This is a genomic window from Methylobacterium sp. FW102-HT35C08 (genome assembly GCF_058790235.1).
Genome location: NZ_JBYTCL010000002.1, coordinates 529,320 through 747,653, shown reverse-complemented (window position 1 = coordinate 747,653; position 218,334 = coordinate 529,320). Strand labels below are relative to the sequence as shown.

The window sequence follows — 218,334 nt, the reverse complement described above, 5'->3', positions numbered from 1 at the left end:
CCGCGAAAGCTCGGCCATCGGCCGCGTTGGCTTCGCAGGTGATGGCGGTGCGGCCGGGTTCCGGTGTGGAGAAGCGGCAGGCGCCGATCGCCAGGGTGGGACCGGCATCCTTGCCGATCGTCACGACATTGATCGGCTGGAGCGGGTCGGTCTCTTCGGTGGCCTCCTGCTGGGCGCCGTTGCCGCTGAAGCTGACCGTCTGACCGTCGGCGGTGGTGAAATCGAAGCTCGTCCGGTTCCGGCTCACCGCGTTCGTCAGGACGTTGCTGCAGGATTGGCTCAGGTCCTGCGGGCCGATCATCAGCTTCTCGCAGGTGCCTTCCAACCGCAACGCCGCCTGGGCCCGCGCCGCGGACGGCAGGCTGAGAAGGGCGCAGAGCAGCGCGAGGCGCAGGCTGTTGGTCATGGCGTGTCAGGCATCCTCCGGTCGAGAGCCGAATTAGGCGCGCCCTGACGGCCGTCGAGGGGCACGGCACATTGTCCGGCCTCGGACGGGCGGCAACCGGCTGGACGCGCCCGCCCCGTCCCACGGGCGAGGCAAGCCAGCGACGGCACGCTCGCGCATGTCCCGCGACCCTGGCTTGCTTCGCTTCGCTCGCAATAACGCTGGGAAAAGCCAAGCCGATGGGAGAAGCCCGCTACGCGCCGAACCGCAGGGCACGGTCGTTCGGGGCCGAGAAGTCCAGATCCGGTCCGAGCGGCACGATCCCAGTTGGATTGATGGACGGATGGCTCTCATAATAGTGCCGCTTGATGTGAGTCAGGTTCACCGTCGGCGCGATGCCGGGAAGGGTATAAAGATCGCGCAGGTAATTCGACAGGTTCGGATAATCGGCGATTTGGCGCTTGTTGCACTTGAAGTGGCCGACATAGACCGCGTCGAACCGCACCAATGTGGTGAACAGACGGATATCCGCCTCGGTCAGCCGGTCGCCGCAGAGATAGCGGTTCCGGTCGAGTCGCTCCTCCAGCGCGTCGAGTTCCGCGAACAAGGCCTCAAAGGCACTCGCGTAGGCGTCCTGCGCGGTGGCGAATCCCGCCTTGTAGACGCCGTTGTTCACACGGTCGTAGACGCGGGCGTTCAGGCGGTCGATCTCGGTGCGCAGGTCTTCGGGGTAGAGATCCGGCCCGGTGCCGCCGAAGGCATCGTTCAGCATCCGCAGGATCTCGGCGGATTCGTTCGACACGATGGTCGCGCGCTGCCGGTCCCACAGCACCGGCACCGTCACGCGGCCGCTATAGGACGGGTCGGCCGCCAGATAGACCTCGTAGAGGCGCCGGGCACCGTGGATCGAGTCCGGCGTCGCGCCGGGTGCATCGCCGAACACCCAGCCCTCCGCGCCCATATGCGGATCGACCACCGAGACGGTGACCGCCTCCTCCAGTCCTTTGAGGGCACGCCCAATCAGCGTGCGGTGGGCCCAGGGGCAGGCCAGCGAGACGTAGAGGTGGTAGCGGCCGGGCTCGGCGCGGAAGCCGCCCTCGCCCGACGGGCCCGGTGCTCCGTCCGCGGTCACCCAGTTTCGGAAGGCCGAGGCCTTGCGCTCGAAGCGCCCGCCCGTCGCGGCGGTGTCATACCATTGGTCGCGCCAGACGCCGTCTACGAGGAGACCCATCGCCCTATCCCGTTCCCGGTGAGATCCCGGACGAGATGGGCACGGTGCGGCGCGCGGAAAGTCGGCCGGATGAATTCTTGAGGCCGCGTTAACTCCGGCATGCGCGCGGCGTTCGTTCCCGGCCGCCCGCGAATTCCGCGCAAGGCAGGTTTGCACGCACCCTTCTGTTGCAGTGCAGCAAGATCGGCCATGTCTCAAGCGCTCGCCCGCCGCATGTCCGAAGGACTGCCCGATCTCGGCGGGACATCGAACGGAGGTGGAGTGATGTCGTTCGCGCTGGTGCCCGTTGCCGAGGCGGCCCTGTTCACGTTCGGGTGCCTGGTGATCCACGCCCTGCGACGCCACGCGGACGTGGTCACGGCGACGCTCGCGTGCCTTGCAACCCTCCTGGTGCTGATGATCGGGATCGCCTACGCGCCGGAATCCTTCGCGCAGTATCAGGCGGCGAGCATCAGCGATTTCACCCGCATGGATCCGGCGATCTACTGAAGCTCGGGCGCAGGTCGCTTCGCGTCCAGGCCCTCTTTCTGGATCCGCGCGAGGCGGCCTCCGGTCCCGCGCTGGCCCGCGACAGCGACGTCGTAATCGTCGTTCGGCGTCCGGGCCAGGAAGCGTTCGGCCAGCTCGAAGAGCAGGATGTCGGGCCGGACGCGCTCGATATAGGCCCAGTCGAGGCTCGACGACCAGACGAAATGGACCTCGTGGAAGCTCTCGGCGAGCAGACCCGTCAGCAGGAACGGGTCGAAATGCGCGCAGGAATCGCCGAACAGCACGAGACGGCGCGGATCGGCGGTCGGCGCCTCGTTCCGGTAGATGACATGCGCGCCGACATGCACCTCCCGGTCGCGCCCCTGCGCTTCGTAGGCAGCGAGATAGGCGCCCGTCTCGACCCGTTTGGCATCGCGCTGCAGCATGAATCGCTCGACCCGCTCGCGCGGTCGTTCGGGAAGCTTCTCGCCGAGGTCCATGAGCTGGTCCGAGACGGTGCCGGGGCGCGTGCCGATATCGGCTGGCGGGATTGCCCCGAGCGCCCGCATGATCTCTCGATAGGCCAGCAGGCATCCCTGCGCCGTCCAGTGCGTATCGGTGCGCAGATAGAGCGGCACCGGCCCGTTCCGGGCCGCGCGCAGCGGGGCCAGAAGATCGAGGTAGGCCGGGTGACGCGCGAGATATCGCGCCAGACGCCGGGTCGAGGCCTTGGCGGGCGCGTAGCGCAGGCCGTAGGTCTTGTCGTCGTAGACCGACAGCTTCTCCGGGACGATCACGTGGAGGCAGCGGATGCCGAGGCTGTCCGCCCGCCGCGCCCGCGCCCGGATCAGCCGCACCCAACCCCGGAGCAGCAGCCAGTGCCGCAGGCCGCCCCGGTACCGGTCCAGAACGCGGTTGGTGCCGCCGGTGAGAAACAACCAGCCGTCGCGGCCGACATGTACGCTTTCTCTGCCTGCAGACATGGCGGTGCTTTAGCCGCACCGGGACCGGGCGACTAGGCCGGACCCGGTGCGGCAGCCCATGCGTTCGCTAGGGATGCCGCCCTCGTCCGCTCTCGCGCTCGATGCTCCCGACCCGACGGCCCGCCCCCGGTCCGCACGCCTGTGGCGCCCGCGCCGGGTGCTGGTGACGCCGGCCGCGCTGGAACATGCGCATGGTCGGGCCATGCTGGCCCGAGCCGAGGCGCTGGGATTGCCGGTGGAGCGCCTGAGCGCGAACCGCCTGCCGAGCCCGCGTGAGCCGGATCCACGCCGCGCCTACGCGGCTGCCAAGGCCACGCTCGCCCTGACGGTGGCGCCGCCGACAAAGCTGCGGCTGCAGCCGATCCCGCCTTCGGCCGACTGGCGCTTCGACCTCGCGGAGGGCTGCCCGGCTCATTGCCAGTACTGCTACCTCGCAGGCTCGCTCCAGGGGCCGCCGGTCACGCGAGCCTACGCCAATCTCGATACGATCCTGGGCAACCTCGCCGCCTATGTCGGGCGCGGCGCGGTCACCTCGGCCTCCGCCGAGCGGGCCCACGAGGGGACCACGTTCGAGGCCTCCTGCTACACCGACCCGCTCGGCATCGAGCATCTGACCGGCTCGCTCTCGGAAGCGATCCGGCATTTCGGCGCCTGGGACGCCCCGGTGCAGCTGCGCTTCACCACCAAGTTCGCCGCGGTCGCCCCGCTCCTCGACCTACCGCACAACCGGCGCACCCGCATCCGCTTCTCGGTGAATGCCCGCGCCGCCGCGCATTACGAGGGCGGCACCGATCCGCTCGACGCCCGGCTCGCCGCCTTGGGGCAGGTGGCCCGCGCTGGCTATCCGGTCGGTCTGACCATCGCGCCGATCCTGCCGGTGCCGGGCTGGGAGGAGGCTTACACCGACCTGATCCGCGATGCCGCCGACGCGCTGTCCGGCGTGCCGGACCTCGACCTGACGGCCGAGCTCATCACCCACCGGTTCACCCCCGGCTCGAAGGCGGTCCTGCGCGGATGGTATCCGGGCTCGGACCTGCCTCTCGACGAGGCGGAGCGCGTGGAGAAGCGCACGAAATTCGGCTCCGTGAAGCACGTCTTTCCGAAGCCGCTGATGCAGGCCATGCGCGCGCATCTCACCGACAGCATGGCGCGCATCCTGCCGGCGGGCCGCGTGCTGTACTGGACCTGAGCGCCCCGGGCGCCATCTCGCCCGCATGAACGATGCCCCCCTGATCCTGACGCTCGCCTTCGACGAGCCGACCTTTGCGCGCTTCGACGGCGAGCGGCGGCGCTACTTCCCGGAGACGCTGAACGTCATCCCGGCCCACGCCACGCTGTTCCACCACCTGCCGGGCGATCGGGAGCGCGGCGTGATCGAGGCCATCTCCGCCCTCGCCCGCACCCTGCCGCCCCCGGAGGTCGCCGTGACGGGCCTGCGCTTCACTGGGCGGGGCGTCGCCTACGTGCTGGAATCCGAGCCGCTGGCGGCTTTCCGGGCTCGACTCGCGCGGGAGTTCGAGCCACATCTCACCGCGCAGGACCGGCAGGGTTGGCGCCCGCACGTCACCGTGCAGAACAAGGTCGCGCCCGAGAAGGCCCGGGCGCTCCATGCCGACCTCTCGGCGGGGTTCGCTCCGTTCCGCTTCACGGCGCCCGCGACCCTGCTCTGGCGTTACCTCGGAGGTCCTTGGGACGCGGTCGCGCGTCTGCCCTTCGGAGAAAACGCCTGATGGCCACCACCTCGCGTCTGGAGGTCGCATCGTGAGAGCGCCGGCGAGCCTCCGGGACAACCGGCTGATCCGGCCCGCCACGGCGGTCTGGCTGCGGCTGCGGCTCAACGAGGTCGGGCCCCTCGTTGCCCTGCTCGGCCTTAGCATCCTGGGCTACGGCTTCTTCTACCTCGCCCACGAGGTCGGCGAGGGATCCACCGCCGCCCTCGATCGTCGGATCCTGTTGAGCCTGCGCAACCCGGCCGACCTGTCCGACCCGATCGGGCCGCCTTGGCTCGAGGAGACGATGCGCGACATTACCGGCCTCGGCAGCGTGTTCACGGTCCTGTTCCTGACCTGCGCGGTCGCCGCCTACCTGGCGGTGTCCGGGCGCCGCCGGATCGGTCTGTACGTTCTCGCCGCGGTCGGCAGCGGCGAGCTGGTCTCGACCGTGCTGAAGGTCTTCTACCAACGGCCCCGGCCGGACCTCGTGCCGCACGGTATGGAGGTGTTCACCGCGAGCTTCCCAAGCGGCCACGCCACCATGTCGGCGATCGCCTACCTGACCCTGGCGACCCTGATCGCCCGGGTGGAGCGCAATCGGCGCGCGAAGGCTCTGGTACTGGCGCTCGGCGTGAGCCTGACGCTGCTGGTCGGCCTCAGCCGCATCTATCTCGGCGTGCACTGGCCGAGCGATGTGCTGGCCGGCTGGTGCATCGGTGCGGCCTGGGCGAGCCTGTGCTGGTTCGTCGCCCTGCAACTTCAGCGCCGTGGCGAGGTCGAGGCGCCAGACCCGCCGCCGGCCTGACCACGTCGTTAAGGTAAACCACAGGTTAAGATGGACGTCGCGGTACAGTCCGGGCTGGATGGCGGTTGTCGGGGCATCGACGTCTTCGAGGATCAGCGATCGTGATCGACCGCCGCCGCACCGCCCGCCGCCGCGTCTGCCTCGGCGGCCGCGTGCGCGTCGCCGCCTTCCTGCCGGAACTCGACTGTACCGTACGCGACGTGTCCCTGGACGGCGCGAGAATCCGCGTCGCCGCCGAGACGATCCTGCCGGACTGCTTCGACCTGTCGATTCCCTGCCGGAACGAGACGCGGCGGGTCTTCGTGGCCTGGCGGTCGGGCGCGGCGGTCGGCCTCGGCTTCGACGTGACGCAGGCTGCCTCCGCGCCGGAGGCGGTCGCCCGGCGCCTCGCCGCCAGCGAGATGGAGGTGGCGCGTCTGCGCGCCGCGCTCCTGGGTGGAAACAGCCCGGAACCCGGTCGCGTTCACTGAGTGGGCGGTCCGGCCAGCGCTGGCACCCGGCCCATGCTGCGGCGCTCCGGCGCCGTCACTGCAATCCGGCGATACGGCGAGGCTCATGGCGGACGACAACCGGCTCTCACGACGTAATCTTCTGGCCGCCGGGGGCGCCCTGGCCGGCGCCGCGATGGGAGGCTCCGCGCAGGCGGCCCCGCCGGCACCGTCCGTTCCGGCCGACACCGGCGCGGTCCAGGGCGGCCGGGTGATGTTCCCGAACTGGCGCGGCTCCGGGGATCGTCCCCCGGCGCCGACCCCGTCCCCACAAACACCGGGCCAGCGCGTTGGCTACTGCGTCATCGGCCTCGGGCGCCTCAGCCTCGACGAGATCCTGCCGGCCTTCGGGGAGACTAAGCGCTCGCGGCTGGCCGCGGTGATGTCGGGCTCGCCCGAGAAGGCGAAGCTCGTGGCGCGCCAGTACGGCCTGCCCGAGGATGCCGTCTACGGCTACGACGAGTGGGATCGGCTGAAGGCCAATCCGAACGTCCAGGCGGTCTACGTCGTCACGCCGAACGGCGTGCACCGGGACAACGTCGTGGCGGCCGCCGCCGCCGGCAAGCAGGTGCTCTGCGAGAAGCCGATGGCCGTGTCCTCGGACGAGTGCCGCGAGATGATCGCGGCCTGCGCCAAGGCGAGCGTCAAGCTGATGATCGCCTATCGCTGCCAGTACGAGCCGCACAACCGCGCGGTGATCAGGATCGCCCGCTCGGGCGAGTTCGGCCGACCCCGGACGATTCAGGCCTTCAACGGCCAGACCACCGGCCTGCCCGAGCAGTGGCGCCTCAAGAAGGCGCTGGCGGGCGGCGGCTCGCTGCCGGATATCGGGCTCTACTGCCTGAACACCACCCGCGCGGTGCTGGGCGAGGAGCCGGAGCTGATCCAGGCGCAGATCCACTCGCCGCCCGACGATCCGAAGTACCGCGAGGTCGAGGAGACGGTGAGCTTCACCATGCGCTTCCCGTCCGGGGTGATCGCGCAGTGCATGTCGAGCTACGGCGTCTACGAGGCGCGCTCGCTGACCCTGCACACCAGCAACGCGTCGGTCGATCTCCAGAACGCCTTCGCGTACGAGGGCCAGCGGCTCTACATCGGCCACCGCGACGGCAAGAACGCCGCCCGGGACGAGAAGGTCCTGAGCGCCAAGAACCAGTTCGCCCTGGAGATGGATCACTTCTCCCGGTGCATCCAAGAGAACCTGCGCCCGCGCACCCCCGGCGAGGAGGGCTTGCAGGACCAGGTGCTGATGGAGGCGATCTACGAGGCCGCGCGCACCGGCGCGCCCGTCAAGGTCGGCCCGCCCCAGGGTGCCGGCGCGGGCCTCGACGTGACTCGCGGGCCGGAGCCGGAGGAGCCGAGCTGAGGCGCCTCAGAACGGCAGCAGGATATCGACGATCTGCTGGCCGTAGCGCGGCTGTTGCACGTCGGTGATCTGGCCGCGGCCGCCATAGGCGATCCGGGCCTGGGCAATCTTGGTCGAATCGATGGTGTTGTCGGACTCGATGTCCTCCGGCCGGACGACGCCGGCGACCACCATCTCGCGGATCTCGAAATTCACCCGGATCTCCTGCTTGCCCTCCACCACGAGGTTGCCGTTGGGCAGGACCTGGGTGACGACCGCGGCCACGTTCGTCGTCACGGTCTCGGCGCGCTGGACCGAGCCGGCGCCGTCGTTGGCGGTCGCCGAGGTCGCGGCGAGCAGCGCCGTGCCGCCGACCCCGAAGGCCTTGCCGACGGCGTTGTTCTCGAGACCGAGGGCGTTCGGCAGGCCGAAGCTCTCGGTGTTGGCTCGCGACCGCTTGGTCTCGTTGCTGATGTTTGCTTGGTCGGTGACGTTGACCTTCACGGTCAGGAGGTCGCCGAGCCGGGCCGCGCGCTGATCCTTGAAGAAGGCGCGCGATCCGGTGCGCCAGAGCGAGTTCGGCGCGTAGGAGACCGGCTGGACGTCGGGCATCGGCATCCGCACGGGCTTGTAGCCGGGCTGGGTCGTCGGATCCTCGATCGCCGACAGGGCCGGGGTCGCGCCGACCTGCGAGAGGCGGTCGGCCGTGTTGCAGGCACCGAGCGCGCCGGCGATCAGCGCGGCGGCGAGCGGGTTCAGGACGATGCGGCTGGCCATCGGACGGTTACTCTTTGACGCGAACAAGATGGGTGCTCAGCGCAGGGAGGCGGTGGCCTGGACCTGCGCGGGGGCGCCCTGCTGGGCCGTGGGGCCCGGGCTCACCGAGACCCGGCCGGGCCCGATCACGGTGGTTTGGAGAACCTTCTTGGAGGTCACGTTCACGACGTTGACGACGGCACCCATGCGGCCGCTCTCGTTGGCGATGCCGCGCATCTGCAGGCTGATGCTCGGCGTCTCGTAGACGATCGTCACGTTCTCGCCCCGGGCGACCAGCTCGGGCGGCGCCGTATCGGACACCCGCAGCACCGTGCCGGCCGACAGCGCGTGCTGGGCGACCTCCCCGAGGATCGCGGAGGCGCTCGCCTGCGCGTCGGTGGCGACGGCGTCGCGCGGGCGCCGCTCCAGGGCGATGTCGCCGTCCCTGACCGCCTCGCCGCGGTTGAGCGCGCGGGCGAGCACGGCCACTTCGCGCATCTCGATGACCACGCCCGAGACCCGCAGCGAGGCCTGGCGCTCGCCCAGGCTGACGAGGCCTGCGACACGGCGGGAGCGCGGGTCGTAGCTCAGGTCGAGGGCGGCGGCCTGCCCTTCGAGGTCCACCGGCGCCAGCAGGGTCGGCCCGTCGCCGTCGAAGCGCACCGCGACGGTGCGCGGATCGAGCCCATAGCCGGTCTCCAGGCCGTGCTTGAGCGCCGCCTCGATCTCCGGCGGGCCGAGGCGGCGGGCGGCGCGCTGCACGGCGATCTGCAGCCGGCCTCCGGTCTCCAGACCGGTGACGCCGAGCGCCGTCGCCGCTTCGACGATGCGGCGGGTCTGGATTGTTCCGGTCGCGCCGAGCGCGGGGGAGCGGAACAGCGGGCGGGCGGCGAGGGTCGAGGGCGCGCCCTCGATCAGGTCGGCAAGGGTCAGGACGTCGCCGCGGGCGGTCACGTCCCCGCGCAGGCGCAGGCCGTCGGCCCGGGCCATGGCGGGGATCGCGAGCACGCCGAGCACCGCGACGGTCAGGACGGCGAGCACCGCGCGCAGGATGACGGCCGTGCCGAGGGGGACGACCCGCGGCCGGGGACGGCGGACGAGCGGGCTGAGGTCGCTCTCGTCGGACGCCGTGCTGACGAGGGGTAGGACGACGGTCTCGAGGGCGGGATCGGGGAGCATGCCGGCATACATGATCGGGGACCTGGAGCGGGTGCGGACTGCGCGCTTAGCTGCGGAACATCTGGGTGGTGGTGGAGAGCATCTGGTCGGCGGCGGTGACGACCTTGGAGTTCATCTCGTAGGCGCGCTGCGCGGCGATCAGCGACGAGATCTCCGTGACGGCGTTGACGTTCGCCTCCTCCAGGTAGCTCTGCTGGAGGTTGCCGAAGCCCTCGGCACCCGGCAGGCCGCTGATCGCCGGGCCGGAGGCCGCCGTCTCGATGAACAGGTTGTCGCCGATCGACTCGAGGCCGACCTTGTTCACGAAGCGCGAGAGCTGGAACTGGCCCAGCGCCTGCGGCGCCGTCTGTCCCGGCAGCGTCGCCTGCACGGCGCCGGTGGCGCTGATCGTCACCGAGGTCGCGGTCTGCGGCACGGTGATCGCCGGATCGAGCAGGTAGCCGTCGCGGGTGACGAGCTGGCCCTGGGCCGAGAGGTCGAAGGAGCCGTCCCGCGTGTAGGCGGTCCGGCCGTCCGGCATGGTGACCCGGAAGAAGCCCTCGCCGCGGATCGCGACGTCGTAGTCCTTCTCGGTGGAGGAGAGCGTGCCCTGCGACATCACCCGGGCGGTGGAGGTGGTCTTCACGCCCGAGCCGAGGGCGAGGCCCGCGGGGAGCTGCGTGTTCTGCTCGGAGGTCGAGGAGCCCGCCCGGCGCAGGTTCTGATAGAGCAGATCCTGGAAGTGCACCTGCTGGCGCTTGTAGCCGGTGGTGCGCAGGTTCGCGATGTTGTTCGAGATGACCTGGACGTTGAGTTCCTGGGCCGCCATGCCGGTGGCGGCGGAGTAGAGGGCGCGCATCGGTCAGGCCCCCTTACGCGACGTCGGCGAGGCGGCGGATCGCCGTGCCCCGCAGATCGTCGAGGCGGGAGATCATGCTCGACACCATGGCGTAGGAGCGGTTCACGTCCATCAGCCGGGTCATCTCGATGACCGGGCGGACGTTCGAGCGCTCCAGCGCGGCCGGCTCCAGGCGGCCGTCGATCCCGGCCGGGCGTGCCGGATCCGGCGAGGCGTAGAGATTGGCGCCCTCGTTGGTGAGCCGCTGCGGGTTGGCGAAGGTGACGAGCTTGATCTTCCCGCGGATGCCGAGATTGGTCGAGACCGTGCCGTCGGGACCAATCGCCAGCCCGGTCTCCTGCGGGTTGATGGTGATCGGGCCGCCGTCCCCCACGACCTTGTTGCCGTCGCTGGTCACGAGCGTGCCCTGGGCGTCCAGCTCGAACGCGCCGTTGCGGGTGTAGCGCTCGCCCTGGGGCGACTGCACGGCGATGAAGGCGGAGCCCTTGACGGCGACGTTAAGCGGGTTGCCGGTCTGCTCGACCGGCCCCTGCCCAAGGTCGAGTGCGGTGCCCTGGTCGATGACGTAGGAGAGGCGCCGGTCCGGCCGGGCGAACGAATCCGCGCTCGCCACCGGCATCAGGTATTCCTGGAAGCGGCTGTTGCGGGCCTTGAAGCCGGTGGTCGACACGTTCGCCATGTTGTTGGCGATCACGTCCAGCTCGCGCTGGAGCGCCATCTGGCTCGATACGCCGACGAAGAGGGCATTCTGCATCGTGGACTCTGGGACTCGTGCGCCGCGGTGGCGGCAACGATCCCTTCAGCATGCGCTGTGCCAAGAGGTCGTGTGGCAATTTGCTGAGTTTTCGGAAAGACTTATCCGGAAATCCGCCGGTCGGTCCGGCCGGTCCGGACTGTGCCACGGCAAACCTGACTCGGCAGGAATTGCCCGCTTAACGGCGCGTTAACCGTGATGCTCCGATATCCGGATGTACCCGGCGCGGGGACATCCGCGAGAGAGCATTATTCCATGGCCAAGAAGCCCAAGAAGGCCTCCGCCGGGGAAGGCGAGGCCGGAGCCGAAGCCGCCCCGAAGAGCAAGAAGAAGCTCATGATCATGGTGGCCGTCGCCGTCCTGGTGGTGGCGGGCGGCGGTGCGGGCGCCTTCATGATGATGGGCAAGGGCGGGGACCACGGTGAGGGCAAGGAGGCCGCGGAAGGCGGTCACGGCAGCGGTCACGGCGCCGGGCCGGAGGGCAAGAGGCAGGTCGTCTTCGTCGACGTGCGCGAGATGCTCCTGAACCTCAGCCCCGACATGCCTCAGGACAAGACGAAATACGCCAAAGTGCGGCTCTCCCTCGAGCTCAAGGACGCAAAGGTCGAGGAGGAGGTGAAGCCGCTGATGCCGCGCGTCGAGGACGCGCTGCAGATCTACATGCGCGAGCTGCGCGCCAGCGATCTCACCGGCTCGGTGGGCCTGTTCCGGCTGCGCGAGGAGCTGCTGCGCCGCGTCAACATCGCGCTCTATCCCGCCAAGGTCGAGGCCGTGCTGCTCAAGGACGTGATCGTCCAGTGATCCGGCCCGAGACCCTTTCACGCCACGCGAAGGCCGCGCGCCAAGGCTTGATCGAGCACGCCTGATGGAACCCGAGGACGAACTTCCCGAGGACGATTGGTCGGCGGCCCTCCTGGAGCAGGGCGTTGAGGGCGGCGACACGTCGCTCGCCGAGGAATGGGGCGCGGCCCTCGCCGAGCAGGGCACCACGCGCAACGCGGGCGACGTCGCCGCCGAATGGGCGACGATGATCGAGGACGGGGAGAGCGACAACCTCCCCGAACTCGCCGGCAACGACCGGGTGCTCAACCAGGACGAGATCGACGGCGTCCTCGGCTTCTCCATGCGCGAGCTCTCGGCCTCCGGGGCCGGGGGCGTGCAGGCCATCGTCGATTCGGGCGTCGTCCAGTACGAACGCCTCCCGATGCTGGAGATCGTCTTCGACCGGATGATCCGGTTGCTGTCGACCTCCCTGCGTAACCTGTTCCAGGACAACGTCGAGGTGACCCTCGACAACATCACCTCGGTCCGCTTCGGCGACTATCTCAACGCGATCCCGCTGCCGACGCTGCTGGGCGTATTCCGCGCCGAGCAGTGGGAGAATTCGGGCCTCGTCACGGTCGATTCCAACCTCGCCTACGCGACCTTCGACCTGCTGCTCGGCGGCAAGCGCGGCGGCCTGTCGAGCCGCCTCGACGGCCGTCCGTTCACCGCCATCGAGATGACCCTGGTGCGCCGCCTCGTGGAGATCGTGCTGGGCGACCTGGAGCTGTCGTTCCAGCCGCTCTCGCCCGTGAGCTTCGGCATCGACCGGATCGAGACCAATCCGCGCTTCGCCACCATCACGCGGCCGGGCAACGCCGCGATCCTGATCAGCCTGCGCCTCGACGTCGACGGGCGCGGCGGCATGCTGCAGATCCTGTTTCCCTACGCGACCATCGAGCCGATCCGCGAGCTGCTCACCCAGAGCTTCATGGGCGAGAAGCTCGGCCGCGACCACATCTGGGAAGGCCATCTCGCCACCGAGATCTGGCAGGCCGACGTGGCCATGGAGGCGGTGCTGCACGAGATGATGCTGCCGTTGAAGCAGGTCATGAGCCTCAAGGTCGGCGAGACGCTGATGTTCGACGCCAAGCCGTCGGACCTCATCACCGTGCGCTGCGGCGACTGGGCGCTGACGCAGGGGCGGATCGGCCGGGTCGACGGCCACATCGCCGTCCAGGTCACCCGGCCGCTGCGCCGGTCGCGCACGACCATCCAGGCCTACGAGGCCTCGATGAACAACCGGTCGGACAATTAGGGGTGAGAGTCCCGGCATGAGTCTCTTCGTCACCCTCGCCGCCGACATCCTGGTCGCGGTCCTTCTCGCGGCGACGATCGTCACCTCCCTGCGGCTGTCGCGCCGGATCGGCCAGATGAAGGGCGACGAGGCCGCGCTCCGCCAGACCATCGGCGACCTGATGGTTGCGACCGGGACGGCCGAGCGCGCCATCGCGGGTCTGCGCGCGGCCATCGACGATGCCGACCGCACCCTCAATGCCAGCCTGGATGCCGCGACCGCCCGATCCGCCGAGCTGAAGCTGCAGGTTGAGGCGGGCGAGACGGTGGTGACGCGCATCGGCGCCATCGTCGCGCAGATGCGCGCGGTGCCGGCCCGGCCGGAGCCGGCGCTTGGTCCGCAGGTCGTGGCCGAGCCCGAGCTTCAGCCCCTGCGCCGACCGGAGCCGTCGAGCCCGAACGGGGAGCGCCTCGGGGCCGCCGCCGCGGCGGCACTCGCCATGAGCGAGCGCGCCCTCGCCCGCGTCCGGGCGCGCGCCGCGTGACCGGGGTCAAGGCCCCGAAGGTCCCGCCGCCGAAGCCGGATCCCGAGGCGAAGCTGCGCCGCGCCGGCGAGGCGCTGCGCCGCTTGCCCCCCAAGCCGGCGCAGCCGGCGCGGCCGGCGCGGCTGCGCCTCATCAACGCCGTCGCCCTCGCGGCGAGCGGGCTCCTCGTGCTCAAACTCCTCAGCCTGCTGCAGGCCGGCCTGCCGGAGAGCGCCGCGCTGCCGGACTACAGCCGCGCGGTCGCCCGGGCCCGGACCGGCTACGAGCCGCCCGACCCGGTCACCACCGGATCGGTGGGCGCCAAGGAGGAGCCGGCCGCCGCGGCCGAGAAGGCTCCGGTCACGGCCCCGCCGCAGCCTGCGGCCCCAGCCTCGGTCTCGCCGACCGAGCGCGCGCTGCTGGAGAAGCTCGGCGCTCGGCGCGATGCCCTGCGCCAGAAGAACGACGAGCTTGAGCTGCGCGAGAAGATGCTGGGCGAGGCCGAGCGGAAGCTCGAGACCGGGCTCGGCGATCTCAAGAAGGCCGAGGACAAGGTCGATTCCGTCGCCAAGGCGAAGGAGGAGGCCGAAAAGCAGGGGCTCAAGAACATCGTGACGATGTACGAGGCGATGAAGCCCAAGGATGCCGCCCGGGTGTTCGACCGGCTGGGCCACGACGTCCTGGTGCCGATCGTGCTGGCCATGAATCCGCGCAAGATGGCCGAGGTTCTGGCGGTGATGCAGCCCGAGACCGCCGAGCGCCTGACCGTGGCGCTCGCCAACCGCGCCCGCGGCGCCGGCGGCCCGCAGGCGCTGGCCGGCTCAGGCTTGCCGGCGAACGAGCTGCCGGCGATCGATCCGGGACCGCCGGCGCACTAGACCCTCGGAGCGCATCGATTGGCTATGGTGCGCTCCGGCCCATCCGTCGTAGGGTCCAGGGCCACCGAGATGGCGGCCGCGCCACACGCGCGGCACGATGGGAGCACCTGGATGTCCGATCTCGCGACCCTGCGCGGCCTGTCAGGCCTCAGCCCCGAGCCGGCCGGGCTCAAGGGCTCGGCGCTCGTCATGATCGACCTGCAGCAGACGTATCGCGAAGGCGTCATGCGCCTCGAGGGCGTCGAATCCGCGATCCGTGAGGCGGCGGACCTGCTCCGGCGGGCGCGCGAGGCCGGCATCCCGATCCTCCATGTCCGCCACGATGCCGGGCCGGGCTCGCCCTACGACGTCACGGCCCCGATCGGCCAGATCAGCCCGGAAGTGGCGCCGCAGGGCGACGAGCCGGTGATCACCAAGGCCTATCCGAGTTCGTTCGTGGGGACCGACCTTCAGGCGCGGCTGGAGAAGGCCGGCGTGAAGGACGTCGTGCTCGCGGGCTTCATGACGCATATGTGCGTCAACTCGACGGCGCGCAGCGCCTTCAATCTCGGGTTCCGCCCGACCGTCGTGGCCGCCGCCACGGCGACGCGCGATCTGCCGGCGCCGGACGGCAGCGTGGTGCCCGCCGCGCAGCTTCAGGCCGCGAGCCTCGCCGCGCTCGGCGACCTGTTCGCCGTAGTGGCGCGCAAGCAGGCCGACCTCCCGGATTGAGGCGGCGCCTGAAAAGGAAGTCCGAGCGCGAGAATCAGGGATCTCCCGGCGGGAAGGGCTGAGTTCCCCGTCATCTCGGGGCCGCGCAGCGGAGCTCGGCATTAAGACACGCGGACCTGCCAGAACCTTGCATGGATGGCGGTTCTGGATTGCGGGCACGCCTTCGGCGCCCCGGAATGACGGTGACGCACGGGCTGTGAGGCGCCGGGAGCGGCCAGGAGACGTCGGTCCCGACGTCCCGCCGCGTCCCTTACTCAAGACTCAGTTCGCTCGCCCGATCGTGGCGATGACCTCCGGCAGGCTCGGCCGCCGCGCTGGATCGGCCTGCGTGCAGGCCCGTGCCAGACTCCGCAGGCTCTCCGGGGGGGCGGTGCAGTGGTCGAGCAACTCACCCAGCAGGATGCCGACGGCCCGCACCTCGACCCGCATCAGCGCCGAACCGGTCTCACCCGGCGGCAGGGCCGAGGCCGCCCCGAAATCGGTGAGCACGGCCGCACCGGTCGCGGCATCCCAGAGGATGTTGTGGGCGTAGACGTCGCCGTGGAGCAGGCCGCGGCCATGAAGGTGCGCCACCGCCTCCGCCACCGAGCGGGCGATGCGCAGGACCTGCGCCGGGTCGAGGCGCAAGCTCGGCGGGTAGACGTCGCGGCTGCAACTCGCGAGGTTCGGCGGACCCGCGAGCACGCGCCAGTGCTGGGGCAGGAGCCGCAGGAGCAGCCCTTGCGCGCCGTTCGGATGTCCCGCGATCCGGCCGAGGGCGCCGGTCAGCGCCGGATGCGTGCCGGCAGCGAGGCAGGCCTCCATCTCGCGCTCGGGCAGCCCGTCGCTGGTCATCGCGCCCTTGAACAGCTTGAGCGCCACGTCCCGCGCGCCGGCGGGGCTCGTCCACACGGCCCGATAAACCTGGCCCGAGGCGCCCTCCCCGAGCAGGTCGCCGACCGTCAGGTCGACCCATGGGACGCGCGTCGCCCCGGCGGGCTCCGTCTCCGGCTCCGCGGGATTGCCCGCATAGGCGATCCAGGCGAGGCGCGGCAGCCGCGCCAGCCAAGCGGGAAGCGCGTCGAACCGGTTGCACGACAGGCGGATCAGCTCGAGGTGGTCCGCCGCCGACAGGCTGTCGGGCAGCGCGGCGATCCGGTTTCCGGCGAGCATCAGCTTCTGCAGCAGCGGCCGTTCACCGAGGGTGTCGGGCAGGTGCTCGATCTGGTTGTCGGTCAGGGTCAGCCAGCGCAGGTCGCGCGGCAGCGAGTCCGGCGGAACCTCGCGGATGCCGCAGCCCCGGAACCCGAGCTGGCTCAGCGTCGGGCACCCGCCCAAAACCGGTGGCAGGCGGGGGAAGGGGTTGCCGGAGCCGAACAGCACCCGCAGGCGCCGCAGGCGCCCGAGATCGTCCGGCAGGTCGGAGAGGCTGCCCCGGCCGAGATCCAGCACCTCGAGCGTGTCGCCGAGATCCAGCACCTCCCGGGGGAGTTCGGCGAGCCCGTCGGGCAGCCGCAGCTCACGGGCGCCGCCGAGATCGCCGCGCCGAAGCGCGGCGAGCGTTTCGGTCCGGTCCAAGCGTCAGCCCCGCTTGAAGAAGGCGTCGGCCGCGCCCTGCGCCGCCTGCTTGGCCGCCCGCGCCGCCTCGATCCGGGCGATCTCGGCCCGCAGGAGCGCGACCCGCTCGTCGAGGTCCGAGAGCGAGAGCGTGTCCAGCGGCTGTCCGACCTCGTGGGTGACGGCCTTGCGCGGCCGGTCGTCATCGTCCCGCATCGTGCGCACTCCCTAGAGGAACGGTCGTCCGGCGCCGTCCCAGGTCAGGCCGAGATGGGCCGCCACCGTGGCACCGATATCCGCGAAAGTGTCCCGCCGCCCGACCGCGCGTCCGGCGATTCCGGGACCGAAGGCCAGGACCGGCACCTGCTCGCGGGTGTGGTCGGTGCCCGCCCAGGTCGGGTCGTTGCCGTGGTCGGCAGTGATCAACGCGAGATCGCCGGGCCCGAGCGCCGCCAGAATGTCGGGGACCCGGGCATCGAAGGCTTCCAGCTCCGCCGCGTAGCCCGGCACGTCGCGGCGGTGGCCGTGTTCCGTGTCGAAATCCACGAGGTTCACGAAGACGAGGCCGCCGTCCGGCAGGTCCTTGAGCGCGTCGAGCCCGGCCGTGAGGCAGGCGGCGTTCGGACCCGGCTTGATCTCGCGGCCCGTGGCGCGGTGGGCGAAGATGTCGCCGATCTTGCCGACGCTGACGACGGCGCGGCCCGCCGCCTCCGCCCGGTCGAGCAGGGTGCGGCCGGGCGGCGCCACGGCGAAATCCTTGCGGTTGCTCGTCCGGCGGAACCCCGCCTCCGCCGAGCCCACGAACGGCCGGGCGATGACCCGGCAGACCCGATAGGGATCGCAGAGCTGGCGGGCGGTGCGGCACAGCGCGTAGAGCCGCTCCAGCCCGAACGCCTCCTCGTGGGCGGCGATCTGGAACACGCTGTCGGCCGAGGTGTAGCAGATCGGCTTGCCGGTCCGCAGGTGCTCGGCCCCGAGCGCGTCGATGATCGCCACGCCCGGCGCGTGGCGATCGCCCAGGATGCCCGGCAGCTGCGCCTCCGCGACGAGCGCCTCGGTCAGCGCGTGGGGGAAGGCCGGCCGAGTATCGGGAAAATGGCCCCACGGCTCGGGCAACGGCAGGCCGGCGATCTCCCAATGGCCCGAGGGTGTGTCCTTGCCGGCGGCCGTCTCCACGGCGTGGCCGTAGGCGCCGCGCGGCGCGCCGTCCGGTGCCAGGCCGGGCGGGATCCGGCCCGACGCCCCGGCGGCCGCGAGCCCGAGACCGAGCGCGGCCAAATGCGGAAGCCGCAACGGGCCGGCGCGCAGCCCGGGCCGGTCGCCGCGTCCCGCCGCGCAGGCGTCCGCGATGTGCCCGAGCGTATCGGACCCGGCGTCGCCGTAGGTGTCGGCATCCGGGGCGCCGCCGATGCCGACGGAATCGAGGACGATGAGGAGCGCGCGCGCCACGGTCAGGCGGGCTCCAGCTCGGTGGGCGCGTCGCTGTCGAGGGCGAAGGCAGCCTTGAACAGGGCCTGCGTGTAGGCGGTCTGCGGGCTCGCGAAGATCGTCTCGGCGGGGCCCTCCTCGACCACCCGGCCGTTCTGCATCACCACCACGTAGTTCGCCAGCGCGCGGACCACCTTCAGGTCGTGGCTGATGAACAGGTAGGCGAGGCCGCGCTCGCGCTGGAGATCGCGCAGCAGGGTCACGATCTGGGCCTGGACCGAGCGGTCGAGGGCCGAGGTCGGCTCGTCGAGCACGACGAAGCGCGGATTGAGCACGATGGCCCGGGCGATGGCGATGCGCTGGCGCTGGCCGCCGGAGAATTCGTGCGGGTAGCGGTCCATGGCGGCCGGGTCGAGGCCGACATCGCTGAGGGCCTTCGACACCACGGCGCGGCGCTCGGCCCTGGAGCGCACGGCGCCCTGAACCACCAGCCCCTCGGCAACGATGTCGGCCACCGACATGCGCGGCGAGAGCGAGCCGTAGGGATCCTGGAAGACCACCTGCATGTCCCTCCGCAGCGGCCGCATCTGCGCCACGCCGTAACCGTCGATCGCCTTGCCGAGGAACACGATCGGGCCCTCCGAGCCCGTCAGGCGCAGCAGGGCAAGCCCGAGCGTCGTCTTGCCGGAGCCGGATTCGCCGACGACGCCCACCGTCTCGCCGGCCCGCACCCGCAGGGACACACCGTCCACCGCCTTGACGTGGCCGGTGACGCGCCGGAGCAGGCCGGTCTTCAGCGGGAACCAGACCTTGAGCGGCCCGGCCTCGACCAGCGAGGGGGCGTCGGACGGGACCGGGTTGGCCCGACCCTTCGGCTCGGAGGCGATCAGGCGCCTCGTGTATTCGTGCTGCGGGTTCGCGAAGACCGCCCTGGTGGCACCGGCCTCCACGATCTTGCCCTTCAGCATGACGCAGACCCGGTCGGCGATCCGCTCGACGATGCCGAGATCGTGGGTGATGAACAGCATCGCCATGCCGAGGCGCTTCTGCAGATCGGCCAGCAGCGCCAGGATCTGCGCCTGCACGGTGACGTCCAGCGCCGTGGTCGGCTCGTCGGCGACCAGAAGGTCCGGCTCGCAGGCCAGCGCCATGGCGATCATCACCCGCTGGCGCTGACCGCCCGAGAGCTCGTGCGGGTAGGCGCCCATGCGGCGCTCGGCGTCGCGCAGGCCCACGAGCTCCAGGAGTTCGAGGATCCGGCGCCTTGCCGCCTTGCCGCTGAGGCCGCGATGGAGGCTCAGCACCTCGCCGATCTGCCGCTCGATCGAGTGGAGCGGGTTGAGCGACGTCATCGGCTCTTGGAACACCATGGTGATGTCGGCACCGCGCACGTCGCGCATCGCGCGCTCCGGCAGGCCGGCGAGGTCGCGCCCCTTGAACAGGATCCGGCCGTCCTGGTGAGCCGCGCCGTCGAGGAGCCGCAGGATCGCCAGCGCGGTCACCGACTTGCCGGATCCCGACTCGCCGACCAGCGCGACGGTCTCGCCGCGGCGGATCGTGAAGGCGATGTTGTCAACCGCCCGTGTCTCGCCCGCGCGGGACCGAAAGGCGACGGACAAGCCCTCGACGGCGAGGAGCGGCTGGTTTTCGGCCTCTGACATGCATCCCTTATAGCGCGCGTGCGCCGCGGCCCTAGTCTCTGCGGCCGTAAGGATGATCCGCCCGCCCACGCGGATTCATGGGAGTTCGGCATGAGGGAAGGGGCCGAGGCATTCGCCGCACGGATCTGGGAGACGCTCGGGGGACCGCCCCGCGCCCTCGACAGCCTCGATATCACCGGCACCGGCACCCTGCCCTCGGCCTTCGCGGTCACCGAGCTGGCCGCCGGTTCGATCGGCGCAGCGGCGTTGGCGCTCGCGGAGATCGCGGGTGCGCGCGGACCGGTTCGCGTGGACCGAAGGCTCGCGGGGCTCTGGTTCGCGACTTCGTTGCGGCCGGAGGGCTGGACCGTGCCGGCGCCCTGGGATCCCGTCGCCGGCGACTACGCCACCCGGGACGGCTGGATCCGCCTCCACACCAACGCCCCGCACCACAGAACCGCGGCCGAGCGGGTGCTCGGGGTGCAGGCGGATCGCGCCGGCATGGCCCGGGCGGTGGCGGGTTGGGCCAAGACCGAGCTGGAGGCCGCGATCCTGGCCGAGGGCGGCTGCGCCGCCGAGATGCGCGGGCTTTCCGAGTGGGCGGCGCATCCGCAGGGGCGCGCGGTGACGGCCGAGGCGCTCGTGGCCTGCGCGCCGGCCAGCGACCGGACGGAATCGCGCTGGGTGCCGCGTCCTGAGCGGCCGCTCGCAGGCCTGCGGGTGCTCGATCTGACGCGGGTGCTCGCCGGGCCGGTGGCGACGCGCTTCCTCGCGGGCTTCGGGGCGGACGTGCTGCGGATCGACCCGCCCGACTGGAACGAGGCCGCCCTCGAGCCGGAGGTGACGCTGGGCAAGGCCTGCGCCCGTCTAGACCTGCGCCGGGATCCGGACCGCGCGATCTTCGAGGCGCTGATGGCCGAGGCGGACGTGCTCGTCCACGGCTACCGGCCCGGCGCCCTGGACGGGCTCGGCTACGGCGCAAAGGTGCGGCGGGCACTGGCGCCCGGCCTCGTCGAGGTTTGCCTCGACGCCTATGGCTGGACCGGCCCCTGGGCCGGACGGCGCGGCTTCGACAGCCTCGTTCAGATGAGCTGCGGCATCGCGCAGGCCGGGCAGGACTGGCGGAAAGCCGGAATACCGGTGCCCCTGCCCGTCCAGGCTTTGGACCACGCGACCGGCTACATGATGGCGGCCGCGGTCTTGCGGCTGCTGGCGCGTCGGCTCTCGGACGGGACCGGCGGCCAAGCCCGGCTCTCGCTCGCCCGGACGGCAGCACTTCTGGTCGCGTCGGGGCCGGGAGCGCCCGATCAGCCTGCCGTCACCGAGGCGGTGGATGACCTTGCCCCGGAGGCCGAGGCGACGGCGTGGGGGCCGGCGCGGCGCCTGTTGCCGCCCGCGACCGTGCCGGGCGCCCCAATGCGCTGGGACCGGGCGGCGCGCCGGCTCGGCGACGACGCCCCGGCCTGGGCGGCGGACCGGATGGATTGATCCGAAACCGGAGGTCGCTACAAGCGCCGGTGTGACCATCTCACGCCTGCGCCTCGGCGCGCTGCTCGCCATCCTCGGCTTCGCCTTCGCGCACCCGGCGGCGTCCGCCCCGTCGGAAGGGGCTACCGAGACCGTCGAGCAGGCGCTCTGCCGGCTGATCGACGAGTCCGCCAAGGCCCGCGGCCTGCCGGTGCCGTTCCTGACGCGGCTGATCTGGCGTGAGAGCAGCTTTCGCGTCGGCGTCGTGAGCCCCGCAGGCGCGCAGGGCGTGGCGCAGTTCATGCCCGGGACCGCGCGCGAGCGGGGCCTCCTCGACCCGTTCGACCCGGAGCAGGCGATCCCGCACGCCGCCCACCTGCTGGCCGACCTGAAAAGGCAGTTCGGCAATCTCGGGCTTGCCGCGGCCGCCTATAACGGCGGTGCGACGCGGGTCAGCAAGTGGCTCGCCGGGGACGGCGGGCTGCCTGCCGAGACCCGCGCCTACGTGACTGCCATCACGGGCGTTCCGGCCGACGGGTGGCGGACCGGCCCCGCCAAGGCGATCGAGTTCCCGGAAGGCGGGGCGTCCGAGAAGACCGAGAAGCCGGAGAAGCCCGAGCAGAAGGAGGCGAAGACGGAGGCGCCCCAGACCTGCCTGCAGGTCACCGCCAGCCTGCGGATCCCGGCCCGCGGCGACCGCTTCGCGCTCGGGCTCAACGAGGGCCCGGCGGCCCCCTGGGGGATCCAGCTTGCCGGCAACTTCTCCAAGGCGCTGGCCCTCCAGAGCTTCAACCGTGCCCGGAGCAGCTATGCGGGCGTGATCGGCGAGGTGCGGCCGATGATCATCGGGACGCGCCTGCGCAATCGCGGGACCCGCGCCTTCTACCGGATCCGTATCCCGGCGCAGAGCCGGCAGGCGGCCGACGACCTGTGCGGCCGGATCCGGAAGGTCGGTGGCGCCTGCATCGTGCTGCGGACCTGATTTTTTTCCGGTGTTCGCCGCCGGACCGTCATCAATCCGCCCTGAGCGCGATGCGGTATGGTCCGGTCGGGACAACCGGATGGGATATGACACGTCTGCTTACCGCGTTCGCCAGCCTCCTCTGCCTCGGCCTTGCCGCGTTCGGCTTCACCGCCGCCTCGCCGCTTGCCCTGTTCGACGCGATCGGTCCGCGCGATCCGGGTGGCCGCCTCGCGGCCAAGGACCAGCCCTTCGGTGAGGGACCGCGGCGGCAGCTCGACGTCTACGTCCCGACGGCGGCCGCCGAGAACGCGCCCGTGCTGGTGTTCTTCTACGGCGGCTCCTGGCAGAGCGGCTCCAAGGACGACTACGCCTTCGTCGGGCACGCGCTCGCCGCGCAGGGCTTCGTCACCGTGCTGCCCGATTACCGGCTCTATCCGGACGCCCCGTTCCCGGGCTTCCTGGAGGACGGTGCGGCGGCCCTGGCCTGGGTGCGCGACAACATCACGACCTTCGGCGGCGACCCGCGCCGCATCGTTCTGGCCGGACACTCCGCGGGCGCCTACAACGCCCTGATGCTGGGCCTCGACCCGCGCTACGTGACCGCGGCCGGCGTCGATCCCAAGGTGATCAAGGCCGTCGCGGGCCTCTCGGGACCCTACGACTTCCTGCCCCTCGACCAGGACACCACCCTCAAGGTTTTCGGGGACGCGCCCGACAAGGCCGCGACGCAGCCCGGGACCTTCGTCGGCCCGCTCTCGCCGCCCGCCTTCCTGGCGACCGGCGACGCCGATACGGTGGTGAAGCCCCGCCACACGGTCAGCCTGGCCGCAAAGCTGCGCGCCGAGCACGTTCCGGTCCAGGAGCGGCTCTATCCCGGGCTCGACCACAAGGACACGCTCCTGGCGCTCTCCGTGACCTTTCGCTCCAAGGCGCCCGAACTCGCCGAGATGGCGTCCTTTCTGATGCGGCAATCGGCCGGGCGCTCGCAGTACACGATGCGGCGCTGAGCAACGCGGCCCGGCGTCAAGGTTATCACGCGATCGTCGGGACGAAGCTTTGATTGCCCATCGCACTGGATCCGTCCGCCGCTAGAATGACCAAGGCCGCAGAGCGCGGCTTTCGCGGTGGGACGGGATGGCTTCTGCGGGCGCGGCAACCGGGATCCGGGTACAGGAGCGGCAGCGCGGCACCGCGGCGCGCGATTTGCCGGACGTGCTGCGCGTTCTCCTGAACGGTGCGGTCTTCGTTCTCCTCTGGAACCACATCTGGCTCGTCGACCTGTCCGACCGGTCGATCCTGGCGGCCTCCGAGGAAGGCAGCCTTCTCACACAGGCGCTCTTTCTCTCGACCGGTGTCGCCATGGTTGCGGCCATCCATCGGATCGGTTTCCGGCATCTCCGGCCGCTGGTGACAGGCCCGCTCGTGCTGTGCGCCGTCTGGCTGAGCGGGACGGCTCTTCTCTCCATCGAGCCGAGCCTGTCGCTACGACGGCTGGCCCTGTTCGCCATCGCCGCCCTGCTCTCGGCGGGCGTGCTGATCGTGGCCCGCTCTCCGCGGCAACTCGCCCTGACCATGGCCGGGGGCGCGCTGGTGATCGTGCTGTCGTCCTACCTCGCGGTCGCCCTCGTTCCGAACCTCGCCATCCACTCGGCCTTCGACGTCAATTCCGACCCGAGCCATCCGGGGCTCTGGCGCGGGATCTTCCCGCAGAAGAACGAGGCCGGTGCCGCCATGGTCATCTTGGTGATCGTCGGGCTCTACGTTGCGCGGGTGGCGAGCCGCGTCCTCGGCTGGAGCATCGTGCTGCTGGCCGCAGGATTCCTGATCGCCAGCGGCTCCAAGACCGCGATCCTGCTCCTGCCGGTGATCCTCGTGATCACCGGCCTCTGCCAGATCCTCACGGGCGGGATCATGCGGACGCTGCTGCTGCTCGGCCCGATCGTCGGATTCTCGCTGATCTCGATCGGCTCGGTCCTGGTGCCGTCGATCCAGGACGCGGTGGGGGCGCTCCTCACCAACGCCACCTTCACGGGGCGCAGCGAGATCTGGCAGTTCGCCATCGACAACATCCTGGTCCGCCCTTGGCGCGGCTGGGGACTCGGGGCGTTCTGGATGACCGAGCGCACCATGTATGGCGGCTCCGAGGAGCTGACCTGGGTCAACACCGTCGACCACGCCCACAACGCCTATCTCGACACGGCTTTGATCGGGGGCCTGCCGTTCCTCGCGCTGACCGTGGTGGCATTCGTGCTCGCGCCCGTGCGCGACCTTCAGCGCGTAGCGGGCGGAACCCGCCTCGACGCGGAGACGATGCTGTTCCTGCGGCTGTGGTTCCTGGGGCTGGTCTCGGCGTCGTTCGAGACGGTGCTGTACAACGGCAACAACGCCACTTGCTGCATGTTCATGATGGCGGTGTTCGGCCTGCGCCTGCGGACGCGCTACCCGATCGCACGCGACTGACCTGTTCGCGCCACGGGCTCGGCCGCGGTTAATCGGGCAGCGCGAAGACCAGGAGCGCGTCGCCGGTGCCGAAGCCTGACGCCTTGGTGAACGACGCGCCGCCCGCCGCGACCGCCAGAAACTGTTTGCCGTCCAGCGCGTAGGTCATCGCCGGCCCGCTGATGCCGGCCCCGCACTGGAAACGCCAGAGCACGCGGCCATCGCGCGCATCGTGCGCGTCCAGATGCCCATCCTCCTCGCCGGAGAAGACGAGACCGCCGGCGGTCGCCAGCGTGCCGCCCGACAGCCGGCTCGCCGACCGCACCGACCAGGCGATCTTGCCGCCATCGCCGAGATCGACGGCCGTCAGGGTGCTGTAGGACGGCTCGCCCCTGGCCTCGCCGGTCTCGGTGTAGCGGATTTCCGGCCGCCCGGCGGCCGCCGGCACCGTCTTTACCGTGTAAGTCGTCGCCCCGTGGCGGACCTGCACGTAGGCGCGCCGCCCGTCATAGGCGGTCGGCGGCCACGACACGGCGCCGAGGGGACCGGGCGCCACCACCGTGCCCTGCGGAGTCGGCGGGGAGAACAGGTTCTTCTGGTCGATGAGCGGGGCTGAGCGCGCGATCAGCCGGCCCGTCGCGCGGTCGTGGACGTAGATCCAGCCGGTCTTGCTCGCCGAGGCCACGGCCTTGGCGCCGCCCGGCATGTCGAGCAGGAACGGCGGCGCGGCGACGTCGTAGCCCCACTCGTCGTGCGGCACCTGCTGGTAGTACCAGCGCAGCGTGCCGGTCTTCACGTCGAGGGCAACGAGGCACATCGTGTAGAGATTGTCGCCCGGTCGCGAGAGGCCGAAATTCTGCGGCGCCGGGTTGCCGATGCCGAGGAAGATCAGGCCGAGATCCGCGTCGTAGGCCGGCGTCATCCAGAGGGAGCCGCCGCCGACCCGCCAGGCGTCGCGATTGGCCGGTGCGGCTGCCTTCTCGGCGGCGATGTCGCGGTGGAGCGGCGTCCCGTCGGCGGTCTTCTCGACGAAGCCGCCCTCCCAACCCTCCGACGGCGTGACGTACCAGCGCCAGCGCTCCTCGCCGGTCTTGGCGTCGTAGGCCGCGAGCCAGCCGCGCCGCCCATATCCGCCCTCGATCCCGACCACCGCGCCGCCGTCGAGACCGCCCGCCTCGTCCTCGATGTGGAGGCCGTAGCCCGCGCCGGTCACGCCGACGATCACCAGCCCCTCGACGACGAGCGGCGGCATCTTGAAGCCGAGGCGGCTCGATCCCTGCACGGGCTTGCCGCCGAGCGTTGCCGCGAGGCCCGAGGCGGTCTCGCTCTCGCCCTCCTCGGGCCGGACCGCCTCCTTGTCCCAGGCAATCTTCCCGGTCTTCGCGTCGAGGGCGATCAGCCGCCCGTCCATGGTCGCCTCGAAGACGAGGCCCCCGGAAACGGCCAGTCCGCGGTTCGAGGGCGGCCCGAAGATCTTCTCGGTGCGTGGCTTGTGCGTGTAGGTCCAGATCGGCTGGCCGGTGCGCGCGTCCAGCGCCGCGACGTTGTTCTGCGTCGTGGAGACGTAGAGCGTCCCATCGACCATCACGGGCTGTGCCTGGAAGTAGCCGGTGACGCCCGTCTGGAAGATCCAGGCGGGGCGCAGGCGGCCGACAGTGTCGCGGTCGATCTGGGTGAGGTCGGAGAAGTTGCGATTGCTGGAATCGTGCCCGAAGGCGGGCCAGGGCGCCTCGGCGGCGGATGCTGCGCCGAAGGACGCGATCTGCACGAGGCAGGCCAGCGCGGCAGTTCCGAGGGATCGCGGCAAAACTCTGCTCCCGGGTGGGGCGCCTGTCGCGCCCGTGCGTGTCGGCTCGACGGTGCAACGCGCGGCGACGTGCACTACCGCCGCGCTGCCCCGTCGAGCTGCCCCGGCGTCGCCTGGGCGCCCATGGCCCGGGCCATGTCGGCCGCGCTCTGGCCTGCGGCGTCGCGGCGATCCGGATCGGCGCCGTGCTGGAGCAGCAGGTCGACCATCTCGGTCCGGTCGAACATGGCTGCCGTCATCAGGGCCGTGCGGCTGCCGCTGCCGGTCCCGTCCACCGCGGCCCCGTGCTGGAGCAGCAGCTGCGCCACCACCAGATCGTTCTTGAAGGCGGCACCAGCCAGCGGCGTCTGGCCGCGGTCGTTGGCGAGCTCCGGGTCGCCACCGGCCTCCAGGACCACCCGCGTGGCCTCCTCCTGGCCGTTATAGGCGGCCAGCATCAGGAGGCTGTCGCCCTTGTCGTTGCGCAGGTTCGCCGGCAGGCCCTGCCCGAACAACTCGGCAAGCTCCTCCGCGTGGCCCATCCGCGCGTACTGGAACACCCGGGCCGCGAAGGCCAGGGTCTCGTCGTCGAGGGCCGGGGGCGTGTTCGTCTCGGATGCCATCGTGTGCTCGTCTCTCGCCGGCGGCTGATCTGGGCCGGTGCGGCATTCGCGTCCAGGGCCGGCGGGAACAGTTTCGTTGGGATGCTCGTTCCAGCCGCCAACCCGGGTTGATAAGGCCCGGCGCCTCCGGAGCGCGACGATGCCCCGACCCTTCGAGCCTTACGCCGACGCGCTGCGCACCGCGCGCGACATCGTCCGCGAGCGCGGCGTTGCGGTCGCCGAAGCGGCCGTGCAGGCGGATCCGCGCGCCTACGACGAAGCGTGCAACGCCCTCGTGCTCCGGATCGCCCAGGCGATCGTTGATGCGGGCGAGGCCGCGACGATGCATGGCCGAGGCCGGGATCACGAGGCCGCTTGAGGCCGAGACGGGCGGTCAGCCCCGTCGCCGTCCGCCACCGCCCTTGTATTTGGGCTTCTGCCCGCCGAGCCCCTGCGTCGAGCGCGGCTTCGGCCGCTCCTGCCAGACCGGCGCCGTGCCGCCCACGGGCAGCTCCCGGTCCGTCCCCGGACCCATATTGTCGAGGTCCGGCTTGGCGATGCGGCTGCCCCCGCCCCCACGCGGCGCCTTCCGGCCGAACTTGCCGGCCTCCCGCTCCACGTCGCTCTGCCGCGCCATCGGGTCGTCGGAGACCAGCAGCTCGGTCGCCTGAAGCCGCTTGAGCTCGTCGCGCAGCCGCGCCGCCTCCTCGAAGTCGAGGTCGGCGGCCGCCGCGCGCATGCGCTTCTCGAGGTCGGCCATCACGGCCTTGAGGTTGTGGCCGACCGTGATCGCGTCCTTGGCCAGGCCAGTATCGACCTGGACGTGGTCGCGCTCGAACACGCTGCTCAGGATGTCGGCGATGCCGCGCTTCACGCTCTGCGGCGTGATCCCGTGCTCTTCGTTGTAGGCGAGCTGCTTGGCGCGACGGCGCTCGGTCTCGGCCATCGCCCGCTCCATCGAGCCGGTGATGTTGTCCGCGTACAGGATGCAGCGCGCGTCGGCGTTGCGGGCTGCGCGGCCGATGGTCTGGATCAGCGAGGTCTCCGACCGGAGGAAGCCCTCCTTGTCGGCGTCGAGGATCGCCACCAGGGCGCATTCCGGGATGTCGAGGCCTTCGCGCAGCAGGTTGATGCCGATCAGCACGTCGAAGGCGCCGAGCCGCAGGTCGCGGATGATCTCGATCCGCTCCAGCGTATCGATGTCGGAGTGCATGTAGCGCACCCGGACGCTGTTCTCGTGGAGGTACTCGGTGAGGTCCTCGGCCATGCGCTTGGTGAGCGTGGTCACGAGCGTCCGGTAGCCGGCCTGCGCGACTTCCCGGACCTCGCCCAGCAGGTCGTCGACCTGACTGCGCGCCGGGCGGATCTCGATCACCGGGTCGACGAGGCCGGTCGGGCGGATTACCTGCTCGGCGAACACGCCGCCGGTCTGCTCCATCTCCCACTTGCCGGGCGTCGCCGAGACGTGGACCGTCATCGGCCGCATCGCGTCCCACTCCTCAAAGCGGAGCGGGCGGTTGTCCAGGCAGGAGGGCAGCCGGAAGCCGTATTCGGCCAGCGTCGCCTTGCGGCGAAAGTCGCCCCGGTACATGCCGCCGATCTGCGGCACGGTGACGTGGCTCTCGTCGGTGAAGACCAGGGCGTTGTCGGGCAGATACTCGAACAGGGTCGGCGGCGGCTCGCCGGGCTTCCGGCCGGTGAGGTAGCGGGAGTAGTTCTCGATGCCGTTGCAGGCGCCGGTGGCCTCGATCATCTCGATATCGAAGGTACAGCGCTGGTCGATGCGCTGCGCCTCGATGAGGCGGCCCATCTTGGTGAGTTCCTCGATCCGGCCATTCAGCTCGTGCTTGATGCCCTTGATCGCCTGCTGCAGCGTCGGGCGCGGCGTCACATAGTGGGAGTTGGCGTAGACCTTCACGAACTTCAGCTCTGAGATGGTCTTGCCGGTGAGGGGGTCGAACTCGACGATGCTCTCGACCTCGTCGCCGAACAGACCGATGCGCCAGCCGCGGTCTTCCAAGTGGGCGGGCCACAGCTCGATCGAATCGCCGCGGACCCGGAAGGTGCCGCGGGCGAAGTCGGACTGGATGCGCTTGTACTGGAGCGCCACGAGGTCGGCGATCAGCTGGCGCTGCTCGATCCGCTCGCCGAGCGAGATCGTGAACGACATCGCCGTGTAGGTCTCGACCGAGCCAATACCGTAGATGCACGAGACCGAAGCGACGATGATCACGTCGTCACGCTCCAGCAGGGCGCGGGTCGCGGCGTGGCGCATCCGGTCGATCTGCTCGTTGATCGAGGATTCCTTCTCGATGAAGGTATCCGAGCGAGGAACGTAGGCCTCGGGCTGATAGTAGTCGTAGTAGGAGACGAAATACTCGACCGCGTTATCGGGGAAGAACGCCTTGAACTCCCCGTAGAGCTGCGCGGCCAGCGTCTTGTTGGGCGCCAGGATCAGCGCCGGGCGCTGCGTCTCCTCGATGATCTTGGCCATCGTGAAGGTCTTGCCCGAGCCGGTGACGCCGAGCAGGACCTGGTCGCGCTCACGGGCCTGCACGCCGCTGACCAGTTCGGCGATGGCCTTCGGCTGGTCGCCGGCCGGTGTGAATTCAGATTTCAGCGTGAACCGGACGCCGCCCTCGGATTTCTGCGGTCGCTCCGGGCGGTGCGGCACCCAGGTCTGGCCGTCCTTGAACAGCGGATTGCCCTCGGTGAGCAGCCGCTCCAGGGCCGTGACGGTGGCCGAGGCGCCGCCATCGGCGCCGGGATCCGGCAAGTCCGCGCCTTCCGGCGCCGGACCATCCTCCGGCGGGGTCAGGCCGAGGGCCTGGGCCAGCCGCGGATCGACATCTGCCGCGTCGCCGAGTGCGTAACCGGCCTGCGGCGCCTCCGCGAAGCCGTCGCGGGCGATCTCGGCCCGGCGCGTGGCCGCCTTGCCGTCACCCTTGCCGGTGCGCCCTTTCACCTTGCCCGGCCGCGCGGGCGGCTCAGGGGAAGGCTCGATCGGAGCCAACCGATTGCGGTTGAGCGCCGGGTTCAGCAGCTCGGCCAGATAGGTATCGAGGGGCTTCAATTCGGGCTTCGACGCCTTGGCGGACGAGGCCGTGACGGAAGCGGCGCGCGATTTCTTCGAAGCGGGCATGGTATCAATATGGGCCCGGCGCCCGCCGCGAGAAACCCTTTTCGGCGCGGAGTTTTGCCGCTTTCGTCGATGCCGCGGTCGATTCAGCCGGCGCGCGACACCCAGGACCCCAGCGGCAATCCATCAGCGAACGGTTGAACGGCCGCTGCCGACGAGGCGCGTCCGCAACAACGGGCAGGCGCCGTGTCGGCTCATGCTGAGAAATATCGCCCCTTGGCTTGCACGAACCAGCTTGCGGTGCCCTTGCCGGGCCGTTACTTTGCGTTACAAAGCATGATGCAGCCCGGGGCGTGAGGCACATGCAGGACCTGGACAAGGCGCTGGCCGATATCATGGCGATCCGCTCGCAGATCGCCCGGGACACGACGTTCCGCGGACTCGGGGCTGCGACGGTTGCGGCCACCGGCGGCCTGGCCCTGGCCTGCGCCACGGGTCAGGCCCTCTGGCTCGGCGACCCGGCCGCGCGGACCGGGATGTTCTTCGGCGTGTGGATCGCGGTTGCCCTCGTGGCCTTCGCGCTGATCGGCATCGAGGCGATCCGGCGCAGCCGCCGCCTGCATTCCGGACTGGCCGACGCGATGGTGTGGAACGCCATCGAGGTCTTCCTGCCGGCTGCCGGCGCCGGCGCCTGTCTCGCCCTGGTGATCGCCCGATTCGCGCCCGGCGAGGTCTGGATGCTGCCGGGCCTCTGGCAGATCTTGGTCGGGCTCGGCCTGTTCGCGTCGGCGCGCATCCTGCCGCGGGCCGTGCAGGGCGTCGGCGCCTGGTACCTGCTTGCCGGGCTCGCCGTGCTGGCGGTCTCGGCCGAGACGCGAGCCCTTTCCCCCTGGACCATGGGCCTGCCCTTCCTGGTCGGTCAGGTCTGGCTGGCCTGTATTCTCCATCACGGCGCCCGAGCCTTCGATGACGATCTCTGACCGAACCGACGGGCGCTTCTCATACGAAGGGCTCGACAGGACGATCCACGAGCGGGCGCGCCTGAGCGTGCTCACATCCCTGGTTGCGCATCCGAAGGGCCTGCCCTTTCCGGATCTCAAGCGTTTGTGCGGGCTCACGGACGGCAACCTGAGCCGGCATCTCGCCGTGCTGAGCGAGGCCGATCTCGTCAGTCTGGAGAAGGGCTCGGCCCATAACCGGCCGCAGACGGTATGCCGTCTGACGGCGACCGGACGTCAGCGCTTCATCGGTTATCTCGGCGTCCTCGAACAGGTCGTCAGGGATGCCGCAGAGGCCGCCGACCGAGGGCCCGAATCCGGGCTGCGCAGCCTCGATCCGGCCACGAAAGCAGTGTGAGACCGCACGATCCCGTCCGGATTGTTAACGATAATCCGAGAAACCTCAGCGAAACGCCCATGCCGGGAGACTTTACGATGCAAAGCGAAGCGGTGGCGAGGGCCCTGCACGCCGCGATCATCATGGACGGCAACGGGCGCTGGGCAACGCAGCGCGGGCTCCCGCGGTTGGCTGGCCATCACCGCGGCGTCGAGGCGATCCGGCGCACTGCCGAGGCCTGTCCGGATCTTGGGATCGGCACGCTGACGCTCTACGCCTTCTCGGCGGACAATTGGCAGCGCCCGGTCGAGGAGGTCGGAGGCCTGATGCGGCTCCTGCGCTCCTACCTGCGCAACGAGACGCAGCGCCTGGCGCGCACCGGGACGCGCCTCAGCGTCGTCGGCAGGCGCGACCGGCTCCCGGACGGCATACCCGAGGCGATCGCGGCGGCGGAGGCCGCCACGGCGTCGGGCAGCCGCCTGCACCTGCGGATCTGCGTCGACTACTCCGCCCGTGACGCGATCATCGCGGCCGCGCAGGGCCTGCAGAGCCAGGAGGGCCTGACGCGGGAGAGCTTCGGCGCGCTGGTGGCGGGCGCGATGCACGGGTCGCCGGTCGACGTCGACCTGCTGATCCGGACTGGCGGCGAGCAGCGGCTCTCGGATTTCATGCTGTGGGAGGCAGCCTACGCCGAGCTGCACTTCACCGAGCGGATGTGGCCCGATTTCGGTCCCGACGACCTCGCCGCTTCCGTGGCCGAGTTCGCCCGCCGCGAGCGCCGGTTCGGAGGCCTCAAGGCGCCCGCCGTCCCAGCCGCGGCCTGAGTCCGGCTTGACGCGCGCGCGCAGCCGCGCAGAGGGTCCGGCATGACCGAGACCCTCGCCAACCGCCGCGTCCTCCTCGTCATCGGCGGAGGTATCGCGGCCTACAAGGCCCTCGATCTGATCCGGCGCCTGCGCGAGCGGGGCGCCAGCGTCTGCCCGGTTCTCACCGCGGGAGCCCAGGAATTCGTCACGCCCCTGGCGGCGGCGGCACTCGCCGGCGAGCGAGCCCATACCGACCTGTTCGACCGGGCCTCCGAGGCCGAGATCGGCCATATCAAGCTCGCCCGGCAGGCCGATGCGGTCGTCGTTGCGCCCGCCACCGCCAACCTGATGGCCCGCCTCGCCGGCGGCCACGCCGCCGATCTGGCGACCACCGTGCTCCTGGCCACCACCCTGCCGATCCTGATCGCGCCGGCCATGAACGTGCAGATGTGGGCGCACCCGGCCACGCGACGCAACCTTGCGATTCTGGAGGGCGATGGCGTGCGCGTGGTCGGCCCGAATGCCGGCCGCATGGCGGAGGCCGAGTCCGGCCCCGGACGCATGGCCGAGCCCAACGAGATCGCCGATGCGCTGGAGACGATGCTGGGCGCGGATGGCGCGGTGCGACCCCTCGCCGGACGACGGGTGCTGGTGACCTCCGGCCCCACCCACGAGCCGATCGACCCAGTGCGCTACCTCGCCAACCGCTCGTCGGGCCGGCAGGGGCATGCCATCGCGGAAGCGGCCGCGCGGGCCGGCGCCATCGTGACCCTGGTCTCCGGGCCGGTGACGATCCCCGATCCGCCGCGCGTGACCGTGGTGCGGGTCGAGACCGCACGGGAGATGCTGGGCGCCGTCGAGGCGGCGCTCCCGGCCGACATCGCCGTCTTCGCCGCGGCGGTGGCCGATTGGCGGCCGGAGCACGAGGCCGGGACCAAGAAGATCAAGAAGGACGGCAGCGGACCTGCCCCGCTTCCCCTCGCCGAGAACCCCGACATCCTCGCGACGATCGCGCGGATGCCGTCGGGGCGCCCGCCCCTCGTGGTCGGGTTCGCCGCGGAGACCGACGCGGTGCTGGATCACGCCCGCGCTAAGATCGCCCGCAAGGGCTGCGATCTGATCGTGGCCAACGACGTCTCGGCTGAAGGCGGCGTCATGGGCGGCGTCGACAACGCCATCCACCTGATTCGCCCGGACGGCGCGGTGGAATCCTGGCCGCGCCTCGGCAAGGACGAGGTCGCCCGCCGGCTGGTGCAGCATCTGGCCGGAATGCTGGGCGGCTGACCGTCACCGCGCGCGCGGCCCGTCATGACCCGCCCTGGCCTCGTCGGACGTGAGCCGATAGAAGCGCTCCGACGGCCGGCGCGTACGGCGCCGGCTCCAGGGAGAAACCATGCCTCGCCTGTCCCTCATCGCCGGAGCCGCGTTGATCGCCATGAGCACAGCCGCCAATGCCGAGACCGTCACCCTGCCCTCCGGCCTGAAGTACCAAGACGAAGTCGTCGGGACCGGGCCTGAGCCCAAGGCCGGTCAGCAGGTCACCGTCCAGTACACCGGCTGGCTCGACGAGGGCGGCAAGAAGGGCAAGAAGTTCGACTCCTCCCGCGACCGCAACCAGCCCTTCTCGTTCCCCCTCGGCGCCGGCCAGGTGATCAAGGGCTGGGACGAGGGCGTCGCCACCATGAAGACCGGCGGCAAGCGCACCCTGATCATCCCGCCGCAGCTCGGCTACGGCGCCCGGGGCGCCGGCGGCGTGATCCCGCCGAACGCCACCTTGATCTTCGACGTCGAGCTCCTCGGCGCGAAATAACGTCACGGCTGCGCGGACGGCGAGAGTTCCGACGAAATGCTGTTCGCGCAGCTGCCCGACGAGCTGTTTAAGCCGCTCGCGGCTCCGAGCCGCGGCTTCAATGCGGCCCTGCTCCTGCACCTGCATCGGCGCGTCCTCGGGGCCGAGCCGGTGCGCAAGGCCGAGTTGCTCGCCGAGATCGGCGACTTCGCCGCGGGCTGGAGCGATCCGGAGGTCAGCGGCGACGAGCCGATCTCGGCCGATCCCGCGGAGCGCCGGACCGCGCTTTACCGGCGCCTCCTCGACACCGGCTGGCTGATCGAGCGCCGCGAGCGCTACGTGCCGGTGGTTGAGTTCGACCCCGAGGCGCGTCTCCTCCTCGAAGAACTGTCCCGCCTCGAACGGGGCGAGACCCGCTCCTACGGTGGCGCCGTTCTGGAGGTGCTGGGCGGGCTGGAGAGCGCCCTGTCGGACCCGGCGAACCGCTCGGAGGCCCTGTCCAACGCCGCCCGGGCCGCCGCCGCCTTCCTGTCGCATGTGCGCGGGCTCGCTGCCGGCATGCGCAAGGTCGAGGAGCGGATCCTGCGCGAGCCGGACCGGGCCAAGACCTTCCGGCTGTTCTTCGAGGATTTCGTCGAGCGCCACCTGATCAGCGATTACCGGACGCTGCACACGCGCTTCAACCCGTTCCGGTTCCGCGCCAGCGTGGTGCGCGAGGCGGGCCGGGCGTTGCGCGACGCGCTCACCCTGCGGGCGCTGGCCGAGGGCCTGATCCGCGAAGGCCGCAGCCCCGATCTCGACACCGCCCAGCGGGCGGTCCGGGCCGACCTGGCCCAGATCCTCTCGGTGTTCGAAGGGCTCGACAACCATCTCGATGCCGTCGACGCCGTCGTGGCCCGTCTGGAGCGTCGGATCGGCGCCGCCCTGCACGTCATGGACCGCCCGGATCCGAGCGGGGTGGAGCGCGCCGCCGCGATGCTACGGGCCATCGGCGGTTCGGAGATCGCGCCCGACGTGCCGGCCGACGTCTCCCAGCTGCGGCCACCCATCGGCCACGCGCATCTTCAGGCGCCGCGGGCGCGCAAGAGCGCGATCGACATGGAGCCCCTGCCCGACCTGGAGGACGATCCCGTGGTGGACGCCTTCGCGGCCGCCAAGGCGGAGTTCCGGCGCCGCACCACCGTGACGCCCGAGAGCATGACCGCCTTCGTGGAGGCGCGGATCGGCAAGGCCGTGCGGCTGCGCGGGTCGCAGATCGTCATCGCGGGCGTCGACGACTTCGTCGTGTTCCAGCGCCTGCGCGAGATCGACGTGCTGTTCGACGCGCGGCTCGGCGAGCGCTACGCCGTCACGCGTCTGCCGGAACGGGTTATCAACGGCTGGCTCGACTGCCCGGATTTCCTGTTGGAGCGACGTCCCCGTGCTTGAGGGCTTCCGCGCCATCATCGACGGCGACGAGCCGCCGCCGCCCGGGGCCCGGGCGCCCGATGCCGAGGAGCTCAGCCGCGCCCTTCAGGTGCTGCTGAAGGGCCAGGTGATCTACGCGGACACGCAGGGGATCGGCCGCTCCTACGAGCTTGCCCGGCACTACGCGCCGTTCTTCACCGACTATTTCGCCTGTCTTGGATACGCACTCACGGTCTCGCACCGCGACCAGATGGTCTCGCTGAGCCCGTCGGCAGACGCGCCGCGCCACGACATCGTCTCGGAGCGCCTGCGCAAGGACGAGACGCTGGTGCTGCTGGCGCTCCGACTCCTGTACGAGGAGGGCCTGCGCGACCACCGTGCCGGCACCGACGGGGTGGTCGAGTGCACCACCGACGAGATCGTCGAGAAGATCCGGACCGTGGCGCGCAACGAGCCGCCGGAGGAAGGCCGGCTCGCCGACATCCTGCGCATGTATGCCAAGCGCGGCGGGCTGCGGCTCGGCGAGCGCGACCGGGTCGAGCGGGTCACCCCGCTCTCGCTCCTGCCGGGTCTCGCCGTGCTGGCCTCGGATGCGTGGCTGGAGCGCCTGCGGGCCTGGTCGGAGGCCGGCGAGGCCTGAGGCCGGCGCCCGTTGATGACGGGGGCGGCCGGGCTCCTCACCCGTAAGCCCCCGCCCCCGGTTTCCGCTCAGGCCGCCCGGACGGTCGCCAGGAAGCGCTCGACCTCGCTGCCGAGATGGGCGGCCTGGCGGGCCATCTCGGAGGCCGAGGCCAGGACCTGGGCGGCTGCCGCCCCCGTCTCCTCGGCGGCCCCGGCGACGCCGCTCACGTTGGCGGTGACGGCGTCCGTCCCGGTCGCGGCCTCGGCGACATTGCGGACGATCTCCTGGGTGGCCGCGCCCTGCTCCTCCACGGCGGCCGCGATCGAGTTCGCCATGCCGCTGATCTCGCGGATGCGCCCGGCGATCCCCCCGATCGCCTGGACGGCCTGTCCGGTCGAGCCCTGGATCTGCCCGATCTGCGCGGAGATCTCGGCGGTGGCCTTGGCGGTCTGGTCGGCGAGCGCCTTCACCTCGGAGGCGACGACCGCAAAGCCCTTGCCCGCCGCGCCGGCGCGCGCCGCCTCGATGGTGGCGTTGAGCGCCAGCAGGTTGGTCTGGCTCGCGATGGCGGAGATAAGGTCGACGACTTCCCCGACCCGCCGCGCCGCCGCACTCAGCTCCTGGACCAACTGGGCGGTCGCGCCGGCCTCCTGGACAGCGGCCTGCGCGAGGTCTGCCGAGGAGCCGACCTGGCGCCCGATCTCGTTGACCGAGGAGCCGAGTTCCTCGGCTGCGGCGGCCACCGTCGTCACGTTGGTCGAGGCCTCCTCGGCGGCCGCGGCCGCGCTGGTCGACTGGCCGGCGGTCTGCGTCGCGGTCGCGGTCAGGCTTTGGGCGGTGGCCTGAAGCTGCGTCGCCGCGGCGGTGACGGAGCCGACGATGCCGCCGACACTCGCCTCGAACCGATCGGCCAACTCCTGCGCTGCCTGCCGGCGCTGCGCCTCGGCACCGGCGCGGGCGAGCGCGGTCTCAGCCTCCAGGGCACGGGCATGCAGCAGGTTCTGCTTGAACACGTCCACGGTCGCCGACATGTCGCCGATCTCGTCCCGCCGCTGGGCGAAGGGCACCGCGGCCTCCGTGTCGCCGTCCGCGAGGCGCCGCATGGCCTGCGTCATGGCCGCCAGCGGGCGCGACACGCCGACGAAGGCGTAGAGCATCGCGCCGAGGGCGATCAGCACGGTGACGACCAAGATGGTCACGGTGGCCTGGACGGCTTCCGTCTGGCTCTGGCGGGCGACCTGCCCGGCGGCCGCGCCGGTCTTGATATTGAGGTCGGCGAGAGCCCGGGTGGCGGTCGAGGCCGCCAGATAGTTGGCATTCATCGGACCGCGGAAATAGGCGAGCGCCTGCTCGTGCGCATCGGCCGGGAAAGCCCGCAACCGGTCCCAGTCCTTTTCCTGGGCCGCGAGCTTGGTCAGCAGATCCTCGTAGATGGCCTGCTCCTCTTTCGAGGCCACCAAGGCGCGGTACGCCTCAACCTTCGCTTGGCGGCTGCGGGTCATCTCGTCCGCATTCTTCAGGCTCGTGTCCCGCTCGGCCTGCGTATCTGCCGTGACGTATCGGAACTGCCACAGTCGGGTCCGAAGCACGAAGGCGTTGATGGCCTGGGCCTCGTTGATCGACGGGACGGCGTTGTCGAGAAGCTCCGTCAGTCGCTGATCGACGGCCTGCATCTTGTACAGGGTGACGCCGCCCTGGATCATCGCTGCCAGGAGCAGCATGATGAACAGGCTGCTCAACTTCGTTTTCAGGCTCAGGCGCATCGATCGGGACCGGGTCATCGGGCGAGATCCCAGCGGCATGAGCAAGTTGTGCTAAAATTGTCATAACTCGTGGTCGTGTCCCGCATTCGGACGGCGACCCGGTCGGCTTGCATACGCGGCCGAACCCGGCCAACTGGGCCGGCCGAATTCCTGACAACGGTCCGACGCCCCGTCTCGTGTACGTCCTCACCGACATCGCCATCTCGAACTGGTACCTGATCCGCCGCGAGCAGATTCGGCTGCGCGGCGCCGCCGCGCTCGTCGGGCCGACGGGGGCCGGCAAGTCGACGATCTTCGATGCCGTCGGCACGGTTCTGGCCGGCAACAATGCGAGCCGCCTCGCCCTCAACGCCTCGGCCTCCGGCCGCAGCGCCCGCACGGTGCGGGACTATTGCCTGGGCTGGATCAGCGACCCGGCGGAGGGCGGTCGCCCGACGCGGGAATCCTGCGAGACCGTGCTCGCCCTCGTGTTCGAGAACCCCGAGTCGGGGCGCGTGGTCACGGTCGGGCTGGCGCTGGCGGCGCGCGCCGTCGAGCCGAAGGAGACCGTGCTCTCGCGCTTCATCGCGGTCGGGCACCGGTTCGAGATCGCCGATTACGCCCGCACCGCGCCGGGCGGTAGCTACACGGCGCCGTGGAGCGAGATCGCCGCGGACCTGCGCGCCCGGGCTTCGAGCTTCACGGAATACCGCACCTCCGGCGAGCGCTTCACGGCGGACATCCTCGCGACCCTGCGGGAGGGCGCGATGGCGCCCGAGCCCCGCCATTTCCTGCGCAGCTTCGCCAACGCGGTGGCGTTCAAGCCGATCTTCGACACCAGCGCCTTCGTGCGCGCCTTCGTGCTCGACCCGGAACCGCTGGACGTCGAGCGCGTCCGCCTCTCCATCGCCAACTGGCGGCGCCTCCTGGAGACGATCGCCGAGCTGGAGACACGCCTCGGCCGCCTGCGGCGCCTGCGGGACCGTTACGAGGCCTGGAGCGAGTCGGTGCTCGCCGCGGCCACGCACGACTTGCGCGCGGCGAGCGCCGAGTTGCGCCGCCGCAGCCTCGACCTGATCGCCGTCCGTACGCGTCTGCGCGAGGGCGCCGATACCCTGCGGATTGCCCGGGAGCGTGTCGCCGCGAGCCGCGCCTTCGTGCGGGAGATCGACGGCGAGATCGCCGAGAAGAAGGCGCTCGCCGCCGCGAGTGCCGCGGAGGGGCGGCTTGCCGCCTCGACCCTCGGCCTCTCCATGCTGGAGCGGGACCGCAAGGAACTCGCGGGCCGGGTTGCCGACTTGGTCGGCCTCGTCGGCCAGATGGGCAAGCTCCAGGCGGTCGCCCCGATCCTGCGGCCGTCCAGCCCGCAGGCGGCGCGGCTCGCCGAGGCCTGTGCCCGGGCCGGCCTGCGCAAGGAATCATCCCCGGAGGAGATCCTGCGCCCCGACGGTCCGCTGGCCGAGCTGGTCGACGGGCTGGCGCGGTTGCCCGATTTCGACGAGGCGCTGGAGCGGGCCGCCGAGGACGCGGCCCTCAAGGCGCGCGCCCGGGAGAGCGAGGCGGAACGCACCGCGCCGCGCACCGGTGCCGGGCCGACGGCGCGGCTGTCCTCCGACACGGTGGCGTTCCGCGGCGAGCTCGAGCGGCGCGGCATCACGGCGGTGCCGATCTGCGAGCTGGCCGAGATCGTCGATCCGACCTGGGGGCCGGCCCTCGAAGCCTTGCTCGGGCGTGCCCGCGAGGCGCTGGTCGTGGCGCCGGACCGGCTGAACGAGGCGCTCGGCGTCCTGCAATCCGGCCGTGATCGGTTCCATCGCTGCATCCTGGTCAAGACCACCGACACCGCCAAACAGCGGGCGCGCCGCTACGATGACGGGCCGCTCACCGTCATCGAGGCCAGCGACCCGCACGCTGAGGCGTTCCTGGGGGTGCGGCTGGGCGGCTACGACCTCGCTCGGGACGATGCCGAGCTCGCCCATCTCGCCCGCGCGGTGGCGCCGAGCGGTCGCACCACCGCCGGCATGGCCTATTCGGTGACGCGCAGCGTCGACCTCCTGATGACGCGCGGCCAGCGCGGGCCGACCGCCGATAGCCGCCGTGCCCACGAGGTGGCGGTCGCGGAGGCGCGTCGGCTGCGCGGCGAGGCGGCGGTGCTGCGCGAGGCGGCCCGCACCGCCGCCGCGATCCGCGCCCGCATCGCCCGGGGTCTCGACGACATCGAAACCCTGCGGACCGAGATGGACGGCCTGGATGGGCGGCGGCGAACCCTCCAGACCGAGCGCGAGGGGATCGAGAAGCGCGACACGGCCGGGCTCACCGCCGAGATCACCGCGCTGAGTGCGGAGCGCGCCGGCTACCTGCGCGAGTTGTCGGAGGAGCTGGAGCCGAAGCTCGACCGCCTGCTCGCCGACGAGGCGGCACTCCGCGCCCGGCTCGGCCCGGTGCGTGAGGCCGCCCGCGCAGCCCTGGCGGCGCGGCGCGCTGCCCTGCGCCAGCTCACGGGCGGCGATGCCGCCCGGGTGCGGCTCGCGCGCTCCGAGGTGTTCGATGTCGGCATCATCGCCGAGGCACGCCGTGCCCTCGCGGGGCTCGACGCCAAGGCCGCCGGTTCGCGGGCGACCACCGAGCGCACGCTGGCCCGGGAGGCGGCCGACGCCGCCCGGTCGCATGGCCGGATCGCCGAGCGGGAGCTGGCGGAGGCCTGCGCCGCCTGGCGAGTCGAGAACCCGCTCAATGCCGGAGATGCGCCCGCGATCGATGGGTTCGCCTGGGTCAGGCGGGAATACGAGGCCGTGGAAGGTCACGAGCTGCGCCGCTATCGCGCCCAGGCCGAGCGGGCCGAGACCGAGATGCGCCGCCTCATGACCGAGGACCTGCTGACGCGTCTGGCCGACCGGTTCGAGCGCGTCCACGCCAAGCTTGCGGCCCTGAACGAGCGTCTCTCGGCCCGCAGCTTCACCGGGCAGACCTACGCGTTCGAGGCGGCGGTGGACCGCCGCTACGCCGCCGTCCACGCGCTCGCCATCGAGACGGCCCGCTCGCCCGAGGCCGCCCAGGCGCTGTTCGCCGGCGAGGCCGAGGGTCCGATGGCGGCGGCGCTTGAGGAGATCACCGCCCTGATCGCCGGCGCGGAGGATGCGGCGCGGCTCGCCGATTACCGCAACTACTTCGTCTACGAGATCGGCATGCGGGACCGGGCGGGCAACCGCACCACCATGTCGGCCCGGGCGCTCCGCGGCTCGGGCGGCGAGGCGCAGGCGCCGTTCTACGTGGCGATCGCGGCCTCCCTGGCGAGCGCCTACTATCCCGGCGACCGCCCGGGCGACGAGAATCCGGGCCTAGGCCTGTGCCTGCTCGACGAGGCGTTCTCGAAGCTCGACGTGCGCAACAGCCAGGCGCTGGTGGATCTCTACCGGGCCTGGGGGCTGCAACTGCTGATCGCGGCGCCCGAGGACAAGCGCACGACGCTCACCGAGGTGATGGACACCATCGTGACGGTCTACAAGAGCCCGGATCTCACCTCGGTCCGGATCGAGGCCGAGCATCCGCTCGAGGCCGCCCGGCGGGCGTTGCACGCGATCAATCCCGACCAGGTCGGGATCGAGGGGTTCCGCCACTCGGACGCGGCGGAGTGAGCCCCGGGGACCCGGGGCGGAGCTTGCGCTGCCATCCCCGGTATCCCCGTTGTTCGACCGCTAAGGTCGTCAGTTCAGGTAGGTGCGGATCCAGTTCGGCGAGAGGATCTCGCCCTCTTCGGTGATGATCCAGGGCTGCTTGGCCGGGTCGGTCAGGGCGCCGGCGGCGGCGGCGATCGCCTCGCGCAGCGTGTCAAAGCGCTCGGGCTGCGCGAGCGGGGCGCTCGCCGGGGCCGTGCGCCAGATCGTCAGATCCGCGGGCCGTTCCAGAGCTTCGGTTTCCATGTGTACGCGTCCTTCCGAACCGTTTTGGACCGTTCAGATCACCGCCGTCGGCCCGAGCCGAGACGCGGCGGGGATCGATGGTCTGAGCGTCAAAGCAAGCATCTCTGCGGCAGTTTTGCGATCAATTCGGGCGGATTTCGAAGCCAGCAACCGGTGCAAATGCACGAGGGAAGGCTGGGTCCGGTGTTCCATCGCCGTCTTGAACACATCCGAGCTGCCGTGGACTTGCGAGAATTGTGGTCCTCGAAAGATGACCATTCCGTTAGCCAGTTTGCGCCGCTCGCCGACGTGCGCCAGAACACGTCTGAGGCCTGTCGGCAGCGGCGCCTGTCTGTGTTGACGCCCTGAAGCTGAACGCGCACTTAAGACCCGCGCCCGCCCCGGGCCTTCCCTGGAGACACCCGTGCCGGATCGTACCGTGCGCATCCTTCTCGCCGCGGTCCTGGTCCTGATGGCGCTCTATGTCGCCCAGCCCTACCTGCAGCCGCTGCTCTACGCGGCCAACACGCCCCGGGCTGTGACCGCGCGCGGCGATCTCGCGCAGTCGGAGAAGGCGACGGTGGCCCTGTTCGAGCAGGCGAGTCCGTCGGTGGTCCACGTCTTCGCCCAGGGTGCGGCCCAGAACCGCGACCTGCTCGACCTCGATGAGGACGGTGGCGAGCAGGGCAACACGCAGACCGGCACCGGCTTCGTCTGGGACGGCGCTGGCCATATCGTGACCAACACGCACGTGGTGCAGAACGCCGCGCAGAGCGGCGGCTCCGTCTCGGTCCGCCTCAGCGACGGCGCGGTGGTGCCCGCGACGCTCGTCGGGATGGCGCCGTCCTACGACCTGGCGGTCCTGCAGCTCGGGCGCGTCACGAACATGCCGCCGCCCCTGGCGATCGGCACCTCGGCGGATCTCAAGGTCGGACAATCGACCTTCGCGATCGGCAACCCGTTCGGCCTCGACCACACGCTGACGACCGGCGTGATCAGCGCCGTCCGCCGCCGGATGCCGACCAGTGAGGGGCGTGAAGTGTCCGGCGTCATCCAGACGGATGCGGCAATCAATCCCGGCAATTCCGGCGGCCCGCTTCTCGACTCCGCCGGCCGGCTGATCGGCGTCAACACCGCCATCGTCTCGCCGTCGGGGGCGAGCGCCGGGATCGGGTTCGCCATTCCGGTCGACGTGGTCAACCGGATCGTGCCGGAGCTGATCAAGGCGGGACGCGTGCGCAATCCCGGCATCGGCATCATCGCCGCCCAGGAGGCCGCCACCGCGCGGCTCGGCATCGACGGTGTGGTGATCGTGCGGGTCCTGCCCGGGTCGCCGGCGGCCCAGGCAGGCCTGCGCGGCGTCGATCCACAGGCCGGCGACATCGGCGACGTGATCGTGGAGGCCAACGGCCGCCCGGTCCATCGCCTGGCCGATCTGACGGCGGCCATCGAGGGGGCCGGTCTCGGTGCGCCCGTGACGCTGAAGGTCGAGCGCGACGGCCGCATCCGGCAGGTGCGTGTCACGACAGCGGATGTGGCGGAGAACCGTCGATGAAATCCTCTCTCCTCGCTCTTCTCGTCGGGCTGACGGCCGCGGCCACGCAGGCTGGCGAGCCGCCGGTGCGGTCACGCCTGTGCCCGGAGAACCTGCCCGAAGGAGTCCGCCTGCCGCCGCAGCCCGGCTGTGACGCCATCGCCGCCAAGCCGAAGTCGCGGCGTGACGGCGTCTACGATTTCGGCAACGGGACCACCGTGCAGATCGGCGGCCGGGCTTCGGCCACGTACGGCGCGCGGCGCTGAGCGATGACGCTGCTTGCCGGTCTGCTCGCCTGCCTGACGCTGTGGTGGCTCTCGAAGAGGAGCGGCGGTCTCGGTCGGCGGCTGAAGCGCGCCTTCGGCCAGGGGTTCGGTGCCGCCCTCGGCCGCGCGCGGCTGCCGACCTTCGGCGCCTTCGCGCTCCTGGCGGCGGGCTTCCTGCTGCTCCGGGGAAACCTCGTCCTCGCGGCGCTTCTCGGTCTCGGCGGCGTCTGGCTGATCGAGGGGCAAGCCTCGATGACCGAACGGCTCCGCCGCCTGGTCCGGCCGCCTTCCGGCCGTGACCCCCGCGCCCCTCAGGACCGGCGCGTCCGCACGGTTCTGATCGACGCGCTGCTGCACCCGGACGGCAGCCTGCGCACCGCGCGGGTCCTGTCCGGGCCGGATATCGGCGCGTGGCTCGAGGGTATGCCCACCGGTGCGGTGGTCGATCTGCTGCGGCTCTGCCGCCAGCGCGACGCTGCGGGCGCCGCCCTGCTAGAGCCGTATCTCGACCGCCGGGCGCCCGGATGGCGTGTAGACGCTGAGCGCGATCGAGACCCGCGGCCGGGCCGTCCGCCGAACCCAGGGGCGATGACGCAGGAGGAGGCGTACCAGGTCCTGGGGCTTCAGCGCGGGGCGACCGCTGAGGAGATCCGGTCGGCCCACCGGTCTCTCATGAAGCGCGCCCACCCCGACCAGGGCGGCAGCGCCGAACGGGCGGCGCGCGTCAACGCGGCCCGGGACAGGCTTCTGAACCGACATCGCTAAACTCCACGCGCGTTGTCAGAGAGTTACCGTATGCAGCCGCGGGCGAACTCAGCCGCGGCATGACCCTATCGGCGCGGCTTGCAGCGCCGTCAGCTCCGGGTCGCGAAGCAGCTGAAGCCGCTGCGCTTCAGGGCCGAGCAGGCTTCCTGGGCGGAATCCTGCTCGGCGAAGCCCGAGAAGCGGGCGCGGAACAGCGTCGTGCCGCCGTGCTCGACCTTGACCGTGTAGGGGGCCGCCTTGGCAAGGCTGCCGCCGACCTTGGCGCGCGCCTCCGAGAGCATCGACCGGGCCTTCGTCTCGTCGTCCATGGCGCCGAGCTGGATCACCCAGGCGGAGGGCACGACGCGGGCGCCGGAGACGGCCTTCGGCGGCTCATCGCGCTCGACCGACGCCACCCGGGCGGCCGACTTGGTCGCGCCCGGGAACGGCGGCTGCGCGCTGCTGGCGCCGGCATAGGCCTGCGCGGCCTTCGGGACGCCCTGCGGGCCGGGCTTCCAGGTGCCGCCGGGCGTGGTGGTCCTGGACGGGGCGAGATCGAGGGGCTCGCCGGTCGTGCCCGTGGTCTCGACATCCTCGTCGTCGGCCGAGGCGACCTGCGTGCGGGTCCGCGAGACCGCGTCGGCGACGACCGCCGGGCGGGCGCGCTCGGCAACCTCGGTGACCGGCGGCGCGGTGCGCGCACCGGCATAGGCCCGCGGCAGGCTGGAGCGGACGAGGTCGGCCATGATCCGGTCGCGGCTGGCGCCGGACTTTCCGCCGAGCACGATCGCCACGATCTGGTGGCCGTCGGACTTCGCGGCGGTCATCAGATTGAAGCCGGAATCACGCGTGTAGCCGGTCTTGATCCCATCCACGCCCTGGACGTTGCCCAGCAGGTGGTTGTGGTTGCCGATCACCCGGCCGCGGAACGCGAAGGAGCGCGTCTGGAAGTAGCGATAGTAGTGGGGGAAGCGGTCCTGGATCGCCCGGGCCAGCAAGGTCAGGTCGCGGGCGGTTGTGAGCTGATCCGGGTCCGGCAGGCCCGAGGCATTGGCGTAACGCGTCCGGCTCATGCCGAGCGCGTGCGCCTTGGCGGTCATCATCTGCGCGAAGCGCTCCTCGGAGCCGGCGATGTTCTCGCCGATGGCGCAGGCCACGTCGTTGGCCGACTTGGTCACGATCGCCTTGATCGCGTCCTCGACCGAGATGGTCTGGCCGGGACGCAGGCCGAGCTTCGAGGGTGCCTGTGCGGCGGCATGGGCCGAGATGCTTAGCTCGGAGTCGAGGGCGAACTTGCCGCGCTCCATCTGCTCGAACAGCATGTAGAGCGTCATCACCTTGGTGATCGAGGCGGGATGGCGCAGGGCATCCTCGTTGACCGCGTGCAGGGTCTTGCCGCTCTTCACGTCGACGACCATCGCGGCGTAGGGCGGATTGTAGCCGCCGCCGGTGCGCGCATGGTGATGGTGGCGCCCGCGCCGGGCCTCGGCCGGCGAGGCCAGGGCTGTCAGGACCGCCGCGGCCGCGAGGGCGGCCGGCAGCACGGGGATCGTCCGGGAGCGGCCTACTACGCTACGCATCACGCCTGATTGCCTCGCGAAACCGGCGCGCGCCGGTCATGTCCCCTGGTGGCCCGCGCTGGTCGCGTGGCCCCGATGCATCATCGGAGAGTTAGGCAAGTGCAGTTACAGGCCCGTTAATGCGATCGGCTCGAATGCCGGATCGTGTCGATCCAACGGTCGCTTATTGTCCTTACCGGCCGTGGCTTGACGCTGGCTGACGCGACGCACAAATTCGTCTCGGGCCGCTGGGGCCGGCCTGGCTGGGCCGGTTGCGGTCCGGAGATCGGCCATGCAAGCCAAGCTCGGCTGCGCTCGCGAGCGCGGTTTGTCGCCCGCGTTCGGGCATGCGCGGCAAACCTTCCCGGACGGGCGGACAAGTGCGCACAGGCGTCTGGCGAAGTCGGCTCACCGTCTGTAGATTAACGGAAGCGGAGCCGAGCGCCGCTCCCGGCGAGGCCGAGACAGACGCGGCTTTTCGGGCTGGCGACGCCCGCTCCAGTTGAGGGATCGGTTCGACGCACATGAGACAGGTCCCCATGCAGGGCACCGCGAGTTCCACGAAGGGTCACTGGCCGGCGCGCATCGCGATCACGGCGTCCGGGTCGCGCGCGCCAGGCGGTGACGACCGCTCCAACACCGCGATCATCACCCGCACGAAGCCGCGGACCAAACGGCCGAGCCTCTACCGGGTGCTCCTCTTGAACGACGACTACACGCCCATGGAGTTCGTGGTGCTGGTGGTCGAGCGGTTCTTCAACAAGAGCCACGAGGACGCCTACCAGATCATGATGCACGTGCATCAGAACGGGGTCGGCGAGTGCGGGGTCTTCACCTACGAGGTGGCGGAGACCAAGGTGACGCAGGTCATGGACTTCGCGCGCAAACACCAACATCCTCTCCAGTGCGTTATGGAAAAGAAATAGGCGCCGCTCGCGGTAGGCACCCACACAGAGGCCAGCTTTGCCAAGCTTCTCACGCAGCCTAGAACAAGCTCTCCACCGCGCCCTGGCGCTCGCGGGAGAGCGCCGGCACGAATACGCGACGCTGGAGCACCTCCTGCTCGCCCTCGTGGACGACCAGGACGCGGCCGCGGTGATGCGCGCCTGCAATGTCGAGATCGACACGCTCAAGCGCAGCCTCGTCGACTACGTCGATACCGAGCTGTCCAACCTCACCGGCGACGGGCGGCAGGATGCCAAGCCCACGGCCGGGTTCCAGCGCGTGATCCAGCGCGCGGTGATCCACGTCCAGTCCTCCGGCCGCGAGGAGGTGACGGGGGCGAACGTGCTGGTGGCGATCTTCGCCGAGCGCGAGAGCCACGCCGCCTACTTCCTGCAGGAGCAGGACATGACCCGCTACGACGCGGTCAACTACATCAGTCACGGCATCGCCAAGCGTCCCGGCGCCTCCGAGTCGAAGCCGGTGCGCGGTGCCGAGGACGAGGGCGCGGCCGAGCGGCCGAGCGACGAGGGTGATCCCCGCGGCGGCGCGAAGAAGAAGGGCGACGCGCTGGACGCCTACTGCGTCAACCTCAACAAGAAGGCGCGCGACGGCAAGATCGACCCGCTGATCGGCCGCGAGACCGAGGTCCAGCGCACCATCCAGGTGCTCTGCCGCCGGCAAAAGAACAATCCGCTGCTGGTCGGCGACCCAGGCGTCGGCAAGACCGCGATCGCCGAGGGTCTGGCGCGCAAGATTATCCAGCACGAGGTGCCGGAGGTTCTGGCCGACGCGACCGTCTTCTCCCTCGACATGGGCACGCTGCTCGCCGGCACCCGCTATCGGGGCGACTTCGAGGAGCGTCTCAAGCAGGTGATGAAGGAGATCGAGGCGCACCCGAACGCCATCATGTTCATCGACGAGATCCACACGGTGATCGGCGCCGGTGCGACCTCGGGCGGGGCGATGGACGCGTCGAACCTGCTCAAGCCCGCCCTGGCCTCGGGCACGCTGCGCTGCATCGGCTCGACCACCTACAAGGAGTACCGCCAGTACTTCGAGAAGGATCGCGCCCTGGTGCGCCGGTTCCAGAAGATCGACGTCAACGAGCCGTCGATCCCCGACACGATCGAGATCGTGAAGGGCCTGCGCCCGTATTTCGAGGAGTTTCACAAGCTCAAGTACACGACCGAGGCCGTGAAGGCCGCCGTGGAGCTGTCGGCCCGCTACATCAACGACCGCAAGCTGCCCGACAAGGCGATCGACGTGATCGACGAGACCGGCGCCTCGCAGATGCTGGTGCCGGAGGCGCGCCGCAAGCGTACGATCGGCATCAAGGAGATCGAGGCGACCATCGCCACGATGGCCCGGATCCCGCCGAAGACCGTCTCCAAGGACGACGCGGTGGTGCTCCAGCACCTGACCGAGAACCTGAAGCGCGTGGTCTACGGCCAGCCGAACGCCATCGAGGCCCTGACCTCGGCGATCAAGCTGGCGCGCGCCGGCCTGCGCGATCCGGACAAGCCGATCGGCTCGTACCTGTTCGCGGGCCCGACCGGCGTCGGCAAGACCGAGGCGGCCAAGCAGCTCGCCTCGTCGCTCGGCGTCGAGATGCTGCGCTTCGACATGTCGGAATACATGGAGCGCCACACGGTCAGCCGCCTGATCGGCGCGCCCCCCGGCTATGTCGGCTTCGACCAGGGCGGCCTGCTCACTGATGGGATCGACCAGCACCCGCATTGCGTGCTGCTGCTCGACGAGATCGAGAAGGCGCACCCGGACCTGTTCAACATCCTGTTGCAGGTCATGGACCACGGCAAGCTGACCGACCACAACGGCAAGCAGGTCGATTTCCGCAACGTCATCATCATCATGACGTCGAACGCGGGTGCCTCCGATCTGGCGAAGTCGGCCTACGGCTTCACCCAGAGCAAGCGGACCGGGGACGACGTCGAGGCGATCAACCGCCTGTTCGCGCCGGAATTCCGCAACCGTCTCGACGCGATCATCTCGTTCGGCCACCTGCCGAAGGAGGTCGTGGCGAAGGTGGTCGACAAGTTCGTCCTCCAGCTCGAGGCGCAGCTCGCCGACCGCAACGTCACGATCGAGCTGTCGGACGAGGCCCGGGACTGGCTGGTGGAGCACGGCTACGACGACGCGATGGGCGCGCGCCCGATGGCCCGGCTGATCCAGTCGACCATCAAGACGCCACTCGCTGACGAGGTGCTGTTCGGCAAGCTGAAGGACGGCGGTGCTGTCCGGGTGATCGTGCGCAAGCCGGAGGACGGCGAGGCCAAGGCCGGCGCCAAAGACAGCCTGGGCTTCGAGTTCCCGGCCGGTCCGGTGACGCCCAAGCCCGAGAAGGACGTGACCAACGTCGCCAAGCGCCACAAGCGCACAAAGCCCCGCACCGCGGCCCGGAAGAAGACTCCGAAGGATAACAAGGGCGGCGGCGGTTCGGGCGGCGTCCGGACCGTGCCGAAGGTGCCACTCGTGCGCGCCTAATGGTCCGCACGGCGGTCGGCGGCCTTCCGGAGTAGAAGCCGCCGGTCTATGACCGCCGCGACGCGCAAGCGCCGCGGCGAGGAGGCGCCCGATGACTGACAACCTGCACGAGGGCCCCCTCACCCCCGTCTCGCAGCCGGCGCCCCCGAAGAAGCTGACCCGGCGCGAGGAACGCCGCCGTCGCCGCCAGCGGCGTCGGCGGGGCGAGGAGGTGCTCGCCTGGATGCTCGTGCCGCTAATCTGCTTCGGCCTCTACTGGGGCATCAACGCGGGCTTCAACTTCTTCGGGACGTCGCCCGGGCAGGTCTGGGACCAGCTGATGCAGGTCAAGGCCATGATGGAGAAGCGCTCGGGCACGCAGGGCGCGCGCGGTTAGCGCGTCCTTCCGCGTCCGGTTGATCCAGGACGTTTCCGAGCAGAGGCGCCATGAGGCCGGCTCAGCCGACACCCACCCGACGCGCGATCATCGCCTCCGCATTGCTGGCCGCGCCGGCCCTGCGCGCGGCCGCGCGGGGCGGGACCGTGGTGATCGTCGGTGCCGGTTCGGCAGGTCTTGCGGCCGCGGCCGCGTTGCGCGCGGCGGGCCAGAGCTTCACTCTTGTCGAGGCGCGGGACCGGATCGGCGGCCGCGCCTTCACCGACCGGGCGCTCGGTGCGGACTGCCCGTTCGACGCCGGGGCCGAGTACATCCACTGGGCCGAGCACAATCCCTGGGCGCCGATCGCCCGTGCGGCCAAGGCCCGCTTCGCCCGTGAGGACGGCTGGGCGCGCACCCTCACGATCGACGGGCGCCCCGCGACCGACGCGGAGAAGGCGGCCCGGCGCGCCGGCTTTTCCGGCCTCGACGCGCTGCTGGAGCCGAAGGGGGGCGATCCGTCGCTGGCCGAGGCCGCCCGGGCCGGTGGCCCGAATGCCGAGCTGGCAGCCGCGGGCCTGAGCCGGCTGTCCCTCGGTGAGGATCCCGAACGAGTCTCGGCCGTCGATTACGACCGGCTCTGGTCCGGCACCGACCTGTGGGTCGACGGCTACGGCGATTTGGTGGCGCGGCATTTCTCGGACCTGCCGGTCAGTCTCGGCTGCCCCGTGCGGGCGATCGACTGGTCCGGCCGGGAGGTCCGGGTCGAGACGGCACACGGCACCCTGTCGGCGGCCGCCGTGATCGTCACGGTGCCCGTGGGCGTCCTGAAATCCGCTGCGATCCGGCTCACGCCAAGGCTTCCCGACGGTCCGCAGGCGGCTCTCGATGGGCTGCAGATGGGCGCCTACACCAAGATCGGCCTGCGTCTCGACCCGGCGAAGATCGATCCGTCGGCCTTCGGCGATGCGGTCTCGATCGCGACCGGCGGCCCGACGCTGTATTTCGAGATGGGCCCGTTCGGGCGGCCCCTGGCGGTGGCCAATCTCGGCGGCGATCTCGCCCGCGACCTGTGCCGCGTCGGCGAGGCCGCGGCGGTGGCGCTGGCCACCGAACGCCTCGGCGCCGTCCTGGGCGAGAAGGCCAAGGGTGCCGTGCTGGCGGGCCGACTTGCCGGTTGGTGGACGGATCCGCACGCCTGCGGATCGTACGCGATCGTCGCGCCCGGGCACGCCGCGGCCCGCGACCACCTGCGCGAGCCGGTGGGTGGGCGGCTGTTCTTCGCCGGTGAGGCCCTGGCCGGCGGTGGTGCCATGACGGTCGGCGGCGCGACCCTCGACGGCGAGCGCGCCGCCCGCGATGTGCTGAAGGCACTGGGCGCCTGATCTCGACTCCCGCCAGGAGGCGGGCTGGGCACCCCCGTGGGGCCGTTTCAGCCCGCGACCACCTGGCTCTGGATCGGCGCCACCGGCGCGGTGACGGGCGCACGGCGTCGGACAGAAGCGACGGTCATCGGCTCCTCACGGCCCCGCAGGGTGTGGGCGCCGAGATCCTCCGCTACGAGATCCGCCGGCAGCGGACCGAGCCGGCGCAGGAGATCGGCCGATACCAGCACGTGGACGCCGAGCGTCTTGGACAGGGCCTCCAGCCGGGCGGTGGTGTTCACCACATCGCCGAAATACGCGATCTTGTGCCGCTCCAGACCGATCTCGGCGGTGACCACGGGGCCGCAATGGAGGGCCGCGCGGAACTCCGGGACCTGCCCGAACCGGCGCCGCCACGCCTCGGACTCGGCGGCGAGGCGCGCGGCGAAATCGAAGACGCAGCGGAGGCACGCGGCGTCGCGGGTGCCCCGCTCCATTGTCCAGGTCACCAGCGCGAGGTCGCCGATATAATCGTCGATGGAGCCGCGCGTCTGCGAGACCGGCAGCGCCAGCGCGTTGAACACCTGCCCGAGATAGGCTTGGGCCTCGCGGTCACCGTAGCGGTCCGCGAAGCGCGTCGAGCCGGTCACGTCGAGGAACAGGAAGATCCGCTCCTCGCTGATCGGGCGGTGGTACCGGCCGATCAGCAGGTTGGCGAACACGCCCGGCCCGATCAGGTCGCGGACCCGGAACACGAACACCACGAGCGCCGAGATGCAGAGCGCGTAGAGCAGCCCGGTATCGGTCATCAGCATCGCGTTGCGCTCGCTGTACATGAACCGGAACAGGCGGTTCAGCACGGTGCTGGCGGCGGCGTTGCCGACGATGATCATCGCGACGTAGATCGCCACCGTGGCGAGCAGGAACAGCGGCGTGGCGAGGCTCCGGACGCGCTCGCGCAAAGCCGGGGCCAGGAGCCGGCGCTCGTAGAGCATGATCGGCGTGCCGATGATCGCGCCGCGGATCGCCGCGCCGGTCAGCGGGCCGACCTCGAAGATCGACCCGTAGACCAGGCCGGCCAGGGCGCCGAGGGAGGGCGCCACCACGTAGAACCAGGGCGGTCTGAAACGCACCGGCGCCTCCTCCGCGGTTACGCTCGCCCGTGAACCCTCAATCCAGCCGGAGCGCGTGGACCGAGAACAGCCCCTGCGGGTCGGTCCAGACCTTGAGCCATGTCCAGCCGGCCCGCTCGGCCAGGGCCCGGAAGGTCGCGACCGTGTACTTGTAGCTGCTCTCCGTGTGGATCGTCTCGCCTTCCGCAAACGCGAATGTGTCGGAGCCGACGCGCACGTCCTGCGCGTTCCGGGCAACGAGATGCATCTCGATCCGTGAGGCCGACGGGTTGAACACGGCGCGATGGGTGAAGGCGTCGAGGTCGAAGCGGCCGGCGAGCTCCCGATTGATCCGCGTCAGGAGATTGAGGTTGAAGGCCGCCGTGACGCCGGCGGCGTCGTCATAGGCACGCTCCAGGGTCGCGGCGTCTTTAACGAGGTCGACGCCGACGATCATGTGGGCGCCCTCCCCTAGGATCCGCCCGAACCGGCGCAGCAGGCCCTCGGCCTCGGCGGGCTCGAAGTTGCCGATGGTCGAGCCGGGGAAGAAGCCCGCCCGCGGCAGGCCGTCGAGGCTCTCGGGCAGCTCGAAGTCGCGAGTGAAGTCGGCGACCACCGGCTCGACCCGGAGTTGCGGCAGGTCCGCTTTGAGGGCCTCGGCCTGGGAGTTCAGGAACGTGCCGGACACGTCGACCGGCACGTAGGCGGCCAGCGTATCGAGATGCTCAAGGAGACGGCGAAGCTTCACGGTCGAGCCGCTGCCAAACTCCACCAGGGCGGCGTGCGCCGGCAACAGCGCCGCTATCTCCGGCCCGCTCCGGTCGAGGATGCCGATCTCCGTGCGGGTCGGGTAGTATTCCGGGAGCCGCGTGATCGCCTCGAACAGGTCGGAGCCGGCGGCATCGTAGAAGTATTTCGGCGACAACGCTTTCTGGGGCCGGGACAGGCCCGCCCGGACATCATCGAGGAAGGCCAGCGCGGCCGTTTCCGGCGCGGCCGTGTCGAGGGCGACCGGCGCCGCGTCGGGGAAGGTGGGCTTGATGGTCAAGGGATCCTCCGGGGCGCGTCAGGCGGCGTCCGCGAGGCGCAGGCCGGTGAACTGCCAGCGCTGGTGCGGATAGAAGAAGTTGCGGTAGGGCAGACGGGCGTGGCCCTCGGGCGTGGCGACGGACGAGCCGCGCAGCACGAACTGGTTGGCCATGAACTTGCCGTTGTACTCGCCGAGCGCCCCCGGCAGCGGGCGGTAGCCCGGATAGGCGAGGTAGGCGCTCCGGGTCCATTGCCAGACGAGGCCGAACGCGTCCGGCAGCTGGCCGTCACGGGCTGCGACCTCCCACTCGAACTCGGTCGGCAGGAAGCGGCCCGCCCAGCGGGCATAGGCGTCGGCCTCATAGTAGCTGATGTGGGTGACGGGCGCGTCGAGCGCCACCGGGCGCAGGCCGCCGAGGGTCATGGTCGCCCAGCCGTCCCCGTCCCGGCGCCAGTAGCCCGGCGCCTCCCAGCCCTCGCCCGGACCGGCATACCAGCCGTCCGAGAGCCACAGCTCGGGCTTGGCGTAACCGCCGTCTTCCATGAAGGCGAGCCATTGCCGGTTCGTGACCAGCGCCCGGTCGATCCGGCCGGCCGCGATCAGGGTCTCGTGGCGGGGCGCCTCGTTGTCGAACGAGAACCCCTCCCCCTCATGCCCGATCCAGGCGATGCCCCTGTCCAGACCGACCTGCCCGGGCTGCGCGGCGGCGGCGGGAAACCGCCAGGCGGGATCGTAGGCGGGGCTCAGCGGGTTCTGCGCGAAGGCGTGCAGGATGTCGGTGAGCAGGAGCTCCTGATGCTGCTGCTCGTGGAAGAGGCCGATCTCCAGGATCGGCAGCACCGCCTCCAGGGCGCGTTCGGAGACCTGACCGAGCAGGCTCTCCACGGCCTGGTCGACATGCGCCCGGTAGGCGCTCACCTCCGCCATGGTCGGGCGCGTGATCAGGCCCCGCTGGATGCGCGGCTGACGCGGGCCGGCTGCTACGTAGTACGAATTGAACAGGTAGTGCAGCCGCTCATCGAAAATGGCGTAACCCGGCAGGTGCTCGCGGAGCAGAAATTGCTCGAAGAACCACGTGACGTGCGCGCGATGCCACTTGGTCGGGCTGGCATCCGCCATGGACTGGACCTGCTGGTCCTCCGCGGAGAGCGGCGCGGCGCGGCGCTCGGTCTCGTGCCGCACGTGGCGGAACGCGGCGATCCAGGCGGCCCGGTCGATCGGGCGGGCGGTGACGGTGGGCGGCGGGAAGGCTGGCGCCCCCTGCTCGCGCGCCCCCTCCGAGCGCAGTGCGGCCGTGGCTGCCATGACGATTGTCCCCCGATCTGGGCACGACGCGGAACCATTTCCTCGATTCCGAGCCAGCGCGCAGAAGATATGTCCCAGCCGTGGCCAGACAACCTCTGCAGATCGGGAAGCCTGGCCGGCACGGTCCTGTGCGTCTTCGCTCCGCGGACGCCGCGGTTAACCGGAACAGTTGGGGATCGCGGGTCTTTCTCTCGCCGCAGTGAGGGCCCCTTAACCCTCGCCGCCGAGATTTTAGGACGCTCGTCGAGGAGTCCAGGGTTTCCATGCGGATCGATCTGATGGCTGGGGCCAGCTTGTCCGCCGCCGCGCTGCACGTCGCCACCGAGCCGACCATCCTGGTCTTCGATTCCGGTCTGGGCGGCCTGACCGTCCTCGACGCGGTGCGCCGCGCCCGGCCGGATGCCCGCTACGTCTATGTCGGCGACGACGCGGCCTTCCCGTACGGACGGCTCGGCGAGCCGGCCCTCGTCGCCCGCGTCCTCACCGTGATGGAGCGCCTGGTCGCGATCCACCGGCCCGACCTCGTGGTCATCGCCTGCAACACCGCCTCGACGCTGGTCCTGCCGGCCTTGCGCCAGCGCTTCACGACGCCCTTCGTGGGGGTCGTGCCGCCGATCAAGCCGGCCGCCGAGGCAACGCGCTCGCGCCTGGTCTCCCTGCTCGCGACGCCCGGAACGGTGGTCCGCACCTACACCCGCGACCTGATCGCGACCTATGCCGGATCCTGCACGGTCAGCCTCGTCGGCTCGCAGAACCTCGCGAGTTACGCGGAGGCGGAACTCGCCGGTTCTCCGGTGGACGATGCGGTACTCGCGGCCGAGATCGCGCCCTGCTTCACGACCGAGCCGGACGGGCGGCGCACGGACGTGGTCTGTCTCGCCTGCACGCACTACCCCCTGCTGCTGCCGCGTCTCGAGGCGCTCGCGTCCTGGCCGGTCACGTGGATCGATCCGGCCCCGGCTATCGCGCGGCGCGTGGTGCAGCTGATCGGCCCCCTGCCCCGCGACGCGGGCCGACACGGAACTGCGACCGGCGCCTTCACGGCCGGCACCTGCCTGAACGCGTCTCTGCGCACGGCGCTGGCGGCGCGCGGGATCGGCGAGGTGGGAATCGAGGCGATTCCCCTGCCGATGCAATAGGCGGCACACCTCAGCCAACGCTCTGACGAGTGCGTGAGATCTGTATTGAGCGCTTGCCAAGGTGGCGAGTGCAGTTTCTGATTGTGCTGATTCGAGAGGATGTGCTGGATTCGGGAGAGGCCGATGTCGCTGAAAGCTTCGGTGCTTGCAGCTGTATTGATCCTCGGGTCGGGTCCGATAGCGCCGGCTCTGGCCTGCGGCGACGGTGAGGCCCCGACCTCCTGCGACGATCCGAGCCCGAACGGATTCGCGTCCTGGATGCTCGGGCGCGTGGATCGGGCCTTGCAGTCCAACCGGGGCCGGGCGCTCCAGGATTTCACCGACGGGGCCCGCGGCTTTCGCACCGCCGACACCTACGTGTTCTGCATCGGTCCGGACGGCATCATGAGCGCCCATCCCAACCCGATCCTGAGAGGGCACGACGTACGGGACCTGCACGACAGGACCGGAAACTATTTCATTCGCACGATGATGGCGGCGGCCAAGCCTGGGCAGATCTCGGTGATCCGTTACCTGTTCCCCAAGCCCGGCAGCACCGTGGAGGAGCCGAAGACCACCTACTACACCAAGGCGGGTGATCAGACCTGCGCGGTCGGCGTCTACGACGCCGATGCCGCCGCCCCTGCGGTCGCGACGGCCGACGGACGCATCGCCCAGCTTCGGCAACGGCTCGACAGCCAGATCCCGAGCAGCGCCCGCGCGGATTGGACCGCTTTCCTTGAGGCGCTGAACGCGCAGGGCGACGAGCGGGCGACGGTGATCGCCCAGGTGAGGCATGACCTGAACGCCGCGGCGATCGCCCTGGATCGGGCCGGTCCGAAATCGGCGGCCACCCGTTAGGACCAGCCTGACGCTGGCCAGGAGCCCGGCCTCGCGGGCTGGTCAGCGCGTGGCGATAGCCGTCGCGGACGGGCCCGTGAACGCGTCGGCCTCGTTCGGGACGATCAGGTGGACGAACAGCATCCCGGCCGCGACGATCAGAGCGAGGGCCACGATGCGCCAGACTTCGAGGATCGGCTCCTCGGACGGCGTGTTCGTCTCGGTGGGCATGTTTCCACATCCTGCCTGTTCGGACCCGGATGGGACACCCGGAGAATGAACGCTTGGTAAAGCCGTCCCGGTGATCCGCACGCGCCGCCTGCCACCTGGGCTCGGCGATGCCGGGTTGCGCCAACACGAACAGCATCCGCGGGATCGGGGGCTCGTCCGTTGTAAAGGCGGCAGATGGGACATGTCCCATCGCGACCGCAGTGCGGCACCGCACAGACGCAGCGAGCCGCCCCTCAGGTGCGCGCTGCCGGCGGGCACAAAAAAAGCCCGGCACGAGGCCGGGCTCAAGTTCCCATTTTGCACGGGGGTAGTCCATGACGCCGAGGCAGGCTGCCACGGCATCATGTTCCGATCGCCAGTGGTGATCAGAAGTCGCGCTGGACGCGGAAGCGCACCTGCGAAACCGAGTCTTTCGAGGCCGTGGCGACAGCGAACGTGCCGGCGTTGATGGCAGCGATGTTCGAGTAGGCGGTCGGGCTCTTGTCCAGGTCGATCGCCCGGCCGCTCTTCAGGCCGATCTGCGTGTAGAAGGCCTCGACGCCGATATCGAGGTCCTTGACCGGCGACCAGATGATGCTGCCGCCCGCCACGAACTGGTAGGTGTCACGCAAGGCTTGGCTCAGCTGGAAGAACCGGGTGCCGGGCGTGCCGACGGCGTTGGAGCCGAACGGATTGCTGCCGGCAAGCCCGCTCACGAGTCCGTAGAGCTGGCCCTGCTGGAAGCGGGCGGTCGCCGAGAAGTCCTGCTCGCCGTAGGAGCCGAAGAACGCCGAGCGCCATTCCGGGGTCCAGTAGTGCAGGTACGACGCCGTGACAGTGAAGCTCTGCGAGGTCTGCAGCTGGCCCGTATACGGGTTGACCGTCGCATCCGAGAAGTACTGGTTGAACTTCTGGCCCTGGATCGTCTGTGTGCTCTGCGTGTAGCAGCCGGTATAGGCGCAGTAGCCGGTATACATCTGCGCGCCGTCGCCGTAGGCACCCTGCAGGTAGAGGGCGTCGCCCGGGGCGATGAACGGGGTGTTGATCTTCAGGCCGCCCTGAACCGCCCAGCCATACACGCTGTTGGTGTGTGCCGGAGAGACGATGGAGCCTGTGCCGGTGGTTGCGGCGGTCGAGATGTTGCCGACGTTCAGCTCGTGCGTTGCGGCTGACAGCTGGGCCGAACCCCAGGCTTGGTCGAGGCGGACGACGCCGACGAAGTCGGGCATGCGCTCGCGCTCAATGGTGTCGATGGTGCTGAAGCGCGTCGGGACGCCGCCGGTATAGCCGACGAAGACCTGCGTCGGCTGGTTGGTCACGCCGAAGTTCGACACGCTACCGGTGTTGAGCATGGCCGAGACGTTCTGCGGCGAGAAGATCGGGGTGCGGCGGAAGACCGGATCTTCGATCGAGATCGTGGCCGACAGGCCGTTGCCGATCGTGGCCGTGTAGGCCAGCAGGTTGGTCGAGAACACGTCGGAGCCGAGGGTCGCTGCGGCGATCTCGAAGTCGTGGGCGTAGAAGTCGAAGAACGAGGAGGCGCGACCGGCGGTCAGGCCGGCGAACTGGATGAACGCCTTATCGACGTTCACGTATTGCTGGTCACGGCCGAACTGATCGGTGCCGATGCCCGGGAAGGCCTGACCGATGCGCTGCTGCGTGCCGGAGGTGCCGACGCCGGAGTAGCCGGTGCGGGCGCCGGCATCGAGGCGGACGAAGGCGCGCAGGGTGCCGTAGGCGGTCTGGGTGCGGGCATCGAGGTTGATGCGCATCCGGCCCTGGTAGCCCGACGTGTCGCCGCTGTTGGTGCCGGATTGGCGGGTGTAGCTCGTCTGGTAGCCACCCTCGAACCGGGCGCGGCCCGAGACGCGCAGGCAGGTATCGGTGCCGGGGATGTAGAAGAAGCCGGCGCCATACGCGCCGCAGACGCGGACGTACTCGATCGGAACCGCCTTCTTCACCGGCAGGTCGGCGGCGTGCGCGGCACCCACGGCCGCGAATGCAGCCGCTGACCCGAGCAGCGAGCTCTTCAAGAGCGTCATAGATATCTCCAAAGCTTCGAGACCCGTGGCGCGGCCGCCCGGTTATCCAGATCTGACCGCATGTCTTTGGTTTGGCCTGCGTCTTGGCGGCAGGCTCGTCAGGGCTCGCGTTCGGCGATGCCTGAGTGCGCTGCGATCATGCTCAGACGGCGGCTTCGGGACAATAGAGTTTAGTGCTCCGCGATGGTTGCGCGCAGGGAATGTGATTTTTGTGCCACTTTTTACTCGGCTTATACGGTCGTATTACTCGCACAAACAAGAAATATTACGAAATGTATCCGGCAACTATGTTGCTATGCTTAAATGATGCGCGGAATGCCTGCCATTCTGCCCATGCCGTGTGCGGATCTGAGCGCGCGCCGAATCGATCGTGAGCCCATGGCTGTCCTGCGAGCCGCACGGACGCTTCAGCCGAGCCCGGCTCCCCGACCGTGGTGCGGTCGGCGCGTCACGCGGCCACATCGGCGAGAGCCGCGACCTCACAGCTGTCGGCCCGAAGCCGCCAATCGATCACCCCTGCCCGCTCACACAGAAGCGCCTTGGCTTGCCACTCGGCGGACACGTCCGAGCGGGCGCGGACCAGGATGGTGCTCTGCACGGCACGGTGGTCGTGCCCGGTATCGTCGGGAACGGTCATGTAGAAGGTCACGCGGTAGGTGTGCATCGGTCGGCTCCGCTCTGGACGGAATCACCGTCGGTCACCGCGGCGCCCGCTGCCTTGATCCGGCGCAAGGACAACGGGAGGCGCGTGCCGCCGGGGCTTGCGGCGCCGATGCCGTCGTCGGAGAGCGCGAGGTCACCCACAGCTTTGCCGCGTCCGATAAAGCCGAGTTGCCGTCACCGCTCGAATAGTCCAGCTTTGGCCGCGATCGCCTGCGGTCTTCACTATTCAAGAGCGGAGGTCATCGGCCCGGGAGTCGCTGATGTTCGAAAACCTGTTCTGGGGGGCGGCGCTCCTGATCCTGATCGGGGCGGTGACGCTGGTGGCGATCGGCGCCATCCGACAGCCGCGCCCGCGAAAGGGCCAGGCCGACCCGCGCCGTGCCGATCCGCGCAGGACCTTCGGGCGCAAGCGACGCTGGCGCCGCGCCGCCGGGGCCGGCCGGCGCCCGGGTGTCCTCCCGCTGCGGTGAGCGGCAGGTCCGCCCCATCGGCGGACGAATTGCGTGCGCAAGCCTGGATCGGTCCGGCCTCCTTGGCGGTTGTGCTTGCCGGGCGCTGATCAGCCCTTCGGTCACACCGATATTCTGAACGTGGACACGACATGCTGGCTTGGTTTCGGGCCTTGATGCCGAAGGAAGACCGGTTCTTCGGCCTCTTCGAGCGTCACGCCGCCACGCTCGTTGACGGCGCGGTCGCCCTCCGGACCCTCCTCGACGGCACGCAGGATATCGCGGGGGCTTGCGCGGCCATCGCGGCGCGCGAGGACGAGGCCGACGCGATCACCCGCGAGGCCCTTCTGGCGGTGCGCAGGACCTTCATCACACCCTTCGACCGCGGCGATATCCAGGCCCTGGTCGGCTCCCTCGACGATGCCATCGATCAGATGCTCAAGACCGCCAAGGCGGTCCAGCTGTTCGAGGTGACGGCCTTCGAGCCGGCGATGCGCGAAATGGGCGTGGTGATCCAGGAGGCCGCCTTGGTTACCGCCGAGGCCCTGCCGAAATTGAGGGCCCTCGGCGAGAACGCCGCCGCCCTGAACGGCCTTACCGAGCGCGTCATCGAGCTGGAGGGCCGCGCGGACGACTTGCACAATGCCGGACTGAAGAGGCTGTTCAAGGCCTCCCGGCAGGATCCGATGGCCTTCCTGGTCGGCTCTGAGCTCTACGATCACCTGGAGAAAGTCATGGACCGGTTCGAGGACGTGGCGAACCAGATCAGCAGTATCGTGGTCGAGCACGTTTGAGCGACGAGTCGCACGCGTGACGTTCCTCGTCGCCCTGATCGCCCTCGCGCTGATCTTCGACTTCCTGAATGGGCTGCACGACGCCGCCAACTCGATCGCCACCATCGTGTCGACCCGGGTTCTGGCGCCGCGCTACGCGGTGTTCTGGGCGGCGTTCTTCAACTTCGTCGCGTTCCTCGTCTTCGGCCTGCACGTCGCCGGGACGGTCGGGTCCGGCATCATCGACGTCACGGCCGTGGACGACCGGGTGATCCTGGGGGCGCTCGGTGGCGCGATCACGTGGAACCTGCTCACGTGGTATGCGGGCATCCCGTCCTCGAGCTCGCACGCGCTCATCGGCGGCTTGCTCGGAGCCGGGATCGCCAAGGCGGGGACGGGCGTGATCGTCTGGCAGGGCGTCGTCGCCACGAGCGCGGCGATCGTGCTCTCGCCGGCGCTGGGCTTCGGGCTCGGGCTGCTGCTGATGCTGGCCGTGTCGTGGCTCTTCGTCCGATCCACGCCGACGGCCGTCGACCGGCTGTTCCGGAGTCTGCAATTCGTCTCGGCCTCGCTCTACTCCCTCGGGCACGGGGGCAACGACGCTCAGAAGACGATGGGTATCATCGCGGCGCTGCTCTACGCCCACGGCGAGAGCAGCAGCTTTCACGTGCCGCTCTGGGTGGTTCTGTCCTGCCAGACAGCCATGGCCGTCGGCACCCTGCTCGGCGGCTGGCGCATCGTGCACACGATGGGATCGAAGATCACCCGGCTCTCGCCCATGCAGGGCTTCTGCGCCGAGACCGGCGGCGCCGTGACCCTGTTCGCCGCGACGGCGTTCGGCATCCCGGTCTCCACCACCCACACGATCACCGGGGCGATCGTGGGGGTCGGTGCGGCCCGCCGCGTTTCGGCGGTCCGGTGGAACGTCGCGCAGGGGATCGTGGTGGCCTGGGTGATCACGATGCCGGCCGCCGGCCTCGTCGCCGCCTTGACCTACGCGCTGTCCGGCCTGGTCCTGCCCTAGGAAGCCAAGCGCCGCGACGGGTCACCAGCGATGGCGCCAGGCGCCGTGGTGGCCGCCGTGCCAACCACCATGCCAGCCCCGATGCCATCCGCCGTGCCAGCCCGCATGCCGGAAGCCGCCCCAGCGATAGCCGCCGTGCCAGCCGAACCGCCGATGCCAGGCATAGGGATGGCCGTAGCGCCACCGGTAGCCGGGAACGACGACAAACGGACGGTAGAAGCCGTTCGGCCGGCACCAGCCGTAGAAGTTGCGGTGGAAGCCGGGGCCGCACCCGTCGCGGGCCTCGGCACTCGAACCGGCCAACAGGACTCCCGCCGCGAGGGCTGCGGGCATGACAAGCTTGCGGATCATCTGTCACTCCATGGTCGTCCGGCCGCAGGCCGGACACGGTACGGGGTTGCGATCAGGCGACGCCTCAGTTCGGCCAGCAGCGTCGGCCGTAGGGACCGATGTGGAAACCGGGCGGGCAGGAGACGCCCCGGACGTAGCCGCCCCATTGGCCGCCGGGACGGCAGCCGCCGTAGGGGCCGCGATGCCCGTAGAAGCCGCAGCCGCCGTAGACTTGGATGATCTGCGCATCGCCCGGTCCGGCGGACACCGCCGGCTGGACGAGCGGCAACGCCGAGGCCGGAGCCGCGAGGGCGACGAGGAGAGCGGCCGGGCCGAGAACCTTCAACATCGGTGCGTTCCTTCTGCTCACGTGAGAGAGCCTTTGGGGCTCTGTCCCATCCGCCCCGGCTTTGGTCCCGCCGCGACGTGTGAGCGTAGGTTCGCCCGTGCGCTCTGCCCGGATGTGACGGGCGGAGGCTGGCGTGTAACGTTGCGTAACGCTTGATTTCTCGGTTGAGGTGCCGGCGCGTCAGGTCAGGGCCGGCAGCGTCACGGTGAACCGGGCCCCGCCCTGCGAACCTGTCTCGGCCACCACAGTACCGCCATGCGCCTCCACGATCTGCCGGCTGATCGCGAGACCCAGACCGGTCCCGCCGGTCTGCCGGTTTCGGGAGCGCTCGACCCGGTAGTATGGGCTGAAGATCGCGGCGCGTTCGGCTTCCGGAATGCCCGGCCCGTCATCCTCGACGACGATCCGGCAGGCGGCGCCGGTCCGCCGCACCGCCACGGCGACCGAGGATTGCCCGAACTTCACCGCGTTCCCGATCAGATTGGCGATGACGCGGCGCAGCGCGAGGGCGTCGCCCGCCACGGTCGCGTCCCGCACGTCCTCGCCGGTCATATCGATGTTGGCGCCCTGCGCCGCGTGCTCGGCGACTTCCACGGCCACCAGATCGGCGAGATCCACCGGCGAGCGGGCGGCCTCGACGGCGGTGCCGCGGGCGAAGACCAGGGAGGTCTCGAGCAGATCGGTCATGGCGTCGAGATCCGCCACCAGCCGCTCCCGCAGCCTGGGCTCGGCCACGCCCTCGGCGCGCAGGCGCAGCCGCGTCAGATACGTCTTGAGGTCGTGCGAGATCGCCCCGATCAGCAGCGAACGCTCGGCCATCAGGCCGCTGATCCGCTCCTGCATGCCCTGGATCGCCTGGGCGAGGCGGAGGATCTCGGGGGCGCCGCGCGGGGCGCTCACGCGCTCCGGAGCCCGGCCGTCGAAGCGGGACACGGCGTCCGTCAGCCGCCGCAGCGGCGCAAGCTCGTGGCGCGTGCCGACCAGCACGAGAGCCGCCACCACGGTTCCGAGGACGGCCACCCAGAGACTCAGCGGCTGTCCGAACAGCCACGGCATGAGCGAGCGGTGGTGCGCGGCGGCGGTGATCACCAGGGTCCGGCCGTCGGGCAGCGGGTATGTCGCCGTCGCCAGACGGCCGAAGGGACCACGCTGGTCGGCGCTCGCCACCGTGGACGGGTTGATGCCCCGCAGCAGCAGCGCCGAATCGGTGAACGCCCGGACCGGACCGCCCGTCAGCCGCCGGAGACGGGCTTCGAGGCGCGGTTCAGGGATCAGTCCGGTCTCGTCCGGGGGGACGTCGACGATCTCCGCCCGCAGAGTCTCCCCGCTCACTGCCTTCAGGATGGCGGGTCTCTCGGCCGGGTCCGCATCCCGCAGGAGCGTCATGATGCCGGCGGCTTGGTCGACGCGCGGAAAGCGCGAGCCGCTCTGCAGATGTTCCTGGCGACGCTGCCAATCATCCAGCGCCACGGTGGCGAGCACGAGGAGCGACAGCGCCCCAAGCAGGAGCAGCATGATCCGGCCGAGGAGGCCGACCCGGCCCATCACGGCAGGCCGGACTTCACCGGCGCGGCCAGGATGTAGCCCGCATTGCGCACGGTCTTGATCAGGGCCGCCGCGGTGCTGCCGGCGGCTTCGAGCCTGTGCCGCAGGCGGCTCACCTGCACGTCGATGGTGCGGTCGAAGGCGTCGGCGGTCCGGCCGCGGGTCCAGTCGAGGAGCTGGTCGCGCGACAGCACGCGCTGGGGCCGCGTGATGAAGCAGTGCAGCAGGTCGTACTCGGCGCTGGTGAGCGGGATCTCGGTGGCCGGATTGCGGATCGTCACGGTGCGGGCCCCGAGATTCACGGTAAGATCCGCGACGCTCAGCGTTTCCGAGCCGGGTTCGGCCACGTGGCCGCCGCCGCTTGCCCGGCGCAGGACGGCCCGGATCCGGGCGAGGAGCACGCGCGGGTTGAACGGCTTCGAGACATAGTCGTCGGCGCCCATCTCCAGGCCCAGCACGCGGTCTATATCTTCGTCCTTGGCGGTCAGCATCACCACGGGCGGACCGTTCGCATCCCGCAGCCGCCGGCAGATCGAGAGCCCGTCCTCGCCGGGCAGCATCCAGTCGAGGACGATCAGGTCCGGGACGGTGCCGGCCGCCAGGATCCGGTCGAGGCTGGCGCCACCGTCGAGGGCGACGACACGGAAGCCCTCGCCTTCGAGATAGCCGGCGAGCAGCGCGCGGATGTCGGAATCGTCCTCGACGATGGCGATGGTCGTGCCTTCGTGCATGGCCGAAGCATAAGCGGTGCGGGCGGCCCGGCAACGCGAAACGTGGCGCTGACACAAAACGTTACACGGGTGATCCCCGCGTTCCGGGCGGTGCTGTGGCGGACATTCACCACGTGCGCGCGGGCGGAGGCGGCCACCGCGTCGATGTCCCGGCACGAGGCGACACGGCGCGGTGGTGCGGCGCCGGGCCTACAGGTGCTTGAGCCCGTAGCTGTCCAGCAATGGCAGCAGTTCGTTGCGCGCGCGGATGCGGTGCTGACGCGCGGCGTCGAGGGCCTCGGCCCCCTCGCCCGCGCGGATCGCCTGCGCGATCCGCCGGTGCTCCGCAATCGAGGCGTCCAGCGCCCGGCGGAGGTTGAGCGTCAGCATCCGGGCCCGGTGCGACTGGTCGTTGATCGATTGCACGATCCGGCTCATCCGCCCGTTCCGGGCGTGCTCGATCAGCGCAGCGTGGAAGGCCCCGTCGGCCTCCCCCCAGGCCGGGAGGTCGCTGCGCGCATGAGCCTGGGCCATGATGTCGGTTTGGACGTCCAGCGCCTGCGCGGCCGCCAGGCGCTCATGGTCGGGTAGCGCAGCCACCAGCTCGGCGGCACGGCCCTCCATCGCGATGACGACGTCGTAGATCTCGCGCATGTCATCCGGAGCGAGGGCCAGGATCAGGATGCCCTTCCGGGGCAGGACCCGCACGAGCCCGTCCTCCTGCAGCCGGATCGCCGCTTCGTGCACCGGCGTGCGGCTCATGCCCAGCCGCAGAGCGATCTCCTGCTCGGAGGCCTGGTAGCCGGGAGCGAAGCTGGCATCGCGGATCGCGGCGCGCAGGGCCGCATACGCGTCGTCGACGAGCGAGGTGCGTTTCTCGCCCTCGTCAGCGGCCCCCGGCATCTCCGGATCCTTGCCGCGCTGCGCCCGCGCCATCAACCGCCTCCTCTATCCCGCTGCCCTAGCACCGCCGACATCCGCCGCGGAACAGGCATTGACAGGTCTGCCCACCGGTTCTAGCGGTATGCCATCTTGCATGGAAGATGGCGCGCAAGAATCAACAGCGCGCCACGGCCAAGGGAGGAGACGATGGACGGCTCGCTCGAGCACGCCACCATGCGCCGCGTCGCATGGCGCTTGGTTCCCTTCATCTGCCTTCTCTACTTCATCGCCTTCATCGACCGCGTGAATATCGGTTTCGCGGCGCTGACGATGAACAAGGATCTCGGATTTTCGGCTTCTGTCTTCGGTTTCGGGGCCGGCGTGTTCTTCTTCGGCTATTTCCTGTTCGAGGTGCCGTCGAACATCATTCTCGACAAGGTCGGTGCGCGGCTCTGGATCGCCCGCGTGATGATCACCTGGGGCTTCCTCTCGGGCGCCTTCGCCTTCATCCGGGGCGAGACGAGCTTCTACGTGCTCCGCTTCCTGCTCGGTGCCGCGGAGGCCGGATTCTTTCCCGGCATCATCCTCTACCTGAGCTACTGGTTCCCGAGCCGCTATCGCGCCGCGGTGGTCTCGCTGTTCATGGCGGCCGCGCCGATCTCGGTGCTGCTCGGCTCGCCGCTCTCGAGCCTCTTGCTCGAGATGGACGGCGTCCTCGGCCTGCACGGCTGGCAGTGGATGTTCATCGTCGAGGCTGTGCCCGCCGTGTTGCTGGGCGTGGCGGTGCTGTTCTACCTGACCGACCGACCGGAGGCGGCGACCTGGCTCGCCGACGACCAGCGCGCTTGGCTCGTCGCCGAGATGAACGCCGAGCGGGCCGCCAAGCAGCCGAGCGCCCGCCACAGCCTGCTGAGCGGCCTTGCCGACGCCCGCGTGCTGGCGCTGGCACTGATCTATTTCGGCACCTCGGCCGGCCTCTACACCCTCGGCATCTGGGCGCCGCAGATCATCAAGGGTCTCGGCTTGTCTACGATGACGGTCGGCCTGCTCAACGCCGTGCCGCCCACCGCGGCGGTGGTGGCGATGGTTCTGTGGGCGCGCCATTCCGATCGGACGGGCGAGCGCACGTGGCACGTGGTCATCGCCTGCCTCGCCGCATCCCTCGGCCTCGTCCTGGCCGGTGACGCGTCGTCGGTGGTGGGGGTCGTGGCCGCCCTGAGCCTCGTCAATGTCGGGATCAGTTCCGCCAAGCCGCCCCTCTGGGCGATGCCGACCATGTTCCTGTCCGGCCCGGCCGCCGCGGTGGGCATTGCCACCATCAACGCGATCGGCAATCTCGGCGGCTTCGTCGGACCCTGGGTGATCGGCTGGATCAAGGACCGGACCGACAGTTTCGCGGGCGGCCTGTACTTCGTCGCCGGCCTTCTGGTCCTCTCCGCCATCCTCACCCTCGCCGTCGCCCGCGCCGGGCGACGCGCCACGCCCGAACGCGCGCTGGCGCGCTGAACCCTCTCTCGTTCCCAAGGAGATCTGTCATGACCAAGACCTACACCATCGCGGCCATCCCGGCGGACGGCATCGGCGTCGAGGTCATCGCCGCCGGTATCGAGGTGCTCGACGTGCTGGCCGAGAAGACCGGCGCGTTCCGGTTCCGGTTCGACCATTTCGACTGGGGTTCGGATTACTACAAGAAGCACGGCGTGATGATGCCCGCCGACGGTCGCGAGCAGATCAAGGACCACGACGCGATCTTCTTCGGGGCGGTGGGCGCGCCGGACGTGCCCGACCACATCACGCTCTGGGGCCTGCGGCTCAACATCTGCCAGCCCTTCGACCAGTACGCCAATGTTCGCCCGACCCGCATCCTGCCGGGCATCACCAGCCCGTTGCGCCACGTCTCGGGGCCGGAACTCGACTGGGTGATCGTGCGCGAGAACTCGGAGGGCGAGTATGCCGGCGTCGGCGGCCGGGTCCACCAGGGCCATCCGAACGAGGTCGCCACCGACGTCTCGATGATGACCCGGTCGGGCGTCGACCGCATCATCCGCTACGCGTTCAAGCTCGCCCAATCCCGGCCGCGCAAGCTCCTCACCGTCGTGACCAAGTCGAACGCCCAGCGCCACGCCATGGTGATGTGGGACCAGATCGCCGCCGAGGTCGCCGCGGATTTCCCCGACGTCACCTGGGACAAGATGCTGGTCGATGCCATGACGATGCGGATGGTGATGAAGCCCGAGACTCTCGACACCATCGTGGCGACCAACCTGCACGCCGACATTCTGTCGGACCTCGCGGCGGCGCTCGCCGGCTCGCTCGGGATCGCGCCGACCGCCAACATCAACCCGGAGCGCACCTTCCCGTCGATGTTCGAGCCGATCCACGGCTCGGCCTTCGACATCACCGGCAAGGGCATCGCCAACCCGGTCGCGACCTTCTGGACGGCGTGCCAGATGCTGGAGCACCTCGGCGAGCCGGACGCGGCCGGCCGGCTGATGCGCGCCGTCGAGCGCGTCACCGCGGATCCGAGCCTGCACACGCCCGACCTCGGTGGAAAGGCGACGACCCGTCAGGTCACCGATGCGGTCATCGCGGCGATCCGAGGCGACAACGCCTGAGGCAGCCGGGCCCGGGGGCGCCCCGTCATCGCGGGCGCCTTCCGGCCTCCCAGGCCCTAGGACCGGGCTTCGGGCGAACGCGGATCTCCGCGGGCCGGACCCTCCGCTGACGCTCGCGCCCGATCGTATCCAGTATTCGCCTTGATCCGTTCCGGCGCATGCGGCGCGTCGCTAGGCTGCCGAGCGTGACACCGGACGCGCAGACGGCCGGGCTCGAAGCAGCGGGAGGACGCGATGATCACACTGGACCCAAGCCGTCGCCGCGTGCTCGGCGGTGCGGCCGCGGCAACCCTCGGCGCCGCGCTCGGCCTGCGGGGCCGCCCGGCCTCCGCTCAGCACAATGTCCGCTTCTCGACCGGCACGGCGGCGCCGACGTTCAAGGTCCCGCCGAACACCGCGGATTGCCATTTCCATATCTACGACAACCGCGTCCCGCCGGCCGCGGGCGGCCTGCCGGCCCCGGACGCGACGCCGGACGATTACCGCGCGCTGCAGGCCCGCCTCGGCACCACCCGGGGCGTCGTGGTCCAACCCTCGCTGTACGGAACCGACAACCGCCCGACGCTCGCCGGCATAGCGGCCCTCGGGCCGAACTTCCGCGGCGTCGCGGTGGTGACGCCTGCAGTCAGCGATGCGGAACTGCAGCGGCTGCACGGTCTCGGCATCCGCGGCATCCGGTTCAACCTCGCGCAGGCCGGCACCACGACGCTCGACATGCTGGAACCGCTCTCGCAGCGTGTGGACGCCCTCGGCTGGCACTGCCAGATCAACATGCCGGGCGACAAGATCGTGGCGGCGTCCGACACATTCCTGAAGATCCGCGGCAAGCTGGTCTTCGATCACTTGGCGCACTGCCCACAGCCGGCGGGCGTTCAGAGCGACACGTTCAAGCTGATGCGGCGGCTCCTCGACCAGGGGAACACCTGGGTGAAGCTCACCGGCCTCTACGCCGACACCACAGTGGGGCCGCCTACCTACGCCGATACCGTGGCCGTCGCGCGCGCCTTCGCGGCCGCCGCACCGACACGATGCGTCTGGGGCACCGACTGGCCGCATCCCACCGAGCGTCAGGACAACAAGCCCGACGACGCCCTGTTGCTCGATCTGTTCCCGACCTTCGTGCCGAACGAGGCCGACCGGACACGCATCCTCGTCGACAACCCCGCGGAACTCTACGACTTCCCGAAGGCCTGAGCGGGGTCTGCCCTTGCCGGGTCGCTTCGGTGCCGAATGCCGGCCGCGGCGCGATCCGGCCTGACGGGATGCGCAGGACCGGTGGCGGGATCGCGGCTGATCCGATCTGGCGCTTTCCGGGGCGCGGCGACACGCGCATAGTCGCCTGATGCGCCGTCCCGAGCCGCGACGGGCGTTCCGGGTCATCGAAGGCGGACCGCCGCCGCAGCGTTCCGGGCTGCGTTCCCGGTATCATCGCTTCGGCATCGCTGCGGCGTCCACGATCGGCGGTCTGGGTGCCGCCATGGGCGTGTCGAAAGGACTGTTCGGGCCCCATGCAGGGCCGGCCGATTGGGTGATCGTCCCGATCGTCACGGCACTCTGTGCGGCTTCGGCTTACGGCGCGTGTCGGGCGCTCGGCTGGGCGGTGTCGAGGTTCCAGGGGCGATAGGCGCCGGCCGCCAAGGTCTTGACCCGTCCATGTTCCGGGCGCGGCTCAGGCGACGGGCTGGGGCAGCTGGCCGGCCAGATCGCGGGAGGAGAGGAAGCGGTCGGGCTCATCCAGGGGGACATCGAGAGCGCAGCGCGCGCCTTCAGGCGGAAAGCTCAGCTCGACCGATCCGCCGAGTTCCCGGGCGATGCCGCCGGTGATCAGGCGCGTGCCGAAGCCCCGACGTGTCGGTACCGCCACGGGCGGTCCGCCGCTCTCCCGCCACTCCAACACGAGCCGGCGAGCGTTGTCGGGCCCCACGACGACACGCCACGTCACGTCGACCCGGCCTTCCTCCGTCGCCAACGCACCGTATTTGGCTGCGTTGGTGGTCAGTTCGTGGATCGTCATGCCGAGGGCGAGCACGTAGCGGGGCCGAAGGTCGAGATCCGGCCCATCGAGTCTGAAGCGGCGGCCCTTCCCGTCCTGGAAGGGTGCGAACTCGTTCTCGATGACGAGCCGCAGCGGTGCCCCACCCCAATCATCCCGCGAGAGCAGATCGTGCGTCTTCGAGAGAGCGAGGATGCGTCCTTCCAGCCGGTCGCCACGGTCGTCATCGCGCCGCGCCTGCCGGGCCAACGATTGCACCGTCGTCAGGGTATTGCGCACGCGGTGGTTGAGTTCGTGCAGCAGCAGCGTCTGCCGCTCCTGAAGGAGGCGGCTGCGGGCGATCTCGGCGCGCAACTCGCCCTCATGCTTTTGCAGTGCGACCGCCATGGCGTCGAACGCCTCGCCGAGTTCGCCGAACTCGCCAGGTCCCCCGATCCCGCTGCGCACATCCAGCTCGCCGGCCCGCCAGGCTGCGGCCGACCGGAGAAGGCGTCGGACCGGCCGGCGGATAAAGGCGCGCCCGCCCATCAGCGCCGCCACGAGCGCCAGGGCGGCCCCGATCCCGATCAGGACGAGACCGCGCCGAGTGGCGGCATCGATGTCGGCGAAGGCCGTGTCCGGTGAGAGACCGACCGCGACCGTGAAGGAGCCGAGATCCTCCGGGCTCGTCCCGGCGATCGCGGTGATCCGCGGATTGTCCTGGAGACCGGTCAAGTCCGCGACACCGCCGCGATGGCGGCTCAGCGCCGCCCAGAAGGGCGCGGGAAGCGGCTTGCCAACCCATTCGTCGTGATCGGGCAGACGGATCAGGACGGTGCCGTCCCGGTCCGCGACGGTCAGTGCCGCGTCGGGTGGCAGGCCGGCGGAGGCTTGGCGCATGGCCAGGTAGGAGAGATCGATGCTCGTCAGGACGATGCCGTCCGGGCGGCCATTGGCGCCGGGGATGGCCAGCGCGAACTGGATGGTCGGCCGCTTGGTGATTCGGCCGGACACGACCTCGCCGATGGCAAAGCCGCCGGTTCGCATCGCCTCCTTGAAGTAGGATCGGTCCGCGATCGCGTACGCGCCGGGCGCCGACCCGAGCGTGTTGCACAGGATGCGTCCTTCGGCATCGGCGACGCCGAAGAAGAACGATCCTGGAACCTTATCGACGACGCTCCTGAGGTAAGCCGTGCAGACTTGCGGATCCTTCTTCTGAATTTCCGGCAACTCGGACAGGATGCCGAGGATCTGCCTGGCGCCGCGACTGAACTGATCCAAGTCGACGGCGACGCCGCGTGCCGTCCGCATGGCCTCGCCCCGGACGGCCTCACCCCGCGCGCTGCGCAGCGCGTACTCGTTGTAGCCCTGTATGGCGAGCGCCGGCAGGAGGGCCAAGCCCACGAGGCCCACAATCCGCTTCGTCAGTGACATCGAGGGCGCCGTCCTGCTCCTGAGTAACCCTCGCCGTGGGTCCGAGGACCGAAGGGCGCAGATAGGCGGCGACGGCGTTTCGGAAAGCGCCTTTCGGCGCGCCTGAAGCCGGCGCCGCGCTACGGTCATCCGCGTCGGGCCGCGCGACGGAGACTGAACCGTCTCTGATACGCATGGTTGACCCTGTGCGAGAGAAAAAACGTCCGAGGAATATTGATGACCCGTCTGCCTCTGCTCTGCGGCGTTGTTGCGCTCATGGCTTTCAGCCTGTCCTCGGCTGCCTTCGCGCAGGAGGGCGGCCCGTGCACCGATGACATCGCCACGCTCAAGCGCGATCTCGGAACGCAGGTCGGCCTGGGCGCGCCCGTGTCCGAGCCCGATTACGGCCAGAGCCGCGGGCCGAACGAGTCCGGAGGCCGGCAGGCCTCGGCCAGCACCACCGGCAGCACGGCCAAGCCGGTGGGCACGCCCGACACAGATCGGGCGCAGCAGGGCGGTGCATCCCGCGAGAGCGGCGGCACGCCCGGAACCGTCGGTGGCGTCTCGGGCCCGGTTGGCGCGGCGACCGGCGGCACGCAGGCTGACGCCGTCGCCAGCGGCCGGATCGCGACGTCACCCGCGGATGTGCGCCGGCAGTCGGAGAACCGGCCCACGGCTGCCCAGGCTGCGGCGCAAGGGGGCGATCCCAAAGCCTCCCCCGAGCGGTCGTCCGAGGACAAGGTTTCCCAGGCCAAGATGGCTCTGCAACAGGCCGTGGATCTCAACGCGCGCGGGGACCAGGGCTGCCGCGAGGCCGTCAAGCGGACCCGAGACCTGCTGCCGCAGCACGGACGCTGAGGTCCGTCGTTCGTCGGCCGTCGGTGAGCGCAGATTCCCGGAGCAAGCCTTCCGGGGTCTGCGGCACGCGCTAAAGCCACGGTGCAGAGCCGCGCGCCGCTCCGCATCGATACGGTTCGCGCCGGCGGGTGGCTCAGGCTGCTGATCGAGGCCCGCCTTGCGGCTTCCCGCGACGGCTGAATTCAAGGGGTGCGCAGTTCCGCACCGCCTTGCCGCGCTGACCTCGGACCGGGGTCCGTTCGCGACGTGTCAGGCGCGGCGCAGATTGGACGTTCAACATTCCGGAGGTGAGATGGTCGATCCGTCAAAGGTACAGCGCGCGCCCGTACGCACAAACCGCTTCGGGCTGATTGCCGCCGCAATCCTGATCGCGGCGCTGATCGCGTACGCGATCTACTTCGTCATGGTCCCCGCTCCCCTGCCGCCCGGCGCTCACTGACGGTCCGGAAACTCCGCGCCTCTCGAGAAGGCTCAGTGGGTGCGATGATCATTCCGACGAGGCGACCCGGGATTCCGGAGAGCCTCGGACGCCGTGAGATCAGTCTGAACGTTGAAGCGGATCAGCGCTTTAGTCGGCTGATTGTGCCCACGCAATCGGTGAAAGACGCAAGCACATTCAACGCCGTTCATCCCAGGTGCGGGATTTTCCGTGCCTCTGAGAAGCCGGTGCTTTTTCCGATGCGTCCCGCACTGCCGGCTGTTTGATCTTCTCAACGGCAGGATGAGGACGAACCGGTGACGGCCATCCTCAAACACCGCCGGGATCGGCATCGACGTGATCCGGCGCGCCCGGCCGCGCGCGCCGGCACAGCACCCGCGCGCCCTGCCGCAGCGTCACCTCATCCCGCGGATAGGCATCCTTCACCGCCTCGAAGGCCGCGATCGCGCCGTCGAGCGGGTAGATCACGCCGAGCCGCAATTCGATCCGGCCGCGCGCGTCCCAGACCTCGATCGCGAAGGGCCGGCCCGGCGGGACCGGCGGCTCCAGATCGGGCAGCTTCGGGAGGCGCAGCGTCGCGAGGCACTGGCTCTCGTACTTGCGCGCCACCTTTGCGCCGGGCCCCCGCTGGTGGCGGCAGGTGGCGGTGAGTGCCCGCAGGAGGTCGAGCGTCGCGATCTCCGGCCCGAACCGGGCCAGCAGGCCGTCCAGGCGGTAGCTTCCGTGGCGGCGGCAGGTCGCGCAGTCGATCGCCAGCCGGTCGCCGGCGATGTCGCCCAGGCGCTGGGACGGGCCGTCAGCCATGCACGCCGCCCCGCGCATAGCCGCGCGCGATCAGACGCCCCTGCTCGGCCGCGTGCCGCTCGGCCGCGTCGCGGTCGGTGAGCGCATCCGTGATCGCCTGGACGAGCGCCGCCCGGGTATCGCCCTCGGCGGCCCCGAGAGTGGCCGCGTCGATCGCCTCGGCCTCGGGCCGACGGATCTCCACAGGCGGCGCGTGCCGTTGGACGTGCATCCGGGTCACAACCTCGATTAGAACAGATGGGGAACAAAGCGGATGGCGAGGCGTGGTTCAATGGCTGTTTCGAATCGCGCGACGATTGCGGTGGGCACCTGTGGAGAAGTTGGGAAAACGCCAATGCCGCGGAGGCTTTACCGCTTCCACTGCCTGGGTGGCGGTGAGGCCGTGTTCGACCTGGAGGGGCGGTGGCTGTCGAGCATCCGCGAGGTCCGGCAGCACGCGGACCGGGTGGCGCTCGGTCTGATGACGGGGGTCGGTTGCCAGGACTGGACCGTGTGGTCCGTGGACGTGCGCGATGCCGCGGGCCGGCCGGTGCTGTTGCGCGCGTTCACTGCCGTGACGCTGGACGGCAAGCGGGCGTGAGCGGTGGCCTGGCGATGGCTGCGGCCGGGCTGGCAGGAGCCGGTGCAGACCGAGAGCGGGGTAGTGAAGAAGGCCGAGAACCTGGCCGAGCGGATGCCCGGCGCGGCGGCGCTGAAGATGGCCGGCGACGAGACAGGCGAGCTGGAAGGCGTCACCATCCTCAGGCAGTGGGGCGAGATCCCGGACGACTTCGCCGGGAGCCTGCAGGGCGGCTGACCCAGGTTTTCGGGCGTGCCGGCCGGTGAGCGCCGCGTCATGCTCTTGTGCTCCTGCCCATGCGGCGTTGCGCGCCGGAACGTCACGGACCTGCCTGTCTTTCCAGATCACGAGGGCGGTCGATGACGACGGGCCCAGACAGGGATACCTTCATGCTGAACTTCGCTCGCGGATCGGTGGCGCTCGCCGCCCTCTTCCTCGCAGGTCCCGCTCTCGCCCAAGGCAAGCCGCTGGCACCGCCTGCCAGCGATGCGATGCCGCCGGTTGAACTCACGATCAGCATGAAGGACGGCAAGCCGGTCTGCGAGCCCGCCGAGCTCAAGCTGCCGGCCGACACGAACATCGCCCTGCACATCGTGAGCAGCGCCGATGCGCCGGTCACCATCACGGCGCCCGGGCAGTTCGAGAACGGTCTGGTGCTGCACGCGGACGGCGACCTCGTCCATGTCGCGAGCGAGAAGGGCTACACCGTCAAGCAGAACGGCCAGGGCACGCTTCGCCTGCGGACGATGAAGGCCGGACAGGAGGAGTACGCCTGCACCAGCACGCGCAAGGCCGACGCGCCGTTCAAAGGCAAGCTGGTCCTGAGCCCACCTGCCAACTAGCGCCCTGCCACAACCACAACACCTCTGGTGAGGCGACCACGAGCGGGAGGCTTGCGTCGGCATGCCCGATAAGACATCGGCCAAGAAGAAGCCGCCCAAGGTGGCGGTCGTCGAGAAAGCGCCCCGCAAGGTCGGCCTGCCGACGCAGCTCGCGGCGATCCAGACGAAGTACCGGAACGCTCTTCTCGACGCCGCCGATCAGCCATTCGCGGCGCAAGGCGATCTGATCCGATCAGCGCTGGCAACGCTGCTGGCCGAGAAGGCCGCTTTGGGCGTGAAGGACGGCGAGGAGGAGGCCGGCGCGTCGGAGTAACCCTGCCGGGCGGCGGCCGGCGCCGCGAGCTCCCAGACCCGCGGCCCCAGGTCTGGTTCTGCTTGTTCGGGCGGCCGGTCAACCGTCGGCGCCGCCCGATCTGCTCACGGGCCGGTGGGTCGCAAAATCGGGCTTACGAGCAAGCCGCTTGCTACTTACCGCCGGCAGCCTTGTAGGCATCGATGGCACGGCGACAGTTTGGCGACATCTGGCTCATGTTCTTCTTGAAGCAGGCGTCCATCTGCGGGCTATTCGGGTCTATGCCGGCACAGAACGTGATGGCGTCACCTGCACAATTGGTCTGCAGTTCCTGATTGCCGCGATTCGGCGCCTGTGCCGAGGCGGGGGCGGCGATAGCGATGAGACCGAAGGCGAGGATGAGGCGGCGCATGTTTGGTCCTTAACCAGAGCAGTTCGTCCACGCCCTAACGAAGCTGGCGCCTGTTTTATCCCTTCCGCTTGCAAAATCGGATTCCAGCCGCGCTCTGCAAGATAAGCTCCAGGCCCGCGGTCATGGCACCAAAATGCTCTGCCTGCCGGCCGCCAAGGCTGTCACAAGCATCGTGAAGCCGTTGAGCGAGCCCTGCTGCCGATCCTGGTCCGAACCCAGTGCCTCAGAGACTCGTACTTTTCGCCGCGAACTCCCAGACCGGCACGCCCCAGGCCTGACCCGGCTTCGTCCGGTAGCCGGAGAAGCGGTCAAACACGATCCGGTCCTGCTCGACGGCAACCACCCGGCTGTCGTTGACCATCAGCGCGCCGGCATATTCCACGCGCAGGAAGCCGTGCTGCGGGTGAACGCCGAACAACTGCTCGGCGGTCCAGCCGCGCCGGTGCGCGTCGGCGCCGTGCGCGTCGAGGAAAGCCAGCGCGTTCGTCCGCATCGCCGCCCATTTTGCCGGCAGCAGATACCGGCACGGCGACGCGTGCTCGGACAGGCGCTCGATCCGGTCGCGCCAGGTTATGACGGCGGGCGGGTGGTTGGACATGACGGCGGGGTACGGCCGAATGGTTGCCGGTCCGCTAAGCGTCCGCCACGTCCGCAACGGATGAGGATGCGCGCGCAGCGTTCATCGCGATGGCCAAGGCGGCGGCCATGGCGCCCTTCACGGGAGTCGTTCCGCCGATTCAGCACCGACCCATCGGCCTCCACCCTGGAGAGGCCTTGTGGCGGAGCGGTCATGACGCGGTCGAGGCCCGACAACGCAAAACGGCCGGGGCGATGCCCGGCCATTGTCGTTGTCCGCGAGCCGCTCTTAGCGGAGCAGCTGCAGGATGCCCTGCTGCGCCTGGTTGGCCAGCGACAGGGCCGAGATGCCCAGCGATTGCCGGGTCGACAGCGCCTGCGAGTTGGCTGCCTCCTGGTTGAGATCGGCCGCGGTGAGGTTGGACGATCCGGTATCCAGAATGTTGATCAGGTTCTTGCTGAAGTCCTGACGGTTCTGCACCACCGAGAGGTTCGAACCGAAGGTCGAGGCATCGGTGCGCAGCTGACTGGAGGCGGCTGTCAGGCTGTCCAGGGTCGTGTTGATGTCGTCGTTCAGCAGGAAGAAGCCCTGTCCGGCCGTCGTCGTGCCGGCCGACTTGTTGCCGATGGCATTCAGCTTCAGACCGGCCGAGGTCTCGTCGGTCGCGGTGACCTGCAGGTTCGAGTTGCCCTTCGGGTTGAAGTTGATCGTCAGATCGTTGTTGTCGCCCTTGCCTCTGATCAGGTTCGTGCCGTTGAAGCTCGCGTCACTGGCAAGCTGATCGATCTGGGTCAACAGGCTGTTGTACTGCGCGGCAAGCGTTGCGCGGGCCGACACGCCCGACACCGTCAGATCCGTGCTCTGGCTGGCGGCGGTCGTGGTGTCATAGGTCACGCCGGACGCGTTCGTCCCGCCCTTGAAGCCGAGCGCCGTCTGATCGGTCGAGGTCTTGAACTCGACGTCGGCCGACGCGTTCATGACGATCTTGGTGCCGTCTGTGCTCTTCGAGAAGCTGCCGGCGCCGACAGCCCCATTAAGAGCGCTGATCGCATCGTCAATCGTATTAGCGGTGGTGAGCGTGGCGGACGTCGAGGCACCGTTTACGAAGAGATTGACGGTGGTGTTACTGGCGGTGAACTTTGTCGAGGCAGTGCCGGTGGTGGTGATCTGCGTCGACAGCGCCTGGTTGGCGACCGACTTCGCCTGATCGACCAGCTTCTGGATCGACGTGATGCCCTGGTTGGCCGCCTGGATCGCCTGAATGCCGTTGGAGATGCCATCGAGCAGGTTCCCCAGGTCGCCGGAGCGCTGTGTCAGCGACTGGGAGGTGAAGAAGCTGACCGGGTTGTCGAGGGCCGAGGAGACCTTCAGGCCGGTGGAGAGCCGGTTCTGGGTGGTCGCGGTCAGCGCCGCCGTATCCTGCAGGGAGAGCAGGTTCTGGCGGGTCGCGGCTGTCAGGGTGACGCTGGAACTCATCTGTTACGCATCCATCGTTCCGTGTTCACAGCTATTTCGCACAGCAAAGTAAATAACATCTTATCCGGCGGATAATCCGCAAACGGCGGCGGTCGAGTGAACAAGGGTTATCGGATTATGTAGTCCTGCCTGCATCCTGTTGCCCCCACTCGCGGAGGCCTGAACTATCAGGCTCCAGGATGTCGGCGCACGCGCCTCGGCGGCCATCCTGCTGAGATCTGCGATGCTCTCGTGCGCACGAAAAAGCCCGCGCCGGCGGACCGGGCGGGCTGACGCAATGCTGGGACGACTCAGCGCTTGCGATGCTGGGAAGCCACAGGCAGCTGCGAGAAGACCTCCTCGCACATTGTGCCCAGGCTGCTTCTCATGAGATTTCTCGCCCAAATCCGGCGGCCGTTGTCCATCAGCTCGATCGCTTTCGGCTCCGGTGTCTCTTTTGCGCAGGCTTTCATGACCTTCATGAAGGGATATTCCATCTTGCGACCGCACGACTTTACCGCTTGAAGGAATATCCCGTAGTTCTCGAAGTTTTTACCGCAGTTATCGTCCGAGCGTGCGGCCGAGATAGAGCCACACATGATTAGCATCGCAAGATATGACCGAAGAAGCACTTGTGAAATCCGTGCAGGCGGGATTTGCGAGCAGGCGTCCAGACGCAAGAAGGCCTGCCAGAGCAGGGTTGTGACGGGCGCTCGCTCGCCCGAGAGACGTTGGTCCCTTCCAAACAGTTCCGAGCGTCTGCAACGAAAAAGCCCTGCCGGCGGTGCCGGTGGGGCTGAAGGAAACCGTGAGCGGAACCGCCGAGCCCCGCAAGCGGCGGGCCAGTCAGCAGGGCGGCACCTAAGCGGTGCCCTTGTCGGATACCGGGACTCAGCTATCCTGCCGACATGCGCGCAGCCCTCGCAAGCCTCGCTCTCATCGTCGCTGCCGGTGGGGCAGGCGCGCAGCAGCACCTGCCGACTGTTCCGGAGTTGCTGACCGCGGAGCTGAAAGCCTCGCAGGCCTGTGAGGGCTCCGGAGATCCCGCCATCATCCGTGAGCAGTGCCGCCTCCGCGATCGGCTCAGCGGCCGCTTGGCCCAGGCTGGTTACTGCTGGGGGCGTAAAGGGCAGACCGACGAGAAGAAGGAGTGGCACGCCTGCCAGCCGGACTCGATCTATGAGGACGATATCGAGGCCGTGCAGCGCTGACGAGAAAGCCCGCCTGGCCGAAACGCGCCGGCGAAACGCCCGCTTGTCCCGGCTTCGAATCCCCGCACCGACTGCCGCTCAGAGGCCGAGCAGCCGCGTCCCTGAACTCGGACCGCGGCACATCAGGGCCCGCGCCGGCGGACCAGCCGGGCGAAGGTTGCGTACGATGTTGGAGGCCCGAGCTCCTGATCCGATCGCAATCAGCGTCGTTGGCCGAGCGACTACGCCTGTAGCGTGATGCGGTTAGAGAGAAACAGCCATGTAACGCGGTCTGCCCAGTGTCGAGCTTGGTCAACCTGGAGCGGCTCAGCATGGACGACTCTTCCCCGCCGGATGCTACGGACATCCGCCTCGACGCGCGTGACTCTGCCTTCCGCGAAGACCCGCACCCCATCCTCGACGACCTGCGCGCACGCTGCCCGGTTCATCAGGACAGCGTGCTCGATCGCGTCGTGCTCACCCGCGCCGACGACGTCGCCGCAGTCTTGGCTGACCGCACTCTGTCCAGCGACCCCTTCAAGGGACGGCCCACCACCTACGGTCGAGCCGGCCTTACCGATGCCGACCGCCCGGACCTCCCGCTGCCGTTTCTCGACGATCCTGACCACGCCCGGCTGCGCCGGCTCGTCGTCCAGGCTTTCAGCGTCCGCGCCGTCGAGGCACTGCGTCCGCGCATTGAAGCAGTCGCCGCGACTTTGCTTGACCGCATCGACTCCACGTGCCCCTTCGATCTCATCGCCGACTATGCCGTGCCGCTGCCAACCCTCGTCATCGCCATCATGCTCGGTATCGACGATGCCGAAGTCGAGCAGTTCAAGGCGTGGTCGGACGCCGTCTTGATCGGATACGCGCCGGGGCGGACCGAGGCGGAGGTGCGCGATCGAAACGCCGCAAACGACGGACTGAATGATTGCATCCGGCGTGCGATCGTCGAGCGTCGGCGTGAGCCCCGCGATGATCTCATCAGCGCCCTGACAACGGCCGGGGCGCAGGGCGAGCGGCTGAGTGATGTCGAGATCCTCAACACCTGCCGCACGCTGCTCGTCGCCGGCAACATCACGACCACCGATCTGATCGGCAACGGCACCGTCGCGTTACTGCGGCATCCCGAACAAGCCGCGCGGCTGCGCGCCGACCCCGGGCTGTGGCCGGCTGCGATCGAGGAGATGCTGCGCTACGACCCGCCGGTTGTGAGTTGGAATCGGCAGTGCATCGATGATCGCCTCATCGATGGTTGTCCGGTCGAAGCGGGCCAAACGGTGACGGTAATGCTGTTGGCGGCCAACCATGACCCGGCCCTGCACGCCGCGCCGCATGACTTCGACATCGGGCGGGACCGCCAGAAGCACCACAGCTTTGGTGGTGGCGCGCATTTCTGCCTGGGAGCTTCGCTGGCCCGCCTGGAAGCCCAGGTCGCGCTCTCGGCGCTGTTCGATGGCTTTCCGCAGTTGCGGCTGGCACCGGGGCACGACCTGCAACGTAAGGCAATACCCCGCTTCGGCGGCTACGACGCCGTGTGGCTGACAGCGGCGTGAAAATGAGAAAAGCCCCGCGCGGCGGTGCCGGCGGGGCTTCGGAAGGCAGTCTGGTCTATAAGGACACGCTGCCCGGTTCTCGGCCGATGCCTTAGCGGCTGCTACCGCTGCCAGCGCTGCCGCTCGGCACCGCCCGGGAGGGCTGGCTCGCGTTGCCGCCAGCAGCCGAGTTCGTCGTTGCGGTTTCAGCCCCAGTCGCGCCGCGGGAGATGACCACGTCGCGATCGTTGCCGGTCGTGTTGGGCTGAGACTGGATTACAGCTCCGCCTGATTGTGGGGAGGCGCCTGGGGCCACAGGTTGGGCAAAGGCCATTCCTGGAGCCAACAAGACGAGCGAAGCAATAAAAGCGGTGGATGTGACGCGCATTGAGCATCCTTTCAGCTGCAGCTCCTTAGGTAACTCAGCGCCAGATCGAAGTTTCCGGATGAACATAATGTATGCTTCAATACACGTGATGGGCGCCATGTTTTTTCGCACGGCCCAACAGCAAATTTAATCCCTACAGAGGCCACCCGATCGGCTGATAGGCGCGATCATCCTATGTAGCTTCTCTGCGTTGGGGTCGGATCCCTGGATCGACCACGTTCAGGCGGACAGTCGCACACGAAAAAACCGCCTCGGCCGGTGCCGGGCGGTTCGCGGTGGTCTCGCTGAGAAAAAACGAGGTCCGGTCTGAGCGGGTGAAGTTCGGAGAGGTCTGCCGCGCGACAGGATGCCCGGGCTCGGCGCACGGGCTGCACGCGCCGGGCGGCCGAGGTCGGGGCGACGGAGGCGCAGCTCAACGCGGTGTTCGGCTGGGCTGACGGTCGCCGCGAGAGTGCAACCTATACGCGGACCGCGAACCGGGCCGGCCCGCAAGGTGCGGGGAAATACCGCACCGGTTCCCAGGATCCCGCACCCCAGAAAAGATAAAGCCCGCCAACAACTTGGCGGGCTCACATCCGTTGATTGGTGCCCAGGAAAGGACTCGAACCTTCACCTCTCGCGAGACTGGTACCTGAAACCAGCGCGTCTACCAATTCCGCCACCTGGGCTTGCCGTCGGCCATCGGCCGGCGACGGCTCCGTTTAGGCAACGGAGCCGTCGTCGTCAATCGCGATTTCAGCCCTGCGGCCACTCTCGGATGTCGACGAAGCGCCCGGTCACCGCCGCGGCCGCCGCCATCGCGGGAGACACGAGGTGCGTCCGCCCACGCGGACCCTGTCGGCCCTCGAAGTTGCGGTTCGACGTCGAGGCGCAGCGCTCGCCCGGGCGCAGCTTGTCCGGGTTCATGCCGAGGCACATTGAGCAGCCCGGCTCGCGCCAGTCGAAGCCCGCCGCCTTCAGGATCTTGTCGAGGCCCTCGGCCTCGGCCTGCGCCTTCACGAGGCCGGAACCCGGCACGATCATCGCCGAGACGCCCTCGTGGACCTTGCGGTCGCCGACCACCCGCGCGACCTCGCGCAGATCTTCGATCCGGCCGTTGGTGCAGGAGCCGATGAAGATCCGGTCCAGAGTGATGTCGGTGATCCGGGTGCCCGGCGTCAGGCCCATATAGGCCAGCGCCTTCTCCTTCGACTGTCGCTTGTTCTCGTCGGCGATCTCGGACGGGTCCGGCACGCGGCCCTGCACCGAGATCACGTCCTCGGGGCTGGTGCCCCAGCTGACGATCGGCGGCAGGTTGGCGGCGTCGAGGCGCACCTCGCGGTCGAAGAAGGCGCCCTCGTCCGTGACGAGGCTCTCCCAGTAGCGGCGCGCCGCGTCGAAGGCGGCGCCCTTGGGGGCCTTCGGCCGGTCCTTCACGTACGCGAAGGTCGTCGCGTCGGGGGCCACCATGCCGGCGCGGGCGCCGCCCTCGATCGACATGTTGCAGATCGTCATCCGGCCCTCCATCGAGAGCGCGCGGATCGCGTCGCCGGCATACTCGATCACGTGGCCGGTGCCGCCGGCGGTGCCGATCTCGCCGATGATCGCCAGGATGATGTCCTTCGCGGTCACGCCCGCCGGCAGCGTGCCGTCGACGGTGACGCGCATGTTCCTGGCCTTGCGCTGCACCAGCGTCTGGGTGGCCAGGACGTGCTCGACCTCCGAGGTGCCGATGCCGTGTGCCAGCGCCCCGAAGGCGCCATGCGTCGAGGTGTGCGAATCGCCGCACACGATCGTCTGCCCGGGCAGCGTGAAGCCCTGCTCGGGTCCGATGATGTGGACGATGCCCTGGCGTCGGTCGAGGGCATCGTAGAATTCGATGCCGAAGTCGCGCACGTTCTCGGCCAGCGCCTCGAGCTGGGTGCGGCTCTCGGGGTCGTCGATGCCCTTCGTGCGGTCGGAGGTCTGGACGTTATGGTCCACCACCGCGAGCGTCTTCTCCGGGTGGCGCACCTTGCGGCCGGCCGTGCGCAGCCCCTCGAACGCCTGCGGGCTCGTCACTTCGTGAACGAGGTGACGATCGATGTAGAGGAGGCTGGAGCCGTCCGGCTGGACATCGACGACGTGGTCGTCCCAAATCTTGTCGTAGAGAGTGCGCGGGCTGGTCATCGGTTTTCGTCTTCGGAGATGGGGCGGTGCAGAGCTCTCGCGATGGTGCGTCATCCTTAGTAGGCATCGCGCGCGGATTTCGAAAGAGGCCAGCCCTGCCCCGGTCGGATGGCCGCCCGGCGTCGGCGCGCGGATGTCACCGTCGAGGGGCTGTCCCGCTGGCGCCGCACCCCGCGCAGGCCCTATGCGGGAACGGGGGAACCGGCCGCATCACTGAACGGCCGAACACGGGAGTGAGCGATGCCTGATGCGCCGGCCGAGATCCTGTTGCTGCGGAAGATGCACCCGCTGGTGGAGGCGGCTTTCGAGGGGCGGCATACGGTCCACCGGCTCGCGGGCGCCGCGGATCCGGAGGCGGTGCTGGCCGAGATCGGCCCGCGGATCCGCGCGCTCTGCGTCGGCGGCCAGGTCGGCGTGGATGCGGCGCTGATGGACCGGCTCCCGAACCTGGAACTCATCGCCAATTTCGGTGTCGGCTACGATGCCGTGGACGCGGTCGAAGCCCACCGGCGCGGCATCACCGTCACCAACACGCCGGACGTGCTCACCGACGAGGTCGCCGATCTCGCTGTCGGGCTCGTGCTCGCGACCTTGCGGCGGATCCCTCAGGCGGATCGCTACCTGCGTGCCGGACACTGGCCCAAGGCGCCCTTCCCGCTCACGGCCTCCCTGCGCGGGCGGCGCATCGGCATCCTCGGTCTCGGCCGGATCGGGCGTGCGATCGCCCGACGCCTCGAGAGCTTCGGCGTGGAGATCGAGTACCACGGCCGCAGCCGGCAGGCGGACGTGCCCTTCACCTATCACGACAGCCTGCTCGGCCTCGCCCGCGCCGTCCATATCCTGATCGTGGTGGCGCCCGGGGGCGCCGACACGCGCAACCTCGTGGACGCGGCCGTGCTGGAAGCGCTCGGCCCCGAAGGCATCCTGATCAACGTTGCCCGAGGCACGCTGGTCGACGAGGCGGCGCTGACCGCCGCGCTGAAAGCGGGCACGATCCTGGGTGCCGGTCTCGACGTCTTCGAGAACGAGCCGCACGTGCCGGAGGATCTCGCCGCCCTCGACAACACGGTGCTGCTGCCGCATGTCGGCTCCGCCTCGGAGCATACCCGTGCCGCGATGGCGCAACTCGTCGTCGACAACGTTATCTCGTGGTTCGAGGGGCGCGGCCCGCTGACGCCCGTCGCAGAGACGCCCTGGAGACCGAAAACGTGAGATCGGCACAGGCCGCCCTGCTGGCCAGCTTGGTTCTAATCCCCTGGCCGGCGGCGGCGCAGGATGCGCCCGACCCGGCCCCCGGGGCCGCTGCCCCGGCCACCGACATGCTCGCGGCCCCGCCCGTCGCGGTCTCCGCCCCGCCGAGCCTGCCCGAGAAGCTCGGCGAGGTTCCTGGGACCTGGGACCTGTCCCGCGACGGCACCAATCGCCGCTGCGTGATGACGTTGCTGCTCGAGAGCGGCGAAGCCGGGCGGAAGGTGAACTTCCCGGCGGGGTGCCGACGCGCCCTGCCGGTGATCGCCGGCGTCGCCGGATGGCTGTTCGTCGATGGCGCCGTGCGTCTCGTCGACCGCAACGTCCGGCCGATCCTCGACTTCGCCAAGCGGCCGGACCAGCGCAGCCTGGTCGCACAGGCGGAGAGCGGCGAGCATTACAGCCTTGTCCCGCTGGACATCGTGGCGATGCGGCCTGCCGAGGCGGCGGGCGGAGCGGGCACCCTGGCCGAACCGGCACCGAAGCCGTCCACGCTGCAGGCCGCGACGCCGGTCCCAGCCGCGTTGCAGCCGGCCGCGGTCGCCGCGCCGGGTCCGGCGCCGGGGGTCTACGCCCTGGACCGCTTCCAGGAGCGCGATACCTGCCGGATCACCATCGACGGCGCCGGCGGCGGCGTGAAGATCGTCCCCGGCTGCCACGACGGCGGGCTGGAGGTGTTCGATCCGGTGCGCTGGCGCTACGCCAACGGCCGCATGACGCTGACCGCCAAGCGCGGCCACAGCATCGACCTCGTGCCGAGCGGCGACGGGCGCTGGCGGCGCGACCCGGAGGTCGGCACCACCTTCGTCCTGCGCCGCCTCGATTGATGCCTAGCGCGCGGCGCCGCGGCCGTCCTGAACCGGGAGCATCCGCTCCAGAAGGCCGTCGCGGCGGATGACGAGGTGCCAGACGGTACCGGCGACGTGCAGCACCACCAGGGCATACACGAACCACTGCCCGGCGACGTGGATCGACTCGGCCACCTTCTGGGCCGCGTCGTCCTTCGGCAGGCCCGGCACCGTGAACAGCCAGAAATACGGCGTGTCGCGGCCGGACAGCGCGCTCAGCAGGTAGCCGCTGACCGGCATGATGAGGAAGATTGCGTAGAGCAGCCAGTGGTTGATGCGGCCGATCAGCGTCAGGAGGCGCGGCGCCTGCGGGTCCGGCGGCGCCGGCCGGATCATGCGCCAGACGATCCGCAGGACCACGATCGCCAGGATCGTCAGGCCGACCGATTTGTGCAGGACGAAGGCGCTGCCCTTGGCCGGCGACGGAGGCAGGCTGATCGCCACCCAGGCCAGCGGCAGGATGGCGAGCACCAGGGCTGCGGTCAGCCAGTGCAGCGCCTGCGCGACCGGATTGTAGCGCGGCAGCCCGGAGGCCGTGACGTAGGTGGCTGGGAGCGGCGCCGCCTTGCCGGCCGTGATCGGAGAACCTGACATGATCCCTCGCGCGTGAGCGTGGTCCGGTTCCGCATCTAGGGCCGGCGGCGAGGCGGGGGAGTATCGCGTCAGCGGGACGCGTCGGCCTCCGCGGTCCGCGCGACGGTGATCAGGGCGGCAAGCTCCGCCGCCGCGGCGTTCAGCCGGACCGCGACCCCCTGATCCACGATGCGGCCGTCCAGAATGTCGTCGGACCCCGCGTAGACCGACGTCGGCGCGATGTGGGCCGCGAAGAAGCCGAACAGCGGCCGCAGCCCGTGCTCGACCACGAGGGCATGGCGCAGACCGCCGCCCGTGGCGGTGAGCGCCACGGGCATGCCGGCCATCCGGACGGGATCGACGAAGTCGAACACGTGCTTGAACAGGCCCGCATAGCCGCCCTGGTACACCGGCGTCCCGACGATAAGCGCATCCGCCCCCTCGATCGCCTCGATCATCTGTGCCGCCGGCGCGGACAGATCGTCGCGCTGCGTCGCCCCGAGGCCGGGCCCGGCATCGAGCAGGTCGTAGACCGTCATATCGATCGGACGCAGGCGGCCGAGTTCGGTCCCGAGCGCCTCGACCAGGACGCGGGTGCGCGAAGGCCGCTTGGCGCTCCCCGAGAAGGCAACGACGCGGGCAACACTGGGCTTGACGCTCGACTCGATACTCACCGGGAACCTTTCCGCCGCAGGACACCCCGATGCGGGACTGCGCACACATCCGGCGCGTGCAACGGACGCGCCTCGGGCTACGTGACGGTAGCGCATTACCCCTCCGGATGAACACTCGACGCATCCGCGCGCCGCCGCCATTTCGTTGCAGAACGACGAAGCCTCACGGCCGCAGCCTCCAGACGTGGCTGCGCTTGATCTCGGAATCTTCCAGGGATCGCGAGACGGGCACCGCGTAGGTTGCCAGGCATTCGAGCCGGTCCCGCGGCAGGTACGTCCGGCCCGGATCGCCGATCAGAACCGTGGTGCCCTTCGCCTGGAGGCCGGTGAGCCATCCTGTCACGGCTTCGGCGAGGTCGCGCTCGTAGAAGACATCGGCCGCCAGGACGAGATCGACCCCAGGGTCCGTCTCGAGGAGATTACCGGACACGGCCGCGATGCGGTCTGCGACGGCGTTGGCGGCGGCGTTCAGACGGATCGCCGCCACGGCGAACGGGTCCAGGTCGCTGGCGATGACATGCCGCGCACCGGCACGCGCCGCGGCGATCGCCACCAGGCCGGAACCCGAGGCGAAATCCACCACGCGCGCGCCCGCCGCGACATCGGGATGATCCAGGACATAGCGGGCGAGGGCTTGTCCGCCCGCCCAGGCGAAGGCCCAGAACGGCGGCGGCAGGCCGATCGTCTGCAGCTCGTCCTCGGTCCGCTGCCACAACGCGGTCGCCTCGTCGGCCACGTGGAGCCGGATCTCGGGGGCGTGGGGCACGGGCAGCGGGCGGGTGTTGGCGCGGATGAAGTTGGTCGGATCGTCGGGCGCGTGCACGATCAGGCGCCCAGCAGGTCGCGCCAGACGGCGCGAACGCTGTCGGTCACCGCGGCCTCGGTGAAGCCGCCGGCCTCGATCCGCGACCGCGCCGCCGCGCCCAGATCGGCGACAAGGCGGGCGTCGCCGCTCAGCCGCACGAGGACACGCGCCAAGGCGGGCGCGTCGTCCGGCGGGACGAGCAGACCCTCGACACCGTCGCGCACGAGGCTGCGGCAGCCCGGGACGTCCGACGCGACCAGGGCCCGGCCGCAGGAGGCTGCCTCCAGCAACGCCCGCGGCAGGCCCTCGCCGCCCCGGGAGGGAAGGCACGCGACGTGGTGATGGGCCCAGACCGAGGCGACATCGGCCGTCGGTCCGTGCCACGCGACGCCGTCGCGGCTCCAGTCCCGCAGCGTTGCCTCGGCGATCGCGCGCCGGTTCGACGGATCCGGTGCGCCGAAGAGGGCGAGCTCGACCGGCGCGCCCTGCGCGCGGGCGAGGCGGACCGCCTCCACGGCCACGTCCACGCCCTTCGACCACAGCATGCGGGCCACGACGGCCACCCGCAACGGCGGCATCGCCTGCAGCGGTTGGGGCACGAAGTCCGCCGGATCGACTCCGGCGCCGCCGATCACCGTGACCGATTGGTCGAGCGGATCGAGCCCGAGGGCGCGGGCATCGTCCGGGTTCTCGAACAGGAAGCGGGTGCGCGTCGAGGCCAGCGGGCCCCGGATCAGCGTCCGCAGGCCGAGCCGGGCCGCCCGCCCGATCCGGTCCTGCCGGGCACCCATAAGGCCCAGCCCGGTCAGCGCGTAGACCCGGGCCGGGATCCCTGCCATGGCGGCGGCCGTGCCGCCGATCAGGATGCCGCGCAGGGCGATGCAGTGGACGATGTCGGCCCGGAGCGCCTTCAGGATCGCGGCGAGCTGACCGGCCGCGTAGCCGGCGGCCATGGGGTTGAGGCTCGCCCGTTCCGCCTCCAGGGGCACCACCTGCGCGCCGGTCGCCTCGATGGCGGCGCGGTGCGCCCGGACCCGGGTGACCACCGCCACCGCCAGACCCATGGCCACGGCGGCCCGCGCCATTGGCAGGAAGTGCGAGGCGAAGAACCAGTCCTCGGTCACGACGAAGACGAGGCGCCGCATCGGGGCCGGCAGGTTTTCGGAGGCGGATTCAGAGGCCATGGCGTTCCTCTAACACGGCCCCGCGGCGCGTCCTGCGGCGGATGCGCAGGCCCGGAACGGCCGGCCCACGCTGCCGGTTGACCAAGGCCTTCTCGCGGGGCGTGCAGCCCGGCGGCGTAATCGGGAGGGGCAGGCGATGGCGGATGTCGGGACGGTCGAGAGCGGCGGAGACCTGCGCGCGGCGGCGGAGGAGGCCGGGCTGGTCTATGTCGACGACAGCCGCCCGGGCCTGACACGCAAGCGCAGCGGCACCGGCTTCCGCTACCTTGATGCGAAGGGCGCACCGGTTCGGGACCAGAAGGTCCTGGCCCGCATCCGGTCTCTCGCGGTGCCGCCGGCCTATACGGATGTCTGGATCTGCCCACGCAGCAACGGCCACATCCAGGCGACCGGCCGGGACGCCAAGGGCCGGAAGCAGTACCGCTACCATCCGGATTTCCGGCAGGCGCGGGAGGCCAACAAGTTCTCGCGCATCATGGCCTTCGCGAACGCCCTGCCCGACATCCGTCGGCGGGTCGATGCCGACATGAAGCGGCCGGGACTCTCGCGCGAGAAGGTGCTGGCCACGGTGGTCCACCTCCTCGAGACGACGCTGATCCGCGTCGGCAACGACGACTACGCGCGCACCAACAAGAGCTACGGGCTCACCACCCTGCGCGATCCCCATGTCCGGATCGAGGGTGCGGCCCTGTCGTTCCGCTTCAAGGGCAAGAGCGGCAAGACCTGGGACGTCTCGCTCAAGGACCGGCGCGTCGCCCGCATCGTGAAGGCCTGCCAGGACCTCCCCGGTCAGGAGCTGTTCCAGTACCTCGACGCGGACGGCACCCAGCGCGACGTGACCTCGTCGGACGTCAATGCGTACCTGCGCGAGATCACCGGCGAGGACTTCACCGCCAAGGATTTCCGGACCTGGGCCGGCACGGTCCTGGCCGCTCTGGCCCTGCGCGAGTTCGAGAGCTTCGACAGCGAGGCTGGCGCCAAGCGCAATCTCAGGGCCGCGATCGAGAGCGTCGCCAGCCGCCTCGGCAACACGCCGACGATCTGCCGCAAATGCTACATCCATCCTCAGGTTCTCGATTGCTACCTGGAGGGCGGGCTGCTCCTTCAGGTGAAGGACGCGGTCGAGTCGGAGTTGAGTGAGGATCTATCGAGCCTTCGACCCGAGGAGGCCGCAGTTCTCGGGCTGCTCCAGTCGCGGCTGGCCGCGGCCGAGGACGACGTCCGAGCGGGGCAGCTGGTCAAGCCCGCGGCGACGCAGGGCCCGAACGCGAAGACATCGCGCGGCAAGCCCGCCGCCAAGGCGGCAGCGAAGAGAGCGGGTGCCGCCCGCACTCCGTCGACCGCGAAGGAGAAGCCGCGATCGCGCGCTCAGGGAAGACCGCAGGCCGGCGCCGCCTGACGCTGTCCTGCACCCCCGACGAGCCCGCGCGCTGTCCCCGTCAGTGCCGGAACGAATTGTCGTTGCTCGACGCGGGCCCGCTGGTCGTGCCGCGCCGGGCCTGCTCGCCGCTGTCCACCACCGGCGCAAGGCCGAGCTGACGCGCGAGAGAGACCAAGTCCTTCAGCCGCCCGGTCTGGGTCTTGCGGCGCAGGTTGAGGCGGTGGGTTTCCACCGTCCGGACGCTGAGAGCCAGGCGCCGTGCGACCTCCTTGTTGCTGAAGCCGGAGCTGAGGAAACGCAGCACCTCGGCCTCACGCGGTGTCAGCCCAAGGCTGTCGCCGGGACCGGTCGGCATGGGCAGGGGCTGCTCCGGCGGCACCAGACACTCGGAGCCCTCCGCGAGCGCGAGCAGCGCGGCACCGAGGTCCCGCGGCGACTTCGAGCGGGCGACGAAGGCATCGGCACCCGCAGCCAGGAGGGCGCGCAGGTCGTCGGCGGTGAGGGCGCCGAACGCCACCAGCGTGCGCAGGTTCGGCTGGCGCTCCTTCAGACCGACGAGGCGTGCGATCCCATCGGCCAGCCGGATCTCATCCAGGAAGATCAGCGCGACCGCGCTCCCGGCATCGGCCTGTTCCAGGTCTGCCTCGCCGATCGTGTGAAATTCCGGCATGTGCTCCAGAGTGGCGCGAACAGTCGCGCTCAGGTCCTGCGGCTCATCCAGGATTAGGACGCCAACGGCCGTACTCATGACCTCGCACCTTTCTCTCCCGACATGGTACAGGTGGCCGGGATCGAAGGCCAAGTTCCAAGAACCGTTCCAGTGGAAACGGGCGAATATTAAGCTTTATATTGGCAGAATCGATGCACGTTCGCCGCACCTGGGCGAATCCCTGCCCCGATCTGGGGCAGGTATCGGGATGTGCTAATCCGGCTGTGCCGATCTGGGGCAGTCGGGCTGTTTCAACTGGCGACCGCCACGCCGTCATGACCCTGATACGGGACCACCTGATTGCGGCCGCCGCTCTTGGCCGCATAAAGCGCGACGTCGGCACGCTTGATCAGGGCCTCGACGCTGTCGCCGTCGACCCAGCTGCTGACACCGAAGCTGCAGGTCAGCCGGATCGGGCCCTTGCTGCCCGGGATGTGGAGCGCCTGAACGCCCACACGCAGGCTTTCGGCGCGCGCGAGAGCCAGGGAGAGACCGCATCCCGGCAGGATGACGGCGAATTCCTCGCCGCCGAGTCGGCCGGCGATGCCGGCCCCGGAGATCAGATCGGCCACGGCCTTGATGGCGACATCGCCGACATCGTGCCCGTGCTCGTCGTTGATCCGCTTGAAGTGATCGATATCGAGCAGAATGGCCGAAACGCCCCCGGAGCGCCGGCTCTGCTCGGCAGCTTTGCGCGCCCGGTTGAAGAAGGCACGCCGGTTGTAGGAACCGGTCAGCGGATCCGTCTCCGCCAGACGGATCAGCTCCTCCTGCATCGTGGTCAGGCGCTCGGCCGCCCGCAGCCGCGCGTTCAGCTCCTCGGCGCTGGGCGGCTTCTCGATGAAATCGTCGGCGCCACTGTCGAGCGCCTCGGCCAGGCTGCGGACGTTGCGCGCCGACGACATGGTGATGACGTGCAGGGGGCCGCGCCCCTCGGCGAGCAGGCGCGCCGACCAGCAGAGCTCGAGCCCGCAGAGCGGCCGAACCTCAAGGCTGGTGATCAGGACCCGGACCGCCGGCGTCGCGGCGAGGAAGTCCAAGGCCTGCGCGGAATCCGTGAAGGCGTGCACGTCGTGGCCCCGCGGCTCGATCAGCGAGGCGATGATCTGAAGCACGACACGGCTCGAGTCGACGATGACGATCTGCATGGCGTGACCCGGGATTGATATCCACGGTGTAAGCCGGAAGACTTAACCCACCCCAAACGGGCTGAATTTCAGGATGAGCGCGGCCATAACCACTCCCGATCAGCGCTATATCGTTGTCCGTGATCGACTTTGGCGGCGGACAGATCCCAACTTGTCTCCGGAAGAGCGGCAGGCGTTGATCGTACGGCTGATGGCAGCACGCCGGGCCGTGAAGGCCGCCAAGCAGGCCGAGCGCGACAACGATGCCGGCGCGGCGGAGGCGTTGACCGCCGCCCGCGCCGAGGTTGACGCCGCCAAGGTCGCGCTGGGTGAGCGCGGGCCGGTCTGGTGGCCGGACGGTGCGCCGGATCTCAACCGACGCATGGTCCGCACCACTCCCTATGCGGCGTGGTACGCCGCGCTCAGCGCCGGGGAACCTGAACCGAGATGATCTGAGGGCCGGAGGGCCGACCGCCAGCGGTCTCGCGCCCGCGATGACGCGCGGTCGACTCGCCGGCATTGATGACCGTCAGGGTCGGCTGCGCGGCCGGAGGCGCCGCGATGCCCGTCACCGTCGGGATCCCGTACGTGCCGTAGCTCCACGGCGCGGGAACGATCTGGGTCGGGCGCGGCACGCGCGTCAGGGGGGCGCCGATATAGGTCCCGCGCACGAAGTTGCCGGCGAAGCCGTCCTCGCCGGCATAGGCCGGACCATAGGCATCGACACTGCGGAAGCCCTGGGCCGAAGCCGGCGCGGCGAGGAGCAGGGCGAGAAGTGCGAGGGTCGTCCGGGGCGCCATGGCGTCGGCTCCGATGCGCGTCGGCGCGATCGGGTCGCGCGGGATGCTGGGGCGGGCTGTTGGGGAACGAACCGGACCACCGGCCGTTCCGGCGCTCCAGCCGCGGAGAGTGCGTAACGCTCACTCCATACCCTGCGGATTGCCGCGGCCGATCTCAGCGGCAGGTGGTGATCCGCCGGACGACCCAGCCCTCGCCCTCGATCCAGAGGCGGCGGCGTGCCCGGCTGCAGATCGCGTCATCGTCCCGCTCCACCACGGCAGCGGGATGAACCTGGGCGCCGGCTTCCGCGACTTTCGTCTCGGCCGGGGCTGTCGCGGCCTGGGCGGCGAGGTTGGCCAGGAGGAGAACGGCGCCGGACGCGCCAGCTACGGACATACGGATCATCATGGCGGGAAAAGCGCTCTGCGGCCGTGCTTGGGGGATCGTTCCTTGAATGCACGGGCGCCCAAATCGGTTTCATCGACCGCGACGGTTGGTGCGTCGCGGCACGTCCGCCCGAGCACCGCTTAGATTTCCGCGCGTTCGCGGGTAAGGAGGAACAAAACCGGATACGACGGCTGCCGGAAGCCCCTGCACCGCGCCACGAACGGGTGCGGCAAGGTCCGGTCCAACACGCAAGGGTTCATGAGCAAGCCGAAGCCCCCGACCAACGCCCTCCTGACGCCGGAGAAGCGCACCGAGGACGTCGATCAGACGATCCGCCCGCTGAGCCTGTCCGAGTTCATCGGCCAGCGGGCGGCGCGGGCGAACATGCAGATTTTCATCGAGGCGGCGAGGAAGACCGGGCAGGCGCTCGACCACGTGCTGTTCGTCGGCCCGCCGGGCCTGGGCAAGACCACGCTGGCCCAGATCGTGGCGCGCGAGCTCGGGGTGAACTTCCGCTCGACGTCGGGTCCGGTGATCGCCAAGGCCGGGGATCTGGCCGCGCAGCTGACCAACCTCGACGAGCGCGACGTGCTGTTCATCGACGAGATCCACCGGCTCAACCCGGCAGTCGAGGAGATCCTCTACCCGGCCATGGAGGATTACCAGCTCGACCTGATCATCGGCGAGGGCCCGGCGGCGCGCTCGGTCAAGATCGAGCTGCCCAAGTTCACGCTGGTCGGCGCCACGACGCGGGCGGGCCTGCTGACCACGCCGCTGCGCGACCGGTTCGGGATCCCGATCCGGCTGGAGTTCTACGAGATCGACGAGCTGGAGCAGATCGTGGCGCGCGGCGCGCGGGTGCTGGGCCTAGGGATGTCGGCGGAGGGCGCCAACGAGATCGCCCGGCGGGCGCGGGGCACGCCGCGGATCGCGGGTCGGCTGCTGCGGCGGGTGCGGGACTTCGCGGTGGTGGCGGAGGCCGAGACGGTGACGCGGGCGATCGCCGACCGGGCGTTGCAGCTGCTCGACGTGGACGGGGCGGGTCTCGACGTGATGGACCGCAAGTACCTGAGCCTGATCGCGCGCTCGTTCGGGGGCGGACCTGTGGGCATCGAGACGATCGGGGCGGCGTTGTCGGAGCCGCGCGACGCGATCGAGGACATCATCGAGCCCTACCTGATCCAGCGCGGCTTCGTGCAGCGAACCCCGCGCGGCCGCATCCTCACCAGGCACGCCTACCGCCATCTCGGCCTCGCCGTGCCGAAACGTGACCTGGGCGGGCAACTCGGGCTGCTCGAAGACAACGAAGACTGACGCGGAAGAAACGCCGGACCCATGCGCCGCGATCAGTCCTGCGTTTCGCGCGTTTCATAATGCGACAGCTGGATTTCACTGCGCTCTTCCGCGAGCTTTTTGCTGTGCGTCGGATGTAACTGACTGCAACGACGCCTGTTTCCGACATGGATCCGAGATAATATTGCCAAGCTTGTGGTGGTCTTCGGGCAAGATCCGTCGGCGGAAAACTGCGATGTTTCATGGAACAGCATGAAGATGCGCCAGTTGTGGAGGCGACCGCGCCACGTTCGTTTGGCGCAGGTGAGGCTGCCGTCATCGAGGCCCTGCCCCTCGGCTCTCGGCTGGTCTTAGCATTCCCAAGAACAACGTCAGGGATAAACTTCCGCCATGAAGAAGATGACGCTCGCCGTTCTCGGCCTCTCGGCCGTGTTCTCTGCGCCGGCTTTCGCGCAGGACGCTCTGCCGATCCGCGTGTCGCCGTTCGCCAACCAGGACGGTGTCGGCGCCGCCGCGACCGAAACACCGGCCTTCCGCGCAGAGGCTTTGCGCTCGGACGCCGCCAGCATCGAGGCGAGCCGCATCGCTCTGCAGCGGTCGCGCAACCCGCACGTCCGCAACTACGCCAACCGCGTCTTGGTCGAGCGCAAGGCCACCACCGACGCGCTGCTGCCGCCGAACACCTCCCTGTCGCGCAACGGCTCGGTGGTCTCGGATAACCAGGGCATCCGGACCGATCTGAGCAACCCGGTCGGGCTCGTGCTCGCCCCGGTGACGATCGCGGCCAACATCGGCACCGGCATCGTCGGCGGCGCTCTGGGTGCGGTCGGCATCGTCGACAACAGCCCGGCCGAGCCGGGTCGCCGTGTGGCCCTCGGCGAGCGCGGTCAGGCGCGCCTCGCGCAGCTTCAGTCCGCCCCGCGGGGCCGCGCTTTCGACCGGACCTACATCGACCAGCAGGCTCGGTCCGATGCCCGGACCCTGGCGCTGTACGATTCCTACGCGAAGTCGGGTGACAACGTGCAGGGCCGTCGCTTCGCCACCGAAGCCCTGCCCTACATCGCCGACGAGCACGCCCACTCGGCGAGCCTCGCGGCCCGCATCGGCGGCTGATCAGCGCGCCTTTCAGATGACGTGAACTCGAGGGCTGCCTTTGGGCGGCCCTCGTCGTGTTGCGCCTGTGCCCGGCGCGCCGCTAAGGGAATGCATGATTGCAGCAGAGCCCGCGAACGACGATCCGGCCCAAGCAGGAGCCCAAGCAGGAGGCTCGCCGCATCGGCTTCCGGTGCGCGTCTATTACGAGGACACCGACTTCTCGGGCTTCGTCTATCACGCGAGCTATCTCAGGTTCCTTGAGCGGGGGCGCACGGAACTGCTTCGCGACCTCGCCGGTGACCAGTCGGAACTCCACCGCGAGGCGCGCGGCCTCGTCTTCGTGGTGCGTCGGATGAGCCTCGATTTCGTCCGTCCGGCCCGGATGGACGACCTGCTGACGATCCTCACCCGCACGCGCGTCCTGCGCGGCGCCTCGATGCAACTGGCCCAGGAGGTTCGGCGCGGCGGCGAAATTCTGGTCGCGGCGGACGTCACGGTCGCCTGCGTGCGCGACGGCCGCGCGGTCCGCCTACCGGATGGATTGCGGCAGCGGTTCGCGACCGTTTCGGCCGATCGGCCGTCAGCCGGCCCGTGACGGATCGGCCTCGCGCAGCACCCGGGCGAAGGCGTTGACGATCGTCATCGCATCGTACTCGACCGAGACGAGCTGGTAGCCCATTCCGACCATCTCCCGCGCCCGCGCCGGCGACGGCGCGAAGGCACACGGGATCTTCCCCGCCGCACGCGTCTTGCGCGCGATCTCGGCGAGGGCGGCGCTGACTGCGGCGCCGAGCGGATCGAAGGCCGTGCCCTTTGAGAGCGCGATCGACAGGTCGGCGGGACCGACCAGCACGCCGTCGATGCCCGGCACGGCCAGGATCGCCTGGAGATCCGCGATCGCCCCCTCGGTCTCGCACATGGCGATCGTCAGGGCGCGCCCATTGGCCTCCGCGAGATACGCGGAGCTGTCCCGGAGACCCGACAACCACATGGCGCGGTCCGGGCCCCAGCTCCGCTGGCCGACCGGCGGGAACTTCGCGGCGGCGGCCAGCGCCTCGGCGTCAGCCACCGTGTTGATCATCGGGGCGACGATCCCGGCGGCACCCGCGTCGAGCATGCGGGAGACCATGGCGAAGTCGCCCACCGGGACGCGCACCAGGGTCGATTTTCCGGCGAGGGCGACCTCGGTGATCGCGGCGCAGCAGGATCGGTAATCGTAGCTCCCGTGCTGCTGGTCCAGGAGCACCGCGTCGAAGCCGGCCCGCGCCAGGGCACCGGCCACCAGCGGATCCGCGATCATCGACCAGCCCAGGAACCGCGCCGGTCCGGTGGGCAGCAATTCGGGCAGACTGGGAACGGGAAGGGTCATGCGGTCCTGCGTGTTTCAGGGCTCGCGACTCGGTGCCGCTGGCCGGGACCTTAGCGGACGCGGTTTCGACGGGTCCAGCCCGCTGCCCCGGTTCGAACAGCGGGACGCCTCAGGATCGCCGGGATCGAAACCGATCCTTAACCCTGTCGCGCCCTTAACGGAGGCGGTGCGGCGGCGGGGCGTTGAGGGCGGAGTCGGCCCTTACTTTCGACAGATTCGCGGGCGACAGCGTTGAAATCGCTCACGTATCCGGCGGACGCGGGCCTCGCCCGGCGCATCGCGATCCGGAGCAGGAGACCTCGACGGATGAACCCAGCCGACGCGATGCAGGCCGCGCCTGTCGCCGACATGACGCTGCTCGGTCTGTTCCTGCAGGCCCACTTCGTCGTGAAGATCGTGATGGTCGGGCTGCTTAGCGCCTCGATCTGGTGCTGGTCGATCATCGTCGACAAGACCCTGCTGTTCCGCCGGACCAAGGCCGAGATGGACGCGTTCGAGGACGCGTTCTGGTCCGGCCGCTCCCTGGAGGAGCTGTTCCGCTCGTTCAACGACCGGCCGGCCACGGGGCTCGCCGCGGTGTTCGTCGCCGCGATGCGGGAGTGGAAGCGCTCGTTCGAAGGCTCGGGCCGTCAGATCCAGTCCCTGTCGCAGCGCATCGAGAAGCAGCTCGACGTCACCATTCACCGCGAGGTCGAGCGTCTGGAATCGCGCCTTCTGTTCCTCGCGTCGATCGGCTCGGCCGGCCCGTATATCGGCCTGTTCGGCACGGTCTGGGGCATCATGACCGCGTTCACCTCGATCGCCGCCTCGAAGAACACCTCGCTGGCGGTCGTCGCCCCCGGCATCGCCGAGGCTTTGTTCGCCACCGCCATCGGCCTGTTCGCGGCGATCCCGGCGGTGCTTGCCTACAACAAGCTCCAGGCCGAGGTGACCAAGGCGCAGTCGCGCCTGGAGGGCTTCGCCGACGAGTTCTCCGCCATCCTCTCCCGCCAGATCGACGAGCGGCTGCCGCTCGCCGCCTGAACCGGCAGATCCAGAGGAGACCGATCCATGGGCATGGCAGCGGGCGCATCGCAGGGCGGAAAGCGCCGCCGGCGCCGGGGCCGCCGCGGCGGTCCGATCAACGAGATCAACATGACGCCGTTCATCGACGTCGTGCTGGTGCTCCTGATCATCTTCATGGTCGCGGCGCCGATGATGACCGTGGGCGTGCCGCTCGACCTGCCGCAGTCGAAGGCCTCGCCGCTCAATTCCGACGTGAAGCCGATCACCCTGTCGATCCGGCAGACCGGGCAGGTCTTCCTCGGCGAGGACGAGCTCACCGACGAGGCGATCGTCCCCAAGCTCAACGAGACCGCCAAGACCGGGACCGAGGAGCGCGTGTTCGTGCGCGGCGACAAGCGGGTCGATTACGGCCGCGTCGCGCAGGTGATGGCGATCGTGACCGGCGGCGGCTTCAAGAAGGTCGCCCTCGTGACCGAGCCTGAGCATCAGTAGGGCGTTTGCCGTGGAGTTCAGCTTCGACCGCAAGGAACCGGGTGTCTGGATCTCCGCCGGCACCCATGTCGCGCTCCTGGCGCTGGCGCTGTTCAGCGTCGCCGCTCCGGCCCTGCCGGAGGCCCAGGAGGGCGTGCCCGTCGAGGTGATCACCGAGAACCAGTTCTCCGAGATCACCAAGGGCGAGCGGCAGGCCGACAAGCCGATGCCGAACGCCACCTCGCGCGCCGATCGCAAGGCGGAGAAATTCGAGGATCGCGAGCCCGAGAATTCCAAGACCGACGCGCCCACCGCCCCAACCCGCACGGCCGAGATGAAGCTCGCCAACGCGGAGGAGATGCCGCTGCGCGCCGAGCCGGACCCGCAGGAGGTGGCTCAAGCCGCCAAGGCGGCTCAGGAGAAGCGCGACGCTGAGAAGGCGGCTGAGAAGGCTGCCGAGAAAGCCGCCAAAGCTGCGGCCGAGAAGGCGGCTGCCGAAAAGGCTGCGGCCGCCAAGGCGGAGGCGAAAGCGAAGGCTGAGGCTGTCGCGAAGGCCGAGGCTGAGAAGCGCGAGCAGCTGGAGAAGCTGATCGAGAAGCAGGAAGCCGAAGCCGAACTGGCTGCTCAGAAGGCCGCGGCCGCCAAGGCCGAGGCGGCCAAGGAAGCCGCCAAGAAGGCGGCCGACGCCAAGGCGAAGGCCGAGGCGGAAGCCGAGCGCCAGAAGGAGATCGCCGAGGCGAAGGCCGAAGCCGAGCGCGAGAAGGCGGAAGCCGCCGCGAAGGCCAAGGCGGAGACCGCCAAGGCCGAAGCGGCTGCGAAGGCGGAAGCCGCCGCGAAGGCGAAGGCCAAGGCGATGGCGGACGCGAAGGCCAAGGCCGACGCGGAGGCTAAGGCGCGCAAGCAGGCCGAGCTCGCCAACAAGTTCAACGCGGGCGACATCCGCTCGATGCTCGCCTCGAAGGCGCCGTCGCAATCGACTGGCGCCACCGGGCAGGCGGTGCAGAAGGTGGCGGCCCTGGGCGCGGCGACCGGCAATGCCCAGCGCCTGTCGCCGTCGCTGCGCGACGCCCTGGTCGGCCTGCTCCAGCAGCAGATCGAGCGCTGCTACTCGGCGCCCCCCGGCGCGGCCCAGGGCGTGGTCCTGCCGGTGCTCGACATCCGCCTGAACCCGAACGGCTCGCTCAGCACCGAGCCGCGGATCATGCGCGGTGGGGCGAGTGCGGTGGATCAGTCGATCGCGCAGGCCGCGCTCCGGGCGGTTCGCCGCTGTGCGCCGTACAACATTCCGGCCACCTATGCGCCGTACTACAATGACTGGAAGGCCATCAACGCGGAGTTCGAGTTCACGGCGACCTGAGGTCTTCCAGCCGATGTCCCGCCGTCCCCGCGTCCCCGTCTGATCGTCACTCGGATCCGACCCACCATGCTGAACACCCCCTCCGTCGGGCGCCGCCCGACGTCCTATGCCGCGCGCCTGATCGCGCTCCTCGTGATGCTGACGGGCTTCCTGGCGGGGCCGGCGCAGGCGCAGCTGCAGCTGCGCATCGGCGGCGGCAACTTCCAGCCGATGCCGATCGCCATCGCGGATTTCGGCGGCGATCCGAGCCTCGGCGGGCTCGTTTCCGGCGTAGTCACCAACGACCTCCGCCGCTCCGGCTACTTCACGCCCCTCGACCATGCCCGCTTCCCGGAGCAGCCGAACTTCGACGCGGCGCCCAATTTCGAGAAGTGGCGCGCCACCGGCATCCAGGGGCTCGTCACTGGCCGCGTCGTCCGCGACGGCGGCCGGGTCAAGGTCGAGTTCCGGCTCTGGGACGTCACCTCCGGCCAGCAGATGACCGGCCAGCAATACGGCACCGACTCCGCCAACGCCCGGCGCGCTGGCCACCTGATCTCCGACGCGGTCTACACCAAGATCACCGGTCTCGGCCCGTGGTTCGACAGCCGTATCGCCTTCGTCGACGAGACCGGCCCGAAGGAGAACCGCCGCAAGCGCCTGATGGTCATGGATCAGGACGGCGCCAACGTTCGGGCCATCACCAGCGGCGAGATGTCGATCGTGGCGCCGCGCTACTCGCCGGCCACGCAGGACATCGCCTTCATGGCCCAGGCCACCGGCCACCAGCCGCGGGTTCAGGTGATCAACCTGGAGACCGGCTCACGGCAGGCGTTGGGCAACGTCGATTCGATGAGCGCGAGCCCGCGCTTCTCGCCGGACGGACGCAAAATCGTCATGAGCGTACAGCAGGGCGGCAACGCCGACATCGTGACGATGGACATCGCCTCGAAGGCCCAGCACTCCATCACCAACGGCATGGCGATCGATACCTCGCCGACCTACTCGCCGGATGGCGCGCAGATCGCTTTCGAGTCCGATCGCGGCGGCTCGCAGCAGGTCTACGTCATGGGCGCGGACGGCTCGAACCCGCACCGGATCACCTTCGGCGGCGGTTCGGCCTCGCAGCCGGCCTGGTCGCCGCGCGGCGACCTGATCGCCTACACGCGCCAGCGCAACGGCGGCTTCGCCATCTGCGTGTCGAAGCCCGACGGCTCCGGCGAGCGCGTCCTCACCGAAGGCTTCCACAACGAGGGTCCGACCTTCGCGCCGAACGGCCAGTACGTGCTGTTCTTCCGCGATCCCGGCGGCCAGGGCGGCGGCAAGCTGTTCATGGTCGACATCACCGGGAAGGTGGAGCAGCCGGTGCCGACGCCCGCCTACGCTTCCGACCCGACTTGGTCGCCCCTCCTGGCCGGCCGCTAAGCGGAGGACGGTTCAGACCGTCGTCACGCGCAAAGGCGATGTGATCTTAGGCGGCGCGCGGTCGGAAACTGCGGCGCCGCCTAAATAGCTTCGCCGCGCTCGCAAGGACGGCGTCGGATCTTCCCGGCCGCGCGACCGGTTCCGTCACCCCTGCACCATCAGGCGGTCGCGCGCCTTCAGGGCCGGGAACAGCCGCCCCCAGAGCAGCGCCACGCCGATCGTCGCGGCGCCTCCGATCACCACCGCAGGAACTGCCCCGACGGCCGCGGCCAAAAGTCCGGACTCGAACTCGCCGAGTTCGTTCGAAGCCCCGATGAAGACCGTGTTCACTGCCGAGACCCGGCCGCGCATCGCGTCCGGCGTCTCGCCCTGCACGAAAGTCTGGCGCACGTAGACCGAGATCATGTCGGCCGCGCCTGTGACGAACAGGCAGACCATCGACAGCGGCAGCGAGGTCGAGAGGCCGAACACCACGATCGCCGCGCCGAACACCGCCGCGGCCCGGAGCATCCGCACCCCCGCGTGGCGGCGCAGCGGGTAGTTCGCCAGCAGCACGGCCATGGCGACCGCACCGAAGGCCGGCATGCTCCGCAGTGCGCCGAGGCCGAGGGGGCCGACATGCAGCACCTCTCCGGCATAGATCGGCAGGAGCGCCGTGGCGCCACCGAGGAGGACGGTGAACAGGTCGAGGCTGATCGCGCCGAGCACCACCGGCTGCGAGCGGATGTAGTCGATGCCGGCCGAGAGCGCCGCCCAGGTGATCGGCGGCCGCTCGCTCATCGCAGCCGGCCGAAAGCGGATCAGCAGCGTCAGCAGGCTTGCCAGGGCGAAGCTGCCCCCTGCCCCGCCGAACACCACGGCGGGCCCGAGGGCGTAGAGGAAGCCGCCCAGAGCCGGTCCCATCACGGACGCGCTCTGCCACAAGGAGGCATTCCACGCGATGGCCGAGCTGAATTGCGGTCCGGGGACCAGGGTCGGCAGCAGCGCCTGGAGGGCCGGGTTCGCGAAGGCCCGCGCGGTGCCGACGAGGATCACCAGGGCGTAGATCGGCCAGACCGACTGATACCCGGCCAGGGCGTAGGCGAGGAGGCCGAGGCTCGCCGCGCTCTGGAGCGCGAAGGCTGCGGCTCCGACGAGGCGCCGGTCGTAGGCGTCCGCCACGTGGCCGGTGATCAGCGCGCAGAGCACCGCCGGCAGGAAGCCTGCCAGGCCGACGAAACCGAGCGCCAGGGCGGAATGGGTCAGGTCGTAGACGAACCAGCCGATCGCCACCGCCTGCATCTGATAGGCGAGGCCCGTGAGGAAGCGGGCCGCACCGAACAGGCGGAAGTCGCCGATGCCGAAGACGGCCCAGCCGGAGCGATCATGTGCGGACATGTCCCCCTGCTGCGCGGGACCGGCACAAGAATCAAGCCTGACGGTGGGGACGTCCCGGGCCGCTCTCGAAATTCGGGCTGCCGCGCCGCGCGCATCCGGCCGGGCCGATCGGGATCGGCACGCTCAGTGCAGCGCCATCCCGGGCTTGCGCGGTGTGGTCACCGGGGGTGGCACCGGTGGTCGCGGCTCCGGGCGTGGTTCGCGCGCGGGGCGTCCCGAGAGGCTGATCGGGAAGGTGCAGGTCACGTGCGTCCCGTTTCCGGGTGCCGTCTCCAGGTGGACCCGCCCGCCATGCAGCTCGACGAAGGACCGCACGATCGAGAGGCCGAGGCCGACGCCGCGATGGCGCGTGCCCAGGGTGTGGCTCTCGAATCGGTTGAAGACGGAATCGGCGATCTCGGCCGGCATGCCGCGCCCGTAATCGCGCACGCTCAGGACCAGATCCTGCGCGTCCTTGCGGGCATGGACCTCCACGCGTTGGCCGGCATCCGAGAAGCCCACGGCGTTCGACAGCAGATTGAACAGGATCTGGCGGACCCGCTTCCCGTCCGCGTGGACGCTGCCGATATCCTCCGGCACGTCGAGGGCGAGGGTGATGTGCGATTCGGCGAGCCGGTCCTCGATGCCGCGGACCGCGGCCTCGACCGTAGCCTGGACGTCGACCTCCTCCCGCTGCAGCTCCAGCGAGCCGGCGTCGATCGAGGCGAGGTCGAGGATGTCGTTGATGATGACCAGCAGCGCCGCCGAGGAGCGCATGATGTGGTCGGCATATTCCCGCTGCCGCTCGTTCAGCGCGCCGACCGTCTCGTCGCCGAGGAGCTGGGTGAATCCGATGATGTTGGTGAGCGGGGAGCGCAGCTCGTAGGAGACGTGGTGCACGAAGGTGTCGCGCAGCTGCGCGGCCTTCTCCAGGGCGTCGTTCTTCTCGGTGAGCGCCCGCTCGACGTTCACGCTCGCGGTCACGTCGATCAGCGTCAAGAGGGTCGCGCCCTCGGGTAGCGGCTGTGCGGCGCAGTCGAGGACGGTGCCGTCCACAACCTCCAGGCGGCAGGATCGCGCGGTCCGCGATTCCAGCCCGACGACGGTGTCGCGGATGTCGAGCCAGGGCTCCTCGGCCGGCGCCAGCGACCGGCACGCCTGGATGACGGTGTCGACATGCGGGCGCTCCTCCACGATGGCGGGGTCGAGCCGCCACACGGTGCAGAAGGCGCGGTTGGCGAGGGTCAGGCGGCCGTCGGCCCCGAAGACCGCGACGGGCTCGGCGAGCGTGTCGAGCGTCTCGGCCTGCAGGCGGCGCAGGGCGTTGTAGCGGGACTCGGCGTTCAAGTGATCGGAGACGTCGTCGAACAGGTAGGTCAGCCCACCCTGCGGATTCGGATCGGCGACCACGCGCAGCGTCCGGCCGTCGGGCAGGTACCACCAGGTCTGGTTCGCCTCCGCGGCCCGGTAGGCGGCGAGCACACCCTGCTTCCAGCCGCGGAAATCCGCGTGCTCCTCGAGCTTCCGCTCCGCCCGCAGGTGATCGAGGATCTCGCCGTCGGAGGGGCGGCTGTCGAGGAAGGCCTGATCGAGGTCCCAGAGCTGCCGGTAGGCGGCATTGTGGAAGATCAGCCGCTGCGACACGTCGAACATCGCCACCGCGGTCGGCAGCTGGTCGAGGGTCCGGACATTGGCGTTCATCTGCCGCTGCAGGTCGACGCGGACGCTCTCCAGTTCCGAGACGTCGATGGCGATGCCGACCCGACCGGTATCGAGGCTCGTCTCGAAGACGTCGAGGACGCGGCGGCTTCCGGCGACGATGGCCGACAGACGCGGCACGCTTCGGGTCAGGCCGGCGGAGCGGGCGGCCTCCTCGCGGGCGATCGTCTCCCGGGCCGGCCGGTCGAGCAACTCGGTACCGGCATCGAGGGCCGCCTCGCGGCTCTCCGCCTCGACAGCGGCCACGTAGGCGGCGTTGACCCAGCTCAGGCTGCCCTCGCGGTTGCGCCGCCAGACCGGTTGCGGAATCGCGTCGAGGAGCCCCGACAGCGCCGACAGCCCGCGGCGGGTCTCGTCCAGGGTCGCGCGCAGGTCGGCGATCTCGCAGCGCTCCTGGCTGGTCTCGCGCAAGCGCAGCAGCGCCCGGCCGGCCACCGCCTGCCCGTGCGCCTCGATGTTCCGGCCGGTCTGCGTCCGGAGGCTCAGCGCGAAGCTCGTGCCCCGGGCCCGCAGGGTCTCCACGGCGGCTTCGACCGCGTCCGCGTCGGCGGCGATGAGCCAAGTGCCGAAGGCCAGGACCCGGCGCGCGTAGCCCGAGGTCGGCCGCTCGCCGTGGATCGCCAGGCTGATGTCGCCCTCCACCACCGGCTCGCTGCGTCGGTCCCAAGTGACGATGATCTGCCGCTCGGCGTTGAGCAGCATCTCGGCGCGGTCGTGAGCGCCGCGCAGGACGTCGAGGGCTGCGGCCAGCTCGCGCTCGCGCCGCGTCCAGCGGCTGCGCTCATAGAGGTGGAGAAGCGAGAGGATCACCGCGAAGACGACGAGCCCACCGAAGACCGCGAGAGCGGCCACGCTGTGGATCTCGCGCGCCGGATGCGCCGCGGTCGCCTCGGGCAGTTCAGCGAGCGCCGCGCTCGCCGTGGTCAGGACAAGCGCGCCCACGCAGATCCGAACGTGTGTCGCACGACCGACACCCATGGCTTGCCCTGCCCCCAACCCATCGATGGCGGTCCGAGCGGCGCGCGTCATCGCGCGGCGCAGAACGCACCGTCCCCGCGGCAATCCCTCCGGACCGCCGCGGTCCCATCGATCAAAGATTCGCCGGTACTCTACAGTGGGGCGGAATCACCCCGGAAGGGGAACGAAGCGTGCCTTCTGGCAAGATGCGCATAATCAGCCGTTAACGACACACAGAAGACACAGTTCGATCTCGCATACAGAGGTTGACAAACGGCGAGGCCCGACGCAGCGCGCCGGGCCTCGAAGTGTAGTCGATTCCGACGGCCGAGACCGTCTGTCGAGATTCAGACATGCAACCGGTGGTTCGACGCAGGATTGCGCCGAACCCGGGCCGCAGCGTCCTCAGTAACGGTAGTGCTCGGGCTTGAACGGGCCGGACTCGGACACGCCGATATAGGCGGCCTGATCGGGGCGGAGCTTCGACAGCTTCACGCCGATCTTCTCCAGGTGCAGAGCCGCGACCTTCTCGTCGAGGGTCTTGGGCAGGGTGTAGACCTGCTTCTGGTACTTGCCCGGGTTGGTCCAAAGCTCGATCTGGGCCAGCGTCTGGTTGGTGAACGAGGCCGACATCACGAAGGACGGGTGACCGGTCGCGTTGCCGAGGTTCACCAACCGCCCCTCCGACAGGAGGATGATGCGGTGGCCGTCGGCGAAGGTGATCTCGTCCACCTGCGGCTTGATGTTCGACCACTTGAGATTCTTGAGGCCGGCGACCTGAATCTCGTTATCGAAGTGGCCGATGTTGCAGACGATCGCCCGGTCCTTCATCGCCCGCATGTGGTCGATGGTGATGATGTCCTTGTTGCCGGTGGCGGTGACGAAGATGTCGGCGCGCGGGGCGGCATCCTCCATGGTCACGACCTCGTAGCCCTCCATGGCGGCCTGGAGCGCGCAGATCGGGTCGATCTCCGACACGAGCACGCGGCAGCCGGCGTTGCGCAGGGACGCGGCCGAGCCCTTGCCGACGTCGCCGAAGCCCGCGACCATGGCGACCTTGCCGGCCATCATCACATCGGTGCCGCGGCGGATGCCGTCGACCAGAGATTCCTTGCAGCCGTAGAGGTTGTCGAACTTCGACTTGGTGACCGAGTCGTTCACGTTGATCGCCGGGAAGAGCAGCTTGCCCTCCTTGGCCAGCACGTAGAGGCGGTGGACGCCCGTGGTGGTCTCCTCGGAGACGCCCTTGATGCTGTCGGCGAGGCCTGCGAACCAGCCCTTCGGCTTCTCGGCGAGCTTCTTCTTGAGCAGCGCGAAGAAGATCTCTTCCTCCTCGCTCTCCGGCTTGTCGAGGAAGGCGGTGTCGCCGTTCTCGGCGCGCAGGCCGAGATGGACGAACATGGTCGCGTCGCCGCCGTCGTCGAGGATCATGTTCGGCATGCCGCCGTCATGCCAGTCGAACAGGCGCGAGGTGTAATCCCAGTACTCCTCCAGGGTCTCGCCCTTCACGGCGAAGACCGGAATGCCGGCGGCCGCGATGGCGGCGGCGGCGTGGTCCTGGGTCGAGTAGATGTTGCAGGAGACCCAGCGGATGTCGGCGCCGAGCGCCTTCAGGGTCTCAATCAGCACGGCGGTCTGGATCGTCATGTGGAGCGAGCCGGCGATCTTCGCGCCCTTCAGGGGCTGCGCGGCGCCGTACTCCTCGCGGACCGCCATCAGGCCCGGCATCTCCGTCTCGGCGATCGAGATCTCCTTGCGGCCGTAATCGGCCAGCCCGATGTCCTTGACGATGTAATCCTTGGCCATGAGTCGATGGCTCCGTGTTCGCGTTGCGGTTCGGGCGAAGCCCCTACCACTTCGCGGGATACGAAGCAATCAAGACATAAAGATGTCTTTATGCGTTCCGCCCGGCGGGGCAGCCGCACGACCGGCTGCCCCGCCTTCGGCGCCACCGCGCAGGGCGGCTCAGCGGGTCGGCCGCGCCAGCCAGCCGAGGCCGAAGGCCATGGCGGCCACGAGCGCCAGCGTCGTGCCGCGGTTCTGGTCCGCGCGCCGCGCGAGGGTCCGGCCGTGGCGGACGGCTTGGTCGCGGTACTGTTGTCCGCGCTCGATGGCCTCGTCGGCGAGGGCATGGCTCCGCTCGCTGACCTGACGGAACCGGGTGCGTCCCTCCTCCACGAGGTGCTCGCCGCCGTGGCGCAGGTCGCTTACCGCGTCGCGCGCTTCCCCGTAGGCGTATTGCGCCGCTCCGGTCGCCTGATCGTAGGCGCCGTCGAACTGGTCGCCGGCCCGACCGCGAACCGCTCCCGCCGTGGTCTTGGCTCGGCCCCGCAGATGGCGAAGGCCGCCTTCGAAATGATCTCTGTTCATCCTCGTCCCTCCGATCCGGCGCACGCCGCGTGGGCGCGTCGCCTGCGTCGGGGCGCAACGAGGCCCGGCGGCCACGGTTCCGCGCCGTCCCGCATTGCCCGCTCAAGTTTCCGTGCATCGGCAGGCAAGGAACGGCGCCACGTACCGCCTGCCGCGCCGCGCCGATCCATGTCACGTCCTGTGCAGGCGACCGCTACCGCAAACCTTTCAGGGCGGGTTGCCGACCGTTGTCCCGTTTGGACTTGGCGACATCACACGACGGAAGCGGCGGAGACTTGCGCGCGCGTCGGGCGGCCGCCCCGACGCCTAGATCTCGATCTCGGTCCCGACCTCCACGACCTGCCGGGTCGGCACGCCGAAGAAGGCGCCGGTGCGCTCGGCGTTGCGCTGCATGAAGGCGAACAGGTTTTCCCGCCAGGGCGCCATGCCGCGTTTGTCCTTGCGCGGGATGATCGTCTCGTGGCCGACGAAGATGGTCATGTCGTCGAGGACGTGCGGCGGCAGGTGCCGGGACTCCACCGCGCAGGCCAGACCCTCCGGGATCGAAGCCTCCTCCATGAAGCCGTAGCGCAGGATGACCCGGTAGAAGTCCGGCGCCAGGATCGTCACGTGAGCACGCCGATCCTTCGGGACGGTGGGCGTCTCTTCGTAGAGCGCGGTGATGATCAGGATGCGCTCCATCAAGGCGTGGTTGCGCTCCACGAACCGCGAGAGGTGCAGCGGAATGCCGTGCTCCGCCGCCGAGAGGAAGGCTGCGGTGCCCGGCAGGCGCAGCAGATCGCGGTGCTGAAGTCCGGCGAGGAACACATCCTCCGGCAGCCTCAGGGCGACCCGCGCCTTCTCGACGAGCTCGTTGCCCTTCTTCCACGTCAGCATCATCAGGGACACGACGCCCGCGAGAATGAGGGGAAACCAGCCGCCCTCCAGGATCTTCACGCTGTTGGCGGCGAAGAACACCGCGTCGATCGCGAGGAAGAAGCCGTTCACCGCGACCACCAGAAGTGGGCTGTAGCCCCAGCGCAGGGCGATCAGCGCGGCCAGCAGCGTGGTGATCGCCATGAGCATCGAGACCGCGATCCCGTAGGCGCCGGCCAGCGCGTCGGACGAGCCGAACATCACCACCGCCACGAAGGTCGCGGCCGCCAGGAGCCAGTTCACCATCGGGACGTAGATCTGTCCGCGCTCCTCCCGGGCCGTCTGCACGATGCGCATCGCCGGGAGGAAGCCGAGCTGGACCGATTGCTGGGTCAGCGAGAATACGCCCGAGATGATCGCCTGAGACGCGATGATCGTCGCCATCGTGGCCAGTGCGATGAGCGGCAGGTGGCCCCAATCCGGGCACAGCCGGAAGAACGGGTTCTCGATCGCGTCGGGGGTGCCGATCAGCAGCGCGCCCTGGCCGAAATAGTTGAGCATCAGCGCGGGCAGGACCAGCGCGAACCAGGAGAGGCGGATCGGCATCGCGCCGAAATGCCCGAGATCGGCATACATCGCCTCGCCGCCGGTCACCGCCAGGAAGGCCGCGCCGAGCATGGCGAAGCTGACGTGCACGCCGGCGTGCAGCATGAAGTCGAGCGCGTGAAACGGGTTGGCGGCCGCGAGCACCTCGGGATGGCGGACGATGCCGACGGTTCCGAGCAGCGCCAGCACGACGAACCAGACCAGCATGACGGGCCCGAACACCCGGCCGATGGCGGCCACGCCCTTGTGCTGGACCAGGAACAGCCCGACCAGGATCACCAGCGTGATCGGCACCACGAACGGCCCGAGCGCGGGCGCGTCGACCTTCAGGCCCTCGATCGCCGACAGCACCGAGATCGCCGGCGTGATCGCCCCGTCACCGTAGAGCAAAGCCGCGCCCACGAGCCCGACCACCAGAAGCAGCGCCTTCCAGGTCCCCGGCCGCGCCTGCCGCGCGCCCAGCAGCGCCAGCATGGCGACGATGCCGCCCTCGCCGCGGTTGTCGGCGCGCAGGATCAGCACCGCGTATTTCAGCGACACGATCAGGATCAGCGACCACAGGATCAGCGACACCGCACCCGTGGCCGCCGCCGGCACCGAGGCGCCGCCGGCCGTCGCCGCCTTCACCGCCTCCTTGAACGCGTAGAGCGGGCTCGTGCCGATGTCGCCGTAGACCACACCCAGCGCGCCCAGGATGAGGGCGGGCCGCAATTGGCCGCGCGTCGGCGCGTCGCCGTCCGAAGCAGCCTGGGACCCGGAATGCGCCGCGGGGGCAAGGGACTGACTCAACGCAGGACTCCGGCAAGGCGCCCCTCGGGTCCGGGATGCGGCGCCTCCGTCGAAGAAGTAGCGGCTGCGGCCAAGCCGTCCAGCGCCGCGGCGGTCACGATCCTTGGCGCTTCAGATCAGGTCGGCGAGGCTGTCGGGACAGGGCTCACCGCGTCTCAGGCAGAAGACCGGCGCGCCGGCATGGCGGGCGATCGCGCCCGCCACCGTGCTGGCCGGTGCCGGCGCCCCCTCGCTCTCGCTGACCGCCACGGCGAGCAGGGGAATCGCGTGCAGGCGCAGGGTTTCGCAGGCGGTGAGCGCGTGACTGATCGCCCCGAGATAGCTGCCGGAAACCAGAAGGGCCGGAACGCCGAGCGCCCGCAGCCAATCGAGACCCGTGGCTGTCTCGGTCACCGGGCTCATGAGGCCGCCGACGCCCTCGATCAGGAGCGTGCCCTCGCGTGTGCCGGCGATCTGCGCGCGGCACCAGCCGACGAGGTCGGCGAGGTCGAGGGACCGCCCCTCCAGCGCCGCCGCCTGATCGGGCGAGAGCGGCGCCGAGAACCGCCAGGGTGAGCACGCCGCAACGGCCGCCTCGTCGAGGGCAAGATCCTGGGCGTCGAGCAGTCGGGCGGTGTCGCTCTCGGCGAAGCCGGGATCGCCGAGCGGCGGGACTCCGCTCGCGAGCGGCTTCAGGGTCCGGACCGGCCGGCCCAGCGCCCGAAGGCGCCGGGTCAGGGCCGCGGTGACGTAGGTCTTGCCGATCTCCGTCCCGGCCCCCGCGATGAAGACCGCCCGCGCGGGCATGCCGGCCTCAAGCCTGCAGGCTGCCGTGGCAGTGCTTGTACTTCTTGCCCGAGCCGCAGGGGCACGGCTCGTTGCGGCCGACGCGGCCCCAGGTGGCGGCGTCGGTGGGATCGCGCTCCAGCACCGCCCCGTCCGCGGCCAGGCCCTGCGCGGCGAAGCCGTAGGCCGGACCACCGCCGCCGTCGCTGCCCGAGCCCTGACCGGCGTAGTCCATCTCGTTCTCGCCGGTCACCGGATCGAGATGCTGGGCGAACATCGACGGCAGCGCCGGGCCGCCGGCCGGGTATTCCGCCTGCGGCTCCTGCATCATGATCTCGACCCGCGAGAGCTGCGCGGTGACCTGCTCGCGCAGGGCGGTCACGAGCCCGTTGAACAGGTCGAACGCCTCGGACTTGTACTCGTTCAGCGGGTCGCGCTGGGCGAAGCCGCGCCAGCCGATCACCTGCCGCAGGTGATCCAGGGTCACGAGGTGCTCGCGCCACAGGTGGTCCAGGGTCTGGAGCAGGACCTGCTTCTCGATATAGGCCGTGACCTCGGCGCCGTTCTTCTCGGTCCGCTCGGCATAGGCCGACTCGGCGGCCTTGAGCAGGCGCTCGCGCATCTCCTCATCGGCGATGCCCTCCTCCTTGGCCCAGTCCTCGACCGGCACGTCGAGGTTGAGGATGTCCTTCACCTGCTCGCGCAGGCCGGCGGTATCCCACTGCTCGGCGTAGGCGTTCTCGGGGATGTGGCGGGCGACGAGATCGTCGATCACGCCCTCGCGCATCTCGTCCACGGTGTCGCGGACGCTGTCCTGGCCCATGAAGTCACGGCGCTGCTCGAACACGACCTTGCGCTGGTCGTTCATGACGTTGTCGTACTTGAGCACGTTCTTGCGCATGTCGAAGTTGCGCGCCTCGACCTTCTGCTGCGCCTTCTCGATCGCCTTGTTGATCCAGGGGTGGATGATCGCCTCGCCCTGCTCCAGGCCGAGCTTCTGCAGCATCCCGTCCATCCGGTCGGAGCCGAAGATCCGCATCAGGTCGTCCTGAAGCGACAGGTAGAACTTCGAGCGGCCGGGATCGCCCTGACGGCCGGAGCGGCCGCGCAGCTGGTTGTCGATGCGCCGCGACTCGTGGCGCTCTGTGCCGATGATGTAGAGGCCGCCGGGCAGCGCCTTCTTGCGGCCCGCTTCCGGATCGGCCGGCTCGCCGGAGGCCAGCACCTTGGCGCGGTTCTCGGCGATCTCCTGCTTGATCGCCGCGATGGCGGCGTCGCGCTCCGGCCCGTCCGCGAGGTGGCCGAGCTCCTTCTCGATCCGCATCTCGAGGTTGCCGCCGAGTTTGATGTCGGTGCCGCGGCCGGCCATGTTGGTGGCGATGGTGATCGCGCCGGGGACGCCCGCCTCGGCCACGATGTAGGCCTCCTGCTCGTGGAAGCGGGCGTTCAGCACGGCGAAGCGCTTGGTCACCCGGCCCTCGCGGGCAGCGGCGTAGACGTCGGTCAGCGCGTTCGGGTCGGAATAGTCGAGCAGGCTGTAGCCGGCCTTCTTGAGCATCTCGGCGAGGTGCTCCGACTTCTCGATCGAGCCGGTGCCGACCAGGATCGGCTGATGGCGCGCATGCGCCTTGTCGATCTCGGCGATGATGCCCTCATACTTCTCCCCGACGGTCCGGTAGACCTCGTCGTCCTCGTCGACGCGCTCGACCTCCTTGTTGGTCGGGATGTCGACCACGTCGAGCTTGTAGATCTCGGCGAACTCGTCGGCCTCGGTGGAGGCCGTGCCGGTCATGCCGGCGAGCTTCTTGTAGAGGCGGAAGTAGTTCTGGAAGGTGATCGACGCGAGCGTCTGGTTCTCGGGCTGGATCGTGACCCGCTCCTTGGCCTCAAGCGCTTGATGGAGCCCCTCCGAGTAGCGCCGGCCCTGCATCATGCGGCCGGTGAACTCGTCGATGATCACCACCTCGTCGTTCTTGACGATGTAGTCCTTGTCCCGGGTGAACAGCGTGTTGGCCCGCAGGGCCTGGTTCACGTGGTGGACCAGGGTGACGTTGTGGGCGTCGTAGAGGTCGCCCTCCTTCAGGAGGCCGGCCTCGCGCATCGCCTCCTCGATGAACTCGTTGCCCTCCTCGGTCAGTGAGACCGTGCGCTGCTTCTCGTCGAGGTCGTAGAACTCCTTGCGCAGGCGCGGCATCAGCGCGTCGACCGACACGTAGAGTTCCGACCGGTCATCCACCGGGCCGGAGATGATCAGCGGCGTGCGCGCCTCGTCGATCAGGATCGAGTCGACCTCGTCGACGATCGCGAAATTATGCCCCCGCTGCGCCAGCTGAGACATCTCGTACTTCATGTTGTCGCGCAGGTAGTCGAACCCGTACTCGTTGTTGGTGCCGTAGGTGATGTCGCAGGCGTAAGCGTCCTTGCGCTGCGCGTCGTCGAGCCCGTGGACGATCGTGCCGACGGAGAGGCCGAGGAACCGGTAGACCTGGCCCATCCACTCGGCGTCGCGGGAGGCGAGGTAGTCGTTGACGGTGACGACATGGACGCCCTTGCCCTCGAGCGCGTTCAGGTAGACCGGCAGCGTCGCCACCAGGGTCTTGCCCTCGCCGGTCTTCATCTCGGCGATGCCACCCTCGTGCAGCACCATGCCGCCGATCAGCTGCACGTCGAAGTGGCGCTGGCCGAAGACCCGCTTGGCGGCCTCGCGCACTGTGGCGAAGGCCGGCACCAGGATGTCGTCGAGGCTCTTGCCGGCGGCGAGCTCGGCCTTCAGCATGTCGGTGCGGGCGCGCAGGGCCTCGTCCGACAGGGCCTGGATCTCCGGTTCCAGCGCGTTGATCTGCGCCACGCGGGGGCGGTAGCCCTTGACGCGCCGGTCGTTGGAGGAGCCGAAAATCTTCTTGGCGATCGAGCCGAGCATCGTTGACCTGCGGACGCGCGAGCCCGCCCACGGGTGAGCGTGGCGGGCCGGCCTGGACGGAGTTGGCCGGGCTTATAGAGGTAAACATCGCCCGGTGCACCTGAAAGGGGCAGCCCTCAACGCGGGTCGGTACGGTCACGGTTCCGGGATGCACGGAACGGCAGCGCTTGCCTTCTCGCGCGACGCGGGCCACCTGTGCCGCGGCCTGTCGCCCGGCCCGATCGGGGCGGCACGAGACGTCAGTCGGAGACTTCGCCCGCATGCCGAACACCGCCCTCCTCCGGCGCGCCAGCGCGCTCGCCGTCATGCTCGCGATGCCGGGATTCGCGCTGGCGCAGACGCCGCAGAAGGTCCCGGCACCGGCCTCGACGCCCGCGGCGAACACGCCCGCCGCCGCGCCCGGGCCGGACTCGGTCGCGGCGACCGTCAACGGCAAGCCGATCACGCAGGGCGATCTCGCCATCGCGGCCGAGGACCCGGCCCTGTCGCTGCCGGGCGTCGACGACGCGCAGAAGAAGAACCTGCTCGTCGACTACATGGTCGACCTGCGGGTCGGCGCGCAGGCGGCCGAGGCCGCCAAGATCGGCGACACGCCGGAGTTCAAGCGCAAGCTCGCCTATTTCCGCGACAAGCTCCTGCTCGACGACTACCTGGAGCAGGAGGCCAAGCGCGCGGTCACGCCCGAGGCGGAGCACGCGATCTACGACCAGACCGTCAAGCTGATGAAGCCCGAGGAGGAGGTGCATGCCCGCCACATCCTCGTGGACAACGAGGCCGAGGCGAAGAAGATCGCGGCCCGCATCAAGGGCGGCGAGGATTTCGCCAAGGTCGCGGCCGAGGCGTCGAAGGATCCGGGCTCGAAGACCGAGGGCGGTGATCTCGGCTGGTTCACCAAGGAGCGGATGGTCCCGGACTTCGCCAACGCGGCCTTCGCGATGAAGGCCGGCCAGGTCTCCGACCCGATCAAGACGCAGTTCGGCTGGCACGTGATCAAGGTCGAGGAGAAGCGGACCAAGCCGCAGCCCAACTTCGACGAGCTCAAGGAGCAGATCGATCAGCACCTGATCCGCAAGGCTCAGCAGGACATGATCCTGAAGCTGCGCGCAGAGGCGAAGATCGAGCGCATGGACGCGCCGCCGGCCCCGGCCGAATCCGCGCCGGAGCCCAAGAAGCCCTGATCCGAGCGCGGTTGACGGTCGGGCCGGACAGTCCGGTCAGGATGGGAAAAGGCGTGTGGCATGATCCACTGTGCCACGCAGGATGTGCAGGATGACGACGTTATCGGTCTCAACCCTGTAGAAGATCAGGTAGTCGCCCTGCACACGCCGTCGAACGCCGCGGTCCTTGTAGCGGGGGACCAGCGGAAAGCGTTCGGGGAAATCAGCCAGCGCCAAGCAGGCCTCGCGCAGTTCCCGCACGAAACTGAGTGCGCGCTTCGGATTGTCCTGCGCGATGTAGTCGCCGAGCGCTTCCAGATCGTGTTCCGCCGCGTCCGTGAAACGGACGATCATTCTGTCCCGGCGCCGAGCGAACGATACTTGCTCTCCAGCCGGTCGAAGACCTCTTCGGCCGACTTGGTCTGCCCGGCCTGAGCCTGAGCGAGGGCGATCGTGATCGATCGATCCAGAGCGGCGAGGCTCGCTTCCCGGTCGCGGATCAAGCGGACACCTTCCCGCAGCACCTCGCTCTCCGAAGTGTATCGGCCGGTCTCGACCAGCCGCATCACGAAGGCCTCAAGCTGATCCCCGAGCTCGGCACGAATCATCGCGTCCTCCTGATGGGCGGATCCGTCCAAGATAACCGAAGCCCATCGCATCCGACCATTGGAAAGCGCAGCTTTGTGCCGCGCTTCTCGGCCGACATCACGGGTCCGGAGACTCGGTCGAGCCCGTCAATACGGCCGATCGGGGACCAGATAGCTCGACCGTTCCGGCGCGGCCTGCGGCGTCACCCCAAGCGCGGCGAGCTCGTCGCCGCGGCGCCCTTCGGCAATCCTGTCGAGCACCGCGATCAGCAGCCACGGGCACGCGATGCCGATGAAGAACGCCATGTTATCCTCCCGCGCCGGATCGACTGACCCGTCCGGCTTAGGAAAATAATAGGGGGGCTTGGCCGGCCCGCAAGCGGCGTTCTCGCGCGATCGTCAGACCCAGCCCTGAAGCTCGCGGCGCACCACGTGCTCGATGACCTTCATGCCGAGGTCGCTGTCGTTCAGGCACGGGATGTAGGCGAACTTCTCGCCGCCATTCTCCTCGAAATAGTGGCGGTTCTCGCCGTCGAGCTCCTCCAGCGTCTCCAGGCAATCCGCCGTGAAGCCCGGGGCGACGATCGCCATGCGCTTCACGCCGGATTTCGCCAGCTCCATCACCGTCTCGTCGGTGTAGGGCTTCAGCCATTCCTCGTTGCCGAAGCGCGACTGGAAGGTCACCCGCATCTTGTCCGGCGACAGGCCGAGCTTCTCCCGGATCAGCCGGCCGGTCTTGTGGCACTGGCAATGGTAGGGATCGCCCTTGAGCAGGTAGCTCCGCGGCACCCCGTGGAACGAGGTGAGGATCACCTCCGGCTCGAAATCGAGCTTCGCCAGACCCTCGCGGATCGAATCGGCCATCGCGGCGATGTAGACCGGATCGTCGTGATAGGGCGGCGACACCCGCACCGTCGGCTGCCAGCGCATGTCCATCAGGGCGCGGAACGCCTGATCGCAGGCGGTCGCCGAGGTGGCGGCGGCGTATTGCGGATAGAGCGGCACCAGCAGGATGCGGTCGCAGCCCTGATCGAGCAGGGCCTGGATTCGACCGGCGACCTCGGGCTTGCCGTAGCGCATCGCCCAATCGACCACCACGGAATCGCCCATGGCGGCCTGTAGGCGCTCGCTCTGGCCGCGGGTGATGGTCTTGAGCGGGCCCTCGTTCAGGACGTTGTTCCAGACGCTGGCATAGTCGCGCCCCTTCGGCTTGGGACGCTTCGTCAGGATGACGAGGTTGAGCAGCGGCCACCAGATCAGCCGCGGCACCTCGATCACCCGCCGGTCCGACAGGAACTCCTTGAGGTACCGGCGCATGGGCCAGTAGGTCGTGCCCTCCGGCGTGCCGAGATTCATCAGCAGGACGCCGACACGGCCCCAGGCCACCTTCGGGTGGTCGGCCGGCAGGCCGTCCGCCGCGGGCTTGAGAGTCGTCAGGGGCCGGCCATTCGCCAGCGCGGCGGGTTCGACGCGTTCGTTCATGGCATCGTTCCGGCGCCGCGCGCCGTGTCCTTCCTCTGGCTTCGGATATCCGGGGGCCGGCGCGTGCGCTTGGGCCTGGACCGGAGGCTTGCCCCTGTCGGGTGCGCTCCATGTAGGGTGCGATGCCGCCCGGCGAAGACCGGACGCGACATGCCGCACCGTGAGGCGCCGCGCGCTCGACCCCTGTCCCTAACCCTTTGTCGCCGCCAGCCGCAACCGCCACCCCGGTGGCGGAGAGCGGCCGCCGCCGATCCCGGCCGCACCGTCCACCGCGAGACCCTATGACCGACACGCCCGTAGCCGACGCCCTCGCCGCCTTCCGCGCCTCCGGCTCGCCCTGGCTGGCGCTGCCGTTCTTCGCAGGGGGGCAGGCCGACGCCGTGGCGGCGCGCGTCGATGCCCGCATCGCCGCGGGTGCCCGCGTGCTGCCGGCGCCAGACCGGATCTTCCGCGCCCTGACCGAGACGCCGCTGCCGGCGGTGCGCGCGGTGATTCTCGGGCAGGATCCCTACCCGACTCCCGGCGACGCCAACGGCCTCGCCTTCTCGTTCGTGGGCTCGGGCCGCCTGCCCGCCTCGCTGAAGGTGATCCTGGCGGAGGCCGGCTCGGACCGTTCCGCGGGCGGCGACCTGACGCCCTGGGCGCGGCAGGGCGTCCTTCTCCTCAACAGCGCGCTCACCGTCGAGGCCGGCAAGGCCGGGGCGCATCTCCGCTACGGCTGGGCGGCGCTGACCGACGAGGCGGTCGCCGCAATCTCGGCGCGTCCCGAGCCCTCGGTCTTCCTGCTCTGGGGCGCCCAGGCCCGCGCCCGGGCGGCGCTGATCGATCCGCGCCGCCACGGCGTTTTCGAGAGCGGTCATCCCTCGCCGCTCAACCGCGCCCGGGATTTTCCCGGCTCGGACCCGTTCGGGCGGGCCAACCGCTGGCTTTCCGAGCACGGCGGCTCTCCGATCGACTGGCGCCTCGGCTGAGTGCCGCCGACGCTCACTGGGGCTTTGCGGTCTCCGCCGGCTTGGCCGCCGGAGCGCTCGAATCCTGGCCGGCCGGCAGCAGCACGTTCTTGGCGACGGTGCCCTCGGGGCCGTACTCGCCGGCCACCGCAATGCAGGCCTGATCGCGGTTCTGCACCATCTGGTTCGACATCAGCGTGAACATGGTCTGCACGCGGTTGCCGAACGGACCCCGCGGCTGGACATCAGCGATCTGCACGTTCTGCTTCGCCAGCAGCGCCTCGAACTGGTCGCTGCCGATCCGGTAGCCGCAGACATTCGAGGCGGCGAAGATGTAGGCGGCGAATTCCAGAGCGCGCGGGCCCGGCGCGTTGCGGATCTGCGCCTGAGCCGGGACGGCGGCGAGAATCAGGGCAGCGGGAAGGGCGATGTGGCGCATGCGGAGTTGTTTCCTCGAAGACGGGCGAACTCTGGCGGGTCGCCTCGGGCGGGCGGGACATAGGACCATGCCGGCCATTCGCCAATGCGACCGAATTTGCCTGCAAACGACGGCCCGATTTTCATGACCTGTTGGCCATAGGTGCAGTCCAGGGCCGTGGAGCGGCCGAAAATGCACCCGTGTTCCGGCTGGGCCGCGCCGTGAGAGAGAGTGTTAACCTGCCCGCGTCACGCCAGACGTCACGATCTATCCAGATCCAGGCGGTCTGCATCGCATGTACGGCGTCAACTCCTCTGCCGCATCACTTCCGGTCCCGGCCCCCAAGGACCCGGCTCGCCTCTTCCGGACCGGCACGGCCGGGCCTGGTGCCGCCGACCGGCGCGGCGCCGGGGCCGCAGCCCCGGTCTGCCCGCACCGGGTCGCACGCTGGGCCATCGGCGAGGGCCTCCGCGCCGGCGACACCGTCGCGCTTCTGGTGCAGGATCTCGGGCAGGCGGAGGCCATGCGCCTCGGTCTCACCCGCCTCGGCCTTCGCGTCAACTGCCTGGACGGGAGCCGTCTCGGCGACGCGCCGACCGACAGCCTGTCGTTGTCGGGCGCTGCCCTGGTGATCGTCGATACGGCGCTCGCGCAGGCCTATGCCGGATTGATGGGTCAGCTGTCCGCCTATCCCCCGGTCTGGTGGAACGGGCCGGGCGCCGATTTCGCGAGCCTCGATCTGGCGCTGGCCGAGCTGGCGTAGGGCGCGAGGCGAGTTCCGTTCCGCGCCGTCAGCGCGGGCCGGCGTGCCCCAGCCAGCTGTCCAGCGCCTCGTAACGCGTGGGGTCGTCCGGGCAGAGGCCGGTGCCCCATTCCGCCGCCATCGACACGGCATTGGCGAGGACGACGCCGAGGAACAGCAGCAGGCACGCCGCATCGAATCGGCCGGCCCCGCCGTTGTCCGCCCGGAGCTCTGCCCGGAGGACCCCGTCGCCGAGGAGCAGCACGCCCACGCCGACGATCAGGACGACGAAGGCGATGAGCGCCAGCGTGTAGAAATGCAGCCCGAGCAGGGTCGAGCCGAAGCCGCCGGTGCCGGGGACGACGTGCAGGGCGACCTGCCGCTCCGCCACGAAGGCGCCCGCGACGGCGCTGAGGATCGCGATCCCGTCATGCGACGGCCGCGGACCGAAGCGCAGGCGGGCGCGAAGCCGACGAACGGCAGCACCATCTTGGCTCAGATCCCCGATCGCAGCCGCTACGTGCGATCTCCCGCGTGGATCGGCCTGATAAGCTTGCCAGACCAGCGGTTTCACCTTCCTTGAGGCAGTCCGTCCAGTCCGGCGGCATCGCTGGGGCTCGGCCCGCGTGCTAATCCTCGGGCCACAGGATCGGCCGCACACGCCACGGCGGCCGGCATCGGGAGACGCGCTCATGACCGCAGCCCTGTCCACGGTCCCGCCCGCCTCGGCCAGCTCGGACGAACCGATCCTGCTGCGCGAGGACGCCGACGGGATCGCGACGCTGACCCTGAACCGGCCCCAGGCCCGCAACGCCCTGTCGATGGCCCTGATGGGTGCGCTCCAGGACCAGCTCGACGCGATCCGTGCGGATCCCGGGATTCGCGTCGTGGTCCTCCAGGGGGCCGGTCCCGCCTTCTGCGCCGGCCACGATCTCAAGGAGATGCGCGCCGATCCGTCGCGGGAGGCGACCGAGGCGGTGTTCCGCACCTGCGCCCGGCTGATGCTGAGCCTCACGCGCCTGCCGCAGCCGGTGATCGCCCGGGTCCACGGCATCGCGACCGCCGCCGGCTGCCAGCTCGTGGCGACCTGCGACCTCGCCGTCTGTGCCGAGGAGACCCGCTTCGCGACGCCCGGCGTGCAGATCGGCCTGTTCTGCTCGACCCCGATGGTGGCCCTCTCGCGGGCCGTGTCGCGCAAGGCCGCCCTGGAGATGCTTCTCGTCGGCGAGCCGATCGACGCTGCCGAGGCGCTGCGGATCGGCCTCGTCAACCGCGTCGTGCCGCAGGCGGATCTCGACGCGGCGGTCGGCGCCCTCGCGACCCGGATCGCCGGCAAGGCGCGGCGCGTCCTGGCGATCGGCAAGGAGGCGTTCGGCCGCCAGATCGAGATGGGCCTGGAGGAGGCCTACGGCTACACCGCCGAAATCATGACCCGGAACATGATGATGGCCGACGCCCACGAGGGCATCGACGCCTTCCTGGGCAAGCGGCCGCCGCGCTGGGAGCCGTAGGTTCCCCGCGGCCTGACGCGATACGACGCAGGCCGGTTCGCGTAGGTTATGGCGCCGTCCTGCCCTAGGATTGACCATACGCCCGGTCCTGCCGGGTTCGGCGCCCCAATGCGGAACGGCTGATGAGCACCATCGACCTGTTCGGTCTGACGCTCGCTTTCTACGGCGCGATGCCGCCCCCTCGGCCGCAGCGCCCCGATCGGAACGGCGCCACCTGGGCGGCCGCCCTGGTGTTCGGCGGCATCTGCTTCGCCACGATAGGGCCGATGATCACCATCTGGAGCTTCCACCGGCCCTACGCCGAGGCGAAGGCACGCTGCATCGAATCCGGCGGCCGCGTGCTGTACGCGGCCCTCGACGGGAGCGGGCCCTATCGCTGCGAGCGGCCGGTGGTCGGGCCCGTCGCGTCACCCATTGCCTCCCCGGCCAAGCCGGCCGATTAATCCGCGCCGCCGCGCATCTTTCGGGTATATCCGGCGCCACTTCACGCGAACCGGATGCCGAGACCTTGGACAACGCGCTCACTCGATGGGTCCAGTCGACCGCCCTGCTGCGGTCGGACGTGGAGGCGCTCATCGGCTTCGCGCTCGCGATCGGCGTGACCCTGCACGCCCTGCTGCGCAAGCGGCGGGTGAGCGTGGCGGTCGGATGGATCGGGCTCGCCTGGCTGTCGCCGATCTTCGGCACCGCCCTGTACCTGACCTTCGGCATCAATCGCGTCTCGCGCCGCGCCCGGCGGCTCCGGACCAAGCCCTCCGACGCGACGAAACTGCCCGACACCGACGACGAGGTGGTACCCGAGACGCTCTGGCCTCTGGACCGCGCGATCCGGCGGATCACCGGCCTCCCGGCCTTCGCGGGCAATGCCGTCCAGATGTTCCGCAACGGCGACGCGGCCTATCCCGTCATGCTGGCCGCCATCCGGGAGGCGCGGGCGAGCATCGCCCTGTCGAGCTACATCTTCCGGGACGACCCGACCGGCCGCGAGTTCTGCGACGCGCTGGTGGAGGCCAAGGCGCGCGGCGTGAGCGTCCGGGTCATCATCGACGGGATCGGCGGCGGCTATTTCCGGGCGCCCGCCTACCACCGCCTGACCGCCGCCGGGGTGCCGGCGGCCCTGTTCATGCACTCCGCCCTGCCCTGGCGGATGCCGTTCCTCAACCTGCGCTCGCACAAGAAGCTGCTGATCGTCGACGGGCGCGTCGCCTTCACAGGCGGCCTCAACATCTCGCAGCCGAACCGCGTCGCCCTGAAGCCCGAGCACCCGATCCGCGACACCCATTTCCGGCTGACCGGCCCCGTCGTCGAGCAGCTCGCCGTCGCCTTCGCGGCCGACTGGGCCTTCGTGGCCGGCGAGAATCTCGATGCCGAGCCCTGGTTCGCCGATCTGGAGCCGGCCGGCTCCAGCGTCGCCCGCGCGGTCACGTCGGGCCCGGACGCCGACGTGGAGAAGATCGAGCAGGTCATCCTCCAGGCGCTGGCCTGCGCCCGCAAGACGGTCCGGTTCGTGACGCCGTACTTCCTGCCCGACGAGCTGGTGACCGGCGCCCTGGCGCAGGCCGCGACCCGCGGGATCACCGTCGACGTCATCATCCCGCGGGTCAGCGACCACCCGTTCATCGACTGGGCGACCCGGGCCCATCTCGACCCGCTGCTCCGGGCCGGCGTGCGGGTCTGGCTCGACGAGCCGCCGTTCGATCACTCGAAGGCGATGGTGGTCGACGACATCTGGTGCTTCGTCGGCAGCGCCAACTGGGACATGCGCAGCTTCCGGCTCAACTTCGAGCTGAACGTCGAGATCATCGACGCGGAGCTGGCCGCCGAGCTCGACCGGTTCATGCGCGGCAAGATGGAGGCGCGTCTCAGCCGGGAGGACCTCGCCGCCCGCGTCCTGCCGATCCGTCTGCGCGACGCAGGCGTGCGACTGCTGCTGCCATACCTTTGAAGCGGCCGGGCGCGTGCGCCTCCGGCGCCGGCCCGAGATGGACGACGATTGGCCGGTGATCGGACGGTCCGCGGGGCAGCACGTCGTGCGCGTGGCAGATGAGGCCGCGGGCGAGGCACCGGTCGAGCCGCAGCGGCAGAACGTCCACCATCGCGTGGGTCGGCCGGCGGGGACCGACGTCGCGGAAGCCCGGGATCAGCGCCGGACCGACGATGTTGTAGTCGCCGAGCACGGCGGCGCGCGGTGGCAACTCGGTGACGATGCGGCGGAGCTGGCGGCGGTTCAGCATCTGCCCGTGCGACAGATGGACATTGGCCACGCCGAACTCGCCGAGGTCGAGGATCTGGCAGACCCGGTGCACCAGGGCGCCGGAGGGCAGCGTGATCACCCGCGGCGGCGCCGGCCAGGGTTCGGGGCTCCACATGGCGAGCCCGTGGATCCGCCCCGGAAGAGGTGCCCAGGCATAGTGGCCTCCGATCCGGTCCAGCAGGAAGCCGATGGCGCGGGTCGCCTCCTGCATCAGCAGCAGATCCGGCTTCTCCTGGGCGATCAGGGCCGCCACGTCATCGACAGCGGCGCCGGTGCGGCGCAGGAGGTTCCAGCTCACGATCTTGAACGGCGCGTGCCCGCGGGCCGCCGGCCGGAGCGGCAGATCGGGAGCCGCGGTCAGGCCGGGCCGGGCCGGGGGGCGTGCAGCGATGTTCATGGGGCCGGACTTGCCTCTCATCACGCGGCTCTCCCGCCACCGCCACGCTGTAACGCGCGCGCGGCTCCGTCGTTCGACGGCCCGTGCGCCAATCGGCCCGACGCGGCGGGGCTCATCCGGCATATCCCACAGGCCGGCGACGAAGGCCGCTTGAGGCTACCCCTGCCGGCGGCCTAAGAGCCGGCACGCGATGCTGGCCGGCCTGCCCGGGCCGGCCTCCGTTCCGGACGCGCCACGATCCCCTGGGACATCGATGACGGGCTTCAGCTTCATCCATGCGGCGGACCTGCATCTCGGCAGCCCCCTGTCGGGGCTCGCCGCCCGCGATGCCGACCTGGCCCGGCGCCTCGCCACGGCCGGCCGGCAGGCCTTCGAGGATCTGGTCACCCAGGCGATCGAGCGGTCGGTCGCCTTCGTGGTCGTGGCCGGCGACATCTACGACGGCGACTGGGCCGACAACACCATCGGCCTGTTCTTCGCCCGGCAGGTCTCCCGCCTCGACCGCGCCGGCATCCCGACGATCCTGGTGCGCGGCAACCACGATGCCGAGAGCGTGATCACCCGCTCGATCACCCTGCCGCCCTCGGTCCACGTCTTCCCCGCCAACCGCGCCGGGACGTTCCGCCTGGAGGGGCTGCGGGTCGCCCTGCACGGCCGGAGCTTCCAGGGCCGGGCCGTCGAGGAGAACCTGTCCCTGACCTACCCGGCCGCCCTGCCGGGCTGGTTCAACCTCGGCATCCTTCACACCTCCTGCACCGGCCACGCGGCCCACGAGACCTACGCCCCGTGCTCGGTCGCCGACCTCGCGGCACGCGGCTACGAGTACTGGGCGCTCGGCCACATCCACGAATACGCGGAGCTGTCCCGGGATCCCTGGATCGTGTTCCCCGGCAACCTCCAGGGCCGCAGCATCCGCGAGCGCGGCGAGAAGGGCGCCGTGGTGGTCGAGGTCGCCGACAGCCGCGTGACCGGCCTCCAGCGCCTCGCCCTCGACCGCGCCCGATTCGAGCAGGTCTCGGTGGATCTCGCTCAGGCGGCGGATCCCCGCGCGGCGCTCGAGGCCGTGGAGGCGGCGCTCCGGCCGTTCGCCGCCCTCGCCGCCACCCGGCTCGTCCTCGTGCGCGTCCACCTCACCGGCACGACGCCGGCCCACGACGCGCTGGCGGCCGACCGGGAGTCGCTCACGGCCGAGATTCAGGCCGCCGCACACCGGCTGCACGAGGATCTGTGGCTTGAGCGCCTCAAGATCGAGACGCATCGGCCCCGCGCGCCGATAGAAACGTCCGGCACCGCGATCGACCCCGCCGCGCTGCTCGCCGACATCGACCGCGATCCCGATTTCCGGACGCGGGCCAAGGCGGCCCTGGCCGAGATCGGCGGCCGGATGCCGACCGCGGTCGCCGCCGAGGCGGGTCTGGAAGACGAGTTCGACGCCCTCTGCGCCGAGGCCGAGGCCTTGATCCTCGGCCGCCTCGTCGGCCGGCATTGCTGAGCGGAGCGCCCAGGAACATCCGATGCGTCTGATCCGCCTCGCCCTCGAGCGCTACGGCGCCTTCACGGACCGCGCGATCGCGTTCCGCCCCGACGCGCGGCTGCACGTCGTGCTCGGAGCCAACGAGGCCGGCAAGAGCACGGCGCTCGCGGCCGTCACCGACCTGCTGTTCGGCTTCGAGAAATCCACGCGCTACGCCTTCCTGCACGACATGCCGCAGCTGCGCCTCGGCGCGGAGATCGCCGCCGCCGACGGCCGCCGGCTGAGCTTCCGCCGCCGCAAGGGCAACAGCCGCACGCTGATCGATGCGGACGATGCGCCCCTGCCCGACGACGCCCTCGCGCCGTTCCTCGGCGGCCTGTCGCGGTCGGCCTTCTGCCGCGCCTTCGGCCTCGACGCGCAGAGCCTGCGGGCGGGCGGGCGCGAGATGGTTGACGTGGAGGGCGAAGTCGGCGCGAGCCTGTTCGCGGCGGGCTCCGGCCTGCGCGGCCTCACGGACCTGCAGACCGCCCTCGACACCGAAGCGGAGGGCATCTTCGCACCGCGCCAGGCCAAGCACCGGACCTTCTATCAGGCGCTGGAACGCCACGACACCGCCCGCAAGGCGATCCGCGAGAAGGGCCTGCGCGCGGGCGACTGGCGCGCGCTGAACGACGAGATCGCGGCCGCGGCCGACCAGCTCGACGCGCTCCGGGCCGAGCAGAGGGCCATGGCCGTCGAGCGCGCCCGCCTGGAGCGGCTCAAGCGCGTCCGGCCGATCGTCGCGGAGATCGATGCGCTGGAGCAGCGCATCACGGCCGAGGACGGCCTCGTCGACGCGGATCCGGCCTGGATCGAGCGCCTCGGCGGCGCCCTCGATCGCTGCCGGACGGCGGAGGCCGAGGCGACTCGGGCCGACACCGTCCTGGCCCAGGCCCGGACGGAGGCCGAGGCCGTGCCGGTCGAGCCGGGGCTGACGCTCCGGGCCGACGAGATCCTCGCGGCCTTCAGCGGCACCAAGGAGTACGAGAAGGGCGGGACGGACCTGCCCCGGATCGAGGGCGATGCCCACAAGGTCGGGCTGGACCTGGAGCGATTGCGCGCCCGGATCGGTGCCGCCGATCTGGCGGCGCTCGAATCGGCCCAGCCGACCGATGCCGCCCGGGCCCGGATCGAGGGGCTGATTCGCGCGCATCGGACACTGTCGGCGGCCGAGGATCAGATCGCCCGCGACCACGCCGTGGCCCTGTCCGAACGGGACCGGCTGGCGGGCGAGATCGAAGCCGCGGGCGCGACGCACGATCCGACGCCGCTGCGCGAGGCGCTGAAGCCGCTTGCCCGCCTGCACGAGTGGATCGCCGCCCACGAAACGCTCGGTGGCGCGATCCGGCGGGAGACGGCGCTGCTGCGCAATCAGGCGGCCCGGCTGTCACCGCCCGTCCCGGACACCGCCGCCCTCGTCCGGATGCCGCTGCCCGCGCCGGAGGCGGTCGCCCGCTTCCGCGCCCTCCTCGACGGACGACATCGCGAGCGGGAGCGCGCCGTCGACCGGCACGAGACAGCGTTGCGCCAAGCCGCCGCGACCCGGGACAGGCTGCGCGCGCGCGAGGCCGGCCGGCCGATCGCCACGCGGGAGCGGCTGGATGGAGCGCGGGCGTCCCGAGACGCGGCGTTCGCGCCGCTACGGGACGCCCTGGGGGCGGGAAAGACAGCGGCACTCGCCGAGATCGCCGCTTACGAGCGGGCTGTCCTCGAAGCGGACCGGCTCGCCGACGAGCGCGCCAGCGACGCGGCGCGGGTCGCGGCCCATGCCGCCGACCAGGACCGCCTCGCCGCCGAGGAGGCGGAGGCCACCGCCGCGCAGGACATCCTGGCCGGCATCACGGCCGATATCGCAGCCGGCGAGGTGGCGTGGCACGCGGCCTGGCTTCCCGCCGGGATCGAGCCGGGGCCGCCCGTCGAGATGGCGGCGTGGCTCGCCGAGACGGAGAACCTGATCGAGGCCGAGCAGCGGCTGGCCGAGCAGCGGATCGAGCGGGAGCGGCTGGCGGCGCGGATCGAGGCCGCCCGGTCGCCGCTGGCGGATCTGTACGCCCGCTCCGGGCTCGATCCCGCGCCGGAGCTTGAGGTCGGCCCGGCCCTCGAACGCCTGGAGGCGCGGGTGGCGACGCTGGCGAGCCGCTGGGAGGCGAACCTTCAGACCGGCGGCCTGCTCCGCGCGGCCTGGGCCGCCTGCGCCCGGCTGGACGCGGCCCGCGCCGAGACCGCGACGCGGCGCGCCGCGTGGCAGACCGAATGGGCCTCGGCCCTGCAGCCGCTGGGCCTCGCCGCCACGAGCCGGCCCGAGGAGGCGGAGGGTGCCCTGGAGGCGTGGCGCACGGTGCCCGACCGGCTCTCGGAGCGCGCCGCCCTGAACCGCCGGGCGACCGGGATCCGGCGCGACATGGAGGCGTTCCGGGTCGGCGCGGCGGCCCTGATCGAGGCGCTGGCGCCGGACCTCGCCGACACGCCGGCGACGACCGCGATCCGCACCCTGCACGCGCGCCTCGTCGCCGCGCAGGCCCGGGAGGCGCGGCGCGCCGAGCTGGACCGCCGGCGCGACGAGGCTGCGGCGGCGAGCCGCGCGGCGGCCGACTTGCACGCGGCGGCTCGGGCGGCGCTGAGCCGCGCGGTCGCCGCCGCGATGCCGGACCGGGCCGAGGCGCCGATGCCCGAGATCGAGGCCCTGTTCGGCCGCCTGAGCGCCCGCGAGAGCCTGCGCGCCGAGCTCCTGCGCCTGCGCGGCAGCCTCGCGGGCGCCGCTGACGGACTCCCGGAGGCCGAGCTCCGCGTCGGCCTCGAAGCGCTCCCGCCGGAGGCGATCGAGGCTGAGCTGGCCCGGCTCGCCCTGGAGGCGGAGGAGCAGGCGGAGCGCGGCCAGGTCATCTTCGCCGACCGCGACCGTGCCGAGCGGCGCCGGGCCGAGCTGGAAGGCGGAACCGGCGCCGAGCTGGCGCTCGCCGAGCGCAAGGCCGCAGAGGCGGATTTGCAGGCCGCGGCCCGCTCCTGGGCTGTCCTGCGTCTCGCCGGGCTGATGCTCGGGCAGGCGGTCGCCCGCCACCGCGCCGGTCAGCAGGATCCGCTGCTGGCGCGCGCCGGTGCCCTGTTCTGCGCCATGACGGGCGGCGGCTTCTCCGGGCTCGCCCAGACCTACGACGAGGCCGACACGCCGCGGCTCGCGGGGCAGCGGGCGGGCGGCGGGCTGGTGCCGATCGAGGGGATGAGCGAGGGCACCCGCGACCAGCTCTATCTCGCCCTGCGGCTGGCCTATCTGGAAGATTACGCCGGCCGCGCCGAGCCGGCACCGTTCATCGGCGACGATCTGTTCTCGACCTTCGACGAGGTGCGCACCGGCCACGGCCTCGACGCACTGGCGGCGATCGGGGAGCGGGTTCAGCCGATCCTGTTCACGCATCACCGCCACGTCGCCGACATCGCCCGCGACCGGCTCGGCGCGGCGGTGGACGTGGTGGCGCTGTAGCGGCTCGCGGGGCGGTCGGCCCATGGCGGCCTCACAGGTCGGGAGCGCGTATCCACACCGTCATTCCGGGACTGCGCAGCAGGGCCCGGGATCCAGATCCGCAACGGTCGGCGATCCGGGCACCGTCTGCGGCTCTGGATCCCGGGCTCCGCTGCGCGGCCCCGGGATGACGTGGTGGCCGGCGATGCCCTGTCTTCGAGAGCCCGGTCAGCCTCGCGCGTTCCCGAGATACCGCGCTTCCAGATGCGCCCGGAACGAGGCGGTGCCGAGCGGCGCGCCCGTGGCGCGGGTGAGCAGATCGTCGGTGCCGAGCAGAGAGCCGACTTCGTGCACGTTGCTCCGCAGCCAACCGCGCAGAGGCCCGAAATCGCCCTCTGCCAGGCAGCCCGGAAGCGCCGGCTCGGCCGACCGCGCGGCCCGGAACAGCTGCGCCGCCGCCATGGCGCCGAGCGTATAGGTCGGGAAGTAGCCGAAGGCGCCGCTCGGCCAGTGGATGTCCTGCAGGCAGCCCGCCCGGTCGTTCGGCACGGTCAGGCCCAGCAACTCCCGCAGGCCATCGTTGAAGGCGCCCGGCAGATCCCGCACCGCGAGGTCGCCCGCGATCATCGCGGTCTCCAGGCGGTAGCGCAGCAGGATATGGGCCGGGTAGGTCGCCTCGTCGGCATCGACCCGGATGAAGCCCGGAGCGACCCGGGTGTTGAGCGCGTGCAGGTTCTCGGGCGACCATTCCGGCCCGGACCGGCCGAACGCCGCGCGCAGCAAGGGCGCCAGGAAGGTGAAGAACTCCCGGCTGCGGCAGGCCTGCATCTCGATGATCAGCGACTGGCTCTCGTGCAGGCTCATGCCCCGGGCCGCGCCGACCGGCTGGTGCCGCCAAGCTGCCGGCCGGCCCTGCTCGTAGAGGGCGTGCCCGGTCTCGTGCAGCACGCCCATCAGGGCGCGGCCGAAATCGGCGGCGTCGTAGCGGGTGGTGATCCGCACGTCGTCGGTGGCGCCGCCGCAGAACGGGTGCAGGCTGATGTCGAGCCGGCCTCGATTGAAGTCGAAACCCACCGCCTCCATGAGCTTGAGGCCGAGCTCGCGCTGGACCGCCACGTCGAACGGGCCGGTCAGCGGCAGCGGCGCCGGGCGGGCGGCCTGGATCTCCCGGGCGCGGGCGATCAGCGCCGGCAGCCAGCTGGTCAGATCCGCGAACAGCGGATCGATCACCGCCCGGCGCATCCCGGGATCGTAGCTGTCGAGCAGCGCGTCGTAGGGATCGAGCCCGAGAGCCGCGCCCTTGGCCTGTCCGATCTCCCGCTGGAGCCGCAGCACCTCGGCGAGGTGCGGCTCGAGCCTGGCGAAATCCGCGTCCCGCCGCGCCTCGCGCCAGACCATCTCGGAGCGGGACACCGCGCGGGAGCTCGCCTCCACGAGGTCGCGGGGGACGGCCGTGGCATGGGCCTGGGCGCGGCGCATCTCGCGCAGGTTGGCGGCCGGCCAGGATTCGAGGCCGCTCGCCCGCTCGGCGGCCGCCAGGTCCTCGGCCGCTTCGGGCGCCGTCAGGATCTCGTGCGCCAGCCCGCGCAGGATCGCGAGCTGGTCGCCCCTTGCCTCGGCGGCGCCGTCGGGCATCAGCGTCTGCGCGTCCCAGCCGAGGATCCCGGCGGCGCCTTCGAGGGCCGCGAGCCGGGCGAAGCGCTGTTCGAGGGTCTGGTAGGCGGTCATGCGGTCTCCGGTCCCTGGGTATGTCTCGCGGCTGCCGGCGGCGCTCACCCCGCCTGCAGCATCTCCAGCTCCAGCCAGCGGTCCTCCGCCTGCGACAGCTCGGTCTCGGCCTGCGCCAGCATGGACGAAGCCTTGTCGAAGCGGGCGGGATCGCGGGCGTAGAGGTCGGGGTCGGCCAGGATCGTCTTGAGCTGGCCGATCGCCGCCTCCAGCTTCTGCATCCGGGCCGGCAGCGTCTTCAGCTCGTGCTGCTCGTTGAAGCCGAGCTTGGGCTTGCCGGCCGGCGCGGCAGCCGTCCCGGTGCGCGCCTTGGTTTCCCGGGGCTCCTTGGCCTTCGGCGCGACCGTGCGCGCCTCGACCCCCTGCCCGCGCTGGATCAGCATGTCGCTGTAGCCGCCGGCATACTCGACCCAGCGGCCCGCCCCCTCGGACACCAGCACGCTGCCGACCACCCGGTCGAGGAAGTCGCGGTCGTGGCTGACCAGGATCAGCGTGCCCTGGTAGTCGCCCAGCATCTCCTGGAGCAGGTCGAGGGTCTCAAGATCGAGGTCGTTGGTCGGCTCGTCGAGGACCAGCAGGTTGGCGGGCTGCGCCAGCGCGCGGGCGATCAGCAGCCGGTTGCGCTCGCCGCCCGACAGGACCGAGACCGGCGTGCGCGCCTGCTCGGGGGCGAACAGGAAGTCCTTGAGGTAGCCGATCACGTGGCGGCTCTGGCCGTTCACCGTGACGCTGTCACCCCGTCCGCCGGTGAGCACGTCGGTGACGGTCATGCCGGGTTCCAGAACCGCGCGGGCCTGATCGAGCACCACCGGCAGGAGGTTGGTGCCGAGGACGATCTGCCCCGAATCGGGCGCGAGCCGGCCCATTAGCAGGTTGATCAGCGTTGACTTGCCGGCGCCGTTGGCGCCGACGATGCCGAGCCGGTCGCCGCGCATCACCCGCAGGGACAGGCCGTCGACGATCGGCCGGTCGCCGTAGGATTTCGCGATGTCGCGGGCCTCGACCACGAGGCTGCCCGAGGATTCCGCGTCCGAGGCCTGCATGCTGACGCTGCCCACCGGACGGCGCACCTCGCGGCGGTTCTTGCGCAGCTCGTGCAGGTTGCCGAGCCGGCGGACGTTGCGCTTGCGCCGGGCGGTGACGCCGTAGCGCAGCCAGTGCTCCTCGGCGGCGATCTTGCGGTCGAGCTTGTGCTGGTCGCGCTCCTCCTCCTCGAAGAACGCGTCGCGCCACGCCTCGAAGCCCGAGAAGCCTTGGTCGATCCGCCGGGTCTCGCCGCGGTCGAGCCAGATCGTGGCCCGCGACAGGGCCGACAGGAAGCGGCGGTCGTGGCTGATTAGGACCAGGGCCGCGCGGGTGCCCTTCAGCTCCGATTCGAGCCACTCGATCGCCGGCAGATCGAGGTGGTTGGTGGGCTCGTCGAGGAGCAGCACGTCGGGCTCGGGCGCGAGCGCCTGGGCTAGCGCGGTGCGCCGGCCCTCGCCGCCAGACAGCTTGGTCGGATCCTCCGCGCCGGTGAGCCCGAGGCTCTCCAGCAGGTAGCGGGCGCGGTGGGTGGATTCGCCCGGCGGAAGCCCGGCCTCGACGAATTCGAGCGTGGTCGCGAAGCCCGAGAAGTCCGGCTCCTGCGCGAGATACCGGATCGTCGTGCCGGGCTGGACGAAGCGGCGGCCCTTGTCGGGCTCCACGAGGCCCGCGGCGATCTTCATCAGCGTCGACTTGCCGGACCCGTTCCGCCCGACAAGGCAGGTGCGCTCGCCCGGCGCGATGGTGAGGTCGGCGCGGGTGATCAGCGGCGTGCCGCCGAAGGTGAGCGCGACGTCCTGAAGGGTGAGAAGCGGTGGAGCGGCCATGGGCCGGCTTATGGCAGCGCCGGGCGGCCGGTTCAAACGCTGCCGCTCCGAAGGGGCTTCTCCCGGTCAGGCGATCGGGTTGGCCGGCCCCGTGGGCGGGCTGATCTCCGGAGCGCCGGGATCGTTGACGGGGATCTCGGGCGGCTGGATGCCCGGCGCCTCGGCGGGCGTATTGCCGGGGATCTCCGGTCCCGGCGGCTGCGTCGGCGCCTGCGGCGGGTCGTAGGGCCGGTCGGGTGCCGGAGCCGGCTGCGGCGGCACCTCGGGGACCTGCCCCGGGTCGGCGAGCGTGAACTGGGACACGGTGTTCCTCCGGATGGCCGACGGTGCGTTCCTGCACCGTTCGGGCGGAAACGAGGTCCCGCCCCTCCGGTTCCGGACGGCTACTTCTTGGTGAGCAGCAGGTTGCCTTCCTTGCTCGCTACCTTCTGGATCTTCTCGGCGAACAGGGCGAGCAGGAACGGCAGCTTCACCTCAAGGCGCACGCTCTCCGCGCCGACATCGATGGTGCCGGCGACGTTCTGTGCGAGCGCCGACACGCCGAAATCGAGCCGGTCACCCGTCCAGGCCAGTTGGTCGACGGCAATGCCGCTCTTGGCCAGGAAGGCCCGCGCCTGCTCGGTGCCCTGCTCGAGGCGCCGCTTGGCCTCGTCGCGGCCGAGGTCGTGCGGGATATCGACGATGAGGGGCTTGGGCATGGGCAGCTGATCCGATTTGAACCCGGCTGCAGATGGGGCCTTGCATCGTCGCCGACAACGCCCGGAGCCGCCCTGCCCCTTCGGAGCCGGGCGGCCGAAGGTCTGCGACGTTAGTTCAGGACCTGCAGGGAGACGTAGGTCGTGCCGCCCATGCCGAGGGCGCGGGCCGAGCCTCGCGACAGGTCGATGATACGGCCGCGCACGAACGGACCGCGGTCGTTGATGCGCACCACGACCGAGCGGCCGGTCCGCTTGTTCTCGACGCGGACCCGGGTTCCAAAGGGCAGGCTGCGATGGGCGGCGGTCAGTCCGTTGGGGTTGAAGTGCTCGCCGTTCGCGGTGCGGTGCCCGCTGCCGTACCAAGAGGCCGCTCCGCTCTGCGCGGTGGCCGGGAGGCTCGTTCCGAGGACGGTGGTCAGCATTCCAAGCGAGACGACGAACTTTCCGAAACCAAACGACATTCTCAACGCATTCCCTTTGTTTTTGTCGGGGCGGCGCCAGTCGTGTGGGAAATCGGCCGGAATATGGCAGGTGTTCGCGTACTGCCGAGGTCACATTTTGGCCGGTTTTTTCCTGGTCATTCTCATTACATAGGTGTTTATTTCGGATTATTTCCGTCTGATCTTTGAAATACACATAGGCCAGTCGAGCGATGTATTGTGCAAGATCTCTCGCGGCCAGACGGAAAGGCGGTAGATGGGCACGGATTCCTAAGCCCTGCGCTGACTGTGACCCTGCCTCCCGCTGGGCTGGACCCGGAGGACACGAGCAAAGCCGATGGCTGTCACCGATCATGCGAGGCGCTTCGGCAAGGATAGCCCACGCGACGGCCGACCGACCGGAAGGCGAATCCTGGTTTCGCCTGGCCGTGAATGCCCGGAATGAGACCGGTAACCCTTGCTTAATCAGTGCGGTGCCCGGCCTGATCCGCGCCCGGCAAAAATTGCAGCCCCAGAACGGGACGCATCGCGGGCAAAATCGACAACGCGACCTTTACCGTACCGGAGGCATGGTCTGCCGGTCAGTCGCGTAACCGGTGTTTGCCATGGCTTCCCCGCGTACCGTGGCTGCCGACGCCGTCGCCCGGAAACAGGTCTCGCGTGCCGGGCGGCCCGCGTCGGCGCCACGGATGGGTCTCGTACCCGCCCAGCGTTCCCTACCCCTCGACCAGGTTCTCGTCGGGGATTGCATCGCGGCCATGAACGCCCTGCCGGCGTCGAGCGTCGACTGCGTGTTCGCCGACCCGCCCTACAACCTGCAGCTCGGCGACGCCGGCCTGCTGCGCCCGGACCAGAGCCGCGTCGACGCCGTCGACGATGACTGGGACAAATTCGCCACCTTCGAGGCCTACGACGCCTTCACCCGGGACTGGCTCGCGGCCTGCCGCCGCGTGATGAAGCCGAACGCGACCCTCTGGGTGATCGGGTCTTACCACAACATCTTCCGCGTCGGGAGCGCGTTGCAGGATCTCGGTTACTGGATCCTCAACGACATCGTCTGGCGCAAAGCCAACCCGATGCCGAACTTCCGCGGCAAGCGCTTCACCAACGCCCACGAGACCCTGATCTGGGCCTCGCGCTCGGCGGAGTCGAAGGGCTACACCTTCCATTACGAGGCGCTCAAAGGGGGGAACGAAGACCTCCAGATGCGCTCCGACTGGTTCATCCCCCTCTGCACCGGCGAGGAGCGCCTGAAGGATTCGGCGGGGCATAAGGTCCACCCGACGCAGAAGCCCGAGGCCCTGCTCGCCCGGACGCTGCTGGCGGCGACCAACCCCGGCGACGTGGTGCTCGACCCGTTCTTCGGCACCGGAACGACCGGCGCCGTCGCCAAGCGCCTCGGCCGCCGTTTCATCGGCATCGAGCGCGAGCCGGTCTACGCGGAGGCCGCTCGTGAGCGGATCGCCGCCGTCGAGACCCTGTCGAAGGCCGCCCTTATGGTCGCGCCGACCAAGCGCGCCGAGCCGCGGGTGCCGTTCCTGTCGGTGATCGAGGCCGGCCACATCCGGCCCGGGGAGATCGTGACCGACGAGCGCCGCCGCTTCCGCGCCACGGTGCGCCCGGATGGCCAGCTCGACAACGGTCTCGTCATCGGCTCGATCCACAAGATCGGTGCCCTGGTCCAAGGGCTCCCCGCCTGCAACGGCTGGACCTTCTGGCACGTGGAGCGCGGCGGCAAGCCGGTGGTGATCGACACCTACCGGGCCGGCCTCCGGCAGGCGATGGCGAACGGCTGAAACGCCGCCGTCTTTGCGAGCGCAGTCAAGCAATTTGGTCGGCGCGACGATGTCGGACGTCGCGCTGCACTGGGTCGCTTCGCTGCGCTCGCGATGACGGAGAGGATGGGATTGGCAGCAGGTCTCGATCGGAGACCTTATCGCCGGAGTGCCGTCATTGCGGGCGCTCGCCTGCGGCGAGCCTCGGAACGACGGCGCGACAGGGTCACGAGCGTTTTCGAGCTGCACCCCGGCGTCGCGGCGATGCCGGAACGGCGGGCGGCTCCACTTCTCCTTCGAACAGTTCGTCAGCCTCTGGCGGCGCGGGCGCCGGCTTCGGCTGGGGCTTCGGCACGGCCCGGATGCGCGGACGCGGCTCGGGGTCCGGCATCGACACCGGCGGCTCCATCGCCGCGAGCAGCGGCATCGGCGGCGGCTCCTTCTTGGGGCGGCCGCGCGGCTTCTTCTCCGGCTCGGGCTTCGGGTCGAAGGCATGCGCCAGAACCTTGCGCATCAGCCCGGGCAGCGGCTCGTCGTCGAGGGCGCTGCGCGGGGTGAAGCGCATGCCGGACGGGGCCGCCGTCGCGAGCGCGACGCGGGCGACGAACACCGTCAGCTCCAGCGGGAAATGCGTGAAACCGTGGCGAACCAGCCCCGGCAGGCGCTTCCACCGCGCGTCGAGAGGGGCGTCCAGCAGGGCGGCGGCAACGTCGTAATCCGGCTCCCAGGCGCTGCCCGGCGGCTCGGCCATGTTGCCGAGCAGCCCCTCCGGGGGGCGGGTCCGCAGCAGCACCGCCTCGTCGCCGCTGCGGATCGCCACGAAGGCCGCGCCGCGGCGGAGCGCCCCCTTGGCCACCTTGATCTTGCGCGGAAACGTCTCCTGGATGCCGAGCGCGCGGGCGCGGCAGGGCCGCATCCAGGGGCAGAGCGCGCAGGCGGGACGCTTGGGCGTGCAGATCGTCGCGCCGAGATCCATCAGCGCCTGAGCGAAGTCGCCCGGCCTGTCCTCCGGCACCAGCGCCTGCGTCAGGCGGCGGATCTCCGGCCGGCTGCCCGGGAGCGGCGCCTCCACCGCGTAGGCCCGGCTCAGGACGCGCTCGACATTGCCGTCGACCGCCGCCTCCTGCCGGTCGAAGGCGATCGCCGCGATGGCGCCGGCCGTGTAGGCGCCGACTCCCGGAAGCTTGCGCAGACCCTCGGCCGTGTCGGGGAAGCGGCCACCTCCGGCCGCGACGGCCTTCGCGCAGGCGTGGAGGTTGCGGGCGCGGGAATAGTAGCCGAGGCCGGCCCAGGCCAACATGACCGCCTCCTCGGGGGCGTCGGCCAGGGCGAAGACATCCGGGAAGCGCGTCAAGAAGCGCTCGAAATACGGCCGGACCGCCGCGATCGTGGTCTGCTGCAGCATGACCTCGGACAGCCAGACCCGGTAGGGTTCGGGCACCTCGCCGGCGAGCGCCCGCCACGGCAGGACCCGCCGATGCCGGTCGTACCAGGCGAGCAAATCGTCGGCGCGCGGTCCGGGACCGGGCTCGGGTTCCGTGGCTGTGCGAAGCGGCATGGGCACGTCGATCGGGGTCGCGCTGCATAGCCGGAGCCCGGCGGCGATCATAGGGTGGCGAAAGCGCCGGCGCGTCCTCCCTTCGTCAACCATCCTGCGCTAACCTTCGCGGATCCACAGGTCCGGAACCACCATGGCGCGCGTCAAACCGCTGGCCGAACTGATCGAGGGCTGCATCGGCCCGGCGTTTGCCGCGCAGGGATTCGCCTCGACCGACATCCTCGCCGCCTGGCCGGAGATCGTCGGCGACCGGCTGGCCCGCTATTGCCGGCCGTCCAAGCTCGAATGGCCCAAGCGCCGACGCAAGGATTCGGACGCGCCGGAATCCGGCACGCTGGTGGTGCGGGTCGAGGGGGTGTTCGCCATCGAATTGCAGCACCTCGCGCCGGTGGTGATCCAGCGCATCAACGCCCATTACGGCTGGGCCTGCGTCTCGCGGATCGTGCTGCAGCAGGACCGGGTCGGCCGCGGCGGGCGGCAGCCGTCGCGCGCCCACATCGATCCGGCCCGGGTCGTCGAGGTGCAGCGCGCCGTCTCGGGCATTGAGGATGACGGGCTGCGCGCCGCCCTCGACCGCCTCGGCACCGCCGCCGTCGCCACCCGCCCCGAGCGCTGAGCCGGACGCCGGCGCGTCCGCGGGCGCACAGGCGATTCGGTCATCTTGCCAGGACGCCCGCGCCCGAGTACCGGCTTTCGCACGCCAAGACCGACCAATTCGGCGGAGCCTGCCCGATGACGACGCGACGCGACGCTCTCAAGATTTCCGGCCTCGCGCTCGGCGCCGGCCTCGCCCTGCCCTACCTCGCCCGCTCCGCCCAGGCGGAGGGCATCGACACGGCCGCCCTGCTGCAGCCGGGTCCGCTCGGCGATGTCTGGCTCGGCCCGGCGGACGCCAAGTGCACGATCATCGAGTACGCCTCGATGACCTGCTCGCACTGCGCGGCCTTTCACAAGAACACGTGGCCGACCCTGAAGGAGCGCTACATCGACACCGGCAAGGTGCGGTTCACGCTCCGCGAGTTTCCCCTCGACCCGCTCGCCACCGCGGCGTTCATGCTGGCGCGCTGCGAGGGCGATTCCAAATACTACCCGATCACCGACCTGCTGTTCGACCAGCAGCCGGCCTGGGCCTTCACGCAGAAGCCCGTCGATGCGCTCGAGCAGATGCTGCGGCAGGCCGGCTACAACAAGCAGACCTTCGAGGCCTGCCTGAAGGACCAGAAGGTCTACAGCGCGGTGAACGCCGTGAAGCAGCGCGGGCTCGACGTGTTCAAGGTCGATTCCACCCCGACCTTCTTCATCAACGGCGAGCGTTACACCGGCGAGATGACGGTCGAGGGCATGGAGAAGGTGATCAAGCCGCTCCTGGGCGCCTGAGCGCCTGTTCGGGGACAGGCGCGAAGCACCGATCCGGCGCGTGCCCCCGAGCTGAAATACCAAGTCAAAATCAACGACTTACCGTATGCAGGGTTCGCCTTGACACTCAAGATAGGCGAAACTATGGTGCGCCGCGCTTGCTGGGGGTGTCCAGCCGGTTCCAGATCCTCCCGCCCGATGAGTTTTGAGCCGTGAACGGCGACGACGCGAGGGGCGGGGACGGGGCCGAGCAGACGCCGACGGACAGCGAACTCTCCGCGAGGCTCAGACGTCTCGAGACGCAGATCGAACGGAAGCGGCCGCAGGCTGCTCCCGATCCTTCCACGCGCCCTCGAAACGGCGGGCCTTCGTCGCTGGGTCAGGCCATGACGATCTCGACCGAGTTCGTCGCGGGCGTGATCGCGGGGGGCATACTCGGCTGGATCGTGGATCATGTCTTCGGGACGAAGCCCTGGGGCCTGATCGTCCTCCTGATGCTGGGGTTCGTCGCGGGGGTCTACAACGTGATGCGGGTGTCGGGTTTCTCCGGCGCGCGTCCGGAACGACGCGACCGGCAGGAGCCGTAAGGCACGCCGGTCCAAGGGGATCAGGGCGGCCGGCCATGCCGGCGCGCCGAACAAGAAGGGCGGAAGCGGGAATGGCGGTCACGATCGACCCGATCCATCAGTTCGAGCTGAAGCCGCTCGTATCGCTGGGCCATATCGGCCATCAGCAGCTGGCCTTCACGCAGTCGGCCCTCTACATGTTCGCCGCCGTCGGCGTGATCGCGCTGATCACCATCGTGGCGACCGCGTCCCGCTCCGTCGTGCCGGGCCGCATGCAGTCGCTGGCCGAGATCTTCTACGAATTCATCGCCGATACAGTGCACCAGGCGACCGGTGACGGCGGCAAGCGGTTCCTGCCGCTGGTGTTCTCCCTGTTCATGTTCGTGCTCGTCCTGAACCTGTTCGGGATGATCCCCTACGCCTTCGCGGTGACCAGCCACCTGATCATCACCTTCGGCCTCGCGGCGCTGGTGATCTCCACGGTGGTGATCTTCGGCGTGATGAAGCACGGCACTCACTTCTTCGGCCTGTTCGTGCCGTCGGGCGTGCCGAAGCCGCTGCTCGCGATCCTGGTGCCGATCGAGATCATCTCGTTCATCTCGCGCCCCATCAGCCTGTCGGTCCGTCTGTTCGCCAACATGCTGGCCGGCCACATCGCGATGAAGATCTTCGCGTTCTTCGTGGTTCAGCTTCTTCTCGCGGGTGCCTGGAGCGTGCTATCGCCGCTCCCGCTGTTCCTGACGATCGCGCTGACTGCTCTCGAGTTCCTCGTCGCGGCGCTTCAGGCCTACGTCTTCGCGACGCTGACGGCGATCTACCTCAACGACGCCCTTCACCCCGGCCACTAATCCGGCCGGCTCCACCCGCCGCAAACGTCAAAGCACGTTTCGATCTGAAGAGACCTCAGGAGTTATCATGGATCCCGTCGCTGCGAAGTACATCGGCGCCGGCCTCGCCTGCCTCGGCATGGCGGGTGCGGGCATCGGCCTCGGCAACCTGTTCGGTCAGTTCCTCGCCGGCGCCCTTCGCAACCCGTCCGCGGCCGACGGCCAGCGCGCCACGCTGCTCCTGGGCTTCGCCCTCACCGAGGCGCTCGGCATCTTCTCGCTGCTGATCGCGCTGCTGCTGCTCTTCGCCGTCTAATCGGCGCCGGAGCCCGCGGTCTCCGCGGTCTCCTCCCGGGCCCCGGCCCGATGAACGGGTGGACGCTCCCGCGACGGGGCGTCCGCCTTCGTCCGTCACCGCGCGAGCGGTGGCCTCAGCGAACGGTGTCAGTGTAGCGGTCTCATGGCGCAGCCCAATCCCCTCACCACGCCGCCCCCGGGCGCCGACACGCAGGTCGTGCCGGGCCATACCGAGCACGCGGAAGCGCATTCCGGCGCCTTCCCGCCCTTCGAGACCTCCGGCTTTCTCGCGCAGCTGATCTGGCTCGCGCTGGCCTTCGGGCTCCTCTACTACCTGATGGACAAGGTCGCGCTGCCGCGGATCCAGGCGATCCTGCACGCCCGCGCCGAGCGCCTGCGTGCCGATCTGGATCAGGCGCAGGCGATGAAGGCCGAGGCGGATGCCGCCGGCGTGGCCTTCGAGACCGCCCTCCGGACCGCTCAGGGCAAGGCGCGCGACATCGCGCAGACCACTCGGAACGACCTGGCCGCCGAGGCCGAGGTGAAGCGCAAGGCGCTAGAGGAGCAGCTGAACGCCAAGCTCGCCGCCTCCGAGGCGACGATCCGCACCCGCACCGAGGCCGCCATGGGCAATGTCCGCTCGATCGCGGGCGAGGCCGCGTCGGCGATCGTCGAGCGACTGACGGGCCAGGCACCGGATCGGGCCAGCCTCGACCGCGCCCTCGACGCCACCGCACACTAGACGGGATCCCACGATGCTGCTCGAAGCCGAATTCTGGGTCGCCGTCGCGTTCTTCATCTTCATGGGCATTGCCTGGAAGGTCGGCGCCTTCTCGGCGATGACCAAGGGCCTGGACGGCCGCGCCAACCGCGTCCGCCACGAACTCGACGAGGCCAAGCGCCTGCGCGAGGAGGCGGCCGCCGTGCTCGCCGACTACAAGCGCCGCCGCGCCGAGGCCGAGAAGGAGGCCGAGTCGATCGTCGCCGGTGCCCGCGAGGAGGCCCAGCGCGCCGCCGAGGAGGGTCACCGCAAGCTCGACGACTTCCTGGCCCGCCGCACCAAGGCCGCCGAGACCAAGATCGCCCAGGCCGAGGCTCAGGCCGAGGCCCAGGTGCGTGCCGCCGCCGCCGAGGCCGCCGTGAAGGTGTCGGAGACGATCCTGCGCGAGCGGCTGCAGGGCGACGCGGCCCAGGGCCTGATCCGCGCCAGCCTCGGCGAGGTCCGGACTCGCCTGCGGTCCTGATCCGGCCGCAGCGCTGCACGGTTTGAGAAAGCCGCCTTCGGGCGGCTTTTTTCATGTTGGACGACGCATGCAAAGACGCGGCGCATCCGCGCTTGCCATCGCGAACATCGGTGCCCTGACCGGCGTTCCCGAGGTGGGTGAACGCGGAGACGTCATGGCGGACAGGGCTCGGATCGTGATCGTCGGCGGCGGGGTTGCCGGCATCGAGGTGGCCACGAGCCTCGGCCGTAGCGGCCGGGCCGACGTGACGCTGGCCGACCGCAGCCTGTCCCACGTCTGGAAGCCGATGCTGCATACCTTCGCGGCCGGCACCGCCCGGGCCGACCGGCAGAAGGTGGATTTCTTCGCCCAGGCGCGGCGCAACGGCTTCCGCTTCCAGCCCGGAGCCCTCGTCGGCATCGACCGGCAGGCCCGGCGCGTCCGGCTCGCCGTCGAGGCCGTGGAGGGGCGGCCGGAGGTGGAGATCGCCTACGATCTGCTCGTGCTCGCCATCGGAAGCCGGGCCAACGATTTCGGCACGCCGGGCGTGGCCGAGCACTGCCTGACCATCGATGACCTGACCGAGGCCGAGCATTTCCACGACCAGCTCCGGTGCCACCTGCTGGCGCGGCTCGATCGCGGCGGCATGCTGGAGATCGCGATCGTGGGGGGCGGCGCCACCGGCGTCGAGCTGGCCGCCGAGCTGAAGCACGCCATCAACCTGCTCTCGACCTACGGCTCGCCGGACCTGCCGGGGCGCCTGCGCCTGACCTTGATCGAGAGCGGGCCGCGCCTGCTGCCGGCCTTCCCCGAGAAGGTCTCGCGCGCCGCCGCCCGGACCCTGTCGGACCTCGCCGTCGAGGTCAGGACCGGCGCGATGGTCACGGCGGCGGACGCGACCGGCTTCACCCTGAAGGACGGCAGCCGCATCCCGGCGGGCCTCAAGGTCTGGGCGGCCGGCGTGAAGGCGCCGGACGTGCTCGCGGGCCTCGACGGCCTGGAACGCTCACGGACCGGGCAACTCGTCGTCGGCCCGGATCTGCGCACGACCTGCGATCCCGCCATCATCGCGTTGGGCGACTGCGCCAGCCTCACCGACCCCCAGACCGGCAAGCCGGTTCCTGCGACGGCCCAGGCCGCCCGGCAGCAGGCCCAGCATTTCGCGCGTCACCTCGGCCGCGTCCTGGCCCGCGGCGACACGGTGGCGACGGAGCTCCCGCCGTTCCACTACGTCGAGAAGGGTGCCATCGTCTCGCTGGCCGATTTCAACGGCTGGGGGACACTGGGCCGCTACACGTTCGGCGGCGGGCGGCTGAACGGGCTGTCCGCGCGCCTGACCCACGACCTATTGTACCGGCAGCACCAGATCGGCCTCTACGGCCCGCTGCGGGGGACCCTGACATGGGTGCTCGACGATCTCGACCACCTGATCAGCCCGCCGGTGAAGCTCGACTGACCGGGCTCAATCCGGCCGCTCGCCCTCGACCGCCTTGGTCTCCTCGACCTCCGGAGCCACCTGCCCGTAGTTCAGCACGCCGACCAGGGCCGCGCCGCCGAAGGTGTTGCCGAGCAGGGTCGGCAGGAAGAATTTTAGCGCGTAGTCGTTCATCGTCGCGGCGCCCGTGACCACGAGGTAGAAGGCCTCCACGGAGCCGGCCACGATGTGAGCGAGGCTGCAGAGCGAGACCAGCCACGTCATCAGCAGGATCACGAAGGGCGCGGCGCTGGCGGTCGCCGGCAGGAACCACACCATCAGGGCAATCATCCAGCCGGCGAAGACGGCCTTGACGAACGTCGCCCAGAATTCGTTGGCGATGGCGTCGTGGCTGATCTCCGCGAAGGCCTTGAGAACCGGAGGCTCGAAGGCTCCGGAATGGGCCATCACTGTGGCGATCGCCAGTGTCCCCAGGATGTTGCCGCACAGGACGATGAGCCAGAGCCGCACCACCCGGACCGCGGTCTTGGCCGACCGGTCGTGCAGCAGCGGCAGGACAGGCGTGATGGTGTTCTCGGTGAAGAGCTGCTGGCGGCCGAGAACGACCACCAGGAAGCCGACCGCGTAGCCCATCGAACTCACGATCTTCGCCCAGTCCGCCTCCGGCAGATGGCTCCGAAGGACGCCAGGGACGATCAGAGACAGCGCGATGCTCAGGCCGGCCGCAAAGGCCGAGAGGAACAGCGCCAGGCCGTTGCGCCGCAATTCCTCGTCACCTTCGAGCCGGATGACCTCGTGCAGCACGTAGGCATCCGGGCGGCCGATCTCGGAGACTTCCTTCAGCAACTCGTCGCGCCGAGCTTCCTGCTCGGCCCGCCTGTTCTTGTCCCGGGCCATCCGCCAGCTCCGCTACGCCACTCGATCCGATCGGATGTTCGACACTCAGGCCGTGAGCCGCGCCACCAGCGCCTCGACGGCGCTTCGCGCCTCGGCCAGCGCCAGCGCGTCGCGGCTGCGCACGACGATCCGATTGCGGAACCCCTCCGGCGTCATGGCCGGGTACGACCCGATGGACACCGATGGGCGCTCCTTCGCGATGGCGCCGAGCTCGCCCGCGTAGCTCCCCTCGGGAACGCCGGCGGCCTCGATCGTCTCGGACATCATCGCGGCGCCGCCCTTCAGGGTCGGGGCGATCGAGTCGAGCATGGCCTGCATGATGCTCGGCACGCCGGCCATGACGTGGACGTTGCCGATGCGGAAGCCCGGCGCCTTCGAGACCGGGTTGGCGATCAGGTCGGCGCCGAACGGAATCCGCGCCATGCGCAGGCGTGCCTCGTTCAGATCCTCGGGCTTGTGCCGCTCCAGCAGCATCGCCCGGGCGCGCTCGTCCACGTCGATGCCGACCCCGAAGGCCTGGGCCACGCAGTCGGCAGTGATGTCGTCATGGGTCGGGCCGATCCCGCCGGTGGTGAACAGGTAGGTGTAGCGGTTCCGCAGGGCGTTGACCGCCTCTACGATCATCGCGGCCTCGTCGGGCACGATCCGCACCTCGCGCAGGTCGATGCCGGCGGCGGTGAGGAAATCCGCGATGGTGCCGATATTCTTGTCCTTGGTGCGACCCGAGAGGATCTCATCGCCGATCACGAGGATGGCGGCGGTGACGGAATCGGAAGGCTGGTCCATGGGTCTCTGGCGTCGGGCGGGCGTCGCAGGCAGATAGCGCAACCGCAGCCCACGACTACGTGAACCCCGAGGACCCGATGCAGTTCGCCGCGCCGCTCGTCCCCGGACGGCTCGTGCAGCGCTACAAGCGCTTCCTGGCCGATATCGACACCGAGGACGGCCCCGTCACCGTCCACTGCCCGAACCCCGGCGCGATGTTCGGCCTGAACAGCCCGGGGGCGCGGGTGCTGCTCTCACGCTCGACCAATCCGGCCCGGAAGCTGCCGCTGACCTGGGAGCTCGTCGAGGCCGACCTCCCCGGCGGTCCGCAATGGGTCGGCATCAACACAATGCGGCCGAATGCGCTCGTGGCCGAGGCCTTCCGGGCCGGCGCCATCGCGGCGCTCGCCGGCCACGACGTGCTGAAGCCGGAGGTCCGCTACGCGCAGGCGAGCCGGGTCGACTTCCTGGCGAGCGGCGCGGAGCGCGGCCCGTGCCACGTCGAGGTCAAGAACTGCCACATGATGCGACGGCCCGGCCTCGCGGAATTTCCCGACTGCAAAGCCGCCCGCAGCGCCCGCCACATGCGCGACCTGGCCCAGGTCGTCGCCGAGGGCGGTCGCGCCCTGGTCGTCATCGTCGTGCAGATGGAGGCGGAGGCGTTCGACGTCGCCCGCGACATCGATCCGGCTTTCGACCGGGCGTTCCGGGAAGCGCGGGCCGCGGGCGTGGAGGTCCGCGCCTACCGGTGTGCCGTGGGGCCGGAGGGCGTTAGCATCGCGGACGAGATTCCGGTGGTCACGCCGCCTTGACGCCCGAGCGCTCGAACATGAGGTTCAACCGGGAGCGCGAGATCTCGCGATAGCCGTAGCTCTCCAGATGCGTCGGCAGGTCGAGCTGCCACTGCCCGGTGCCGTTCTCGATCAGCAGGATCCGCGGCAGCAGCGTCTCCGGCGCCTCGCGCAGGAAGGGCTCCAAGATCAGATCCTCGGCGCCCTCCACGTCGAGCTTGACGGCGTCGACCCGGGTCAGGCCCTCGCTGTGCAGGAGTTCGAGGAGTGTCACGGCCGGCACGGTGATCCGCGCGCCCTCATTGGTGCCGACGATGCGCAGGCTCGACTCGCCACGGTTGCGCGGATCGATGAACAGGGTCAGCTCGCCGGCCTTGTCGGCCACCGCGCAGGCGACCGCCTTCACGGTGTGGAACGGGTTCTGGGCGATGTTGTAGGTCAGCCGGTCGAATACGTCCGGCTGCGGCTCGACCGCGATGATCCGCGCTGCCGGGCCCGCGAAGGCCGCCACGTACAGGGCGTAGGCGCCGATATTGGCGCCGATGTCGAGGAACACGCAGTCTTTCGCAAGGCGCGCCTGCAGGAGGGCACGCTCCTCCGGATCGAAGAATTGCGGCGTGAAGAGTACCTTCTTCTCGCAGTTGTTGTTGTACGGGTGCAGCCGCATCCGCGCGCCGTAGCGGGTCACGTCGAGGGGCTTGCCCCCGAGCCGCGAGATCGCGATCCGGCGCAGGAACAGCGCGAGGCGCCTGCCGTACCAGGAATTGGCGGGAATCCGGTTCGTGCGGCGGGTGATCGCCGCCACGAGGCCGGACGGTTCGTAGGTGCCGTAGGGCTGCGTGTCCGTCATGACCGGCGCGGTTTGCCAGCCGGCGCTCTGACCCGCAAGCGCATCGCTTCGCGTTGCCCCGGCGCGTGCGCGTGGTCTAAGCGGGTGGCCGAGCTTACGGAGCATGGATTGCGCGGCATGGAGTCCTTCAATTCCGACGGCGTGCGGATCGCCTATATCGACGTTCCGCCTGTGGACGGCGCCGGCAAGCCGATCCTGCTGATCCATGGCTTCGCGTCGAACCACGCGGTCAACTGGGTCAATACCCAGTGGGTGAGAGCCCTGACCCAGGCCGGATATCGGGCGATCGCGCTGGACAATCGCGGCCACGGCGAGAGCGAGAAGCTCTACGATCCGGCCGCCTACAGCTCCGAGGCGATGGCCGGCGACGCGATCCGGCTCCTCGACCATCTCGGGATCGAACGCGCCCACGTGATGGGCTACTCGATGGGCGGCCGGATCACCGCCCACATCGCCCTGGATCACGCGGATCGGGTCCGCTCGGCGCTGATTGGCGGTCTCGGGATGCACCTGGTCGAGGGCAAGGGCCTGCCGTCCGGCATCGCCGAGGCCCTGGAGGCATCTCCCGGGACCCCGGCCCCGAACCCCACCGCCGCGGCCTTCCGCACCTTCGCCGAGCAGACACGGAGCGACCTGCGGGCGCTCGCCGCCTGCATGCGCGGCTCGCGCCAGACGCTCAGCCGGGCCGAACTCGCGCAGATCGAGCTACCGGTTCTGGTCTCGGTCGGGACCCTCGACACCGTGGCGGGCTCAGGCCCGGGGCTCGCCGCCCTGATCCCGGACGCGCGGGCCCTCGAGATCGAGGGCAAGGACCACTCGACCGCGGTCGGCGCCAAGCCGCACCGGGACGGCGTGCTGGCCTTCCTCGCGGCGCAGCCCTGAGGCGTCAGCTCTTCAGCCGGTAGCCCGTGCGAAAGATGTAGGTGACGAGGCCGAGGCAGATCACCAGGAACAGCGCGGTCATGCCCAGGCTGATCGCGATGTTCACGTCCGCCTTGCCGAAGAACGCCCAGCGGAAGCCACTGATCAGGTACACGACCGGGTTGAGCAGGCTCACCGCGTGCCAGAACGGCGGCAGCATGCCGATGGCGTAGAAGCTGCCGCCCAGGAAGGTCAGGGGGGTGACCACAAGGAGCGGTACCAGCTGCAGCTTCTCGAACCCGTCCGCCCACAGGCCGATCACGAAGCCGAACAGGCTGAAGGTCACGGCGGTGAGCAGCAGGAAGCCGATCATCCAGAGCGGGTGGTCGATGCGCAGCGGCACGAACAGCGCCGAGGTCGCCAGGATGATCAGGCCGATCAGGATCGATTTCGAGGCCGCCGCACCGACGAAGCCCAGCACCACCTCGAGGGGCGAGATCGGCGCCGACAGGATCTCGTAGATCGTCCCGGCGAAGCGCGGGAAGTAGATGCCGAACGAGGCGTTCGCGATGCTCTGCGTGAGCAGCGAGAGCATGATCAGGCCGGGCACGATGAACAGCCCGTAGGGCACGCCGTCGACCGCCGAGACCCGTGAGCCGATCGCGGCGCCGAACACCACGAAGTACAGGGTCGTCGAGATCACCGGGGCCAGGATGCTCTGGCCGGCGGTGCGCCAGAACCGGCCCATCTCGAACCGGTAGATCGCCCGGACCGCCGGCCAGTTCATGTTCGTGGCGCTGATCATACCCGTGCTCCTTCCTCGCGGACGAGGCCCACGAAGATGTCCTCCAGCGAACTCTGCTCGGTGTGAAGGTCGTTGAACCGGATGCCCGCCGCCGCCAGGCCGGTCAGCAGCCCGGTGATGCCGGTGCGCTCGGCCCGGGTGTCATAGGTGTAGACCAGCTCGCTCCCCTCCCCGGCGAGTGCCAGCTCGTAATCGGAGAGGTCCGACGGGATCGACGCGATCGGCTGCTGGAGATGCAGGGTGAGCTGCTTGCGCCCGAGCTTGCGCATCAGCGCGGCCTTCTCCTCCACCAGGATGATCTCGCCCCGGCGGATCACGCCGATGCGGTCGGCCATCTCCTCGGCCTCCTCGATATAGTGGGTGGTGAGGATGACGGTGACGCCCTGCTGGCGCAGGTCGCGCACGAGGCGCCACATGTCCTGGCGCAGTTCCACGTCGACGCCAGCGGTCGGCTCGTCGAGGAACAGCACCCGGGGCTCGTGCGACAGGGCCTTGGCGATCAGGACCCGGCGCTTCATGCCACCGGACAGCGTCATCAGCCGGCTGTCGCGCTTGTCCCAGAGGGACAGCGCCCGCAGGATCCGCTCGATATGGCCGGGATCGGGACGAAGCCCGAACAGGCCCCGCGAGAAGCTCACGGTGTTCAGCACCGTCTCGAAGGCATCGGTCGTCAATTCCTGCGGCACGAGGCCGATGGCGCGCCGCGCGGCGCGGTAGTCACCGGCGATGTCGTGGCCGTCGACCAGCACGGTGCCGGAACTCGGCGTGACGATGCCGCAGACGATGTTGATCAGCGTCGACTTCCCGGCGCCGTTGGGGCCCAGGAGCGCGAAGATCTCCCCGCGCTCGATGACGAGGTTGATGTCGCGCAAGGCTGTGAAGCCCGACTTGTAGGTCTTCGACAGCGACGAGATGGTGATGATCGGCATCAGGGCCTGAACGGAGCAGGGGCGCGCGGGACCGGAAGCGCCCCAGCCGCGAAGATGCGGCGCGCCGATGGAGGCCCGCCTCGGAGACGGCGGGCGCTATAGCATGCCGTGTGTCCGGCCCTCACAGCCCGCGTGTGCGCGAACGCACCGCCGGATGCACGGGGCCTCATGCGTCGCTGTAGCGCTCCACGAGGGCGAGGCACTCCTTCCGGACATCCGGATCGCCGATCCGCGCGAAGGCGGCCAGAAGCGCTGCGCATTCCGACGCATTCGGCCCTCGGCCCAGCGCGACCAGGGAACCCTTGCCGCGAAAGGTCGTGACTGGGATGTTCAGGGCGTCGGCAATCTGACCGAGCAGCCTCTCCCGCTCATCCGCGCGCGAAGCGGAGTCTTTGGGGTCAAATCCTCCCGCGTCCGTCATAAGGCCTTCAACACCAACCATCGGCCGGGCGCGGAAACGCGCACCATTGCAGGGCTGCACCACGCCACGTGGTGCCTGGCGTGACCATTCACAATTTCTCGGCCAGTGCAACCTACCGTTATGTTTGTACGGTGGCGGAACGATGTGAACTGAACGCTTCCTGACGCAATCGAAGGCGCATTTGCCTGGGGGAGAATCAGATTCCGTTCAGAACTCGACTGAGTGCAGATCGGTTAGGAGCTTGAAGATGTACAATTGTCAGTAGCGCGATTGGATCGAGCCCGGCCTATGCTGCTCGCCGAAGCGTGATCAGGATGACGAGGCCAGTGAGCGTCGCTGCACCGAGAAGCCTCCGCCAGGGATTGACGCCGCGCACCAGTTCGTCGAGCGCCCACCAGGTTAAAGCGACGTCTGCGGCGAACGACAACCGAGAGGCGAGCGCTTCGGAATCCCGACCCAGCCACGCGCCCACGCTGAGGCCGCCGAAAAGCCAGAGCGGCAGGTTCGGCCATTGCGCGATGGTGATCGTGCCGGTCGTGCGGTCGCGGAACATCCAGTCGACCGCGCGCCGGACCGGACCCGTCCGTTGCTGCAGCATAAGGAGCGTACCTCCGGAGGTTGGGCGCCGGTGCCCCGCTGCGCTTCCGCGAGCCTCGGCGGCATCGAAAACGGTTTGGCGGCACCGGGCACAATTAACGAACGGCTAACCTTACTGAATGGAAACCGCTCGTAAATCCCTAACGGAAGCTGAAAGGACTCGCGGAAAATCCGTTAATGCGATGATAATCTTTCATTGAGCGGCGACGAAGCCGACGAACGCGAGAGGATAGACCATGAGCGCCCGCTTCGAAGATCTGAAGTTCATGTTCACGCTCAGCGCCGTCGTCCTGTGCGGCAGCGGGCTCGACATCATCCTGCGCTGATGGGGGCGGCGAGATCGGGGCTGACCCTGTGAGCGGTAAGGATGATGGCGCGGCCGAGAGCCGAGCGGGCGGCCGAGTCCCGTTGCGGTCTGGCCTGACCGCGGCTCGGCACGACCGGAATGGCGCTCAGGCGCGAACCGAACAGGGCCGTCCGCCGCGGTTCTGCGACGCCGAGATGGGAGGATGAGCTCTGTCCGGAACGGAGGAACCCGCGGAGCTCAGCGGCCTTCGCCTGTCGTTCCGCCCGCATTCTGATGGTCGCGATCACGAGGCCGATGAGTCCGGCCGTTTCCAGAAATGCCGCGACGACGTAGCCCGAAGCCATCCGCTTTCACCAACCGTGCCGAGGGATACCGCAACGAAGGCGGCCGATCCGATCTGCGCGGGCATGGTTACCGCGGCCTTAACGGCTACGTAGATTGCCGTAGGCGATCGTGGACATGTCAGTGCGCGCTAGGACTGATCCAGTCCTGCCTCCTATTACACGGCCGCGACAATTTCCGTTTCAACCGGCTCGACTTGCACGAGGCGAACCTCGACCCTGGTCGGTCCGTCAGGGCGCTTCCTGATCGATCCGCCGCTGCCTCCTGTTTGAAGAAGCGCGGCGTCTTCGCATCGTGCTGGACGTGCGACCGGGCGACGCCCTGGAGGCCAAGCCCTATGGGACCACGGGTGTCCCCAACGATCTTCCAGAGATCGCGGCCCGGCTCGCCCTCGCCGACATCGAGGATCTCGACCCGGGCCATCGGATCCCTCGGACCGGCCTACCACATGTCGAGGGCGACGCGCGCCTCGTCCGACATGCGGCTCTGATCCCACGGCGGATCGAACACCATCGTCACCGAACACGACTGGACACCCGGCACGGCGCCTACGGCGTTCTCGACCCAGCCGGGCATCTCGCCCGCCACCGGGCAGCCCGGCGCCGTGAGCGTCATGTCGATGGCGACCTTGCGGTCGTCGTCGATGTCGACCTTGTAGATCAGGCCGAGCTCGTAGATGTCGGCCGGAATCTCCGGATCGTAGACGCTCTTCAGCGCCGCGACGATGTCGTCGGTCAGGCGGTCCAGTTCCGCCGGCGGGATCGCCGAAGCTGCGGCGACTGCGGGGGCATTCATGCCGCCGGTGATGGTGGCGTCGGTGGTCATCGCTTCACTCTCCGCGGGCCCGCGCGGGCGGGACCAGCTTCAACCAGACTATCAGGTAAACAGCATTTCCGCCCTGCCAAGCGCCTCGGCAAGGGCATCGATCTCAGCCGTCGTGTTGTAAAGCCCGAACGAGGCGCGGCAGGTCGAGGTCACGCCGAAACGCTTGAGCAGCGGCATGGCGCAGTGGGTCCCCGCCCGCACCGCGACGCCCTGTCGGTCGATCACCGTGGCGATGTCGTGGGCATGCGCCCCCTTCATCTCGAAGGCAATCACGCCGCCCTTGCCCGGGGCGGTGCCGATCAGCCGCAGCGCGTTCATCGCTCCGAGCCGCTGCTGCGCATACGCCGTGAGCTTCGCCTCGTGGGCGGCGATCGCCTCGCGTCCGAGAGTCATCATGTATTCGAGCGCCGCGCCGAGGCCGACCGCCTCGATGATGGCCGGGGTGCCGGCCTCGAACCGGTGCGGCGGATCGTTGTAGGTGATCGCGTCCTCGCTCACCGTACGGATCATCTCGCCGCCGCCCTGATACGGCGGCAGACGCTCCAGCCATTCCTTCTTGCCGTAGAGCACGCCGATCCCGGTGGGGCCGTAGACCTTGTGGCCGGTGAAGACGAAGAAGTCGCAGTCGAGCGCCTGCACGTCGACCGGCTGATGCACCGCGCTCTGCGCACCGTCGAGCAGGACCGGTACGCCGTGGGCGTGGGCGATGCGGACGATCTCTGCGGCGGGCGTCACGGTGCCCAGCACGTTCGACATGTGGGTGATCGCCACCATCTTGGTCCGGGGCGAGAACAGCTTCTCGTACTCCTCGACCAGGAAGTTACCGTCATCGTCCACAGGAGCCCACTTGATCACCGCGCCGCGGCGCTCGCGCAGGAAGTGCCAGGGCACGATGTTGGAGTGATGCTCCATGATCGAGAGGATGATCTCGTCCCCCTCCCCGATCAGCCCGGCCCAGCCCATCGACGAGGCCACGAGGTTGTAGGCCTCGGTGGCGTTGCGGGTGAAGATGATCTCGTCCGTCGAGGCGGCGTTGAGGAACTGGCGCGTGGTTTCGCGGGCGCCCTCGAAACCCTCGGTCGCGGCGTTCGCCATGTAGTGCAGGCCGCGATGGACGTTGGCGTAGCCGGTCTCCATGCAGGAGACCATGGCGTCGATCACCTGACGCGGCTTCTGCGCCGAGGCGGCGTTGTCGAGGTAGACGAGCGGTTTGCCGTAGACCTGCTGGCCCAGGATCGGGAAATCCTTCCGGATCGCCTCGACATCGTAGGTCGGAGTGAGGACGGGTGCGTTCATGGTCGCGACCTTCCCAAAAACTTCGCCGATCCCGAGACCCACCTCATCCTGAGGTGCCGGAGCGAAGCGGAGGCCTCGAAGGAGCCCTCCAGCTGGTGTTGTGATCCCTGGAGTCCTCCTTCGAGGCCCGCTGGCGCGGGCACCTCACAAAGAGGGCCAGGTTTGGAGGCCCGGTCGGTCCCGGCCGGGACCGACCGGGCTGTCAGCCGCGCGCCCTCAACCAAGCCTCGATCTCGCAGATCAGCGCCGCGCGGGCGCCCTCGTGCGTGACGGTCTCGACGGCCTCGCCGACGAAGGCCTGAACCAGCAAGCTCTCCGCGACGGGACGCGGCAGGCCGCGGGCCATCAGGTAGAACAGCAGGTCCGGGTCCGGTGCGCCGCAGGTGGCCCCGTGGCCGCACGCAACGTCGTCGGCGAAGATCTCCAGCTCCGGCTTGTTCATCATCTGCCCCTCGTCGGTGAGGAGGAGGCAGTCGGACTTCATCTTGCCGTCGGTCTTCTGGGCGACCTGGCGGACGATGATCTTGCCCTGGAACACGCCGGTGGCGTCGCCATCGATGATCCACTTGAACTGCTCGCGGCCGACGCCGCCGACCGCGGCGTGATCGGCGAGCAGCGTCGAATCGGCGAGCTGGCCGTTCCGCAGCATCGCCGCACCGTTCACCACGACGTTGGTGTCGTCGCCGGCGACGTGGACGTAGATCTGGTGGCGCGACAGCACCGCCCCAGTCACGAGGTTCACGGTCTCGACCTGACCCTCGGCCTCGACCTTCAGCGACAGGGTCGAGAGCGCGATGGTGGCGTCACCCTCCTTGTTGAGGCGGGTGTGCCGGAAGGCGGCCCGCGGACCGACCACCACGTCGAGGGCGTCGTTCGGCTGGCAGGTGAGCCCGTCCGGGCCCTCATGGCTTTCCAAGAGAGCGAATTCCGCCGCTTCGCCAAGCTGCACGAGCACGCGGGTGGCCGTCGAGAACGGCGCCGCGCCCGAGCCGACGAAGCGCAGATGGACCGGCCGGTCCGGCTTCGCGCCGGGGGCGACCGCGATGACCGCTCCGTCCGCCAGGAAGGCGGTGTTCAGCTGGTAGACCGGATTCTCGCGCGCCTGAGGCACCGGAGCGAGCTGCGTCAGGGCGGTGTCGCCCTGGGTCAGTGCCTCGTTGAGCGGCACGACGCGGACGCCGTCCGGCAGGCTGTCGAGGTCGGACAGCTCGCGGACGAGATGGCCGTTCACGAAGGTCAGGTGCGCGGCATCGATCCTGCCAAAGCCGGTGGCCTGTGCCACGGCGGTCCTGGCGGCATCGAGGCTCGGCGCTTCAGCGGGCGGCGCGGCCTCAGCGATCGCCGCGCGCAGGTCCGTGTACTTGAAGGCCTCGACCCGGCGGCTCGGCAGGCCGGTCGCCTCGAAGAAGCGGAAGGCCTCCTCGCGGGCGATCGCCGTCTCGCTGGCGAAGCTCTGGCGGGCCGACTCGAACAGCTTCGACAGGCCGGCCTCGGCGGGGGAGCGGAGGTTGGTCACGTCGGCCATGGCTCAGGCGGCCTCGCTGGTGCGGTACTCGGCGTAGCCGGACGCCTCGAGCTCGAGGGCGAGCTCCTTGCCGCCGGTCTTCACGATCTGCCCCTTCGACATGACGTGCACCGTATCGGGCACGATGTGGTTGAGCAGCCGCTGGTAGTGGGTGATCACCAGGAACGAGCGGCCCTGGCCCCGCAGGGCGTTCACGCCCTCGGAGACGATGCGCAGGGCGTCGATGTCGAGACCGGAATCGGTCTCGTCGAGCACGCAGAACTTCGGCTGCAGCAGCGCCATCTGGAGGATCTCCATGCGCTTCTTCTCGCCGCCGGAGAAGCCGACGTTGAGGGCGCGCTTGAGCATCTCCTTGTTGATCTCGAGCTTGTCGGCCGCGCCGTTCACCGCCCGGATGAAGTCCGGGGTCGACAGCTCGGCCTCGCCGCGTGCCTTGCGCTGCGCGTTCAGGCAGGCCTTGAGGAAGGTCATGGTGCCGACGCCAGGGATCTCCAGCGGGTACTGGAACGCCAGGAACACGCCGGCCGCGGCTCGCTCGTCGGCGGCCATCTCCAGCACGTTCTGCCCGTCGAGCAGGATCTCGCCGTCGAGGACTTCATAGTCCTCCTTGCCGGCGATGACGTACGACAGGGTCGACTTGCCCGAGCCGTTCGGCCCCATGATCGCCGCGACCTCGCCGTCGTTCACGGTCAGGTTCAGGCCGTTCAGGATGCGGTTGTCCTCGATCTGCACGACGAGGTTCTTGATTTCCAGCATGTCAGTCCAAGTCCTTCAAAACCATTCGTCCCGCATCGCCCGCAGGAAGCCGGCGTTCCTGGCCGGATAGCCGGACAGGTCGCCGATCACCGCGTCGATGCCGCACCGGGGACAGAGGGCGGTGCCCTCATCGGCGATCCAGCCCGTGATCTCGTCCGGTGCGAAAACCTCGAGGCAGAAGAAGCATCCGCACAGGAGGCTGCTCCTGACCTCGTCGGCGTGCCGCGCGCTGTGCCGATGGGCCGCCCGCAGCACGTCGTCGTAGGGTCCAGCCAGGCCCTCAGCCCACCGAGCCTTCGAGGCTGATCGAGATCAGCTTCTGGGCCTCGACGGCGAACTCCATGGGCAGCTGCTGCAGCACGTCCCGGACGAAGCCGTTGACGATGAGCGCGGTCGCCTCCTCCTCGGAGAGGCCGCGCTGCTGGCAGTAGAACTTCTGGTCCTCGGAGATCTTCGAGGTCGTCGCCTCGTGCTCGAATACGGCCGAGGCGTTCTTCGACTCGATGTAGGGCACGGTGTGCGCGCCGCACTGGTCGCCGATCAGCAGAGAGTCGCAGTTCGTGAAGTTCCGGGCGTTCGAGGCCTTCCGATGCGCCGAGACGAGGCCCCGGTAGGTGTTCTGCGACCGACCGGCCGAGATGCCCTTCGAGATGATCCGGCTCGTCGTGTTCTTGCCGAGGTGGATCATCTTGGTGCCGGAATCGACCTGCTGCATGCCGTTCGACACCGCGATCGAGTAGAACTCGCCGCGGGAATCGTCGCCGCGCAGGATGCAGGACGGATACTTCCAGGTGATCGCCGAGCCGGTCTCGACCTGCGTCCACGAGATCTTCGAGCGGGCGCCGCGGCAATCGCCACGCTTGGTCACGAAGTTGTAGATGCCGCCCTTGCCCTCGTTGTCGCCCGGGTACCAGTTCTGGACGGTCGAGTACTTGATCTCGGCATCATCCAGGGCGACCAGCTCGACCACCGCAGCGTGAAGCTGGTTGTCGTCGCGCTTGGGTGCCGTGCAGCCCTCCAGATACGAGACGTAAGAGCCCTTGTCGGCGATGATCAGCGTGCGCTCGAACTGGCCGGTGTCACGCTCGTTGATGCGGAAATAGGTCGACAGCTCCATCGGGCAGCGCACGCCCGGCGGGATGTAGACGAACGACCCGTCCGAGAACACGGCCGAGTTCAGCGTCGCGAAGAAGTTGTCGGTCGCCGGAACGACCGAGCCGAGGTACTTCTGCACCAGCTCGGGATATTCCTGCACGGCCTCGGAGATCGGCATGAAGATCACGCCGGCCTTCGAGAGTTCCTTCTTGAAGGTGGTGGCCACCGAGACCGAATCGAACACGGCGTCGACCGCGACGCGGCGCTCAGGGGCAATGCCCTCAAGTACCTCGACCTCGCGCAGCGGGATGCCCAGCTTCTCGTAGGTCTTCAGGATCTCGGGGTCGATCTCGTCGAGCGACATCGCGGCCGGGCGCTTGGGCGCCGCGTAGTAGTAGATGTCGTTGTAATTGACCTTGTCGTAGGCGACGCGCGCCCACTCCGGCTCCTTCATGGTCAGCCAGCGGCGATAGGCGTCGAGGCGCCACTCGAGCAGCCACGCGGGTTCGTTCTTCTTGGCCGAGATGAACCGGACGACATCCTCGGAGATGCCCTTCTCGGACTTCTCCATCTCGATGGTGGTCTCGAACCCGTACTTGTACTGGTCGAGGTCGATCGAGCGGACCCGGTCAATGGTTTCCTGCACAGCAGGCATCAGCGTCTCCTAGGCATCGCCGGCGTCAAGGACCGGGAAGCGTCTGTCGGATAGCGGGGATGCGGCGCTCAGGCCGCCTGTCCTCGCCTTTTATATAGGGGCTGCAAGGCCCGTTCGAAGGCGTCGAGAAAGCATGCCACCTCCTCGTCCACCGTGTTCCAGCCGAGGCTGACGCGCAGCGCCCCCCCGGCGAGATCCGAATCCACGCCCATCGCCGCGAGCGTCGCCGAGCGCGCGACCTTGCCCGACGAGCAGGCCGAGCCCGACGACACCGCCACGCCGGCGAGGTCGAGGGCGATCAGGGCCGAGGGCGCGTCGAGCCCCGGGACCGAGAAACTCAGGGTGTTGGGCAGGCGCGGGGCACCAGCGGCGAACACCACGGCGTCGGGCGCCAGCGCTCGCACGCCGGCCTCGATCTGGTCCCGAAGCGCCGAGAGGCGGGCTGCCTCCTCGTTGAGGGTGTCGCGCGCGATCCGGGCCGCCTCCCCCATGCCGACGATCGCCGGCAGGCACTCGGTGCCGCAGCGCTGCCGGCGCTCCTGGCCGCCGCCGCGCAGGAATGCGCTCTGCAGGGTCACGCCGTCGGCCAGCACCAGGACGCCGACGCCCTTCGGGGCCGCGAATTTGTGGCCCGACAGGGTGATCGCATCGAGGCCGAGCGCCGCCATATCGAGGGGGATCTTGCCGGCCGCCTGAACGGCATCGCTGTGAACGAGCGTCCGGCCATGCGCCCGCGCCAAGGCGACGACGTCGGACAGCGGCTGCACGGCGCCGGTCTCGTTGTTGGCCGCATGGACCGACAGAAGCACACGCTCCTCCGCCAGATCGGCGAGGCGTGCCTCCAGGGCGGCGAGGTCGATCAAGCCATCCCGGGTCACCGGCAGCTGGTCCACTGCCCCGTCCGCGAATCGGTGGCCTGCGGCCACGCAGGGATGCTCCGTCGCCGAGTGGAGAAGGCGGGTTGGGGCTGGCTGACCGTCACGGCGCAGGGCGCCGGACAGTGCGGCGTTCGCCGCCTCGGTCCCGCCGCTCGTGAAGATCACCTGCTCGGGCCGCACGTTCACGAGCGCGGCGACCTGAGCGCGCGCGGCTTCCAGGGCGGCCCGGGCCGCACGCCCTTCCGCATGGATCGAGGACGGGTTGCCGGGAAGGGCTAACGCGCGCGCGACCGCTTCCACGACGGCCGGACGGACCGGCGCGGTGGCGTTGTAGTCGAGATAGGCGCGTGCCCGGCTCATCCGCGTTCCGTTGAAACCCCTGCTGCGGCGCGTCACAATTCCTTGCACGCGCACCGGCTCGCCGTGCTAAGGCGCGCCGAGAGACTGAGATACCGCCGACCAAGCTCGATCGGCGTGGCAGCCATCGCGACGCATCGGACGGCTTCTTTAGAATAGTTCTAATCGCCTAGAACTGTTCTAAGACTGCTTTTATGGTGGACGCGCGACGAGTCAAGGCTGCTGCGCCACGGGGCCGAACGCTGGTGCGGTGTCTCGAGAGTGAGAGACGAGCGATGCCCGAAGTCATCTTCACCGGCCCGGCTGGCCGCCTGGAAGGCCGCTACCAAGCTCCCAAGAAGCGCGGAGCGCCGATCGCCATCATCCTTCATCCGCATCCCCAGTTCGGGGGTACGATGAATAATCAGATCGTGTACAACCTGTTCTACACGTTCGCCAATCGCGGCTTCGCGGCCCTGCGCTTCAATTTCCGCGGGGTCGGACGGAGCCAGGGCTCGTTCGACCACGGAACCGGCGAGCTGTCGGACGCGGCCGCCGCGCTCGACTGGGTGCAGTCGGTCAACCCGGAGGCGAAGTCATGCTGGATCGCCGGCGTGTCGTTCGGCTCGTGGATCGGCATGCAGCTGCTGATGCGCCGGCCGGAGATCGAGGGCTTCATCTCCATCGCCGCGATGGCGAACCGCTACGACTTCACCTTCCTGGCGCCCTGCCCGTCCTCGGGCCTGTTCGTGCACGGTTCCGAGGACCGGGTCGCGCCCGCGCGCGAGGTCATGCCGGTGATCGAGAAGGTGAAGACCCAGAAGGGCGTCATTATCGAGCACCAGATGGTCGAAGGCGCCAACCACTTCTTCGACGGAAAGGTCGAGGAGCTGACTCAGACGGTTGATACCTATCTCGATAAACGCCTCGGTAAGCGGGAAGAGGCAGCCTGACGCAGCCGGGCCCCGCGCCTTGACGCGGGGAGCCCCGGAGGAATACGGCGCGGGCTTCGGAATTTGAGACTCACCTCCGCAGGTTCGATGTCAGAAAGCCCGTCCGACCATCCCGTGGTGCTTCTGGTGGAAGATGACGGCCTCCTGCTGATGGAGGCCTCGGACACCCTGGCGGATGCCGGCTTCACCGTGGTGGAGGCGAGCCACGCCGACAAAGCCCTCAAGGTGCTGGAGAACCGCGACGACGTCGGCGTCCTGATGACGGATGTCGACATGCCGCAGGGCTCGATGGACGGCTTCGCTCTCGCGCGCCTCGTGGCGCATCGCTGGCCGTCGATTCCGGTGCTGGTGGTGTCGGGCATGGGCACCCCTGGGCCCAACGACATGCCGGAGGGCGCGCGGTTCATCCCGAAGCCCTACGAGCCGACGACCCTGGTCCGGACCCTGCAGGCCTTCATCAGCCGCGCGGCGTGACAGACCGATCAGCTCGGGTTCACCCGCGGTCCGGACACCGAGAACCCGACCGAGAGCCATGACGGACAAGAACCGACTGCACCGTTTCGCGACCCGGGCCATCCATGCCGGGGCGGCGCCGGACCCCGCCACCGGCGCGCGGGTCCAGCCGATCTACTTCACCAACGGCTTCGTCTTCGACTCGACCGAGCAGGCGGCGGACATCTTCGCGGGACGACGGACGGGCTTCTCGTATTCGCGCGGCTCGAACCCGACTGTCGCCGCGCTGGAGCGCCGCATCGCTGATCTTGAGGGCGCGAAGGCGGGGGTGGCGGTGTCCTCCGGACAATCCGCCATGCAGCTGGTGCTAATGACGCTGATGAAGAGCGGGGACGCCTATGTCGCGTCCCCGCGCCTGTTCGGCGGGTCGCTGGGCCTGATGCGGCGTCTCGACGGGCGCTACGATCTGAAGCCCCGCTTCGCCCGCGGCATGGCTCCGGAGGACTTCGAGGTGGCGATCACGCCGGACTGCCGGGCCATCTTCTGCGAGTCGATCGTGAATCCCTGCGCCTCGGTGGTGGATCTCAAAGGGATCGCCGCGGTGGCCCGCCGTCACAATCTACCGCTCGTCGTGGACAACACCCTGGCCTCCCCGGCCCTGATCCGACCCATCGAGCACGGCGCGGACATCGTCTGGCACTCCACCTCGAAGTTTCTGAGCGGCTCCGGCCAGACCATCGGCGGCGTGATCTGCGATGCCGGCACGTTCGATTGGACGAAGGCCGGCGGGTATAACCTGATCACCGAGCCCTGGCCGGATTACGACGGGCTCGTCCTCACGCAGGCCTTCCCGGAGACGCCGTTCGCGGCGGCCTGCCGGTTCTTCGGCCTGCGCGATCTCGGGCCCGGGCTGTCGCCGATGAACGCGTTCCTGACGCTGATGGGCATCGAGACGCTTCCGCTGCGCATGGAGCGGCATTGCGCCAATGCGCGGGCCGTCGCGGCCTTCCTGAAGGATCATCCGGCGGTGGCGTGGGTCAGCTACCCGATGCTGCCGGGGCAACCCGGGGAGGATCTCGCCCGGCGCTACACGCCGGACGGTCCGGGCTCGATCTTCACCTTCGCGCTCAAGGGCGGCGAGCCGGCGGCGCTGGACTTCATCGCCGGGCTGGAGCTGATCTCGCACCTCGTGAACATCGGCGAGATCAAGTCTCTGGCGATCCACCCGTCCTCGACCACGCACCGGCAGCTGCCGGAGCACGAGAAGGCCGCCGCACTGGTGGGACCTGAGACCGTCCGGCTGTCGATCGGGCTGGAGAACGAGGCCGACCTGATCGCCGATCTCAAGCAGGCGCTGGATCGGCTGGGCTGAGAAGGGTGTAGCAGCGGTCGAATTGACCAAAGTACGCGCGGATCTTCTCCCTCCCCCCTCTGCAAGGGGGGAGTGTCGCGGAGCCGTCGCCCTTAGATCAGCGCCGCCGCTCCAGGATCGACACGTAATTGGCCACCGCCGCGCCGCCCATGTTGAAGATCCCGGCGAGTTCCGCGCCGGGCACCTGCATTTCGCCGGCCTCGCCCATGAGCTGCAGGCAGGCCATCACGTGCATCGACACGCCGGTGGCGCCCACCGGATGGCCCTTGGCCTTCAGGCCGCCGGACGGGTTGATCGGCAGCCGGCCGCCCTTCTCGGCCAGTCCCTCGCGCACCACGCGAAAACCCTCGCCCGGGGCCGCGAGGCCCATCGCCTCGTACTCGATCAGCTCGGCGATGGTGAAGCAGTCGTGGGTCTCCACGAAGGAGAGATCGTCGTTGCCGATCCCGGCCTGGGCCCGCGCCTTGTCCCAGGCCATGCGCGCCGCCTTGAACTCCGTCGGGTCGCGGCGGGACAGGGGCAGGATGTCGTTGACGTGGGACCGGGCGCGGAAGCCGATTGCCCGCTCCAGGGTCTCGGCGGTCTCGGCATCGGCCACCACCAGGGCTGCTGCCCCGTCCGAGATCAGCGAACAGTCGGTGCGCCGCAGGGGCGCCGCCACGTAGGGGTTCTTGTCCGAGACCCGGTTGCAGAACTCGAAGCCGAGATCCTTGCGCAGCTGCGCGTAGGGGTTGCCGACGCCGTTGCGGTGGTTCTTGGCGGCGATTCGGGCCAGCTCCTCGCTGCGGTCGCCGTAGCGCTGGAAGTAGCCCGCCGCGATCTGGCCGAAGACGCCCGCGAAGCCGCCCTCGATGTCGGCCTCCTCCTTCCGATAGGAGGCGCCCAGCAGGATGTCGCCGGTCTCGGCCACGGTCTTGGCCGTCATCTTCTCGGCGCCGATCACCAGGGCCACGCGGCCCCGGCCGCTGTCGACGAAGTCGAGAGCCGCGTAGAGTGCCGCCGAGCCGGTTGCGCAGGCGTTCTCGAGATGGGTCGCCGGCGCGTGGGCGAGGCCCGGCCGGTTCACGGCCACCAGCGAGCCCTCGAAGCCCTGCTTCGAGAAACCGGTGTTCATCGAGCCCACGTAGATGCCGTCGACCTGGGCTTCCTCGACGCCGGCATGGGCCAGCGCCTCGCCCGAGACGCGGGCGATCAGCCCCTCGACGTCGGGCTCCTCAAGCTTGCCGAACGGGGTGTGGGCCCAGCCCACGATGCAGGCGCGCGTCATCCGGTGACCTCCCGAGTCTCGCCCGGACGATGGGCCCGCGCCTGCCCGCGATCAAGCGGCGTCAGGTTTGGAGACCCGTCACGCCGGTCTCGCGCGCCAGCCGGTCGAGATCCGCGAGGGTGTCGGACGGAAGCTGCAGGCCGTCGCGCCGATGCTGCGCGTCGTTCCGCGCCTCGATCTCGCCGGGGTAGAAGATCTCCTCCGCGCCCTGCGCCAGAGCCACGCCCTTCAGCTCGGCGATCATCGCCTCCATGCGGGCCGCGAAAGTCTCGGGCGGCTGGAACTTGGCGATGTCGAGGGCGAGCATGAACTGACCGGCCCCGCTGCGCCGCTCCGCCTGATAGGGGCCGGCCACGCCGGTGCCGGACGCGCTGCCCGAGAGGATGCCCGACAGCATGTCCATCACGAGCGCGATGGCGTAGCCCTTGTGGCCGGCCATCGGCAGGACGATGCCGTCGAGGGCCGCGACCGGATCGGTGGTCGGCCGGCCCTCCGCGTCGAGCGCCCAGCCCTCCGGGATCGGCAGTCCCTTCTGGCGCGCGAGGTAGATCTTGCCGCGGGCGACCCCGGTGTTGGCGATGTCGAGGACCATCGGCGCGTGCCGCCCGGCGGGGGCCGCCCAGGACCACGGATTGTTGCCGACAACCTTCTCGCGACCGCCCCAGGGCGCCATCGACGGGCTGGCGTTGGTCGACAGGAAGCCGACGCAGCCGGCCCGCGCCGCCATCAGCGTGAAGTACATGGCAGTGCCGAAATGCCCGGAGTCGCGCAGGGCCACTACGCCGACACCGTGCGCCTTGGCCCGATCAATCGCCGCCGTCATGGCCCGGGCGGTGAGCACCTGCCCCATCGCGTCGCCGCCATCCATCACCGCGATGGCGCCGGCATCGACCACGAGTTCCGGCGCCGCCACCGGCCGGCACACGCCCGAGCGGAGCCGGTCGACATACCAGGACAGGCGCATCACGCCGTGGGACTGGTGCCCCCAGAGATCCGCCTGGACGAGGGTGTCGGCGCAGAGCCGGGCATCGGCCTCCGGCAGACCGGACCGGACGTAGATCGCCGTGGCGAAGTCGAGCAGCCGCTCCGGCGCGATCCGGTCATGCATGGTCTGCCTCACCCATCAGGAAGTCGAAGTCGCAGCCCTCCGGCGCCTGCGTGACGGTGCGCCGGTAGAGGGCCTTGTAGCCCCGGGTCGGGGCAGGCGGCGGCCGGTGGTCGGCCAGCCGCCGGGCGATCTCGTCGGGCTCGACAAGCAGGTCGATCCGCTTGTCGCGGATCGACAGCTTGATCCGGTCGCCGTCGCGCACTGCGGCGAGCGGCCCACCGATGGCGGCCTCGGGGGCGATGTGCAGCACGATCGACCCGAAGGCCGTGCCGGACATCCGCGCGTCGGAGATGCGCACCATGTCCTTCACGCCGGCCCGGGCCAGCTTCTTGGGGATCGGCAGGTAGCCCGCCTCCGGCATCCCGGCGGCGTGCGGGCCGGCATTCTGCAGGACCAGCACGTCGCCCGGCGCCACGTCGAGGTCGGGATCGTCGATCCGCCGGCTCAGGTCCTCCAGGCCGGTGAACACCACGGCCCGGCCATCGGATTCGAACAGCTCCGGGGTCGCCGCCGCGCGCTTGAAGATCGCGCCCTCGGGAGCGAGGTTGCCGGTGAGGGCGACCAGTCCCCCGACCGGCGAGACCGGGTTGTCAAAGGCGCGGATCACCGCGCGATCGACCCAGCCGGCCGGCTCGTCCAGCCGCTCGGCGAGGGTGCGGCCCTCCACGTCCACGGTGTCGAGATGCAGGAGCGGCCGCAGCTCGCGCAGCAGCGCGCCCATGCCGCCGGCGGCGTGGAAATCCTCCATGTAGCCCTCGCCCACGGGCTTCAGATCGACCAGCACCGGCGTCTCGTCGGAGATCTGGTTGAAGCGCGCATAGGGGATCCGGATGCCCAGCCGCCCCGCAACCGCCGTGAGGTGCACGATCGCGTTGGTCGAGCCTGAAACCGCCATCAGCACCCGGATGGCGTTCTCGACCGACTTCTCGGTGATGACCTGCGACGGTGTGATCTTCGACTGGATCAGGCGCACCGCAGCCCGTCCGGTCTCCTCGGCGGCGACCAGCCGGTCGGAATGCACCGCCGGAATCGCCGCCGTGCCCGGCAACGACATGCCGAGCGCCTCGGCGATGCACGCCATGGTCGAGGCTGTGCCCATCACCGCGCAGGTGCCGGCGGTGACGGAGAGCCGTCCCTCGACCTCGGCGATCTCCTCCGCATCGACCGTTCCGGCCCGGTACTTCGCCCAGAAGCCCCGGCAATCCGTGCAGGCGCCGAGCCGCTGGCCCCGGTGCCGGCCGGTTGACATCGGACCGGTGACGAGCTGGATCGCCGGGAGGTCGGCGGAGGCCGCGCCCATGAGCTGGGCCGGCACGGTCTTGTCGCAGCCGCCGATCAGCACGACCGCATCCATCGGCTGGGCCTGGATCATCTCCTCCGTGTCCATGGCCATGAGGTTGCGGTACATCATGCTGGTCGGGTTGAGAAAAACTTCGCCGAGCGACACGGTCGGGAACGGCCGCGGCAGGGCGCCGGCGGCCAGCACGCCGCGCGAGACCGCCTCCACCAGCTCGGGCATGCCCCGGTGGCAGTTGTTGAAGCCCGACGGCGTCATGGCGATGCCGACCACCGGCTTGTTCAGCAGGCCGACCGAGATGCCCATCGAGCGGGCGAAGGAGCGGCGCAGGTAGCGGGCGAAGTCACGGTCGCCGTAATTGGTCAGGCCGCGGTCGAGCCCGTGCGGCTCTGCGTGTCCGGCGTCTTCGCTCATGCCATCGATCCCTGGAACGTTTGCGCCGCGGGCGGTCAGCGCAGGTGGAAGGCGATCCACGCAACCCCGGCCAGCACCACGGCTGTCAGCAACCCTCGAGCGAGTACGCGATAGCGGATTCTCACGCCCGGAACAGCTCCGGATGGCGCGCGCGCAACGCCAGGACCAGCGTGAGCGTCTTCAGGTCGGTGATCTCGGCGCGGTCGGCCAGGGCGGCGAGCTCGGCGAGCGGCATCTCGACGACCCGGATGTTCTCGTGCTCGCCCGCGGCACCGCCGCCCGCCTCCGCCCGGTCCGCCCGGCCGTAAGGCGCGAGGTAGAGGTGGATCTTCTCGGTGGTAAGGCTCGCGCAGGAATAGCTGGCACCGATGAATTCCAGGCCGTGCAGGCGCAGGCCGACCTCCTCGAGCACCTCCCGGCGGGCGTTCTCCTCCGGTGTGCCGTCGTCGATCAGGCCGGCCGGAGCCTCCAGCTGGACCTGCTCCCCGGCCGCGAACAGCGGCGGCACTCGCAGCTCGCGCACGAGCGTGGCGACCTTCCGCTCGGGGTCGTAGGGCAGGATCCCGACCGAGTTGCCGTGATCCTCGATCTCCCGCTCGACCACGGCGCCGTCCGCGAGCCGCACCTGCGCGAGGCCGAAACGGCTCCAGCCCTCGTGGACGAAGCGGATGCTGAGGATCTCGGCCTTCATGATGCGCCCTCGCCCGCGGAACCGCCTTGCGCCGCGCTGTGCTTACACGAAGGCGTGTCCCCGGGTTCCGGGAACGGCTCCGCTCCGTGCCACGTTTCGGTCGGATCGGGCGTATGGCCACGCTCCCACGACGCGTTCCGGTCAGGATCGATGCGGGCAGGACCGATCAGCGGACTCAGGAGGCGGTCGACGCGTGACGGCGTCGCGATCTGGATCGCGCTGGTCCTCACCTACATGGTCTTCGCCGGTTCCGTGAGCGTGAACGAGGGCATGGCCGCTCTCGGCTGTGCCAGCCTGGCGACGCTCTGGTGGTGGGGCGTCGGGCGGCGCGGCGGCATACGCTTCCATTTCGGCCGGGACACGCTCCGGCCGCTCGGTCCGGCCATCCGCGACATGCCCCGCCAGACCGCCAAGGTCGGGCTCCACCTGCTCAAAGCCGTGCTCGGGCGCGCCGGTGGCGGAGCGACGCGGGAGCGCAGCGCGTCCGAGGTGTCCTGGGCCACGCCGGAGGGAGACACGGCTCCGGCCACGCGGGCCGTCGGGCTGTTGGCCGCCTCGCTGGCCCCGGACAGCTACGTGCTCACCCTCGACCGGGAGCACGGCACTGTGGCGACCCACGCCCTGGAGAACGACGCGCGATGAACCTCTGGACGGCCGCCATCCTGGCGCTGCTGCCCCCGCTCCTCCTCGCGGCGGCCCTGGCGTGGCGCGGGCGGCCCGGCCAGCGCTTCGCCGCCTATCAGCTCGCCGGCAGCGTCACGGTGTTGATCCTGACGCTCATGGCCTTCGCCACCGATCAAGCCTCGATCACCGACCTCGCCCTCACGCTGGTCCTGCTCAACCTGCCGGGCACGATGCTGTTCGCGGTCTTCCTGGAGCGCTGGATATGAACGTCGCGATCGGGGTGCTGCTGGCTCTCGCGGTGGCGGTGACGTGGCTCGCGGCCCTCGTCCTGTGGCGCCTGCCCCGGGCCCTCGACCGGTTGCACGCGCTCAGCTTCCTCAACGTCGCGGCCTCTGGGCTCGTCACGGCGGCGGCCTTCCTGGCCGACGGCCTCTCCGGGCGCTCCCTGAAGATCCTGGTGATGATGGTGGTGTTTCTCGCCTGGGCCGCGGTGCTGTCGCACGTGTCCGGCCGGGCCGTGCTGATGCGCGAGGGCCGCTCGGCATGACGGTGATCCTGCCGCTGCTGTTCCTGCTGACCGCCGCATCCGGCACCGCTGTGGTCCTGGTGCGCGACCCCACCCGACAGGTCTTCGCCATCGCGGTCAACGGACTGGTTCTCACGGTCCTGTTCGACGCCCTTCAGGCCCCTGACGTCGCCCTGTCGGAGCTGGCGGTCGGCTCGGCGGCGGTGCCGCTGCTCTTCCTCGTGGCGCTGATGGCCGTGCGCACGCAGCCACCCGAGGAGAAGTCGTGAGCCCGCGCGCGCGCGTCGCGCTGCTGGCGCTGGCGGGTCTGATCCTGCTGCCCGGGGCCGCCGAGGTCATCGCCGGGCTGCCCCCCTTCGGTGAAACCATCGCCCGGTACGGCGAACGCATCAACGCGATCACCCCGGAGGCGCGGCACGTCGCCAACATGGTGAGCGCGATCAACTTCGACCTGCGCGGCCTCGACACTCTCGGCGAGGAATTCATGCTGCTGGCCGCCATCACCGGGACGGTCGTCCTGCTGCGTGGCCGTCGCGGCGAGGGCCAGACCGGCCGCGCTATGCGCCGGCCCGGCCGCGCCGTGATCCCGCGCGCCGAGGCCGTGGTGCTCGCCTGCCGGATCGCCGGACCTCTCACCGCCCTGTTCGGCCTTTACGTGGTGCTGCACGCCACCGTCACGCCCGGGGGCGGCTTTCAGGGCGGCGTGATCCTCGCCTCCGGAACCCTGCTGATCTACCTCGGCGAGGGCTATGCCGGCTGGCGCGATGCCGTGCGCAGCCACTGGCTCGACGCGCTGGAGGGTGGCGGCGCGCTGCTCTTCGCCCTGTGCGGGCTGGCGCCGATGCTCATGGGCGCCGCCTTCATGCAGAACGTCCTGCCGCTCGGCACCATCCGCGACCTGTTCTCCGGCGGCCTGATGCTGGTGGAGAACCTCGGCGTCGCGATGGCGGTGGCGGGCGGCTTCACCCAGCTCTTCCTCGAATTCATGGAGGAGACCCGCGAGGCGGACGCACCCGAAGAGCCCGGGGAGGAATCCGCGTGAGCATGCTGCCCTACGCGGTCGCCGCGTGGCTGTTCGTAATCGGCCTCTACGGCATCGCCACAAGCCGCAACTTCATCCACCTCGTGGGCTGCCTCGGCGTCTGCCAGTCGGCGACCTACGTGCTCCTGCTGGGTCTCGGCTATCGCTGGGGCAGCATCGCGCCGATCTTCTACGACCATCCGCCGGGCACGCCCGCCGTCGATCCGGTGATGCAGGCGCTGGTGCTCACCGACATCGTGGTCGGCGCGACCCTCACGGCGCTTCTGCTCGTGCTGACGATCCAGGCCTACAAGCGCGGCGGCAGCCTCGATCCGGAGAAGCTCCGGCCGATGCGCGCCGGCGGCAAGTCCGGGCGCGGCCAGGGGTCGAGCCACGTGAAGGACGGGGAGCGGACGGCTTCGTGACCGCCTTTCCCGCCGCTCTTCTGCCGCTGCCGGTCGCGATCCCGCTCGTCGTCTGCGCGGCGATGCTGGCGACCGCCCATCTGCTTCCGGGCCGCCTCCCCGACATCCTGGCGACGCTCGCGGCGCTCGGGGTCGCGCTCCTGTCCGCCATCATCGCCGCGCATGCCGCGGACGGGCCCCTCGTCTACTGGTTCGGCGGCTGGGAGCCGCGCGACGGTGTCCATCTCGGGATCGGCTTCTCGGTCGACGAGGCCAGCGGCTGGGTCGCGGCGTTCATCGGCCTGCTCTACGCGCTGACCTTCGTGTTCGCCTGGGGCTTCTTCGGCCGCACCCACGGGCATTTCCAGATCCTGATGCTGCTGTTCCTGGCCGCCATGGTCGGGTTCTGCTTCACCCGCGACATGTTCAATCTGTTCGTGTGGTTCGAGGTGATGAGCGTCGCCGCCTTCGCCCTCACGGCCTACCATCTGGAGGAGTCGGCGCTCGCGGGTGCCATCAACTTCACGGTGATCAACAGCCTCGCGGGCTTCCTGATGCTCGGCGGGATCGGACTGATCTACGCGCAGACCGGGACCCTCGACTTCGAGGGGATCGCGGCCGCCGTGGCGCGGGGCGGCCGTGATCCGGTGGTGGCCGGAGCTTTCTGCCTCGTCGCGGCGGCCCTGATGATCAAGGGCGCGATCGTGCCGTTCCAGTTCTGGCTCGCCGACGCCCATGCCGTGGCGCCGAGCCCGGTCTCGGTAATCTTCTCCGGGTCGATGGTCTCGCTCGGGCTGTTCGGCCTCGCGAAGGTGAGCGCCGTCGTGTTCGCGGGCTCCGAGCAGGTCCAGCACGCGCTGCCGGTGCTCCTGACCGCGCTGGGCAGCTTCACCGCTCTGCTCGGCGGCTGGATGGCGCTGCTGCAGCGCCACCTCAAGCGGATGCTGGCCTTCTCGACGATTTCCCATGCCGGGATCATGCTCACCGGTATCGGCGCCCTCTCGGCGGACGGCACCGGCGGGACTCTGGTCTACGTGGTCGGCCATGGGCTGGTGAAGGGCGCCCTGTTCATGATTGCCGGCATCCTGCTGGCCACGCGGGCGAGCATCGACGAGATCGCCTTGCGCGGCCTCGGACGGGGCATCGGGCCGGCCGGGATCGCGATGGCGCTTGCCGGGCTGCTGCTCTGCGGCCTGCCGATCGGGGTGCTGGACCAGGCAACGCGCCTCGTGCAGGGGGCGCTGGCACAGCAGGGTCACGGGATCGCGCTGGCGGCCGGCGCCATCGGCGCGGGGCTGACGGGCGCCGCGGTCCTGCGGGCGGCGGGCCGCATCTTCCTCGGCCTCGGGCCGGATCCCGGCGACGAGGCCGGGGCGCCCAGCGAGGACGAGCGCGAGAAGGCCAACCGTCCCCTCTGGCTGATGCTTGCGCCCTGCTGCGCGCTGCTCGCCCTCGATGTCGCGCTCCCGGCGAGCCTGATCGAGCATGCCCTGCCCCGGGCGGCGTCGGCCTTCATGCACCGTCCTGCTGTCGGCACCTTCGCCGAGGGTCCGGGTTGGCTGCCCTGGATGTCCGTGCTGGCGGCGGTGGCTGGCGCGGCCTACGGGCTGTTCCGTGACAGGCTGCCGGCGTTCGTGGTCCGATCGGTCGGCGCGACGCAATCGGCGCCGACGCGCGCCCTCGAAGCCCTGCATAGCGGTCTGATCGGCGACTACGCTGCCTGGCTGGCCGTCGGCGTGGCGGTCATCGTGGCCGTACTGGCGTCGGTCTGATCGCGACGGAACACGCGGATGTCTCGGGCGGCCAAGTCCCGCCCAAGACCTGATCTCGCTCGACCCGCTGACGCGCTCTCCAGCGCGTACGAGATCAAACGGCCGCACCTGCGCGAGACTACCTTGTTTCGCTGGGATGTGTAGAATGTGATTCGCTGTCGGCGGATTGCGGTTCAATAACGCAATAAGGCGTTCGTGCGTGCCCCGTTTCTACTTCGACATCCATGACGGCGAGCTGCTCCCCGACGAGGAGGGCACCGAGTGCGCGGATTTCGAAGCCGCCCGCGAGAAGGTGCTCGCCAGCCTGCCGGAGGTCGCCGGCTGGATCACCCCTGTCGACAGCGACAATCAAGCCGTCTCCGTGCTGGTTCGCGACGAGACGGGCCGCGAAATCTATACGGCGACGCTCACCTTCGCTGCCAGCAGGCTCGACCAAGCAGCCTCGTAGGCAGTGCGGTTCTCGGTGCGCGGAAGCAGAGCGAAGTGATGGTGCCGCAAGAGGGATTCGAACCCCCGACCCCCTCATTACGAATGAGGTGCTCTACCAGCTGAGCTATTGCGGCCCAGGCCCGGATCAGGGCCGTGAACGGCGCGGGTTTGGCCGCGCCGGGTGAGGCAGGCTCATAGCGGGCCGACCCGCGTTAGGCAAGGCCGGTCACGCCCCGAACGGCGTCAGGCGCGCTGCGCCGCGGCGAGCTCGTCGCGCAGGAACGCCGCCACCTCCGCCCGGTCCACCCCCGGTGCGATGAAGCTTTGACCGATGCCGCGGGCGAGGATGAAGGTCAGCGCACCGTCTCGGACCTTCTTGTCCTGAGCCATCGCGTCGAGGATCGCCTCGGCATCGCCGCACCCGCCGGGGACCGCCTGAAGACGGGTCGGCAGGCCCGCGAGCGCGAGGTGGTTGGCCACGCGCCCCGCGTCCTGGCCGGCGCAGAGGCCGAGCCGCGCCGAGAACCGGAAGGCCAGCGCCAGCCCGATCGCCACGCCCTCTCCGTGGACCAGCCGGGCCGGGTCGTAGCCGGTCAGGCGTTCGAGGGCATGACCGAAGGTGTGGCCGAGATTCAGCAGCGCCCGCTCGCCGTCCTCACGCTCGTCTCGTGTGACCACCGCGGCCTTGGCGCGGCAGCAGGCGGCGACCGCTTCCTCGCGCTCCGGCCCGCCCGCGAAGATCCCGCGCCAGTTGGCCTCGCACCAGTCGAAGAAGCCGGAATCGGCGATCAGCCCGTATTTGGCGACCTCGGCGTAGCCGGCGCGCATCTCGCGCTCGGACAACGTGTCGAGGGCCGCCGTATCCGCCAGAACCAGGCGGGGCTGATGGAAGGCGCCGATCAGGTTCTTGCCAAGCGGCGCGTTGATGCCGGTCTTGCCGCCGACGGAGGAATCGACCTGGGCAAGCAGGCTCGTGGGAACCTGCACGAAGCGTACGCCCCGCCGCAGGGTCGCGGCCGCGAAGCCGGCGAGGTCCCCGACCACGCCGCCGCCCAAGGCCACGACGAGGTCGCCGCGCTCGACTTTCAGGGCCAGCAGGCCGTCGCAGACCTGCGCGTAACCCGCGTAGGATTTCGACCCCTCGCCGGGCGCAACCGTCACGACGCCCGCCTGCAGGCCAGCCCGCTCCAGGCTCTCCGCTAGGCGTTCGGCATAGAGCGCGCCGACGTTCTCATCCGTGACGATGGCGGCGCGGCGCCCCCCGAGGGCGGCCACCTGCGGGCCGGCGCTGTCGATCAGGCCGCGCCCGATCCGGATGTCGTAGGCGCGGCCGCCGTCGAGCGGCACGTGGACCGTCAGCGGATCCGGAATGGTGGAATGCTCGGTCACAGGCGGGCTCGCTCAAACCTACTGGGCGGCGACATGGATTGTGCCTTCGCCGTTGAGATGCGCGTCGAGCGCCTCCAGGACGTCCTGCACGACGCGGTCGTGGGACACCTCCCGGGAGATCACCATCACGTCGGCCGCGGCATAGACCGGATGACGGACCGCCATCAGGTCGCGCATCGTTCCCTCGGGATCCTCGGTCTGGAGCAGCGGCCGGTTCCCGCGCTTGCGCACCCGGCGCATCAGCACGTCGAGATCGGCCTTCAGCCAGACCGACACGGCGGATTCGGCGATGCGCACGCGCGTGGCCTCGCGCAGATAGGCGCCTCCGCCGGTCGCCAGCACCAGGGGGCCGGCCCGCAGCAGCCGCGAGATCACGCGCTCCTCGCCGTCGCGGAAGCTCGGCTCGCCGTAGATCGCGAAAATATCGGGGATCGTCAGACCGGCGGCCGCCTCGATCTCGTGATCGGCATCCTTGAAGATCAGGCCCAGTCGGCTCGCGAGGCGTCGGCCGACGGTGCTCTTGCCCGCACCCATCAGGCCGACGAGCACGATCGAGCGCACACCCAGCGCGCGGCGCAGACGCGCCTCGATCGGTTCACCAACCTCGTCCTCCGCATTCATCGAAAGCTGCACCGCATCCGTGTGGCGTCCCCGCCTCCCCGACGGTCCCGGGCGCGTGGCACGGGACGGGCTGTCATCCTGCGGCAGGCTCTTAGCGCGATTCAAGCGCCCTGCGAAACGCATCGCTGTGTCGTTGTGGGCCTTGTCAGCGCCTTGTTCGCGTGATGGAAACCCGGCACCCGCGGCAACTCGGAGCAGGCCTCCGCTTGCCCCGACCCCCGCCGACCGCGCCCGTCCGCCCGAGGTTCGACCGACGTGCCGACCCTGCTCCGTTTCTTTGCCACCCTCGCGATCCTGGCGGGCCTCGTCTTCGCGGCGATGTTCACGCTGGCGAACTTCGTCCAGCCCACGCCGCGGGAAATGACCGTCACCATCCCGGCCTCGAAGCTTCAGCCGGGCAACCGTTGAGCGAGGCTGACGCCGGTGTGGACGCCATCCGGGCGCTCTGCCCCGAGGCTGCCGATTATCTCGACATGCTGGCGGCGGAGCGCGGCGCCAGCGGCAACACCCTGGCCGCGTACCGGCGCGACCTCGACGATTATCTCGGCTATCTCGACCGTGCCGGCATCGCCCTCGCCGATGTCGATGCCGGCACGCTCAGGGCCTTCCTGATCGATCTCGAGAGCCGCGGATTGAAGGCGTCCTCGGCGGCGCGGCGCCTGTCCTGCGTGCGCGGTTTCCACAAGTTCCTGTACGCCGAGGGCGACGCTTCGGCCGACCCCAGTGTCGCGGTCTCGGGGCCGCGCCGGGGCCGCGTGCTGCCCAAGATCCTGTCCGTCGCGGAGGTCGACCGCCTGCTCGCCACCGCGCAGGAGGCGGTCGCCGCCGAGCAACCACCGGGCCCGGCCCGCCGGGCACGCAGGATGCTCTGCCTGCTCGAACTCCTCTACGCGACCGGCCTGCGCGTTTCCGAGCTTGTCGCCCTGCCCCGCACCGCGGGGGTGAGCCGGGAGCGCTACCTCTTCATCAAGGGAAAGGGCGGCCGGGAGCGCCTCGTGCCCCTCACGGAGGCCGCCCGCGCCGCCATGGCGGCGCATCTCGCGGCCGTGCCGGAGGAATCCGCCTGGCTGTTTCCCGCCGATAGCGACAGCGGCCATCTGACCCGGCAGGCCTTCGCGCGGGACCTCAAGGCGGCGGCGATGGCGGCCGGGCTCCGGCCCGATCGGGTCAGCCCGCACGTGCTGCGCCACGCCTTCGCAAGCCACCTTCTGCAGAATGGCGCCGATCTGCGCATCGTCCAGGAATTGCTCGGCCACGCCGACATCTCCACGACGCAGATCTACACGCACGTCCTCGATGAGCGTCTGAAGGCGATGGTACGCGATCTGCACCCGTTGATGGACGGCTGAACGCAACTTCGCGGCGAATGTCGCGCGGCTCTGTCGTCACACCAATTGTACAGGTTTGGCGAACTGCCTAAGAGTGGCCTTTCGCCATACCGGTATGTGAGACCGACTTTACCAGAGAGAGATCATTCCGATGTCAGGCCCGACTGCTTCGCAGAGCGGCGCTGAGCCGAACCCGGCGGGGCATGCGACGACCGATCAGCCATCGCAGCAGGACCGGCAGCGCCTCGACAACCAGCTGTGCTTCGCGGTCTACGCCGCCGCGCACGCCTTCGGCCGCGCGTATCGCACGCTCCTCGGCCGCCACGAGCTGACCTACCCGCAATATCTCGTGCTGCTCGTGCTGTGGGAGCAGGACGGCCTGTCGGTGAAGGAGATCGGCAACCGTCTGTTCCTGGACTCGGGGACGCTGACGCCGTTGCTCAAGCGCCTCGAAGCGTCAGGTCGCGTGCGGCGCGCCCGTGACCGTGTCGACGAGCGGCAGGTCAGCATCTTCCTGACCCCGGCCGGCGAGTCGCTGCGCGATGTCCTCGCCTGCATTCCCGACGAGGCGGGCGGCCTGACCGGCCTCGACATGCAGGACCGCAAGAACCTGCTGCACGATCTCGTGACCCTCAGGCTCGGCCTTCAGACCGGGCTGATTCCGGAATAGCCGATCCCAATAGGCCCCGGGGCGGCCAGAGGCCGGCCCCGGGGTTTCGGCACGCGGCCGGTCCGACCTCAGGACTGCGTCTTGAGGTAGGCGATCACGTCGTTGATCTTCTTGTCGTCGGGGTAGCCCTGGAAGATCATCTTGGTGCCCGGCACCTTCGCCTTCGGGTTCTTCAGCCACTCGTGAAGCGTGGCCTCGTCCCAGGTCAGGCCGGAATTCTTCAGCGCGGCGGAGTAGTTGTAGCCCTCATAGGTGCCCGCCTTGCGGCCGACGACGCCCTTCAGGTCCGGTCCCACGCCGTTCTTCTGGAAATTGTGGCACGCCTTGCACGGGGCGAACGCCTTCTCGCCGGCGGCCGCGTCGCCGGCCTCCTGGGCCTGAGCCGAAAGCGGGATCAGGGCGGCAAGGACGGCGCCGAGAACGAGTGAACGCATGGATTTCCTCCTGTTGGCCGCCGGCGCGGCAGCGCTGAAGGCAGAGCTTGCCTGCCTGGAACAGCTCTAAATGAATCCCCACGCACGGTGCAACGGCCTAGTCTCCTCAAGCCGCTGACCCGGCGCTGGATCGGCGCCCGCGTCCGGTCGCCGTCTGCCTCAACACGGAAGCTTCGGCATTGGCTCCCTGCGGCACTTGGAAGCTTCGAGACGGCCGGAGAGGCCGCGATCGCGACGGCTTACGTCGGGGTGCCTTGTCGCCGTGAACCCGCGCCCTGTAGGCTCACGGGCGCCGTGCCGCTGAACCAGAAACCGCTCCCGGAAAGCCTGACGCGCCTGCTCGTCGCGCCACCCCCGCGCGCGGCGCCGACAGAGCCACACCGGATCAAGCGCCCGGCGCGATCCAAGGACCGGAGCCCGGCGCAGAACGCGAGGCATGCGGCGCTGGAAGCGACGCTGCTGCGCGGCTTCGTCTATGGCCTGACGGGCATCGTCTGGCTCGTCGTGCTGGCGCTGACATTGCGCCATCTGGCGCGCTGAGCGGGGCGCGGGGAGCGTGTGACACCTCCCTGTGGATAGTGGTGGCCGACTCTCTAAGCCGTCGACCTCACCGCTACCCCGTCATCGAAATCCGGTATCGAGGTGCGCGATAATGGAAGCGATCGACCCGGTCGCTTCGTGCGACCTGTGCTGGGAACCAGATCATGAGCCTGACCGGACGCTTCTGGTTTCGGAAATCCTGGACCGGCCGCCTCATCCTCCTCGTCGAGGAAGAGCGCCCGCGTTGGTTCGGGCGCGGCGCCGGCAAGCCGCGCTGGCGCAACGCCAAGCTGATGGACTTCGCCGAGCCCGAGCTGCGTCCGCTGATGACCATGGAGAAGCATCACCGCGCGGGGGCGGCCTCGGCTCAGGTTCGGACGCTCCGGCCCGTTCCCTCCACGCCGGAGCCGAAAGCCGCCAACGGCTGAGCGACCGGTCGGGGACGCGCCCGTCATGGCGGGCGCTGTTCCGGCCGGCGTCGATCACCACTTGGGAGGTCTGCACCCGTCAGGGCGCGCTTCTGAGACGGTGACGAAGCCCATGCCACGCTACTTCTTCCACACCCAGATCGGCGAGGACGTGATCACCGATCCCACCGGGATCGAGCTGCGCGATCCGGACGAGGCCTGGGAGAAGGCCCGCGCGACGATCCGCGCCGCCCTTCGCTCCCCCCAGGAGCAGGCTCGACTGATGGCGGCCTGCCTGGTCGTCGCCGATGCCGCGGGCGAGGTGGTTTTCGAATTTCCGTTCAGCGAGGCGGTCACGCTGCCCGCGCCGGAGGATCCCACGGTTCACTGAGAGCGGCGGTCCGACAACCGCGCCCTACATCGCGGCGGACGCGATGGACGAGGAGCCGCGACAGGATGGATACGCCCCCCAACGATCTCGACGCACGGGCGCTCGGCCGCGCCGCGCCCCTGAAGGGCCTGGCCCGCGAGGCCTGCCCCTACGCCGAGGGGACTGAGGCGCGCACGCTCTGGCTGGCCGGCTACGATGACGCCGTGAAGGCCGGCGTCGAGCCCGTCACCGGCGGGATCGCCAAGGATCCGGTCCACACGCCGTCCGGCCCGGTGCGCTGATGGACGCGCGGACCGGATCGAGTCTCGCCGCGCCCATGCACCCGGCCCTGAACCGCAAGGCGGTGGGTGCCGTGGTACTCGGCAACGCCCTCGAATTTTACGACTTCACCGTCTACGCCTTCTTCGCCCAGGCGATCGGCGAGGCGTTCTTCCCGGCCAACGACCCGACCCACAGCCTGCTCGCCTCGCTGGCCCTGTTCGGCATCGGCTACGTCATGCGGCCGATCGGGGGCGCGCTGATCGGCGCCTTTGCGGACCGCGCCGGTCGCAAGCCCGCGATGCTGATCACCATCGCGCTGATGGCGGTCGGCATGCTGATGCTGGCGGTCTGCCCGTCCTACGCGACGATCGGCGGCTGGGCGCAGGTCATCGTCATCGCCGGCCGGCTCGTTCAGGGCCTCGCGCTCGGCGGCGAGGTCGGCCCGTCGACGGCCTACCTGCTGGAGGCGGCGCCTCCAGACCGGCGCGGCTTCGTGACGAGCTGGCAGATCGCCAGCCAGGGTTGCGCCGCCCTGTTCGCCGGCCTCGTGGCGACCACGCTGGCGCTGACGGTCGGGGACCGTGCCATGGCGGAGTGGGGCTGGCGGCTGATGTTCGCGCTCGGCCTGTGCGTGGTTCCCGTGGGCCTCGTGATCCGCAGCCATCTTCCGGAGACGGCCGGCGCCGAGGAGGATCCGCACGCGGCCGCTTCGACGCTCGCGGTGGTCGGGCGGCTCCTGCGCGAGCACGGTCGGCTTCTCGGTCTGACCTTCCTGGTCATAGCGGCCTCCACGGTCTCGAATTCCGTCGGCACCAACATGCCGGTCTATGCCGGCGCGACGCTCGGCCTGAGCGAGACCGCGTCCACGGCGGTGCCGATCGCGCTGGGCCTCGCCTCGGTGGTGTTCCCGCTGCTCGGCGGCTGGCTCGCAGACCGTGTCGGGCGTCGGCCGGTGATGATCTGGCCGCGGGCGCTGATCTTGGTCCTCGCCGTCCCGGCCTTCGCCTGGGTGCTGCACGCCCCGAGTGCGGCGAGCGTCTACGCGGTGACGTTCCTGCTCTCGGCCCTGTCCTCGATCAACGCCGCGGCGGTGATCGTCGGCATCCCCGAGGCGCTGCCGCGGGCGGTGCGCAGCGCCGGCCTGTCGATCGTCTACGCGGTGGCGGTCTCGGTGTTTGGCGGCAGCACCAACTATCTCGTGAACTGGCTGATCGCCGCGACCGGCGACCGGCTCGCGCCCGCCTACTACCTCGCCGCCTTCAGCCTCGTCGGCACAGTCGCCGCGCTGCTGCTGCCTGAAACCCGGGGGCGCGATCTCGACGCCGATACGGCGGCGTAGCGGCGGGCGGGAAACGCCGTTCGCGGGTCTGCCGGTCGGAGCCGGCAGGCCGCTCATTGCAAGTCGCTGCGCTGTTGATTCAGCTGCCACCACGTCATCCCGGGGCCGCGGAGCGGAGCCCGGGATCCAGAGCCGCCGAGGAGCCAAGCGCTGCCACAGATTGCGGTTCTAGATTCCGGGCTCACCTTCGGTGCCCCGGAATGGCGCAGTGAGAAGCCTGACGCTGGATGGGCCGCGCTGGCACGCAGGCCTCGCGTCCGTCTCGGCGGAGCCGATCATGTGCGTTCCCGCACGACACTCGCTTTAGGCGACGAATTGCGCATCGCTCAACGCTAGGTCGACGGCGCTGTCAGGACTAGACCGCGTCCATGCCGAATCCCGCTGAGACGCGCCGCCCGCTGGTCCTCGCCGCGGTGATGGCGGCGATGTTCATGATCGCCATCGAGGCGACCATCGTGTCGACGGCGATGCCCCAGATCGCCGGCCAGCTCGGCGATCTCCACCTCTACGCCTGGGTCTTCGCCTCTTTCCTGTTGACCCAGACCGCCACGACGGTGGTGTTCGGCAAGCTGTCCGATCTCTACGGCCGCCGGCCGGTGCTGCTGTTCGGCATCGCGGTGTTCCTGGTGGGCTCGCTGCTCTGCGGCCTGGCCTGGTCGATGCCGTCCCTGATCCTGTTCCGCCTCGTGCAGGGCGTCGGTGCAGGCGCGATCCAGCCGGTGAGCCTGACGGTGGTGGGCGACCTCTACTCGGCGCGGGAGCGCGGCCGGGTCCAGGGCTACCTCGCGAGCGTCTGGGGCATATCCTCGGTGGCGGGACCGCTGGTCGGCGGCCTGATCATCGGCCATCTGAGCTGGCCGTGGATCTTCTGGATCAACCTGCCGATCGGGGTGATTGCGGCCGGCCTGTTCCTCCGCTTCCTGCACGAGGGCGTCGAGCGGCGCAGCCGTCAGATCGATGCCCTCGGCGCCGCCCTGTTCACCGCCGCCATCGCGGCGCTGATGATCGCGTTGACCGAGGCCGGTGAGTCGGCCGCCGCAGCGCTGTGGCCGGCCGTGGGCTTCGTGGTCGCCGCGATCCTGTTCGTGCTTCAGGAGCGGCGGGCCCCCGATCCGATGCTCGATATCCGCCTGTGGATGCAGCGGCCGATCGCCACCGCCAACACCGCGACGCTGCTGTCCGGCATGACGGTGATCGGGCTCACGGCGTTCCTGCCGATGTACGTTCAGGGCGTCTTGCGGCAGTCGCCCCTGATCGCCGGCCTGACGCTGACTCTGATGGTGCTCGGCTGGCCGATCGGCGCCACCACGGCGGCGCGCAGCTTCGTGCGCTTCGGACTGCGCCCGATCCTGCTGGTCGGCGCGACCCTGCTGCCGCTCGGTGCGACCGCGTTCATCGCCCTGGGTCCCGCGACCTCCCCGGTGGTCGCGGCCTGCGGCTCGGTGGTGATGGGCCTCGGCATGGGGTTCCTGTCGACCGCCGCCATCGTGATCATCCAGGACAGCGTCGCCTGGGCGCAGCGCGGGGCGGCGACGGCCTCGAACATCTTCGCGCGCAACCTCGGCTCGACATTGGGGGCCACCGTTCTCGGCGCCGTGCTGAACTACAGGCTGGCGCACCCCGCGAGCGGGCCGACGGTCAATTCTGACGAGCTGCGGCGCCTGCTCGACGATCCGGCAAGCCTCGGCCCCGGGGGCGACGCGATCCGCGACGGGCTCCAGCACGCCCTTCACGGCACGTTCTGGACGGTCTTCGTGGTCGCCGTGCTGACCCTGCTTCTGTCGCTGTTGGTTCCGCCCGTGGCGCTCTCGGATCGCCCGCGCGAACTCGCGGTGGAGTAAGCCTTCGGCCAGCGCTTCCGTGCGGCCGCGTCATGCTCTAGCGTCCGGCCATGCCCCTCGTGCCGCCCCCACGTCCATCTGCCAGCCAGGCGGCGGATATCCCGCCGACCAGCGTGCTCACCGCCAATCAGCCCGAATGGACGGTGGGCGACCTCGCCGGCGCGCTGAAGCGCACGCTGGAGGACGCGTTCGGCCATGTGCGCCTGCGCGGCGAGATCTCGGGCTATCGTGGTCAGCACGGCTCGGGCCATGCCTATTTCTCCCTGAAGGACGGTCAAGCGCGCATCGACGCCGTCGTCTGGAAGGGTGTGTTCGGTCGCCTGCGCCAGCGCCCCCAGGAGGGGCTGGAGGTCATCGCCACCGGCCGCATCACCACCTTCGCGGGCAAGTCCTCGTACCAGATCGTGGTCGAGAGCCTGGAGCCGGCGGGCCTCGGCGCCTGGATGGCGCTGCTGGAGGAGCGCAAGAAGCAGCTCGCCGCCGAGGGGCTGTTCGCCCCGGAGCACAAGCGCGCGATCCCCTATCTGCCGCGGGTCGTCGGTGTCGTCACCTCCCCCACCGGCGCGGTGATCCGCGACATCCTCCACCGGCTGGAGGACCGCTTTCCCCGCCCGGTTCTGGTCTGGCCGGTCCGGGTCCAGGGCGACGGCGCTGCCGAGGAGGTGGCGGCCGCGATCCGCGGCTTCAACGCGCTGAAGCCCGGCGGCCCTGTTCCGCGACCGGATGTGCTGATCGTCGCCCGCGGCGGCGGCTCCATCGAGGATCTCTGGGCCTTCAACGAGGAATGCGTGGTCCGCGCCGCGTTCGAGAGCGCGATCCCGCTGATCTCGGCGGTCGGGCACGAGACCGACACGACGCTGATCGACTACGTCTCCGACCGACGCGCCCCGACACCAACGGGCGCCGCTGAGATGGCCGTGCCGGTCCGCGCCGACCTGATCGCCACCGTTGCGGATCTCGCCGCCCGGAGCGTCGGGGCGGTCGGGCGCCGGATCGAGCGCGACCGGGTCGACCTGCGGGCCCTCGGTCGGGCGCTGCCGAGCGCCGACGTCCTGCTCGCCGCGAAGCGGCAGCGGCTCGACCTCGCCGAGGCGCGCCTCGCCCCGGCGCTGGCCGCGGGCGCCAGCCGTCACAGGGCGCGGCTCCAGCTGCTCCTCGACCGGATGGCACGGCGCTCCCCCGACGTGGCGCTCGCCAACGCCCGCGCGCGGCTGGCGCGGATCGACCACCGGCCGCTCCACGCCCTGCGCAACGACGTGCAGCGCAAGGGCGAGGCGCTTGTCCAGCTCGGACGCCGCCTCGTCGTCGCCCGGGACGCCAGCCTGGAACGGGCCCGGGCGCTTCAGGCGCGCCGCGCCGACCGTCTGCTCGCCCTCTCGGACCGCCTCATTCAGGCGGGGACGCGGAGCGTCGAGCGCCGGCGCGACCGGCTGGAGGGCTTGGCGGGATTGCTGGGCTCGCTCAGCTACCGCGCCGTGCTCGAACGCGGCTACGTGCTCGTGCGCGACTCCGCCGGCCTCCCGGTGCGGCATGCCGCGGACGCGGCGGCGGCACAGAGATTGAGCCTGCAATTCGCCGACGGCAGCGTCGTGGCGGTCCCCGACGGCGGAGCCGATGCATCCTCGGCCGGCAAGGCCGCGCGTCAGGCCGGCCCCCGGACGCCGTCAGGCTCTGGTCGCGCTGCGGAGCGGCGGACATCCGCCAAGCCGGCCGCGCCGGTGCGGCAGGGTTCGCTGTTCGACGCCTGAGGCCGTCCGCGGGCTCAGGCGGGCCCGACGCGGTAATGGTAGCGGTAGAGCTCCGTTCCGAAGCCGAGCCCGCCGTAGAGCGCCCGCGCCGGCGTGTTGCTGGCGATCACCTGCAGGCAGGCCGATCGCGCTCCTTCCTGGCGCGCCCACCGCAACAGCGCCGTGACCGCGCGCTTGGCGTGGCCCCGGCCGCGCAGGGCTTCGAGCGTGACCACCGACTCGATGACCAGAAGCTCCCGATCGAGCACGCCGAAGGCGATCGCCGCGAGACCGTCCTCCGCGGCGGCGGCCGCGAAGGCGCGCGGCTGGACCAGGGCTGCAACCGTGTCGCGGAACACCTGTGCGGCTGCGGCATCGGCCTTGTTCAGCGCGTCGCGCAAGGCCAGCCATTCGGCTCCGGGCGCCGAAGCGACCGCCACGGACGGGTCCGGAACCGCCGGGAGGCCGTCGAGGTCGCGGAAGAGCGTGCAGGTCTCATCGATCATCGCGAAGTCGGATCCCGCCAGCAGCGGCTCCATCTGCGGTGCGATCTCCGGAATCCGGAAGATCGGCCGCTGCCCGAGACGGCCGTAGATCGCGCGCGCGGCCGCGATGGCCGGCTCGGGCGGCCCGCTGCCGCGTAAGGGATTGACGGAATTCTGCCGCTTCGACGGGCCCCCGGCGGCGCGCAGAAGGTAACCCTCAACCAGCAGCTGGCGCGTGCTCGGCCAGGCATTGAGGCAGGCTTCCTCGACGCGCCAGGCGAGCTCGTGGTCCGGGGTCATGGCATCCTCCGGCGGCGGTGATCGCACGCGGCCCGGACTTGGCCAACAGGCGCTGCGGGAAGTCTTCGGCCATGCGGCGTCGCGTACGCTTGAAGCATCTCGGGCTCGCGCGATGTCTCCGCGATGTCTGAACCTGAAATCCTGTTCTGCCTGCACTTCCTGGGTGGCAGTGCGCGAAGTTGGGCGCCGCTTGCGGACGCGCTCGACGGTGCGCTGACTTGCGTGCCCGTAGACTTGCCGGGCTTTGGCCAGGAGGCCGGCACAACAGGATTTTCCGTCGCCGCCATGGCGGACCACGTGGCTGCGGCGGTGCGCGGCCGGGCGCCCACGCGTTACGCAATCGCGGGCCACAGCATGGGCGCCAGGGTGGCCCTGGTCCTGGCGCGCCGTGCCGAGGATGGGGATCCGGACCTTGCCGGGCTGACCGATCTGATCCTGGTCTCCGGCTCGCCGCCGAGCCCGGAGCCGATCCCCGAAGATCGCCGCGCGCGCATGATCGCCTGGATCGACGCGGATCCCGAGACGCGGCGCCGTGAGGCGCAGGCCTTCGTGCGCGAGAACGTCGGGACCGCACTGGACCCCGACACGGAAGCCCGCGCGGTGGCCGACGTTCTGCAGGCGTCGCCGGAGGCGTGGAAGGCGTGGCTCGAAGCGGGGGCGCGCGAGGATTGGTGCCGCCGCATCGGGGTCCTGCGCACGCCGGCGCTGATCCTGGCCGGCTCCGAGGACGCGGATCTCGGGCCGGACGCGCAGCACGCCCTGATGGCGCCGCATCTCGCGTTTCACCGCCGCGTCACGGTCGACGGCGTTGGCCATCTCCTGCCGCTGGAGCGACCCGAGACCCTGGCCGAACGGGTGCTCGACCATGTCGCCGATCGGCCGCGCGGATCGGCCTCCGCAACCCCTGCGGTACCCGCTGCCTACCGGGCGCTTATCGCCTCGGACCGGGTCAACAGCCGCCTGCGCTCGGTCCTGGATTCCCGCGCCGCGCCGGATGACCCGGCCTACCGGCCGAACGCCCTCGATCCGGTGGAACTCGCGCTCCTGCGCGCCGTCCTCGCCCATGTCCTGCCGGTCCCGGGCATCGATCCGGCGGCCCGGCTCGACAGACATCTGGCCGACGACGCCGGCGACGGATGGCGCTACGCGGCGCTGCCGCCGGACGCAGAGGCCTACCGCGCGGCGTTGCGCACGCTCGATGCGGCCGCGCGGGCTGCGCATGGCCGACCCTTCCTGGCCCTCGACCAGGAGGCGCAGGCCGCGCTCCTCGTCCTCACGCAGCGCGGCGACCTGACGGTGCCGGAGAGCCTCGGCGGCCGGCTCGACGCCGACCGGATGCGGTTCTGGTTCGAGGATCTGCGCGCCGACGCGACCAAGCTCTGGCTAGCCCAGCCGGCGGCCCTGGCGCGGATCGGGTTCTCGGGCATCGGCGCGGGCGGCGACCGGCCGGGGGCGATCGCCGAGGGGCTGCCCGGCTTCCGCGACGTCGGGCTCGACGCGCCGGAGCCATGGGAGCCGCGACCCGCGCAGGTGGAGGCGGCACGATGAACCTCGCCGAGATGCGCACCTTTCGTCCGGACGATGTCGTCGACGCGGTCATCGTCGGGACCGGGGCCGGCGGAGCCCCGCTCCTCGCTCGGCTCGCGGCCGCCGGCCTGAAGGTCGTGGCCCTGGAGGCCGGACCGAATTTCACGCCGGAAAAATTTGCCTTCGACGAGACCCTCGCCGACGAGATCTACTGGACCGAGGAGCGCCTGAGCGGCGGCTCGACGCCCGAGGCCTTCGGCGGCAACAACAGCGGCACCGGGGTTGGCGGTTCGACGCTGCACTGGGGCGCCTTCGTGCCCCGGGCCGATGCCCGCGACCTGCGCCTCCAAACGGAGACCGGCGAGGGCGTCGACTGGCCGCTCACCTACGCGGAGCTGCTGCCGTATTACGAGCGGGTCGAGCGTTTTCTCGGCGTCTCGGGGGCGCAGGCCTATCCCTGGGATCCCGAGCGCCGGTATCCCCTCCCCCCGGTGCCGCGGAACGGCCCGGCGCGGATCATGAGCGAGGCCTGCGACACGCTCGGCATCCGCTGGGCCGACGCCCCCGCCGCGGTCGTCTCGCGCGACTTCGACTCCGAGGGCGGGCCGCGCCGCAACGCCTGCATCAACTGCGGCTACTGCCACCAGGGCTGCCGCAACGGCGCCAAGGCGAGCATGGACGTGACCTACCTGCCGCTGGCCGTGACCCATGGCGCGGAGATCCGGCCCGAGGCGTTCGTGCACGGGCTGGAGCGCGGCGCCGAAGGCCGGATCACCGCCGTGGTCTACCGGCAGGGCGGCCAGGACCGGCGCCAGCGCTGCGCCGCCGTCTTCCTCTGTGCCGGCGCCGTCGAGACGCCGCGCCTGCTCCTGCATCTCGGGATGGCCAATTCGAGCGATCAGGTCGGGCGCAACTACATGGGCCATGTCGCCACGCAGGTCTGGGGCACGTTCCCGCACGAGGTGCGGATGAACCGGGGCTACCCATCCGCCCTGATCACCGAGGATTTCATCCGGGCCGGTGCCGACTTCGCCGGCGGCTACCTCATCCAGAGCCTCGGCGTGGTACCGGTAACCTTCGGCAACGCGGTCGCGCGCGGGCGCGGCCTGTGGGGCAAGCCGCTGCTCGACTACCTCGACCGCTACAACAACCTCGCGGGCATCGGCATCAACGGCGAGACCCTGCCCTGCGACGCGAACGTCTTGACCTTGTCGGACGAGACCGACGCGCGGGGGATGCGCAAGGCCCATATCAGCTTCGGCTACAGCACCAACGAGAACCGCCTGAACGCCCACGCGACCAACGTCATGCGGGGCCTCTGGGAGGCGGCGGGCGCCGAGGATATCTGGGTGCTGGAGCGGGTCGCCCACACGATCGGCACCTGCCGGATGGGGCGCGACGGGTCGAGCGCGGTGGTCGATCCCGTCGGCCGCAGCTTCGACATCGACAACCTGTGGATCTGCGACGGCTCGACCTTCCCGAGTTCGCTCGCCGCCAACCCGGCGCTCACGATCATGGCGTTGAGCCTGCGCACCGCCGAGGCGTTCCTGGCGGCCGGACCGTCGGGGCAGCGCTGACGCGTCCGGTCCGACTGACGCCGGCGCCTAGTCGGGAGCTGTTGGGGACCGCGCTGGAGCGGACCGCGTGTCGAATCGCCGGTCCGGCCACCTGACTTCAGCCGATCCTCACCACAGGCGTGCGGTCTTGGCGAAAGGCTGGCCCGCAACCAGGATCCCGTCGAGCACCGCGTTGCCGTCCGCTGCCACGCGCACGTCGACGAGGATGTCCTTTCGGGCTGCGCGGTCGAGCTTGGCCGGAACGCCCTGGGCGCCGTACCACCGTTCGATTCCGTAGGTCACGACGCCTGTCAGACAGGCGAGACGCTGGCATATGGCGGGCTCGGCCGGCTGGTTGCCGGTTCTGGGGCGGGTGCGGAGCGGAGCGCCCTGGCGCACAAGCATTCCTGAGTTCAGGTGGCCCTTGATGAATGGGACGTCGCCTGCCGGAGGCTCGAACAGCACCTCGTCTGCCCTGTGGACGCCCTCGGCATCGGCGGAGAGACGGAGATAGACGGAGCGCCCGGCCTCGAGACTGCACGATTCGCGAGCCTCGAGATTGCAGCTCGCGGGCGGCGTTCCTGCGCCGATCCCCGGCAGACGCCCGATCTCGTACGTCAGCACGCTGTACTTGCCGCGGAGCAGATCCCGCGGATCCCGGGTCTCGACGGCCAGGCGGACCCAGCGCCCGCCGTTCAGACGCTCAGTCTGCTGCCACGCCAGGAGCGCTGAAGGGAGCACCTGGACCACCAACAGGCCGGCGAAGGCGATGCCGAGGATGAGGCTTCTCACGCGGCTCTCCGATCGAGGCGGCGCGCAGCCCAACGACAAGCGAACAGCGCCAGCGTGAGCAGAAGCGCGCAGAGCAGCAGGTTCCCCGAGAAGGCGATGAGATTGCGGGATGCGGCCAGCATGCCCAGCGTGAGGCCGGCGGTCAGCGCCAATCCCCAGCCGTACAGTTTACGCCTGTCCTCGATATGCCCGGCCACGACGAGGATAAGCGCCGGCACGATACCGCCCCATACGGTCCAGACCGTCGCGGGCTCCCGGCTGAGACTGGCGATCAGCCAGACGAGGAGAGCCAGGGCGGCGGCGGCGAGAACGAGGAGATCGCTCGTCGCGGACAACGCCGATGCCGACGCGCGGAGGCGGACCAGGATGAGCGCGGCGATCGCGATCGCCGCGAAGGCGAGCGCCACCGCTGGGGTTGGCTGCGCGCCGCCGAACCCCAGTATGCGCGCCGAGACCATGACGATTCCGAGGAGGATGAGGCCGACAGCCGCGCGCGCGACCGCCTGCGCGCCGCCGTGCAGGCGGGTCGCCCATGGGTTCTCCCGCGAGAGACGCGCCAGCACGTGGCCCAGGGCGAGGGCGAGAGCCGCCACGGACAGGATCCGGTCGGGCGGCAGAAGGAACATCGATCCTGCAGGTGTGCTCCCGAGATGGTTGCTGAGCACGACCAGGAGCAGGAGCAGCGTCGTCTCGCGTGCCCGCAGCCAGCCCGAGAGACTTGCGAGGAACAGCGCGGGGCCGACCATCCAGAACCAGGGTTCGGATTCGGAGACGGCCTCTCCCCGCAGCAGGCCGAGGTCGAGGGCGCCGGGGCCCGCATCGCTCGCGACAAGCGCGATGCAGGCGATCACGGCCGCGCCGCTGGATCGTGCGACGAGCGCCGTCGCCAGGCCGAGAACCGCGACGGTCCCGGCAAAACCGCGGGGGTCGGCAGCCACGTGGAAGGTCTGCCCGACTAGGGCCAGCGTGGCCGTCGCGATGGCGAGCGATAGGGTCGCGAGGCCATCGACGAGCCTGTGCGCCGTGCCGGATTGATCGCGGGCACGGCGTTGCGCCGCGAAGTAGGTGGCGGATACGGCCGCGGCGTTGGCGAGGAAGAGCACGATCAGCCGCCCGGACGGCGGCATCGCCGACCAGTTCGCGGCCACGAACGCGATGACGGAGGGCGCCACGAGGAGGAGGATGCACAGAGCGAGGGCGGTCTGGAGGTGCCGCAGACCCCGGGGCGCGAGGGCATGGGCGGCGATGCGCTCGGCCTGCTCCGGCTGGATCAAGCCGCGTTCCTGCCAGTCACGGAGGTCACGCCGGAGGCGCGCGGAATAGGACAGCGGCATGGATCGCCTTCACGCGTTGCCACGCATGGTGTGAGACGAGCTCTTAAATCTCCAATACCGGATCCGAATGCGAGTTTTCGCACATCGGATGATGCTTATTATTCGTTGAACAGGGCGGAAGGCATTGAAGCGAGCGCTCTTCACTCTCTGCAGTCTCTGATGACCCTCGCTGTCCGTCAGGGAGCGGACGAACGAGGGGCGTCGTCAGGTCACGCTGGAGCGGACAGCCGCGTCGCGTGCCGTTTTGGCGGTCTGCTTGTAGCGAAGTCAGACCGTGGCCCGGCCTTGAGCCGGTCAAGCTGCTCGAGGCCGGGCGCGATAGTGTCTCGTCGGCGTCATGGGCTTCGACGGTGCGGCGTTGCCGGACGACAACGCTTACCGAACCGCCTCGCGCAGCTCCGCCAACCCGCGCCGCTGCCGGCCCTCCGCGTCGAAATTTGCAGGGTCAAGCCAGGCCGCGAAGCCGGCGCGCACCCGCGGCCACTCGGCATCGGTGATCGAGAACCAGGCCGTGTCGCGGGAGCGGCCCTTCACCACGACGGCGTTGCGGAAGATGCCCTCGAAGGTGAAGCCGACGCGCAGGGCGGCTGCTCGGGATGGGGCGTTGAGGCTGTCGCACTTCCACTCGTACCGGCGGTAGCCCAGCTCATCGAAGGCCCGGGTCATCATCAGCACCATCGCCTCCGTGGCGGCGGGCGCGCGCTGAAGCTTCGGCCCGAAATGCAGATGGCCGACCTCGATCACCCCGTTGCCGGGGTCGATCCGCAGATACGAGGCGATCCCCAGAGTCTCTTCGCTCGCGCGGTCGAGCACCACGTGGAAGAGCGGATCCTGGCTCGTCTCCATGGCCTCAAGCCGTGCCCGGTAGGCAGCTTCACTCGCGGGCATCGCGTCGCCGAGATAGGTCCAGCCGCGCGTATCGGGAGCTGCGCTGTAGGTCGCGAACAGGCCGGCCGTGTGCGCCTCCGCGACCAGGGGCACGACCCGGCAGGTGCGGCCCTCCATGGGCGACCGCGACGGCCGCGGGCGCGCCGACCAATCCGAAAGGTCCGGACCGATCGGCTGGCCGAATTCGTTGAGGCGCGCGCTCATGCCGGGCTCCGCTCGGCGATCAGGCCGGCGAGAACCGGTTCGCCCTCCGCCTGGAAGCCGGCCATGACGCCGTGCCGGTCCGCTTCGGACCTGTTCTGGCTCATCTTCCATTTCCCCTCGATGCGGGTGATCGGGATCTCGACGCCGACGAGCGCCCGGACCTGCGCGGCGACGAACGGCTCGGGCGCGTCCGATACGGCCCAGGGCGCCGCGCGCGGAGCCTCGCGCAGGGCGGTGAGGTCGGCGATCTGTCGGTGCAGCCAGTCCGTCGCCTCGATCACCCGGGGTCGGCCCCAGGCATGGACGGTGGCGTAGTTCCAGGTCGGTACCACGCGCCCGTGCTCGCGCTTGCTCGCGTACCAGCTGGGCGTGACGTAGCCCTGAGGTCCCTGGAACACCACCAGGCACTCCTCCACCGCGGCAAGCTCAGGCCCCTGCGGGTTGGCGCGGGCGAGGTGGGCCCGCAGCGTGCCGTGCTCCCCAACCGCGTCGAGGAGGAAGGGGATCGGGTTGGCGATGAGACCGCCCGGCCCGGCGGTGACCAGGAGGCCCAGCGGATGGGCGCGGATCAGCGCGTGCTGGGCGGCTTGGCTGTCCTCCCGGAAGTGCGGCGGCTGGTACATCGCCCCTGTCCTGTCTGTCACCTGGATACGGCTCTGCTTGATCCGCTGGCGGACCAGAGGAAAGGTCCAATTTTATGAACCCGACTGGACCAGTTCGCCCGATGCCCAAGGGACCGCTTCCGCTGCCCGTCAGCCTCGATCCGGCAGCACCACTGCCGCTGCACGTGCAGCTCCGCGAGGGCCTGCGAACGGCCATCCTCGACCGTCGCCTGCCGCGCGGTGCCCGGCTGCCGGCCTCGCGGGTTCTGGCGGCGGATCTCGGCTGCGCCCGCGGCACCGTGGTGCTGGCCCTGGAGCAACTCACCGCGGAGGGCTACCTGACGGCGCGGCCCGGCTCGGCCACGCGCGTCGCCGCGGACTTGCCGGACGATGCGGTCCCGCATTCCGGGCCGGTCGCCCGGACGGCCGTCGGACCGGCGCCGACGCTGTCGCGGCGCGGAGCCGAACGCGTCCGCGCACCGTCGCAGCGCTACATGGCGGGACCGGGCGTCCCCGACGCCTTCGCCCTCGGCCGTCCGGCTCTGGACGCGTTCCCCTACGAGGTCTGGGCGCGCCTGCTCCAGGCGGAGTGGCGCCACGGTCCGGCCGAGCGGACCGACCCGCGCGGCTCGCCGGCGCTACGCGGGGCGATCGCCGCCTTCCTCGCCCAGGCCCGCGGTGTCGTCTGCGAGGCCGACGACGTCATCGTCACGGCGGGCATCCGCCAGAGCCTGCGCCTCTTGGCCGAGCTGCTCCTCGATCCGGGCGAGACCGCTTGGGTCGAGGAGCCGGGCTTCCCCGGGATCGCCCGGGCGCTGGCGGGCGCGGGCCTGCGCGTTGCGCCGATCCCGATCGGGCCGGGCGGCCTCTCGGCAAGCCGCGGGGCAGCCGCGGCGCCCGGCGCCCGGCTCGCCGTGGTCACGCCGGCCCAGCATTACCCCCTCGGCTACGCCATGAGCCTCGAGAACCGGCTGGACCTCTTGGCCTGGGCGGACGCGGCTTCGGGCTGGATCGTCGAGGACGATTACGACGGGGCGTACCGCTATGCCGGGCGCCCGCTCGCACCGCTGCGCGCCCTCGATCGCGGCGGGCGCGTGATCTATGTCGGCAGCTTCTCCAAGCTCCTGCTGCCCGCCCTGGGCCTGAGCTACCTCGTCCTGCCGCGCGGCCTCGTGGCGGCGGTCAACCAAGCTCTCGCCGAAGCTGGTCCGGCCCCGCCCGGAATCGGCCAGTGGGCGCTGGCCCGCTTCATCGAGGACGGCCATCTCGCCGGTCACCTGCGGCGGACCCGCCGCCTCTATGCCCTGCGCCAGGACGCGCTGGTGGAGGCTGCAAGGCGCCACGCGGCGGACGTGATCGCGGTGGCTCCGATGGAGGGCGGCATGCATCTCATCGCCCGGCCGGGCCCCACCTGGACGCCGTCCCTCGCGGATCACGCCGCCGCCGCCGCGCTCGGTCTGGCCGGGATCTCTGCGGTGGCGCTGTCGGCCTACCATGCCGGCGCGCCGGAGCCGGGGTTGCTTCTGGGCTACGCCGCGGTGCCGGAGCGCGCGATCGAACCGGCCGTGCGGCGGATGGCGGAGGCACTGCGGCTGGCGACCTGAGGGGATGCAGGTCGCGCGTCGGTGACGGCTCGCCAAGCCCGAAGCCGAACGGGGCGTCAGTGGACGAGTGCGCCCGTCTCCGTGAACCGGACCAGCCGCTCGACCAGCGGCGCCACCATCACCCGGTCGAGCTGCGGCAGCAGACCGTGCCGAGCGTGCGCGACGTTCGCCTCGGCCTGCTCCCGTGCCCGGCGGTGCCAGGCCGCGCGGTCGCTCCTGCAGTCGGCCCACGCCCGGTCGATCGATCGGAACACCCGGTGCAGCCGCTCGGCCGGTTCGGTGACCGGATCGTAGTCATGGTCGATCAGGCTGCCGAAGGTGTGGAAGCCCAGTTCCGACAACCGCGCGACGGCCCGGGGCGCGCCGACCGTCACGAAGGGCAGCCCGGTCGCAGCGGCCTTGAGGGACTTCTCCGTGACGCGCTCGACCCCGCCCTCGAAGAAGTCGGTCTCGGAGATGATGGTGAGGTCGCAATCCGCGTAGGCGCGGGTGTCCAGGGTCATCACCATGTCGGTGCCGTCGGCAGGGGGATCGATCCGCCGGGCCTGCCGGGGGATCCAGTCGCCGACATCGGCGAGCAGAGGCCCGAAGGCGGCCTCGATCTCCGGCGGGGCGTGGAAGACGTTGATGCCGCCGGCCTTCGGGTTGTCCGCCCCGATGCCGTGGAACGAGATCAGCCCGTCCCGATCCATGCCGTTGAGCTGGAACCAGCGGTAAAGCAGGACCCGGTGCCAACGCAGGGCTGCGTTCTGGCAGAGAAAGCGCGCGGGCCCGAAATCCCGTGCGAAGGGCACGTATCCGGTGCGGTCGAGCGGATGCTGCGGGAACAGCCGCGGGCCCGCCTCCGCGTCGAGCCAGAGGGCGACCTGCAGCGGGAAGAACTCGAAGGTCCAGAAGCGCAGGCCCTCACCGTAGAGCCGCTCGTAATCCAGGCGCAGCATCCTGTTCTGCGACACGAGGATGACCCGGTCGCGGGGGATCCCGAGCCCGTCGAGGTTGCGATGCAGCGCCTCGAAGGTCGGGGCGTGGAGTCCCGGCCCCTCGTTCGACAGGTCGAGTAGGAGCGCCGCCCGTCCAGCGCGCAGGTTCGCGGCGTCACCCGGCTGCAGCAGGTCCAGCCGCCCGTTCGCGTCCGGGAAACCCAGGCGGACGAAGTCGAGGACCGGCAGGCACAGCACATGGTTCGCCTCGCCCGGATGGTGCGTGACGGTGGCGCGCTTCCCCATCCAGCCGAGGGCCGCCGGCAGGAAATGGCCGGCTTCGCCCCGCGGAACGAGGAGGATCTCGGAGGAGAGCTGGCTCATCGTGACGCCCGAGCGGCCGGTTCGGAGGCGGTCCACCGCGCCGGTGCCGCGCGGAGCCGGATAAAGATTCCGGGCCGATGCGTCGAGGTCGGACTCTCATCGGTCGACAGACCGCATGTGAGGTCCGGGCGGTGAGCAACCCGCAAATTCCGGTTGGTCGATGTATCCGGGCCGTCATCTTGGAGCCGCGCAGCAGCGATCGGGATGATTCCCGCTGCTGCGCAGGGCTGTCGGGAGGGGCCGCCGAGGCCCCTCCCCGCCTTCTTGTCCAGTCCGTCTCAGTTGCGGCCGGCACCCGTCTGGCCACCGGACTGGCCGCCCGAGCGGCCTGCGCCCTGGGCACCGCCCATGCTGCCGCCGCTCATGCCGCCACGCTCGGCGCCGCCCGTGCGACCGCTTTCGGTGCCGCCGGCCTTCATGCCACCCTGCTGACCGCCGCGATCCGAGGCGTTGCGGATGCCGTCCTGCTGCTGGCCGCCGCGCATGTCGCTGTTGCGCATGCCGTCGTTCTTGCGGTCTTGGCCGGCCGTGCGGTCCATCCCGCGATCCTGGCCGCGATCCAGCCGGCCCTCGTTGCGACCGTCATGCCGGCCCTCGTTGCGCGAGGCGTTGCGGATGCCGTCCCGGTCGCCGTGCTTGTCGAAGCGCGCGCCGGCGCGCTGCTCGGACCGGAAGCTGGCGCTGACGGTGCCGCCGCCGCTCAGGCGCCGGTACTCGTCGGAGCCGTAGCGTACGCGGTGACCGCGGATCGTGACGAAGCGGTCCTCCTGCACCGAGACGAGGCGACGATACTCCGGCGAGCCGTACAGGACCCGGTGGCCGCGCACGACCACGTAGCGTTCCCGCGGGCCGGTCTCGCGGACGCTGACGAGGCGCTTGTACTCCGGCGAGCCATAGAGGACCCGCTGGCCGCGGATGACGACGTAGCGCTCACGCGGGCCGCGGTTCTCGGTGACGATCAGTCGGCGATATTCCGGCGAGCCGTAGACGACCCGGCGGCCGCCGATGAACACGTAGCGGCCCTCGCGGCGGTATCCGCCCTCGACCCGGCTCGAACGCACGTCGGTCCGGCTGCTGACGTCGGTCCGACCGCGGAAGTCGGCACGGCCGTCGCGATGATCGCCGCGCTCGCCGCGCTCGCTGCGCTCCGCCCGTGCGCCGTTGCGGTCGCCGCGCTCCGCACGATCACCGTTGCGATCACCCCGATCGTTGCGCTCGGCGCGGGCGCCGTCGCGATCCCCGCGCTCGGCACCGGCACGACCGCGATCCTGGGCCATCCGGCCCTCGCCGCCCGCGTCCCGGCCCTGCGCGGAGCGGCCCGTCTCGGCGCCGCCCCGGTCGGATCCGGCCTGGCTGCCACCCTGCAGGCCGCCCCGGTCACCGCCGCCTGCCTTCATGCCGGACTCGGCTCCGCCCTGGCCGCCGCGGCCGCTCATCCCGGCGCCAGCGCCGGCGCCACCCTGTTGCGCATAGGCCGAGGTGCTGATCAGCAGCGCGGCCAGACCGATGGACAATTTCCGCATGGGAATTCCTCCGATGTTGAATCTGCCACGCAACGTCGAAGGTGCGGAAACGGTTCGGGTCTGGCTCCTTAAAAATTCACGCAACGAATACGGGTATTAACACGTTACGCGGACGAAGCTTGGCCGTAGGCGCGGAGTGATAGTCTCGCGCCCTCAGTCTCAGTTCAGTCTCTACTGCTTAGGCTGCTCGGCGATCTCGGCCTCGACCTCCTGCGGGTCGAGGTCGTACCGACGAGAGCAGAATTCGCAGGTGATGACGATCCGTCCGTCATCGGCCGCCATGTCGTGCCGCTCCTGCGGCGAGAACGAACGGATCATGCCCATCACCCGCTCGCGGGAGCAGCGGCAGGTCTCGTGCACGGGCTGACGCTCGAAGACCCGCACCCCGCGCTCGTGGAACAGCCTGTAGAGCAGGCGCTCGCTCGAGACGTTGGGATCGACCAGTTCGTGATCCTCGATCGTGGCGACCAGGGAGCGCGCCTCGACCCAGGCATCGTCCTCGGGCGCGGCGCCGGAGAGATGCGCGTGCCCCTCCGGGATGTCGCCCGGCGGCAGGTCGGCGAGGCGGGCGCGGTCGACCGATTGCGGCAGGAACTGCACGAGCAGGCCGCCGGCCCGCCAGCGGCCCGCCACCTCGTCCACGGCCTCCGCCACGGCGAGGCGCACCTCCGTGGGGATCTGCTCGGACTGGCGGAAATACTGGTGGGCGGCCTCCTCCAGGCTCTGACCTTCCAGGGCGACCACGCCCTGGTAGCGGCTGGCCGCCGTGCCCTGGTCGATGGTCATGGCGAGGTGACCCGTGCCGATCAGCTCGGAATCCTTGAGCGGGCCGGAACCCAGGGCCGCGACGCGCTCCGCATCGAACCGCGCGGTGGCGCGCAGGCGGTCAGGCGCCTCGAAATCGACCACGATCATCGCCACCGGACCGTCGGTCTTGGTCTGGAGCTGGAACCGACCCTCGAACTTGAGGGAGGAGCCGAGCAGCACCGTGAGCGCCGCCGCCTCGCCGAGCAGCCGGGCGACCGGGTCCGGATAGCCGTGGCGGCGCAGGATCGTGTCTACGGAATCGCCAAGCCGGACCACGCGCCCGCGCACGTCCAGAGCCTCCACGGCGAAGGGCAGCACGGCGTCGTCCTCGCCCGCGTGGCCATTACCGGCGGTCTGGTGCTGCGGCTGAGATTGCGTTCCTGAGGTCATACCCTCTCCGATCGATGCGTCCGGCGCCCGCGGCGCCCTGCTCCCGGATCAGGCGGCCGTCCCGACAGGGCGCGGCTTCGTTCTCCGCACGGGCCGGGCGGGGTGAGGCGATGTCCGTGGCGGAGCGACCGAATCCCTCACCCCGCCCGGCCCGTGCGAAAAGGACGGCGCCGCGCGCCACATCCGTCGCCGGGATGACCGCCTGTCGGCAGCCGTGATGGGGAGGCGGGCGGCGTGTGCCACCCGCTGACGCCTATATGGGGCGCCGGCCACACGAGCGCGAGACCGGACCAAGCCGCCCGGATCAGAGGCCGCCCGCGCCCAGGCACCAGGCCAGAATGCCCTTCTGCGCGTGCAGACGGTTCTCGGCCTCGTCGAACACGACGGAGCTCGGGCCGTCCATGACCTCGGCCGTCACCTCCTCGCCGCGATGGGCCGGCAGACAGTGCATGAAGATCGCGTCCCGGTTGGCCGCGGCCATCAACTTGGCGTTGACCTGATAGGGGCTCAGCAGATTGTGGCGGTGAGCCTCGTCGTCGTCCCCCATGGACACCCAGCAATCCGTCACCACCGCATCGGCGCCGTCCACGGCCGCGAAGGCATCCGTCGTCACGTTGAGGTCGGCGCCCTCCTGCTTGGCCCAGGCGAGCAGAGCGGGCGGCGGCGCGAGTTCGGGGGGACTCGCCACGTTGAGTGTGAAGTCGAGCCGCGCCGCCGCGTGGACCCAGCTGGCCAGCACGTTGTTGGAATCGCCCGACCACGCCACGGTCCGGCCCTTGATCGGCCCGCGATGCTCCTCGAAGGTCAGCACGTCCGCCATGATCTGGCACGGATGCGAGACCTTGGTCAGCGCATTGATCACCGGCACCGTGGCGTACTCGGCGAGTTCCAGCATCTGACCGTGGTCGAGGATGCGGATCATGATCGCGTCGACGAAGCGGGACAGAACCTGCGCGGTATCGCCGATCGTCTCGCCGCGGCCGAGCTGCATCTCGGAGCCGGTGAGCATCAGGGTCTCGCCGCCGAGTTCGCGCATCGCCACGTCGAACGAGACGCGGGTGCGGGTCGAGGGGCGGTCGAACACCATCGCCAGGGTCTTGCCCGTGAGCGGGCGCTCGGTCGCGAGTTCGCCCTTGCGGCGGCGCGCCTTGATGGCGGCGCTGGCATCGAGGACCCGGCGCAGCTCGGCACCGGAGAAATCCTTGAGGTCGAGGAAATGGCGAGGGCCGGCACCGTTCAGGTGCGGGGCCGGGGCCTGGGCCCGGCCGTCAATTTGGGCTTTCATCGCGTCACGTTACCTAGAGTCTGCTCAACGATCACCTGATCATGAACCGCACTCTACCTCCTTGCAGGGGCGTCTCCGTCCGGCGCGGCGGGATCGCGCGCGCCCGGAAACGCTTCGAGCCGCCCCCCGCGGCGCGGGGGGGCGGTGTTCTGAAATCCGATCTCGGACCTTACTCGGCGGCTCCGCGCACGGCTTCGAAGCCGGACGCCGCCGCGTCGAGGCGCCGGACGGCCTCATCGATCTCGGCGTCGCCGATGGTGAGCGGCGGCAGGAGGCGGACGATGTTGTCGCCCGCCGGGATCACCAGGAGATGCGCGTCCCGGGCCGCGGCGGCGAAGTCGGTGTTCGGCACGCCGAGCTTGAGGCCGAGCATCAGCCCCTCTCCGCGGATCTCCTCGAAGACGTGCGGGTGCCGGTCGCGCAGGGCCGCGAGCTTCTGCTTGAGGATCAGGCCCGAACGGGCGACGCGCTCCAGGAAGCCCTCTTCCAGGACGACGTCGAGCACGGCGTTGCCCACCGCCATGGCGAGCGGGTTGCCGCCGAAGGTGGTGCCGTGCGTGCCAGCAGTCATGCCGCGGGCCGCCTCGCGGGTCGCGAGGCAGGCGCCGAGCGGGAAGCCGCCGCCGATTCCCTTCGCGACGCTCATGATGTCCGGGGTGATGCCGGACCATTCGTGGGCGAACAGACGCCCGGTGCGGCCGACGCCGGTCTGGACCTCGTCCATGATCAGCAGCAGGCCGTGGGCGTCGCAGATCTCGCGGAGCCGGCGCAGATCCGCATGGGGGATTTCCCGCACGCCGCCCTCGCCCTGGATCGGCTCGATCATCAGCGCGGCCGTCTCGGGGCCGATCACCGCCTCGAGCGCCGCCCAGTCGCCGGCCGCAACCTGATCGAAGCCCTCGACCTTAGGGCCGAAGCCCTCAATGTATTTCTGCTGGCCGCCGGCCGCGAGAGTCGCCAGCGTGCGGCCGTGGAAGGCGCCCGCGAAGGTGACGATCCGGAACCGCTCGGGCTGGCCGCCGGCGGCGTGATACTTCCGGGCGATCTTGATCGCCGCCTCGTTGGCCTCGGCCCCCGAGTTGCAGAAGAACACCACGTCCGCGAAGGTCGCGTCGACCAAGCGCTGCCCGAGGCGCTCGCCGCCGGGGATCTGGAACAGGTTCGAGGTGTGCCAGATTTTTGCCGCCTGCTCGGTCAGGGCGTTGACCAAGTGCGGGTGGGCATGACCGAGTCCGTTGACCGCGATACCGGCGCCGAAGTCGAGATATCGCTCGCCGCCCTCCGTCACGAGCCAGGCGCCCTCGCCGCGCTCGAAGGCGAGCGGCGCGCGGACGTAGGTCGGCAGAAGGGCTGACGTCACGGGTCCCATCTCCGTTTCATGCAGAAGTCGCGGAGCAAGCGTAGCCGGCTCCAAATGAAAGTGCCGCCTCAGTGATGGGCGGCACGCGCGCGATTACTATGAAAGAGGCCGGCCCTGTCAACGGTTCTATGCTCGGCGCGCGCGCGCGGCTGCTCTGCGCGACACCGTCAAACCGCTGATGTCCCGATCGTTCAGTCGGCCTTTTTCCTTGCGCGGCGGGGGGCGGCCATGCTCCAGCCTCGGGCGGATTTTAGTCAGCGAGGGAGATCGCGATGAGCACGGTCAAGGAACGCCTGGAGGCTCTGGGCCTCACCCGGCCGAAGGCGGCGGCGCCGGTGGCGAACTACGTGCCGTTCGTGCGCACGGGCACGCTCGTGGTGATCTCCGGCCAGATCTGCTTCGGCACGGACGGCAAGCTCGCCGCCGAGCACACGGGCAAGGTCGGCGGCAACGTCTCGGCCGAGGCCGGCAAGGCGGCCGCCCGGCTCTGCGCCCTCAACGTGCTCGCCCAGCTCGAGGCCGCGGTGGGCGACCTCGACCGCGCGGTGGTCCAATGCGTGCGACTCGGCGGCTTCATCAACGCGGCGCCGGGCTTCTCGGCGGTGGCCGGCGTCATGAACGGCGCCTCCGACCTGATGGTCGAGCTGCTCGGCGATCGCGGGCGCCACGCCCGCTCGACCGTCGGCGTGGCGGAGCTGCCCCTCGACGCTGCCGTCGAGGTCGAGGCCATGTTCGAGGTCCGGTAGGCATGGCCGCGCCGGACTGGCTCACCGCACGGCCGATCGCCCATCGCGGGCTTCATGACCGCGCGGCGGGCCGGCCGGAGAACACCCTGGCGGCAGCCCGGGCGGCGGTGGCCGGCGGCTTCGCCATCGAGTGCGACGTGCAACTGAGTGCCGACGGCGAGGCGATGGTGTTCCACGACGTCGCCCTCGGGCGGCTGACGGAAGCGAGCGAATCCGTCGCGTCGAAATCCGCGGCCGCACTCGGGCGCCTTGGGATCGCCGGCACCGCCGAGACGATGCCGACGCTGCCGGCCTTCCTGGCGGCGGTGGACGGCGCCGTTCCGGTGGTGATCGAGGTCAAGTCCCGCTACGACGGCGACCTGCGGCTCGCCACCCGCGCCGCCAAAGTCGCGGCGGCCTACAAGGGCCCGGTGGCTTTAAAATCCTTCGACCCGCAGATCGTCGCGGCCCTGCGGGACCTCTGCCCGCCGACGGTCCCGCGCGGGATCGTGGCGGAGACCACGCAGGACGACCCGATCTACGCGGCGCTCCCGCCGAGCGCCCGCCTGGGTTTGTCCGACCTCCTGCACTTCGCCGAGACGCGGCCGGATTTCCTGTCCTGGCGCGTCGACGACCTGCCCTGCGCGTCGACCTATCTGTGCCGGCTGCTCGGCCGGATCCCGGTGATGACTTGGACGGTCCGGACCGAGGATCAGCGAGCCCGCGCGGGCACGCATGCGGACCAGATGGTGTTCGAGGGGTTCGTGCCGTGAAGCGAAGGCTGTTCGTCGGCCTGACGGCGTTCCTGATCACCGCCGGACCGGCCAGGGCGGCCGATCCCTGCGCCGGCGCGACCCAGATGGATCTGAACGCCTGCGCCGGGGCCGCGTACGACCGCGCGGATACGGCGATGAACCAGGCGTATACCCGGCTGATGAAGCAGATCGGCCCCAAGGCGAAGGACGGTTTGCGCGCGGCCCAGAAGGCCTGGCTGCCGTTCCGGGACGCGAGCTGCGCCCTGGAGGCGATGGGCGTCGAGGGCGGCTCCATGCAGCCGCAGGTCCGCGCGGACTGCTTGGCGCGTGTCACGGCCGCGCGAACCTCGGTACTGAACGGGTATCTGACCTGCAGCGAGGGCGACGTCACCTGCGTCGGCCGGTTCGGCGAGTGAAGCGCCTGGGCTTCGTCGTCGGCCAACGGATGTGAAAGCGGTTTCGTTAGGCGCCCGGTTGAAAGGCTGCCATCGCCGCCGCGCGCATCCGCCCGCTTGCTCCGCTCCGGACACCGGCTAGACTCGCGCCCATGAAGCAAGCACCCGGGCCGATGCCGGAGACCCCCACGCTCACCGTGCGGGCGCTGCCCGGATTGAAGGACATCGGCGCGGCGGAATGGGATGCCTGCGCCTTCTCCCCCGAGACCCTGGCGGCCGGCGACGAGACGCATAACCCTTTCGTGTCGCACGCTTTCCTGTCGGCGCTGGAGGATTCGGGCTGCGTCTCCCGCAGGACCGGCTGGCTGCCGCTCCACGTCTCCGTGGAGCGCGACGGCGCGCGCCTGGGCGTGGTGCCCTGCTATCTGAAGACGCACAGCCAGGGCGAGTACGTGTTCGACCACGGCTGGGCCGATGCCTACGAGCGGGCCGGCGGCGAATACTACCCCAAGCTCCAGGTGAGCGTGCCGTTCACCCCCGTGACCGGCCCGCGCTTCCTGATCGCCCCGGGCGCCGATCCCGATGAGGCCACCGCCGGCCTCGTCGCGGGGCTGCGGGCCCTGCGGGCCGAGACCAAGGCCTCCTCGATCCACGTCACCTTCATGCGCGAGGCCGAATGGGACCGGGCCGGCGCAGCGGGCTTCCTGCAGCGCACCGACCAGCAGTTCCACTGGCAGAACGACGGCTACGCGCGCTTCGACGACTTCCTCGCCGCCCTGGCCTCGCGCAAGCGCAAGACCATCCGCAAGGAGCGCCGCGACGCGCTCGCACCCGGCATCACCGTGGAGCACCTGACCGGCGCGGACATCACCGAGGCGCACTGGGACGCATTCTACGCCTTCTACACGGACACCGGCTCCCGCAAGTGGGGGCGGCCCTACCTCAATCGCCGGTTCTTCTCGCTCCTGTCGGAGCGGATGGCCGACCGCGTGCTGCTGGTGATGGCCAAGCGCAACGATGCCTACATCGCCGGCGCGATCAACCTGATCGGCGACACGGCGCTCTACGGACGCAACTGGGGGTGCATCGAGGATCACCCCTTCCTGCACTTCGAGGTCTGCTACTATCAGGCGATCGATTTCGCGATTGCCCGCGGCCTGAAGCGCGTCGAGGCGGGCGCCCAGGGCGAGCACAAGCTCGCCCGCGGCTACCGGCCGGTCCTGATGCATTCGGCCCACGACATCGCCGACCCAGCCCTGCGCCGCGCCGTGGCCGATTACTTGCAGCGAGAGCGCGCCCACGTCGCCGAGGCGGTGGATGTCCTCGACACGCTGACGCCGTTCCGGCGTACGGATGAGGGCGGCGCCTGCGACGGCGCGGCGCGTCCCGAGGCCTCGCCTTCGAAGACCGTCCCTTCCGAGACATCACCCCCCGAGAGTTCCGAGACATGAGCCCGATCGACCACATCAAGACCTATGCCGACGAGCTGACGGCCCTGCGCCGCGATCTGCACGCCCATCCGGAGCTCGGCTTTGAGGAGGTGCGCACCGCCGGCATCGTGGCCGATCTCCTCGAGAAATTCGGCTGCGAGGTGCATCGCGGCGTCGGCGGCACCGGGGTGGTAGGCCTGCTCAAGGGCCGCACCGACAACGGGAAACGCATCGGCCTGCGCGCCGACATGGACGCCCTGCCCATCGAGGAGGAGACCAACCTCCCCTACCGCTCGACCTATGCCGGCAAGATGCACGCCTGCGGCCATGACGGGCACACCACGATGCTGGTCGGCGCCGCTCGCTACCTCGCCGAGACCCGCGATTTCGACGGCACCGCGGTGTTCGTGTTTCAGCCGGCCGAGGAAGGCCGCGGCGGCGCCCGGGCCATGCTGAAGGACGGGCTGTTCGAGCGCTTCCCCTGCGACGAGATCTACGGGCTGCACAACCAGCCCGGCGGCGGCCACGGCATGATCAAGCTGCGGCCCGGGCCGATCATGGCGGCGGCCGACTTCTTCGACATTCATATCCGCGGCAAGGGCATCCACGCCGCCCAGCCGCATCGCGGCACCGACCCGATCATCATCGCCACCGGGCTCGCCCAGGCGCTCCAGTCGATTGTCTCGCGCAATGCCGACCCGCTGAAGTCGATCGTGCTGTCGATCACCCGGATCGAGGCGGGCTCCGCCTACAACGTGATCCCGGAGACGGCGCATCTCGCCGGCACCATCCGCACCTTCGACAAGGAGATCCGGGCGCTCGCCGGCACCCGCATGCGCGAGCTGGCAGCGGGCTTCGCCGCAGCCTACGGCGCCGAGGTCACGGTTGACCTGCAGGACGTGTTCTCCGTGCTGGAGAACGCCCCCGAGCAGGCGGCGGCGGCCACGGAGGTCGCCACCGAGTTGTTGGGCGCCGACAAGGTCGAGGCGAATGTTGTCCCCAAGATGGGCAGCGAGGATTTCGCCGACATGACCATGGCGGTGCCCGGTGCCTATGTCTGGCTCGGCGCGAATCCCGGCCCGGGCCTGCACAATGCCGGCTACAACTTCGACGACTCGATCATCCCGATCGGCAGCGCCTTCCTGGCGCGGATGGTCGAGCGCCGCACGGCGGCCTGATCAACGGGCCAGGATCGCCGCGGCGCTCAGATCGCGGCGACCCTGGCCCTCAGGGCGGTCATCGCTCGGGTGAAGAGCGCGGGCTCGCCGAGGGCCCGCGCCAGGACGATCGCCCCCTGGATCTGGGCCACGACCTCCTCCGCCAGAGCGACGCTCGCCGCGTCGTCCCGGCCCGATCGCTTCAGGGCGTCGGCCAGCGCCGCCACCCAGCGCGCGAAGTAGCTTTGCACCGCCTCGGCGAAGCGCTCGCGCTCCGAGCCGAGCGCCACGACGCCCACGAGGCAGACCCGCCGGCCGGAGCGGAAATACGCCTCGACGGCGTCGAACATGGCCGACACCGCCTCGGCCGGCGAGTCTGCCTCGCGAAGCGGCGCGTACAGGTTGGCCTCGAACCACGCGTCGATCTCGGCCAGCACGCAGGCCGCCATCTCGGCTTTCCCGCCGGGGAAGAGGTTGTACAGGCTCCCCTTGCCCAGCCCGGTTGCCTGGCTGATCAGCGCCAGGCTGGCGCCCTCATAGCCGTGCTCGCGAAACACCTCCGCCAGCACGGGGAGCAGCCCGGCCCGGCCGGTCACAGCCGTCAGAGGCCGAGATCGCTGAGGCCCGGATGGTCGTCGGGGCGGCGGCCCAGCGGCCAGTGGAACTTCCGTTCGGACTCCTTGATCGACAGGTCGTTGATGCTGGCGATACGCCGGCGCATCAGGCCGTGCGCGTCGAACTCCCAGTTCTCATTGCCGTAGGACCGGAACCAGTGTCCCTCCGCGTCGTGCCACTCATAGGCGAAGCGCACGGCGATGCGGTCGCCCCCGAAGGTCCAGAGCTCCTTGATCAGCCGATAATCGAGTTCCTTCGCCCACTTGCGCTGGAGGAACGCCACGATGGCCTCGCGGCCTGTGAGGAACTCGCTGCGGTTCCGCCAGACGCTGTCCGGCGTGTAGGCGAGCGACACGCGCTCCGGGTCGCGCCCGTTCCAGGCGTCCTCGGCCATTCGGGCCTTCTGGGCCGCGGTCTCGGCGGTATAGGGCGGAAATGGGGGGCGGTCCGACATCGTGCTCATCCGTGCGCATGTTTGTACCGATCGGTACAAACATGCTCCGATTCGACGGCGCGCGTCAAATGGTTCGCCCTGTCGGGTGGTGGGGTGCCGTGCGTGTCGACAGGCCGGCGGAACGGTGCGACTCTCGCCCTGTCGTGCCGCAGACCAACGCGCGCCGGGACCGGAGGGGAGCCATGTCGCCGGAAATACGGGAGTCGCGCGCCGCTCTCATCCTGCTTGCAGCCTCGGTCGGGGCGGTCCTGCTCTTCGGTGCCTTCACGCTGCTGACGCAGCTCGGCTAGACCGGGAGCCGTCGGCGCGGCTTGCGTCAGATCGCGACGGGGGGCTTCAGCGTGCCGATCCCCACGGGATCGAAGGCCGCGCTCTTGATGATCGCGTAGACGGGGCTGTCCGGCACGAGGCCGAGTTCACGGACGGCCGCCGCGGTCAGGCGCGCGGCGATCGGCGCCCCATTGCAGTCGATCTCCACCAGGATCTCCGTGCCGGACGACGTCAGCGCGCTGACACGGCCCGTGAGGATGTTGCGCGCGCTGAGGCCTCGGGGACGCTCGGTGGCGACCAGCACGTCCCGGGCGGGGATGCGCACCCGCAGGCGCGCCCCCGGCGCGCGCGCCGGTCCCGGCACCAGCAGCTGGCCCGCGGCTCCGGTCAAGCGCGTCAGGCCGGTCTCCGGATCCCGGTCCGCCACGACCATGTCGAGCAACGCGCCAGCCTCGGCCTCGTGGATCGGCACGAGGTCGGCGCGGCGCAGGATCGCCTCCGCGGGGCCGGTGGCGGCCACGCGCCCCGCCTCCAGCACAACCACCGTGGTGGCGAGCCGCGCCACCTCCGAGACGGCGTGGCTGACATAGACGATCGGCACCCCAGCCTCGTCGCGCAGGCGCTCGATATAGGGCAGGATCTCGGCCTTGCGGGCCTCGTCCAGCGCCGCCAGCGGCTCGTCCATCAGCAGGAGGCGGGGCCGGGCAAGCAGCGCCCGGCCGATCGCGACCCGCTGCCGCTCGCCCCCCGAGAGCCCCGCCGGCCGTCGGTCGAGCAGATGGCCGATACCGAGCATCTCGGTCACCGACGCGAAGGCCGCCGGATCAGGCCCGTGCCGCGCGAAGACGCGACCGTAGCCGAGATTGGTCCGCACGCTCAGATGCGGGAACAGCCGCGCATCCTGGAACACGACGCCCACGCGGCGCCGATGCGGCGGCAGGAACAATCCGGCGGCGGTATCGACCAGCGCGGCGCCGTCGACCGCGATCCGGCCCCGGTCTGGCCGGGCGAGCCCGGCGATCAGGTCGATCAGCGTCGTCTTTCCCGAACCCGAGCGCCCGAACAGGGCGGTGAGCCCCGGCCCGGCCGCGAAGGTGGTTTCGAGGGCGAATGCCCCGCGCCGAAGCTGGACGTCGACTTGGATGCTCACGCGGTGCGACTCGCGTAACAGGGGGCGCGGCGCGCTCCGGCGCCGGTTCGGACGCGCGCGCCATGATCACGGTCCACCATCTCGAGAACAGCCGCTCGCAGCGCGTGCTCTGGCTGCTGGAGGAACTCGGCCTGCCCTACCGGGTGCGTCGCTACGCCCGCGACCCGCGGACCCTGCGCGCCCCGCCGGAGCTCGTCGCCGTCCACCCGCTGGGCAAGTCGCCGGTGATCACGGAGGACGGGACGGTGGTCGCCGAGACAGGGGCGATCGTGACCTATCTCACCGGCAAGGCCGGCGGCGCGCTGGTACCCGTCCCGGGGACGGAGGCGCATGCGCGCTACGTCTACTGGCTGCATTACGCCGAAGGGTCGGCGATGCCGCCGCTTCTGCTCAAGCTGATCTTCTCCCGCTTGGCCCCCAGCAGTCCGTGGCTGCTGCGTCCCCTGGTGAGCCGGATCGCCGGGCGCGTGCTCCAGGGTTTCGTCGATCCGGATCTGCGCCGGCATGCGGCCTACTGGGAGACGGAGCTCACCGGCCGTCCCTATTTCTGCGGCATGGAATTCACCGCCGCCGACATCATGATGAGCTTCCCGCTGGAGGCCTTCGCGGCGCGCGGCACGGGGGCCGGGCCGCAGGTCGAGGCATGGCTCGCGCGCATCCACGCCCGCCCGGCCTATCAGCGCGCGCTGCAGGCGGGAGGTCCCTACGCGTACGCCTGAAGCCGTGTCGGCTGGCGCGATCACCGCGTGTCCGATCGTCAATCCGGGACGCCACCGGTGAGACCGAAATCCTGATGCGCGGCCGGTGCTCAGCCTTGGCGTGTCGGCGGCTCTGGATCCCGGGATCCGCGCCGCAGCCCCGGGATGACGGAGGTCTGCGCCTGCCGCGCCAACGATCGGCCGAAGGACGGCATTGCGGACTCCCTGCCTTCCAGACGTACGCTGGATGGTACGGGATCGCACCTTCGACGGGCAGCGGATCGATGCCGTCATGTCAGCCCGCTCCCAGCCGCCGCGCTGCCCGGGCCGCCAGGAACTCGGACACGAGCAGCGCGGTCACCGACAGGGCGATCGAGATCAGGGTGAGGCGCAGGGCCGGCCCCTCGCCGCCGGGAACCTGCGTCAGCGTGTAGATGGCCGACGGCAGCGTCTGGGTCTCGCCCGGGATGTTGGACACGAAGGTGATGGTCGCGCCGAATTCGCCCATCGCCTTGGCGAAGGCCAGCACGGCCCCCGCGATGCAGCCGGGCAGGCTCAGCGGCACGGTCACGGTCAGGAACACAGCGAGCGGGCTCGCGCCAAGGGTTGCCGCCGCCTGCTCCAGCCGCCGGTCCACCGCCTCGATCGACAGCCGCATGGCCCGCACCATGAGGGGAAATCCCATGATCGCGCAGGCCAGCGCCGCCCCGGTCCAGCGAAACGAGAAGACGAGGCCGACCTCGGCGAGCGCGCTGCCGAACAGGCCACGTCGGCCGAAGGTCAGCAGCAGCAGGTAGCCGGTCACCACCGGAGGCAGGATCAGCGGCAGGTGGACCAGCCCGTCGAGGAGCGCGCGTCCGGGAAACCGGCGCCGGGCGAGCAGCCACGCCACGGCGAGGCCCGGACCCAGGCTCGCGAGCGTCGCCACCGCCGCAACCCGCAGGCTCAGGGCGACGGCGGTCCATTCCTCCGGGGTGAAGCCGAGCACGGCGGCGCGGCGACGCTAACGGCCGGCGCTCTGCGCCCCGATGACCGTGAAGCCCTGGCGCTCGAAGGCGCCCCGAGCCCCCGGGCCGCGCAGGAAGATCAGCAGGGCGGCGGCGTCCGGGTTGTGCGAGTCCTTGAGAAGGGCGGCGGGATAGACGATCGGCGGATGGCTGTCGGCGGGGAAGGTCGCCTCCACGTGGACGCTCGGATCGGCGGCCGCATCCGTGGCGTAGACGATGCCGAGCGGAGCCTCGCCGCGGGCGACGAGCAGCAGGGCGGCGCGCACGTTCTCAGCCTGCGCGACCTGCCCCTTCACCGCATCCCAGGCGCCGAGCTTCTCAAGGGCGGCCTTGCCGTACTTGCCGGCCGGGACGGCATCGATGGTCGCCATGGCGAGCTTCCCGCCGCCGAGCATGTGCGTCAGCGTGGTCCCGAGATCCGGCGCCAGGGCGATCCGCGGGTCCGAACCCGGGTTCCGGCGGCCGGGCGCGATCAGCACCAGCGCGTTGCGCAGGAGATCGAAGCGGGAGTTCGGCTTCAGCAGCCCCGACTTCTCGACGTAATCCATCCAGGCCCGGTCCGCCGAGATGAACAGGTCCGCCGGAGCGCCCGCCTCAATCTGCCTGGCCAGGGCATTCGAGCCCGCATAGGAGATCCGGGCGGTCTTGCCGGTCTCCTTCGTCCAGGCGGCCGACGCCGCGTCCAGCGCGTTCTTCAGGCTCGCAGCGGCGAACACCACGACCGGCTCGCCCGCACGCGCCGGCGGGGCTGTGGGACCGAGCGCCAGCGTGCCGAGGACGAGGGCGGCCACGATCCGTCGGGTCAGGCGCATGCGGTGCGTATCCCTGTCGCAACCCGTTATATCCGGCCGGGTACGACGGTGATCATAGTGAGGCCAGACCGTGCGGCCAAGGGCGGCCGCACAGGCCCGCGGCGGGCTCAGCCGTGCTGGGGCTCGGGACGGTCCTTCGGGGCCGCTTCGGCGCGATGCAGACGGCTGAGAAGAACGAGGAGGTGACCCGGCAGCGGCCCGTCCGGCGCTGGCCCGCCGAAGATCCGCTCGCGCGGCCTGGAAGGCGCGGACGTATCGTTGACGACCACGGGCCCGCGGGGGCCGGAACGCCTGGACTTGGTCACGCTGTACGCACCCTGCTCAATCGTGATTCACGGAAAAAGCCGGCAAAAACGTCGGTCCAGGCAGCGGGTTCCGCACGCCTTCGAAGATCCTATGGTTAACGCGTGAACACAGTGCCGCATTCCTGGGCGTTCGCCGTTCCGAATCGCGACGACACGTCTGGGCTCCCGATGCCCGTCGTCACCAAGTGCGGATGTCGCGCCGCTCGGTCGGCTCGGCCTCCGCCAAGCTGGTCATGTCGGCCGCCACAAGCAACGCCCAGAGTGTCGCCACACCGGTGGTGACCAGCGCGACGGCGACGCTGATGAGGAAAGGCGAGTTCATGGGCGTCGTGTCATCTGGCAAAACTGGCGCGCCGTGTCGCTAAAAATCGGCGCGCCTGAGTTGAGGGTCCGGCCTTGGGAGAGCCGAAACTGTTTAAGCACACCGACCGGCTCCGGACACTGATTTAGGTGCGCGAACTCACAAGTATTGCCGGCTGTGTCTGGCTGGCCACAAGAGGTCGTGGGTTCCGCGGCGAGCGGCGTTTCGGGCCGCCGTCGGATTTCTTCGCCTCCGCCTCTGGGATGTGGCGCGTCCCGGCGTTACAGCCCAGAACCATGCTCGAAGGCTTGCCGCCCCACCGCCCGTCCCACGTCCTGCGCCTGCTGACCGACGAACGTTCGGCCCGGGCCATGACCGATCTGCTGGGCGAGATGTTCGACCCGACCGAGACCGCGGTGGCGGCCTTCGAGGATGAGGACGGACGCACGTGGCGGCTCGAAGCCTACTTCGCCGACGAACCCGACGAGGATTACGTCCGCGCCCTGATCCGGCCAGTGATCGGCGATGCCGCCGACGCGGCCGAATTCCGCACGATCGCGCAGCAGGATTGGGTCCGCGCCTCGCTGGAAGGGCTGAAGCCCGTCCGCGCCGGGCGCTTCGTCGTCCACGGCTCGCACGATCGCGACACGGTGCGGGCGAACGACCTGCCCATCGAGATCGAGGCGGCCCTGGCCTTCGGCACGGGCCATCACGGGACGACGCTGGGCTGCCTCCGGGCTTTGGTCTCCGAGCTGAAGCGGCGCCGTCCGGCCCATGTCCTGGACGTCGGCACCGGCACCGGCATCCTCGCCTTCGCCGCCGCCAAGGCCTTGCGGCAGCCCGTGGTGGCGGGCGATCTCGATGCCGAGGCGGTGCGCACCGCGCGCGAGAACGCCCGAGCCAACGGCCTCGGCCCCTATCTCAAGCTGTACCAGGGGCCGGGGGTGCGCCATCAGCTTGCGGCCCGGCCGCGGCACTTCGACCTGGTCTTCGCCAACATCCTGGCGCGTCCCCTGCGGCTGCTTGCCCCGACCCTGGCGGGGGTGGTCGCCCCGGAAGGCGTCTTGGTCCTGTCGGGCCTGATCGAGCGCGACGTGTCCGGCGTTCTCTCGGCCTACCGGGCCCAGGGCTTCTCGCTGGTGCGTCGCGGCCTGATCGAGGGCTGGGTCGCCCTTGTCCTGATGCGGGGCGGTGCGGCCCGACGCCCGCGGCGCTGAACCGGAGACCGGTGGCCGCGTTTTCCTGGCATGAGCCAGACGTCGCTCCACCACCCGCCGGCGGATCCGATCACGGAAGGCGCCCGCGCGCGGGCCCAGGGCCGACCGAAGGACGCCTGCCCCTATCCGGCGCATTCGGCGGCGCGCACGGCCTGGCTTGAGGGCTATGACGGCGCGCCGGTCGATCGCGCGCCCGATCTGCCGGTCAGAAACGGCTGATCGGAACCGCGCCGCAGATCCTACTGCCGCGCCGTGCGCAATCGTCCGGCGGATGTCGGCCCCTGCGGTTGCGTATCCGGCTGAGGTGCCGGCTCGATCCCATCCGCTTGCGCCACAGGCGCGCCGAGCGCCGCCATCAGGACGCGCAGGCCTTCGATCCACTCCTCCAGTTCGGCGAGGGATTCGAAGCCGTCGCGGCGGACCACTGTGTCCGGCTCGATCGTCACGACCGCGTCGAAGCGGCCGTCCGCTCTGTCGCTGATCCGATAATAAACACGGCGGGGCATGCCTCAGGAATAAGCCAAATTCGGCTGCGTGATAAGATTGCTCGCGATTTTTAATCCCAAAATTAGGATGTGCCGCTTCGATTGCCGCGCAGTTGCGAGCCGGGTCCGGCGGGCGCTAGGCTCGCCCCATGACCGAACTCGATCCGACCGCACCGCGCCGGCGCTTCCAGACCTTCGACGATCCGAGCCATCGCAAGGGGCCCGAGCGCATCGAGGCCCTGCGCGCCGGCCTGCGGGAGACCGGGCTCGACGGCTTCGTCGTGCCGCGGGGCGACGAGCACCAGTCGGAATATGTCCCCGCCGATGCCGAGCGTCTCGCGTGGCTGACCGGCTTCACCGGCTCGGCCGGCACCGCCGTGATCCTGATGGAATCCGCCGCGCTGGTGGTGGACGGCCGCTACACTTTGCAGGCGCCCGAGCAGGTCGAAACCGGCCTGGTGACGGTCGTGCCGCTCGCCGAAACGACGGCCGAAGGCTGGATCGGCGCCAACCTCAAGCGCGATCAGGTGCTCGGCTACGATCCCTGGCTGCATACGCCGGATGGGCTCGCGCGGCTGGAGCGCGCGGTCACGAAAGCGGGCGGTACGGTGCGGGCCGTGCCGAACCTCGTCGACGCGGTCTGGGCCGGACGGCCGAAGCCGGCCGCCGGGCCGGTGGTCGTCCAGCCGGACGCGCTCGCGGGCGAGACGGCCGCCGACAAGCTCGCCCGGGTGCGCGCGGCCCTCGCGGAGGGCGGCTGCGATGCCCTCGTGATCTCCGACCCGCACAATCTCGCCTGGGCGTTCAACCTGCGCGGCTCCGATGTCGGGCATACGCCGCTCGCGCTCGGCTACGCGATCCTGCCGCGCGCGGGCGCGGCGCGGCTGTTTCTGGTCTCGCCGAACGTCGATCCGGCCCTGCGCGCTGCGCTGGCCCCGATCGCCGGGATTCTGTCCCGATCGGACCTCGACGATGGGCTGGCCTCCCTGGCCGGCGTCCGCGTCCGGCTGGACGCCGCGACCGGGGCGGTCGCTCTCAAGGAGAAGATCGAGGCGGCCGGCGGCACCGCCGATGTCGGCAAGGACCCGATCACCGCCATGAAGGCGGTCAAGAACGCCGCCGAGGTGGCGGGCGCGCGCGCCGCCCATATCCGCGACGGGGCAAGCGTCGTGCGCTTCCTGGCCTGGCTCGACGGGGCGGCCGCGTCCGGCGGCGTGACCGAGATCGCCGCGGTCGAGGCGCTGGAGGATTTCCGCGCCGCCGGCGGCGACCTGCGCGATGTCTCGTTCCCGACGATCTCGGGCTCCGGCCCGAACGGGGCGATCGTCCATTATCGGGTCACCCGCGCCAGCGATCGGACGGTCCGGCCCGGCGAGCTGTTCCTGATCGATTCCGGCGCACAATACCCGGACGGCACCACCGACATCACCCGTACGGTCGCGGTGGGCGAGCCGAGCGCCGAGATGCGCGACCGCTTCACCCGGGTCCTCAAGGGCCATGTCGCCATCGCGCGCGCGGTCTTCCCGACGGGCACGACCGGCGCGCAGATCGACGCCTTCGCCCGGGCGCCGCTCTGGCAGGCGGGGCTCGATTTCGATCACGGCACCGGCCACGGGGTCGGCGCCTTCCTGTCGGTGCATGAGGGTCCGCAGCGCATCGCCAAGACCGGCACGGTGCCGCTGGAGGCCGGCATGATCCTGTCGAACGAGCCCGGCTACTACGCGAGCGGCGCCTACGGCATCCGGATCGAGAATCTCGTGCTGGTTGAGCCCCGTCCGATGTCCGGAGGCGAGCGGCCGATGCTCGGCTTCGAGACCCTGACGCTTGCCCCCTACGACCGGCGACTGATCGAGCCGGCTCTCCTCGACCCGGGAGAGCGCGCCTGGATCGACGCCTATCATGCGCGGGTCCGCGAGACCCTGGCGCCCGGCCTCGACGCCGAGGCGCGCGCCTGGCTGGAGCGCGCCACTGCGCCGCTCCCGGCCTGACGTCGCGGCCTGCCGCCACAAGCGCCTTCCGTGCTAAGCGGTTCGGACACGGAATAGCCCGCGCCGGGCCGGACATCGCCGCGCGTGAAACCGCGCCGGCCCTGCGCGCGAAGGGACAGCATGATCCGTCGCCTTGCCTTCCTGATCCTGGCTCTGACTGCAAGCCTCTCCGCCGCGGCGGCGCAGGGTCTGCAATCGAGCTTCCGCACGCCGCCCGACCTCGTGCGGTCGAGCCTGGTGGCCGAGCCTGTCGCGGTGGCGGGTGCGCAGCCGTTCACCCTCGCCGTGCGCATGGAGGTGAAGCCCGGCTGGCACGTCTACTGGCGCAATCCGGGCGATTCCGGCCTGCCGCCGGAGGTGACCTGGACCCTGCCGGCGGGGTTCAACGCCGGGGCGATCCGGTGGCCGGCGCCGGAGCGCATCCCGATCGCCACGCTGATGAACTACGGCTACGAGGGCGAGGTCACGCTCCTCGTGCCGGTGACCCCGCCGCCGAGCCTCGACCCGGCCGACCCGGTGCAGATCCGGGCGAAGCTCACCTATCTCGTCTGCGAGACCGAGTGCGTGCCGGGCTCCGCCGACCTTGCGCTGACGCTGCCGGTGGCCGAGCCCCGGCCCGATCCGGACAAGGCCGCGCTGTTCGCCCGCGCCCGGGCCGCCCTGCCCGTCCCGCCGCTCTGGCCGCTGCATCTCGCAAGTCAGGGCGACACGCTGCGGCTCGATTTCGCAGCAACCGGCCTCAAGCCGGATGCTGTCCGGAACGCCGCGTTCTTCCCCTATTCCGAGACGGCGATCGACAACGCCGCCGCGCAGGTGATGTCGGTCGATGAGGCCGGCCTGCACCTCACCCTCGCCCGCAGCAGCCCGACCGAGCCGGCGCCCGCCGCGCTGCCGGGCGTCCTCACCCTCGAGGAGGTCACCGATGCTGGTCCCCGCCGGCTCGCCTTCGCGTATGGCGACGAGCCGGTCTTGCCGACGGCGGCTCCGGCCACGACGCTGGAAGCGCCCGCGGCACGGGCGATCGCGCCCGATTTCGACGCGCTGACGCTCGCGACCGCGGCGGCCTTCGCGTTCCTCGGCGGCCTGATCCTCAACTTGATGCCGTGCGTCTTCCCGGTCCTGTCGATCAAGGTTCTCGGCCTGATCCGGCATGCCGGCGAGAGCCCGGGCCGGCTGCGTCTCCACGGCCTGGCCTACACGGCGGGCGTGCTGGCGAGCTTCCTGGGCCTCGCAGCGCTGCTGATCGCCCTGAAGGGTGGCGGGGCGGCGATCGGCTGGGGCTTTCAGCTGCAATCGCCGGACGTGGTGGCGGGGCTGGCCTATCTGTTGTTCGCGATGGGCCTCAGCCTGTCGGGCGTCGTCCATGTCGGCGGCCGGCTTGCCGGCCTCGGAGACGGCCTCGCCCGGCGCGCGGGCCTGAGCGGCTCGTTCTTCACGGGCGTGCTCGCGACGCTCGTGGCTACGCCCTGCACGGCGCCGTTCATGGGCTCGGCGGTGGGCTTCGCGCTGACCCAGAGCGCCGGCGTGGCGCTCGCGGTGTTCGCGAGCCTCGGCCTCGGTCTCGCCCTGCCCTTCCTCGCGCTGACACTCTGGCCGCCGGCCCTGCGGGCGCTGCCGCGGCCCGGCGCCTGGATGGAGGTTCTCAAGCAGATCCTGGCCTTCCCTGTCTACGCAACGGTGGCGTGGCTGGTCTGGGTGCTGGCGCAGCAGGTCGATCCGCGCGGGCTGCTGGCGGCGCTGATCGGGCTGGTTCTGGTCGGCTTCGCCGCCTGGGCCTGGGAGCGCGGACGCGCCGCCGCGCCCCGCACCGGTCGGATCGCCCAGGCCGCCGCAATCCTGGCGATCGTCGCCGTCGGGGCCCTCGCCGTGACCCTCCCGCAGCAGCGCATGCTCCCGTCGGCGCAGGCCGCTGCCGACGGGATCGAGCCGTTCACGCAGGCGCGCCTCGACTCGCTGGTAAGCGCCCGCCGCCCGGTCTTCATCGATATGACGGCGGCGTGGTGCATCACCTGCGCGGTGAACGAGGCGACCTCGCTCAACACCAAAGCCGTGCGGGCGGCGATGGCGGAGCGCGGCGTGACCTACATGAAGGGCGACTGGACCAACCAGAATCCCGAGATCACCCGCCTGCTGGAGAAGTACGGGCGCAGCGGCGTGCCGCTCTACCTGCTTTATGCCGGGACCGGGGAGCCCCAGGTGCTGCCGCAGATCCTGACCGAGGGAACGGTTCTGGCGGCGCTGGACGCGGTCCCGACCGCGTCCGGCCGGAGCGCGGCGCTGGCCCGCTGAGCCTTTCCGGGGTCCGAGCCCCTAGGGCATCGATGCGCTCGGTCGCAGTCTTCGCGAGCGGAGTGAAGCAATCCAGCAGCGCCACGCCAACCGGCCGCGCGCCGCCCCGGGACACGTCGCTGAACGCGTGACGACGGCGCGCCGGACCGAAGTTCCTTTCGGACAGCCCGTGCGGCCGCCTCACGCCTCCAGCGAGAAGGTCTCGTCGAAGGCGTAGCCCGAGCCGCGGACCGTGCGGATCGGATCGGCCTGGCGCGGGCCGTTCAGCGCCTTGCGCAGGCGCCCGACATGCACGTCCACCGTGCGCTCGTCGATGTAGACGTCGTGGCCCCAGACCCCGTCGAGGAGCTGCTCGCGGGAGAAGACCCGGCCCGGGGCCAGCATCAGGAATTCCAGCAGCCGGAACTCGGTCGGGCCGAGATGCAGCTCCTCGCCGCCGCGGCGGACGCGGTGGCCGGTGCGGTCGAGTTCGAGATCGCCGGCGGCCAGCCGGTCCGAGCTGTGGGCAGGCTTGGCCCGGCGCAGCAGCGCGCGGATCCGGGCCAGCAGCTCCGGCACGGAGAACGGCTTGACGATGTAGTCGTCGGCGCCTGTGCCGAGACCGCGAATCCGGTCGCCCTCCTCGCCGCGGGCGGTGAGCATGATCACCGGCAGCCGCTCGGTCTCCCGGCGCGCCCGGATCCGGCGGCAGAGCTCGATCCCCGAGAGGCCGGGCAGCATCCAGTCGAGCAGGACGAGATCGGGAATCCGCTCGGCCAGGAGCAGCTCCGCATCGTCGCCGCGGGCCGCCGCGTCGACGAGGAAGCCCTCGGCCTCAAGGTTGTAGCGCAGCAGCGTGGTCAGCGCCTCCTCGTCCTCGACGATCAGGACTTGCATGCTCACGTTCGAAGACCCGTTCCCGAGGCGGCGCCACACAGCCTGCCGACACCCCGACGCGCATCGGAGCGGACGTGCAGGCGGAGGGTGCGGGAGGCGCCGCTCAGCCTCAACCCGCACCCTCCGATTCTCCGACCGCGCCCCACAGGAGAGAGCGCAGGCCGGCGCGTGAAATCAGGCCGGCCCGCCTACGGAGCCTGCACCCCGTCCACGGTCGCGTAGTTCGACGCGTCGTTTTTCGGCCGGTCGCCCGCCAGCGTCTCGCCGGTGGCGAGGTAGTGGATCGTCTCGGCGATGTTGGTGGTGTGGTCGCCGATCCGCTCGACGTTCTTGGCGCAGAACAGCAGATGCGTGCAGAACGAGATGTTGCGCGGATCCTCCATCATGTAGGTCAGGAGTTCGCGGAACAGGGAATTGTACAGGGCGTCGATCTCGCCGTCGCGCTCCCAGACATCGTGGGCCGCCTGGACGTCGCGGCTCGCATAGGCGTCGAGCACGTCCTTGAGCTGACCCTCGGCGAGGTCGCTCATGTGGCGGACGCCGAGCACGATCTTCTGGGCCGGCGCCTGGTCGGAGATCGCCACCACCCGCTTGGCGACGTTCTTCGCGAGATCGCCGATCCGCTCGAGATCGCCGGAGACGCGGATCGCCGAGATGGTCTCGCGCAGGTCGATGGCCAGGGGCTGGCGCCGGGCGATCAGCAGGACCGCGCGCTCTTCGATGTCCCGCTGCAGCGCGTCGAGGCGCTTGTCGGCGAGGATCACCGCCTGGGCGAGCGTGTCGTCCCGGCGCACGAGGGCGTCGGTCGCCTCAGCGGTCATCTTCTCGGCCACGCCGCCCATCTCCGAGATCGAGCGACGCAGGTTCTCCAGGTCGGTGTCGTAGGAGGTGACGATATGGCCGGGCATGGCGGATCCTTCGATGGGGTCCCGGGGACGGCCCTCCGGGAGGCTTGCGGGATCCGCCGGCGCGCTGGAGACGCGATGCGGCGGTCCCGGGACCGGAGCGGCCCGGCAGACTAGCCGAACCGGCCGGTGATGTAGTCCTGCGTGCGGCGTTCCGTCGGGTTCATGAACATCCGGTTGGTCGGACCGAACTCGACGAGCTGTCCCAGATACATGAAGGCGGTGAACTGCGAGATGCGCGCCGCCTGCTGCATGTTGTGGGTGACGATCACGATGGTGAACTCGTCGCGCAGCTGCTCGATCAGCTCCTCGATGCGGCCCGTGGAGATCGGGTCGAGGGCCGAGGTCGGCTCGTCGAACAGGATCACCTCCGGCTTCTGCGCCACCGTCCGGGCGATGCACAGGCGCTGCTGCTGGCCGCCCGACAGGCCGGTCCCCGCCTGACGGAGCTTATCCTTCACCTCGTCCCAGAGGGCGGCCTTGCGCAGAGATTCCTCGATCCGGCCGTCGAGCTCGGATTTCGGCAGCTTCTCGTAGAGGCGCAGGCCGAAGGCCACGTTGTCGTAGATCGACATCGGGAACGGCGTCGGCTTCTGGAACACCATGCCGATGCGCGAGCGCAGCTCGTTCAGGTCGACGGAGGGGCTGAGGATGTTCTCGCCGTCGAGCAGGATCTCGCCCTCGGCGCGCTGCTCCGGATAGAGGCTGTAGATCCGGTTGAAGCAGCGCAGCAGGGTGGACTTGCCGCAGCCGGAGGGGCCGATCAGCGCCGTGACCTGCCGGTCATGGAAGTCGAGGTTGACGTCCTTCAGGCCGTGGAAGCTGCCGTAGTAGAAGTTCAGGTCCTTCACGGCGATCCGCACGGGTCCGCCCTCGTCGGCGCGGTTGCGGTTCAGCTCGACCGTGGGGATCGCGGAGGCGGCGTTCATCGTCGTGTCCTCGAAAGGGGTCTCAGCGCGAAGTCTGCGGCTTGATCACGAGGCGCGCGATGATCGACAGCACCAGGATGGTCGCGGTGATCAGAAGCGCGCCCGCCCAGGCGAGCCCCTGCCAGTTCGGATAGGGCGACAGAGCGAACTGGTAGATCATCACCGGCAGGTTCGCGACGCCGCCCATCAGGTTGGCGGAGAACCAGGAATTGTTGTTGAGCGCCGTGAACAGCAGCGGCGCGGTCTCGCCGGCGATGCGCGCCAGCGCCAGGATGATGCCGGTGACGATGCCGGCCGAGGCCGCGCGCCAGGTCACGCTGGTGATCACCGTCGAGGGCGGCGCCCCGAGGGCCGCGCCGGCCTCCCGCAGGGTGCCGGGGACGAGGCGCAGCATGTCCTCGGTGGTGCGCACGATCACCGGCACGGCGATGATCGCGAGCGCCACGCCGCCGGCCCAGCCCGAGTAGGTCCCCATCGGCCGCACCATCAGCGTGTAGACGAACAGCCCGATCAGGATCGACGGCGCCGAGAGCAGGATGTCATTGAGGAACCGGATCAGCGCCGCGAGCTTCGAGCCGCGCCCGTACTCGGCGAGGTAGGTCCCCGCCATGACGCCGATCGGCGTCGCGATCAGGATGCCGATCCCGGTCAGGACGAGGCTGCCGAGGATCGCGTTGGCGATGCCGCCGCCCTCTGAACCCGGACCCGGGGTCGGGTTGGTGAACAGGGTCGGCGTGAAGCCACGCACGCCCTGGACGATCAGCATCACCAGGATCGAGCCCAGGACCAGGGCGCCCACCAGGGTCGCGCCGGTACAGGCGATCCGCAGGGCCCGGTCGGCGACGCGGCGGCCGCGGCGGACACGACCGGAACGGCGCCCGGTGGTCGTGGTGATCGTGTTGGAAGCGTCCATCGCGCGGGCTCCTCAGGCGGACTGGACGCGGCGCGTCAGCAGCCGGGCGATGATGAGCACCACGAAGGTGATCACGAACAGGATGCAGCCCAGGGCCATCAGCGCGTTCAGCTGGAGGCCGTCCGCCTCGTTGAACTCGTTGGCGATGCGCGACGCGATGGTGGAACTCGGGTCGAAGATCGAGGCCGAGAGGCGGTTGGCGTTGCCGACCACGAAGGTCACCGCCATCGTCTCGCCGAGGGCCCGGCCGAGCCCGAGCATGATCGCGCCGATGATCGAGACCGCGGCCTGCGGCACCAGCACGTGGCGCACGACCTCCCAGGTGGTGCAGCCGATCCCGTAGGCGCTCTCGCGCAGCACGGTCGGGATCTGGTCGAGCATGTCGCGGGCGATCGAGGCGATGAACGGGACGATCATGATCGCCAGGATGATGCCGGCGGTGAGCACGCCGACGCCGGACGGCACGCGAGCGTAGAACAACGTGCCGATGATCGGCATGCCTTCGACGAGGTTCGAGACCGGGATTTGCACGAAGCGCGCGAAGAGCGGCGCGAACACGAACAGGCCCCACATGCCGTAGATGATGCTCGGCACGGCGGCGAGCAGCTCGATCGTCATGGCGACCGGCTTGCGCGCCCAGCCCGGGCAGAGCTGCGTCAGGTAGACCGCGATCCCGAGGGAGACGGGTACGCCGATCAGCAGTGCCAGGAAGGCGGAGGCGACGGTCCCGAGCACCGCGACCAGGGCACCATACTGCTCGGTCCCGACGTTCCAGGCGCTCGAGGTCAGGAATCCGAAGCCGAACTCGCGGAAGGCGGGCCAGCCGCCGTACAGGATCGAGCCGAGGATCCCGGCGAGGACGAGGAGCACCAGCAGCGCGGCGCCGTACGAGCAGGTCCGGAACAGGGTGTCGAGGCTGCGGCTCGGCGCCTTCCGCGCGGTCGCAGCACGCGTTCGGCCAAGGGCGATCGATTCTGTCAAAGCGGGCATCCGCGGTTCTCTGCGAAGGGTGGCGTGGTAGCGCGGTGCGTTCCCGGAAGCGAGGGAGGAGGTTGTCACCTCCTCCCGGCCACGCTCACATGTTGAAGACAGGCTTACCGTCCTTGCCCTTCACGTCTTTCCACTCCTGGTGGATGAGCTCGACGACGTTGTCCGGCAGCGGCACATAGTCGAGATCGGTGGCGAGCTTGTCGCCGTTCTTGTAGGCCCAGTCGAAGAACTTGAGCACGTCGGCGGCCTTGGCCGGATCGGCCGCATCCTTGTGGATCAGGATGAAGGTCGCCGCCGTGATCGGCCACGCGTCATCGCCCGGCTGGTTGGTCAGCGAGATGCCGAAGCCCGGGGCGGCTTTCCAGTCGGCGCTCGCGGCCGCGGCCTGGAACGCCTTGTCGTCCGGCTGCGGGTACTTGCCGGCCTTGTTCTGCAGCAGGGCGTAGGAGAGCTTGTTCTGCTTGGCATAGGCCGACTCGACGTAGCCGATCGCGTTCGGGACCTGCTTCACGGTGGCGGTCACACCCTCGTTGCCCTTGCCGCCCTGACCCACCGGCCAGGAGATCGTGGTGGCCGCGCCGTATTCCTTCTTCCAGGTGTCGGACGACTGGGAGAGGTAGGTGGTGAAGATGTTGGTCGTGCCGGACGCATCCGAGCGGTAGACCGGCGTGATGTTGGAATCGGGGAGCTTCAGCCCGTCATTGAGCTTCGCGATCCGCGGATCCGACCATTTGGCGATCTTGCCGGCGTAGATGTCGGCCAGGATGTCGCCGGTGAGCTTGAGCTTGCCCGGCTCAATCCCGGGGATGTTCACCACCGGCACGACGCCGCCCATCACGGTCGGGAACTGGACGAGGCCGTCCTTGGCGAGCTGCTCGGCCTTCAGCGGCGCGTCCGTGGCGCCGAAATCGACGGTCTTGGCCTGGATCTGCTTGATGCCGCCGCCGGAGCCGATCGACTGATAGTTGAGGCCCGAGCCGGTCTCCTTGCGATAGGCTTCGGCCCACTTCGAGTAGACCGGGAAGGGGAACGTGGCCCCGGCTCCGGTGATGTCGGCGGCGAGCGCCGCGGACGCCAGCTGAACCGTCGCGAGGCCGACGGCGAGCGCGTAAGCGAAGGGTCTCAAGGGATTCTCCGTTGCCGTCGGGCAAGAGCCTGCGCCGCTCCGCCGGCAAGCCCATGCCCGCGGCAGAGCTCTGCGGCCGATCTTCCGAAGAGACCCAGCGCCGGCCGCCCGATGGCTGGGCGGTTACGACAGGGAGATGACACCGGGATGACACCGCAGCCGCAAGTCGGGCGGCACGGTTCATCGACCTCGTGCGTTCAATACCGGCAATCGTCTCGGAAGGATGTCGGATCGTGGGCGGCGAGGAGGTCGAGGCAGCGACGGAAGCCGATCCAGCCTGGCTTGCGCTGCATGCCGAGCGGGAAGCCTTGGAGCGCGCCCTGACGCTGGCGCAGGCGCGCCAGAAATTCAGCACCGATCCTGGGACGGCCGCACAGGCGCGGGTCGAGGAATCGGATCTGCTGGTCAACCTCGATCGGGTGCTGACCTTAATTCGGGCTGCCGAGTATCGCCGGAGGCCGGGTTCGCGCCGCTGGTAGTCGGCTTCGCAAGACGCCGCGCTTTCCGACGACGCGAGTGCAGGTTCATCGAACGCTTGCGCGGTTCAAGATGAACTCAAAGTCGCCGGCCTGAGTCAGTCCGGATCGGACGCTTAGCTCGCCCGGCGGAGTTCGCGCTCCTTCTGGCGCAGGCGCAGGAGCAGCTCGACATGGGTGTCGGTGATCGGCTGGGTATCGACACTGCCCTCGTAGACCGTCCGGAGCGTGAGCCCGAGCTGCCGCGTGTCGATCGACTGCTTGAGCGTCTGGCCTGCGCGCAGGTGCCCATCGGACGCGACCATGGACGGCTTCATCGCTCCCTCCCGCGTCCCGCCGCCAAAACCATCCGCGGCGCCAGGACGATGGCACTCTCGCTTGCAATGGTTAACAAACGCCTAATTACAACCAACGGTTAAGGTTGATGCGCGTTTACGCGTCGGCGCCCTGAAGAAGCCGGGCCGCCGCCGCCCGGGCCTCGTCCGTCACCGTGGCACCCGCCAGCATCCGGGCGATCTCCTCGCGCCGCTCGTCGACGGGCAGGCTCGAGACCCTGGTCGCGACACGGCTGGCCCCCTTCACGGGCGCCTTGGCGATCAGGAAATGCGTCTCGGCGCGCGCCGCCACCTGAGGCGCGTGGGTCACGGCGACGACCTGCACGGTGACTGCGAGCCGAGCGAGGCGCAGGCCGATCGCATCGGCCACGGCGCCGCCGACACCGGTATCGATCTCGTCGAAGATCAGGGTCGGCGCCGACCCCTTGTCGGCCAGCACCACCTTGAGGGCCAGCATGAAGCGCGACAACTCGCCGCCCGAGG

At 70.1% G+C, this 218,334-nt stretch carries 225 protein-coding genes and 2 tRNA genes (2 of these 227 running past the window's edge); 113 read left to right on the top strand and 114 right to left on the bottom strand.

The window, feature by feature from the left end; genetic code table 11:
• Together AC3WSN_RS03725 and AC3WSN_RS03720 are read right to left on the bottom strand one after the other, a co-directional pair.
• Positions 1–406, bottom strand: the 5' portion of a protein-coding gene (locus tag AC3WSN_RS03725) for a hypothetical protein (RefSeq protein WP_192708735.1). It extends 62 nt beyond the left edge of the window; only the first 406 of its 468 coding nucleotides appear in the window; the start codon lies at positions 404–406; the stop codon falls past the left edge of the window.
• A 232-nt stretch (positions 407–638) separates the two neighbouring features.
• Complete coding sequence (locus AC3WSN_RS03720; protein WP_492536382.1) at positions 639–1,616, bottom strand: glutathione S-transferase family protein; 978 nt, start codon at positions 1,614–1,616, stop codon at positions 639–641.
• Between the two features lie 264 nt (positions 1,617–1,880).
• Here AC3WSN_RS03720 and AC3WSN_RS03715 point away from each other — a divergent pair, with 264 nt between their 5' ends.
• Positions 1,881–2,105 (top strand): hypothetical protein, encoded by a 225-nt coding sequence (locus AC3WSN_RS03715; protein ID WP_192708733.1) that lies wholly within the window; start codon positions 1,881–1,883, stop codon positions 2,103–2,105.
• Here the strand turns inward: AC3WSN_RS03715 and AC3WSN_RS03710 are convergent.
• Complete coding sequence (locus AC3WSN_RS03710; protein ID WP_492536380.1) at positions 2,099–3,067, bottom strand: alginate O-acetyltransferase AlgX-related protein; 969 nt, start codon at positions 3,065–3,067, stop codon at positions 2,099–2,101. The genes AC3WSN_RS03715 and AC3WSN_RS03710 overlap by 7 nt on opposite strands.
• A 73-nt stretch (positions 3,068–3,140) precedes the next feature.
• Here AC3WSN_RS03710 and AC3WSN_RS03705 point away from each other — a divergent pair, with 73 nt between their 5' ends.
• From AC3WSN_RS03705 to AC3WSN_RS03685, 5 genes are all read left to right on the top strand, one after another.
• Positions 3,141–4,256, top strand: a complete 1,116-nt coding sequence (locus tag AC3WSN_RS03705) for an SPL family radical SAM protein (RefSeq protein ID WP_492543002.1) — start codon at positions 3,141–3,143, stop codon at positions 4,254–4,256.
• A 25-nt stretch (positions 4,257–4,281) separates the two neighbouring features.
• Positions 4,282–4,797, top strand: coding sequence for a 2'-5' RNA ligase family protein (locus tag AC3WSN_RS03700; protein ID WP_492536378.1), 516 nt, complete (start codon positions 4,282–4,284; stop codon positions 4,795–4,797).
• Between the two features lie 31 nt (positions 4,798–4,828).
• The gene (locus tag AC3WSN_RS03695; RefSeq protein ID WP_492536377.1) at positions 4,829–5,584 is read left to right on the top strand and encodes a phosphatase PAP2 family protein; all 756 of its coding nucleotides are present in this window, start codon (positions 4,829–4,831) and stop codon (positions 5,582–5,584) included.
• 101 nt (positions 5,585–5,685) lie between these two features.
• Positions 5,686–6,054, top strand: coding sequence for a PilZ domain-containing protein (locus AC3WSN_RS03690; protein ID WP_492536375.1), 369 nt, complete (start codon positions 5,686–5,688; stop codon positions 6,052–6,054).
• A gap of 85 nt (positions 6,055–6,139) precedes the next feature.
• A complete protein-coding gene (locus AC3WSN_RS03685) occupies positions 6,140–7,438 on the top strand; it encodes a Gfo/Idh/MocA family protein (protein WP_492536373.1) in 1,299 nt (432 codons plus the stop codon).
• A gap of 6 nt (positions 7,439–7,444) precedes the next feature.
• On the opposite strand, the gene flgH is transcribed toward AC3WSN_RS03685, so the two are convergent.
• The 4 genes from flgH to flgF are packed head-to-tail and all read right to left on the bottom strand — an operon-like array spanning position 7,445 to position 10,944.
• A complete protein-coding gene (gene flgH / locus AC3WSN_RS03680) occupies positions 7,445–8,194 on the bottom strand; it encodes a flagellar basal body L-ring protein FlgH (RefSeq protein WP_192708726.1) in 750 nt (249 codons plus the stop codon).
• Between the two features lie 36 nt (positions 8,195–8,230).
• Positions 8,231–9,364 (bottom strand): flagellar basal body P-ring formation chaperone FlgA, encoded by a 1,134-nt coding sequence (gene flgA / locus AC3WSN_RS03675; protein ID WP_192708725.1) that lies wholly within the window; start codon positions 9,362–9,364, stop codon positions 8,231–8,233.
• Positions 9,365–9,398: 34 nt separating this feature from the next.
• The gene (gene flgG, locus AC3WSN_RS03670) at positions 9,399–10,190 is read right to left on the bottom strand and encodes a flagellar basal-body rod protein FlgG (protein WP_192708724.1); all 792 of its coding nucleotides are present in this window, start codon (positions 10,188–10,190) and stop codon (positions 9,399–9,401) included.
• Positions 10,191–10,203: 13 nt separating this feature from the next.
• The gene (flgF, locus tag AC3WSN_RS03665; RefSeq protein WP_192708723.1) at positions 10,204–10,944 is read right to left on the bottom strand and encodes a flagellar basal-body rod protein FlgF; all 741 of its coding nucleotides are present in this window, start codon (positions 10,942–10,944) and stop codon (positions 10,204–10,206) included.
• A gap of 255 nt (positions 10,945–11,199) precedes the next feature.
• Here flgF and fliL point away from each other — a divergent pair, with 255 nt between their 5' ends.
• The 5 genes from fliL to AC3WSN_RS03640 all read left to right on the top strand — a co-directional run bounded on the left by fliL (position 11,200) and on the right by AC3WSN_RS03640 (position 15,115).
• A complete protein-coding gene (fliL, locus tag AC3WSN_RS03660) occupies positions 11,200–11,745 on the top strand; it encodes a flagellar basal body-associated protein FliL (protein WP_492536370.1) in 546 nt (181 codons plus the stop codon).
• Between the two features lie 61 nt (positions 11,746–11,806).
• Positions 11,807–13,024 (top strand): flagellar motor switch protein FliM, encoded by a 1,218-nt coding sequence (fliM, locus tag AC3WSN_RS03655; RefSeq protein ID WP_492543000.1) that lies wholly within the window; start codon positions 11,807–11,809, stop codon positions 13,022–13,024.
• 16 nt (positions 13,025–13,040) lie between these two features.
• Entirely contained in the window at positions 13,041–13,547 is a 507-nt protein-coding gene (locus tag AC3WSN_RS03650; protein ID WP_492536368.1) for a DUF6468 domain-containing protein, read from the top strand.
• Positions 13,544–14,404 (top strand): MotE family protein, encoded by an 861-nt coding sequence (locus AC3WSN_RS03645; protein ID WP_492536366.1) that lies wholly within the window; start codon positions 13,544–13,546, stop codon positions 14,402–14,404. The genes AC3WSN_RS03650 and AC3WSN_RS03645 overlap by 4 nt, the downstream gene beginning before the upstream one ends.
• A gap of 111 nt (positions 14,405–14,515) precedes the next feature.
• Positions 14,516–15,115, top strand: a complete 600-nt coding sequence (locus AC3WSN_RS03640; RefSeq protein WP_492536364.1) for a cysteine hydrolase family protein — start codon at positions 14,516–14,518, stop codon at positions 15,113–15,115.
• A gap of 261 nt (positions 15,116–15,376) precedes the next feature.
• Here AC3WSN_RS03640 and AC3WSN_RS03635 read toward each other — a convergent pair whose 3' ends face one another.
• Genes AC3WSN_RS03635 through AC3WSN_RS03620 form a run of 4 tightly spaced genes read right to left on the bottom strand, consistent with a single transcriptional unit; the run spans position 15,377 to position 19,740 of the window.
• Positions 15,377–16,672 carry a leucine-rich repeat-containing protein kinase family protein gene (locus AC3WSN_RS03635; RefSeq protein WP_492536362.1) on the bottom strand — a complete coding sequence of 432 codons (1,296 nt, stop codon included), beginning with the start codon at positions 16,670–16,672 and terminating at the stop codon, positions 15,377–15,379.
• Between the two features lie 3 nt (positions 16,673–16,675).
• Positions 16,676–16,867 carry a DUF1192 domain-containing protein gene (locus tag AC3WSN_RS03630; protein ID WP_192708718.1) on the bottom strand — a complete coding sequence of 64 codons (192 nt, stop codon included), beginning with the start codon at positions 16,865–16,867 and terminating at the stop codon, positions 16,676–16,678.
• Positions 16,868–16,879: 12 nt separating this feature from the next.
• Complete coding sequence (locus tag AC3WSN_RS03625) at positions 16,880–18,100, bottom strand: phosphopentomutase (protein ID WP_492536360.1); 1,221 nt, start codon at positions 18,098–18,100, stop codon at positions 16,880–16,882.
• A 2-nt stretch (positions 18,101–18,102) separates the two neighbouring features.
• On the bottom strand, positions 18,103–19,740 hold the full coding sequence (locus tag AC3WSN_RS03620) for an ABC transporter ATP-binding protein (protein ID WP_492536358.1): 1,638 nt from the start codon (positions 19,738–19,740) through the stop codon (positions 18,103–18,105).
• 90 nt (positions 19,741–19,830) lie between these two features.
• On the opposite strand from AC3WSN_RS03620, the gene AC3WSN_RS03615 reads away from it, so the two are divergent.
• The 4 genes from AC3WSN_RS03615 to AC3WSN_RS03600 all read left to right on the top strand — a co-directional run bounded on the left by AC3WSN_RS03615 (position 19,831) and on the right by AC3WSN_RS03600 (position 24,610).
• Positions 19,831–21,207, top strand: coding sequence for a CoA transferase (locus AC3WSN_RS03615; protein ID WP_492536356.1), 1,377 nt, complete (start codon positions 19,831–19,833; stop codon positions 21,205–21,207).
• Between the two features lie 37 nt (positions 21,208–21,244).
• Positions 21,245–22,168 (top strand): lytic transglycosylase domain-containing protein, encoded by a 924-nt coding sequence (locus AC3WSN_RS03610; RefSeq protein WP_492542998.1) that lies wholly within the window; start codon positions 21,245–21,247, stop codon positions 22,166–22,168.
• A gap of 86 nt (positions 22,169–22,254) precedes the next feature.
• The gene (locus AC3WSN_RS03605; RefSeq protein ID WP_492536355.1) at positions 22,255–23,157 is read left to right on the top strand and encodes an alpha/beta hydrolase; all 903 of its coding nucleotides are present in this window, start codon (positions 22,255–22,257) and stop codon (positions 23,155–23,157) included.
• Positions 23,158–23,284: 127 nt separating this feature from the next.
• Positions 23,285–24,610, top strand: coding sequence for an O-antigen ligase family protein (locus tag AC3WSN_RS03600; RefSeq protein WP_492536353.1), 1,326 nt, complete (start codon positions 23,285–23,287; stop codon positions 24,608–24,610).
• A 28-nt stretch (positions 24,611–24,638) separates the two neighbouring features.
• Here AC3WSN_RS03600 and AC3WSN_RS03595 read toward each other — a convergent pair whose 3' ends face one another.
• Both AC3WSN_RS03595 and AC3WSN_RS03590 read right to left on the bottom strand, forming a co-directional pair.
• Positions 24,639–26,396: a pyrroloquinoline quinone-dependent dehydrogenase gene (locus tag AC3WSN_RS03595; RefSeq protein ID WP_492536351.1), complete on the bottom strand. Its 1,758-nt coding sequence runs from the start codon at positions 26,394–26,396 to the stop codon at positions 24,639–24,641.
• Between the two features lie 74 nt (positions 26,397–26,470).
• Complete coding sequence (locus AC3WSN_RS03590) at positions 26,471–26,998, bottom strand: ankyrin repeat domain-containing protein (RefSeq protein WP_492536349.1); 528 nt, start codon at positions 26,996–26,998, stop codon at positions 26,471–26,473.
• Between the two features lie 139 nt (positions 26,999–27,137).
• On the opposite strand from AC3WSN_RS03590, the gene AC3WSN_RS03585 reads away from it, so the two are divergent.
• Entirely contained in the window at positions 27,138–27,356 is a 219-nt protein-coding gene (locus tag AC3WSN_RS03585) for a hypothetical protein (protein WP_192708711.1), read from the top strand.
• A 15-nt stretch (positions 27,357–27,371) separates the two neighbouring features.
• Here AC3WSN_RS03585 and uvrB read toward each other — a convergent pair whose 3' ends face one another.
• The gene (gene uvrB, locus AC3WSN_RS03580; RefSeq protein WP_492536347.1) at positions 27,372–30,119 is read right to left on the bottom strand and encodes an excinuclease ABC subunit UvrB; all 2,748 of its coding nucleotides are present in this window, start codon (positions 30,117–30,119) and stop codon (positions 27,372–27,374) included.
• Between the two features lie 299 nt (positions 30,120–30,418).
• On the opposite strand from uvrB, the gene AC3WSN_RS03575 reads away from it, so the two are divergent.
• From AC3WSN_RS03575 to AC3WSN_RS03545, 7 genes are all read left to right on the top strand, one after another.
• Positions 30,419–31,036: a hypothetical protein gene (locus AC3WSN_RS03575; RefSeq protein WP_492536345.1), complete on the top strand. Its 618-nt coding sequence runs from the start codon at positions 30,419–30,421 to the stop codon at positions 31,034–31,036.
• Positions 31,023–31,412 (top strand): transcriptional regulator, encoded by a 390-nt coding sequence (locus AC3WSN_RS03570; RefSeq protein ID WP_192708708.1) that lies wholly within the window; start codon positions 31,023–31,025, stop codon positions 31,410–31,412. The genes AC3WSN_RS03575 and AC3WSN_RS03570 overlap by 14 nt, the downstream gene beginning before the upstream one ends.
• 77 nt (positions 31,413–31,489) lie before the next feature.
• Complete coding sequence (locus AC3WSN_RS03565; RefSeq protein ID WP_492536344.1) at positions 31,490–32,215, top strand: di-trans,poly-cis-decaprenylcistransferase; 726 nt, start codon at positions 31,490–31,492, stop codon at positions 32,213–32,215.
• Positions 32,216–32,257: 42 nt separating this feature from the next.
• Entirely contained in the window at positions 32,258–33,481 is a 1,224-nt protein-coding gene (gene coaBC, locus AC3WSN_RS03560; RefSeq protein ID WP_492536342.1) for a bifunctional phosphopantothenoylcysteine decarboxylase/phosphopantothenate--cysteine ligase CoaBC, read from the top strand.
• A 109-nt stretch (positions 33,482–33,590) separates the two neighbouring features.
• Positions 33,591–34,007 carry an FKBP-type peptidyl-prolyl cis-trans isomerase gene (locus AC3WSN_RS03555; RefSeq protein WP_192708705.1) on the top strand — a complete coding sequence of 139 codons (417 nt, stop codon included), beginning with the start codon at positions 33,591–33,593 and terminating at the stop codon, positions 34,005–34,007.
• A 36-nt stretch (positions 34,008–34,043) separates the two neighbouring features.
• On the top strand, positions 34,044–35,414 hold the full coding sequence (locus AC3WSN_RS03550; RefSeq protein WP_492536340.1) for a Wadjet anti-phage system protein JetA family protein: 1,371 nt from the start codon (positions 34,044–34,046) through the stop codon (positions 35,412–35,414).
• On the top strand, positions 35,407–36,033 hold the full coding sequence (locus tag AC3WSN_RS03545) for a DUF4194 domain-containing protein (protein WP_492536338.1): 627 nt from the start codon (positions 35,407–35,409) through the stop codon (positions 36,031–36,033). The genes AC3WSN_RS03550 and AC3WSN_RS03545 overlap by 8 nt, the downstream gene beginning before the upstream one ends.
• A gap of 68 nt (positions 36,034–36,101) precedes the next feature.
• Here AC3WSN_RS03545 and AC3WSN_RS03540 read toward each other — a convergent pair whose 3' ends face one another.
• Complete coding sequence (locus AC3WSN_RS03540; RefSeq protein WP_492542996.1) at positions 36,102–37,778, bottom strand: methyl-accepting chemotaxis protein; 1,677 nt, start codon at positions 37,776–37,778, stop codon at positions 36,102–36,104.
• 176 nt (positions 37,779–37,954) lie between these two features.
• Here AC3WSN_RS03540 and AC3WSN_RS03535 point away from each other — a divergent pair, with 176 nt between their 5' ends.
• Complete coding sequence (locus AC3WSN_RS03535) at positions 37,955–41,392, top strand: SbcC/MukB-like Walker B domain-containing protein (protein ID WP_492536336.1); 3,438 nt, start codon at positions 37,955–37,957, stop codon at positions 41,390–41,392.
• Positions 41,393–41,461: 69 nt separating this feature from the next.
• Here the strand turns inward: AC3WSN_RS03535 and AC3WSN_RS03530 are convergent, their stop codons facing one another.
• Positions 41,462–41,677 carry a hypothetical protein gene (locus AC3WSN_RS03530; protein ID WP_192708701.1) on the bottom strand — a complete coding sequence of 72 codons (216 nt, stop codon included), beginning with the start codon at positions 41,675–41,677 and terminating at the stop codon, positions 41,462–41,464.
• A 403-nt stretch (positions 41,678–42,080) separates the two neighbouring features.
• Between AC3WSN_RS03530 and AC3WSN_RS03525 the strand changes: the two genes are divergently transcribed.
• The 3 genes from AC3WSN_RS03525 to AC3WSN_RS03515 are packed head-to-tail and all read left to right on the top strand — an operon-like array spanning position 42,081 to position 44,221.
• Positions 42,081–43,211: a S1C family serine protease gene (locus AC3WSN_RS03525; RefSeq protein WP_192708700.1), complete on the top strand. Its 1,131-nt coding sequence runs from the start codon at positions 42,081–42,083 to the stop codon at positions 43,209–43,211.
• Entirely contained in the window at positions 43,208–43,456 is a 249-nt protein-coding gene (locus AC3WSN_RS03520) for a hypothetical protein (RefSeq protein ID WP_492536333.1), read from the top strand. The genes AC3WSN_RS03525 and AC3WSN_RS03520 overlap by 4 nt, the downstream gene beginning before the upstream one ends.
• Before the next feature lie 3 nt (positions 43,457–43,459).
• Positions 43,460–44,221, top strand: coding sequence for a DnaJ domain-containing protein (locus AC3WSN_RS03515; RefSeq protein WP_492536332.1), 762 nt, complete (start codon positions 43,460–43,462; stop codon positions 44,219–44,221).
• 89 nt (positions 44,222–44,310) lie between these two features.
• On the opposite strand, the gene AC3WSN_RS03510 is transcribed toward AC3WSN_RS03515, so the two are convergent.
• Positions 44,311–45,780: a serine hydrolase gene (locus AC3WSN_RS03510; protein WP_492536330.1), complete on the bottom strand. Its 1,470-nt coding sequence runs from the start codon at positions 45,778–45,780 to the stop codon at positions 44,311–44,313.
• Between the two features lie 518 nt (positions 45,781–46,298).
• Between AC3WSN_RS03510 and clpS the strand changes: the two genes are divergently transcribed.
• The 4 genes from clpS (at position 46,299) to AC3WSN_RS03490 (ending at position 50,946) form a co-directional block, all read left to right on the top strand.
• The gene (gene clpS, locus AC3WSN_RS03505) at positions 46,299–46,685 is read left to right on the top strand and encodes an ATP-dependent Clp protease adapter ClpS (RefSeq protein WP_192708797.1); all 387 of its coding nucleotides are present in this window, start codon (positions 46,299–46,301) and stop codon (positions 46,683–46,685) included.
• Positions 46,686–46,722: 37 nt separating this feature from the next.
• Positions 46,723–49,206, top strand: a complete 2,484-nt coding sequence (gene clpA / locus AC3WSN_RS03500; RefSeq protein ID WP_238198066.1) for an ATP-dependent Clp protease ATP-binding subunit ClpA — start codon at positions 46,723–46,725, stop codon at positions 49,204–49,206.
• 91 nt (positions 49,207–49,297) lie between these two features.
• Positions 49,298–49,582, top strand: coding sequence for a hypothetical protein (locus AC3WSN_RS03495; RefSeq protein ID WP_192708695.1), 285 nt, complete (start codon positions 49,298–49,300; stop codon positions 49,580–49,582).
• 50 nt (positions 49,583–49,632) lie between these two features.
• Positions 49,633–50,946: a flavin monoamine oxidase family protein gene (locus AC3WSN_RS03490; RefSeq protein WP_492536327.1), complete on the top strand. Its 1,314-nt coding sequence runs from the start codon at positions 49,633–49,635 to the stop codon at positions 50,944–50,946.
• Positions 50,947–50,993: 47 nt separating this feature from the next.
• On the opposite strand, the gene AC3WSN_RS03485 is transcribed toward AC3WSN_RS03490, so the two are convergent.
• The 3 genes from AC3WSN_RS03485 to egtB are packed head-to-tail and all read right to left on the bottom strand — an operon-like array spanning position 50,994 to position 54,372.
• The gene (locus AC3WSN_RS03485) at positions 50,994–52,058 is read right to left on the bottom strand and encodes an adenylate/guanylate cyclase domain-containing protein (RefSeq protein ID WP_192708693.1); all 1,065 of its coding nucleotides are present in this window, start codon (positions 52,056–52,058) and stop codon (positions 50,994–50,996) included.
• Between the two features lie 37 nt (positions 52,059–52,095).
• The gene (egtD, locus tag AC3WSN_RS03480) at positions 52,096–53,085 is read right to left on the bottom strand and encodes an L-histidine N(alpha)-methyltransferase (protein ID WP_492536324.1); all 990 of its coding nucleotides are present in this window, start codon (positions 53,083–53,085) and stop codon (positions 52,096–52,098) included.
• An 18-nt stretch (positions 53,086–53,103) separates the two neighbouring features.
• Positions 53,104–54,372, bottom strand: coding sequence for an ergothioneine biosynthesis protein EgtB (egtB, locus tag AC3WSN_RS03475; protein WP_492536323.1), 1,269 nt, complete (start codon positions 54,370–54,372; stop codon positions 53,104–53,106).
• 263 nt (positions 54,373–54,635) lie between these two features.
• Here egtB and murI point away from each other — a divergent pair, with 263 nt between their 5' ends.
• Both murI and AC3WSN_RS03465 read left to right on the top strand, forming a co-directional pair.
• On the top strand, positions 54,636–55,511 hold the full coding sequence (murI, locus tag AC3WSN_RS03470) for a glutamate racemase (protein ID WP_492536322.1): 876 nt from the start codon (positions 54,636–54,638) through the stop codon (positions 55,509–55,511).
• Between the two features lie 123 nt (positions 55,512–55,634).
• Entirely contained in the window at positions 55,635–56,351 is a 717-nt protein-coding gene (locus tag AC3WSN_RS03465; RefSeq protein ID WP_492536320.1) for a cache domain-containing protein, read from the top strand.
• A 42-nt stretch (positions 56,352–56,393) separates the two neighbouring features.
• Here AC3WSN_RS03465 and AC3WSN_RS03460 read toward each other — a convergent pair whose 3' ends face one another.
• The 3 genes from AC3WSN_RS03460 to AC3WSN_RS03450 form a co-directional block, all read right to left on the bottom strand.
• Entirely contained in the window at positions 56,394–56,561 is a 168-nt protein-coding gene (locus AC3WSN_RS03460; protein WP_492536319.1) for a hypothetical protein, read from the bottom strand.
• 365 nt (positions 56,562–56,926) lie between these two features.
• Positions 56,927–58,582 carry a porin gene (locus tag AC3WSN_RS03455; protein ID WP_192708687.1) on the bottom strand — a complete coding sequence of 552 codons (1,656 nt, stop codon included), beginning with the start codon at positions 58,580–58,582 and terminating at the stop codon, positions 56,927–56,929.
• A gap of 448 nt (positions 58,583–59,030) precedes the next feature.
• Positions 59,031–59,246: a hypothetical protein gene (locus AC3WSN_RS03450; protein WP_192708686.1), complete on the bottom strand. Its 216-nt coding sequence runs from the start codon at positions 59,244–59,246 to the stop codon at positions 59,031–59,033.
• Positions 59,247–59,505: 259 nt separating this feature from the next.
• Here AC3WSN_RS03450 and AC3WSN_RS03445 point away from each other — a divergent pair, with 259 nt between their 5' ends.
• The 3 genes from AC3WSN_RS03445 (at position 59,506) to AC3WSN_RS03435 (ending at position 61,491) form a co-directional block, all read left to right on the top strand.
• Positions 59,506–59,715: a hypothetical protein gene (locus AC3WSN_RS03445; RefSeq protein WP_492536316.1), complete on the top strand. Its 210-nt coding sequence runs from the start codon at positions 59,506–59,508 to the stop codon at positions 59,713–59,715.
• 131 nt (positions 59,716–59,846) lie between these two features.
• On the top strand, positions 59,847–60,488 hold the full coding sequence (locus AC3WSN_RS03440) for a DUF47 domain-containing protein (protein ID WP_492536315.1): 642 nt from the start codon (positions 59,847–59,849) through the stop codon (positions 60,486–60,488).
• 16 nt (positions 60,489–60,504) lie between these two features.
• Complete coding sequence (locus AC3WSN_RS03435) at positions 60,505–61,491, top strand: inorganic phosphate transporter (RefSeq protein WP_192708683.1); 987 nt, start codon at positions 60,505–60,507, stop codon at positions 61,489–61,491.
• 21 nt (positions 61,492–61,512) lie between these two features.
• On the opposite strand, the gene AC3WSN_RS03430 is transcribed toward AC3WSN_RS03435, so the two are convergent.
• From AC3WSN_RS03430 to AC3WSN_RS03410, 5 genes are all read right to left on the bottom strand, one after another.
• Complete coding sequence (locus AC3WSN_RS03430) at positions 61,513–61,842, bottom strand: GCG_CRPN prefix-to-repeats domain-containing protein (RefSeq protein ID WP_492536314.1); 330 nt, start codon at positions 61,840–61,842, stop codon at positions 61,513–61,515.
• Positions 61,843–61,906: 64 nt separating this feature from the next.
• Positions 61,907–62,170: a GCG_CRPN prefix-to-repeats domain-containing protein gene (locus tag AC3WSN_RS03425; protein WP_492536313.1), complete on the bottom strand. Its 264-nt coding sequence runs from the start codon at positions 62,168–62,170 to the stop codon at positions 61,907–61,909.
• Between the two features lie 180 nt (positions 62,171–62,350).
• The gene (locus tag AC3WSN_RS03420) at positions 62,351–63,685 is read right to left on the bottom strand and encodes a sensor histidine kinase (RefSeq protein ID WP_492536311.1); all 1,335 of its coding nucleotides are present in this window, start codon (positions 63,683–63,685) and stop codon (positions 62,351–62,353) included.
• Positions 63,686–63,714: 29 nt separating this feature from the next.
• Positions 63,715–64,446: a response regulator gene (locus AC3WSN_RS03415; protein ID WP_492536309.1), complete on the bottom strand. Its 732-nt coding sequence runs from the start codon at positions 64,444–64,446 to the stop codon at positions 63,715–63,717.
• A 189-nt stretch (positions 64,447–64,635) separates the two neighbouring features.
• Complete coding sequence (locus AC3WSN_RS03410; RefSeq protein ID WP_492536307.1) at positions 64,636–65,361, bottom strand: GntR family transcriptional regulator; 726 nt, start codon at positions 65,359–65,361, stop codon at positions 64,636–64,638.
• A 153-nt stretch (positions 65,362–65,514) separates the two neighbouring features.
• On the opposite strand from AC3WSN_RS03410, the gene AC3WSN_RS03405 reads away from it, so the two are divergent.
• From AC3WSN_RS03405 to AC3WSN_RS03390, 4 genes are all read left to right on the top strand, one after another.
• On the top strand, positions 65,515–66,813 hold the full coding sequence (locus AC3WSN_RS03405; RefSeq protein WP_492536306.1) for an MFS transporter: 1,299 nt from the start codon (positions 65,515–65,517) through the stop codon (positions 66,811–66,813).
• A 29-nt stretch (positions 66,814–66,842) separates the two neighbouring features.
• Positions 66,843–67,922, top strand: a complete 1,080-nt coding sequence (locus tag AC3WSN_RS03400; RefSeq protein ID WP_238198035.1) for a tartrate dehydrogenase — start codon at positions 66,843–66,845, stop codon at positions 67,920–67,922.
• 234 nt (positions 67,923–68,156) lie between these two features.
• Complete coding sequence (locus tag AC3WSN_RS03395; RefSeq protein WP_192708675.1) at positions 68,157–69,116, top strand: amidohydrolase family protein; 960 nt, start codon at positions 68,157–68,159, stop codon at positions 69,114–69,116.
• A gap of 148 nt (positions 69,117–69,264) precedes the next feature.
• Positions 69,265–69,546, top strand: a complete 282-nt coding sequence (locus AC3WSN_RS03390) for a hypothetical protein (protein ID WP_373622360.1) — start codon at positions 69,265–69,267, stop codon at positions 69,544–69,546.
• Positions 69,547–69,591: 45 nt separating this feature from the next.
• Here AC3WSN_RS03390 and AC3WSN_RS03385 read toward each other — a convergent pair whose 3' ends face one another.
• A complete protein-coding gene (locus AC3WSN_RS03385; protein WP_192708674.1) occupies positions 69,592–71,328 on the bottom strand; it encodes a sensor histidine kinase in 1,737 nt (578 codons plus the stop codon).
• A 216-nt stretch (positions 71,329–71,544) separates the two neighbouring features.
• On the opposite strand from AC3WSN_RS03385, the gene AC3WSN_RS03380 reads away from it, so the two are divergent.
• Together AC3WSN_RS03380 and AC3WSN_RS03375 are read left to right on the top strand one after the other, a co-directional pair.
• A complete protein-coding gene (locus AC3WSN_RS03380; RefSeq protein ID WP_192708673.1) occupies positions 71,545–72,165 on the top strand; it encodes a hypothetical protein in 621 nt (206 codons plus the stop codon).
• A gap of 292 nt (positions 72,166–72,457) precedes the next feature.
• Positions 72,458–72,604 (top strand): hypothetical protein, encoded by a 147-nt coding sequence (locus tag AC3WSN_RS03375; protein WP_192708672.1) that lies wholly within the window; start codon positions 72,458–72,460, stop codon positions 72,602–72,604.
• Between the two features lie 309 nt (positions 72,605–72,913).
• Here AC3WSN_RS03375 and AC3WSN_RS03370 read toward each other — a convergent pair whose 3' ends face one another.
• Both AC3WSN_RS03370 and AC3WSN_RS03365 read right to left on the bottom strand, forming a co-directional pair.
• Positions 72,914–73,408: a hypothetical protein gene (locus AC3WSN_RS03370; protein ID WP_192708671.1), complete on the bottom strand. Its 495-nt coding sequence runs from the start codon at positions 73,406–73,408 to the stop codon at positions 72,914–72,916.
• On the bottom strand, positions 73,401–73,619 hold the full coding sequence (locus AC3WSN_RS03365; protein ID WP_192708670.1) for a hypothetical protein: 219 nt from the start codon (positions 73,617–73,619) through the stop codon (positions 73,401–73,403). The genes AC3WSN_RS03370 and AC3WSN_RS03365 overlap by 8 nt, the downstream gene beginning before the upstream one ends.
• Positions 73,620–73,661: 42 nt before the next feature.
• Here AC3WSN_RS03365 and AC3WSN_RS03360 point away from each other — a divergent pair, with 42 nt between their 5' ends.
• The 4 genes from AC3WSN_RS03360 to AC3WSN_RS03345 all read left to right on the top strand — a co-directional run bounded on the left by AC3WSN_RS03360 (position 73,662) and on the right by AC3WSN_RS03345 (position 75,122).
• Positions 73,662–73,988: a DUF6894 family protein gene (locus AC3WSN_RS03360; RefSeq protein WP_373622359.1), complete on the top strand. Its 327-nt coding sequence runs from the start codon at positions 73,662–73,664 to the stop codon at positions 73,986–73,988.
• A 3-nt stretch (positions 73,989–73,991) separates the two neighbouring features.
• On the top strand, positions 73,992–74,204 hold the full coding sequence (locus AC3WSN_RS03355) for a hypothetical protein (RefSeq protein ID WP_192708668.1): 213 nt from the start codon (positions 73,992–73,994) through the stop codon (positions 74,202–74,204).
• Positions 74,205–74,356: 152 nt separating this feature from the next.
• Positions 74,357–74,809, top strand: coding sequence for a cupredoxin domain-containing protein (locus tag AC3WSN_RS03350; protein WP_192708667.1), 453 nt, complete (start codon positions 74,357–74,359; stop codon positions 74,807–74,809).
• A 61-nt stretch (positions 74,810–74,870) separates the two neighbouring features.
• Complete coding sequence (locus AC3WSN_RS03345; protein ID WP_192708666.1) at positions 74,871–75,122, top strand: hypothetical protein; 252 nt, start codon at positions 74,871–74,873, stop codon at positions 75,120–75,122.
• A gap of 151 nt (positions 75,123–75,273) precedes the next feature.
• Here AC3WSN_RS03345 and AC3WSN_RS03340 read toward each other — a convergent pair whose 3' ends face one another.
• The 4 genes from AC3WSN_RS03340 to AC3WSN_RS03325 form a co-directional block, all read right to left on the bottom strand.
• Positions 75,274–75,513, bottom strand: coding sequence for a 3',5'-cyclic-nucleotide phosphodiesterase (locus AC3WSN_RS03340; RefSeq protein ID WP_192708665.1), 240 nt, complete (start codon positions 75,511–75,513; stop codon positions 75,274–75,276).
• 223 nt (positions 75,514–75,736) lie between these two features.
• A complete protein-coding gene (locus AC3WSN_RS03335) occupies positions 75,737–76,111 on the bottom strand; it encodes a hypothetical protein (RefSeq protein ID WP_492536301.1) in 375 nt (124 codons plus the stop codon).
• A gap of 267 nt (positions 76,112–76,378) precedes the next feature.
• Positions 76,379–77,566, bottom strand: coding sequence for a flagellin N-terminal helical domain-containing protein (locus AC3WSN_RS03330; RefSeq protein WP_492536300.1), 1,188 nt, complete (start codon positions 77,564–77,566; stop codon positions 76,379–76,381).
• Positions 77,567–77,856: 290 nt separating this feature from the next.
• Positions 77,857–78,144 carry a hypothetical protein gene (locus AC3WSN_RS03325; protein ID WP_492536298.1) on the bottom strand — a complete coding sequence of 96 codons (288 nt, stop codon included), beginning with the start codon at positions 78,142–78,144 and terminating at the stop codon, positions 77,857–77,859.
• 309 nt (positions 78,145–78,453) lie between these two features.
• On the opposite strand from AC3WSN_RS03325, the gene AC3WSN_RS03320 reads away from it, so the two are divergent.
• A complete protein-coding gene (locus tag AC3WSN_RS03320; protein WP_492536296.1) occupies positions 78,454–78,756 on the top strand; it encodes a hypothetical protein in 303 nt (100 codons plus the stop codon).
• Positions 78,757–79,067: 311 nt separating this feature from the next.
• Positions 79,068–80,291, top strand: coding sequence for a cytochrome P450 (locus AC3WSN_RS03315; RefSeq protein ID WP_492536294.1), 1,224 nt, complete (start codon positions 79,068–79,070; stop codon positions 80,289–80,291).
• Between the two features lie 950 nt (positions 80,292–81,241).
• Here AC3WSN_RS03315 and AC3WSN_RS03310 read toward each other — a convergent pair.
• Positions 81,242–81,326, bottom strand: a tRNA-Leu gene (locus AC3WSN_RS03310).
• A 67-nt stretch (positions 81,327–81,393) separates the two neighbouring features.
• Entirely contained in the window at positions 81,394–82,806 is a 1,413-nt protein-coding gene (leuC, locus tag AC3WSN_RS03305; RefSeq protein ID WP_492536292.1) for a 3-isopropylmalate dehydratase large subunit, read from the bottom strand.
• Positions 82,807–83,046: 240 nt separating this feature from the next.
• Between leuC and AC3WSN_RS03300 the strand changes: the two genes are divergently transcribed.
• Positions 83,047–84,018 carry a 2-hydroxyacid dehydrogenase gene (locus AC3WSN_RS03300; protein ID WP_492536290.1) on the top strand — a complete coding sequence of 324 codons (972 nt, stop codon included), beginning with the start codon at positions 83,047–83,049 and terminating at the stop codon, positions 84,016–84,018.
• Positions 84,015–84,881: an AprI/Inh family metalloprotease inhibitor gene (locus AC3WSN_RS03295; RefSeq protein WP_492536288.1), complete on the top strand. Its 867-nt coding sequence runs from the start codon at positions 84,015–84,017 to the stop codon at positions 84,879–84,881. The genes AC3WSN_RS03300 and AC3WSN_RS03295 overlap by 4 nt, the downstream gene beginning before the upstream one ends.
• A 3-nt stretch (positions 84,882–84,884) precedes the next feature.
• On the opposite strand, the gene AC3WSN_RS03290 is transcribed toward AC3WSN_RS03295, so the two are convergent.
• The 4 genes from AC3WSN_RS03290 to AC3WSN_RS03275 form a co-directional block, all read right to left on the bottom strand.
• Positions 84,885–85,496: a cytochrome b gene (locus tag AC3WSN_RS03290; protein WP_192708656.1), complete on the bottom strand. Its 612-nt coding sequence runs from the start codon at positions 85,494–85,496 to the stop codon at positions 84,885–84,887.
• Positions 85,497–85,564: 68 nt separating this feature from the next.
• Complete coding sequence (locus tag AC3WSN_RS03285) at positions 85,565–86,149, bottom strand: NAD(P)H-dependent oxidoreductase (RefSeq protein ID WP_492536286.1); 585 nt, start codon at positions 86,147–86,149, stop codon at positions 85,565–85,567.
• Positions 86,150–86,312: 163 nt separating this feature from the next.
• Positions 86,313–86,972, bottom strand: a complete 660-nt coding sequence (locus tag AC3WSN_RS03280; RefSeq protein ID WP_492536285.1) for a class I SAM-dependent methyltransferase — start codon at positions 86,970–86,972, stop codon at positions 86,313–86,315.
• A gap of 2 nt (positions 86,973–86,974) precedes the next feature.
• Complete coding sequence (locus AC3WSN_RS03275) at positions 86,975–88,138, bottom strand: glycosyltransferase family 4 protein (RefSeq protein WP_492536283.1); 1,164 nt, start codon at positions 88,136–88,138, stop codon at positions 86,975–86,977.
• A 136-nt stretch (positions 88,139–88,274) separates the two neighbouring features.
• On the opposite strand from AC3WSN_RS03275, the gene AC3WSN_RS03270 reads away from it, so the two are divergent.
• Entirely contained in the window at positions 88,275–89,537 is a 1,263-nt protein-coding gene (locus AC3WSN_RS03270; protein ID WP_492536281.1) for a DNA topoisomerase IB, read from the top strand.
• A 40-nt stretch (positions 89,538–89,577) separates the two neighbouring features.
• On the opposite strand, the gene AC3WSN_RS03265 is transcribed toward AC3WSN_RS03270, so the two are convergent.
• Both AC3WSN_RS03265 and AC3WSN_RS03260 read right to left on the bottom strand, forming a co-directional pair.
• Entirely contained in the window at positions 89,578–90,267 is a 690-nt protein-coding gene (locus AC3WSN_RS03265) for a LuxR C-terminal-related transcriptional regulator (RefSeq protein WP_192708651.1), read from the bottom strand.
• A 212-nt stretch (positions 90,268–90,479) separates the two neighbouring features.
• Positions 90,480–91,376 carry a GGDEF domain-containing protein gene (locus tag AC3WSN_RS03260; protein ID WP_492536279.1) on the bottom strand — a complete coding sequence of 299 codons (897 nt, stop codon included), beginning with the start codon at positions 91,374–91,376 and terminating at the stop codon, positions 90,480–90,482.
• 73 nt (positions 91,377–91,449) lie between these two features.
• Here AC3WSN_RS03260 and AC3WSN_RS03255 point away from each other — a divergent pair, with 73 nt between their 5' ends.
• A complete protein-coding gene (locus AC3WSN_RS03255) occupies positions 91,450–91,806 on the top strand; it encodes a hypothetical protein (RefSeq protein WP_492536277.1) in 357 nt (118 codons plus the stop codon).
• Here AC3WSN_RS03255 and AC3WSN_RS03250 read toward each other — a convergent pair.
• Positions 91,778–92,155, bottom strand: coding sequence for a hypothetical protein (locus tag AC3WSN_RS03250; protein ID WP_192708648.1), 378 nt, complete (start codon positions 92,153–92,155; stop codon positions 91,778–91,780). The genes AC3WSN_RS03255 and AC3WSN_RS03250 overlap by 29 nt on opposite strands.
• 154 nt (positions 92,156–92,309) lie before the next feature.
• Positions 92,310–92,531 carry a hypothetical protein gene (locus AC3WSN_RS03245; protein ID WP_373622358.1) on the bottom strand — a complete coding sequence of 74 codons (222 nt, stop codon included), beginning with the start codon at positions 92,529–92,531 and terminating at the stop codon, positions 92,310–92,312.
• Positions 92,532–92,780: 249 nt separating this feature from the next.
• On the opposite strand from AC3WSN_RS03245, the gene ruvB reads away from it, so the two are divergent.
• From ruvB to ybgC, 3 genes are all read left to right on the top strand, one after another.
• Positions 92,781–93,836, top strand: a complete 1,056-nt coding sequence (ruvB, locus tag AC3WSN_RS03240; protein ID WP_492536275.1) for a Holliday junction branch migration DNA helicase RuvB — start codon at positions 92,781–92,783, stop codon at positions 93,834–93,836.
• Positions 93,837–94,205: 369 nt separating this feature from the next.
• Entirely contained in the window at positions 94,206–94,928 is a 723-nt protein-coding gene (locus tag AC3WSN_RS03235) for a DUF4142 domain-containing protein (RefSeq protein ID WP_492536274.1), read from the top strand.
• 94 nt (positions 94,929–95,022) lie between these two features.
• Entirely contained in the window at positions 95,023–95,505 is a 483-nt protein-coding gene (ybgC, locus tag AC3WSN_RS03230; RefSeq protein WP_492542994.1) for a tol-pal system-associated acyl-CoA thioesterase, read from the top strand.
• Here ybgC and AC3WSN_RS03225 read toward each other — a convergent pair.
• On the bottom strand, positions 95,491–96,279 hold the full coding sequence (locus AC3WSN_RS03225; RefSeq protein ID WP_492536272.1) for an HpcH/HpaI aldolase family protein: 789 nt from the start codon (positions 96,277–96,279) through the stop codon (positions 95,491–95,493). The two genes, ybgC and AC3WSN_RS03225, sit on opposite strands and share 15 nt — an antisense overlap.
• Before the next feature lie 306 nt (positions 96,280–96,585).
• On the opposite strand from AC3WSN_RS03225, the gene tolQ reads away from it, so the two are divergent.
• The 4 genes from tolQ to tolB all read left to right on the top strand — a co-directional run bounded on the left by tolQ (position 96,586) and on the right by tolB (position 100,516).
• Complete coding sequence (gene tolQ, locus AC3WSN_RS03220; RefSeq protein WP_192708643.1) at positions 96,586–97,302, top strand: protein TolQ; 717 nt, start codon at positions 96,586–96,588, stop codon at positions 97,300–97,302.
• 27 nt (positions 97,303–97,329) lie between these two features.
• A complete protein-coding gene (locus tag AC3WSN_RS03215) occupies positions 97,330–97,776 on the top strand; it encodes an ExbD/TolR family protein (RefSeq protein ID WP_492536270.1) in 447 nt (148 codons plus the stop codon).
• Between the two features lie 10 nt (positions 97,777–97,786).
• Positions 97,787–99,112 carry a cell envelope integrity protein TolA gene (gene tolA, locus AC3WSN_RS03210; RefSeq protein WP_492536268.1) on the top strand — a complete coding sequence of 442 codons (1,326 nt, stop codon included), beginning with the start codon at positions 97,787–97,789 and terminating at the stop codon, positions 99,110–99,112.
• Between the two features lie 66 nt (positions 99,113–99,178).
• Complete coding sequence (gene tolB, locus AC3WSN_RS03205) at positions 99,179–100,516, top strand: Tol-Pal system beta propeller repeat protein TolB (RefSeq protein WP_192708640.1); 1,338 nt, start codon at positions 99,179–99,181, stop codon at positions 100,514–100,516.
• Positions 100,517–100,660: 144 nt separating this feature from the next.
• On the opposite strand, the gene AC3WSN_RS03200 is transcribed toward tolB, so the two are convergent.
• From AC3WSN_RS03200 to secA, 7 genes are all read right to left on the bottom strand, one after another.
• The gene (locus tag AC3WSN_RS03200; protein ID WP_492536266.1) at positions 100,661–101,893 is read right to left on the bottom strand and encodes an MFS transporter; all 1,233 of its coding nucleotides are present in this window, start codon (positions 101,891–101,893) and stop codon (positions 100,661–100,663) included.
• Between the two features lie 123 nt (positions 101,894–102,016).
• Entirely contained in the window at positions 102,017–104,569 is a 2,553-nt protein-coding gene (locus AC3WSN_RS03195; protein ID WP_492536264.1) for a sensor histidine kinase, read from the bottom strand.
• 384 nt (positions 104,570–104,953) lie between these two features.
• Positions 104,954–106,354: an adenosylhomocysteinase gene (gene ahcY, locus AC3WSN_RS03190; RefSeq protein ID WP_007566841.1), complete on the bottom strand. Its 1,401-nt coding sequence runs from the start codon at positions 106,352–106,354 to the stop codon at positions 104,954–104,956.
• 159 nt (positions 106,355–106,513) lie between these two features.
• Positions 106,514–106,918, bottom strand: coding sequence for a CsbD family protein (locus AC3WSN_RS03185; protein WP_492536262.1), 405 nt, complete (start codon positions 106,916–106,918; stop codon positions 106,514–106,516).
• Between the two features lie 306 nt (positions 106,919–107,224).
• Positions 107,225–109,168, bottom strand: coding sequence for a potassium transporter Kup (locus tag AC3WSN_RS03180; protein WP_492536260.1), 1,944 nt, complete (start codon positions 109,166–109,168; stop codon positions 107,225–107,227).
• Positions 109,169–109,279: 111 nt separating this feature from the next.
• A complete protein-coding gene (gene bioD / locus AC3WSN_RS03175) occupies positions 109,280–109,954 on the bottom strand; it encodes a dethiobiotin synthase (RefSeq protein WP_492536259.1) in 675 nt (224 codons plus the stop codon).
• A 7-nt stretch (positions 109,955–109,961) separates the two neighbouring features.
• Positions 109,962–112,853, bottom strand: a complete 2,892-nt coding sequence (gene secA / locus AC3WSN_RS03170) for a preprotein translocase subunit SecA (protein WP_492536258.1) — start codon at positions 112,851–112,853, stop codon at positions 109,962–109,964.
• 260 nt (positions 112,854–113,113) lie between these two features.
• Between secA and AC3WSN_RS03165 the strand changes: the two genes are divergently transcribed.
• Positions 113,114–114,031, top strand: coding sequence for a peptidylprolyl isomerase (locus tag AC3WSN_RS03165; protein ID WP_492536257.1), 918 nt, complete (start codon positions 113,114–113,116; stop codon positions 114,029–114,031).
• 36 nt (positions 114,032–114,067) lie between these two features.
• Here the strand turns inward: AC3WSN_RS03165 and AC3WSN_RS03160 are convergent, their stop codons facing one another.
• The 4 genes from AC3WSN_RS03160 to hemH form a co-directional block, all read right to left on the bottom strand.
• Positions 114,068–114,364, bottom strand: coding sequence for a type II toxin-antitoxin system RelE/ParE family toxin (locus AC3WSN_RS03160; protein ID WP_492536256.1), 297 nt, complete (start codon positions 114,362–114,364; stop codon positions 114,068–114,070).
• Positions 114,361–114,618 (bottom strand): type II toxin-antitoxin system ParD family antitoxin, encoded by a 258-nt coding sequence (locus AC3WSN_RS03155; RefSeq protein ID WP_192708631.1) that lies wholly within the window; start codon positions 114,616–114,618, stop codon positions 114,361–114,363. The genes AC3WSN_RS03160 and AC3WSN_RS03155 overlap by 4 nt, the downstream gene beginning before the upstream one ends.
• 126 nt (positions 114,619–114,744) lie before the next feature.
• Positions 114,745–114,903, bottom strand: coding sequence for a hypothetical protein (locus tag AC3WSN_RS03150; RefSeq protein ID WP_192708630.1), 159 nt, complete (start codon positions 114,901–114,903; stop codon positions 114,745–114,747).
• Positions 114,904–114,996: 93 nt separating this feature from the next.
• Positions 114,997–116,079, bottom strand: a complete 1,083-nt coding sequence (hemH, locus tag AC3WSN_RS03145; protein WP_192708629.1) for a ferrochelatase — start codon at positions 116,077–116,079, stop codon at positions 114,997–114,999.
• 281 nt (positions 116,080–116,360) lie between these two features.
• On the opposite strand from hemH, the gene AC3WSN_RS03140 reads away from it, so the two are divergent.
• Entirely contained in the window at positions 116,361–117,050 is a 690-nt protein-coding gene (locus tag AC3WSN_RS03140) for a uracil-DNA glycosylase (protein WP_192708628.1), read from the top strand.
• Positions 117,051–117,063: 13 nt separating this feature from the next.
• Here AC3WSN_RS03140 and AC3WSN_RS03135 read toward each other — a convergent pair whose 3' ends face one another.
• Positions 117,064–117,468: a hypothetical protein gene (locus AC3WSN_RS03135; RefSeq protein ID WP_192708627.1), complete on the bottom strand. Its 405-nt coding sequence runs from the start codon at positions 117,466–117,468 to the stop codon at positions 117,064–117,066.
• Positions 117,469–117,742: 274 nt separating this feature from the next.
• On the opposite strand from AC3WSN_RS03135, the gene AC3WSN_RS03130 reads away from it, so the two are divergent.
• Positions 117,743–118,210, top strand: a complete 468-nt coding sequence (locus tag AC3WSN_RS03130) for an AMP-dependent synthetase (protein WP_492536252.1) — start codon at positions 117,743–117,745, stop codon at positions 118,208–118,210.
• Positions 118,211–118,238: 28 nt separating this feature from the next.
• Here AC3WSN_RS03130 and AC3WSN_RS03125 read toward each other — a convergent pair whose 3' ends face one another.
• Positions 118,239–118,580, bottom strand: a complete 342-nt coding sequence (locus AC3WSN_RS03125; RefSeq protein WP_492536251.1) for a hypothetical protein — start codon at positions 118,578–118,580, stop codon at positions 118,239–118,241.
• 301 nt (positions 118,581–118,881) lie between these two features.
• Here AC3WSN_RS03125 and AC3WSN_RS03120 point away from each other — a divergent pair, with 301 nt between their 5' ends.
• The 3 genes from AC3WSN_RS03120 (at position 118,882) to AC3WSN_RS03110 (ending at position 121,645) form a co-directional block, all read left to right on the top strand.
• Positions 118,882–119,700, top strand: a complete 819-nt coding sequence (locus AC3WSN_RS03120) for an enoyl-CoA hydratase (protein ID WP_492536250.1) — start codon at positions 118,882–118,884, stop codon at positions 119,698–119,700.
• Positions 119,701–119,822: 122 nt separating this feature from the next.
• On the top strand, positions 119,823–120,143 hold the full coding sequence (locus AC3WSN_RS03115; protein WP_492536248.1) for a hypothetical protein: 321 nt from the start codon (positions 119,823–119,825) through the stop codon (positions 120,141–120,143).
• A gap of 65 nt (positions 120,144–120,208) precedes the next feature.
• The gene (locus tag AC3WSN_RS03110; RefSeq protein WP_492536246.1) at positions 120,209–121,645 is read left to right on the top strand and encodes a phospholipase D-like domain-containing protein; all 1,437 of its coding nucleotides are present in this window, start codon (positions 120,209–120,211) and stop codon (positions 121,643–121,645) included.
• Here the strand turns inward: AC3WSN_RS03110 and AC3WSN_RS03105 are convergent.
• Positions 121,563–122,351: an endonuclease/exonuclease/phosphatase family protein gene (locus AC3WSN_RS03105; RefSeq protein WP_238196592.1), complete on the bottom strand. Its 789-nt coding sequence runs from the start codon at positions 122,349–122,351 to the stop codon at positions 121,563–121,565. The two genes, AC3WSN_RS03110 and AC3WSN_RS03105, sit on opposite strands and share 83 nt — an antisense overlap.
• A 253-nt stretch (positions 122,352–122,604) precedes the next feature.
• On the opposite strand from AC3WSN_RS03105, the gene AC3WSN_RS03100 reads away from it, so the two are divergent.
• Both AC3WSN_RS03100 and AC3WSN_RS03095 read left to right on the top strand, forming a co-directional pair.
• Positions 122,605–123,843, top strand: coding sequence for a metallophosphoesterase family protein (locus AC3WSN_RS03100; protein WP_492536245.1), 1,239 nt, complete (start codon positions 122,605–122,607; stop codon positions 123,841–123,843).
• 22 nt (positions 123,844–123,865) lie between these two features.
• A complete protein-coding gene (locus tag AC3WSN_RS03095) occupies positions 123,866–127,342 on the top strand; it encodes an AAA family ATPase (RefSeq protein ID WP_492536243.1) in 3,477 nt (1,158 codons plus the stop codon).
• 207 nt (positions 127,343–127,549) lie between these two features.
• Here the strand turns inward: AC3WSN_RS03095 and AC3WSN_RS03090 are convergent, their stop codons facing one another.
• The 5 genes from AC3WSN_RS03090 to AC3WSN_RS03070 form a co-directional block, all read right to left on the bottom strand.
• Positions 127,550–129,049, bottom strand: coding sequence for a carboxypeptidase M32 (locus tag AC3WSN_RS03090; protein ID WP_492536242.1), 1,500 nt, complete (start codon positions 129,047–129,049; stop codon positions 127,550–127,552).
• 44 nt (positions 129,050–129,093) lie between these two features.
• Positions 129,094–130,902 carry an ATP-binding cassette domain-containing protein gene (locus AC3WSN_RS03085; RefSeq protein ID WP_192708618.1) on the bottom strand — a complete coding sequence of 603 codons (1,809 nt, stop codon included), beginning with the start codon at positions 130,900–130,902 and terminating at the stop codon, positions 129,094–129,096.
• Between the two features lie 66 nt (positions 130,903–130,968).
• Positions 130,969–131,205: a hypothetical protein gene (locus tag AC3WSN_RS03080; protein WP_192708617.1), complete on the bottom strand. Its 237-nt coding sequence runs from the start codon at positions 131,203–131,205 to the stop codon at positions 130,969–130,971.
• 80 nt (positions 131,206–131,285) lie between these two features.
• Complete coding sequence (locus AC3WSN_RS03075) at positions 131,286–131,600, bottom strand: polyhydroxyalkanoic acid system family protein (RefSeq protein ID WP_192708616.1); 315 nt, start codon at positions 131,598–131,600, stop codon at positions 131,286–131,288.
• Between the two features lie 110 nt (positions 131,601–131,710).
• On the bottom strand, positions 131,711–132,022 hold the full coding sequence (locus AC3WSN_RS03070; protein WP_373622887.1) for a septal ring lytic transglycosylase RlpA family protein: 312 nt from the start codon (positions 132,020–132,022) through the stop codon (positions 131,711–131,713).
• 623 nt (positions 132,023–132,645) lie between these two features.
• On the opposite strand from AC3WSN_RS03070, the gene AC3WSN_RS03065 reads away from it, so the two are divergent.
• Complete coding sequence (locus AC3WSN_RS03065; RefSeq protein ID WP_492536239.1) at positions 132,646–133,836, top strand: site-specific DNA-methyltransferase; 1,191 nt, start codon at positions 132,646–132,648, stop codon at positions 133,834–133,836.
• Positions 133,837–134,041: 205 nt separating this feature from the next.
• On the opposite strand, the gene mutY is transcribed toward AC3WSN_RS03065, so the two are convergent.
• Complete coding sequence (gene mutY, locus AC3WSN_RS03060) at positions 134,042–135,373, bottom strand: A/G-specific adenine glycosylase (RefSeq protein ID WP_492536237.1); 1,332 nt, start codon at positions 135,371–135,373, stop codon at positions 134,042–134,044.
• 133 nt (positions 135,374–135,506) lie between these two features.
• Between mutY and AC3WSN_RS03055 the strand changes: the two genes are divergently transcribed.
• From AC3WSN_RS03055 to AC3WSN_RS03020, 8 genes are all read left to right on the top strand, one after another.
• Positions 135,507–135,989 (top strand): DUF721 domain-containing protein, encoded by a 483-nt coding sequence (locus AC3WSN_RS03055; protein ID WP_192708612.1) that lies wholly within the window; start codon positions 135,507–135,509, stop codon positions 135,987–135,989.
• Between the two features lie 116 nt (positions 135,990–136,105).
• Positions 136,106–136,750: a DsbA family protein gene (locus AC3WSN_RS03050; protein WP_192708611.1), complete on the top strand. Its 645-nt coding sequence runs from the start codon at positions 136,106–136,108 to the stop codon at positions 136,748–136,750.
• Positions 136,751–136,941: 191 nt separating this feature from the next.
• A complete protein-coding gene (locus AC3WSN_RS03045) occupies positions 136,942–137,316 on the top strand; it encodes an AtpZ/AtpI family protein (protein ID WP_192708610.1) in 375 nt (124 codons plus the stop codon).
• A gap of 71 nt (positions 137,317–137,387) precedes the next feature.
• A complete protein-coding gene (locus AC3WSN_RS03040) occupies positions 137,388–138,143 on the top strand; it encodes a F0F1 ATP synthase subunit A (RefSeq protein ID WP_192708609.1) in 756 nt (251 codons plus the stop codon).
• Between the two features lie 67 nt (positions 138,144–138,210).
• The gene (locus AC3WSN_RS03035) at positions 138,211–138,438 is read left to right on the top strand and encodes a F0F1 ATP synthase subunit C (RefSeq protein WP_007566773.1); all 228 of its coding nucleotides are present in this window, start codon (positions 138,211–138,213) and stop codon (positions 138,436–138,438) included.
• Positions 138,439–138,582: 144 nt separating this feature from the next.
• Positions 138,583–139,161: a F0F1 ATP synthase subunit B family protein gene (locus tag AC3WSN_RS03030; protein ID WP_492536233.1), complete on the top strand. Its 579-nt coding sequence runs from the start codon at positions 138,583–138,585 to the stop codon at positions 139,159–139,161.
• Between the two features lie 16 nt (positions 139,162–139,177).
• Positions 139,178–139,663 (top strand): F0F1 ATP synthase subunit B family protein, encoded by a 486-nt coding sequence (locus AC3WSN_RS03025; protein WP_192708794.1) that lies wholly within the window; start codon positions 139,178–139,180, stop codon positions 139,661–139,663.
• 154 nt (positions 139,664–139,817) lie between these two features.
• Positions 139,818–141,098, top strand: coding sequence for an NAD(P)/FAD-dependent oxidoreductase (locus AC3WSN_RS03020; RefSeq protein WP_492536231.1), 1,281 nt, complete (start codon positions 139,818–139,820; stop codon positions 141,096–141,098).
• A gap of 6 nt (positions 141,099–141,104) precedes the next feature.
• On the opposite strand, the gene AC3WSN_RS03015 is transcribed toward AC3WSN_RS03020, so the two are convergent.
• Both AC3WSN_RS03015 and AC3WSN_RS03010 read right to left on the bottom strand, forming a co-directional pair.
• Positions 141,105–141,974 carry a formate/nitrite transporter family protein gene (locus AC3WSN_RS03015; RefSeq protein WP_192708606.1) on the bottom strand — a complete coding sequence of 290 codons (870 nt, stop codon included), beginning with the start codon at positions 141,972–141,974 and terminating at the stop codon, positions 141,105–141,107.
• Positions 141,975–142,019: 45 nt separating this feature from the next.
• Complete coding sequence (locus AC3WSN_RS03010) at positions 142,020–142,760, bottom strand: competence/damage-inducible protein A (protein ID WP_492536229.1); 741 nt, start codon at positions 142,758–142,760, stop codon at positions 142,020–142,022.
• 77 nt (positions 142,761–142,837) lie between these two features.
• Here AC3WSN_RS03010 and sfsA point away from each other — a divergent pair, with 77 nt between their 5' ends.
• Positions 142,838–143,551, top strand: coding sequence for a DNA/RNA nuclease SfsA (gene sfsA, locus AC3WSN_RS03005; protein ID WP_492536227.1), 714 nt, complete (start codon positions 142,838–142,840; stop codon positions 143,549–143,551).
• Here sfsA and AC3WSN_RS03000 read toward each other — a convergent pair.
• Positions 143,538–144,380, bottom strand: a complete 843-nt coding sequence (locus tag AC3WSN_RS03000) for an FkbM family methyltransferase (protein WP_492536225.1) — start codon at positions 144,378–144,380, stop codon at positions 143,538–143,540. The two genes, sfsA and AC3WSN_RS03000, sit on opposite strands and share 14 nt — an antisense overlap.
• A 117-nt stretch (positions 144,381–144,497) precedes the next feature.
• Between AC3WSN_RS03000 and AC3WSN_RS02995 the strand changes: the two genes are divergently transcribed.
• Positions 144,498–145,262 (top strand): alpha/beta fold hydrolase, encoded by a 765-nt coding sequence (locus AC3WSN_RS02995; RefSeq protein ID WP_492536223.1) that lies wholly within the window; start codon positions 144,498–144,500, stop codon positions 145,260–145,262.
• A gap of 4 nt (positions 145,263–145,266) precedes the next feature.
• Here AC3WSN_RS02995 and AC3WSN_RS02990 read toward each other — a convergent pair whose 3' ends face one another.
• From AC3WSN_RS02990 to AC3WSN_RS02935, 12 genes are all read right to left on the bottom strand, one after another.
• Entirely contained in the window at positions 145,267–146,028 is a 762-nt protein-coding gene (locus tag AC3WSN_RS02990; RefSeq protein WP_373323770.1) for an ABC transporter permease, read from the bottom strand.
• A gap of 14 nt (positions 146,029–146,042) precedes the next feature.
• On the bottom strand, positions 146,043–146,978 hold the full coding sequence (locus tag AC3WSN_RS02985) for an ABC transporter ATP-binding protein (RefSeq protein ID WP_192708793.1): 936 nt from the start codon (positions 146,976–146,978) through the stop codon (positions 146,043–146,045).
• Between the two features lie 163 nt (positions 146,979–147,141).
• Positions 147,142–147,396 carry a hypothetical protein gene (locus AC3WSN_RS02980; protein ID WP_492536221.1) on the bottom strand — a complete coding sequence of 85 codons (255 nt, stop codon included), beginning with the start codon at positions 147,394–147,396 and terminating at the stop codon, positions 147,142–147,144.
• 286 nt (positions 147,397–147,682) lie between these two features.
• Entirely contained in the window at positions 147,683–147,994 is a 312-nt protein-coding gene (locus tag AC3WSN_RS02975; RefSeq protein ID WP_192708599.1) for a hypothetical protein, read from the bottom strand.
• Between the two features lie 311 nt (positions 147,995–148,305).
• Positions 148,306–148,644 carry a hypothetical protein gene (locus tag AC3WSN_RS02970; RefSeq protein WP_492536219.1) on the bottom strand — a complete coding sequence of 113 codons (339 nt, stop codon included), beginning with the start codon at positions 148,642–148,644 and terminating at the stop codon, positions 148,306–148,308.
• Between the two features lie 439 nt (positions 148,645–149,083).
• The gene (locus AC3WSN_RS02965; protein WP_192708597.1) at positions 149,084–149,467 is read right to left on the bottom strand and encodes an SUF system Fe-S cluster assembly protein; all 384 of its coding nucleotides are present in this window, start codon (positions 149,465–149,467) and stop codon (positions 149,084–149,086) included.
• A gap of 51 nt (positions 149,468–149,518) precedes the next feature.
• Positions 149,519–150,763 carry a cysteine desulfurase gene (locus tag AC3WSN_RS02960; RefSeq protein WP_192708596.1) on the bottom strand — a complete coding sequence of 415 codons (1,245 nt, stop codon included), beginning with the start codon at positions 150,761–150,763 and terminating at the stop codon, positions 149,519–149,521.
• A gap of 202 nt (positions 150,764–150,965) precedes the next feature.
• A complete protein-coding gene (locus AC3WSN_RS02955; protein ID WP_492536217.1) occupies positions 150,966–152,288 on the bottom strand; it encodes a SufB/SufD family protein in 1,323 nt (440 codons plus the stop codon).
• A gap of 3 nt (positions 152,289–152,291) precedes the next feature.
• The gene (sufC, locus tag AC3WSN_RS02950) at positions 152,292–153,044 is read right to left on the bottom strand and encodes a Fe-S cluster assembly ATPase SufC (RefSeq protein ID WP_492536215.1); all 753 of its coding nucleotides are present in this window, start codon (positions 153,042–153,044) and stop codon (positions 152,292–152,294) included.
• 15 nt (positions 153,045–153,059) lie between these two features.
• Positions 153,060–153,299 (bottom strand): cytoplasmic protein, encoded by a 240-nt coding sequence (locus AC3WSN_RS02945; protein ID WP_492536213.1) that lies wholly within the window; start codon positions 153,297–153,299, stop codon positions 153,060–153,062.
• A 25-nt stretch (positions 153,300–153,324) separates the two neighbouring features.
• Positions 153,325–154,794, bottom strand: a complete 1,470-nt coding sequence (gene sufB / locus AC3WSN_RS02940; RefSeq protein WP_192708593.1) for a Fe-S cluster assembly protein SufB — start codon at positions 154,792–154,794, stop codon at positions 153,325–153,327.
• 68 nt (positions 154,795–154,862) lie between these two features.
• Positions 154,863–156,032 (bottom strand): cysteine desulfurase family protein, encoded by a 1,170-nt coding sequence (locus AC3WSN_RS02935; RefSeq protein ID WP_492536210.1) that lies wholly within the window; start codon positions 156,030–156,032, stop codon positions 154,863–154,865.
• Between the two features lie 272 nt (positions 156,033–156,304).
• On the opposite strand from AC3WSN_RS02935, the gene AC3WSN_RS02930 reads away from it, so the two are divergent.
• The 3 genes from AC3WSN_RS02930 to AC3WSN_RS02920 all read left to right on the top strand — a co-directional run bounded on the left by AC3WSN_RS02930 (position 156,305) and on the right by AC3WSN_RS02920 (position 158,786).
• Positions 156,305–156,961 (top strand): alpha/beta hydrolase, encoded by a 657-nt coding sequence (locus AC3WSN_RS02930; RefSeq protein ID WP_192708591.1) that lies wholly within the window; start codon positions 156,305–156,307, stop codon positions 156,959–156,961.
• Positions 156,962–157,048: 87 nt separating this feature from the next.
• Positions 157,049–157,435, top strand: a complete 387-nt coding sequence (locus AC3WSN_RS02925; RefSeq protein ID WP_192708590.1) for a response regulator — start codon at positions 157,049–157,051, stop codon at positions 157,433–157,435.
• Positions 157,436–157,493: 58 nt separating this feature from the next.
• Positions 157,494–158,786, top strand: coding sequence for an O-acetylhomoserine aminocarboxypropyltransferase/cysteine synthase family protein (locus AC3WSN_RS02920; RefSeq protein ID WP_492536208.1), 1,293 nt, complete (start codon positions 157,494–157,496; stop codon positions 158,784–158,786).
• 97 nt (positions 158,787–158,883) lie between these two features.
• Here the strand turns inward: AC3WSN_RS02920 and AC3WSN_RS02915 are convergent, their stop codons facing one another.
• The 4 genes from AC3WSN_RS02915 to AC3WSN_RS02900 all read right to left on the bottom strand — a co-directional run bounded on the left by AC3WSN_RS02915 (position 158,884) and on the right by AC3WSN_RS02900 (position 163,563).
• The gene (locus AC3WSN_RS02915; protein WP_492536206.1) at positions 158,884–160,053 is read right to left on the bottom strand and encodes an acetyl-CoA acetyltransferase; all 1,170 of its coding nucleotides are present in this window, start codon (positions 160,051–160,053) and stop codon (positions 158,884–158,886) included.
• Between the two features lie 61 nt (positions 160,054–160,114).
• A complete protein-coding gene (locus AC3WSN_RS02910; protein ID WP_492536204.1) occupies positions 160,115–161,161 on the bottom strand; it encodes an Ldh family oxidoreductase in 1,047 nt (348 codons plus the stop codon).
• Complete coding sequence (locus AC3WSN_RS02905; RefSeq protein WP_492536202.1) at positions 161,154–162,872, bottom strand: dihydroxy-acid dehydratase; 1,719 nt, start codon at positions 162,870–162,872, stop codon at positions 161,154–161,156. Before AC3WSN_RS02905 ends, AC3WSN_RS02910 begins: the two co-directional genes overlap by 8 nt.
• A 121-nt stretch (positions 162,873–162,993) precedes the next feature.
• Entirely contained in the window at positions 162,994–163,563 is a 570-nt protein-coding gene (locus AC3WSN_RS02900; RefSeq protein ID WP_492536200.1) for an NUDIX domain-containing protein, read from the bottom strand.
• A 150-nt stretch (positions 163,564–163,713) separates the two neighbouring features.
• Here AC3WSN_RS02900 and AC3WSN_RS02895 point away from each other — a divergent pair, with 150 nt between their 5' ends.
• From AC3WSN_RS02895 to AC3WSN_RS02860, 8 genes are all read left to right on the top strand, one after another.
• Positions 163,714–164,205 carry a hypothetical protein gene (locus AC3WSN_RS02895; protein ID WP_492536198.1) on the top strand — a complete coding sequence of 164 codons (492 nt, stop codon included), beginning with the start codon at positions 163,714–163,716 and terminating at the stop codon, positions 164,203–164,205.
• A complete protein-coding gene (locus AC3WSN_RS02890; RefSeq protein WP_192708583.1) occupies positions 164,202–164,453 on the top strand; it encodes a monovalent cation/H+ antiporter complex subunit F in 252 nt (83 codons plus the stop codon). The genes AC3WSN_RS02895 and AC3WSN_RS02890 overlap by 4 nt, the downstream gene beginning before the upstream one ends.
• Complete coding sequence (locus AC3WSN_RS02885; protein ID WP_192708582.1) at positions 164,450–164,734, top strand: monovalent cation/H(+) antiporter subunit G; 285 nt, start codon at positions 164,450–164,452, stop codon at positions 164,732–164,734. The genes AC3WSN_RS02890 and AC3WSN_RS02885 overlap by 4 nt, the downstream gene beginning before the upstream one ends.
• Positions 164,731–164,982 carry a Na(+)/H(+) antiporter subunit B gene (locus AC3WSN_RS02880; RefSeq protein WP_192708581.1) on the top strand — a complete coding sequence of 84 codons (252 nt, stop codon included), beginning with the start codon at positions 164,731–164,733 and terminating at the stop codon, positions 164,980–164,982. The genes AC3WSN_RS02885 and AC3WSN_RS02880 overlap by 4 nt, the downstream gene beginning before the upstream one ends.
• Entirely contained in the window at positions 164,979–165,755 is a 777-nt protein-coding gene (locus AC3WSN_RS02875; protein ID WP_492536195.1) for an MnhB domain-containing protein, read from the top strand. The genes AC3WSN_RS02880 and AC3WSN_RS02875 overlap by 4 nt, the downstream gene beginning before the upstream one ends.
• Positions 165,756–165,757: 2 nt before the next feature.
• Positions 165,758–166,159 carry a sodium:proton antiporter gene (locus AC3WSN_RS02870; protein ID WP_492542990.1) on the top strand — a complete coding sequence of 134 codons (402 nt, stop codon included), beginning with the start codon at positions 165,758–165,760 and terminating at the stop codon, positions 166,157–166,159.
• On the top strand, positions 166,156–167,910 hold the full coding sequence (locus tag AC3WSN_RS02865) for a complex I subunit 5 family protein (RefSeq protein ID WP_492536193.1): 1,755 nt from the start codon (positions 166,156–166,158) through the stop codon (positions 167,908–167,910). The genes AC3WSN_RS02870 and AC3WSN_RS02865 overlap by 4 nt, the downstream gene beginning before the upstream one ends.
• Before the next feature lie 199 nt (positions 167,911–168,109).
• Positions 168,110–168,358: a DUF6894 family protein gene (locus AC3WSN_RS02860; protein ID WP_192708578.1), complete on the top strand. Its 249-nt coding sequence runs from the start codon at positions 168,110–168,112 to the stop codon at positions 168,356–168,358.
• A gap of 39 nt (positions 168,359–168,397) precedes the next feature.
• Here AC3WSN_RS02860 and AC3WSN_RS02855 read toward each other — a convergent pair.
• The 3 genes from AC3WSN_RS02855 to AC3WSN_RS02845 all read right to left on the bottom strand — a co-directional run bounded on the left by AC3WSN_RS02855 (position 168,398) and on the right by AC3WSN_RS02845 (position 170,349).
• A tRNA-Thr gene (locus AC3WSN_RS02855) sits at positions 168,398–168,473 on the bottom strand.
• A 109-nt stretch (positions 168,474–168,582) separates the two neighbouring features.
• Positions 168,583–169,728, bottom strand: coding sequence for a 3-dehydroquinate synthase (gene aroB / locus AC3WSN_RS02850; protein ID WP_492536192.1), 1,146 nt, complete (start codon positions 169,726–169,728; stop codon positions 168,583–168,585).
• An 18-nt stretch (positions 169,729–169,746) separates the two neighbouring features.
• Complete coding sequence (locus AC3WSN_RS02845) at positions 169,747–170,349, bottom strand: shikimate kinase (RefSeq protein ID WP_192708791.1); 603 nt, start codon at positions 170,347–170,349, stop codon at positions 169,747–169,749.
• Between the two features lie 255 nt (positions 170,350–170,604).
• Between AC3WSN_RS02845 and AC3WSN_RS02840 the strand changes: the two genes are divergently transcribed.
• From AC3WSN_RS02840 to AC3WSN_RS02830, 3 genes are all read left to right on the top strand, one after another.
• Positions 170,605–170,757, top strand: a complete 153-nt coding sequence (locus tag AC3WSN_RS02840; RefSeq protein WP_192708576.1) for a histidine kinase — start codon at positions 170,605–170,607, stop codon at positions 170,755–170,757.
• Positions 170,758–170,822: 65 nt separating this feature from the next.
• A complete protein-coding gene (locus AC3WSN_RS02835; protein WP_192708790.1) occupies positions 170,823–171,698 on the top strand; it encodes a site-specific tyrosine recombinase XerD in 876 nt (291 codons plus the stop codon).
• A 130-nt stretch (positions 171,699–171,828) separates the two neighbouring features.
• Positions 171,829–172,347 carry a MarR family winged helix-turn-helix transcriptional regulator gene (locus tag AC3WSN_RS02830; protein ID WP_492536189.1) on the top strand — a complete coding sequence of 173 codons (519 nt, stop codon included), beginning with the start codon at positions 171,829–171,831 and terminating at the stop codon, positions 172,345–172,347.
• 68 nt (positions 172,348–172,415) lie between these two features.
• Here the strand turns inward: AC3WSN_RS02830 and AC3WSN_RS02825 are convergent, their stop codons facing one another.
• Positions 172,416–172,781: a c-type cytochrome gene (locus AC3WSN_RS02825; RefSeq protein WP_192708574.1), complete on the bottom strand. Its 366-nt coding sequence runs from the start codon at positions 172,779–172,781 to the stop codon at positions 172,416–172,418.
• A 294-nt stretch (positions 172,782–173,075) separates the two neighbouring features.
• Between AC3WSN_RS02825 and AC3WSN_RS02820 the strand changes: the two genes are divergently transcribed.
• The 7 genes from AC3WSN_RS02820 (at position 173,076) to xseA (ending at position 179,308) form a co-directional block, all read left to right on the top strand.
• Complete coding sequence (locus AC3WSN_RS02820; protein ID WP_192708573.1) at positions 173,076–173,321, top strand: hypothetical protein; 246 nt, start codon at positions 173,076–173,078, stop codon at positions 173,319–173,321.
• Positions 173,322–173,485: 164 nt separating this feature from the next.
• Complete coding sequence (locus tag AC3WSN_RS02815; RefSeq protein ID WP_192708572.1) at positions 173,486–173,749, top strand: hypothetical protein; 264 nt, start codon at positions 173,486–173,488, stop codon at positions 173,747–173,749.
• Between the two features lie 112 nt (positions 173,750–173,861).
• On the top strand, positions 173,862–174,119 hold the full coding sequence (locus tag AC3WSN_RS02810) for a DUF6894 family protein (protein WP_192708571.1): 258 nt from the start codon (positions 173,862–173,864) through the stop codon (positions 174,117–174,119).
• A 65-nt stretch (positions 174,120–174,184) separates the two neighbouring features.
• On the top strand, positions 174,185–174,400 hold the full coding sequence (locus tag AC3WSN_RS02805) for a ribosome modulation factor (RefSeq protein ID WP_238196517.1): 216 nt from the start codon (positions 174,185–174,187) through the stop codon (positions 174,398–174,400).
• Positions 174,400–175,719, top strand: a complete 1,320-nt coding sequence (locus AC3WSN_RS02800) for an MFS transporter (RefSeq protein ID WP_373622356.1) — start codon at positions 174,400–174,402, stop codon at positions 175,717–175,719. Before AC3WSN_RS02805 ends, AC3WSN_RS02800 begins: the two co-directional genes overlap by 1 nt.
• 368 nt (positions 175,720–176,087) lie before the next feature.
• Entirely contained in the window at positions 176,088–177,560 is a 1,473-nt protein-coding gene (locus AC3WSN_RS02795; protein ID WP_492536185.1) for an MDR family MFS transporter, read from the top strand.
• A 50-nt stretch (positions 177,561–177,610) separates the two neighbouring features.
• Positions 177,611–179,308 carry an exodeoxyribonuclease VII large subunit gene (gene xseA, locus AC3WSN_RS02790; protein ID WP_492536183.1) on the top strand — a complete coding sequence of 566 codons (1,698 nt, stop codon included), beginning with the start codon at positions 177,611–177,613 and terminating at the stop codon, positions 179,306–179,308.
• Positions 179,309–179,322: 14 nt separating this feature from the next.
• On the opposite strand, the gene AC3WSN_RS02785 is transcribed toward xseA, so the two are convergent.
• Complete coding sequence (locus AC3WSN_RS02785) at positions 179,323–180,072, bottom strand: GNAT family N-acetyltransferase (RefSeq protein WP_492536182.1); 750 nt, start codon at positions 180,070–180,072, stop codon at positions 179,323–179,325.
• 123 nt (positions 180,073–180,195) lie between these two features.
• Between AC3WSN_RS02785 and AC3WSN_RS02780 the strand changes: the two genes are divergently transcribed.
• Both AC3WSN_RS02780 and AC3WSN_RS02775 read left to right on the top strand, forming a co-directional pair.
• On the top strand, positions 180,196–181,620 hold the full coding sequence (locus AC3WSN_RS02780) for an alpha/beta hydrolase (protein WP_492536180.1): 1,425 nt from the start codon (positions 180,196–180,198) through the stop codon (positions 181,618–181,620).
• A complete protein-coding gene (locus tag AC3WSN_RS02775; protein WP_492536178.1) occupies positions 181,617–183,176 on the top strand; it encodes a GMC family oxidoreductase in 1,560 nt (519 codons plus the stop codon). Before AC3WSN_RS02780 ends, AC3WSN_RS02775 begins: the two co-directional genes overlap by 4 nt.
• A 108-nt stretch (positions 183,177–183,284) precedes the next feature.
• On the opposite strand, the gene AC3WSN_RS02770 is transcribed toward AC3WSN_RS02775, so the two are convergent.
• From AC3WSN_RS02770 to AC3WSN_RS02755, 4 genes are all read right to left on the bottom strand, one after another.
• On the bottom strand, positions 183,285–183,947 hold the full coding sequence (locus AC3WSN_RS02770) for a GDYXXLXY domain-containing protein (protein WP_492536176.1): 663 nt from the start codon (positions 183,945–183,947) through the stop codon (positions 183,285–183,287).
• Positions 183,944–185,281 carry a DUF2157 domain-containing protein gene (locus AC3WSN_RS02765; RefSeq protein WP_492536174.1) on the bottom strand — a complete coding sequence of 446 codons (1,338 nt, stop codon included), beginning with the start codon at positions 185,279–185,281 and terminating at the stop codon, positions 183,944–183,946. Before AC3WSN_RS02765 ends, AC3WSN_RS02770 begins: the two co-directional genes overlap by 4 nt.
• A 375-nt stretch (positions 185,282–185,656) precedes the next feature.
• The gene (locus AC3WSN_RS02760; RefSeq protein ID WP_492536172.1) at positions 185,657–186,373 is read right to left on the bottom strand and encodes a GNAT family N-acetyltransferase; all 717 of its coding nucleotides are present in this window, start codon (positions 186,371–186,373) and stop codon (positions 185,657–185,659) included.
• A complete protein-coding gene (locus AC3WSN_RS02755) occupies positions 186,370–186,996 on the bottom strand; it encodes an FMN-binding negative transcriptional regulator (protein WP_492536170.1) in 627 nt (208 codons plus the stop codon). The genes AC3WSN_RS02760 and AC3WSN_RS02755 overlap by 4 nt, the downstream gene beginning before the upstream one ends.
• 101 nt (positions 186,997–187,097) lie before the next feature.
• On the opposite strand from AC3WSN_RS02755, the gene pdxR reads away from it, so the two are divergent.
• The gene (pdxR, locus tag AC3WSN_RS02750; RefSeq protein WP_492536169.1) at positions 187,098–188,579 is read left to right on the top strand and encodes a MocR-like pyridoxine biosynthesis transcription factor PdxR; all 1,482 of its coding nucleotides are present in this window, start codon (positions 187,098–187,100) and stop codon (positions 188,577–188,579) included.
• A gap of 56 nt (positions 188,580–188,635) precedes the next feature.
• Here pdxR and AC3WSN_RS02745 read toward each other — a convergent pair whose 3' ends face one another.
• The 5 genes from AC3WSN_RS02745 to AC3WSN_RS02725 all read right to left on the bottom strand — a co-directional run bounded on the left by AC3WSN_RS02745 (position 188,636) and on the right by AC3WSN_RS02725 (position 195,248).
• Positions 188,636–189,919, bottom strand: a complete 1,284-nt coding sequence (locus tag AC3WSN_RS02745) for a hypothetical protein (RefSeq protein WP_492536167.1) — start codon at positions 189,917–189,919, stop codon at positions 188,636–188,638.
• 242 nt (positions 189,920–190,161) lie between these two features.
• Complete coding sequence (locus tag AC3WSN_RS02740) at positions 190,162–191,406, bottom strand: hypothetical protein (RefSeq protein WP_492536165.1); 1,245 nt, start codon at positions 191,404–191,406, stop codon at positions 190,162–190,164.
• A 171-nt stretch (positions 191,407–191,577) separates the two neighbouring features.
• Positions 191,578–192,603: an Hsp33 family molecular chaperone gene (locus tag AC3WSN_RS02735; RefSeq protein WP_492536163.1), complete on the bottom strand. Its 1,026-nt coding sequence runs from the start codon at positions 192,601–192,603 to the stop codon at positions 191,578–191,580.
• A 304-nt stretch (positions 192,604–192,907) separates the two neighbouring features.
• Positions 192,908–193,888, bottom strand: a complete 981-nt coding sequence (argF, locus tag AC3WSN_RS02730; RefSeq protein WP_238196532.1) for an ornithine carbamoyltransferase — start codon at positions 193,886–193,888, stop codon at positions 192,908–192,910.
• 169 nt (positions 193,889–194,057) lie between these two features.
• Positions 194,058–195,248: an aspartate aminotransferase family protein gene (locus AC3WSN_RS02725; protein ID WP_492536160.1), complete on the bottom strand. Its 1,191-nt coding sequence runs from the start codon at positions 195,246–195,248 to the stop codon at positions 194,058–194,060.
• A gap of 272 nt (positions 195,249–195,520) precedes the next feature.
• Between AC3WSN_RS02725 and AC3WSN_RS02720 the strand changes: the two genes are divergently transcribed.
• The 5 genes from AC3WSN_RS02720 (at position 195,521) to AC3WSN_RS02700 (ending at position 199,731) form a co-directional block, all read left to right on the top strand.
• Positions 195,521–195,994, top strand: a complete 474-nt coding sequence (locus tag AC3WSN_RS02720) for a RidA family protein (RefSeq protein ID WP_492536158.1) — start codon at positions 195,521–195,523, stop codon at positions 195,992–195,994.
• 2 nt (positions 195,995–195,996) lie between these two features.
• A complete protein-coding gene (locus AC3WSN_RS02715; RefSeq protein WP_492536156.1) occupies positions 195,997–196,746 on the top strand; it encodes a glycerophosphodiester phosphodiesterase family protein in 750 nt (249 codons plus the stop codon).
• Positions 196,743–197,144 carry a lysozyme inhibitor LprI family protein gene (locus tag AC3WSN_RS02710; RefSeq protein WP_492536154.1) on the top strand — a complete coding sequence of 134 codons (402 nt, stop codon included), beginning with the start codon at positions 196,743–196,745 and terminating at the stop codon, positions 197,142–197,144. Before AC3WSN_RS02715 ends, AC3WSN_RS02710 begins: the two co-directional genes overlap by 4 nt.
• Positions 197,145–197,275: 131 nt before the next feature.
• Positions 197,276–198,574: a GNAT family N-acetyltransferase gene (locus tag AC3WSN_RS02705; RefSeq protein ID WP_492536153.1), complete on the top strand. Its 1,299-nt coding sequence runs from the start codon at positions 197,276–197,278 to the stop codon at positions 198,572–198,574.
• Positions 198,571–199,731 (top strand): M20 aminoacylase family protein, encoded by a 1,161-nt coding sequence (locus tag AC3WSN_RS02700; RefSeq protein WP_492536151.1) that lies wholly within the window; start codon positions 198,571–198,573, stop codon positions 199,729–199,731. Before AC3WSN_RS02705 ends, AC3WSN_RS02700 begins: the two co-directional genes overlap by 4 nt.
• 26 nt (positions 199,732–199,757) lie before the next feature.
• Here AC3WSN_RS02700 and AC3WSN_RS02695 read toward each other — a convergent pair whose 3' ends face one another.
• The 3 genes from AC3WSN_RS02695 to modC form a co-directional block, all read right to left on the bottom strand.
• Complete coding sequence (locus tag AC3WSN_RS02695) at positions 199,758–200,306, bottom strand: TetR/AcrR family transcriptional regulator (protein ID WP_492536149.1); 549 nt, start codon at positions 200,304–200,306, stop codon at positions 199,758–199,760.
• Positions 200,307–200,311: 5 nt separating this feature from the next.
• Positions 200,312–200,779 carry a nuclear transport factor 2 family protein gene (locus AC3WSN_RS02690; RefSeq protein WP_209578372.1) on the bottom strand — a complete coding sequence of 156 codons (468 nt, stop codon included), beginning with the start codon at positions 200,777–200,779 and terminating at the stop codon, positions 200,312–200,314.
• A 316-nt stretch (positions 200,780–201,095) separates the two neighbouring features.
• Entirely contained in the window at positions 201,096–202,199 is a 1,104-nt protein-coding gene (modC, locus tag AC3WSN_RS02685; RefSeq protein WP_492536147.1) for a molybdenum ABC transporter ATP-binding protein, read from the bottom strand.
• A gap of 62 nt (positions 202,200–202,261) precedes the next feature.
• Between modC and AC3WSN_RS02680 the strand changes: the two genes are divergently transcribed.
• Positions 202,262–202,918 carry a glutathione S-transferase gene (locus AC3WSN_RS02680; protein ID WP_492536145.1) on the top strand — a complete coding sequence of 219 codons (657 nt, stop codon included), beginning with the start codon at positions 202,262–202,264 and terminating at the stop codon, positions 202,916–202,918.
• A gap of 274 nt (positions 202,919–203,192) precedes the next feature.
• Here AC3WSN_RS02680 and modB read toward each other — a convergent pair whose 3' ends face one another.
• The 3 genes from modB to AC3WSN_RS02665 all read right to left on the bottom strand — a co-directional run bounded on the left by modB (position 203,193) and on the right by AC3WSN_RS02665 (position 205,343).
• Complete coding sequence (modB, locus tag AC3WSN_RS02675) at positions 203,193–203,885, bottom strand: molybdate ABC transporter permease subunit (protein ID WP_492536143.1); 693 nt, start codon at positions 203,883–203,885, stop codon at positions 203,193–203,195.
• A 15-nt stretch (positions 203,886–203,900) separates the two neighbouring features.
• Complete coding sequence (gene modA, locus AC3WSN_RS02670; protein WP_492536141.1) at positions 203,901–204,716, bottom strand: molybdate ABC transporter substrate-binding protein; 816 nt, start codon at positions 204,714–204,716, stop codon at positions 203,901–203,903.
• Positions 204,717–205,199: 483 nt separating this feature from the next.
• Positions 205,200–205,343: a hypothetical protein gene (locus AC3WSN_RS02665; protein ID WP_192708544.1), complete on the bottom strand. Its 144-nt coding sequence runs from the start codon at positions 205,341–205,343 to the stop codon at positions 205,200–205,202.
• A 275-nt stretch (positions 205,344–205,618) separates the two neighbouring features.
• On the opposite strand from AC3WSN_RS02665, the gene AC3WSN_RS02660 reads away from it, so the two are divergent.
• The gene (locus tag AC3WSN_RS02660; RefSeq protein ID WP_192708543.1) at positions 205,619–206,539 is read left to right on the top strand and encodes a 50S ribosomal protein L11 methyltransferase; all 921 of its coding nucleotides are present in this window, start codon (positions 205,619–205,621) and stop codon (positions 206,537–206,539) included.
• A gap of 30 nt (positions 206,540–206,569) precedes the next feature.
• Entirely contained in the window at positions 206,570–206,758 is a 189-nt protein-coding gene (gene rmf, locus AC3WSN_RS02655) for a ribosome modulation factor (protein ID WP_192708542.1), read from the top strand.
• Between the two features lie 20 nt (positions 206,759–206,778).
• Here the strand turns inward: rmf and AC3WSN_RS02650 are convergent, their stop codons facing one another.
• Positions 206,779–206,985, bottom strand: coding sequence for a hypothetical protein (locus AC3WSN_RS02650; protein WP_373622352.1), 207 nt, complete (start codon positions 206,983–206,985; stop codon positions 206,779–206,781).
• A 188-nt stretch (positions 206,986–207,173) separates the two neighbouring features.
• Here AC3WSN_RS02650 and AC3WSN_RS02645 point away from each other — a divergent pair, with 188 nt between their 5' ends.
• Together AC3WSN_RS02645 and AC3WSN_RS02640 are read left to right on the top strand one after the other, a co-directional pair.
• The gene (locus AC3WSN_RS02645) at positions 207,174–209,012 is read left to right on the top strand and encodes an aminopeptidase P family protein (RefSeq protein ID WP_492536138.1); all 1,839 of its coding nucleotides are present in this window, start codon (positions 207,174–207,176) and stop codon (positions 209,010–209,012) included.
• Between the two features lie 120 nt (positions 209,013–209,132).
• Positions 209,133–211,301, top strand: coding sequence for a protein-disulfide reductase DsbD family protein (locus tag AC3WSN_RS02640; RefSeq protein ID WP_492536136.1), 2,169 nt, complete (start codon positions 209,133–209,135; stop codon positions 211,299–211,301).
• 180 nt (positions 211,302–211,481) lie between these two features.
• On the opposite strand, the gene phoB is transcribed toward AC3WSN_RS02640, so the two are convergent.
• The 6 genes from phoB to pstS form a co-directional block, all read right to left on the bottom strand.
• Positions 211,482–212,177 carry a phosphate regulon transcriptional regulator PhoB gene (gene phoB / locus AC3WSN_RS02635; RefSeq protein ID WP_192708787.1) on the bottom strand — a complete coding sequence of 232 codons (696 nt, stop codon included), beginning with the start codon at positions 212,175–212,177 and terminating at the stop codon, positions 211,482–211,484.
• A gap of 188 nt (positions 212,178–212,365) precedes the next feature.
• Positions 212,366–213,085, bottom strand: coding sequence for a phosphate signaling complex protein PhoU (gene phoU / locus AC3WSN_RS02630; protein ID WP_192708539.1), 720 nt, complete (start codon positions 213,083–213,085; stop codon positions 212,366–212,368).
• 110 nt (positions 213,086–213,195) lie between these two features.
• Positions 213,196–214,011, bottom strand: a complete 816-nt coding sequence (gene pstB / locus AC3WSN_RS02625; RefSeq protein ID WP_192708538.1) for a phosphate ABC transporter ATP-binding protein PstB — start codon at positions 214,009–214,011, stop codon at positions 213,196–213,198.
• 22 nt (positions 214,012–214,033) lie between these two features.
• Positions 214,034–214,924 (bottom strand): phosphate ABC transporter permease PstA, encoded by an 891-nt coding sequence (pstA, locus tag AC3WSN_RS02620; protein WP_492536133.1) that lies wholly within the window; start codon positions 214,922–214,924, stop codon positions 214,034–214,036.
• 12 nt (positions 214,925–214,936) lie between these two features.
• The gene (gene pstC, locus AC3WSN_RS02615) at positions 214,937–215,914 is read right to left on the bottom strand and encodes a phosphate ABC transporter permease subunit PstC (protein WP_192708536.1); all 978 of its coding nucleotides are present in this window, start codon (positions 215,912–215,914) and stop codon (positions 214,937–214,939) included.
• Between the two features lie 85 nt (positions 215,915–215,999).
• Complete coding sequence (gene pstS / locus AC3WSN_RS02610) at positions 216,000–217,040, bottom strand: phosphate ABC transporter substrate-binding protein PstS (protein ID WP_192708535.1); 1,041 nt, start codon at positions 217,038–217,040, stop codon at positions 216,000–216,002.
• Between the two features lie 233 nt (positions 217,041–217,273).
• Between pstS and AC3WSN_RS02605 the strand changes: the two genes are divergently transcribed.
• Positions 217,274–217,519: a hypothetical protein gene (locus tag AC3WSN_RS02605; RefSeq protein WP_192708534.1), complete on the top strand. Its 246-nt coding sequence runs from the start codon at positions 217,274–217,276 to the stop codon at positions 217,517–217,519.
• A 113-nt stretch (positions 217,520–217,632) separates the two neighbouring features.
• Here the strand turns inward: AC3WSN_RS02605 and AC3WSN_RS02600 are convergent, their stop codons facing one another.
• Both AC3WSN_RS02600 and recN read right to left on the bottom strand, forming a co-directional pair.
• Positions 217,633–217,833, bottom strand: a complete 201-nt coding sequence (locus AC3WSN_RS02600; protein ID WP_192708533.1) for a hypothetical protein — start codon at positions 217,831–217,833, stop codon at positions 217,633–217,635.
• A 115-nt stretch (positions 217,834–217,948) separates the two neighbouring features.
• Positions 217,949–218,334: the final stretch of a DNA repair protein RecN gene (gene recN / locus AC3WSN_RS02595; RefSeq protein ID WP_492536129.1), read on the bottom strand. It continues 1,288 nt past the right edge of the window; the window shows 386 of its 1,674 coding nt (coding positions 1,289–1,674); its start codon lies off the right edge, out of view; its stop codon occupies positions 217,949–217,951.

What these genes read in the sequence shown, in the direction of transcription:
- AC3WSN_RS03720 (WP_492536382.1), bottom strand. Translation starts at nt 1,616, where the DNA reads ATGGGTCTCCTCGTAGACGGCGTCTGGCGCGACCAATGGTATGACACC.
- AC3WSN_RS03715 (WP_192708733.1), top strand. Translation starts at nt 1,881, where the DNA reads ATGTCGTTCGCGCTGGTGCCCGTTGCCGAGGCGGCCCTGTTCACGTTC.
- AC3WSN_RS03710 (WP_492536380.1), bottom strand. Translation starts at nt 3,067, where the DNA reads ATGTCTGCAGGCAGAGAAAGCGTACATGTCGGCCGCGACGGCTGGTTG.
- AC3WSN_RS03705 (WP_492543002.1), top strand. Translation starts at nt 3,141, where the DNA reads ATGCCGCCCTCGTCCGCTCTCGCGCTCGATGCTCCCGACCCGACGGCC.
- AC3WSN_RS03700 (WP_492536378.1), top strand. Translation starts at nt 4,282, where the DNA reads ATGAACGATGCCCCCCTGATCCTGACGCTCGCCTTCGACGAGCCGACC.
- AC3WSN_RS03685 (WP_492536373.1), top strand. Translation starts at nt 6,140, where the DNA reads ATGGCGGACGACAACCGGCTCTCACGACGTAATCTTCTGGCCGCCGGG.
- flgH (WP_192708726.1), bottom strand. Translation starts at nt 8,194, where the DNA reads ATGGCCAGCCGCATCGTCCTGAACCCGCTCGCCGCCGCGCTGATCGCC.
- flgA (WP_192708725.1), bottom strand. Translation starts at nt 9,364, where the DNA reads ATGTATGCCGGCATGCTCCCCGATCCCGCCCTCGAGACCGTCGTCCTA.
- flgG (WP_192708724.1), bottom strand. Translation starts at nt 10,190, where the DNA reads ATGCGCGCCCTCTACTCCGCCGCCACCGGCATGGCGGCCCAGGAACTC.
- flgF (WP_192708723.1), bottom strand. Translation starts at nt 10,944, where the DNA reads ATGCAGAATGCCCTCTTCGTCGGCGTATCGAGCCAGATGGCGCTCCAG.
- fliL (WP_492536370.1), top strand. Translation starts at nt 11,200, where the DNA reads ATGGCCAAGAAGCCCAAGAAGGCCTCCGCCGGGGAAGGCGAGGCCGGA.
- AC3WSN_RS03650 (WP_492536368.1), top strand. Translation starts at nt 13,041, where the DNA reads ATGAGTCTCTTCGTCACCCTCGCCGCCGACATCCTGGTCGCGGTCCTT.
- AC3WSN_RS03640 (WP_492536364.1), top strand. Translation starts at nt 14,516, where the DNA reads ATGTCCGATCTCGCGACCCTGCGCGGCCTGTCAGGCCTCAGCCCCGAG.
- AC3WSN_RS03630 (WP_192708718.1), bottom strand. Translation starts at nt 16,867, where the DNA reads ATGCGGGACGATGACGACCGGCCGCGCAAGGCCGTCACCCACGAGGTC.
- AC3WSN_RS03620 (WP_492536358.1), bottom strand. Translation starts at nt 19,740, where the DNA reads ATGTCAGAGGCCGAAAACCAGCCGCTCCTCGCCGTCGAGGGCTTGTCC.
- AC3WSN_RS03615 (WP_492536356.1), top strand. Translation starts at nt 19,831, where the DNA reads ATGAGGGAAGGGGCCGAGGCATTCGCCGCACGGATCTGGGAGACGCTC.
- AC3WSN_RS03605 (WP_492536355.1), top strand. Translation starts at nt 22,255, where the DNA reads ATGACACGTCTGCTTACCGCGTTCGCCAGCCTCCTCTGCCTCGGCCTT.
- AC3WSN_RS03600 (WP_492536353.1), top strand. Translation starts at nt 23,285, where the DNA reads ATGGCTTCTGCGGGCGCGGCAACCGGGATCCGGGTACAGGAGCGGCAG.
- AC3WSN_RS03590 (WP_492536349.1), bottom strand. Translation starts at nt 26,998, where the DNA reads ATGGCATCCGAGACGAACACGCCCCCGGCCCTCGACGACGAGACCCTG.
- AC3WSN_RS03585 (WP_192708711.1), top strand. Translation starts at nt 27,138, where the DNA reads ATGCCCCGACCCTTCGAGCCTTACGCCGACGCGCTGCGCACCGCGCGC.
- uvrB (WP_492536347.1), bottom strand. Translation starts at nt 30,119, where the DNA reads ATGCCCGCTTCGAAGAAATCGCGCGCCGCTTCCGTCACGGCCTCGTCC.
- AC3WSN_RS03575 (WP_492536345.1), top strand. Translation starts at nt 30,419, where the DNA reads ATGCAGGACCTGGACAAGGCGCTGGCCGATATCATGGCGATCCGCTCG.
- AC3WSN_RS03570 (WP_192708708.1), top strand. Translation starts at nt 31,023, where the DNA reads ATGACGATCTCTGACCGAACCGACGGGCGCTTCTCATACGAAGGGCTC.
- AC3WSN_RS03565 (WP_492536344.1), top strand. Translation starts at nt 31,490, where the DNA reads ATGCAAAGCGAAGCGGTGGCGAGGGCCCTGCACGCCGCGATCATCATG.
- coaBC (WP_492536342.1), top strand. Translation starts at nt 32,258, where the DNA reads ATGACCGAGACCCTCGCCAACCGCCGCGTCCTCCTCGTCATCGGCGGA.
- AC3WSN_RS03555 (WP_192708705.1), top strand. Translation starts at nt 33,591, where the DNA reads ATGCCTCGCCTGTCCCTCATCGCCGGAGCCGCGTTGATCGCCATGAGC.
- AC3WSN_RS03550 (WP_492536340.1), top strand. Translation starts at nt 34,044, where the DNA reads ATGCTGTTCGCGCAGCTGCCCGACGAGCTGTTTAAGCCGCTCGCGGCT.
- AC3WSN_RS03540 (WP_492542996.1), bottom strand. Translation starts at nt 37,778, where the DNA reads ATGCGCCTGAGCCTGAAAACGAAGTTGAGCAGCCTGTTCATCATGCTG.
- AC3WSN_RS03530 (WP_192708701.1), bottom strand. Translation starts at nt 41,677, where the DNA reads ATGGAAACCGAAGCTCTGGAACGGCCCGCGGATCTGACGATCTGGCGC.
- AC3WSN_RS03520 (WP_492536333.1), top strand. Translation starts at nt 43,208, where the DNA reads ATGAAATCCTCTCTCCTCGCTCTTCTCGTCGGGCTGACGGCCGCGGCC.
- AC3WSN_RS03515 (WP_492536332.1), top strand. Translation starts at nt 43,460, where the DNA reads ATGACGCTGCTTGCCGGTCTGCTCGCCTGCCTGACGCTGTGGTGGCTC.
- AC3WSN_RS03510 (WP_492536330.1), bottom strand. Translation starts at nt 45,780, where the DNA reads ATGCGTAGCGTAGTAGGCCGCTCCCGGACGATCCCCGTGCTGCCGGCC.
- clpS (WP_192708797.1), top strand. Translation starts at nt 46,299, where the DNA reads ATGCAGGGCACCGCGAGTTCCACGAAGGGTCACTGGCCGGCGCGCATC.
- AC3WSN_RS03495 (WP_192708695.1), top strand. Translation starts at nt 49,298, where the DNA reads ATGACTGACAACCTGCACGAGGGCCCCCTCACCCCCGTCTCGCAGCCG.
- AC3WSN_RS03490 (WP_492536327.1), top strand. Translation starts at nt 49,633, where the DNA reads ATGAGGCCGGCTCAGCCGACACCCACCCGACGCGCGATCATCGCCTCC.
- egtB (WP_492536323.1), bottom strand. Translation starts at nt 54,372, where the DNA reads ATGGCAGCCACGGCCGCACTGCGCTCGGAGGGGGCGCGCGAGCAGGGG.
- murI (WP_492536322.1), top strand. Translation starts at nt 54,636, where the DNA reads ATGCGGATCGATCTGATGGCTGGGGCCAGCTTGTCCGCCGCCGCGCTG.
- AC3WSN_RS03465 (WP_492536320.1), top strand. Translation starts at nt 55,635, where the DNA reads ATGTCGCTGAAAGCTTCGGTGCTTGCAGCTGTATTGATCCTCGGGTCG.
- AC3WSN_RS03460 (WP_492536319.1), bottom strand. Translation starts at nt 56,561, where the DNA reads ATGCCCACCGAGACGAACACGCCGTCCGAGGAGCCGATCCTCGAAGTC.
- AC3WSN_RS03455 (WP_192708687.1), bottom strand. Translation starts at nt 58,582, where the DNA reads ATGACGCTCTTGAAGAGCTCGCTGCTCGGGTCAGCGGCTGCATTCGCG.
- AC3WSN_RS03450 (WP_192708686.1), bottom strand. Translation starts at nt 59,246, where the DNA reads ATGCACACCTACCGCGTGACCTTCTACATGACCGTTCCCGACGATACC.
- AC3WSN_RS03445 (WP_492536316.1), top strand. Translation starts at nt 59,506, where the DNA reads ATGTTCGAAAACCTGTTCTGGGGGGCGGCGCTCCTGATCCTGATCGGG.
- AC3WSN_RS03440 (WP_492536315.1), top strand. Translation starts at nt 59,847, where the DNA reads ATGCTGGCTTGGTTTCGGGCCTTGATGCCGAAGGAAGACCGGTTCTTC.
- AC3WSN_RS03430 (WP_492536314.1), bottom strand. Translation starts at nt 61,842, where the DNA reads ATGATCCGCAAGCTTGTCATGCCCGCAGCCCTCGCGGCGGGAGTCCTG.
- AC3WSN_RS03425 (WP_492536313.1), bottom strand. Translation starts at nt 62,170, where the DNA reads ATGTTGAAGGTTCTCGGCCCGGCCGCTCTCCTCGTCGCCCTCGCGGCT.
- AC3WSN_RS03420 (WP_492536311.1), bottom strand. Translation starts at nt 63,685, where the DNA reads ATGCTGCTCCTGCTTGGGGCGCTGTCGCTCCTCGTGCTCGCCACCGTG.
- AC3WSN_RS03415 (WP_492536309.1), bottom strand. Translation starts at nt 64,446, where the DNA reads ATGCACGAAGGCACGACCATCGCCATCGTCGAGGACGATTCCGACATC.
- AC3WSN_RS03410 (WP_492536307.1), bottom strand. Translation starts at nt 65,361, where the DNA reads ATGGCGCGGGCGCAGCGCGGCAAGGATCCGGAGATGCCGGGGGCCGCT.
- AC3WSN_RS03405 (WP_492536306.1), top strand. Translation starts at nt 65,515, where the DNA reads ATGGACGGCTCGCTCGAGCACGCCACCATGCGCCGCGTCGCATGGCGC.
- AC3WSN_RS03400 (WP_238198035.1), top strand. Translation starts at nt 66,843, where the DNA reads ATGACCAAGACCTACACCATCGCGGCCATCCCGGCGGACGGCATCGGC.
- AC3WSN_RS03395 (WP_192708675.1), top strand. Translation starts at nt 68,157, where the DNA reads ATGATCACACTGGACCCAAGCCGTCGCCGCGTGCTCGGCGGTGCGGCC.
- AC3WSN_RS03390 (WP_373622360.1), top strand. Translation starts at nt 69,265, where the DNA reads ATGCGCCGTCCCGAGCCGCGACGGGCGTTCCGGGTCATCGAAGGCGGA.
- AC3WSN_RS03385 (WP_192708674.1), bottom strand. Translation starts at nt 71,328, where the DNA reads ATGTCACTGACGAAGCGGATTGTGGGCCTCGTGGGCTTGGCCCTCCTG.
- AC3WSN_RS03380 (WP_192708673.1), top strand. Translation starts at nt 71,545, where the DNA reads ATGACCCGTCTGCCTCTGCTCTGCGGCGTTGTTGCGCTCATGGCTTTC.
- AC3WSN_RS03375 (WP_192708672.1), top strand. Translation starts at nt 72,458, where the DNA reads ATGGTCGATCCGTCAAAGGTACAGCGCGCGCCCGTACGCACAAACCGC.
- AC3WSN_RS03370 (WP_192708671.1), bottom strand. Translation starts at nt 73,408, where the DNA reads ATGGCTGACGGCCCGTCCCAGCGCCTGGGCGACATCGCCGGCGACCGG.
- AC3WSN_RS03365 (WP_192708670.1), bottom strand. Translation starts at nt 73,619, where the DNA reads ATGCACGTCCAACGGCACGCGCCGCCTGTGGAGATCCGTCGGCCCGAG.
- AC3WSN_RS03360 (WP_373622359.1), top strand. Translation starts at nt 73,662, where the DNA reads ATGGCGAGGCGTGGTTCAATGGCTGTTTCGAATCGCGCGACGATTGCG.
- AC3WSN_RS03350 (WP_192708667.1), top strand. Translation starts at nt 74,357, where the DNA reads ATGCTGAACTTCGCTCGCGGATCGGTGGCGCTCGCCGCCCTCTTCCTC.
- AC3WSN_RS03345 (WP_192708666.1), top strand. Translation starts at nt 74,871, where the DNA reads ATGCCCGATAAGACATCGGCCAAGAAGAAGCCGCCCAAGGTGGCGGTC.
- AC3WSN_RS03340 (WP_192708665.1), bottom strand. Translation starts at nt 75,513, where the DNA reads ATGCGCCGCCTCATCCTCGCCTTCGGTCTCATCGCTATCGCCGCCCCC.
- AC3WSN_RS03335 (WP_492536301.1), bottom strand. Translation starts at nt 76,111, where the DNA reads ATGTCCAACCACCCGCCCGCCGTCATAACCTGGCGCGACCGGATCGAG.
- AC3WSN_RS03330 (WP_492536300.1), bottom strand. Translation starts at nt 77,566, where the DNA reads ATGAGTTCCAGCGTCACCCTGACAGCCGCGACCCGCCAGAACCTGCTC.
- AC3WSN_RS03325 (WP_492536298.1), bottom strand. Translation starts at nt 78,144, where the DNA reads ATGTGTGGCTCTATCTCGGCCGCACGCTCGGACGATAACTGCGGTAAA.
- AC3WSN_RS03320 (WP_492536296.1), top strand. Translation starts at nt 78,454, where the DNA reads ATGCGCGCAGCCCTCGCAAGCCTCGCTCTCATCGTCGCTGCCGGTGGG.
- AC3WSN_RS03315 (WP_492536294.1), top strand. Translation starts at nt 79,068, where the DNA reads ATGGACGACTCTTCCCCGCCGGATGCTACGGACATCCGCCTCGACGCG.
- leuC (WP_492536292.1), bottom strand. Translation starts at nt 82,806, where the DNA reads ATGACCAGCCCGCGCACTCTCTACGACAAGATTTGGGACGACCACGTC.
- AC3WSN_RS03300 (WP_492536290.1), top strand. Translation starts at nt 83,047, where the DNA reads ATGCCTGATGCGCCGGCCGAGATCCTGTTGCTGCGGAAGATGCACCCG.
- AC3WSN_RS03290 (WP_192708656.1), bottom strand. Translation starts at nt 85,496, where the DNA reads ATGTCAGGTTCTCCGATCACGGCCGGCAAGGCGGCGCCGCTCCCAGCC.
- AC3WSN_RS03275 (WP_492536283.1), bottom strand. Translation starts at nt 88,138, where the DNA reads ATGGCCTCTGAATCCGCCTCCGAAAACCTGCCGGCCCCGATGCGGCGC.
- AC3WSN_RS03270 (WP_492536281.1), top strand. Translation starts at nt 88,275, where the DNA reads ATGGCGGATGTCGGGACGGTCGAGAGCGGCGGAGACCTGCGCGCGGCG.
- AC3WSN_RS03265 (WP_192708651.1), bottom strand. Translation starts at nt 90,267, where the DNA reads ATGAGTACGGCCGTTGGCGTCCTAATCCTGGATGAGCCGCAGGACCTG.
- AC3WSN_RS03260 (WP_492536279.1), bottom strand. Translation starts at nt 91,376, where the DNA reads ATGCAGATCGTCATCGTCGACTCGAGCCGTGTCGTGCTTCAGATCATC.
- AC3WSN_RS03255 (WP_492536277.1), top strand. Translation starts at nt 91,450, where the DNA reads ATGAGCGCGGCCATAACCACTCCCGATCAGCGCTATATCGTTGTCCGT.
- AC3WSN_RS03250 (WP_192708648.1), bottom strand. Translation starts at nt 92,155, where the DNA reads ATGGCGCCCCGGACGACCCTCGCACTTCTCGCCCTGCTCCTCGCCGCG.
- AC3WSN_RS03245 (WP_373622358.1), bottom strand. Translation starts at nt 92,531, where the DNA reads ATGTCCGTAGCTGGCGCGTCCGGCGCCGTTCTCCTCCTGGCCAACCTC.
- ruvB (WP_492536275.1), top strand. Translation starts at nt 92,781, where the DNA reads ATGAGCAAGCCGAAGCCCCCGACCAACGCCCTCCTGACGCCGGAGAAG.
- AC3WSN_RS03235 (WP_492536274.1), top strand. Translation starts at nt 94,206, where the DNA reads ATGAAGAAGATGACGCTCGCCGTTCTCGGCCTCTCGGCCGTGTTCTCT.
- ybgC (WP_492542994.1), top strand. Translation starts at nt 95,023, where the DNA reads ATGATTGCAGCAGAGCCCGCGAACGACGATCCGGCCCAAGCAGGAGCC.
- AC3WSN_RS03225 (WP_492536272.1), bottom strand. Translation starts at nt 96,279, where the DNA reads ATGACCCTTCCCGTTCCCAGTCTGCCCGAATTGCTGCCCACCGGACCG.
- tolQ (WP_192708643.1), top strand. Translation starts at nt 96,586, where the DNA reads ATGAACCCAGCCGACGCGATGCAGGCCGCGCCTGTCGCCGACATGACG.
- AC3WSN_RS03215 (WP_492536270.1), top strand. Translation starts at nt 97,330, where the DNA reads ATGGGCATGGCAGCGGGCGCATCGCAGGGCGGAAAGCGCCGCCGGCGC.
- tolB (WP_192708640.1), top strand. Translation starts at nt 99,179, where the DNA reads ATGCTGAACACCCCCTCCGTCGGGCGCCGCCCGACGTCCTATGCCGCG.
- AC3WSN_RS03200 (WP_492536266.1), bottom strand. Translation starts at nt 101,893, where the DNA reads ATGTCCGCACATGATCGCTCCGGCTGGGCCGTCTTCGGCATCGGCGAC.
- AC3WSN_RS03195 (WP_492536264.1), bottom strand. Translation starts at nt 104,569, where the DNA reads ATGGGTGTCGGTCGTGCGACACACGTTCGGATCTGCGTGGGCGCGCTT.
- ahcY (WP_007566841.1), bottom strand. Translation starts at nt 106,354, where the DNA reads ATGGCCAAGGATTACATCGTCAAGGACATCGGGCTGGCCGATTACGGC.
- AC3WSN_RS03185 (WP_492536262.1), bottom strand. Translation starts at nt 106,918, where the DNA reads ATGAACAGAGATCATTTCGAAGGCGGCCTTCGCCATCTGCGGGGCCGA.
- bioD (WP_492536259.1), bottom strand. Translation starts at nt 109,954, where the DNA reads ATGCCCGCGCGGGCGGTCTTCATCGCGGGGGCCGGGACGGAGATCGGC.
- secA (WP_492536258.1), bottom strand. Translation starts at nt 112,853, where the DNA reads ATGCTCGGCTCGATCGCCAAGAAGATTTTCGGCTCCTCCAACGACCGG.
- AC3WSN_RS03165 (WP_492536257.1), top strand. Translation starts at nt 113,114, where the DNA reads ATGCCGAACACCGCCCTCCTCCGGCGCGCCAGCGCGCTCGCCGTCATG.
- AC3WSN_RS03160 (WP_492536256.1), bottom strand. Translation starts at nt 114,364, where the DNA reads ATGATCGTCCGTTTCACGGACGCGGCGGAACACGATCTGGAAGCGCTC.
- AC3WSN_RS03155 (WP_192708631.1), bottom strand. Translation starts at nt 114,618, where the DNA reads ATGATTCGTGCCGAGCTCGGGGATCAGCTTGAGGCCTTCGTGATGCGG.
- AC3WSN_RS03150 (WP_192708630.1), bottom strand. Translation starts at nt 114,903, where the DNA reads ATGGCGTTCTTCATCGGCATCGCGTGCCCGTGGCTGCTGATCGCGGTG.
- hemH (WP_192708629.1), bottom strand. Translation starts at nt 116,079, where the DNA reads ATGAACGAACGCGTCGAACCCGCCGCGCTGGCGAATGGCCGGCCCCTG.
- AC3WSN_RS03140 (WP_192708628.1), top strand. Translation starts at nt 116,361, where the DNA reads ATGACCGACACGCCCGTAGCCGACGCCCTCGCCGCCTTCCGCGCCTCC.
- AC3WSN_RS03135 (WP_192708627.1), bottom strand. Translation starts at nt 117,468, where the DNA reads ATGCGCCACATCGCCCTTCCCGCTGCCCTGATTCTCGCCGCCGTCCCG.
- AC3WSN_RS03130 (WP_492536252.1), top strand. Translation starts at nt 117,743, where the DNA reads ATGTACGGCGTCAACTCCTCTGCCGCATCACTTCCGGTCCCGGCCCCC.
- AC3WSN_RS03120 (WP_492536250.1), top strand. Translation starts at nt 118,882, where the DNA reads ATGACCGCAGCCCTGTCCACGGTCCCGCCCGCCTCGGCCAGCTCGGAC.
- AC3WSN_RS03115 (WP_492536248.1), top strand. Translation starts at nt 119,823, where the DNA reads ATGAGCACCATCGACCTGTTCGGTCTGACGCTCGCTTTCTACGGCGCG.
- AC3WSN_RS03105 (WP_238196592.1), bottom strand. Translation starts at nt 122,351, where the DNA reads ATGAACATCGCTGCACGCCCCCCGGCCCGGCCCGGCCTGACCGCGGCT.
- AC3WSN_RS03100 (WP_492536245.1), top strand. Translation starts at nt 122,605, where the DNA reads ATGACGGGCTTCAGCTTCATCCATGCGGCGGACCTGCATCTCGGCAGC.
- AC3WSN_RS03095 (WP_492536243.1), top strand. Translation starts at nt 123,866, where the DNA reads ATGCGTCTGATCCGCCTCGCCCTCGAGCGCTACGGCGCCTTCACGGAC.
- AC3WSN_RS03090 (WP_492536242.1), bottom strand. Translation starts at nt 129,049, where the DNA reads ATGACCGCCTACCAGACCCTCGAACAGCGCTTCGCCCGGCTCGCGGCC.
- AC3WSN_RS03085 (WP_192708618.1), bottom strand. Translation starts at nt 130,902, where the DNA reads ATGGCCGCTCCACCGCTTCTCACCCTTCAGGACGTCGCGCTCACCTTC.
- AC3WSN_RS03075 (WP_192708616.1), bottom strand. Translation starts at nt 131,600, where the DNA reads ATGCCCAAGCCCCTCATCGTCGATATCCCGCACGACCTCGGCCGCGAC.
- AC3WSN_RS03070 (WP_373622887.1), bottom strand. Translation starts at nt 132,022, where the DNA reads ATGCTGACCACCGTCCTCGGAACGAGCCTCCCGGCCACCGCGCAGAGC.
- AC3WSN_RS03065 (WP_492536239.1), top strand. Translation starts at nt 132,646, where the DNA reads ATGGCTTCCCCGCGTACCGTGGCTGCCGACGCCGTCGCCCGGAAACAG.
- mutY (WP_492536237.1), bottom strand. Translation starts at nt 135,373, where the DNA reads ATGCCGCTTCGCACAGCCACGGAACCCGAGCCCGGTCCCGGACCGCGC.
- AC3WSN_RS03055 (WP_192708612.1), top strand. Translation starts at nt 135,507, where the DNA reads ATGGCGCGCGTCAAACCGCTGGCCGAACTGATCGAGGGCTGCATCGGC.
- AC3WSN_RS03050 (WP_192708611.1), top strand. Translation starts at nt 136,106, where the DNA reads ATGACGACGCGACGCGACGCTCTCAAGATTTCCGGCCTCGCGCTCGGC.
- AC3WSN_RS03040 (WP_192708609.1), top strand. Translation starts at nt 137,388, where the DNA reads ATGGCGGTCACGATCGACCCGATCCATCAGTTCGAGCTGAAGCCGCTC.
- AC3WSN_RS03035 (WP_007566773.1), top strand. Translation starts at nt 138,211, where the DNA reads ATGGATCCCGTCGCTGCGAAGTACATCGGCGCCGGCCTCGCCTGCCTC.
- AC3WSN_RS03030 (WP_492536233.1), top strand. Translation starts at nt 138,583, where the DNA reads ATGGCGCAGCCCAATCCCCTCACCACGCCGCCCCCGGGCGCCGACACG.
- AC3WSN_RS03020 (WP_492536231.1), top strand. Translation starts at nt 139,818, where the DNA reads ATGGCGGACAGGGCTCGGATCGTGATCGTCGGCGGCGGGGTTGCCGGC.
- AC3WSN_RS03015 (WP_192708606.1), bottom strand. Translation starts at nt 141,974, where the DNA reads ATGGCCCGGGACAAGAACAGGCGGGCCGAGCAGGAAGCTCGGCGCGAC.
- AC3WSN_RS03010 (WP_492536229.1), bottom strand. Translation starts at nt 142,760, where the DNA reads ATGGACCAGCCTTCCGATTCCGTCACCGCCGCCATCCTCGTGATCGGC.
- sfsA (WP_492536227.1), top strand. Translation starts at nt 142,838, where the DNA reads ATGCAGTTCGCCGCGCCGCTCGTCCCCGGACGGCTCGTGCAGCGCTAC.
- AC3WSN_RS03000 (WP_492536225.1), bottom strand. Translation starts at nt 144,380, where the DNA reads ATGACGGACACGCAGCCCTACGGCACCTACGAACCGTCCGGCCTCGTG.
- AC3WSN_RS02995 (WP_492536223.1), top strand. Translation starts at nt 144,498, where the DNA reads ATGGAGTCCTTCAATTCCGACGGCGTGCGGATCGCCTATATCGACGTT.
- AC3WSN_RS02990 (WP_373323770.1), bottom strand. Translation starts at nt 146,028, where the DNA reads ATGAACTGGCCGGCGGTCCGGGCGATCTACCGGTTCGAGATGGGCCGG.
- AC3WSN_RS02980 (WP_492536221.1), bottom strand. Translation starts at nt 147,396, where the DNA reads ATGACGGACGCGGGAGGATTTGACCCCAAAGACTCCGCTTCGCGCGCG.
- AC3WSN_RS02975 (WP_192708599.1), bottom strand. Translation starts at nt 147,994, where the DNA reads ATGCTGCAGCAACGGACGGGTCCGGTCCGGCGCGCGGTCGACTGGATG.
- AC3WSN_RS02970 (WP_492536219.1), bottom strand. Translation starts at nt 148,644, where the DNA reads ATGGCTTCGGGCTACGTCGTCGCGGCATTTCTGGAAACGGCCGGACTC.
- AC3WSN_RS02965 (WP_192708597.1), bottom strand. Translation starts at nt 149,467, where the DNA reads ATGACCACCGACGCCACCATCACCGGCGGCATGAATGCCCCCGCAGTC.
- AC3WSN_RS02960 (WP_192708596.1), bottom strand. Translation starts at nt 150,763, where the DNA reads ATGAACGCACCCGTCCTCACTCCGACCTACGATGTCGAGGCGATCCGG.
- AC3WSN_RS02955 (WP_492536217.1), bottom strand. Translation starts at nt 152,288, where the DNA reads ATGGCCGACGTGACCAACCTCCGCTCCCCCGCCGAGGCCGGCCTGTCG.
- sufC (WP_492536215.1), bottom strand. Translation starts at nt 153,044, where the DNA reads ATGCTGGAAATCAAGAACCTCGTCGTGCAGATCGAGGACAACCGCATC.
- sufB (WP_192708593.1), bottom strand. Translation starts at nt 154,794, where the DNA reads ATGCCTGCTGTGCAGGAAACCATTGACCGGGTCCGCTCGATCGACCTC.
- AC3WSN_RS02935 (WP_492536210.1), bottom strand. Translation starts at nt 156,032, where the DNA reads ATGAGCCGGGCACGCGCCTATCTCGACTACAACGCCACCGCGCCGGTC.
- AC3WSN_RS02930 (WP_192708591.1), top strand. Translation starts at nt 156,305, where the DNA reads ATGCCCGAAGTCATCTTCACCGGCCCGGCTGGCCGCCTGGAAGGCCGC.
- AC3WSN_RS02925 (WP_192708590.1), top strand. Translation starts at nt 157,049, where the DNA reads ATGTCAGAAAGCCCGTCCGACCATCCCGTGGTGCTTCTGGTGGAAGAT.
- AC3WSN_RS02920 (WP_492536208.1), top strand. Translation starts at nt 157,494, where the DNA reads ATGACGGACAAGAACCGACTGCACCGTTTCGCGACCCGGGCCATCCAT.
- AC3WSN_RS02915 (WP_492536206.1), bottom strand. Translation starts at nt 160,053, where the DNA reads ATGACGCGCGCCTGCATCGTGGGCTGGGCCCACACCCCGTTCGGCAAG.
- AC3WSN_RS02910 (WP_492536204.1), bottom strand. Translation starts at nt 161,161, where the DNA reads ATGCATGACCGGATCGCGCCGGAGCGGCTGCTCGACTTCGCCACGGCG.
- AC3WSN_RS02905 (WP_492536202.1), bottom strand. Translation starts at nt 162,872, where the DNA reads ATGAGCGAAGACGCCGGACACGCAGAGCCGCACGGGCTCGACCGCGGC.
- AC3WSN_RS02900 (WP_492536200.1), bottom strand. Translation starts at nt 163,563, where the DNA reads ATGAAGGCCGAGATCCTCAGCATCCGCTTCGTCCACGAGGGCTGGAGC.
- AC3WSN_RS02895 (WP_492536198.1), top strand. Translation starts at nt 163,714, where the DNA reads ATGCGGGCAGGACCGATCAGCGGACTCAGGAGGCGGTCGACGCGTGAC.
- AC3WSN_RS02890 (WP_192708583.1), top strand. Translation starts at nt 164,202, where the DNA reads ATGAACCTCTGGACGGCCGCCATCCTGGCGCTGCTGCCCCCGCTCCTC.
- AC3WSN_RS02885 (WP_192708582.1), top strand. Translation starts at nt 164,450, where the DNA reads ATGAACGTCGCGATCGGGGTGCTGCTGGCTCTCGCGGTGGCGGTGACG.
- AC3WSN_RS02880 (WP_192708581.1), top strand. Translation starts at nt 164,731, where the DNA reads ATGACGGTGATCCTGCCGCTGCTGTTCCTGCTGACCGCCGCATCCGGC.
- AC3WSN_RS02870 (WP_492542990.1), top strand. Translation starts at nt 165,758, where the DNA reads ATGCTGCCCTACGCGGTCGCCGCGTGGCTGTTCGTAATCGGCCTCTAC.
- AC3WSN_RS02845 (WP_192708791.1), bottom strand. Translation starts at nt 170,349, where the DNA reads ATGAATGCGGAGGACGAGGTTGGTGAACCGATCGAGGCGCGTCTGCGC.
- AC3WSN_RS02835 (WP_192708790.1), top strand. Translation starts at nt 170,823, where the DNA reads ATGCTGGCGGCGGAGCGCGGCGCCAGCGGCAACACCCTGGCCGCGTAC.
- AC3WSN_RS02830 (WP_492536189.1), top strand. Translation starts at nt 171,829, where the DNA reads ATGTCAGGCCCGACTGCTTCGCAGAGCGGCGCTGAGCCGAACCCGGCG.
- AC3WSN_RS02825 (WP_192708574.1), bottom strand. Translation starts at nt 172,781, where the DNA reads ATGCGTTCACTCGTTCTCGGCGCCGTCCTTGCCGCCCTGATCCCGCTT.
- AC3WSN_RS02815 (WP_192708572.1), top strand. Translation starts at nt 173,486, where the DNA reads ATGAGCCTGACCGGACGCTTCTGGTTTCGGAAATCCTGGACCGGCCGC.
- AC3WSN_RS02810 (WP_192708571.1), top strand. Translation starts at nt 173,862, where the DNA reads ATGCCACGCTACTTCTTCCACACCCAGATCGGCGAGGACGTGATCACC.
- AC3WSN_RS02805 (WP_238196517.1), top strand. Translation starts at nt 174,185, where the DNA reads ATGGATACGCCCCCCAACGATCTCGACGCACGGGCGCTCGGCCGCGCC.
- AC3WSN_RS02800 (WP_373622356.1), top strand. Translation starts at nt 174,400, where the DNA reads ATGGACGCGCGGACCGGATCGAGTCTCGCCGCGCCCATGCACCCGGCC.
- AC3WSN_RS02795 (WP_492536185.1), top strand. Translation starts at nt 176,088, where the DNA reads ATGCCGAATCCCGCTGAGACGCGCCGCCCGCTGGTCCTCGCCGCGGTG.
- xseA (WP_492536183.1), top strand. Translation starts at nt 177,611, where the DNA reads ATGCCCCTCGTGCCGCCCCCACGTCCATCTGCCAGCCAGGCGGCGGAT.
- AC3WSN_RS02785 (WP_492536182.1), bottom strand. Translation starts at nt 180,072, where the DNA reads ATGACCCCGGACCACGAGCTCGCCTGGCGCGTCGAGGAAGCCTGCCTC.
- AC3WSN_RS02780 (WP_492536180.1), top strand. Translation starts at nt 180,196, where the DNA reads ATGTCTGAACCTGAAATCCTGTTCTGCCTGCACTTCCTGGGTGGCAGT.
- AC3WSN_RS02775 (WP_492536178.1), top strand. Translation starts at nt 181,617, where the DNA reads ATGAACCTCGCCGAGATGCGCACCTTTCGTCCGGACGATGTCGTCGAC.
- AC3WSN_RS02765 (WP_492536174.1), bottom strand. Translation starts at nt 185,281, where the DNA reads ATGCCGCTGTCCTATTCCGCGCGCCTCCGGCGTGACCTCCGTGACTGG.
- AC3WSN_RS02760 (WP_492536172.1), bottom strand. Translation starts at nt 186,373, where the DNA reads ATGAGCGCGCGCCTCAACGAATTCGGCCAGCCGATCGGTCCGGACCTT.
- AC3WSN_RS02755 (WP_492536170.1), bottom strand. Translation starts at nt 186,996, where the DNA reads ATGTACCAGCCGCCGCACTTCCGGGAGGACAGCCAAGCCGCCCAGCAC.
- pdxR (WP_492536169.1), top strand. Translation starts at nt 187,098, where the DNA reads ATGCCCAAGGGACCGCTTCCGCTGCCCGTCAGCCTCGATCCGGCAGCA.
- AC3WSN_RS02740 (WP_492536165.1), bottom strand. Translation starts at nt 191,406, where the DNA reads ATGCGGAAATTGTCCATCGGTCTGGCCGCGCTGCTGATCAGCACCTCG.
- AC3WSN_RS02735 (WP_492536163.1), bottom strand. Translation starts at nt 192,603, where the DNA reads ATGACCTCAGGAACGCAATCTCAGCCGCAGCACCAGACCGCCGGTAAT.
- argF (WP_238196532.1), bottom strand. Translation starts at nt 193,888, where the DNA reads ATGAAAGCCCAAATTGACGGCCGGGCCCAGGCCCCGGCCCCGCACCTG.
- AC3WSN_RS02720 (WP_492536158.1), top strand. Translation starts at nt 195,521, where the DNA reads ATGAGCACGGTCAAGGAACGCCTGGAGGCTCTGGGCCTCACCCGGCCG.
- AC3WSN_RS02715 (WP_492536156.1), top strand. Translation starts at nt 195,997, where the DNA reads ATGGCCGCGCCGGACTGGCTCACCGCACGGCCGATCGCCCATCGCGGG.
- AC3WSN_RS02705 (WP_492536153.1), top strand. Translation starts at nt 197,276, where the DNA reads ATGAAGCAAGCACCCGGGCCGATGCCGGAGACCCCCACGCTCACCGTG.
- AC3WSN_RS02700 (WP_492536151.1), top strand. Translation starts at nt 198,571, where the DNA reads ATGAGCCCGATCGACCACATCAAGACCTATGCCGACGAGCTGACGGCC.
- AC3WSN_RS02690 (WP_209578372.1), bottom strand. Translation starts at nt 200,779, where the DNA reads ATGTCGGACCGCCCCCCATTTCCGCCCTATACCGCCGAGACCGCGGCC.
- AC3WSN_RS02680 (WP_492536145.1), top strand. Translation starts at nt 202,262, where the DNA reads ATGATCACGGTCCACCATCTCGAGAACAGCCGCTCGCAGCGCGTGCTC.
- modA (WP_492536141.1), bottom strand. Translation starts at nt 204,716, where the DNA reads ATGCGCCTGACCCGACGGATCGTGGCCGCCCTCGTCCTCGGCACGCTG.
- AC3WSN_RS02665 (WP_192708544.1), bottom strand. Translation starts at nt 205,343, where the DNA reads ATGAACTCGCCTTTCCTCATCAGCGTCGCCGTCGCGCTGGTCACCACC.
- AC3WSN_RS02660 (WP_192708543.1), top strand. Translation starts at nt 205,619, where the DNA reads ATGCTCGAAGGCTTGCCGCCCCACCGCCCGTCCCACGTCCTGCGCCTG.
- rmf (WP_192708542.1), top strand. Translation starts at nt 206,570, where the DNA reads ATGAGCCAGACGTCGCTCCACCACCCGCCGGCGGATCCGATCACGGAA.
- AC3WSN_RS02645 (WP_492536138.1), top strand. Translation starts at nt 207,174, where the DNA reads ATGACCGAACTCGATCCGACCGCACCGCGCCGGCGCTTCCAGACCTTC.
- AC3WSN_RS02640 (WP_492536136.1), top strand. Translation starts at nt 209,133, where the DNA reads ATGATCCGTCGCCTTGCCTTCCTGATCCTGGCTCTGACTGCAAGCCTC.
- phoB (WP_192708787.1), bottom strand. Translation starts at nt 212,177, where the DNA reads ATGCAAGTCCTGATCGTCGAGGACGAGGAGGCGCTGACCACGCTGCTG.
- phoU (WP_192708539.1), bottom strand. Translation starts at nt 213,085, where the DNA reads ATGCCCGGCCATATCGTCACCTCCTACGACACCGACCTGGAGAACCTG.
- pstB (WP_192708538.1), bottom strand. Translation starts at nt 214,011, where the DNA reads ATGAACGCCGCCTCCGCGATCCCCACGGTCGAGCTGAACCGCAACCGC.
- pstA (WP_492536133.1), bottom strand. Translation starts at nt 214,924, where the DNA reads ATGGACGCTTCCAACACGATCACCACGACCACCGGGCGCCGTTCCGGT.
- pstC (WP_192708536.1), bottom strand. Translation starts at nt 215,914, where the DNA reads ATGCCCGCTTTGACAGAATCGATCGCCCTTGGCCGAACGCGTGCTGCG.
- AC3WSN_RS02600 (WP_192708533.1), bottom strand. Translation starts at nt 217,833, where the DNA reads ATGAAGCCGTCCATGGTCGCGTCCGATGGGCACCTGCGCGCAGGCCAG.